The organism is Sorangium sp. So ce321 (assembly GCF_051530195.1).
In the GTDB taxonomy this organism is placed as follows: domain Bacteria; phylum Myxococcota_A; class Polyangia; order Polyangiales; family Polyangiaceae; genus Sorangium.
The window spans coordinates 5,103,257-5,333,942 of record NZ_CP150329.1 but is presented as its reverse complement, the minus strand read 5'-3'; the positions used below and the strand labels follow the sequence as shown (position 1 = coordinate 5,333,942).

The following is a 230,686-nucleotide window of genomic DNA, read 5'->3' as shown; positions in this document are numbered from 1 at the left end:
CGCCGGCCGCCATGGCCCGGATGAGGTCGCGTAGCCTGGCGCGGAAATCGTCGACGCGGATGAACCTCGGAAACTTGTGGCTCGCCAGCATGTTGTAGCCGCGCCTGGACGTCCACCCCGCGGCCTCGAGGGCTTCACCTCGTCGCTCGAGCTCCACGAACAGCTCATCCTGGACCGCCGCGTGCTCCTTCAGCGCGGCGTCGCCGTGCTTCGCCTGCAAATCGCTCTTCGAGAGATACGGGTTCGTCTCACAGTGAAGATAGATCGCGAGCCCGTCGGTCGCCGTGTTCCACTGGAGCTCGAAGTGGACCGACATGCCAGGATTGCCTCCTGATCTGCGCCGCTCCCACGACGGCTTGCTCCACTTGAAGAGCGGGATGTAGCCGCACCCCGGGTTGGCCGTGTGTCCATGGCTGGTGACGAACCCCTCGTCCCGCATCCGGGCCGCGTCGAGCAAGCGGTGGAACACGACGGCCTCGGTGACGAGGCCCGGGCGCCGATGCAGGTAGCGGAGCACCGGGGTCGTCGGCTCGGGCGCAGGCCAGGCGTCGTGCTCTCGTATCCGAGCGGCGAGCTCGCGCAGGAGCAGGCCGACAGTGTCCGGGTGGGTCGAGGCCGCGGCGGCCTCGGCCACCACGGTCCACCGGAGCGGCCTGAACCAGGACGACCTCGGCGGCGTACCGTCGAGCGTCAGGAAGAAGCCTCGCTGGTTCGACTCCGGGGCGTCGACGCCGAGCCGCAGGCACAGCTTCGCCCGCGCCTGCGGCACGGCATACCGCATCGCCTGCCTGTCGCCCTCGCCAGCGTGGATCTTCGCCTCGACGATGACGATCTGACGCGCCTGGCGGGAGAAGAAGACGAGGTCGGGCACGCTCTTCTCGTCCTCGCCGGGGGTCACACCGACGCGCAGGCGGCACATCCAGTCGGCTTCGGCTGCGGCCGTCGCTGGCACCCCGAGGGCAGGCAGCAGCGCGGCTCGGAAGCCCGCGTCGTGCGCGAAGGCGCGCGCGACGAGCGTGGTGTAGCTGTCCTCGCGATGAGAGATGCCGAGGAGATCGAAGGCGTCGAGCGACACGGACGACGCGTGCGGGATCGAGAAGCTGGCCACGAACGCGGCGGGCCGAGCCTTGACCCCCGTGACGGGCTCCGCCGCCGCGAGCGTGACGTCGAGGCCATCGAAGGCGTCGGAGAGAGCATCGCGGAGATCGCTCTTCAACGCATCGGTGATGGTGCCGGGCGGATCGAACAGCAACCGGAGCACCTCGCCGCCTCGCAACGGGAGCTGCCAGACGCCGATCTTCTCGCCGAGACCGAGGTCCTTCACGATCTCGCGGCCCGCGTCGGTGGCGGCAGTGCTCTCCACGGGCCTGTCGACGCGCGACTCGTCGCACCAGCTCACGTCGCTCGCCGCCGGCAACACACGCGCTTGGCTCTCCCTCCATGCGACGAACCGGTCACGCATGCAGTTGCCGCACGGCCGGTAGCCTGCCGCGACGGCGGCCTCCTCGTCCGCGAAGAAGACCCGGTGCTGCGTGTACGCCTCTCCGTGATCGCGAATGGCGGCGAGCGCAGATCCGCAATCGAGGCGGCCGTAGATCTTCGCCCTCGCGTTACCACCCAGCGTGCCGGGCGTCGTGCTCTCACACTTGTGCCCGTCGGGACCGAGGAGCCAGTACGTCTTCTGGGCGCCGTGATCGGCGGTAGGGGCCATGCCCATGACTGTACCGGATGTGCAGGAGCGACGCGACCGAGGCCTGCGGGACGCCTCATCCGACACGTCGCACCGAGCGGGTGTCCGCCTCCGACATCGTGAGAAGGGCCTCCCGAGGGTAAGGTTGGCTACGTAACGCGCTTCACCGTGCGCTCGGACGACATGCACTGAGATGTTCGTCGATGGCCAGGACAAGGGTCGGCCTTGCACACGTCAGGTGGATGAGAGTGGGGCACTACCCTTTGCAGGGCCTGTCGGCCTCTCGCGTCGGGGTTCGGCCCGCGGCGCTCCCGGTCGCCGCGGACTCGGGCCATGATCCGCGGATCGCCGCTGTCGGCGTCCTGGAAGCGGCGGTCGAGGGTCCCTCGAGCGCGGCGAATCGAGGGGGTGCACATGATGGCGTGTCTCCGTCGAGGTGGCCCTGAGCTCCGCCATCTGCCTGGAGATGGAGGCCGACGCCGATCGGGTCGGTCAGCCCCGGCGGCGCGCGGGCGTCACCAGCCGACCACGCGCGTGCTCGCCGCGCGGTAGCGCGAGACGTCGTCCGCGGTCTCGCTGCGCCAGCGCGCGCGGTCGATCGCGAACCGGAGGCGATGCACGCCGGCCTCGAAGGGCGCATGGTCCCCCGACGGCCCCACCGGGATCACGAGAGCGCGCAGCTCGTCGCCGCTGCCGAGGATCACGACCGGGACGTCGGCGTACGGAGGCGGCCCAGGGAGCGGCGCGGGCGCGAGCAGCGGCCTGTCGCGCTCGTCGAAGAGCCCCAGCTCGTCGGGTCCGAGCGCGGCGTAGCTCTCCGGGATCCTGTCGCCCGGGACCAGCGTCGCCACGCGCGGCGCACGGGTCGTCACGGTCGGGTCGACCCGCGGCGGCAGCTCGTACACGTGGAACACCCGCCCGTCGAGCACGCGCTCGTCCCCCGCGCGCTCGGCGCGCACGAGGCGCCGGAGCGCGCGCAGCTCGCTCGGGATCGGCGGGACCAGCAGCGCGTCGTCGGCGAGTTCGATCTGCTCCAGGAAGGTCGCGAACGGCGACGGGCGCGGCCTGCCCCGGATCGGCAGCGGCGGCCAGCGCGGCGGCGTCGGGGTCGGCCCGGGCGCGCTCGCGCGGCGGTGCACCGACAGGGTCACGTCGCGGCTGAACGCGAGCGGCTCGGGGCTCTCGACGAGGAGGAGCTCGGTCGCGCCCCCCGCGACGAGCCGCGTGAGCGCGAGCCGCGACGGCCGCTCGCGGAGCGGCACCGAGAGCGCCGCGATCCAGCGGCGGAACAGGGCGTCGCGCGCCTCGGCGTCCGCGCCCGCCGCCATCGCCGCGGCGATCGCGCGCGCGTCCTCGGCGAGGAGCGCGGCCGCCGTCGTGGTCGGCGCCCCGGCCACGCCCAGCGGGAGCTCCGGCAGCGCCCCGTCCCAGCTCTCGATGTGCGCAGGGAAATCCACGTACCGGCTGGTCCGGAGGTGCGCGCGCCAGACGTCGAGCCCCTGCACCGCGAGCCCGGCGAAGCGCCCGCCGCCGCGCGCGCAGAGGCCGATCCGCCCGCCCCGCGCGGCGCCGCGCTCCTCGTCCGGCTGGACCACCACGTCGCCCACCGCGGCGCGCACGCGATCGTCGTACGACGTCACCTCGAGCACGTAGGGGCGCGGCGCGTCGTCCGCGAGCGGGCGCGCCGCGAGCTCGCGCACCACGCCGCCGCGCCGCTCGACAAGGCGCAGCCGCCGCGCCCCGCCCCGCTCGTCGATGAGCGCGAAGACCGCCTGCGCCACCGGCGCGCCCAGGACCGCGACAGCGATCCCGGCCTCGCCCCCCTCGGGGTCGACGGTCGCGCGCACCTGGACATGCTCCCAGCCCGCCTCGTCGCCGACCAGCGCGAGCTGCGCCGCGTCGCCGGGCGGGAACGCGGCCGGGCGGAGCGCGCCGCCGTCGACCGCCCAGGCAGCGGCGGCGCCGCTCTCCGCCACGAAGGTGCACACGGTCGCGTCCTCGGGCTCGAAGCGGCGGCGCTCGATGAACGGCGCGCCCTCCGCGCGCACGCTGACGCGGTACTCCTCGTCGGGCTCCCAGCGCGCGGGCGCCCCGGCCGGCGCGCCGGGATCGACCGGCTGGTGCACGAGGAGCTGCGAGGTGTGGATCCGCCGCGGCGCGGTGCACGCGCCCGGCCGCGCCATCATGTTCTCCAGGCGGAGCCGGCGCGGGTCGGTCGACGGCGCGCGGCGGATCGGCGCGCTCAGCACCTCGGCATCGAGGATGCGCGGCCAGCGCGGCGGCGTTGTCGGCAACGGCGGCGGCGGCGACGGCGCGCCGCGGTGCGCGACGATCCAGTCCTCGACCGTCTGCGAGATCCGCTCCAGCCCCGCCGCGCCCCCGACCTTGTCCACGACCAGCACCCAGCGGACGAGCTGCTGGCGCTCCTCCGGATCGCCCGGCGCCGGCGCGCGGTCGACGGGGAGGAGCACGTTCAGCCGCTCGTCGAACGCCACCGCGAGCGCCTCGGCGCGGTAGAGGCGATCGGCAGGCGCCGGATAGCGCGACTCGACGTACGGGTCGATCTCCTCGCCGGCGAACGAGCACGCGTTCAGGCCGAGCGGACCGCGCGTCCGGAAGTACGCCTTCTGCTCGACGACCGCGTCCTGGTCGCCCGCCGCGGCGTAGCCGAGCACGACGCGGGTGCGGAGCGTGATCTCGTAGTCGGTGTTGGGGAGCCAGCCCAGCCGCCCGGCGCCATGCACGCGCTCGTCCTGCGCACCGCAGCGGAGCAGGTCGAGGAGGATCTCGTAGGCCTCGCGCAGGGTGCGGTAGCGGAGCGAGATCAGCTCGACGGGCGGCTCCCCGCTCTCGGGCTCGACGTCCCCTTCCTTGCGGAGGAGCAGCGAGGTCATCCCGTCCGGCGCGCTCACCTGGATCGGCGCGGGGGGCGACACGTCGGAGATCGCGAGCTTCAGCGAGGCCACGACCTCGAGGCCGCGGTACGCCTCCACGACCAGCGCCGAGGCGGAGTGGATCGGCTTCCAGGCCGCGTACACCTCGCAGATCGCCGCCGGCTCGTCGAAGCTCACCGCGGCGATCACCCCGGCGGGGCGCGCGCCCACGGCGACGGCGGCGACGTTGGCCCCGCCGGGCGCGACCTGGGGCGGCACCACCACGGGCGGGCGCCCCCCGACCCAGCGGAGCGTGCTCGCGCTCTCGCTGAAGCGCTCGATCGCCGGCGTGCGCGCGCCCGGCGGCGTGTCGTGGAAGTGGACGACGTGCCATCGCACCGGCCGATCGGCGCGCCGGCAGCAGGGCCAGCCGGGCAGCGTCGCCGCGACGATCTCGTCCGCCTCGGGGTTGCGCGCCGCGAAGGTATAGGGCGTGTCCGCGTTGACGAGCAGCCGCCGCGGGTCGACGCGCCCCACCCGGTGCACGTCCGGGTCCCAGTCGAAGGTGACGACGGGGCGGAAGCGCGCCTGGAGCTCCTCGGCCGAGAGGCCTCCCAGCGCGTCGACGCGGGTCGTCAGCGGGTCGAGGAGATCGCGCCAGACGCCGTCGCCGAAGCGGCGGCGGCGGCGCACGCCGATCTCGACGATCTCGTAGCGCGCCTCCAGGTCGTTCGAGCGCTGGGTACCGCCGGCGGTGCTCGTCGTGCTGGGCAGGGCGGTCGCCCACGCGTCGCACGAGGCGCCCAGGTCGAGCGCGATCACGCTGTCCACGGCGACCGGGCGGAGGGCCGCCAGGTCCGCGTCCGAGGGGCTCGCCGGCGCGGCGTCGCGCAGCGCCCGGAGCGCGTACGTGGGCCCGTCGCCCAGGTCCCCGGCCGGGCGGGTGACGCCGAGCGCCACCGCCTCGCGCGGGCCCGCGGGGCGGTGCGCCGACGCGCTCGCGAGCGGCAGCGACACGACCGGCATCGCCTCGGGGACCGGCGTCCCGTCCTGGCTCTCCCAGCGGAAGGTCAGATCGGGCAGGTACCAGGGGGTCTCGATCCGGAAGACCGTGCTCTTGCGGTGGTAGGTCGGGTCGCCGGGGCCGAGCGCCGCGACGTCGACCTTCACGTGCGCGCCGAAGTTGAAGCAGCCGAACACCTTGCAGCGGATCCCGGCCTCGACGACGAACTGGTGCCCCGACGCCACCCCCTCGTTGCGCCACTGCCCCATCACGACCTGCACGGTCAGGTAGACCTGCAGGCTCCCGAGCGGCCCGAGCTTCCCGCTCCCCTGCAGGGAGAGGCTGAGCGCCCAGACGTTGACGCTCTCGACGGTGGGGTCGAGCGCGTCGGCCTCATCCACGCGGTGGTGGCAGAACGCGGCCGAGATCCCGAAGCTGACGCGCCCGCCGAACGCGAAGCGGAACTGCAGCCAGGTCGACGGATCGTTGTACTGCCCGATCGCGAGCGTGTCCGGCTTGTTGCCGTAGAAGAAGGTCCCGGTGAGCGCGGCGAGATCGGCCAGGAAGCCGGGGAGATCGTCGCCGAGGAGGTTCTCCAGCCCGAGCGCGATCCCGAGGAGCAGCCCGAGCTTGTCGCGCTGCATGTCCCACTCGAAGACGCCGAACGCGATCGGCTTCCTGGACTTCGCCAGGTAGAGCTCGACGCCGGCGAGCAGCCCCTTCTCGCCGGCGCCCTCGTGGTAGAAGAGGAAGCCGTCGAGCCCCATCGCCCGCGTCGCGGCGAGGTGGATCGTGAGCCCGATCCCGGCCGCGCCGGCGCCCTCGGCGGGCTGCCACGCGGTCAGCTTGCGCGAGAGCGGCACCGCGATGGCGTCGCCGTTCTGCTTGTACCAGCGGAACAGGCGCATGGACTGGCCGTGGCCGTCGGGAGGCGAGAGGCGCGGCGTCAGGTTGGACGTGAACAGCACGCGCACGTTGGCGAGCTCGGTGGCGCCGAGCGGCAGGCGCCCGAACGAGAGCGCGAGCAGCAGGTAGGTGAACTCGTCGGCGCCGGTCACGCGCCCGTGGAGGAGCTGCCCGCCGAGCTCGAACGTGCGCCCCAGCGCGTCGAAGCGGAACGAGAGCTCGATCCCGATCTCGCGGTGGTGGTTCGCCCCCCGGTCGTACTCGCTGACCATGCCCATGCCGGCCAGCTCGAACTTCCCCTTGCGGGCGAAGAAGCTGATCCCGTCGAGGAGCCACGGCGCCTGGGTGTCGTTGCTCCGCGCGAGCAGCATCCGCAGCCGGTGCAGGCGCAGGCCGAACCCCTTGCGCCGCGCGTCGTCGGTGGACGCTGTCGTGGCGGGCGCCGCCGGCGCGCCGACCTCGGCGGGCTCGGGGGGCGTGGCCTCGCCGAGCGGCGTGCTGAGCCCCGCCGTCACGAGCAGGTAGAGCCCGCCGTTGTTCTCGGTCACCAGGCCGAGCTCCTCGATGCGCAGACGGAGCTTGTCGGCGAACACGAAGTCGAGCCCGTCGGGGTCGTACAGGCTGCCGAGCGACGGCTCGCCGAACGCCCAGCCGACGTCGTGGAGCACCTGGAACCCCGGCTTCCCCGACGCCTCCTGGAGCTCGAAGGTCTTCCCCTCGCGGGCGGTGTCGATCTGGAAGTCGCCGAGCAGCGCCAGGACATCGGTCCAGGCGTCGTCGTCGCCGTCGAACACCTTCTTCAGCGACACCCCGAAGCGGAGCGCGCCGAGGCGCACGTGGGCCCCCAGGACGCGCAGGAACGTGACCGGCGCCGGGTTCAGCGCGCCGACGAGGAGCTCGCCGCCGTCGGTGAGCGTGACCTCGCCCTGCAGCGCGCCGGTCGGGTCGTCGGGCGAGTCGCTCCACTTCACGTCGAACGCGGCGGGCGACTCGCCGCCGCCCGGGGTCTGGAGCATGAGCCGGAACAGCTTCAGGTACGTCCCGCGCACCTCGATCTCGACCGGCGCGTCGCGGAGATCCCACGCCTCGCCCCCCGCGTCGCCCGCGACGAGGCTGCGGCGCAGCTGGAAGCGGCCGTGCGTGGGGATCGGCAGCGGCGGCGCGGTGCGGAACGGCAGCGCGACGTCCTCGAGGGCCAGCTCGACGGGATCCGCCTCGCCGCGGCGCGCGCGGATCCGCTCGACGAGCCCCTTCAGCGGGCCGCGCGTGGCGTCGAGATCGATCGTCCGGATCGTGATCAGCCCGGGAAAGCTCGCGTCGGTGTCGGCGATCGAGAGGTCGTGGCGCGCCCACTCGAGCGCGATCTCGGGCCCCTCGCGCCCGGGCTCGACGTGGCGCGGGCGCGGCGTCGGGATGAGCTGCACGTCGTGGAGGCCGCGGCAGGGGAGCCCGGAGAGCTTGCACGCGCCGATCGAGAGCGGCACGACCGTGTCGAACAGGAAGTCGCCGGTCTCGGTCAGGCGCACGTTCACGCGCACGCTGACCCGCGTCGGGCCCGACTCGCTGGCGACGATCTCCAGGCTGTCCGCGTGATCGGGCTCGAACGCGTCGGTGAGCAGCTTGTCGGGGGGATCGCCGACGACGCCGGCGAGCTCCTCCTCGGTGTAGAGCGGCTGGACGAACCCGGGCGGCAGGTGCATCGCCACCGGGAGCCCCTGGATCGCCACCTCCAGCGCGCCCCCGGGCCCGCGGGTCACGAACAGCGTCGCGGGGAGGTTCGCCGTCGCGCGCAGGTGGAACGCGACCTCCGGGAGCTGCGCCATCACGAGCGGCAGCGCGACGGGGGGCGGGGTCACGTGCACGTCGGCCACGAGCCCCAGCCTGTCGCCGTCGGCGCCGGGGCGGAGCCCGCGCAGCTCCAGCGCGTCCTGGAGGTGGATCATGAGGTCGCGGTAGAGCGCGTCGCGGCCCCCCTCCAGGACGCCGACGAAGGGGCGCACGAGATCGCGCGGCCAGCGCTCGGCGGCCTCGTCCGGGGTGCTCACGCCGAGGAGCGTGTAGAGTCGGATCCGGCTCATGAGGCCGTCACTTCGGCGGAGAGCGCGTCGCGCCCGTCGAGCGAGAGCGCGCGCAGGCGGTAGCGGGAGACGCCCGGCGCGGGGCGGTGCGCGTGCGCCGCGACGTCGCGCGCGATCCGCCCGGAGACGCGCGACCAGGCGTCGCGATCGGCGGGCGCAGCCTCGAGGATGACCGCGGTCGCGTCGGCCGGGGACGGCCAGGTCCAGGTGAAGAGCAGCTCGGGCGGGCTCGACGAGACCGAGAGCGCGGGGGCCGCCAGGGCGGCCCGCGGCATCGCGATCGCCCACGCCTCGGGCGCCGACGCGACCCCGTCCCGCGTGACCGAGACGGCCCAGACCCGCGCGCGCTGGCCGTCGACGAGCGCGAGGTCGAGGACCACGCGCCGCGAGGGCGGCGCCCCGGCCACGTCGGGATCGGAAAGGCTCTTTACCTGCGGGGCGAGGATCTCGCCCCCGAGGCGCAGGCGCACCCCCGCGCCCGGCGGCAGGTGCGCCGCGCCGGGGACGCGCAGGAGCTCGGCCTCGTCGCCGGACGGCGCGCGGCCAAGGTCGACCGGGTCGACCAGGTCGACGCGCTGGAACAGGAGCAGGTGCGTGATCTCGCCGGGCCCCTCGACGCGCAGGCGCAGGCGCGCGCGCGGATCGCCCGGCTGCGCCGCCTCGCGCCGCGGCGGCGGGACGCGGGTCGTCGCCGGCACGCGCACCACCCCGCGGAGCGTGCGCCCGTCGGCGGAGAGGCGGCCGGCCGCGTCGGCGAGCCGGACGCGGTAGATCCAGCGCGCGCCGCGGTTCGGCAGGGTCTCGGCGAAGCGCGGCAGCGCGACCGGCTCCTGCGTGACCGGCGTGAACAGGCGCGCGCGGTACGGGTGCGCGGCGGCCAGGAACACGGCGTGACGGTCGGTCAGCGCGCCGACGTCGTGGCCGTCGAGCGCGGCGAGGATCGCGGCGCGATCCGACGCGTTCGGCACCTCCACCTCCACCTCGGCGTCGCCGGGCGCAGGCGGCTCGAGGACGCGCGCGAGCACGCGGCCGTCGCGCGCGCGGTAGGCGCGGAAGACCTCATCCGCCGAGCAGCGCTCGGGGCGCACGCGCTCGCTCCCCGAGAGCCCGGCGCCGGCGAGGAGCGGGGTCACGTCGAGGTCGATCCGCATCGGCCGATCTCCCGGCTCGGGCGTCACCACCGCCGGCACGTCGGCGAGCGCCGGCGCCTCGACGAGCACCGGGCGCCCCTGCCAGCGCCCCTCCACCTCGACGGCGGCGATCGCGCCCTCGTTGCCGGGGCGCGCGTCGCCGGGCGCGAGCCGGTCCGGGACGTAGGCCTGCGCGTCGGCGGCGCTCACGCCGACGAGCGCGCGGTCGTGCGGGTGATCCGCGCGGAGGTCCAGGAGATCGAAGATCGGCGCGGACTCGTACGCGTTGTCCGGGCCGATCGCCCGCACCTCGACGCGCGCGCCCCACGCAGGCGCCGTCGTGCGGTCGGGCGTCAGGTGGACCGGCAGCACGACCGCGCCCGCGCGCGGCACCGGGAAGGCGCCGCCGGGGAGCGGCACCTGGGCGCGCAGGGTGATGGAGAGCGGCGTCCCCGCCGCGCCGCCGTCATGGGCGAGGATCTCGAACGGGTACCTCGCGTCCAGGCGGAGCCGCCGCGCGGCGTTCGCGAGCACCGGCTCGCCGAGCGTGAGGGTCGCCAGGGTGAGGCCGCCCGAGCCGGACACCGCGGAGAGCACGCCCGGGATCGCGTCCAGGCGCCGCCGGGTCGCGTACACGCGGAACTCGGTCGCGTGGGGGTCCTCGGCGCGCTGCGCGGCGTGCCACCCCCAGCGGAGCAGGACGGCGCTGCCGTGCGCGCCGAGGAGCGCGCGCTCGCCGTCGGTCAGGTCGGGCGCGCCGGCGACGAGGACGCGCGCGTGCACCCCGGTCGGCGCCGGGAGCGCGAGCGCGTCGGCCTTGGCCTCGTCGGGCCCCGCCGGCAGCGGCGGCGGACGCCGCTTCTCCAGGCGGAGCTCGCCGGTCTCACACCACGCCGTCCCCGCGCGCCCGACCGCGTCCACGGCGCGCACGCGGTAGCGGTGGAGCGTCCCCGGCTCCGGGCGCGGGCGCCGCACCGGCGCGCCCCCGTCGGGAAAGTCGAACACGTCGCGCCAGGAGAGCGTGAGCCCGCCGGGCGCCGGCGACAGGACCTCCGGGAAGGACGCCATCAGGTCGCCGCCGACCGTCATCGGCGGCAGCGCGACCTCGTCGCGGTGCCCGGTCACGTGGTTGTCCTCGTCGAGGAGCGGGGCCCAGGACGGCGCTCCGCCGGCGGGCGTGTGCTCGATCTGGAACAGCGCGGCGTCGATCGGCGGGGGCGGCAGCTCCGCGGGCCATGCGTCGATCCCCCCGGTCGGCGCCGGGAGCCAGCGCACCTCGAAGCCGAGCGCGTGGCGCGGCGGCGGCGGCCCGAGCGGCGCGTCGCCGGTCGCGACGCTCTCCGGCTGCTGCAGGTTGGTGATCCACGCGGCGAGCGGCGCGGCCGGGCGCGGCGTGTCGGCGAGGACGAGCGGGGGCAGCACCACCGCGCGCTCGACGATCGCGGTGGAGCTCTTCGCGGGGAAGCGGAGCGCGCAGAGGAACCCCTCGCCCCCCAGGCGGATCTGGTGCACCGGCGTCGCGAAGGAGAGCGCCGGGCGGTCGCCGGCGGGGACGCTCGCCTCGGGCCCCTGCGGCAGCCACGGCGCCCCCGCCGTGAAGGTCAACGAGTGCGCCGCGTGTCCCAGCTCGAGGACGAGCGACGTCACCGCGACGGGCAGATCGATCACCGCGCTCCAGCCGTCGGTCCCGGGCGTCAGCCACCCGGGATCGCGCCCCGGGGAGAGCGCCACGCCGCGGCGCGTGAGCGCGATCGGATCCGACGGGCGCGGATCGGCCAGCTCGACCAGGCGCGGCTGCGAGAAGCGGACGCGCACGTCGCCGAGCGACAGCTCCGCCGGGAGCTGCGTTGTCGCGGGGGCGGTGTGGAACCCGACCACGCGGTCCGTGAGGTCGGCCTCCGGCCAGCCGCCGCTCACGCGGTACTGGTAGACCTGGCCCGGCACGAGCGCGGGGTCCGCGTCGAAGTGCGCGAAGCCGAGCACCCGGCGCCAGCGCGGGTGCGCGATCACGGCGCGGAGCGGATCGAGCGCGACCAGCTCGTCGTGGCGCAGCTCGGGGTCGTCGCGGAGGAGCAGCGTCAGGTCGATCGGGCGCGGCGGCCCGGCGGCGGCGACGACCTTGCGCAGGATCCCGGTCAGGTGCTCGAGCTCCCCGCGCTCCAGGGTCTCGCCGGGGAGGAGCCGGCGCTTCGCCTCCTCGTACTCGTCGTCGGCGCTGGTCAGCTTCGGGTCGAGCTCGCGCAGCGGGAGCTGCAGGCGCGCGATCGTCGCAGCGTCGCGCCAGTCGTCCTTCCCGGCCGGCGCCACGCAGACGCCGAGCGCGGTGAGCCCGCGCGCGTGGACGACGACCGTGTCGATCCCCGCGGCGACGAGCTCGTGGGCCGTGTTGCCGGCGACGGCCCGCCCGCCGGCGACCACCTTGCCGTCGCGCAGGGCGACCGCGAGGCTCGCCGTCGCCTGGACGGGGACGCGCACCCCGTCGCTGGGCGTGTCGAGCTCGACCGTGATCACCTCCCAGGGCGTCGCGGCGGCCCTGGCGGCGACGGCGGCCCTGGCGGCGACGGGCGCGCCGGCGGCGGCGGCCCTGGCGGCCCCGGCGGCCCCGGCGGCGGCGAGCGCGACGGCGGCGACGGGCGCGCCGGCGGCGGCGAGGAGCGGCGCGGGCGCTGCTCCGACGCGATCGGTCAGCACGCCGAGGCGGATCCGCAGCTCGCGGCGCGCGCGCAGCGCGGCGAGCTGGTCGGCGGTCAGCGAGACGCAGTCCCAGCGGGGGCGCGGCGCCGACTGGCGGCGCTGGATCGTCCACCCGGCGGGGGAGTACAGCCAGGCATGGGGGCCGCTCCAGAGCAGGTGCACGCCGACGATCGGCGGCTCGACCTGGGGGATCGCGCGCGCGAAAAGGCTCACGGGACCGGCCCTTCCGTGGGTGCGGGATCGGTCCCCGTCGTCGGGTCGATCACGAGGTTCCAGGCGGTGCGGTGGAAGAAGGAGAGGAACCCCGCCGGCACGCCCTCGAGGAGCAGCGCGAGCGCGCCGATCAGCGTCGTCGGCCATAGCTGCGTGTCGGGGAGCGACAGGAAGGGGCGGATGTCCGTGCTCTCGAGCGGCGCGAAGCGCGACCCGCCGAGGTGCGGGCGGCGGAAGAGCTCGAACCCCGCGATCGCGTCGCCGAGCAGCGCCCCGCCCTGCGCCGGCGCGATCCCCAGGTGCTCGGCCCAGAGCGCGGTGCGGAGCGCGCGCGCCGGGTTGTCGGGCGCGCCGCGCAGCTCCTCGGGGATCGCGAAGACGTTGATCTCGCCGTCGTAGAAGAAGCCGCGGCGGTTCAGGTTGGTCGAGCCGATCGAGACGAAGACGTCGTCGATCATCATGCACTTGGCGTGGACGTAGATCCCGGCGGGCTGCGAGAAGGTGACCGCGGCCCCCGCGCGGTGCGCGCGCGGGTGTGCGCCCCAGCGGCCGCTCGCCGAGATCCCGCCGCGATCCACGACGATGCGCGCCGCCGGCTCGCCCTCGTGGACGACCGGGCGGGTGACGCTGCGCGCGAGCATCAGCTCGCCGTCGACCCAGAGCCACGACGGCGCGCCGATCGCGCGCGCGGGCGGGCCCACGTACAGCTCGGTCGCCCCCGGCGCGAGATCGCCCACCAGCCACGCGCGCCCGCGGCTCGCGAAGCGGTCGGCCCGGCGCAGGCGCGGGCGCCGCTGCGGGTAGCCGACGATCATCCTGTCGCCCCAGACCTCGCGCAGGCGCGCGAAGACGTGCCGCCGGCGCAGGTCGCCGAACGGCTGGTCTCCCTCGCCGGGCACGACGATCAGCAGGCGGCGGCAGCGGTCGGCCCCGCCGGCGGTGCGCAGCGCGTCGACGAAGACATCGTCGGGGGTGAAGTACTGCTCCTCGATGTAGATGTGGTCGCGCGCCTGGCCGATCGCGGCGAGGAGCGTGTCGTAAGTGCCGCGATCGCCGCCGGGCGCGAACTGCAGCGCGGGCGTGCTGCGCGGGTAGGTGCGCCCGATGCGCGCGATGTGGCGCGCGCCTGTGTGCTGGGGCATCGCCGCGGCGACGGGCGCGGGGAGCTGGTCCTCCAGCGCAGCGGGGTCGATCCCCGCGTCGCGCGCCCAGCGCTCGTAGAACGCCCGGAAGGCGTCGGCGACGACGGGCCCGCTGAAGCGGGCGTGGACATCGTGGTACGGCCCGCCGATCTGGTGCCCCGGGGAGTCGAGGCGGTTGCGGTTGACGTCGATCCCGCCCAGGAACCCGACGAACTCGTCGCCGCGCGCGTCGGCGCGCCGCCGGACGAGCTGCATCTTGTTGTGGAACACGCCGAACTGATCCGCGTCATCCTCGAGCCCGAACAGCGGGCTGTCGCCGTACAGCGGCGCGAGCGGGTTGTCGGCGAGCCGCACCGGGTTGCTCGACCAGACCGCGGTGCCTGGCGCGAGCGCGTTCAGATCGTCGACGGTGTCGCGCGCGGTCTCGAGCTTCCCCTTGAGCCAGTCCTCGAGCCACCCCAGCTCGGCGGCGGCGAGCCCGAGCATGCCGGCGACCGCCGGCAGCGCGAACCAGGCGAAGACGACCCAGTCGTCGGTCTCGGCGGTCGGCGCCGAGAAGCGGAACACGCTCGCGGCGAGCTGGATCAGGAGCTCGGTCAGCAGCGTCGCGTCGCCGAGCGCGAGGAGCAGAAGCGCCGCGGCCGCGCGCGAGCCCGAGAGCTCCGGGTCGCGCAGGTTGAGGAACCGGTTCGCGAGCACGAGGACCGCCCCGTCGCGCGCGAGGATGTCCTCCGCGAGCTCGACGACATCGGTCCGTGTGCCGCCGGGGAGGAGCTGGAAGCGGTTGAAGGTCCACCCCGTGAGGTGCGCGCGGAAGCGGGCGCCGGGCGGATCCGCGGGCGTGCGGATGCACGCGCGCAGGTCCTCGACGAGCGCCTGGAACGCGGCCATCCCGTCGACGAGGGGGATCACGAGGCTGTTCGTGTGGTAACGCTCGACCGCGTGCCCGGGCGGGACGGGCGGGTACCAGCGCGCGAGGTCGAGCACCTCCAGGGTCGCGCGCGGCTCGGCGAGCGCGGGCACCCGCAGGAACGCGCCCGGCGGGCTGCTCACGCGCGTGCCGACCAGCGCCTGCACCGGCAGCGACGACCCGGTGGGCGCGTCGCCTGCCCAGCGCACCGCGACGTGGTGCCCGGGCGGCGGCGCGAACAGCGAGCCGACGGGCGAGGCGGCGGCGGCTGGCTCGAGATCGCCGTCGGCGCCTGCGTTGACCGATGCGGTCGCCACGGCGCCGCCGTCCGGGTCGCGGCGCAGCTCCAGGTCGAACCCGGCCGCGGCGCCGAGCGCGCCGCCGTCGTGGCGCACGGCGACGAAGCGCCGCGCCGGGCCGCCGAGCGTCGCGAGCTGCGCGCGCCACGCCGCCGCGGCCGCGCCGTCGCCCGCCGCCTCGAGGGCGCCGGCGATCAGCCCGAAGGCGGTGACCGGCGGCAGCGCGGTCCCGTCCTGGAACAGGACGCCGACGGAGAACACGGCCCCCGGGGTGAGCTCCACGATCGGCGCGCCGCGGAGCAGCAGCGCGTCGTCGAGCGGCTCGGCCGGCGGGAGCGCGGCGGCGACCGCGGCGAACGGCGCGACGTAGAAGGTCGGCACGCCGCGCGTCCCGAGACGGCGCAAGGTCTCCTCGAGCAGCGGCGGCGCGCCCGGGGTGTGATCCAGGAACGGGAGCGGCGACAGCTCGAGCAGCTCGACGCCGCCGCCGGGGAGCGGCGCCGCCGGATCGAGCGCCACGCGCCGCACCGCCGCGCGCACCGGCGAGGTGACCGTGTGCGCAGGCTCTCCTGCGCGCAGGCGCACCTGCAGCAGCGTCACGCGCCGGGCGGCGTGGCGCGCCACGCCCGGGCGGGTGATGACGATGGGCTCCGGCGCCGGCACCGGCTGCGGCGGGTCCGGCAGCGTGATCGTCGCTTCGAGCACACGTTCGAGGCGCACCGGATCGAAGAGCGGATCGAAGCTCGCCATGCACCGCGCCCCCCCTTGGCCGCGCGTCGACCGAAGGCCGCATGGTACGGGCGGCCGCGCCGGGGTGGCAATGACGAAGCGGCCGGGCGAGGCGAGCGACGAGGGGCTGATCAAAGTATCCACGCCGCCCGTTCGTCACGGTGGAGCGCAATCGTGTCAGGGACCGGACTGTTGCATTGCGACGGGAATGATGAACGTCTCGAGTCCCATCGCTCGGTGTCCATCTAAACACTAAATTACAATATCTTAACATCGCATCCCCGAGACGCGATCGTGGGTGAATATGCCTCGCACACCGCTGCGGCACGGGTCTCTCACGCATCGTCAGGGTACGGCCGGGTCCGTTGATTGGTGGGCTAGACAAGACCTCTCCCTCGTGTCATGACCTGCGACCGTGGCTTGAGCGTTCCACGTACCCCACGATCCTCTCGGGCTCGCAGCGGAGCGAGCGCGGAGCCCGGGGGGTCGTCTCGACCGTTTGCGCCCCCCTGAGCCTCCCGCGAAGCCTCCGATTCGCTGCGGGCAGCACGCATCGCTTCGATGGATGAAGCGCCTGTGCACACGCAGGTGATCTTGCGTGCTTGCATCGAAAGGAACTGTTCGTGACAGCTGGTATGACTTTTGCTCGGCATGCGCCCAGTTCCGCACAGGATCACTCGTTTGAATCTCGGAGCGCCATGGAATCGCTGCCCGAGCTGCTCGCTCGCCGCGCGGAGGAGCTCGGCGACGCGCCTGCGTACATTCATCTTCACGAAGGCGAGGAGGAGACGGCGGCGCTCTCGTTCGCCGCGCTCCACGCCCGCGCTCGAACGATCGCCGCCTTCCTCCGGAAACACTATCCTCCGAGGAGCCGCGTCCTCCTCCTGTTCGCCCCCGGGCTCGATTTCATCGAGGCGTTCTTCGGCTGCCTGCTGGCGGACATGGTGGCCGTCCCCACCTCGCTCCCGCGACCGAATCAGGCGGAGTCCCGGTTCGACGCCATCACGGCCGACTGTGCTCCTGCGTGCGCGCTCACCGCGCGACCCACGCCGCGGGAGAGGAGCGCATCGGCCTCGCGCTCCGGGTCGACCATTCACACGCTGACCATTCACACGCTGGAGGAGTGCTGCTCGGGCACCGACGCCGGGCGCGCCGACGGCGCGCCTGGCGCGCCCGATGACGTCGCGTACCTCCAGTATACCTCCGGCTCGACCTCCAGCCCCAAGGGCGTGATGGTCAGCCATCGCAACGTCCTGCAGAACTGCCGCATGCTCGCCGACGGGTTCGGGATCGAGGGCGGCGACACCTTCGTCAGCTGGCTGCCCCACTTCCACGATCTGGGGCTGATCCACGGGATCATGCTGCCGCTCTTCGTGGGCGGCAGGTGCTACAGCATGCCTCCGGCGTCGTTCATCTTCCGACCGATGCGCTGGCTCGAGGCGCTGTCGCGCCACCGCGGCCACCATAGCGCCGCTCCGAACTTCGCCTTCGATCTCTGCGTGACGAGCTCGACCGCCGAGCAGCGCGCCCGGCTCGACCTGTCCACGTGGAAGACGGTGATCAATGGGGCCGAGCCCGTCCGCGCGGGGACCCTCGCGCGCTTCCTCGCGGCCTTCGCGCCGAGCGGATTCCGGCCCGACGCGCTGCGACCCTCCTATGGCCTGGCAGAGGCGACGCTGGGGGTCAGCGTCTCGCCGAGGCGCCCGCCGCGCGTCGTCAAGGTGAGCTCCACGGCGCTGCAAGAGGGGCGGGTGCGCGCCTGCTCCGCCGCGGATACCGACGCACAGGAGCTCGTGAGCTGCGGCCGACCCCTGGCCGACACGCGCGTCACGATCGTCGACCCAGCCAGCGGAGAGCCCGCCCCGGATCTGCAGGTAGGCGAGGTGTGGGTCGAGAGCAGCGCTGTCGTGAGCGGCTACTGGCAGAACCCGGACGCCACCCGCGCCTCGTTCGGCGCGCGGCTGCGCGGGGCTGGCGACCTGCGCTTCCTGCGGACCGGCGATCTCGGGTTCTTGCATGAGGGGGAGCTGTTCATCACGGGACGGCTCAAGGACGTCATCATCGTCCGGGGGCGCAATTACTATCCGCAGGACATCGAGCTCGCGGTGTGCTCCGCCCACGAGGCCCTCGCCCCCGACGGGGGAGCAGCCTTCTCCGTGGGCCTCGAGGACGGGTTGAGCCTCCCTGTCGAGGATCCGGAGGCGATCGTCGTCTGCCAGGAGATCAAGCGCGGGCAGCGCGGGCTCGATCTCGAGGCGCTCGCGCGCGCCGCTCGGGGCGCCGTGGCGCAGCAGTTCGGGCTGCCCGTGCACGCGGTCGTGCTCCTCCCCCCGCGCCGCCTCCCCCGGACCACGAGCGGGAAGGTGCAGCGAAGGGCGTGCAAGGCGGCTTTTTTGCGCGATGAGCTGGAGCCCCTCGGCGTCTTCCACGGCGCGCCGACGCGCGATGGAGCGCCGGGCGCGGCCGCGGCCCAGGACGGGGCCTCCGCGGCGGCCTGCACGCAGCCCGGCGAATCAGGCTGTACCGCGCGCCTCGGGGCGCTCGTGGGAGAGATCCTTCAGATCGACGCCGCGCAGCTGCGCTGGGACGTGCCGCTCGTCGAGGTCGGGCTCGAGTCGGTCAAGGCGATCCAGCTCGCGGAGCGCATCGCCAGGCTCAGCGGCAGGCAGATCTCGCCGGTGAGCTTGATCGAGGGAATGACGTTGACCGAGCTTCTGCGCCTGATCGCCGAGCCGTCGCCGTCGGGCGGCCGCGAGGGCGAGGCCCCCGTCGTCAGCCCAGGCGACGACGACCCGGAGGCGCCCTTTGCCCCGACCGACGTTCAACGGGCGTACCTGGTCGGGCGCGAGAGCGCCTTCGACCTCGGGGGCGTCGGCTGTCACGGCTACCTCGAGCGGGAGTGCGATGGACTGGATCTCGAGCGCTTCGAGCGAGCGTGGAATCGGGTCATCGCACGGCACGGGATGCTCCGGTCCGTGTTCACCGAAGACGGGCTCCAGCGAGCGCAGCGGACGGTGCCCCGCTTCGAGCCGAAGGTCTGGGACCTCCGCGCGATGGCGCCGGCCGACGCCGGCCGGACGCTCGATGACATCCGTCATCGGCTGTCCCACCGCGTCTTCGCGCCCACGGAATGGCCCCTGTTCGACGTCGCCGTGTCGCTCCTTCCGGACGGCCGGTGCCGCGTGCACATCAACCTGGATCTCCTCGCGCTCGACGCCTGGAGCTGCGGGATCGTCTCGCGCGATCTGGAGCGCTTCTACGAGCAGCCCGAGATCGAGCTCCCGCCGCTCGGCGTGACCTTCCGGGACTGCATCGTCGATGCGGAGCGCCACCGACAGACACCGGATCACGAGCGCTCGCTCTCGTACTGGCGCGAACGCGTGGCGAGCCTCCCCCCCGCGCCCGACCTGCCGCTCGCCAGGAAGCCTCGAGACGTCACGCCCCCCCGGTTCGTGCGGCACAAGGGGCGCCTCGACAGGTCCGCGTGGGAAGCGCTGAAGAACCGGGCGAAGTCGAGCCGCCTCACGCCTTCGGCCGTCGTCCTCGCGGCGTTCGCCCAGGTGCTCGGGAAGTGGAGCGCCCGCCCGGAGTTCTCGCTCACGCTGACGTCGTTCGAGCGTCCGCCGCTGCACGAGGACGTCTCGGAGATCGTCGGCGACTTCACCACGGTGGTGCTCCTGGGCTTCGACGTGGGCCGGCACAGGGGGGTCTCCGAGCTGGCCCGCGCCACCCAGGACCAGATCTGGAGGGCGATCGAGCACCGGCGCCCTGGGGCGATCCCGGCGCTCCGCCAGCTGCGCGCGCCGAGCGTCCCCGTGGTGTTCACGAGCCTGCTCGGCCAGGGAGGGGCCGAGCCGCAGTCGCTGTTCTCCTGGCTCGGCGAGGAGGTCTTCATGGTCACCCAGACGCCGCAGGTGTGGCTCGATCATCAGGTGACCGAGGACCAGGGGGACCTCGCGTTCTCCTGGGATGTCGTCGAGGGGCTCTTCCCTGATGGGATGGTCGGAGCGATGCTCGAGTCCTATCTCGATCTGCTCACACGGCTGGCGCGCGGCGACGAGGCGTTCCAGCGGGCGAGGGTCGCGCTCCCGATCGCGCAGCAGGCGGCGCGCGCCGAGGTGAACCGGACGCAGCGGGCCGCGCCGGACGAGCTGCTCCACGCGGCGTTCCTCCGGAGCGCGGCGGCCCGCGGCGAGTCGCCCGCGGTGATCGCGCCCGAGGGGAGCATCACCTACGGGGAGCTCGACCGGCGGAGCAACGCCCTCGGCCGCGCCTTGCGGGCCCGCGGCGCGCGCCCCAACACCCTTGTCGCCATCGCCTGCGAGAAGGGCATGGCGCAGGCGCTCGGGACGCTCGGCACCCTCAAGTCCGGGGCTGCCTACGTGCCCGTGGATCCGACCTGGCCCCGAGCGCGGATCTGGGGAATCCTGGAGCAGAGCGCGGCGCAGATCGTCCTCACCCAGGCGCGGTTCGCGGAGCCGGCCCGGTGGCCCGCGGGGACGATCGTCGTGCCCCTGGACGCACCGGGCGGACTGTCATCAGAGGACGAATCGCCCCTCGAGGCCGTCCAGCGGCCCGACGATCTGGCCTACGTCATCTTCACCTCGGGCTCGACGGGGAGGCCGAAGGGCGTGGCGATCGACCACCTCGGCGCCGTGAACACGCTCGCGGACGTGAACGCGCGCCTCGGCGTGAACGCCTCCGATCGCGTCCTGTCGCTCTCGTCGCTCGCCTTCGATCTGTCGGTCTACGACCTCTTCGGCCTGTGGGCGGCGGGCGGCGCCGTGGTGCTCCCCGAGCCGGCCCGGCTGCGCGATCCCGGCCACTGGGAGGAGCTGATGTCCCGGCACGGCGTGACGTTGTGGAACACCGTCCCGGCGCTCATGCAGATGCTCGTCGAGCACCGGGCGCCCCGCTCGGCCGCCCTCGCGCCCCTGCGCGCCGTGCTCCTCAGCGGGGACTGGATCCCCGTGACCCTGCCCGATCGCATCCGTGAGACGTTCCCTGGCGCGTCGGTGCTGAGCCTCGGCGGGGCGACGGAGGCGTCGATCTGGTCCATCGCCTACCCGATCACCCACGTCGAGCCGAGCTGGAAGAGCATCCCTTACGGCAAGCCGCTCGCGAACCAGCGGTTCTACGTGCTCGACCGGGCGATGGAGCCGTGCCCCGACGGGGTGTCCGGGCGCCTCTACATCGGCGGCATGGGCCTCGCGCGCGGCTACTGGCGTGACGAGGAGAGGACGCGCGAGCGCTTCGTGACGCACCCGGAGACCGGCGAGCGACTGTACTGGACCGGCGACCTGGGACGCTGGCTGCCGGACGGGAACATCGAGTTCCTGGGACGCGAAGACTTCCAGGTGAAGGTTCAAGGGCACAGGATCGAGCTCGAGGAGATCGAGGCCGCGCTGCTCCAGCACCCCGACGTGGCGAGCGCCGCCGTCTCGGTGGGGAGCACGGCGAGCGGTGGAAAGCGGTTGATCGCCCATGTCGTTCCGGCCCCGGACAGGGCGCTCGAGACCGCCGTGCTGCGGGCGTTCATCGCCTCGAAGCTCCCGGACTACATGGTGCCGGGCGCTTTCGTGGAGCTGCCCCGCCTCCCCCTCACCAGCAACGGCAAGGTCGATCGCAGCGCCCTCCGCGATCCGGCGCTCGCGGCCGGCGTGGAAGCGCCGCCCGGCGAGCCTCCGCCGGGCATCGCGGCCGCTCCGGCGCTCGCGCCCGGACTCGAGGAGCTGCTCCGCGAGCACCCGAGCGTCGAGACAGCGAGGGTGGAGCGCGCGGCGGACGAGCGAGCCGGGCTTGTCGCGTACGTGACGGCCCGGGAGGGCGCGGCGGACTCGACCTCAGCCTTGCTGCAGGATCCGATCGCGAGGCTGAAGTTCAAGCTGAGCAAGCCGGCGCAGCGGGCCGATCTCTCCGGGGCTGCCATCCCTCTGATCGCCCGCGCGCGCACGGACGAGGAGCTCTCGGCGCTCGCGCGGCGGCGCAGCTACCGCCAGTTCCAGAGCGAGCCCATCGCCTTCGAACGCCTGGCGCGCTTCCTGCGGCAGCTGTCTCCGGTGAGGCTGCCAGGCTATCCGCTCGGCAAGCAGCTCTATTCCTCGGCGGGCAACCTGTATCCGGTGCATGCGTACCTGTACGTGAAGCCGGATCGGATCGAGCGGGTCCCCGGCGGCACATACTACTTTCACCCCGAGCGTGAGCAGCTGGTCACGATCCAGCTCGGCGCGCACATCGATCGCTCGGTCCACGGGGGCCCCAACGGGCAAGCCTTCGACAGCTCGGCCTTCAGCGTGTATCTCGTGGCGGACCTCGGCGCCATCGAGCCGGTGTACGGCAGCCGGGCGCGGGATCTGTGCCTCATGGAGGCCGGCATCATCGCCCATCTGCTCGAGTCGACGGCGCCGGACCACCAGATCGGTCTCTGTCAGACGGGCGGATTCGACTTCGCGCAGGTCGCCCACCTCTTCCAGGTCGGCCCGCGGTACGAATACCTCCACGGCCTCGTCGGGGGGGCCATCTCGGTCTCGGACACCACCGTCGAGGCGCTGGCCCGCGAGTCGGCGGCGCTGGGGGCCATGGTCGACGCCGCGACCCGCGCCGCGTCGCCGCAGGGCTCCGCCCCGGCGAGGCCGGAGCGGCTGCGCGATCGGCTCGCGCGAGCGCTCTCGTCGTACATCGCGGAGCGCTGGACGGAGCAGCCCGTCAGCGTGGTGGTCGTCGACAGGCTCCCTGGCTCGGCGGAGGGCGCGCGGCGGTCGGTCCTGGAGGACGTGCCGCCGCGCGCGGAGCAGGCCAGGACGGGGCTCGCCGCGGAGCTCCCGGCCAGGGGGGAAGCCGACGAGCATCCTGGCCAGGAGCCGCCGGCGCGGCGCTCGATCCCGGGGCGAACGCCGCGCGCGGCGCTGGATCAGGCGAGGGCCGCCGCCGTCGCGGGAGATGGGCTGGAGAGCGCCATCGCCCGCATCTGGGCCGAGGTGCTGAGACGCCCGCACGTCGGTCACGACGACAACTTCTTCGATCTCGGGGGCGACTCGCTCCTGCTCGTCAGCATGGCGCGGCACATCCGCGAGCGCCTGGGAAAGGATGTGTCGTTGATCAACCTGTTCGAGCACCCGACGGTGTCCCAGCAGGCGGCCTACCTGAGGCCCCTCGGGGTGAACGCGCCCCCCTCGGCGAAAGGCGAGGAGGCCGCGGAGGGCGAGGCAGCGCCGGGCGCGGCGGAGAGCGGTCGGTTCAACGCCATCACCGCGCGCGCCCGGCGGCAGCGCGAGCGAGGTCTGGAGCGGCGCGCGCTCGCGCCGGAGCAGGCCTCGCCCCGGGGCAAGCCGGAGGATTGAACGATGCAGGACCTCGGAGATCTGCGCGACGCCATCGCGATCATCGGGCTGAGCGGGCGATTCCCGCAGGCGAACGATCCGGAGGCGTTCTGGAGGAACCTGCGCGACGGCAGGGAGTCCATCACCCGCTTCACGGAAGAGGAGCTGCTCGCCGCCGGGGTCCCTCCCGCCCGGGTGAGGGATCCGGGCTACGTCAAGGCACGACCTTGCCTCGACAGGCCGGAGTGGTTCGACGCCGACTTCTTCGGATACAGCGAGCGGGAGGCGCAGTGGATCGACCCGCAGCAGCGGCTGTTCCTCGAGTGCGCGTACGAGGCGCTCGAGGACGCAGGCCACGACGCCGAGCGGTACCCTGGCTGGATCGGCGTCTTCGCAGGCGCCATGATGAACTCGTATCTCCATTCGCACCACCGCGCGCTGCTCCAGAAGTTCGAGTCATCCGAGGCGATTCAGCTCCTCATCGCGAGCGACAAGGACTATCTGGCGACGCGCGTCGCGTACAAGCTCAACCTCAAGGGCCCTAGCATCAGCGTCCAGACGGCCTGTTCAACCGGGCTCGCGGCGGTCCATCAGGCCTGCCAGAGCCTGCGCGCCGTCGAGTGCGACATGGCGATCGCGGGCGCGGCATCGGTGATGTTCCCGGAGCGGCGCGGGTACTTCTACGAGAAGGGCGGGCCGTGCTCTCCCGACGGCCACTGCCGTCCCTTCGACGCCGACGCCGCGGGCACGGTGTTCGGCGACGCGGTCGGGGTCGTCGTGCTCAAGCGGCTCGAGGACGCGATCGAGCAGGGCGACTTCATCCACGCGCTAATCCTCGGCTCCGCGACGAACAACGACGGTTCCGCCAAGGTCGGGTACACCGCCCCGAGCGTCGACGGGCAGGCCTCGGTGATCGTGATGGCGCACGAGGTGGCCGGCGTCCGGCCGGACACCATCGACTACGTCGAGGCGCACGGGACCGGCACATCGCTGGGCGACCCCATCGAGGTCCGCGCCCTGGAACAAGCCTTCCGGCGCGCGCCCGGCCCGCTCCGCCGTTGCGCCCTCGGCTCGGTGAAAGGGAACGTGGGCCACTCGAACACGGCGGCCGGCATCGTCGGGCTCATCAAGACGGTGCTGGCGCTCCGGCACGCGCAGATCCCGGCCACGCTCCACTACCAGCGGCCCAACGCGGAGATCGATCTCGACAGCTCCCCTTTCCACGTGAACGCGGAGCTCCGCGCCTGGCCGAGGAACAACGGCCCTCGGCGAGCCGGCGTGAGCTCGTTCGGCATCGGCGGGGCGAACGTGCACGCGGTCCTCCAGGAAGCTCCTGCCTACCAGCCGACCCCCGCGGGAGAGAGCGAGCTCCTGGTGCTGTCGGCCCGGAGCGAGGCGGCCCTGGCGCAGGTGCGATCGCGCCTCGCGGAGCACCTCGAGGGGCGCCCGGAGCTCTCCTTGCGCGACGCGGCGTTCACGCTGCTCGAGGGGAGGCGGAGGTTCTGGCACCGCGATTTCGTCGTCGCTTCCTCGTCACCCGACGCGGTCGCGCGGCTGCGCAAGCCCGGGCCGGGGCGAGGGGCGCAGAGGGGCGCCGCGGGCGTGGTGATGCTGTTCACCGGACAGGGGAGCCAGCACCCCGGAATGGGCCGGTCGCTGTACGAGGAGCACGCCGTCGTCCGGGAGACCGTGGATGCGTGCGCCGAGACGCTCCGGCCGCTCCTCGGCCGCGACCTGCGAGCGCTGCTGTTCGACGGCCCGGCCGACGAGCTCCGGGAGACGGAGGTCGCTCAGCCGGCGTTGTTCGTCGTCGAGTACGCCGCGGCGCGGCTGCTCGAATCGTGGGGAGCGCGCCCCGAGGCGCTCCTCGGGCACAGCGTCGGCGAGCTCGTCGCGGCCTGCGTCGCGGGGGTGCTCTCGCTCGAGGACGGGCTCCGGGCGGTCGCGGTGCGCGCGCGGTTGATGCAGTCGCTGCCGCGCGGGGCGATGATCGCGGTGCCGCTGTCCGAGGGGGCGGTGCTCGAGAGCCTGCCGGCGGAGCTGTCGCTCGCCGCGGTGAACGCGCCCGAGCTGTGCGTCGTCTCCGGCGCCGAGGCGGCCGTCGCGAGGTACGAGGCACAGCTCGGCGCGCGCGGGATCAAGGGACGCCGGCTCCAGACCTCCCACGCCTTCCACTCCGCCGCGACCGAGCCGATCCTGGACGAGTTCCGCAGGGCCATGGCGGGGATCACGCTGCGCGAGCCCCGGATACCCCTCCTCTCCAACGTCACCGGCGGGTGGATGACGGGCGCGATGGCGCGAAGCGCCCAGTACTGGGCTGACCACCTGCGGCGCGCTGTCCGCTTCGGGGACGGCGTCAAAGAGGTGCTCGAGGGCGCGGGACCGCATCTCTTCGTGGAGGTCGGGCCGGGCTCGACGCTGTGCTCGCTCGTGCGCGCGCAGCTCGGGGGGAACGCGGAGAGCGCAGCTATCCCGCTGCTCCCCGGGCCTGGCGACGCCGGGAACGGCCGGCGCGTGCTGCTCGAAGCGGCCGGCGAGCTGTGGGCGCGCGGCGCCGACCTGCGCTGGCAAGCGGTATCCCCGGACGCGCGGGCGCGCCGGGTCCCCTTGCCCACCTACCCCTTCGAGCGGAGGCGCCACGCGGTCGAGGACGGCCCAGCGGAGCCGTCCATGAGCACGGCGCAGACGACGGCTCCCGAGGGCGCGGAGGACGCCGGAGGTGCGCGGCTGTTCCGGCTCCGCTGGTCTCGTCTCCACGAAGCCGCCCCGGTGTCCCGGCCAGCGGACGAGGCGCCGTGGCTGCTCCTCACCGACGCAGGCGAGAGCGCGGGCGCGCTGGAAGCGCACGTCCGCGGCTCGGGCGCTCGCTTGATCACGGCCCGCCCCGGGCCGGCGTTCGCTGCGTCGGGCACCTTCGCGTTCGTCCTGCGCCCTGACAGCGAGGAGGATTTCCGGGCGCTGCTCTCGACCCTCGACGGACAAGGCCTCTTCCCCCGGCGCATCGTCCACCTGTGGAGCGCGCTGGGGGGGCCGGGCAAGAGCGCTGAAGAGCTCCTGCGACGGGGCTTGCTCAGCGTGTGCGCCGTCTCGCGTAGCCTCGGCGCCGCGCCGCCGAGGGCCGAGATCGAGCTCGCGGTCGTGACCCGTGGAGCCCACGCGATCGCCGGCGAGACGACCCCTTCGCCGGACCATGCCGCGCTCATCGGCCTTTGCCGCAGCCTGGGCAACGAGCTCGCCGGCGTCCGCTGTCGCGTCGTCGACGTGATCCTGCCGCGGGACGGGGAGACGGGCGCGCCGTGGGCGCGGTCCCTCTTCCGGGAGCTCGCGGGCGAGCCGGAGCACGACCTCGTGCTCCTGCGCGCACAGCAGCGCTGGGTCCCGGCGTTCCAGGCGATCCCCCCGTCATCGCCAGCCCCGGAGGCGTCGCGCTTGCGGCGAGGGGGCGTCTACCTGATCACGGGCGCCTTCGGTGGGATCGGGCCGCGTCTCGCCGAGCACCTCGCGCGCACCTGGTCGGCGAAGCTCGTGCTGATGGGGAGGACGCCGCTCCCGCCACGATCGGAGTGGTCGAGCTACAGGGAGCGCGACGAGGCGCTGGCCGCGACCGCCGAGATCCTCGAGGCGCTGGAGCGGATGGAGGCGCAGGGGACAGAGCTCGTCGTCGCCACCGGGGACGTGGCCGAGCCGCGGGACGTGGCGCGCGTGTTCGCCGAGGCGAGGGCCCGCTTCGGGCGCATCGACGGGGTCTTCCACGGCGCCGGGGTTCCGGGCGCCGGCCCGCTAGAGGCGCGGACGAACGAGGAGATCTGCCAGGTGCTGTCGCCGAAGACCACCGGGACACGGAACCTCGCCGACCAGCTCGCGCAGGAGCAGGAGCAGCCCTTCCTGGTGCTGTTCTCGTCGACGTTCTCCCATCTCGGGGCGATCGGCCAGGCGGACTACGCCGCCGCGAACGCGTACCTCGACGCCTTCGCCGGGGCGTACCAGAGCACGACAGGCAACCCGAGCTTCGCCATCGCGTGGGACGCCTGGGAGCAGATCGGCATGGCGGCGCGGGCCGGAGTCACCCGGCGGGCGCCGTTGCCGCCCGGGCCGAGGTCGAACCCGCGGGGGCCACACCCGCTGATCGACCGGGTCGAAGGCGGTGCGCTCGGGCCGCGGGCATTCCACAAGCGGCTCAGCCTGGCGCGCGACTGGCCTGTCGTGGAGCACCGGACGCAGCACGCCGGGCTCGTCTCCGGCACGACCCTGCTCGAGATGGCGCGGGCCGCGGCCACGCTCTCGGGGATGGACGCCGTGGAGCTGCATGAGGTCCGCTTCCACGCGCCCTGCCGCGTGGAGGACGGGGCGCCGCAGGACGTCTGTCTCGCGACCGAGCGGAGCGGGACGCGGACCGAATTCTCGATCTTCGCTCCGGGCCCCACCGGGGCCAGGGAGCGGCTCGCCTCAGGCTACTGGACGCCTGCCCTCGGCGAGGCGCGCGGGCGCGCGCCGGTCGAGTCGATCCGGCGGCGCTGCCGCCCGGCAGCCGCCCGGCAGCTCTTCGAGGCCGTCGACGCGAGCCGCTTGCTGCGGTGGGGACCTCGCTGGGACTGCATCGAGTCTCTCCATGTCGGGGAGGACGAGGTCCTCGCCGACATCCGTCTTCGCCCGGAGTTCGCGGCGGACCTGTCCGTGTACGGTCTGCATCCAGCGCTGCTCGACGTGGCCACCTCGCTGACCGCCGTGCTCGATCCTCGAGGGATCTATCTCCCCGCGGGGTATGGCCGCGTGGTTTGCCTGGCGCCCACTCCATCGAGGCTGTTCAGCCATGTTCGTCTGCGCCGGGAGGAGACCGAGCCTGGCCGTGTGCTCTCCGCGGACGTGACCCTGCTCGACGAGCAGGAGCGGGTCATCGCCGACGTGACCCGCTTCGTCCTCCAGCGCGTCCACGGCGGCGCCGGAGCCGCCCTCTCCGCGCCGGCGCAGAGGACGTCGCGCGGCATCGCCCCGGAAGACGGGATGAGGGCCATCGAGCAGATCCTCGCGCTCACCGGGCCCGAGCAGATCGTGGTCTCGCCGCGCGACTTCCCTGCCCTCGCCGAGCAGCAGCGCCGCGCCCGGCTGGAGCCCTCCAGAGGTCCGCGGCGGACCCTCGGCGACGACGAGCGGCCTCGCGACGAGATAGAGCGCGTGCTGTGCTCGCAGTGGGAGGAGCTGCTCGGCCGGCGGCCGATCGGCGTCCACGACGAGTTCTTCAGCCTCGGCGGCCACTCGCTCCTGGCGATCCAGGTCCTCTCGCGGGTCAAGGAGGCGTTCGACGTCGATCTACCGAAACAGGACATGTTCGAGGGGGCGACCGTCGCAGGGCTCGCCGAGAAGATCACGAGCGCTCTCGCCGAGCGCCTCGCGGTGCTCGAGGCGATGACGGACGCCGCCGCGCCCGGCGAGCCGTCCTGAGCCACGAACGCACCGGAACCGGGAGAGGAACGTCAAGTTGAGCGAGCTGCAGCAGCGGATCAAAGGCCTGTCGTCCGAGGAGCTCAAGGCGCTCGTCGCGAAGCTGAAGGGACGAGGTCCGTCCGGCGGCGGAGCGGCGGCGGGGCCGCAGCGGACCGGGACGCGGTCGAGGTTCCCCCTGGCGTTCGCGCAGCAGCGGCTCTGGTTCCTGTACCGGTACGAGCCCGACAGCCCTGCGTACAACCTCCATGGGGCGGCGCGCCTCCGGGGCTCGCTCGACGTGGCGGCGCTCGAGCGGGCGATCTCGCTCCTCGCGGAGCGGCACGAGATCTTGCGGACGCGCTTCGGCGAGGACGCCGAGGACGCCTATCAGGAGGTGCTGCCAGCGTCCGGCGTCGCCGTGGCGGTCACGGACCTCTCCACGATGGCGCCGGCGGCCCGCGAGCGCGAGCTCGTCCTCCGATGCGCGGAGATCGCCCATGCGCCCTTCGCGCTGGAGCGGGGCGACCTCCTCCGGGCAGCCCTCTTTCGCCTGACCGCGCAGGAGCACGTCCTGCTCATGGCGACGCATCATATCGCCAGCGATCACTGGACCTGGGGCGTGCTGCTCCGGGACCTCGCCACGCTCTACAACGAGCTGGTCGCGGGGCGCGCCCCGCGGCTGCCCGAGCTGCCCGTCCGGTATGGCGATCACGCCGTCTGGCAGCGAGGCCAGTGGAGCCAGGAGCGCCTCCAGCGAGAGCTCGCGTTCTGGAAGGAGCGGCTGCGCGGCGCGCCGGCGCTCCTCGAGCTGCCGCTGGACCGGCCGCGCCCGGCCTCGCAGGCGCACCGGGGCGCGAAGGCGTCGCTCACGCTGTCACCCCGGCTCTCCGCGGCGGTGAAGGCGCTATGCCAGCGGGAGGGCGTCACCCTCTTCATGACGCTCCTCGCCGCGTACCAGATCCTCCTCTGTCGCGTCACGCAGAAGCTCGATGTCGTGGTCGGGTCGCCCGTCGCCGGGCGGACGCGGCGAGAGATCGAGCCGCTCGCCGGGATGTTCGTCAACAACCTCGCGCTTCGCGCCGACCTCTCGGACAACCCCGGCTTCGTCGAGCTCCTCCGCCGGACGAAGCGCGACGTGCTCGACGCCTTCGCGCACGACGAGCTGCCGTTCGAGCTGCTCGTCGAGGCGCTGCAACCCGAGAGGAGCACGTCCCACGCGGCGCTGTTCCAGACCCTGTTCATCCTGCAGAACGCGGCGGCCGATCTGCCGGCCTTCACGGGGCTCGCGCTCGAGCCGGTCGAGGTGCCGGTGATGACGTCGAAGTACGACTGGACCGTCGAGGCCTGGGACCGCCCGCAGGGCATCCGGCTCGATCTGGAGTACGACACCGATCTGTTCCGCCGCGAGACGGTGGACCGGATGCTCAGGAGCTACGAGGCGCTCCTGCGCGCGGCGGCCACGCGCCCCGACACGCGCGTGCTCGACCTGCCGGTCGTGCACGAGGACGACGCGCTGCTCCTCGACCAGTGGAACCGGACGGAGCGACCGTTTTCCGAGGATGTCTGCGTGCACGAGCTCTTCAAGCGGCAGGCGCAGCGCCATCCGGAGCGCGTCGCGCTCGCGTTCGGTGACGGAGAGATCACGTACGGAGAGCTCGACCGCGCCTCCGCCCGTCTCGCGCGCCGGCTGCGCGCGATGGGCGTCGGCCCGGACGTCCCGGTGGCGATCTGCATGGAGCGATCGCTCGATCTCGTCATCGGGCTGCTCGCGATCCTGAGATCGGGCGGCGCCTACGTGCCCCTGGATCCCGCGCTGCCGGGCGAGCGCATCGGCTATATCCTGCGCGATCTCGGGGCCGCCGTCCTGCTCACGCAGCGCGCGCTGCGGCTCTCGCTCGCCGGCGAGCCGCAGCGGACGGTGTTCTTCGAGGACCTCACCGCGGAGGCCGCCTTGGCCGAGGCGCCGCTCGTGGCTCCGCCCTGCAGCCGGGATCTCGCCTACATCATCTATACGTCGGGCTCGACCGGACACCCCAAGGGCGTACAGGTCGAGCACCGCAGCGTCGTGAACTTCCTCGAGGCGATGCGGGACAAGCCCGGTCTCGACGCCGGCGACGTGATGCTGTCGGTGACCACGGCGTCGTTCGATATCTTCGTCCTGGAGCTGTTTCTGCCGCTGAGCGTCGGCGGAAGGACGGTCCTCGTGTCCGCCGCCGAGGCGCGGGACGGCGTCGCGCTCCTGCGAGCGCTGGAGAGCTCGGGAGCGACGGTCATGCAGGCGACGCCGAGCACCTGGCGTCTCCTGCTCGCGGCGGGGTGGACCGGCAGCCCGCACCTCCGCGCGCTGTCCGGCGGGGAGGCGCTCCCGCCGGACCTCGCCCGGGAGCTCGGCGCGCGCGCGGGTTGCCTCTGGAACCTGTATGGCCCGACGGAGACGACCGTGTGGTCCGCCGCGGCGCGCGTCGACGATCCGGACAGGATCACCCTGGGATCCCCGATCGCCAACACGCGCATCTACATCCTGGATGAGCGGCGCGAGCCGCTCCCGATCGGCGTGGCCGGGGAGCTGTACATCGGCGGAGCGGGCCTGGCCCGTGGCTATCATGGCCGGCCCGACCTGACCCGGGAACGGTTCGTCGAAGACCCGCTCTCGACGGCGCCGGGCGCGCGGATGTACCGGACCGGCGACCTGGCGCGCATCACGCAGGACGGGCAGATCGAGTTCCTCGGCCGGCTCGATCATCAGGTGAAGATCCGCGGCTTCCGCGTCGAGCTCGGCGAGATCGAGGCGACCGTGGCGCGCCACCCCGGCGTCCGGGAGTGCGTCTGCGCGGCGCACCGGGACCCGGTGGGCGAATCGGTGCTCGTGGCCTATTACGTGCCCGCGGCGGAGCCGGTGAGCCCCGACGCGCTCAGGGCGCACGCGCGCGCTTTCTTGCCCGAAGCCATGCTCCCGGCGCGCTTCGTCGAGCTGCCCCGGCTGCCGCAGACACCGAACGGCAAGATCGACCGCAAGGCGCTCCCGAGCCCGGACGCGCTGGAGCGCGCGCCGGCGCGAGATCGGCAGCTGCCGGCGACCGAAACGGAGCGGCTCGTGGCCGCCGTGTGGGAAGAGCTCCTCGGGCGCGCGCCGGGCAGGACCGACCATTTCTTCGAGCTCGGGGGCCACTCGCTGCTCGCGATGCGCGTCGTCTCCCGCATCCGCGAGCGAGCGGGCGTCGAGGTGCCGCTCCGGTGGCTGTTCGACGCGCCGGCGCTCGCCGACCTGGCTCAGCGGATCGAGCAGATCGCGCGTCCCTCGACGCGTCCGGCGCTGCGCCCCCGCGACCCGGGCGGGGTGATCCCGCTGTCGTACGCGCAGACGCGGCTCTGGTTCCTGGACCGGCTGGCGCCCGGGACAGGGGCCTACAACGTCGGTGGCGCGGCCGAGATCGCGGGGCCTCTGTGCGTGCGCTCCCTCGAGCGCGCGCTTCATGCCGTCATCGAGCGGCACGAGGCCCTCCGCACCGTGTTCCGCGTCGTGGACGGGGCTCCCGTCCAGATCGTTCAGCCGTCAGCGCAGCTCGACTTCGAGGAGATCGATCACCGGCGCCCGGCGCTCGCTCCGGACGCGCGCGAGGCGACGGCGCTCGCGCGGCTCCGGCGGATGGCCGCGCGCCCGTTCGACCTCGCCAGAGGCCCCCTGGTGCGGGCCGAGCTCGCGCAGCTCGACGACGAGCGGTACCTGTTCGCGTTCGCGATGCACCACATCGTGACGGACGGCTGGTCGCACGAGATCTTCGTGCGCGAGCTCGCCGCCGCCTATGAAGCGCTCTCGACGGGCGAGCGCCCGCGCTGGGGAGCGCTCCCGGTCCAGCACGGCGACCATGCGGTCCACGAGCGGCGGCGCTGGGACGAGGCGGCGCGGAGCGAGGAGATCGCGTTCTGGAAGGCCGAGCTCGCGGGCGCCAGTCAAACCCTCGATCTCCCGATGGATCACCCTCGTCCCGTGGAGAAGCGGTATCAGGGGGCGCGGCACCACTTCCGCTTCTCGCGAGCGCTGACGGAGGCCGTCGAGGGCCTCGGCCGCGAGCGCGGCGTGACGCCGTTCATGGTCCTGATGGGCGGGTTCCTCGCGCTGCTCCATCGGCTCAGCGGGCAGGCGGACCTCCTCGTCGGGACGCCGATCGCGGGGCGCGATCACCCCGAGCTCGAGGGCGTCATCGGGTGCTTCGTGAACACCCTCGTGTTCCGCGGCGATCTCGGGGACGATCCGCCCTTCAGCGCGCTCCTCGCGCGGGTGCGCAGCACGGCGGTGCGCGTGTTCGCGCACGCGGACATCCCCTTCGAGCGGCTCGTCAACGCCGTTCGACCGGAGCGAGACCTCGGCCGGACCCCGCTGTTCCAGGTGATGTTCGCCTTCCAGCCCAAGGTGCCCGCGCCGATCGCGCTGGGGCGGGCGCGGGTGACGCCCATCGACCTCGATCCAGGGACGTCGCAGTACGACATCACCCTGTCGATGCAGCACGACGGAGCGACCCTGAGCGGTCATATCGAGTACGACACGGCGCTGTTCTGCGAGGCGACGATCGCGCGCCACGCCGAGCTCCTCCAGCGCCTCCTCGCCGAAGCGGCGCGTGAGCCCGACAGGAGGGTCTCGGCGCTCCTCCCCCGCGACGCGCTCGGACCTGCGACGGCAGCGGCTGCGCGCCGGGCGCTCTCGGCGCCCGCGCTCCCGTTCGTGCGGAGCGCCCCTGCGGGGGAGCCTCCTCGGCTCGTCCGCCGCACCCGGCTCGTCGACGCCGGGCTCATCCGCGGGCTCGAGGCGCGCGCGGCGCTCCTCGGCGTGAGCCCGGGGGCAGCCGTCGTCGCCGCCTTCGCGCAGGCTGTCGCCGCGTGGAGCACGTCGCCGCTGGTCGTCGTGGTCGACGCGTCGGGCGAGCCGCCGAGCGGCGTGCTGTCCGTCTCCCTCGGCACGGGGAGCGGCCGGATCGAGGTGAGCCGCGGTGGCGAGACGCCGCTCGTCGATCTCGCCCGGTCCCTCGACGAGGCCATCGCGCTCGTCGCGCCCGGGACGCGAGCGCCGGACGGAGGCGTGCGTCACCCCGGCGCGACCGCCGTCAGGCTGCACGTCGCCGCGCCCTTCCGGTCCGAGCGAGGTGGACAGGGCACGCCGGCTTCCTGCATCGAGCACGAGATCCGGCAGGACGAGGGGGGCTTCGCGCTGAGCGCCAGCGCCGCCGACGAGCTGTTTCCTGAAGGCCTCGCCGCGGATCTCCTGGAGGCGTACGAGGCGCTCCTGAGCCGCCTCTCCCGGGACGACGCGTCCTGGACCAGGGCGGCGACCATCGAGCTCCCGGAGCGGCAGCGCGCTGTCCGCGCCAGCGTCAACGACACCACGCGTGAGGTCTCGAGCGACCTCCTGCACAGCGGGTTCATGCGGCAAGCGGCGCTGCGGCCCTCCGCGCCGGCGGTCATCAGCCCCGAGAGGACGCTGACCTACGGGGAGCTCGATCGGCAGAGCAGCGCGCTCGCCCGGCGCCTTCGCGCGCTCGGAGCCCGACCGAACGCGCTCGTCGCGGTGGCCGCGGCGAAGGGATGGGCGCAGATCGTTGCGATCCTGGCGGCCCTCAAATCGGGGGCGGCGTACCTGCCCGTCGATCCGGAGTGGCCCATCGAGCGCATCCGCGCGACCCTGGATCAGGGGCAGGTGGAGCTCGTCCTCACGCAGGAGCGCCTGGCCTCCTCGCTGGCCTGGCCCGAGGCCGTGCGCCTGATCGCGGTCGACGACGACAGCGCGCTCGCGTCGGAGGACGACAGCCCTGTCGCGGCGGTCCAGGGGCCGGGCGACCTCGCCTACGTGCTGTTCACGTCGGGCTCGACGGGGAAGCCAAAGGGCGTGGCGCTCGACCACCGCGGCCCGCTGAACACGATCCTCGAGATCAACGAACGCTTCCAGGTCTCCCCGTCGGATCGCGCCCTCGCGCTCTCGGCCGTTCACTTCGATCTCTCCGTGTACGACGTGTTCGGGCTGCTCGGCGCGGGAGGCGCCCTGGTCATCCCCTCACCCGAGGGCGCGCTGGATCCGGCGCACTGGCGGCACCTCGTCGAGACCCACCAGATCACGGTGTGGAACTCGGTGCCCGCGCTGATGCAGATGTTCATCGAGCACCTCGGCGGCGGTCCTCGGGCGTGTCCCTCGCTGCGCTGGGTCATCCTGAGCGGCGACTGGATCCCCGTGTCCCTGCCCGATCAGATCCGCCGCGCTTGCCCGGGGGCGCGGGTCATCGGCGCGGGGGGCCCGACGGAGACCTCGGTCTGGTCGATCTTCTATCCCATCGGAGAGGTGGATCCGACCTGGAAGAGCATCCCTTACGGCAAGCCCCTCCGGAACCAGCGTGTCCACGTGCTCGACGAGCGCATGCAGCCGTGTCCCGACTGGGTCGTCGGCCGCATGTACGTCGGTGGGATCTGCCTCGCCCGCGGCTACTATCGAGATCCTGCGCAGACAGCGGAGCGCTTCCTCGAGCATCCGGAGACGGGCGAGCGGCTCTACTGGACCGGCGATCTCGGGCGATTCCTCCCGGATGGGAACATCGAGCTCATCGGACGGGAGGACTTCCAGGTCAAGCTCCAGGGAAACCGCATCGAGCTCGGGGAGATCGAAGCCGCGCTGGCGCAGCACCCCGAGGTCAGGCAAGCGGTGGTGTGCGTGGAGTCGACCCCGAGCGGGACCAGGCGCCTCGTCGCCTGTTACGTGGCCGAGCGGGGCGCCGCGCTCGAGCCTCGCGTCCTGGAGGAGGTCGTCGCCGCGAGGCTGCCGCGGACCATGGTGCCCGGCGCGTGGGTCGCGCTGGAGCGCATGCCGCTGACGGCCAACGGCAAGGTCGATCGGAGAGCGGTCCTCGATCTTGCTCTCCAGCACCGCCATGGGGCGAGCGCGGCCTACCGGGCGCCTTCGTCGGAGGCAGAGCGCCGGATGGCCGCGCTCTGGTCCGGCGTCCTCAAGCTGGATCGGGTGGGCGTGGACGACAATTTCTTCGCGCTCGGAGGGGATTCGCTCCTTGGCATTGCGCTGGTGGAGCGGGCGCGGGAGGCGGGGCTCGACATCACGCCGAGGCAGCTCTTCCAGCACCAGACGATCGCGCGCCTGGTGACCGCTCGCGCCTCCCTGGACCGCGCGGAGGGGGACGTCGAGCGAGAGATCGGGGAGCAACCGCTCACCGCCCTCCAGCGCTGGTACCTGGAGCAGGCCCGCGAGCGCACCCGCCCGGCGCGCTGGAACGTGAATCTGCTGCTCGAGGCCGTGGCGCCGCTCGATCTCGACAGGCTCGCGCGCGCTTCGCTGCTCCTCGTGAACCGCCATGAGGCGCTCCGCGCGCGCTTCGAGCCCGCTCCGGGCGGCTCTCGCCAGGTGATCGACGAGCCCTGGACCGAGGCGCCGTTCGCCTGCGTGGATCTGTCGAGGGTCCCGGAGGAGCAGCGCGGTGCCGAGCTCGAGCGGCATTGCGATCGCATGCAGGATGAATACGCGCTCGAGCGAGGGCGGCTGTTCCGGATCGTGTTTTTCCGGTGGGACGAGCAGGGGCGAGGCCGGTTATGGCTCAACGCGCACCACCTCGTGGTCGACTGGCTATCGATGATGATCGCCGCGCTCGACCTGCAATCCATCTACGATCAGCTCGCGACGACGGCCGCGCCCCGCCTGCCGCCCAGGGGCGCCTCGCCCGGCCGCTGGACGCGCGCGCTCGAGCGGTGGGTGCACGACGAGATCCTGCCGAACGAGCGCGCCTACTGGCTCTCGCTGCCCTGGGACGAGATCGACCTCCTCCCGGCGGACCACCCGGCGACCCGCCATCTCTATACCGTGGAGTCGGTCCGCGATCACTGGGCGTCGCTCCCCGAGCAGGAGTCCCAGGTCCTCTTGCGGGACCTGCCGGCGCGCTTCGGGGTGAGCACGGAGAACGCGCTCATCGCCGCGGTCCTCCGCGGCGTGACCGCGTGGACGGGCCGCTCCCTTCAGGACATCATGGTCCTGAACTCGGGGCGTGATCTGATGCCCCACCGCGCCGAGCTCGACGCGTCGCGCTCGGTGGGCTGGCTGAGCGCCGAGCGGGTGCTCGTGCTCCGGCGCCCGAGCCAGGAAGAGCCCCTCGCGGCGCTGCTCGACGTGAGCCGGCAGATCGATCGCATCCCGAACGGGGGCCATGGCTACAACCTCATCAAGTACCTCGGCGGCGACGCCCGGCTCAGCGCGGAGCTCGGGCGGCTCCGGAAGCGACCGGGGATCCTGTTCAACTACCAGGGGCGCGTCGAGCCGCCTGCACAGGGATCGATCTTGCGGGTGGCGAATGAGTCCACCGGGTATGACGAGGCGGCGACGAACCTGCGGTTCAACCTGTTCGAGTGCCACGTCCTGGTCCGCGGAGAGGCCCTGACGTTCCGGTGGCGCTACAGCGCAAACGTGCATGCGCCAGCGACCGCGCAGCGGGTCGCCGGCGACGTCATCGACGATCTGCGGGCGATCGCGCGCGCGTGCCGGTGAGCGGAGCCCGCGCCCGCGCGCGCGCGGCGGCGCGAGGGACGGACACAACACCTTGGGATGAGCCAACATGAAGACGTTCGCAATCCAGCTGCCTGACCAGAGGGTCGTTCACGATCGCGTCCCCGACATGGCGAGGACCCTGCATCTCCAGGTGCAGGGCTACTTCAGGCCTCGCGTGCAGAGCCTCCTGGCCGGCGGAGAGGTGACGGTGATCGACGTCGGCGCGAACATCGGCCTCTTCGCGCTCGAGGTGCTGAAGCGCACCGGCGGACGAGCGCGGATCCACTGTTTCGAGCCGATCCCCGAGACCTTCGAGCTCCTCCGGATGAACCTGGGGTCGCCCGGATCGGAGCGCGCGCGCCTGCACCGCGCGGGCCTCGGTCGCGCCGCGGGCACCGCGACCTTCCACTACGCTCCGCGCCAGAGCGCCATCTCGAGCATGTACGACATGATGGCGAGCGACGACAAGCAGGCCACGCTCGCGGCCATCTACGACGAACGGATCCGAGAGAAGCACCACGCGGATCTGCCGGCCTATATGAGGCACCTCCCGCGCGCGGTGAACTCGCTGCTCATCGACTGTCACGCGTGGTGGATGAGGCGTGGCATGAGGCGCGTGCAATGCGAGCTCACGACGCTGTCCGAGCTCATCGAACGGGAGCAGCTCGGGCACATCGACTTGCTCAAGATCGACGCCGAGAAGGCCGAGATCGACGTGCTGGAGGGCATTCGCCCCGGCGACTGGGGCAGGATCCGGGCCGTCGTCCTCGAGCTGCACGACTTCGACGGGAGAGGCGAGCGCGTCCGGCGGATGCTGCGCGATCAAGGGTTCGAGGTGGAGACCGATCAGATCTGCCCCGAGGACGTGATCATCACCATGGCCGGGTACCGGTAGAATGCGGGGGAGCGCCGGCCTCCGGGTGCTCGGCGGCTCCCCCGCTCATCCGCCGTCAATGGCCGGTAGCGGGCAAGAGGCGCACCAGGCGCTGCGACCAGAGCTCGATCAGCTCGGCGATCACCGCCTCCCGGTCCATCACGTCGTCGAGCAGCTCGCGGAGCCGCTTCCGGCCGTCGGCCCGCCACAGGACCTCGAACGTCTCGGCAGAGACAGGGTGCTTCGCGTCGTTGTAGGTCGTGACGATCGCGCGCTCGACCTCGTAGCCGCCCGGCGTGGGGCCTCGCAGCGAGCGCAGCTTCAAGAAGGTCGGAAACGACGGGACGAGCTCCGCGTAGGCCGACGGCGGCGCAGGCTTCTTGTGGACGAGGTGGTCGCCGACGACGAGCTTGTCGAGCCGCGTCGTCAGAAAGCAGGTCACGCAGTCGTCGACCGAGTCGACGATCGGCTCGGCGTTGTTGTTGAAGGAGGTGTTGAGCACCACCGGTACGCCGGTGATGTCGCCGAAGGCCCGGATGAGCTGCCAGAAGCGCGGATTGGTGCGCCTGGAGACCGTCTGGACCCGCGCGGTCCCGTCCACGTGGGTGATGGCGCCGAGCTGCTGTCGCTTGTGCTCGTGGACGGGCACCGTGAAGACCATGAAGGGCATGGTCTCCGCGCCGCCGAGATCGAAGTAGTCGCGCGCGTCCTCCTCGGTCACGGCGGGCGCGAAGGGCCGGAACTCCTCGCGCTTCTTGACCATCGCGTTGATGATGTCCTTGTTCGCCGCCGGCCGGGGATCCGCCACGATGCTGCGGTTGCCGAGCGCGCGGGGACCGAACTCGGACCGGCCCTGAGCCCACCCGATCACGCTCCCCGCCGCGATCAGCTCGGCGGCGGCCTTCGGCGCGTCGGCGAGCTCCTCCACGCTGATGAAATCGCGCCACGCGTCGAGCGCCCTGCGCACCTCGGCCCGCTCGCCGATGTGCCTTCCCCAGTACAGATGGCTCATCGCGGGCGGTCGCCGCGCCGGAGCCTTTCGCATGTGCACGGCCATGGCGGAGCCGAGCGCGCAGCCGGCGTCGTGCGCGGCTGGCTGGACGAACACCCGCTCGAACAGCCCGGAGCGGAGGAGCTTCCCGTTCAATGTGCAGTTGTGCGCGACGCCGCCCGCGAAGCAGAGGCTCACCTGTCGGGTCTCGCGCTGGAAGTGCCGCAGGCAATGGAAGACGATGGTCTCGAGCGCCTCCTGGAGCGAGGCGGCGATGTCCTTGTGGTCCTGCGTGACCGGCTCCCGCGGGGCGCGCGGCCGGATCACGTCGTGGAGATCGACGATCTTGTCGACGTCGATGACCCACGCGCCCTCCGGGAGCAGCGTGTACATCGCCTGGAGCTGCGCCCGGTACCTGCGCGGGTCGCCGTACGGGGCGAGCCCCATGACCTTGTACTCGTCGAACAGCGAGAACCCGAGGAACCGTATCACCTGGACATAGAAATGGCCCAGCGAGTCCCGCTCCGCGATGTCCCTCAACGATCGAAGCTCGCCGCCGGAGCCGACGGAGATGGAGCCCGACTCGCCGTCGCCGCAGCCATCCAGCGTCAAGACGAGGCTGCTCTCGTACCCCGAGCCGATCAGGGCGCTCATCGCGTGGGCCGTGTGGTGCTTCACGAACTGGATGCGCTCGGGCTCCACGTCGGCGCCGAACTCGGCGAGCAGGAGGCGCCTCATGACGTCGTGCGCCGTGCGCAGCTCGGGGTCGGTGGAGAAGAGCCCGCGCTTCACCGCGGCGTTACACCAGTCTTCGCTGATGTAAAAGCAGATGTAGTCCACCTCGTCGACGCGGAGCCCCCGGCTCTCCAGGCAGAAGCGCGCTGCCTGGAAGGGTGCCTTGTTCGAATGCTTGAGGCGGTTCAGCCGCTCTTGCTCGATCGCCACGACGACCTCTCCGTCCTCGAGGAGGACGGCGGCGCCGTCGTGCGACGTCGCCGCATTGAACACTGGTCTCGGATAACCCTGATGGTCCGGCTCGTGGCCGCCGCTTATGCCAAGGATTCGCATGAATGGAGGCTAGCATTCGAATGCGATAAGTAAACCCTGGTCGACGGGCAAATCGACGCGCGAACACGAGGATCAATGCAGGACTCGAGCGGTGGATCGACGCACCGAACGAGGCTGCTTTCATTCGTGTTTCTGCCGGAGCATGGCTCTCCCGCTGTACGCAGACTCCGCACGACGCAGCCGCGAGTCGGCCGTGATTCGGCGCCCTGATGCACGCAGGCATGAGGAAAGCCATCGAGGTGGTCGAGGGTCCTTTGAACGCGCCGCGAATCGAGCGTGGCGCTCATGGCGGCGTGCCTCCTCCGGGGAGCCCGGGGCGTATCCACACCAGATCCAGGACGCGTCATTCGCATGGAATGACGCGGAGATGGAAGGTGGGCCAAGGCGAGCAAGCCAGCCAGGTCGTCGAAGGGGCCGCCTTCACGCCGCAGCCAGCCTGCGGGCAGGCGGCCCTGAGGATCACCGCGCGATACCGCGGAGCTCCAGCTCGCCGCCCGGCGAGCGCGCCGCGAGCACCGTGATCGTCGCCGAGGCCGACGGCCCGAACAGCTCGAGCCCCGAGAGGCCGGGCACCTCGGCCGCGGGCGCCGAGAGATCGGCCGGCCTCCGCCGCAAGGACGCCTCGCCCCCCTCGGGCCGCTCCACCCACTCGACGAGCTCGCCGCGGACCGCGGGGAGCACGTACGGCGCGCCCGCCATCTCGATGCTCGCCGCCACGACATCGCCGCTCCCGGGAGCGGCGATGTCCCCGATCACCAGATCGAAGTGCTCGAGCTTGGGCTCCGGGTGAAGCCACTCCCATTCGAGATAGGCCACCCTCTCTCCGGCGCCGAGCATCGGGAACGCCTGCTTGCCCTCGCGGGAGCGCGGGGAGGCGCGCCCCGTGCGTCGATCATGGACCACGATGTCCGCGAGATCGCGCTCGTCCTGGTCGAAGCGGCCGTCGGGATCCTCGGAGAAATCGGCGAAGGCGACGTGCGTCGCCGAGATGTCCGGAAAACGCTGCTGCCCCGGGCCGGACGCGATGCGGACCGCCTCGGCCTGGCCGGGCTCGTACAGGAAGATGTCCGTGTCGCCCGCCTCGTCCGCGGTCAGCCAGCCCGTCAACACCACCGCGTCTCCCTCCACGCGCGGCTCGCCCGCGTGATCGAACGGGCCGGGGATCGTCCCGGCCTCGCCGCCCCAGCGCGCGCGCACCACGCGTGTGCCATTCTCTGTCGCCTCCCAGGCCACGACGTCGCCGGCGAGCGCAGGCCGGCGGGGCTCCTCCGCGGCGGGCGCGAGGAGGAGCTCTTCGCCCGTGCCGAGATCGCGCAGCTTCAGATCGCCGCTCCGGTCGCCAGCCGCGGGCGCCGCGACGTAGACGAGCCAGCAGCCGTCGATCGCGTAGGCGGGAGCCCCGGGCGCCTGCGGGTCGCCTGCATCGACGTCCGAGTCGAAGACGGCGACGCCGTCGGCCGCGGAGGCGTCGCACGCGGCGGGCGAGGACGGCGCGGTGGAGGCGCCACCGCCGCCGTCCGGCAGGTGCGCCGGCGAGTCGTCGACGACCGCAGGCGAGCAGCCCGCGACGAGCAGCGCGAGAGCGAACCGCCCGCTCCATCCACGGAGAGAGCTCGGTCCTCGATGGCAGGGGCGCGGGAAGATCGGAGAGACCGCTTTTCCCGCCGCGCGGCCTTGCTGGTGCTCCTCCTCGAGCCTCGATGTGTTCAGTACTCCGGAACCGCTGCCCTTCATAAAGAGTCCTCCAATACTGCGTCTGCTCGCCGCTCTGCCGGCAGCGCCTTCACTCCGCTTTCCTCTGCGATCCGGAGGGGGCGCGCATGCCGAGGCGCACCATGCGCTTCTTCAGACCGTGGCGCGTGATGCCGAGGCGCTCGGCCGCGCGGCTGATGTTCCCGCCGGTCTCCGCGAGCGCGCGCCGGATCGGCTCGCGCTCATCGTCCTCGGCCAGCGCATGGCGTGCCTCGCCCGAGTTTCCCCTCCCCGCGGCCGGCGGCGGGACGGGTCCGGCCATCAGCGGTCGGGCCGGCGACGCGGGGCGCTCGGCGGCGGCGGGCGTCCGGCGCGCGCTCGCTCGCGGCGCGCTCGCTCGCGGCGCGCTCGCTCGCACCGCCCGCGGGAGGTGCTCCAGCTCGACGCGGCGCACGCCGAGCGCGGCCAGGCGCTGGACCAGGTGCGCGAGCTCCCGCACGTTGCCGGGCCACGCGTAGGCATCGAGCGCCGCGAGCGCGCACGGCGCGATCTCGATGGGGGCGCCCGTCCGACCCAGATACCCGGCGAGCAGCAGCGGCACGTCGCCCTCCCGGTCGCGGAGCGGCGGCAGGTGGATCTCGATGGCGTTCACCCGGAAGAGCAGGTCCTGCCGGAACGCCCGCTCGGCGACCGCCTGCGCGAGATCCCGGTTCGTGGCCGCGACGATCCGCACGTCGAACGGCCGCTCGTCGTCGCTGCCCACCGGGCGATAGCGCCGCGACTCCAGCGCCCGCAGCAGCACTGCCTGCCGCGCGAGCGGCAGCTCCCCCAGCTCGTCGAGGAAGAGCGTGCCGCCCTCGGCCCGGGCGAGCAGGCCGGGGCGCGCGCGCTCGGCCCCCGTGAACGAGGCCCGCGCGTGGCCGAAGAGCTCCGCCTCGAAGAGCGTGTCGGGCACGGCGCCGCAGTTGATGGCGACGAGCTCGCGCGAACGGCGCGGGCCGAGATCGTGGAGCGCGCGGGCGAAGAGCTCCTTGCCCGTGCCGGTCTCGCCCGCGAGGAGCACGGGCAGATCGTTGTCGATGGCCGCGTCGAGGCGCGCGAGCGCCCGGCCCAGCGCGGCGCTCTGGCCCAGGATGTCGGGGAAGCTCCTCCGCGGCTGGTCCGCGGGCACGACGGTCGTGTCGGCGCGCCGGAGATCGGGCGCGGGCTCTGCGAGCGAGGCGAGGCAGGGAGGCGCCGGGCCTTCGCGGCGGGGCTCTTCCGGCGCGCCGGGGCGGGCGAAGAGCCGCAGGAAGAGCCCGGCGAGCGACGCCCAGCGAGCGGCCTGCACCTCCGTGACGGCGTCGAAGCACGCAGGGCGGAATCGGTGCTCGACCACGATGAGCGCGCGCGGAGGCCCGGGGAGCGCCGGACCTGGGGCGGCCGCGCTCGCCGCCAGGGTGAGCGGGCGCGCGTCGATCGAGGCGTGGCCCGCGCCGCCGCGCAGCACGAGCCGCGAGCCGCGGCCGCCCGGCGTCTCCACGTCGCGCTGGTAGTGGACGGGCGCGGCCTGGCTCAGGGCGAGCTGCGCCAGGTCGGGCGCGATGCGCCGGGCCGCCTCGGCGATCTCCAGCCCGTCGAGATCGGCGCCCCAGGCCGCGACCACCCGCCCCTGCTCGTCGACCACGGCGAGGAGCGCGCGCTCGGCCCCCGACTGCTGCACGAGGGCGCGCGCGAGCGCGACGGCGGCGTCCGCGGCGCCGTCCGCGGTCGCCACCGACGCGAGCCACGCCCAGAGCGCGTCGTCCTCTCCGCTCGCCGCCGCCATGCCTGCGCCAGCATACGCGCCGCCCGCCGCCGCCATGCCTGCGCCAGCAGCATACGCGCCGCCCGCCGCCGCCATGCCTGCGCCAGCAGCATACGCGCCGCCCGCCGCCGCCGGTGCGCCCTGCGCCGCCGCCGGTGCGCCCTGCGCCGCCGCCGGTGCGCCCCGCGCCGCCGCCGGTGCGCCCTGCGCCGCCGCCGGTGCGCCCCGCGCCGCCGCCGGTGCGCCCCGCGCCACGCGCGCGCCGCCCCGCGCCGTCGCCGCGGCCGGCGCCCGCCGTGCGCCCTGCCGCGCCGAGCGCACCACGTCGAGCGCCTGCGCTTCCACCTCCGCGAGCATCGCCGCGCGGGCCCGTCGCGCGGCCCGGATCGCCCCCCGCGCCGCCCGCCGGGGCTCCGCCGGCAGCTTCGTGAGGTACACCTGCGCCTCCGCCACCTGCGCCCGCGCGTCCACCAGCGGGTCGCTCGCCCGCACGCCCTGCGAGAGCCCCGCGAGCGCCGCGAGCGCCCGCGCACCGTCGCCGTCGAGCAACGCCACGTTCGCCCGCGCGATCACCAGATCGGCCTGGATCGCCGCAGGGAGCGACGCCGCGAGCGCCCACGCCTCCTCGATGCAGCGCTCCGCCGCGCGCGCGTCGCCGCGGCGCACCTCGATGTCCGCGCGCGCCGACAGGCACCACCCGCGCCCCGCCACCTGACCCAGCGACCGCGCGAGCTGCGTCGCCTCGTCGAGCGCGCGGAAGGCCTCCTCGTAGCGCGACGCCTTCCCGAGCGCGATCCCCAGGTTCATCAGGCACGACCGCATACCGGCTCGGTCCCCGAGGCTCCGCTTGACCGCGAGCGACGCCTCGAACGTCCGCACGGCGTCCTCCACCTGGCCGCGGTAGAGGGCGACGACACCCGCGTTGTGGTGGAGCCGCGCCACCTCTTCCACATCGTCGGCGCTCTCGCCCGCCGAGGGCAGCTTCGCCTGCGCCTCCGCGAGCCACGCCTCCGCCTCGCCCCAGTCGGCGCGCATCAGCGCCACGAGCCCCAGCGTCGACAGCGCGAACGCCTCGGCCGCCCCGCCGCCGAGCCTCCGCGCCGCCGCGAGCGCCGCGAGCGCCTGCTCCTTCGCCGCCGTCGCGTCCCCGTCGCGCGCGCTCTTCTCCGCGCGCCGCCGCAGCGCGAGCACGAGCACCCGCTCGTCCCGCTGCGCCGCCTCGTCGAGCCACGCCACGACCTGCGGGTGCGCCGCGCCCACGCCCGCGTCGCGCGTCAGCCGCTCGAGCCTGCACAGGAGCCCCGGGGTCCTCCGGTCCGCGTCCTCGCCGAGCGCGAGCAGCGCCTCGATCTCCTCGGACCGCAGCCCGGCCTCGCGCGCTCGCGCCGCGGCCCGCTCGTGGAGCTGCGCGCGGCGGGCGCTCGTGCACGGCGCCGCCGCCGCCGAGAGGAGCGCCGACGCGGGCGCGCCGGGATCCGCGAGCAGCGCCGCGGCGACCTCCTCGGCGACCTCCGGCGTGGCGAGCGCCGCGGCGAGCTCCCTCGCCAGGGCGGGAGCGGACAGCGTGTAGAGCGCGCCGGCCGCCGCGTCCCGCCTCGCGATCAGGGCGCCCGCGAGCAGCTCGCCGAGGGCCCGCTCGCCGGAGGCGCCCGGCTGCCCGCCGCCCCGCGCGTCCGCTCGACCGCCGCGCCCGAACCCGGGACCGCAGAGCGCCTCGGGCAAGGCGCCGCCCGCGATCGCGATCGCCGCGAGCGTCGCGCAGGCGTCGGCCGACAGGCCGCGCACGCGCTCGATCGCCGTGTCCTTCGTGAGCGGCACGCGGCCGAGCGACGCGAAGAGCCACCCCGGGTTCTTCCCGGACGCCGCGGCGGCCTCGCGCACGCTCGCCTCGTCGTCCACGCCGAGCGCGCGGCACAGCGCGCCGAAGCTCGCGTCGCCGAGCGGACCGAGCGCCACGCACGCCGCGCCCTCGGGCGCGCTCCGGACCGTCGCGACCACCTCGATCGCCGCGCCGCCCGGCGCCGCCGGCCGGCACCGGTACGCGTCGAGCGCGGCGCGCAGCTCGGCCGGGGCCTGCTCCAGGTCGTCCAGCAAGAGCAGGAGCGGGGGCCCGTCGCCGGGCGGCGTCACGAACGGCGTCGCCTGCTCGGCGCCCCGGAAGAACGCGATGAGCCGCAGCAGGAGCGGGTCGGCCTCGCGCGGGAACGCCACGTACCGGGCGCTCCGCCCGGCGAGCAGCGCCCGCGTCACGAGCTCGCGGCCGAGGTGGCTCTTGCCGGCGCCGCTCGGGCCGGTGACGTAGCGCACGCGGCCTGACGGTGACGGCGCCTGCTGCAGCGCCTCGAGCTCGCGCTCGCGCCCGATGGGCGCAGGCGGCGTCCCGACGGCGATGCCCGCCTCCGCGGCCGCGACGCCGAGCTGCCGGAGCACCTCGCGGGCCTCGGGGGGGCGGTCTCGCGGGTGCAGCGCGAGCAGCGCCTCGATCACCTCGGCCACGCTCGGCTGGACCCAGGGCGCGGCGTCGCGCAGCGGGCGCCGCGCGCGCCACGGCCCGGGCGGGCGCCCTGCGGCCGAGCACCACGCGAGCGCCCCCAGGCTGTAGAGGTCGGACGCTGGCGAGGGCGCGCCCCCGGCGAGCAGCTCGGGCGCGGCGAAGGCCGAGGTGAACGCGACGGCGCCGCCCGGCGCGCGCGCCCTCGACACCGCCGCCCCGAGGTCGAGGAGCACGGCCTCGGCGCTGCCCCCGCCGAGGGGCCGCATCCGGACGTGCGCCGGCTTGAGATCGCTGTGCACGAACCCCGCGTCGTGCAGGGCGGCGAGCGTCCTCGCGACGCCGCCGAGCACGCGCGCGAGCCGCGCCGGGCGCTCTGCGGCCGGGCCCTCCTGCACCCACGCCGCGGCGTCGTCGCCGGCCACGTACTCCTCGACGAGGAAGGGGGCTCCCGTCCGCTCGTCCCGCCCGAGATCGTGCGCCCGCACCACGCCGGGGACGCGCAGGCGCGCGAGCAGCGCGAACTCGCCGAGCAGGGTGTCCTCGCGGAAGGCGCCCTCCCGGAACACCTTCGCGACGAGCTCGCGTCCCCTCGCCTCGCGGTCGATCACGCGCCCCACGACGCCCTGCGCTCCCTGTCCGAGGATCTCGCCGGGCTCGTACCGAGCATGGGCCACGAAGGGCTCGCGCCGCGGGGCGTGCATGGCGGAGAGGTTACTCGCGCGAGGCGCTCGCCGTCGCTCCGGCGGCGATGCGCGCGAGCAGGGGCTCGCCGTACGCGGGCTCGCCGAGGAGCGCGAGCGCGCGGCGGAGGCGCGGCTCGGCGAAGCGCCCGAGATCGTCGAAGTGGCGCGCGGCGTCCCCGGCGACGGACGGGTCTGCGAGCCGCCGCGCCGCGCCGACGTCGGCCGCCTCGATCTCGGGCGAGAGCACCTCGACGCGGAGCATCATGACGCGCACGACGTCGTCAGGGGTGGGATCGATGGTGAGCGGGATCGAGGCGTCGGTCCACGCCTCCGGAGCGAGGTAGAGCACCCGGACACCGGGCGTCCGGAACCACTGGCGCTTCCAGGTGTTCACCATGGCGACGGCCTCGTCGTGGTACAGGCCGGTCGCGTCGAGGGCGTCGATCACGCTCGCGCCGAGCGCCTCGACGAACTCGTCGAGGGGCGGCGCTCCGTCGAGCGAGGGGGCGCGCTCGACGAGCGTGCCGCCGCTGGCGATGCCCTCGGGGCGCGCGACGAACGCCCCCGCCGAGGCGCCGACGTTGAGGACGAAGACGGTGCCGATCGCCTCGCCGAGGGTATTCTCGGCGGAGATCGCCCCGCCGGTGCCGGCGGTCACGCGGACGGGCAGGTCGAAGTTGCCGAGCCCTCGATAGAACAGGAAGCGCTCGTGCTGGGGCGCCTCCATCGCGCCGGGCACGCCGGCGACGCGGAGCGGGTTGGCGCCGACCTGGCGCGCATGGGCCCACGTGAACCGATCGAGCGGCGCCTCCGGCAGGGGGATGTCGCCGTCGCGCCCGAGGATGTCGATCGTACCCCACTCGAGAAGGCCCCTCGCGATCGTGCCGTACGTCTCCGCGCACGCCTGCGAGCCGAAGGGGAACTCGGGGTCGAGCGCCGGGTCCGCGTACGTCGTCACGCCAGGAACGGTGTTGGGCGCGAAGATGGGCGGGTAAAAGTCGTGGACGGCGGGGTACCACTGCGTGAAGACCCCTTTGGGGAACGCCATCTGGACGTACGCTTTGAGCGGCTCCTCGGCGTAGAAGTAAGTTACCGGCGTCTCCATCTTCACGTTGACGCTCGTCGACGTCGAGCCATCGAGCGAGCCGGCTTCGAGCCGGTCATAGACGAAGGCGGGGAGGTCCTCCTCTTCGTGGTGCAGCCCCGGTTGCAGCGAGCCGTCGGAGCCGACGACCACGGTATCGGTGCCCCATTCGTGGACGATGAAGCCCTTGCCCGGGTACGCGAGATCGGGCGCGGGGGTCACGCCGCGCGCGGGCTGCTGGCCGGGGAGGCCACCGTGAGGCGCCGGACCGAGCGGCTCGCCGTCGTGCGAGCTACCGCTGTCGGGTGTTCCGGAGCACGCGGCGATCAGGGTGGAGAGGAGGAAGAAGGGGAGCGTGAGGCGGCGGGATGTCGATGCGGTTACCATGGGAAAACCTCCTGGCCGTCCCTGAAGCAGCTCTCGGGCCATCGCGCCCGGTCGTTGGATCGAGATGGATTGCGAGCGTCGCGCCGAGGCCGTTACCAGTGGAGGTGGTAACTGGAACGGCGGGGCGACCAGGAGCTGGTAACCGCCTCACCCGATTCGCGCGATCTCCACGCCATCAACGAGCGTCTCACCTACGCCGCGCGCTCCGCCGGCGTCCTCCCCGGCGCGTCGCTCCAGACGGCGCGAAGAGCTCCGCGAGAAAATCAACGAACACCCGAACCTTCGGCAAGAGGTGCCGGTTCTTCGGGTACATCGCGTGAATTGGCCAGCTCATCGTCGGAAATCCCTCCAGCACGGTCACCAGCATCCCCTCGGCCAGGGCGTCCTTCACGAGGAAGTCGTATCGCCACGATCCCGAACGCTTCGGGTATCGACGCATGGACGCTCGCCGAGCGCCCCGAGCCCAGGCCCGGTCCGGGGCAGGTGCTCGTGCGCCTCCGCGCCGCGTCGATCAACTACCGTGACCTCATGATCGCGCGCGGCGTGTACGGCGGCGACCGCAAGGACGACCTCGTCCCCTCGTCGACGCCGCGGGCGAGGTCGTCGCGCTCGGAGCCGGCGTGCGCCACCCCGAGGGTGCCAATCTCCTCGAACTCGCGGATCATCCGATCGAGCCCGCCCTCATCCACTCTGAGGCCGAGGGCCGCCGCCGCGTGGGCGAGGAGCTTCCGCTCCCGCAGCGACGCGACCTTGTCCACGGCCGCCGCGATCTCGAGCGCGCGCAGCATCGGGGCGCGCGCGCCCTCCGGCACGGCGCGGAGGCGCTCGATCCAGGCGATGTCGTCCGCGAGGCGCTCGTTCTGGCCAGCGCGCGCCGAGGCCGGCAGATGCCGCAGCACGGCCGCGAGCAGCGCGGTCTCCTCCGGCCTGAGGCGGCCGTCGGCGGTGAAGATGAACCAGAGCCCTTCGAACAGCCGATCGAGGTGCGGGCGCAGCGCCTCGTCGCAGAGCGCATCGTCGAGCGCGCGCCGGTAACGCAGGTACCGGCGCGCTGTATCCCCGAGGCGCCGGGTCACCACCCAGCTCGTGATCGACGACGAGGCGACCGAGAGCACGGGCACCAGGTTGCGCGCCACGCTCTCGCCGGCGAGCCGCGCCGCGAGCTGCCTGGCCACGTCCGAGCCGCGCTCGCGCGTCGAGCGCACGAGCACACCCGATGGATCATCCGTGTCCTGGGGGTGCTCCAGGACGCCGAACGTGAGGGCGAGCAGCGCCCACACGTCGGCCGGCTCGCCCGGATCGAACCGGATCCCGAAGAGATCCGCGAGCTCGCAGAGCATCTGCACGTGCAGGAGCAGCCGGAGCACCGTCTCGCCGCCGAGCGCGAGCACGGCGGCAGGGATCGCGACGAGCCCGCCGAGCCCGTGCGTCTCGGCCGTGGCCACGGCCGCGCCTGTCGAGAGCGCTCCTGTCGCGCCGCCGGCGAGCGCCGAGCGGATGCAGGCGCGCCGGATGACCGCGCGCGCGTCGGTCGGCTCGGTCACTCCTGTCGACGCCGCGATGGTCGCGGGGCGAGGCCGGCGGTTGTAGCGGCGCACCGCGCGGGACAGGAGCTCCTCGAGCCATGCGTCGACCGGGCGCGGGCGCACGCCCGCTTCGCTCGTCGCCTCGGTCAGCGGGAGCGCCGCGGCCCCCGCTGCGTCACCAGGATGCGCAGCCTCGTCGCTCATGGATCAGGGCCGTTCAAGATGCATTCCGCGCGCGGCCCGCGCCCGGCGCGACGAGGCCGAGCCCGTTCGCAGCCCTGCCGAGATCGGCCATCGCGGGTGGTGTACGCGGACCGCTCCGGGCTCGTCCACGCGCGTCCACCCGGGGCGACGCGCCGCGGTGAGGCCGACGGCAGGCGCCGCGTCGGGACGCTGCGGGCGTCGACCTCCGAACCTCGCACGTGGTCGAAGAGCTCGTCTGCGGGTAGATGGCCGAGGAGCGCTCGCTCGGAGCGGCTCATGCCACGCCAGGGAGCTCCAGCACCCGATTTTGCTCGGTGCCCCTACCGCGGGTTCACGATCGAAATCTGGAACCACTCGCCCACCTTGTTGGGCTGCTGGGATACTCCTCCGACGACACCGGACCGGCACAGGTTTCCTTCGGAGCCGTCCGTATCCCGGGGTCCCATGACGTTCCACACTGAAATGCTGCAGTCGTCTGCGGTTTCGGTCAGATGGAAGTGTGCCAGGCCGCTGCCCGCCCTCCAGTACACGAAGTTATACCGCGGGTAACATGAGGTCCCGAAGCAGTCGACGCAGCCTGCCGGCCACTGCATGATATCCTCCTCCTCGCCGACGACCTCTTCCTTTGCCGTGGAATAAAAGGTTATCTCGCTGATCTGCTCTGGGCTGAAGCCCACGCTCGCGAGGCTCCATCGCAATGTCGCGCAATCTGCACATTCTCTGCATTCCAGCACGATGTCGTCCGCGTCTGTCGCATCCGCGAGCACGGCAGCAGGCCACATATCCGGAATGTCATCGCCGAGCGTGTCAGTGAACTGTGCCGAGATGCTCGACGGCGCGCAGAAGGGCAGCCACTGGCACTCCGGATCGGCGCAGTCCGCGAGTCCGTCACCATCGTCGTCGTAGCCGTTGCTGCAGGCCGCGTCGGTGTCCTCGCCCCACGGTGCGCACCAGGACAGCCACTGGCACCCCGGATCGGCGCAGTCCGCGAGCCCGTCACCGTCGTCATCGTAGCCGTTGCTGCAGGTCGCGTCGGTGTCCTCGCCCCACGGTGCGCACACGGGCATCCACTGGCACTCCGGATCGGCGCAGTCCGCGAGCCCGTCCCCGTCGTCATCGTAGCCGTTGCTGCACGCCGCGTCGTTGTCCTCGCGCCACGGTATGCACCAGGACAGCCACTGGCACTCCGGATCCGCGCAGTCCGCGAGCCCGTCCCCGTCGTCATCGTAGCCGTTGCTGCACGCCGCGTCGGTGTCCTCGCGCCACGGTACGCACCAGGGCAGCCACTGGCACTCCGGATCGGCGCAGTCCGAGAGCCCGTCTCCATCGTCATCGTAGCCGTTGCTGCACGCCGCGTCGGTGTCCTCGCGCCATGGTGCGCACCAGGACAGCCACTGGCACTCCGGATCGGCGCAGTCCGCGAGCCCGTCCCCATCGTCATCGTAGCCGTTGCTGCAGGCCGCGTCGGTGTCCTCGCGCGGCGCCGCCGTGTCGTCGACGCCGATGACGATGTCGAGGCTCCCCTGGCCGACGGAGATGATATCGCCGTCGGCGCGGAACTGGAACACGACCGTCGATGTCGCGCCTTCGTTGATGAAGACCTGCAGCGGGTTCGGCGACGTCAGGACCGCCTGAACGGGCTGGTAACCGACGTCGGTCCACCGCTCGAGGACCCAGTACTGCTCGAGGTATACGTCATAGCCGCCGACCGGGAGCACCTCCGTGATCACCGGCGTCTCGGTCGATCCGTAGACGAGCCGGTTCGTCGGACCGTAGATATCGAACCATGCGTTCGACAGGCGGTACGTCGCGCCCGTGACGCTGGTCCCGACGAGGGCGAGGCTGATGGATCCGACCTCGGACGCCTGCTCGACGCCGTCCGGCGCCTCCGGTCCACAACCCACCTGCATCGCAAGAGCCGCCAGCACGGAACATACGAATATTTGTCGCAAGTGTCTCATGATAAATTGATATCAGAGACGCTCGCGCAGGAGAAGCAAGATCGTCGAACGCGCGATCACGACACGCGCCCACGACGTCGTTGCGACGTCGTGGCGACGTCGTGGCGACGTCGTGGGTCATGGCGGCGAACCGCCGCGTCAGGGGGTGCTCGCCTTCCTCCTGACCTTGCGTTCGGCGATCCGCCATCCGCGCGCGGTGCGCTTCACGATATCCTCGTAGATCACGCTCCCCGAGCTGCCGTTCGCGAGAACGCCGATCCCCTTGGATCGCACCCGGACCACGCCGTCGTCGCCGACCCGCACCATGACGTTCGTCACGTGGTGCCCGACGGGATTACCGTCCCCGTTGTACTGGAAGAGCTCCCGCAGGCGTTCGAGGCCGCGGTGCGATCCAAACCCGAGGGCGCTGACGTCGTAGACGGCGTCCTCCGTGAACAAGCTGTCGAGATCGTCGATGGCGCCGTCGTCCACGAGGTGCCCGTGCAGGGCCATCAGCTCATGAATGGCGAGGCGGTCCTCGACGGCCAGGGTCGTGTCGTGCTCCGTCATGTTGGTCTCTCTCGATGGTGATCCGGATCGGCGTGCCCGGGTACCCTGTTGCGCTCGTGGTGCGTCGTGGCAAGAAAACGTATGTTCACGCCTCCTTTCGTCGTGACCCATCCCCCCGTCGCTCGCGCGATCCTCACGCATCGCCGCGGAAGAGCTCGCGGAAGAAGCGGTCCCTGTGCAGCAGGAAATCGCGCGTGAGCGCGAAGTGGTCCGTCTCTTCATACGCCACGGGCGCGATACCGTCCTCCGAGAGCAGGTAGATCGTCGCCTCTGGATAGGCCAGCACGATGGGCGAGTGCGTGGCGATGATGAACTGCGACCGCCCCTCCTCGATGAGCTCGTGCATCCGCGCGAGCAGCGTGAGCTGCCTGGCCGGCGACAGCGCCGCCTCCGGCTCGTCGAGGATGAAGAGGCTGTCCGCCCTGAACCTGTGCTTCATGAGGGCCAGGAACGACTCGCCGTGCGACTGCTCGTGGAGCGACGTGCCGCCGTAGAACTCGGTCACCGCCAGCTCGTCCACCTGGGTGGCGACGTTGAAGAAGCTCTCGGCGCGGAGGAAGAACCCGTTCTTCTCCCGGCGCGGCCCGCGGACGAGCCGCATGGCGCCGTGCAGCTCCGACTCGGAGCGCCGGGTCGAGAAGTTGAACCCCTTGGAGCCGCCCTCCGCGTTGAAGCCGGCCAGCAGCGCGAGCGCCTCGATGAGGGTCGATTTGCCGGAGCCGTTCTCGCCGACAAAGAAGGTCACCTTCGGGTGCAGCTCGAGCTCGTCGAGGGCGCGCACGGCGGGGATGCTGAACGGGTACCTCGAGAAGTCGGCGACCCGCTCGCGCAGGAGCTGGACGGAGCGGATGAAGCCGGACTGGAGGTGGGCGCGCTTCATGCGGGCGTCGCATCGCCGGCGCTGCGCTCGCTGGCCTCCTCGTCCTCACCCTCTCGCGCCTCGCGGAGCTCGTAGTGCTGCGACCGGGCGTCGAAGCGCGCGAGCACGGCGCGCGCCTTCGCTGGCACGTACGCGGTCTCGTGATCCTCGCCGGCGAACGCCTTCACGGCCTCGAGCGAGTCGAACCACATGATGGTGACGAACTCGACCTCGTCCCCGAGCGGGCGCCGGAGCAGCTCGATGCGGCGGAAGCCCCGCACCCGCTTCGCCAGGATCGCCGGGAAGATCTCCGTCTTCAGCAGCGCCTCGTACGTGTCTGCGTTCTCGGGGCTCGTCCAGCCGTGCCATATCCGTCGGATCATGCGACCTCCTTCGACAGCTCGCTCAGGGTACCGGATCCCCGCTGCGCGCGGCTGCGCGTCGCGCCCTCCTCATGCCGGAAAGAGGTGCTGCGCCATGAAGTCCACGAAGACCCTGAGCTTCGGCGACACGTAGCGGCTCGAGGGCCACAGGATCCGGAACAGGCCCGAGTGATGGGTGTGCCCCTCGAGCACGGCGACGAGCGCGCCGTCGTCGAGCCTCTGGCGGATGGCGAAGTCCGGCAGGCAGGCGATGCCGAGCCCCTGCTCGGCCATGTGGATGAGCGGCTCGATCGTGTTCGCCACCGCCGTCGTCGGCAGCTCCATCTCGACGCGCTTGCGCCCGCGGCGCAGCGGCCATGGCTCGAGCTTGCCGCTCGTCGCGTAGCGGTGGTGCAGGCAGGCGTGGGAGCGGAGGTCGCCCGGCTCCCGCGGGACGCCCCTCCGCTCGAAATAGCCGGGCGCGCCGACGAGCTTGAGCCGGAACGCGCCGAGCGTGCGGGCCATCAGCCGTGAGTCGTCGACCTCGCCCGCGCGCACCACGGCGTCGAAGCCCTCCTCGATCACGTCGACGAGCCGGTCCGTGAAGTCGAGGTCGAGCTCGACCTCGGGGTAGGCTCGCATGAACGCGCAGAGCGCCGGCATCATCAGCATGCCGGCGAGCGGCATGCTGACGCGGAGCTTGCCGCTCGGCGCGCCCTGCGTCCGGGCGAGCTCCAGCTCGGCCGCCTCGACCTCGGCGAAGATGCGCCGGCACCGCTCCAGGAAGAGCGCGCCCTCCGGCGTCAGCGTGATCGTGCGCGTCGAGCGGTGGAAGAGCCGCACGCCCAGCCGCTCCTCCAGCCGCGCGACCGCCTTGCCGATCGCCGAGGACGACACGCCGAGCTGCCGCCCCGCGAGGGTGAAGCTCCGGGCCTGAGCGGCCTGAACGAAGGCGCTGAGCGCGCCGAGGTTGTCCATCTCGACCCCTCTCCATTCCGGACAACCATGTCCGATATGTTCGGAATTATAGCCCGATTGTCCATGGTGTCGAACGCGTTCATCCTGCCCTCCGACGTGGTTGCCGGGGTCGCCTCGCCCACGTCGCGCGGCCGGCTCCGGCGCCGCGCAGGGTCCAGTTCCTGACGAGGGAGACAGGCAATGTCGCGATCTTCAGCAGTCCCGCAGCATCACGATCGGTTTCCGTACTCCGCCATCGTCGACCGCCCCCCGCTGCGCTGGCCAGACGGCGCACGGGTGGCGGTCTGGGTCATTCCCAACATCGAGCACTTCCTGTTCGATCGCCCGTCGAGCTCCATCACCGCGACGACCACGAGCCTCGTGCCCGATGTGCTCAACTATTCCTGGCGCGACTACGGCGTCCGCGTCGGCGTCTGGCGGCTGATGGAGGTGATGGAGAAGCACGGGGTCAAGGGCACCGCGGCGCTCAACTCCGACGTCTGCCTGCACTACCCTCGCATCATCGAGGCCGGCAACGCGCTCGGGTGGGAATGGATGGGCCACGGCACGACCAACTCCACGCTGATCAACGCCCAGCCCGAGGAGGAGGAGCGGCAGCTCGTGAGCTCCGCGCTCGACACCATCGAGCGGAGCACCGGCAAGAGGCCGCGCGGCTGGCTCAGCCCCGGGCTGAGCGAGTCGATCCGCACGCTCGACCTGCTCGCCGAGGCCGGCATCGAGTACGTCGCCAACTGGGTCAACGACGAGCAGCCCTATCCCATGCGGGTGAAGAGCGGCTCCGTGCTGTCGCTCCCGTACTCGCTCGAGCTCAACGACTTCGCGGCTTTCATCGAGCGAGGGCAGACCGGCGAGGCCTTCGCGCAGACGATCTGCGACCAGTTCGACGTCCTCTACGAGGACGGGGCCGGCTCGGGGCGCGTGATGGCGATCTGCCTGCACCCGTTCCTGATCGGGCATCCTCACCGCAGCAAGCACCTCGCCAGAGCGCTCGCCCACATCGCCTCGCGCCGCGAGGTCTGGCTGACGACCGGCGGCGAGCTCGCCGACTGGTACAACAGGAACTATCGGAACCGCTGACCGGCGTCGCCGCGCGGCGGCGTTTACGCCGCTCCCGGCCTCGTACTCGGCACGCGCCACGCCGCTCGACGAGCGGCGCGTGCTCGCCGGCGCTCCCGAACGACGGCGGCAGGCGCGTTATTCCGACCTCGCATCGTCATGCGATGCGTCAGGCACGACCGGTTCCACGGGTCCACATGCCGCGGCCAGATCGCAAGAACAGGATCACGACGGAGATCCCTTGATCCCGTCTCCGCGGGCAGCTTCTCAACATGGCAGGCGGCCACCAGCACATATAAGCTTCTCGAATCGCTCAATACCCGCGCGAGCGGACGGCGAGCTCGTCGAGTCGATCCATCAATCCCCCTCCAGAGGTCAACGCATGGCAATGGAACAGGACGAACAAAAGCTCACCCTCATCGGCCGCGTCGTCGATATCAACAACCTCGCTGCGGGCGAGGTGACGGCCGGCGTGGACAACGCCACGATCGAGGCGTGGGTGAGCACCACGCCGGCTCAGGTCATCGCCGCTGCCACGACCAGCTCGCGCGGCACGTTCACCATCGAGCTCGACGTGGCGGCGCTCCGCCCGCTCCTCGGCGGCCACCCTGTGTCGGGGTTCTTCCGTGTCTACCAGGGCAACCAGCTGCTCGTCGACACGAGGGATTCCTTGCTGTGGCGCGAGCGCTCGACCGACGCGCTGCGCGTCGCCGTCGACCCGGCAAACCCTGTGGGCACAGCGTCGCCGGCGCAATGGACCGTGCGCGGGCGGGTCACCACCCGGAGCGGCGCGCCGCTCTTCAACCCGATGGTCTATGTGTTCGATCGGAACCTCACCGTCTCGGGAGTAACGCTCACGCATCTCGGAGAGGCCGAGCCGGACGCCGCCGGGTTCTACCAGTTCGGCTACACCCGGAGCGAGCTCGGGCGCGCCGGGAAGCAATATGCAGATCTCGAGGTGCATGTCCAGGACAGCGAGACTCCGCTGGCCACCGCCCGCCTCTGCCACGCGCCGGCGACCGCCGTCCTCGACGTCGCGATCGACGACGAGCAGTCCTATGGGGTGCCCGAGCACTCGCGCGTCACGGACGCTGCCTTGCCCGCCCTCGGGGAGCGCTCGCTCGCGGCCCTCGACGAGGACAGCCTCGCCCTGGTGGCCTGCAGCTCCGGCGTGGATCGCGAGAAGCTCGCCAGGGCCGCTGAGGCGTCCAGGATGGCCGTCGGGACCAGCATCGACCCCGAGATCTTCTATGGCCTGCTCCGGTGGGGCCTCCCCGCCACCCGCGCGGAGCTGCTCTCGCGCGGCCTCCCGACGCTGCGCGAAGCCATCGCCTGGGCGTCCAGCGAGCGCGTCATCATGCGGAGGACCGAGGCCGAGATCGACGCGGTGCTGGCCCAGCTCAAGCCCCTCGTCGTGGCGAGCGCGTCCGAGGAGCGGACGGCCGGCGCGGGATCGCTGGACCAGCTGCTCGCGAGCGCCCTGCCTACCCCGAGCGACAGGCAGGTGGTGCTCGATCGTTACGTCGGGCTCCAGGGGAGCATCCCGGGCTTCTGGAACGGGCTCCGCAGCCCGGTGCCGCTCCTGTCGCAGAGCGCTGTCACGAACACCCAGCGAACGTTGCAGCTCGGCGCGGTGACGCGCGACCACCTGCCGCTGGTCAAGAAGCTGAACGAGCAGTTCGCGTCCGGCGCGGTGCAGTCGATGCGCGATCTGGCGCGGCGCGACGTGAGCGACTGGCTCGCCGTGCTCGACCAGACGGTCAACGGCGCGCCCATCGGCGTCCCCGCCAGCGTGCCAGGCGCCACGGCGCAGGAGAAGAAGCAGAACTATGCCTCGGTCCTGACCTGGACGCTCGAGAGGGAGTTCCCCAGCGCCGCCCTCGCCGGTCGCCTCGGCACGGCGGCCCCGGCCCTCGCCGACGCCGTGCGCTTCCTCAATGAGCAGACGAACTTCGAGCTCGGGACGACCCGGCTCCGCGCCTATCTCAGCTACACGCCGAACGCCCTCTCCTTCGCCGCGCAACCTGCCGTGGTGGCCACCCAGCTCGCCGGCATGGAGAGGCTGCACAAGATCACCCCCTCTGCCTCCGAGATCAAGACGCTGATGGGCTACGGGCTCGACTCCGCCCAGAGCATCGTCCGCATGGGGCGCGCCCGCTTCACCCAGCTCGCCGGCCCCGCGCTCGGGCAGGAGCGGGCGAGCGCCGTCTATGCGGGCGCGCGCAAGGTCACGGCGGCCTCCCACGCCCTCGTCGCGCGCAACCACGCCGCGTTCAGCGGGCCGCCGGTCCATGTGATGCTGCAGCATCAGCCGTTCTCACAGGAAGACGTCGAGCTCATCGCGGACTGGCAAACCCTCTTCGGTTCGCTGGATTTCGCCACGTGCGACCACTGCCGCTCGGTCTACAGCCCTGCCGCGTACCTCGTCGATCTCCTGCAGTTCCTCGAGCGCCAGCTCTCCACGGCGGCGTCCACCACGCCGAAGACCAGGTTCAATATCTTCGAGCAGCAGAACACGACGCTCCCGGGCAGCCTCAAGTCGGCCCGTGACGTGCTGCTCGATCGGCGGCCGGACATCGCCCGTCTGGAGCTCTCGTGCGAGAACACGGACACCACCGTCCCGTACGTGGACCTCGTGAACGAGATCCTGGAGTACGCCGTCGGGAACACGGCGCTCTCGCCCGACGTCGCCTTCCCCGATCACATCGCGACCACCGGCTCGGCGTCGGAGCTCGCCGCCCACCCTCAGCCGCTCCCGCCGTCGCAGCAGAGCGTCCACGACAAGGCCTACGAGCTCCTCGCCACGCAGCACTACCCGTGGCGGCTCCCCTTCAACCTGGGGCAGGAGGAGGCGCGCATCTACCTCGACCACCTGGGCGTGCCCCGCGCCCGCCTCATGGAGGCGCTCCGCCGCGGCAGCGGCTTCGAGCCCGCCGACTACGACGTCCAGCTCGCGCTCGAGCAGCTCCGCCTCTCCGGCGAGGATCGGAGGCTCCTCGACGGCAAGCCGCCTCCGGAGACCATCGAGCAGTCCGCCCCGTGGCTGCACTGGGGGCTCTCGCAGAACGGCAACTCGATCCCCGATCCCACCGGCGCGTCGCAGAGCCCGATCACGGGGAGCTGGGAGGCGGTGCTGCGGCACGTCGCGGTGCTGATTCACCGCCTCGCGATCACCTACGAGGAGCTCACGCAGATGCTCCACACGCGCCACGTCAACCCGAGCGGGCTGCTCCAGATCAGCGCGGCGGCGGGCGCCGACCCGCTGACCAGCAGGACATCGGAGCTGCGCATTCCGGCCCTGGAAGCGCAGGCGCTCCACCGGATGAACCGCTTCACCCGGCTGCGCCGCGCGCTCGGCTGGTCCGCGGCCGAGCTGGATCAGGCGCTCTCCGTGCTGGGCGCCGGCACGTCCGACGAGCAGCTGGTCAGGCTCGCGCAGGTCGCCTGGCTGCAGGCCGAGCTGCGCGTGCCCGTCATCGAGGCGCTCGCCTTCTGGGGGCCGCTCCAGACGCACGCCGGGCCCACATCGAAGGATCGCTCGCTGTACGAGCGGCTCTTCCTCAACAAGGCCGTGGTCAACCCGATCGATCCCGCGTTCCAGCTCAACAGCAGCGGCTCGGAGCTCGCGGACACGGGCCAGTCGCTCGCCGCCCACGCGCCCGCCATCCTCGCCGCGCTGCGCTTGAGCGCGGCCGAGCTGGCGCTGCTCACCGACGGCGTCGCGAGCCAGGCGGCGCTCGGCGTGCCGCCGCTCGTGGGCGGCGGCGCGATGAACCTCGCCAACCTGTCGAAGCTCTTCCGGGCCGCCTCGCTCGCCCGCGCGCTCAAGCTGCCCCTGCGTGACCTGCTCGCCCTGCACGCCCTGTCGGGCATCGACGTGTTCAACACGACCAGCCCGGCGGTGACCCGGCGGTTCGTCGAGGTGGCGCTCGCGGTGCGCGCGACGCGCTTCGGCGTGGCCCGGCTCGATCACCTCCTCCGCCACGTGGCGCAGCCCGCGAGCGGCCTCGGCCTCGAGCCGGCCCGCATCGACGCCGCGCTCGCGGATCTCACCGCCGGCCTCGCGCGGATCGCGAGCGGGGCGGAGCCGCCCGAGGGCGCTGGCGAGCCGCTCTCGGCGGAGCTCTTCGTGCGCCAGCGGCTCGGCGAGGAGCTCGACCTGGACGCGCCGACGATCGCGCGGCTCGTCACCGAGACGCTGCGCGCCGAGGTCGATCCGGCCCGCAAGGCGATCGCCGACTTCCTCGGCGGGCTCGGGGGCGGCCCCGTCCCCTCCGACGCGCAGCGGCGCCGCGCCTTCGTGCGCCTCGAGAAGATCGCCGACCTCATCCACCGGCTGAAGCTCACCGCCGACGAGATCCAGTGGGTGCTCGACCCGTCGTGGCTCGACCTGAACGACGTGCCCGTCGAGCCCACCCCGGCGCCGCCAGCCCTGCTGCTGGACGGCTGGTCGCGGCTCGCCGCCCTCCTGCGCGTGCGCGACGCGCTGCCCGCCGGCGCGGCGGCCCTGGCCGAGCTCTTCCGCATGCACGCGACGGGCGTGGACGCCGAGGGGCAGCCGGTCGACCTCCTGGCCGAGATCGCCAAGCGGACGGGCTGGCCGCTGGAGGACCTCTCGTCGCTCGCGGGGACGGGAGGGTGGTTCACGGCCGCCTTCGCGGGGCTCGGCCTCGATCAGCGGCTGGTGCGGCTCGCCGACGCGAGCGCCGTCCTCGCGCGGCTCGGCATGTCCGCCGCGCAGGTGCAGCCCTGGGCCGAGGCCGACGCGGCGCCCGCCGACGCGCGGGCGACGGCGGCCGACATCCGCAATGCGGTCAAGGCGAAGTACAGCGAGGAGGCGTGGTCCGCCGTCGCGCGGCCGCTGCGGGACGTGCTGCGCGAGCGCCAGCGCGGGGCGCTCGTGGAGTTCCTGGTCTGGAAGCAGGGCTACGCGAGCTCGAACGACCTCTTCGCCGCGCTCCTCGTCGACGTCGAGATGAGCCCGTGCCAGCTCACCTCGCGCATCAAGCAGGCGATCGGCTCGGTCCAGCTCTTCATCCAGCGCGCCTTCCTCCGCCTGGAGCCCAGCGTCGTCCTCGACGACGAGGCGGCCCACGAGTGGACGTGGCTCAAGAGCTACCGGGTGTGGGAGGCCAACCGGAAGGTCTTCCTGTATCCAGAGAACTGGATCGAGCCCGAGCTGCGCGACGACAAGACCCCTTTCTTCAAGGCTCTCGAAAACGAGCTCTTGCAGAGCGACCTCGACGAGCGCAGCGCCGAGCGCGCGTTCCGGGGCTACCTGGAGAAGCTCGATCAGGTCGCGCGGCCCGAGGTGATGGCGCTCTTGCCCGAGCAGAAGAAGCGCTACGTCCAGGGAGCCGCCGCCGCCCCCGACGTGCTGCACGTCTTCGCCCGCACCCGCGGCGCGCCGCACGTCCACTTCTATCGACGCCTCATCCGCGGCGCGACATGGACGCCGTGGGAGAAGATCGAGCTCGACATCCAGAGCGAGCACCTGTTCCCGGTCGTCCACGAGGACCGGCTGCTGCTCTTCTGGGCCATGCTCGAGGAGATCCCGAGGGAGGGTCAGGGCTCCAACCAGAAGGGGATTCCGCCCGTCACCGATGTCCAGATCAAGCTCGCGTACAGCGAGTACGAGGACGGGAAGTGGACGGCCCGGCGCGTCGTGGACGCGCCGCCGCTCCGCGTGCCCAACCTGAAGTCGCAGCAGGGCTTCGGCGCGACGCTCTACTTCCGGGCCTACTCGCGAGAGGGCGTGATCCAGCAGTCCAGCGAGATCGTGGTGGAGTGCCTCGATTCGCTGAGCGATTTCGTCGACGCCGAGCCCACCTGGACGCTGAGCTACCGGCGCGGCGAGTTCGTGACCTCCGGCTGCAATGGGACGTGGCGGCTGAACGACTTCACCTCCCAGGACCGCACGTTCCACCGGCGGCGGCCCGGCCAGGCGAGGCAGAACCGCATGGCGCTCGTCGAGTCGCCCTCGGTCTTCAACGACGGCCGGCTGTACGTGCCCGTCGGGATGATCAAATCGACGACGACCAAGGAGCTCACCGCGAACAGCGAGGTGCTCACGGTGCTCCGGAAGACCCCGGGCTCCTTCCGGCTCGTCCTGCCGCACGGAGACGAGGACTTCCTCGCCGACGCCCCGTTCGTCTACGAGGACGGCACCCGCAGCTTCCTCGTCACGCCCGTTCCCACGAGCTCGCCGTCGCTGCGCCTGGCCAACTTCGCCTTCCCCGGCATGCGCGTGATGGCATGGACCGACACCTCGAACATCGTCGCGACCGGGCGCCTCGAGGTGGAGGACTGGGCGAATCGCACCCACGACCGCGTGCGGATCCCCCAGATCTCTCCGCGCCACCAGCTGCGCTTCGAGACGTTCCAGCACCCTTACGTCTGCGAGATGATCAGCGAGCTGCGCCGCCATGGGGTCCTGGACGGGCTGCTCGACTGGTCGCGGAGCTCGCCGCCGCTGCAGCTCAAGAGCCGCGATTACTTCAGCAGCACGTACAGCCAGACGGCGGCGGTCAGCGGCCCGATACCCGTGGACAGGTTCAACTTCGCCTCGAACGACGCTTACGCCGCCTACAACTGGGAGCTCTTCTTCCACGCACCGCTGCTCATCGCTGACCGCCTGAGCGAGAATCAGCGCTTCGAGGAGGCGCAGCGCTGGTTCCACACCATCTTCGACCCGACCACCGGGTCGACGGATCCGGTGCCAGGGCGGTTCTGGAAGCTCCGCCCGTTCTACGAGTCCATGCAACCGATCGCGATCGATACGCTGCTCCTCGAGCTCGAGGCGAACAACCCGCAGGCCGAGGAGCTCGGGCGGCAGATCGACGCGTGGCGGCGCGACCCGTTCAACCCGCACCTGATCGCCCGGATGCGGCTCGCCGCCTACCAGAAGACGGTCGTGATGAAGTACATCGACAACCTGATCCGGTGGGCCGACCAGCTCTTCCGCCGCGACACGATCGAGTCGATCAACGAGGCGACGCAGCTCTACGTGCTCGCCGCCGACATCCTCGGCCCGCGCCCGCGGACCATCCCGCCGCGCGCGACCGCCGCGCCCAAGACCTACCGCGAGCTCGAGCCGCTGCTCGACGCGTTCTCGAACGCGCTCGTCGAGGTCGAGTCGTTCGTCACCTCGATCGTCGGCGCCGGGGGCGACGAGGGCGAGGCGCTGGTCCTGCCGAGCCTGCTCTACTTCTGCGTGCCGCCGAACGAGAAGCTCCTCGGCTTCTGGGACACGGTCGCCGATCGCCTGTTCAAGATCCGCCACTGCATGAACATCGAGGGGGCCGTGCGGCAGCTGCCGCTCTTCGAGCCGCCCATCGATCCGGCGCTGCTCGTGCAGGCGGCGGCGGCGGGGGTGGACATCACGACCGTGATCAACGACGTCAGCGCCCCGGCGCCGCACCACCGGTTCCAGGTGCTGCTCCAGCGGGCGAACGACCTGTGCGGGGAGGTCAGGTCCCTCGGCGCGTCGCTGCTCGCCGCGCGCGAGAAGCGCGACGCGGAGGCGCTCGCCGCGCTGCGCGCCGGGCACGAGGTGCAGCTGCTCGACACCCTGCGGCAGGTGAAGGAGCGCCAGGTGACCGAGGCGCGCGAGTCGCTCGCGTCGCTGCGCGCGGCGCGCGAGGTGGTCAGCCGGCGCCACGCGTTCTACCGCGACGTGGAATACATGAACCTGTGGGAGACCGGTCATCTGACGATGAGCGGCACGGCCGCGATCGCGCAGGCCGTCACCGAGCTGCTGATGGCCGGCGCGGCCGCCGCGCACGTGCTGCCCACGGTGACGGCGGGCGGGGCCGGCATGTCCAGCCCCGTCGCGCTCACCACGACGCTGGACGGCACCAAGCTGGGCGCGTCGGCGGAGGCCGGCGCCAAGGCGGCGTCCGTCGCCATCTCGCTCCTGCGCGAGGCGGCCGCGGTCAGCGCCACGATGGGCGGCTACCAGCGGCGCTGGGACGACTGGAAGCTGCAGGAGGACCTCGCGGCCCGCGAGCTCGCGCAGATCGACCGGCAGATCGCCGCCGCCGAGCTGCGCGTGACGATCACCGAGAAGGAGCTCGCGGCGCACGACCTCCAGACCGAGCAGGCCCGCGAGGCGCAGGCCTACCTGCGCGACAAGTTCACGCGCGACGAGCTCTACGACTGGATGGCCGGGCAGGTCGCCGCGGTGTACAGCCAGGCGTTCCAGCTCGCCTACGACACCGCCAAGCGCGCCGAGAAGGCGTTCCGCTTCGAGCGCGGCGTGAGCTCGTCGTCGTACATCCAGTTCGGCCACTGGGACAACCTGCGTCAGGGCCTGCTGGCCGGCGACCGGCTCAGCCTCGACCTCAAGCGCCTGGAGCTCGCGTATCTGGAGCACGACCGGCGCGAGCTCGAGCTCACGAAGCACGTGTCGCTGCTCCTGCACGATCCGGTCGCGCTGATGACCGTGAAGTCGACCGGCTCGTGCGTCGTCACGCTCCCCGAGGCGCTGTTCGACATGGACTACCCGGGCCACTACATGCGCCGCATCAAGAGCGTCAGCCTGACCTTGCCGTGCGTGACCGGGCCGTACACGGCGGTCAACTGCACGCTGCGGCTCCAGTCGAGCAAGGTGCGCTTCAACCCGGACGCGTCGGGCGACTACGCGGATCAGCCGGAGACCCACGTCGCGCAGGGGTTCACGCCGGTCCAGTCGATCGCGACCAGCCACGCGGACAACGACAGCGGGATGTTCGAGCTCAACTTCCGCGACGAGCGCTACCTGCCCTTCGAGGGCGCCGGCGCCGAGTCCACGTGGCGCCTGGAGCTGCCGCTCGAAGATCAGGCGTTCGACATGGACACCCTCTCCGACGTGGTCATCCACCTGCGCTACACGGCCCGCGACGGGGGCGTCCCGCTGCGCAACGCGGCGCGCGCCGCGCGCGACGGGTGGCTCGAGGGCGCGGAGGGCACGCCGCTCGCGCGGATGTTCAGCCTGCGCCAGGAGTTCTCCGTCGGCTGGCAGGGCTTCCTGGACGAGGCCGGGAATCACACCCTCGAGCTCGCCCTGGGCCCCGAGCGCTTCCCGTTCCAGCTCCGGAACAAGGAGCTCGAGATCGAGCGGGTCGAGGTTTACGTGAAGCTCAAGCCCGGAAAGGCGCTCTCGTTCGATATGCACCTGCAGCCTTCCCCCGGAAATCTCCAGGTGATCGATCTCCAGCTCCCGCCCGGCAGCACGGGTCTGGTCCGCAGCGACAAGCTTTGTCCTGGCGCGAGGACAGGGACCTGGGTGCTGTCGGCGCAGGGCGCCGCTCCGGCGGCGCCGGCCGCGGAGATCGACGATATCGCGCTGATCGTCCACTACACGGCTTCAGGGAGCGTGTGACCATGAGCCCTCGAGATCCCGAGCGAGACCCGCAGGCAAAGCCCGGCGCAGCCGCTGCGCCCAGGAGCTCAGGCGCGCAGGAGGCCGGGGGGCGCGCGCTGAAGCCCGTGGCCCCGCCCTCCCCGTCCCTCCCGAAGGGCGGCGGTGCGATCCGGGACATCGGCGAGAAATTCGCCGTCAGCGCCGCGACGGGCGCCGGCTCGCTCCAGGTGCCGATCGCCACGAGCCCTGGCCGCGCCGGGTTCCATCCGGAGCTGTCGCTCGAGTACGACTCGGGCGCGGGAAACGGCCCCTTCGGCGTCGGGTGGCGGCTTTCCGTGCCGCAGATCACGCGCAAGACCGAGAAAGGGCTGCCGCGCTACGACGATGCGCAGGAGTCGGACGTGTTCGTGCTCTCCGGCGCCGAGGACCTGGTGCCGGCGCGGCACGAGGACGGCACGCTCCAACGCTTTGACGACGGTGACGAGGTCGTGGAGCGCTACCGGCCGCGCGTCGAAGGGGAATTCGCGCGCATCGAGCGCCGCCGGCACCGGACCACAGGCGCGGTGTACTGGAGGGTGACCACCCGCGACAACCTCACGAGCGTCTACGGGCGCTCGGAGGGCGCGCGCATCGCCGACCCGGGGGCGCCGGCGCGCGTCTTCTCGTGGCTCCTGGAGGAGACGCGCGACGACCGGGGCAACGTGATCGCGTACGAGTACAAGGCCGAGGACCTCGCGGGCGTGACGCGCGCCGAGCCGCACGAAGCGCACCGGCACGCGGGGCTGTCCGCGATCGCGAACCGCTACCTCAAGCGGATCCGCTACGGGAACGTGGCCCCGGGGGACGCCTCGTCGATGCTCTTCGAGGTGGTCTTCGATTACGGCGAGCACGACGCGGCGGCGCCGGCTGTCGAGGAGGTGAACGCCTGGCCGTGCCGGCAGGACGCGTTCTCGACCTACCGCGCCGGCTTCGAGGTCCGAACCTACCGGCTGTGCCGGCGCGTGCTGATGTTCCACCGGATGGCCGAGCTCGGGCCCACGCCTTGCCTGGTGAGAGCGACGGACTTCGGGTACGAGCACAGCCCGGTGCTCACGCGCCTCGCGTCGGTGACGCACGCGGGGTACCTCCGCGACGCGGAGACGCTCGCGTACACGAGGTCGTCGTATCCGCCGCTCGAGCTCGGTTACTCGCTCCCTGAGCTCCATACCGAGGTGAAGGAGCTGGACAGGGCCAGCGCGGCGGACATCGCGGGTGCGCTGGAGGGCGCGCACCAGTGGGTCGACCTCGACGGCGAGGCGCTCCCCGGGCTGCTCGTGCGCAGGGACGAGGCGCTGCTTTACAAGCGCAACCTGGGCGGCGGCTCGCTCGGCCCGGCGCTCCCCTTGCCGACCCGTCCGTCGCTGACCCGCGGCGGACTGCAGGTGATGGACCTCGACGGCGACGGCCAGAAGGAGGTGGTCTTCCTCGAGCGGCCGGTGGCGGGCTACTTCGACCGCACCGAGGGCGGCACATGGGCCCAGTTCCGGCCGTTCGCCGCGCAGCCGGTGGTCGACTGGGCAGATCCCGATCTGCAGCTCGTCGACCTGAACGGCGACGGGCACGACGATATCCTCCTCGCGCACGGCGAGGTGCTGGTCTGGTATCCGTCGCTCGCGAAGGGTGGATTCGGCAGCCCCATCACGCTGCAGGCCCCGCGCGACGGCGAGAAGGGCCCGGCGCTGGTCTTCGCGGATCGCACGCAGACGATGTTCCTCGCCGACATGAGCGGCGATGGGCTCACGGACCTGGTCCGCGTCCGCAACGGCAGCGTCTGCTACTGGCCGAACCTCGGGTACGGCCGGTTCGGCGCGAAGGTGGAGATGGCGAGGGCGCCCTGGTTCGACCATCCCGACCAGTTCGACCCGCGCCGGATCCGGCTCGCGGACATCGACGGATCGGGGACGGTCGATGTCCTGTACCTGCACCGCGAGGGGGTGCGCATCTACGGGAACGAGGCGGGCAATGCGCTGGCGGCCCCGGCGCATGTCCCGGCGTTCGTGGAGCCTGACCAGCTCTCCTCGGTCGTCGCGCTCGACCTGCTCGGCACCGGGACGGGGTGCCTCGTGGGGTGGAGCCTCTTGCCAGGCTCCGCGGGGGCGCCGCTGCGGTACGTCGACCTGCTCGGCAGCAGGAAGCCGTATCTCTTGACCTCGGTGAAGAACAACCTCGGGCTCGAGACGCGGCTCACGTACGCGCCGTCGACGAAATTTTACCTGGCCGACAGGGCGGCCGGCCGCCCGTGGGTGACGAGGCTCCCGTTCGTGGTCCACGTCCTCGAGCGCGTCGAGGCCTACGATGCGGTCTCGCGGCGCCGCTTCGTCACCACCTACGCCTACCACCATGGCGACTACGACGGTGCGGAGCGCGAGATGCGCGGCTTCGGGATGGTCGAGCAGCTCGACACCGAGTCGTTCTCGGCCTTCAGCGGCGCGGGCTTCGCGCCGCCCCCGGCCAACGCCGATCCGGAGCTGCACCTGCCGCCCGTGCGCACCCGATCGTGGTTCCACACCGGCGCCTGGGTCGAGCGAGGAGAGCTCTCGTCGCGGTACGAGAGCGAGGTTTACGCCGGCGACGCGGGCGCGGTCCGCCTGGCCGACACCCTGCTTCCCGCGGGCCTCGCCGCCGTCGAGATGCGCGAGGCGTGCCGGGCGCTCAAGGGGCGCCTCCTTCGCCAGGAGGTCTATGCGCTCGACGGCTCGGCGCAGGAGCCCGACCCGTACCTCGTCACCGAGCACGGCTATTCGATCCGGCGCCTCCAGCCCGCCGTGGGCGGCGCGCACGCGGTGTTCTTCACCCATGCGCGCGAGTCGCTGGAGTACCATCACGAGCGCAACGCGAGCGATCCGCGCGTCAGCCACGCGCTCACGCTGGAGGTCGACGAGTACGGCGCCGTCAAGCGGACCGCGCAGATCGGGTATCGGCGCAGGGCCGCGTGGGCGGCGTTCCCCGAGCAGGAGCAGGGCAAGGCGGCGCTGACGGAGCGCGAGGTGGCGAACCTGGTCCCGAGCGAGGGCGGCGCCTACCGGCTCGGAGTCCCCCTGGAGAGCCGTACGTACGAGCTGCACGGCCTGCCGCTCGGCGCGGAGGGCGTGCTCTCCTTCGAGGCGGTGCTCGCCGCGGCCGACGCCGCGACCGAGCTCGCCTACGACGGCACGCCCGGCGGCTCGTTCCAGAAGCGCCTCTTGCAGCAGGTGCGCGCGACGTACTGGCGCGACGACCTCGCGGGGCCGCTGCCGTTCGGTCAGGCCGAGGGCAGAGCGCTCGCCCACGAGAGCTTCGCCAAGGTCCTCACGCCCTCGCTGATCACGTCCGTGTTCGGGGCACGCGTCACGAATGCCATGCTCGCCGAGGGCGGCCATGTCCAGCTCTCAGGCGATCCGGACACCTGGGTCTCCTCGGGGCACGCGGTGCCCTCGGCCGCCCACTTCTACCAGCCGACGGCGTTCGTCGATCCGTTCGGCAACACGTCGCAGGTCGTCTATGACGCGCATGGCTTGCTCGTGACGCAGGTGACGGATCCGCTGAGCAATGTCGTGTTTGCCGTCCCCGACTACCGGGTCCTCGCCCCCACGCGGATCACCGAGTTCAACGGCAATGTCAGCGAGGTGCGCGTCGACGCGATGGGCCGGGTCACCGCGCTCGCGCTGGGGGGCAAGCCGGGCGGCGGCGAGGGTGACACGCTCGACGACCCGACGGCCACGTTCGCGTATGATCTGGAGCGATTCCAGCTCACCGGCAGGCCGAACGTGGTGCACGCCCGCGCGCGGGAGCAGCACGGGGCGGGCAACCCGCGCTGGCTGGACACGTACAGCTACTCGGACGGCTCGGGCAACGAGGTGCTGCGGAAGGTGCGGGCGGAGCCGGGGCTCGCGCCCGAGCGGGACGCGGACGGCGCGCTGGTGCACGATGCGCAGGGCAACCTGGTGCTCGCGCACACGACCTCTCGCTGGGTCGGCACCGGGCGCACGGTGGTCGACAACAAGGGCAATCCGGTCAAGCAGTACGAGCCGTTCTTCAGCGCGACGAAGGAGTACGAGGACGAAGCCGAGCTCGTCGAGTGGGGCGTCACGCCGATCCTGCGGTACGACCCGCTCGGCCGGCTCATCCAGACCGATCTGCCGAACGGCACATTCTCCAGGGTGGTGTTCGACGCCTGGAAGCAGACCTCGCACGACCCGAACGACACCGTGCTCGAGAGCGCGTGGTACGCCGCGCGCCAGGCGCTGCCGGCGGGCGATCCCGAGCGCCGGGCCGCGGACCTGGCGGCTGCGCACGCCGGCACGCCGGCCGTCAGCCACCTGGACGCGCTCGGGCGGGTGTTCCGCGCGGTGGCGGACAACGGCGCCGAGGGCCAGTACGTCACGCAGACCACGCTCGACATCGAGGGCCAGCCGCTCGCGATCACCGATGCTCGCGGCAACCAGGCCATGCTGCATCGCTTCGGGATGGGCGGGCAGCTGCTCTATCAGAAGAGCAACGATGGCGGCGAGCGCTGGATGCTGGCGGGCGCGACTGGGCAGCGGCTCCGCGCCTGGAACGGGCGCGGCTTCGTCTACCGCTCTTCCTACGATGCGTTACGCCGGCCGACCCACGAGCACGTGCAGCCCGCCTCGGGCAGCGAGCGCCTGGCGCGCCGTTATGTTTACGGTGAAGCCCATCCCCAGGCGACGGCGCTGAACCTGCGCGGGCGGCCGTACCAGGTGTATGATGGCGCGGGTGTGGTGACCAGCCTGGCGCACGACTTCAAGGGCAACCTGCTGCAGGCCTCGCGCCGCCTGCGCAGCGACGTGCACGCAGACGCCGACTGGTCGGTGCTCGCGGCGCTCAACGATGTGGCCGCCATCGCCGCGGCCGCCGAGCCGTTGCTCGAGACCGAGAGCTTCGCGACGCAGACCGCGTACGACGCGCTCGACCGACCGACCAGCGTCACCGCGCCGGACACGAGCGAGCTCAGGCCCACCTACAACGAGGCAGGCCTGATCGAGCGCGTCGAGGCGCGCGTCCGCGGCGCGGTGACGTGGACGACGTTCGTCGACGACATCGATTACGACGCCAAGGGGCAGCGCGAGCGGATCGTGTACGCCAATGGCACTTCCACCGCGTACACCTACGATCCGCTCACCTTCCGGCTCTCGCGCCTGAGGACGACGCGCAGCGCAGACAGCGCCGTGCTGCAGAACCTCACCTATGTGTACGACCCGGCGGGAAACATCGTCGAGATCGGCGACAGCGCGCAGCAGACGGTGTTCTTCAACAACGCCGTGGTCTCGCCCAGCGCGCAGTACGTGTATGACGCGATCTATCGGCTGATCGAGGCGACAGGCCGGGAGCACGCCAGCCTCGCCGACGTGCAGCGCGACCAGAACGACATGCCCATCCAGTCGCTGCCGCACGAGAACGACGCCCAGGCGCTCCGGAGCTACACCGAGCAGTACGTCTACGATGCTGTCGGCAACCTGCTGCGGATGGTGCACCAGGCCGGTGCGGGCGCCTGGACCCGGCGGTATGCCTACGAGGCCACGAGCAACCGGCTGACCAGCACCAGCCTGCCGGCGGATCCGGTGAACGGGCCCTACAGCGCGACGTACGCGCACGACGACCACGGCAACATGACGGCCATGCCGCACATCGACGAGCTCACCTGGGACGAGAACGACCAGCTGCGGAGCACCGACCTCGGCGGCGGCGGGGTCGTCCACTACACCTACGACGCGACCGGCCAGCGCGTGCGCAAGGTCTGGGAGCACAGCGGCCTCGTCGAGGAGCGCATCTACCTCGGCAATTACGAGATCTACCGCAGGCGCAACGCGACAGGGCTCGTGCTCGAGCGGCAGACGCTGCACGTGATGGATGGCGCGCGGCGGGTCGCCATGGTCGAGACCAGGACCGTCGACACCTCGGGGCCCTTCACGGTGACGCCGCGCGTGCGCTACCAGCTCGACAACCACCTCGGGTCAGCGGTGCTGGAGGTCGACGCGGCGGGGCTCGTCATCAGTTACGAGGAGTACCACCCCTACGGCACGACGGCGTACTGGTCGGCCAGCAGCGCGGTGGAGGTGAGCCGGAAGCGCTACCGGTACACCGGCAAGGAGAAGGACGAGGAGACGGGGCTATACTACCACGGGGCGAGGTACTACGCGCCGTGGCTGGGGAGGTGGACGGCGGCGGATCCGGCGGGGATGGTCGATGGGCCGAACCTGTACGCGTACGTGAGGGGGAATCCAATCAGATTGAGTGACCCGAGTGGGAAGGAGTCCACGGACCAGCGCATCGCGCAGATGACCGACGTGCAACTGCACCGGCATCTCAAAGCTCTCTCTCCGGAAGCCCGCGCGGAGTTCACCGCATCCGCGGCGGGAAAATTCAAGGAGCGCGTTTCAGCCACGCTGGCCCGAGGAAAACTCGAATCGATCCGCACCGGCGTGACGACGGTTGAGCATGTGCGGCCACAGCCACCGGCGGAACCGACGCATTCCATAGCGCCGGGGCACGGTGATCCACTGCCGGGATCGGCCTACGTGGCTCCCGGGGGAGCCGACAGGAGTCCTGCCGACCGTTTGCCCGATCCAGTAACGAGGGCTGTCTACCGGTACCTGACAGAGGAGAACCCGACCGCCGGGAAGGTCGTGGAAGCATTTCAGATCGCCGGGGCCTTAGTTCATCTTGCATACGACCTCCGTTCGGTCAAATCGGCAATCAGCATCGGGAGTAAGTCAGTACCCATCGCCAGGGCGCCCGGAGATGGTTCCGTGGCACCTCTGCGTCCAGAGTCATCGTTGACACGGGCACAGCTTGAGGTGCATCGTCAACTGCCGACTCCCGGCTCCGTTGCATTATTGCCAAAGCGCAGCGTGTCAATGCCTTTGTTGCGCGAGATCGGTCGGGTGACTGGCGATGAATACTCAGTGTTTACGCTCGGAGGGCGTCGTTTGGTAATACGCGGGTATGGCAACGAGATTCGCGTGCCGGAAGCAATGGCATCCGAACTCAAGGCAGGGGCATACGGTCGTTGGTCTGGCCATACACACCCCCCCGCGTACAGTGTCGAAGCGAGCGTTGCCGATCGACAGTCGCTGCCGTCGGGTCAAACGCGGAGCGCCATCTGGGGAGACAGCCCCGGTCGTCCATCGGTTTTTTATGAAACGCCTTCCCAGGATGCCGTTTTCGAGGTAGAGCAGCGAAGAGAGCTGATGCGGAGATTTTACGAAGGGCGATGACATGACTCAAAGACCACGCATGGACGGCCAGACTGCAATGGCATTTGCAGCCGATGAGTTCGAGAAACGGCACCCCCGCGACACCTGGCCGGAGTGGGTACGGCCGTGTACATCGATCAGCTACAGCCGAGATCAGCGCGGGCATTACGTCGTATCGTTTGCGGTCTCGATGGAAGAGCCCCTTGGCGCCCATGAACACTGGGAGGAGCAAGACGGGGAGAAGTATATCGTGCGCGTAGACCCCAGCACTTCGGAAAGGTTTCGGGTGTTCAGGACGCCCTCTCGAACCGAGGTATATTTCCAGGTCGACGTAGATCCGGATACAGCAGAGGTCGTGGCTCTGCAAGACAGTGATCTCTTGGATATTGATGGTCGTAATTTGATGCGTGCAAAGAGGATCGCAATGAATTGACGCTCGCTGGTTCGTTACGTAGCGATCACGCAACATCCGTCCTTTGTAGATCTGACGTTGGCGGAAGCTCTCCGTGGTCAAGGACGAGGCCCTCTCTCGACCCGCCTTAACCCACTGTAAGTGGCGATGTAGATCCGCGGAAAGTTGGACGCGAACTCGACCACTCGACGAGGCTATGGCAGGTCAGCTGCTGAACGATGGGGGCGCTGCTGGCGAACCGGTGTTCTGCCCGACGCCGCCTGGCATGCAGGGTTGCAGGCCGTGGCTCTGGGGCGGGGAGCTCGCTGCTCGGGCGAGCGATGCGGTGCGTAGATGCCATTCGTGAGCACAATGTCGCCCGTATCGAGCTGATGACGAACAGGGCTGATGGCGTTGCTCCCTCCTGCCTTGACGATGCCTATCGAGCGATCGAGCCCGTGACGGGGCGGTCTGACGTCCGCGGAGGAATCTTCATGGTAAGGTGCGGGACTATGCGGGAGAAGATTGTTGATGTCAGGACGGAGGGCGATGTGGCGACGATCCGGTATCGAGAGGACCCGGAAGTTGACAGAGACATGATGGACGAGGTCAGCGCCTGCGAACCCCATCTTCCAGGCGCAGCTTCGCCGGACGGCGAGGCGCGGCGGCGATACAGGGTCATTAGCCTGGCCGCTGGAGTGAGCTATGAGGCCGCAAGGGAGGGGATCCACGGCCTCTCTATCGAGGCCATCGATGGTAGACCGGAGGACGACCTGACAGCGGGGATGCACTTCGTGCAGGCAAGCGAAGACTGACCTGGGGATTTCGCCCCGGCGATGCTCCACCGCTTCGGGATGGGCAGGCAGCTGCTCTATCAGGAGAGCAACGACGGCGGCGAGCGCTGGATGCTGGCGGGCGCGACTGGGCAGCGGCTCCGTGCCTGGAACGGGCGCGGCTTCGTCTACCGCTCTTCCTACGATGCGTTACGCCGGCCGACCCACGAGCACGTGCAGCCCGCCTCGGGCAGCGAGCGCCTGGCGCGCCGTTATGTTTACGGTGAAGCCCATCCCCAGGCGACGGCGCTGAACCTGCGCGGACGGCCGTACCAGGTGTATGATGGCGCGGGTGTGGTGACGAGCCTGACGCACGACTTCAAGGGCAACCTGCTGCAGGCCTCGCGCCGCCTGCGCAGCGACGTGCACGCAGACCCCGACTGGTCGGTGCTCGCGGCGCTCAACGATGTGGCCGCCATCGCCGCGGCCGCCGAGCCGTTGCTCGAGACCGAGAGCTTCGCGACGCAGACGGCGTACGACGCGCTCAACCGGCCGACCAGCGTCACCGCGCCGGACACCAGCGAGCTCAGGCCCACCTACAACGAGGCAGGCCTGCTCGACCGCGTCGAGGCGCGCGTCCGCGGCGCGGTGACGTGGACGACGTTCGTCGACGACATCGACTACGACGCCAAGGGCCAGCGCGAGCGGATCGAGTACGCCAATGGCACTTCCACCGCGTACACCTACGATCCGCTCACCTTCCGCCTCTCGCGCCTGAGGACGACGCGCAGCGCAGACAGCGCCGTGCTGCAGAACCTCACCTATGTGTACGACCCGGCGGGAAACATCGTCGAGATCGGCGACAGCGCGCAGCAGACGGTGTTCTTCAACAACGCCGTGGTCTCGCCGAGCGCGCAGTACGTGTATGACGCGATCTATCGGCTGATCGAGGCCACAGGCCGGGAGCACGCGGGCGGCCTCGCCGACGTGCAGCGCGACCAGAACGACATTCCCATCCAGTCGCTGCCGCACGCCAACGACGCCCAGGCGCTCCGGAACTACACCGAGCAGTACGTCTACGACGCTGTCGGCAACCTGCTGCGGATGGTGCATCAGGCCGGTACCGGGAGCTGGACCCGGCGGTATGCCTACGAGGCGACCAGCAACCGGCTGACCAGCACCAGCCTGCCGGCGGATCCGGTGAGCGGGCCCTACAGCGCCACGTACGCGCATGACGAGCACGGCAACATGACGGCCGTGCCGCACATCGACGAGCTCACCTGGGACGAGGACGACCAGCTGCGGAGCACCGATCTCGGCGGCGGCGGGGTCGTCCACTACACCTACGACGCGATCGGCCAGCGCGTGCGCAAGGTCTGGGAGCACAGCGGCCTCGTCGAGGAGCGCATCTACCTCGGCGACTACGAGCTCTACCGCAGGCGCAACGCGACTGGGCTCGTGCTCGAGCGGCAAACGCTGCACGTGATGGATGGCGCGCGGCGCGTGGCCATGGTCGAGACCAAGACGGTCGACACTTCGGGGCCGTTCACGGTGACGCCGCGGGTGCGCTACCAGCTCGCCAACCACCTCGAGTCGGCCTCGCTGGAGGTCGACGGGGCAGGCCTCGTGATCGGCTATGAGGAGTACCATCCCTTCGGGACGACGGCGTACTGGTCGGCCAGCAGCGCCGCGGAGGTGAGCCGGAAGCGGTATCGCTACACGGGGAAGGAGCGGGACGAAGAGACGGGGCTCTACTACCACGGGGCGCGGTACTATGCGGCGTGGCTCGGGAGGTGGACGGCGGCGGATCCAATCGGGACGAGAGCCGGCTTGAATTTGTTCGCCTATGTAAAAGGCAACCCTGTCAGGTTCATCGATCCCACTGGGACAGAAGACAGCCCACCGCCTGCTTCAAAGACGCCTGACATAGGCGATCAGATAAGCACGGCCCTCAAGCTGGCATTCGTGCTTGCGACCGATCAAACCCCCGAGCAGTTCGGCCAAGGAATAGTAGACAAAGCGAATCGAGCATTCGTGGAGCCCTTCGCGACGATCTATGCTCCAGGCGGGATGCTCGACAAGGCAGCGCAGAAAGCCGTCGATCTTTTACAAGGGGCGCCAGACAAGGAATACGTCACACCAGAAGAACACAAGAGAATGCTGGGCACCATCGCCGACGTCGGAATATCTTTGTTTCCTGGAGTTGGAGAAATTAGAATCGATATCCCTGGACCGCGCCTGGCGACCGCCAACGCCGGCAGCATGGCCTCGTCAGCAGGGACCATCGTATTTGATTCTTCAATAGTCAAAGCCCCAGCAGCTGCCATGAGCGCTGCGAACAAAGGCGATGGTGGTTCATCGAAGTCACCTCCGAAGCCGGAGTCCCCTGCTAAACCCGGCACCAGGGCGCAGGCTCCGTCGGCGGAACAGCCCAGACCGGCTGCCCCGAAGGTCAAGCCCGCGGCAGCACCGGCGCAAGGAGGCTTTCCTCCGTTGCAGAAACGTGCGGGGATCTTCATGTTCAGCGACGCCAGGAAACGGATTCTGGCGGCGGCGCCCCACGAGCGAATCGCCATGTTCCGGCAATATGCGGCACAAATCATGGCAGATGCGCCCGGAGAGATGATGTTTTTCGAGCGCAAGGTGACGAACGCGGAAGCCATGTTCGTGGGCTCGGCAGACGAAGCGTTGGTGTTCACCAAGGATGGCACGGCGTTTCGGGGAAATCTGAGGACCCCAGACCAATTCACCCTGAACGCGAACGGGTCCTTCACGGCGAACTTCGACAAGCTGACAAAATGGGGAACGAAATGACCAGCCGATCGATACAGGTGCAACCCATCGACGCGGACGCGGCAAGCGCGATCGTAGAATCGATCCACGAGCCAGTGGTTCGAAACCTTGTCAGCGTTGCATTCGGAAAGGCGTGGGGGCGATTCGCGAGGAGCTCTACGCTGGACGGCGAGGAGATTCCGCTCCGCCTGCCCGCGGAGTCGTTCGACATGGCATTCTACATCCGCGTGACGCGGGCGCTCTTTTCTACACCGCAATTTATTCGTAGCATTCTAGAAGGAGAAGCCGTTCCAACGACCCCCATCGTGCGCGCGCCAATGGCGCTGAACGAAGAGGCCGCAGAGCGCGTGCGGCAATCCATATCCGATCCTGTTTGCCGCAACCTGGTCACCGCCGCCCTCAACGAAGCGCGAAGGCAAATCGTCAAGAGCGGGGTCGCCGGCGAGGCCGAAGTTCAGGCGCCGCCGCGCTTGCCGTTCGACATGGAGTTCTTCGCCACTGTCATGGAGGACTACTTCTCGTTGCCATGGTTGATCGAGCGGCTCCTGGACGGGCAGTCACCCGCGCAAGCCTCCGGGTGGGATGATGAGTGACGAGCAGTCGTCGGGCGCCTACCAATCGGACTCGACGTAGAGGGAGAGCCCGTACCGTGCCAATACGCGGGGGTGCGCATGCCAGCGTCGCCGATCACGCCAGCCGGGCGCTCGCCCCCCGCCGTCGACGGCGAGCGAAGAATCTGCACCAGTCGATGTGCCATGTGAAGGCGCCGGCCCGAGCGCCGGCGCCGCCCGGCTCCCGAGACGCGCGCGCCCGTACACGGATCAACGGCGCTTCGAGCCAGAGCCGGACTGCAGACACGCCTCCAGCGTGTCGCAGATCCTCGACAGCTCCTCGCTCGTGTGAGCTGCGAACCCGAAGCGAAACGCGGCGACGGTCCCGGTCGCGGCGTGAGCAGACCCCGGAGTGAGGGCCAGGCCGCGTGCGTGCGCGCGCTGGACGAGCTCTTCCGAGGTCAAGCTGCGCAGGCGCATCCAGAGCGCCAGCCCCCCGCCAGGCGGGTCGCACTCGATCGCGGAGCGCAGGGGCGACCTCGACGCGAGTTGTTGCAGCAGGTGATCACGGCGCTGCCGGTAGAGCTGCCGAGCGCGCCGCGCGTGCCGCTGGACCTCGCCGTCCTCGATGAGCTCGGCCACGGCACGCTCTAGGACGACATCTCCCTGACGATCGAGCAGCTCACGGACCGCTCTCAAGCGCGCGACCACCGACCTGTCCGCGATGATGTATCCAAGCCGTATGGCCGGTGCGATGAGCTTCGACAGCGAAGCGATGTAGATGCAGCGTGACGAGAGGTCCTTGGTCGCGGCGAGGGGCAAGAGCGGCGCGCCCTCGAAGTGGTACTCGTAGTCGTAATCGTCCTCCACGATGTAGAGCCCGAAAGACTCAGCGATTCGTCGCAGGTGCATTCGACGCTCGGCGGACATCGCGACGGTCGTGGGGTACTGGTGGTGAGGCGTCACGTACACGGCCTTCAGTCGACCCTTGAGCCTCCTGGCCTGCGCCTCAAGCTCATCCGTTCGAAGGCCATCGGCATCGACCGGCACATGAACGACGTCGGCCCGAGCGAGCTGGAACGCGCGCCAGGCTGGCGCGTATCCAGGGTGCTCGACGGCGACGGCATCCCCAGGCTCCAGCATCGTGAGCGCGAACAGGCTCAGCGCGCCCTGGCTGCCACGAGTCAGGACGACCTCCTCCGAGGAGCACGAGAGCCCGCGAGCGTGATTGACGAAGCCCGCAAGGACATCCCTGAGCACGGGATCGCCTGCTGCATCTCCGTAGCCGAGGCCCGTCCGAGCCAGCGCTCGGAGGGCGCCGCGCTGGGCACGAGCGAGCTCGTCGACGGGCGCGATCCGGGCGTCCGGGATCCCGTCGTTCATCGCGATCACGGCGGCGCGGCGCTGGGCGAGCACCGTCTCGACCGAGCGGCGGCCCTCCGCGTCAGCAACAGCAAGCGTCGGAAGGTTGAGCGCAACCCGGGTGCCGCGGGCGGGTAGCGCCTCGAGCCACCCCTGGGCCACCAGCTCGTCGACGGCAGCCACGACGACCTTCCGGTTGACCTTGAGCTGGGCTGCGAGCGTCCGGCTGCCCGGAAGCGTCGACCCCGGCAGAAGTCGCCCGCGCTGGATCTCCTGAACCAGCGCCCGGCTCAGCTGGGTCTGCCGCGGCACGGCCCCACCGTCATCGAGCACCAGGTCGAAGCGCCAGGGTCGACCAGCTGGACCCGTCGACATGTTACTTCTGGAGCCTGTCATGGGTCCAGTTTCGCACTATCTCTGTTTCTGAGCAAGGCGCCCTTCGCGCCGACAAGGAGCAGAGATGAGCGACAAATTTCATTCAGCAGACTTCGACAAGACGCCGCCGCGGCCTCGCGTGGTGATGCCAGAGAAGCTCGCGCACCCCGCGGTCGAGTCGGCCGGGCGTCACGGCGACTACTCGAAAGCGAGGAAGCACCCGGTCTTCTTCGTGGACCTCCCGTCGCACGCGATCAGCATGACCATCGGCTGGCTCGATCCGGGGCAATCCTCGAATCGGCATCGGCACACGTACGAGACCATCCTCTACGTCCTGGAAGGAGAGGGCTACTCGTACGTCGGTGGGAAGCGTGTCGACTGGAAGGAGGGGGACGCGGTCTACGTCCCCGTGTGGGCCTGGCACAACCACGTCAATACAGGAAAGGGTCGGGCGCGCTACCTCGCCTGCGAGAACGCGCCGATGCTGCAGAACATGGGAGGGGTCGCGCTGCGCGAAGAGGTGCCCGACCGGGGTGACCAGCTCTTCGACAGCAACCACGAGGCGGAAGGAGGTGTACGATGACATCGACTCTTCGTGGGATCGTCGCCTACCCCATCACGCCGTTCACCGAGGCCGGGCGCGTCGATGAGCAGCTCCTCGGGCGCATCGTCGACGGCATGCTCGCCGCGGGGGTCCACGCGATCGCGCCGCTGGGCAGCACCGGGGTATTGCCGTACCTCTCGGACGAGGAGCGCGAGGCCGTCACCGACGTCGTCGTGAAGCGCGTGGCGGGCCGGGTTCCGACCCTTGTCGGCGTCTCGAGCCTCACCACGGAGCGGACCGTGCGCCACGCGAAGTACGCGGAGAGGGCTGGCGCTACCGCGGTGATGATCCTCCCGATGAGCTACTGGAAGCTCTCGGACAGGGAGATCGTGGCGCACTTCGAGGCCGTCGCGAAGGCCATCTCCATCCCCATCGCCGTGTACAACAACCCGGCGACGGGCGGCCTCGACCTCGGTCCCGACACGATCGCCCGGCTGCTGCGCATCCCGAACGTCACGATGGTGAAGGAGAGCACCGGAGACGTGAACCGGATGCACCGGCTCGTGCAGCTCTGCGGCGACCAGGTCGCCTTCTACAACGGAAGCAATCCGCTCGCGCTCGCGGCCTTCGTGGCCGGGGCTCGCGGCTGGTGCACTGCTGCCCCGCACGTCATCCCTCGCCTCAATGTCGAGCTCTACGAGGCGGTGACTCGTGGCGACCTCGATGCCGCGCGGCGATCCTTCTACCGCCAGCTGCCGTTCCTGCAGTTCATCGTCGCGCACGGCCTGCCGCGGGCCATCTCGGCAGCCCTGGAGCTGATGGGCACACGGGTCGGGCCGCTGCGGGCCCCGCTGCAGCCCCTCGAGAAGGAGCGGGTAGAGGAGCTTCGACGGATCCTGATCGATCTCGCCGTGCTTCCATCCGCCGCATGACGTCTTTTCGCGGGCAGCGCTGCTCGCCGCGGGCGTACTGCTCGCGGTGGGCACGCTCGCCGGCGTGTGGATCTGGTACGGCGACGCGGCGCCGATCGTGGCGCCGTTCGAGGAGGCGCTCTCCTGCGTGCCGAACGATCCGAGCGCTCGAGGAGGTGCACGAGAGCACCTCGGCCACACGTCGATCGCCTCGACGCACCGCTACGCGCACCTGGGTGAGCCGGAGTGCGGCGGTCCCATCCTGTCCCCAGGGGGCCAGCACCGCCTTGCGGAGCATGAGCGCACGGGCGAGCTGGTCATCGAGGCGCTCTCGCCGGAGATCCGGCAGAGTCGTTCAAGGCGCATTGATGGAAAATACCGGGAAGAAGCCGACGTCGCCCTCAGAGAACCGCCGGGCGAGCTCGGGGATCTCGTCGAAGCCGTAGATTCGCTCGTCGACCTCGGGCATCCAGCCCTCGGCCTCGGCGTACGCGACCGCCTCCACGCCCTGGGGGTAGCGCGCGTAGTGCGTGTTGACGTGCTGGTGCCGCCCGATGCACTCCGACGCGCGAAGCATGGAGAGGACCATCCCCTCCTTCCACCCAGCGCTGGTGACCACCCCCTGGCGCCCGAGCGCCTTCAGCGTCGCACGGAAGACCGGCGTGCCGATGTAGTCGACGAAGATCTGCACCTTCATCCCGGCCGTGCGCCGCTCCACCTCCTCCAGGAACCTGCCCTCGGCCTCGAGGTACGATCGGCGGTAGCCCGCGTCGGTCACGAACCGGCGCTCATCGTAGCTGAGCTCCCCAAACTGCCGGCGATCAAGGGCCGTCACGCCCGTCTTGCGGATGAGCTCGAGACGCCTGTCGTTGCCGGAGAGCATCACGGTGTTGCACCCGTGCCGCCGCGCGAGATCCAGCTCCGCGAGCGTCGTGCCCCCGCCCCACCCCCAGACATGCGGCGCCGGGAGCTCCTCGCGCGGGACCTGGAGACGGAACGAGCCATGGGCCTGCACCCAGTTCGACCACGCCGTCACGTAACGCCCCGAGAACGCCGCCCACCGAGGCAACGAATGACGGGTGTCGTCCGGGATGCGCATGAGCTCGTGCGGCCGCAGGATCATCTTCGTCGCGAGGCAGCCCATGGTGCCCGGCGCGTCGTACGCCATCGCCTTCTCGGGGTAGCCCCACGCGTCGACCACCGAGGCGCAGAAAATGAAGCCGATATCACCAGGCTTGAGCCCCTGGACGCCCGAGCCGACCTCGAGCACGCGGACCACGCCGGTGTTTCCGATGATCACCCGGGGCTCGCCGCGCTGCTTGCAGATGTCGACGGGCTTGCGAGAGAGCGCATGGTTCATGTTGCCCTCCCAGCACCCGAACAGCGGCTCTGCCAGGATCTCAGCGCTGGAGATGTCGCGGAGCTCGAAATCCTCCTGGACTAGCTCCGCGAGCTTTCCGATGTCTGTCCCCGTACCCGGATAAAGGAACCAAGCCCTCACGCTGTGCGGCAAAGAAACCTCCGTCGAACTTCCATCGAAAAGAGAGGCCGCGTCCTGACATATGCCGAGACCTCTCCTGTGTAAAGCGCCCCAGCCCGCGACCACTACGGCAGAACGCCGAGCTCACGCTCGAGGTAACTGGCCATCGCAGAGACGGTCGGGTGATCCATCGCCATCGTCACCGGCAGCGTCATGCCGAACGCCTGACTGAGCCCCTGCACCACCTCGATCGCGAGCATCGAGTCCATCCCGAGCTCGTCCAGGCGCTGATCTGGGTTCAGGGACAAGCTTTGATCAAGCCCCATGATGCTCTGCACGACGGCGGTGACCTCGTGAATCAACATGCCCATGCGCTTGTCCGGAGAGCTCCGGAGGATACGCCGCGCGAGATCGTTCTCCCCGTGCGGGCTCTCGGCCTCCGACAGCTCCGCAGGGGCGGCGATGCCGGCGAAGAGGACGGGCAGGGCCGCTCCGGCGGCGCGCTTCGAGAGCCGCACGGGATCCAGGTCCATCGCGATGATGTGGGCGCGATTCCATCGCAGCATGTGCTCGAAGAGGGTGAGAGCCTCGTCGGGCGCAAGGCCCGAGAGACCCCATCGCCTGCCAAGCGCGTCGAGGACGTCGTGCGCCATGCCGGCTCCCGCGAACGGCCCCCAGGCGATGCTGAGCGCCGGGGCGCCCTGCGCGCGAAGATGAGCCGCGAAGGCGTCCTGAAAGGCATTCGCGGCGGCATAGGCGGCCTGCCCGGGGTTGCCGAGCAAGGCCGACACCGACGAGAAAAAGACGAAGAAGTCGAGATCGCGGCCACGCGCCTCCGCCCAGAGGTTCTCGCTGCCACGCACCTTGGGCGCGAGGACGCGGTCGAACGACGCCGCATCGGTGTTGGTCAGGACGGCGTCCTCGGTCACGCCGGCCGCGTGGACAATGCCGGCGAGCGGCGGCATCGCATCGATGCGCCGGAACAGGGCAGCAACGTCGTCCCGCTGCGCGACGTCCGCCTGCACCACGTGGACGCGCGCGCCTTTTGCGCGCAGCCCCGAGAGCGCAGCCTGCGCCTCGAGGCCCGGCGAACGCCGGCCCACGAGGACGACGTGACGGGCGCCGCGGCCCACCATCCACCTCGCCCAGCCGAGCCCGAGAGCGCCCAGGCCGCCGGTGATCAGGTAGGTCGCTCCGGTGCGCAGCGCGGTGGGCTCGCCGGCACCGGCGAGGCCCGGGCAGCGGCCCACGCGCGGCAGGTAACGGGCCCCGCCGCGGAAGGCGATCTCCGGCTCGACGTCTGCCCCGAGCAGGTGCTCGGCAAGCATGGATTCCTCCGCAGGCGGCCTCGCCGGATCGAGGTCGATGAGCCCACCCGAGAGGTCCGGGTGCTCGGCGGCGAGCACACGGCCAAGCCCCCAGAGCGGAGCCCCTGCGAAGCCGCGCGCGTCGTCCACCTGGGTCGGGGATCGGCGTTCGCCGTCCCCTTCCACCTGGGTCGGGGATCGGCGTCCGCCGTCCCCTTCCACGTGGGTCGGGGATCGGCGTCCGCCGTCCCCTTCATGCACCTGCACCGCCTGCGCGCCCCGGGTCGCGAGCCACAGCCGCGGCGGCGCGCCCATCCCGGCGCGGCCCTTTCGGTCTGCGAGAGCGCGCGCGAGCCGCAGCACGCTGTCGCAAAGGCGCAGATCGGCGTGGTCACCGGACGCGCGCTGCACGCCCCGGGGCGCTTCGTCCGCCGCTCGAAGATCGACGATGCCGGCGACCGGCACGCCAGAAGGCCCCCCATCCCCTTCAAGCAGGCGAAGAACCTCGGCGAGAGGCGCGTCGCGATCACCGCCGGCCTCGGCTCGCACGAGGATCGGCGCTCCGCCCTGCTGCTCGAGGCGCGCCGCGAGGCCCTGGCCGAGCTCAGAGCCGCCCGCGAGGAGGATCCAGCGAGCAGGAGCCCGCGCGGAGCGGTCCGGCGCCTGCGGCTTCGGGCGCCACGAAAGCTCGTACAGCAGCTCGGCCTGGCGTGCGGCGAGCTTCCCCAGGAGGTCAGATCGCGAGCGCCAGCCGATCGCGAGCCCCACCGCATCGACGACGGCTCGGCCAGCGCTGTCGCGCAGCGTCCATGCGACGGTGAACGGATCACCCGGGGCGCCCGGGACCGCACGCGCATCGCAGGTCCATGGGCCCTCCCCTCGGCGCGCTCCCGCGTAACGAAGCCGGGAGAGCGAAAGAGGCACGGGCAGCGCGCCCTCGGGGGCCGGATGGGCCAGCGCCGCCGCCAGGACGACCTCCAGGGCGGCGTGCAGGAGAGCGACGGAGAGCGGGACGGCCACGCCCTCCTTGCCGTCCTTGCCGTCAGGGATCGCTATCTCCGCGCTCACGCCGTCAGGTCCCAGGGCGGCGCGCTCCACCCAGCGGGCTGCCCCGAGGGGTCGATGGCCGCTCGCTTCGAGGCGGGCATAGAAGCCGTCTCGGTCCACGACCGCTGTGGCGCCCCCGCCGATCGCCTCGGGCCTCACGGCGGCCGGAGCCGGTCCCGCCTCGACGTCGCGGAGCTTCCCCGTCGCGTGCGTCGTCCAGCGGGCGCGGTCGGGCGGGCTGTCGGCCGGGATGCTGGCGATCGACACGGAAAAGAGCGCCCCTGTCGGCTCCGGTACGAGGGTGAGATGGCTGATGCGCTCATCGTCACGCCGGCGCAGGAGCATCGGCTCGGGGAACGCGAGGTCCTCGAGCAGGGCCTCCTCGCACCCGAGCGCCTGCGTCGACGCAGCCAGGAGCCGCCCGAGGTGGATCGCCACGGGAACGAGCATGGGCTCCTCGGGCAGCGGATGCATCGACGTGGGGCGGGACTCCGTGGGTTCCTTCAACCCGGAGCGCGACTCCATCCTCAGCAAGGGCATCGAGGAAGCGGCCACGCGGGCCTCGAACTGGAGCGCGGACATGGGCGAGGCGACGCGCCCGCCGAGGAGCGGATCCCCCGCTTCTGCGGCCGCTCGCGGCAGGAGCCGCCGCGCATCTCCCCCGGAGGGCCGGCGCACCGGCAGCCACAAGGACTCGCGCTGGAACGGGTACGTCGGCAGGCTGATGCGCCGGCCAGGGCGGCGCTCGTGGAGCTTCGCCCAGTCCACCTGGACGCCCCGTACGCTGAGCGCCGCGAGACCGTGGAGCAGAGGCACCACCTCGTCCCCAGGGGCCGCGATCGAGGGGATCCAGACCGCGGGGGCGGCCGGAGGCAGGCCGCTGGCCGGACCGAGCGCCACGAAGATCCCGCAGCCCTCGGCGTGAAGCGCCTGCACGCCGACCTCGAGCTCCGTGGTGCGAGCCCATGTGGCGCGATCCGGCACTTCGTCGGGCCTCATCAACCGACCGATCGAGCACGACACGATCCCGATGCGCGCCGGTGGGCGCGCGTCGATCGGCGGCTCGCGGCCAGCCGCGAGCGCGGCGGCCTGCTCGAGCGACAGCGCTCCGGCCACATAGGCCGCGGTGACCTCGCCGACGCCGCACCCCATCACGAGGTCCGGCTCGACGCCAAAGGCGCGCCAGAGCGCGCAGAGGGCCACTTCGAGCGCGAACACCGCAGGTCGCTCGTACCTGCCCGCCGGGAACGCCGACGGGGCGCCCGCAGGAGGGAGCAAGGCGCGGAGCACCGAGCCGTCGAGCAACGGCCGGAAGAGCTGGTCGCAGCGGTCGAGCGCCTCGCGGAAGGCCGGCTCCGTCTCGTAGAGGTGCCGACCGAAGCCGGCCCGGTCACCGGCGCGGCCGGAGAGCACGAACGCCACCTTGGGGCGCGCGGTCGCCTCGCCAGAAAGGACGCCCGTCGGCCGATCCCCCCGGGAGAACGCCGCCAGGAGCGGCGCGGCCTCCGCCGTCGAGCCGGCGACGAGCGCGGCGCGGAACGCGTGCCGCGCCCGGCCGAGGTTCGCCGTGAAGGCCACGTCCGGGAGCTCGATCGAGGCGTCGGCCGAGAGCGCCGCCGCGTAGCGGACCGCGAGCTCCCCGAGCGCGGTCTCCGTCTTCGCCGACAGCGTGATGACGTGGTGGCCATGGCGCTGGCCCTCGGGCCTTCGCTCGGGCTCGGGCGCCTCGGCCAGGACGACATGCGCGTTCGTGCCGCTGATGCCGAACGAGCTGACCCCCGCGATGCGCTCCGCGCCGCCGCGCGGCCAGGACCGCGCCTCGACCGGGATGACGAGCGGCGTGCCCTCCAGCGAGATGCGCGGGTTGAGCTGCGTCCAGTGCAGGTGGGCGGGGATGACGCCGTGCCGGAGCGCGAGGACCGCCTTGATGACGCCCGCGACGCCCGCGGCGGCCTCGATGTGGCCAATGTTCGTCTTGACGGAGCCGACCGCGCAGACCGATCCATCCGGGCGCGGGTCTCCGAAGATGTCCTTGAGCACCTCCATCTCGATCGGATCGCCGAGCGGGGTGCCCGTGCCGTGCGCCTCGATGTACCCGACCTCGGAGGGCGAGACGCCGGCGGCCTCGAGCGCCGCACGGATCACGCCGCGCTGGGCGAGGCTGCTCGGCGCGCTCAGACCCGCGCTGCGGCCGTCGTGGTTGACCGCCGAGCCGCGGATGACGGCCCAGATGCGATCTCCCGCGCGCCGCGCGTCGGAGAGGCGCTTGAGGACGAGCACGCCGACCCCCTCGCCGCGCGCGAACCCGCTCGCGCGGACGTCGAACGTCCGGCAGCGGCCGTCGGGCGAGAGCGCCCGCATCTTCGAGAGCTTCACGAAGCCGTCGGGCGCAAGGATGAGGCTCGCGCCGCCCGCGAGCGCGAGGTTGCACCTGTCGCTCCGCAGGCTCTCGCACGCGAGGTGGATCGCGACGAGCGAGGAGGAGCATGCCGTGTCCACCATCATGCTGGGGCCCTCGAGCCCGAGCGTGTACGAGACGCGGCCCGCAAGGACGCTCGCGAGATCGCCCGTCAGCGTGTGGGGGTCGACCTGGGCGAGGCCCCCGCCCCGCGTGTGCAAGAGCTCGTAGTCGCGCCAGCTGCCGCCGACGAAGACGCCCGTCCGGCTCCTGCGCATCCCGTCCGGAGGCTGCCCCGCGTCCTCCAGCGCCTCCCACACGACCTCGAGCAAGAGCCGCTGCTGCGGGTCCATGCGCGCGGCCTCGCGCGGCGTGATCTCGAAGAAGTGGGGGTCGAACCCGTCGACGCGGTCGAGGAACGCGCCGTAGCGCGTGTACATCTTGCCGGGAGCGTCCGGGTCGGGGTCGTAGAAGGCATCGACGTCCCAGCGATCGGCCGGGATCTCGCGGACCGCATCGCCCCGCTCGGCGAGCAGGCGCCAGAAGGACGCCGGGTCGCCCGCGCCCCCGGGGAGGCGGCACCCGATGCCCACGATGGCGATCGGCTCCGGCCGAGGTGCGAGCAGCGACGAGAGCACCGCGCGCTCGTCGGGCGAGAGCTCCGCGACGAGCTCGGAAACCGCCTGCATGGCTTCGGTCAATTCTTCTTTCATGCGGCTACCTACCGGTCCGTTCCGCCCTCTTCCGAAGGGCCTCGGCGGCTCGCCGAGAGCTTCTTGAGCGCGCGCAGCACCTTCGCGATCTTCTGCGCGCCGTCGTCGGTCAACGCGGCCGCCGCCGGGGGCGCCTCGGGGACGGGCGGGAGCGCGGGCTCGGCGGCGGCGCCGAGCGGGATGTCCATCGCGGAGGCGAGGTACTCCGCGAGGTCGGCCACGGTCGGGTGCCGCCAGATCAGCGTGGCGGTCAGCGAGACGCCGAGGCTCGCTTCGAGCCGGTTCCTGAGCTCCATCGCCGTGAGCGAGTCGAGCCCGGCCTGCTGGAGCGGGGTGCCCGCGCCCACGCGTGACGGCTCGCAGCGCAGCACCCGAGCGACCTGATCCCTGAGGTGCGCCTCCAGCGCGGCCCGGCGCTCTCCCGGAGGCGCGGAGGCGATCTGCGATCGGATGGATCCCGCGGCGCCCCGCGGGTCCGCCTGACCGGCCAGGTCGTCCGCGAGCTCCGCGAGGAAGGGCGAGCGCGCCGCGGCGAGGTGGAACTCCTGCCAGCGGCGCGGGTGAAAGCGCATGGCCGCGCGCTGGGTGGCGCCCTGCGAGAGGAGCCGCGCGAAGGTCTCGACGCCCTCGTCGGGCGCGAGCCCCTCGAGGCCGCGTGAGGCGAGCCGCTCGCCCCGGTTCTCCTGGGCCGCGGCGAGGCCGACCTCCCTCCAGGTGCCCCAGTTGATCGCCGCCGCCGGCAGCCCGAGCGCGCGCCGGTGGTGCGCGAGCGCGTCGAGGAACGCGTTGGCCGCGGTGTAGCTCGCCTGCCCCGGCGAGCCGAGCAGCGAGGTGGCCGAAGAGCAGAGCACGAAGAGATCCAGCGGCCGGGCCCGCGTGAGCTCGTGCAGGTTCCACGCGCCGAGGACCTTCGGCGCCATCACGCGCTCCGCGCGCTCGTAGCGGAGCCGAGCGATCGCGCCGTCGTCGAGGAGCCCCGCGGCGTGGATGACGCCCCGGAGCTCTGGCATCGAGCGATCGATGTCGTCGAGCACCGCGTCGAGCTCGGCCCGGACGGCGACGTCGGCGCGGGCGACGCGCACGTCGGCCCCCGCCGCGCGGAGCGGGGCGATCGCCTCCTCGGCCCGCTCCGAGGCGGCGCTCCGGCCGAGGAGGACGAGGTGGCGAGCCCCCCTCGCCACGAGCCACGCCGCGAGGCGCAGGCCGATGCCTCCGAGGCCGCCCGTGATGAGGTACGTGGCGTCCCTCGTGATGCGCGGCTCCTCGCTGCGGGCAGGGGCGATCGGCGCGTCCTCTGCGCCGTCGAGCGAGAGGATGACCTTGCCCATGTGCTCGGCGCGCGCCATGAGCGCGAAGGCCTGGCTCGCGTCCGCGATCGGCAGGACGCGGCGCGGGAGCGGCTTGAGCTCGCCGGCCTCGAAGAGCGCCATGACCTCCTCGAAGAGCGCGCGCATGTCGTCGGGCCGCTCGACGACCATCCCGCGGAGATCGACGAGCGCGAAGGTCAGCTTGCGCAGAAAGGGCCGGAGCCCGATCCGCCGATCGGCCTCGTAGTCGCGCATGCCGATCTCGATGAAGCGCCCGTAGTCCCGGAGGAGCTCGAGGCTCCTCGGGATGAAGTCGCCGGCCAGCGAGTTCAGGACGACGTCCACGCCCTGCCCCCCGGTGCGCTCCTTGATCTCGTCGGCGAAGGCGAGATCGCGGGAGCTCATGACGTGCTGGACACCCATCGCAGCGAGGGCGCTCCGCTTCTCCTCCGAGCCGGCCGTGGCGAAGATCTCCGCCCCGGCGCGCGCCGCGATCTGCACGGCCGCCATCCCCACGCCGCCCGCCGCGGCGTGGATGAGCACGCGCTCGCCCCGCCGCAGCCGCGCGACGTGGTGCAGGGCGTGAAAGGCGGTCAGGAACGCGAGGGGGATGGAGGCGGCGTCCTCGGCGCTCATCGAGGGAGGCCTGGGGAGCACGAGCCGGCGCGGGGCGACGGTGTGCGTGCCGAAGCAGCGGGACGCGAGCGCGATCACCTCGTCCCCCACGCGCAGGTCCTGGACCCCGGCGCCGACCGCGACGACGCGACCGGCGCACTCCCGGCCAAGCGGCGGCCCCGAGGCGTCCGTGCCCGGGTCGGGGAGCGCCCCCAGCGCGAGCAGGACATCGCGGAAGTTGAGGCCTGCCGCCACGACCTCGATCTCGACCTCGTCCGCGCTCGGCGCGCGGCGCGGGCGCGCCCGCAGCACGAGCCCATCGAGCATGCCCGGCCGATCGGTCTCCAGGCGGAACGCACGGTCGCCCGCGCGCGCGCGCGGCGGCGCCTCCGCGCGTCGATCCGCGCGCACGAGCCGAGCGACATGGCGACCTCCGCTGCGGAAGGCTACCTGGTCGTCCGCGCCGTCAGCCCTGAGCTCGCGCGCGAGCGCGTCGAGGTCGCCGCCCTCCGCGAGCGGATCGAGATCGACGAGCGAGCAGCGCAGCTCGGGGTGCTCGTGCATGAGCGTCCGCCCGAAGCCCCAGAGCGGCGCCTGCGCCACCGCGCACGCCGCCCCCTCCCCTTCCACGGGCTGCGCGCCGCGCGTGACCAGCCAGAGGCGGGGGGCGTCGCGGTAGCCGGCCTGCGCGATCGCCTGCGCGAGCCCGAGCGCGCTGCCGCACGTGAGCGCGCAGGCGGCGCTCAGCGCGTCGGCCGTGGCGGCTTCGGCCGGGACCGCGTCGAGCGAGAAGAGGTGGACGATGGCGTCCGGCGCAGGCCGCCCCAGCTCGGCGGCGGCCTCCCGGAGCATCGTCGCGATCCCGTCCGCGTCCTCCAGCCCGACCTCGAGCTCGCGGGCCGCGATCCTGCGGTAGCGCGGCCCCCGCCGGACCAGCACGCAGGCGGCGCCGGCGCCCGTGAGGCGCCCGAGGAGCGCCTCGCCGACGCCCGCCCGGTCCGCGAGGACGAGGACGGCGAAGGGTCGCTCGGCGGGCGCTCGCTCCGCGGCGTCCGCATGCGCGAGCCTCCACGCGACCTCGTAGTACCAGGCGCTCGTGGGCTCGGTTTGCCCGAGCTCCACGCGCTGAAACGACAGGCCGAGCACCTCGGCGACCTCGCGGCCGCCGGCGTCGATCAGCCGAACGTCCGCGATCGCGCGGTCCGCCACGGCGCCGGCGTCACGATCGCGCAGGACGATGTGGCATGCGAGGTCGGTCTCGATCCGCTCGCCCACGCGGAGCCGCTCCACGCCGACGGGCAGCATGCAGGCGGAGCCGCCCAGGCCAGAGGTCGCGACGGAGAGCGCAGCCTGGAAGCATGCGTCGAGGAGGGCCGGATGAACCACGTGTCCGGTCGTCGCGAGCCGGTCGGGCAGGCGCACCCGGGCCAGGCCCTCGCGGAGGCCGCAGCGGACCTCGACGACGCCCTGGAAGCGGGGGCCGTAGCCCAGGCTCATCGCCGCCATGTGGGCGTAGTGCTGCTCCCGCGAGAGGACGCGGGTGCACCGCGCCTCGATCGCGGCCCGGTCGATCGGCGGCCGCTCCCCCGCGCCGGCGGCCGCGCGCACGGCGCCTCGAGCGTGCCGCGTCCAGGGCGACCCGGCGTCGCGCCGATCGGCGCCGGCGGCAGCTCCAGACCTGCTGAAGATCTCGAAGGTCGCCCGGTCGGCGTGATCGACGCGCAGCACCGTCTGCACGACCTGCCCGAGCCGCGCCTCCGTGTCTGGCAGCGCCATCGCGTGCTCCAGGAGCATCGCCTCCACGGCGTGCGGACCGGGGCCGAGGACCGCGCGCGCGGCGGCGAGCGCCATCTCCGCATAGGCGGTGGCCGGCAGCACGATCGTCGCGGCGACGCGGTGATCGGCCAGGTACGGCACGCGCGCGACCGAGAGCTCGACCTCCCAGGTGTGCACCGCCGGATCCGCGGAGAGATCGCGGCGCTCACCGAGCAGCGCGGCGCCGCGGGCGCGCGATCGCGGAGGCCCGCCGGGCGGCGCGTCGAGCCAGAAGCGCTCGCGCTGCCAAGGGTACGAAGGCAGCGCGACCGGCGGGTGATCCCCAGGGTAGAGCTGCTTCCACGCGACCCCCGCGCCGAGCACATAGAGCGCGGCGAGCGAGGCCCGGAGGACGGGCCGCTCGTCCTCGTCGCGCCTCGACGAGGGCAGGCAAGCGCCCCGGCGCGACCACGCCGCCAGCCCGTCCTCGATCGACGGCAGCAGCACGGGGTGCGGGCTCGCCTCGACGAACGCCGCGGGCCCCTCCGCGCTCAGCGCCGCCACGCCCGCGGCGAACCGCACTGGCTCCCGCAGGTTTCGCGCCCAGTAACGCGCGTCGAGCTCTGGCCCCTCGACATACCGCCCCGTCACGGTCGAGAGCATCGGCACGCGCGCTCGCTGCGGCCGGATCCCCGCCAGCTCCCCCACGAGCTCGTCGAGCAACCCCTCCACCTCCGGGCTGTGCGACGCGACGTCGACCTTGATGCGCCGGCAGAAGACCCCGCGCCCCTCGAGCCGCGCGAGCACCTCGTCGAGCGCCTGCGCGTCGCCCGACAGCACCGTCGACCGGGGACCGTTGCTCGCCGCGATCGAGAGCCGCTGCTCGTACCCGACGAGCGAGAGCTCAGCCTCGGCCATCGCGAGCTCGACCAGCGCCATGGCGCCGCGCCCGCTCACACGGCGCATGAGGCGGCTGCGCCGGCAGATGATCCGGGCCGCGTCCTCGAGGCTCAGGATGCCGGCGACGTGCGCCGCGGCCACCTCGCCCATGCTGTGCCCGAGCACCGCGTCGGGCTCGATGCCCCAGGACCGCCACAGCGCCGCGAGGGCCACCTCGATGGCCCAGAGCACAGGCTGCACGACGTCGATCTCGCCGAGCCGCGAAGACACCTCGTCCGCGTCGATCTGAGCCGTCAGCGACCAGTCGACGTGCGGGCGCATCGCTCGATCGCAGGCCTCGATCGCCGCGCGGAACACGGGCTCGGCCTGGAGCAGCGCGCGCCCCATGCCCACCCACTGCGAGCCCTGCCCCGGAAAGACGAGCACGAGCCGGGGCGGCCTCTCCTCGACGACGCCCGACGCTACGCCGGGGCGCTCCGTCAGGAAGGCGTCGAGCTGCTCGACGAGCTCCGCGCGCGTGGCGAAGACCGCCGCGAGCCGGTGCGGCTCGTGGCTGCGGCGGACGCTCGCCGTCCTGCACACGGCAGCCACGGGCGGCGCGTCTCCGGAGGACAGCAGGTCCTTGTAGGCACGGGCGAGCGCCGCGAGCGCGCCGGCGCTGCGGGCCGAGAGGGGGAGCACGAGGGGCCCCGAGGCCGCTGCCTCCGGAGGCGGCTCCGCCTCCTGTGCCTCCGCGAGCACGACGTGCGCGTTGGTGCCGCTGATGCCGAACGAGCTGACCCCGGCGACGCGCCGCCGGGCGCCGCGCCGCCACGGGAGCGGCCGCCGCGGGATCACGAGCGGCGTGCCCTCGAGCGACAACCGCGAGCTCAGCTGCTCGAAGTGAGCCTGCCCGGGCACCGTCTCGTGCCGCATCGAGAGCACGACCTTGATGAGCCCCGCGACGCCCGCGGCCGACTCGAGGTGCCCGATGTTCGCCTTGGCCGAGCCGAGGACGCACCGCGACCCGTCCGGCCGCGGCGCGCCGAAGACCTCCTTGATCGCCTCCACCTCGATGGGGTCGCCGAGCGACGTGCCCGTCCCGTGCGCCTCGATGTAGTCGACTTGCTCCGCCCGGATGCCCGCGCTCGCGAGCGCCTTGCGCAGCATGCCTTGCTGCGCGAGCCCGTTCGGCGCGGTGAGCCCGTTGCTCCGGCCGTCCTGGTTGACCGCCGAGCCCAGGATGAGCGCCCAGATCTCGTCGCCGTCTCGACGGGCATCCGCGAGCCGCTTCAGCACCAGCACGCCGCAGCCCTCGCCGCGGCCGTAGCCGTCCGCGCGCGCGTCGAACGTCTTGCAGCGGCCGTCCGGCGACAGAGCGCGCATCTGCGAGAGCTCGATGTGCCCCTCGGGCGAGAGGATGAGGTTGACCCCGGCCGCCAGCGCCATCTCGCTCTCCCCCGAGCGCAGGCTCTGGCAGGCGAGGTGCACCGCCACGAGCGACGACGAGCAGGCGGTGTCCACCACCATGCTCGGCCCCTGCAGCCCGAGCGCGTACGCGACGCGCCCGGGACCCACGCTCAGCAGATCCCCCGTCCCGCTGTAGGTCGTGATGCCGTCCGTTCCCAGCCGGGCCTCCCTCACCCAGCCGTAGTCGTTGCGGTACACGCCGACGAACACGCCGACCGACCGACCTTGCAGGTGGTCGTGAGGCTGCCCTGCCCGCTCGAGCGCCTCCCAGCACACCTCCAGCAGCACGCGCTGCTGTGGGTCCATCTCCTCGGCCTCGCGCGGCGAGATCCCGAAGAAGCCCGCGTCGAACCGATCGACGTCGCGCAGGAACGCGCCGCTCCGCGTATACATCCTGCCGGGTACGTCCGGGTCCGGGTCGTAGAAGGCCTCGACGTCCCAGCGGCCCGCGGGGATCTCGGTCACCGCGTCCCGCCCCTCGCGGAGGAGCTCCCAGAACGTCCCCGGATCGTCCGCTCCGCCGGGGAACCGGCACGCGAGCCCGACGATGGCGATCGGCTCCTCGGCATGTCCGAGCGGCGCGGCCGCGCTTGAGGGCCGCGGGGGCGGCGCGGGGCTCGAGACCACGCCGTCGTCGCGCCGAGCGAGGTCCTCCTGGAGCGCCGTGTCGAGGTAGCCAGCGAGCGCCTCGATCGACGGATAGCTGAAGAGCAGCGTGTCCGAGCTCGTGAGGCCCGATCGCTGGTCGAGCAGGCCGCGCAGCTCCACCGCGCCGAGCGAGTCGAGCCCGAGATCACGCAGCGGCCGCGCGGGATCCAGCGCGCCCTGCGCCGGGACCAGGCGCGCGACGCACGCGGCGACCTCTTCGAGGAGCGCGCGGCGCCGCTCGATCGCCGCCGTCCCGCGCAGCAGCGCTCGAAGCGCGGGCTCCCGCGTCGCGCCCCCGGTCAGCTCCGGGCCTCGCTCGGCGAGGGCCCCGTCCGTCGCGCCGCGCTGGTTGACGATGACCGGGTACCGCTTCCGCACGAGCGCCTGCGACGCGCCGCTCTCTGCCGGCCCGCCGGGGAGCGGCGCGCCCGCCGTCGAGACCGCCGCGCGCGCCGGGGGAGGCCCCTCCTCGACGACGACGTGCACGTTGGTCCCGCTCATCCCGAAGGCGCTCACGCCCGCGATGCGCCGCTGCCTGCCGCGCGGCCACGGCCGCCGCGCCGTCGGCACGTCGATCCTCCCGCCTTCCAGCGAGAGGCTCGGGTTGAGCTGCCTGAGGTGCAGGTGCGGGGGGATCTCCTCGTGGGCGAGCGAGAGCACGACCTTGATCAGGCCTGCCATCCCGGCCGCGGCCTCGAGGTGCCCGAGGTTGGTCTTCACCGATCCGACCGCGCACCGGACGCCCGGCCCATCGCCCAGCGCGCGCCCGATCGCCCGCGCCTCGGCGCGATCGCCCGCCCTCGTGCCCGTCCCGTGCGCCTCGATGTAGCCGATCTGCTCCGGGGTCACGCCCGCGCGCGCCCACGCCGCCCGCAGCATCGCCTCCTGCGCCTCGGGGCTCGGCGCGAGCAGCCCCTCCGTACGGCCGTCGTGGGTCGAAGCCCCGCCCCGGAGCAGCGCCCAGATGCGGTCCCCGTCGCGCTGCGCGTCCGACAGCCGCTTGAGCACGAGCGCGCCGCCGCCCTCGCCCCGCACGAACCCGTTCGCCTCGACGTCGAACGTGCGGCAGCGCGCGTCGGGCGAGAGCACCCCCATCTTCCAGAGCTTCACGCTCCCGAGCGGGCTCAAGATCCAGTGCGCCCCGCACGCGAGCGCCACGTCGCACTCGCGCCTCCGCAGGCTCTCGCTCGCGAGGTGCACGGCCATGAGCGACGACGAGAACGCCGTGTCCACGACCAGGCTCGGCCCGCGCCACCCGAGCACGTGCGAGACGCGGCCGGCGAGCAGGCTCGCGCTCTCGCCCGTCAGCCGGAAGGCGTCGATCGCCGCGCCGTGCTGCGCCTGCAGCTGCGCGTACTCTCCGCCGCACGCCCCGACGAACACGCCGCCCGCGCGCCCGGCCGGCTCGAGCGGCGCCTGCCCGGCGTGCGCCAGCGCCTCCCAGCAGAGGTCCAGCACCAGCCGCTGCAGCGGGTCCATCTGCTCCGCCTCGGCGTCGGAGATGCCGAACCGCCGCGCGTCGAACTGCTCGATCCCGTCCACGAATCCGCCGCGACGAACCGCCGCTTCCCAGGGCTCTCCGGAGCGGAGGCCCGCAAAGGCCCAGGGCCCCCAGCGCCCCTCCGGCACCTCGCGGATCGCGTCCACCCCGTCCCGCAAGAGCCGCCAGTACGCCTCGGGATCGCCCGCGCCCCCAGGCAACCGGCACGAGAGCCCGACGATCGCGATCGGTTCGTCGGCCGTCACGGCCTGCGGCGCGCTCGGTGGGAGCGCTGCGCTCGGTGCTCCGGACAGCGACCGCGCGACCGCTCGGAGCAGCCGCGTCGCTCCGGTCTGGAAGAAGAGGTGGGGCCCGGGCAGCACCAGGAGCTCGAAGGCGCCGTCGGTGTGGCGCGCCCAGCCGAGGAGATCGTCGCGAGGGATGTCGACGTCCTCGCTCCCGCCGAACACCGAAAGAGGGATCCTCAGCGGCGGCTCCTCCTGGTGCTCGTAGCCAAGGATCACCTCGGCATCGGCGCGCAGCGCCGGCAGCGCGAGCCGGAGCACGTCGGGATCGAGCAGCGCCTCGGGGACGAGCCCGAAGCGGCGCAGCGCGTCGATCGCCGAGGGGTCCTCGGCCCGCAGCGAGGCGACCCTGTCCGCCCTCGCGCGGAGCGGGTTCGGCAGGTGGGGCGCCGGGTATGCCGCGACGAGCAGGTGCTCCGGCGCGGGGGCGCCGCGGCGGCGCAGCTCGCGCGCGAGCTCGAAGGCGACGAGCGCCCCCTTGCTCGCGCCGAAGAGGGCGTAGGGGCCGTCCAGGTACGGCTCGATCGCCGTGGCCACCGCCTCGACGAGCGGCGCGATCTGCGTGATCGGCGGCTCCGCGAGCCGCTCCTGGCGCCCGGGCAGCTGGACGGCGCACACCTCGATGTCCGGCGGAAGGCTCCGCGGCCAGGCGCTGTAGGCCGACGCGCTGCCGCCGCCGTGCGGGAAGCAGAAGAGGCGAAGCCGCGGCTTTCCGGCGGCGCCGGTCGCAAAGCGGCGGATCCAGCGATCGCCGCGATCGGGCGCCGGGGCGCGATGCATGGCGGCGGGAGCGGGCGGAGGCGCTGCCACCGAGCTCCCAGGGGGGGAAGGCACCGCGCCCTCGGGTCCCGCGGACGGCGCCAGCTCGACGGACGGGGGCGGGCGCTCGGCGCCGAGCTCCTTCACGAGCCACGCGGTGAGCTGCGTGAGGGTCGCCCCCTGCGAGAGGTCAGCGAGCGGCAACGCCACCCCGAGATCGGCCCGCACGCCGCTCCGGAGCTCGACGGCCATCAGCGAGTCCAGCCCGAGATCGCGCGGCGAGTCGAGCGAGGAGACGGCGGACACCGGGACGGAGAGGACGTCGGCCACTTGCCCGCGCAGGTAGTCGTCCAGTCGGCGATGCACCTCGCCCGGGCTCTGGGCGCGGAGCTCGTCCAGCGACACCGCGCCTCGCCGAGCGCGGCGGGCGCTGCGCTCGATCGCCTGCTTGAGCTGCGTCCGCCCGATTCGACGGAGGTGCATGCCCTCGACCATGGCCAGGACCTCGCCGCCCTCGTCGAGGAGGTACACGTCCCCGCAGAGATCCTCGCCTTCGGACGGGCGCAGGACGGCGTGGGCATAGACGGCGTGGTGCGAGGCGGAAGCGTAGTCCTGGCAGCGATCCACGCGCTGCCCGATGAACGTCTGCCCGGACTCGCGCACGAGCTCCTCGTAGCCAGGGACCGCAGCCATCAGCACCTGGCCGTAGACTTCGTCCATGCACATGCTCATCACGGCGTCGCGATCGATCACGACGCCGCGCGGGCGCACGACGTCCTCCGAAGGGAGCGCGAGCCGCGCGACGGCCTCGCCGTCCCTGCGCCAGATCCGCTCGATGACCTGGAAGCTCGCGCCGACGTAGTGCTCGTCCCGGCGCCACATGCGCGCGTAATAATCGGCGCCGTCGCGCTCCTCGCTGCAGCGCGCCTTGAGCGCCTCGATCGAGCGAGCCTGCGGGCGGGGCGGAGCTGTGGCCGAGACGCGCACGCGGCCGGTGGTGTGAAGCGTCCAGCGGTCCGCGCCGGAGGCCTCCGGCGCGAGGCTGACGAGCTGGAAGGACGCGACGCCGGGCTCGCCGGGCGTGAGGATCGTCTGGACCGTACGGGCGCCGGACTCGGGCAGGATGAGCGGCTGCGAGAACGAAACATCCTCGTACTCGATGCCGACCGTGGGGCCGAACGCAGCGACGGCAGCAGCAGCGACCAGCGAGAGGTGAACGACGCCCGACACGACCACGCGGCCGTAGATGCGATGATCGCGCAGCACCGGGAGCATCTCGGAGGCGAGCTGCGATTCGAAGATCACGTCCCGGATCGCAGGCGACACGAGGCGCTGCCCGAGCAGCGTCGCAGGCGCCCCCACGAGCGATGGGCCGACCGCGGTCTCCTCTCCCCGTCCCTGCGTCAGCCCGGCCTCTACCCAGTGCCGCTCGCGCTGGAAGGGATAGGTCGGGAGCACGAGCTTTCGGCCCGCTCGGTCGCGGTCGAAGCCCGCGAAGTCCACCTTCGCGCCTCGCACGTACAGCGCCCCCAGGCTCTCCAGCATCTGCGCGCAATCCGAGCGCTTCGGCCGCAGCGACGGCAGCCACACCCCCGCACCCTCCGGCACGCACCGCCGCCCCATCGCCGAGAGCACAGGGCTCGGCCCCACCTCCACGAACGCTTCCGCACCCGCCTCGTGCAGCGCCCGTATCCCCTCCAGGAACCGCACCGGCGCGCGCACATGGCTCGCCCAGTACGACGCCTGCGTCACCTCCTCCCGCGCCGCTCTCCCCGTCACGTTCGCGATGAGCTTCCGCTGCGGCAATCCGAGCTTCACCTTCGACGCCGCACGCTCGAACGCCTCCACCATCGGCGCCATCAGCGGCGAGTGGAACGCGTGCGATACGTTCAGCCACCGGCTCTTGACCCCGCGCGCCCCCAGCGCCTCCACCACCGCAGTCACCGCACCACGCGCACCGGACACCACCGTCTCCGACGGCCCGTTCACCGCCGCGATCGACACCTCCGCCGCGTACGGCTCCACCGCCTCCGCCACCGTCGCCTCGTCCGCGAACAGCGCCGCCATCGCCCCCTGCTTCGGCAGCGCCTGCATCAGCCGCCCTCGCGTCGCGATCAGCCCTAGTCCCTCCGACAGCCCGAACACCCCCGCCACGCACGCCGCCACGTACTCGCCCACGCTGTGCCCCAGCACCGCAAACGGCTCGATACCCCACGCCTTCCACTGCGCGCTCAGCGCATAGCCCACCGCGAACAGCGCTGGCTGCGTGTACTCCGTCTCGTCCAGCGGGCTCGCCTGACCCTCCGCCGCGTACAGCACCTCGAGCAGCGGCCTCTCCAGCTGACCACGCAACAGCGCGTCGCACTCCTCCATCGCACGCCGGAACACTGGCTCGCTCGCGAACAGCTCCCGCCCCATCCCCACGTACTGCGACCCCTGGCCCGTGAACAGGAACGCCACCTGCGGCGCCTCCTTTCGCTCCACGCGGCCGTGCTGCGTCTGCTCCGCCCGCTCGCCCCGCGCGAACGCGCCGAGCCGCGCGGAGAGCTGCTCGCGCGACGACGCGACCACCGAGAGCCGATGCGCGAAGTGCGCTCGCCCCGCGCGCGCCGTGAAGCCCACGTCCGCTAGCCGCTCCTCCGGGTGGGATCCGAGGTGACGCTCGTAACGATCGGCGAGCACGCGCAGCGCCTCTTCGCTCCGCGCCGAGACGCAGAGGATCTCGACGGGTCGCTCGGGCGCCGAGGCGGCAGCCGCCTGCGCCGCGGGCGCACCGCCGAGGACGACGTGGGCGTTCGTGCCGCTCGCCCCGAACGAGCTCACCCCCGCGATGCGACGGCCGTCGACCGACGGCCAGGGGATCCTCGTCGCCGCCACGCGCACCGGCAGCCGGTCCCACTCGATGTACGGGTTCGGCGTCTTGAAATGCAGGTGCGGCGGGATTTCCCCGTGATGAAGCGAGAGGGCCACCTTGATGAGCCCCGCGATCCCCGCGCCTGCCTCGAGGTGGCCGATGTTGGTCTTCACCGAGCCGAGGAGGAGCGGGCGCTCGGGCTCACGCCCGGCCCCGAGGGCAGCCGCGAGCGCGCGCACCTCGATCGGATCGCCGAGGGGCGTCCCCGTGCCGTGCGCCTCGACGTAGTCGACGTGGTGCGGCTCCACGCCGGCGTTCGCGAGCGCTTCGCGCACGAGCATCTGCTGCGCCGACCCGTTCGGGACCGTGAGGCCGCTGCTCGGGCCGTCCTGGTTCACCGCCGAGCCGCGGATGACGGCGAGGATGCGATCACCCGCCGAGACCGCGTCGGACAGGCGGCGGAGCACGACGACGCCGCAGCCCTCGCCCCGCGCGTAGCCGTCTGCCGAGGCATCGAAGGTCTTGCAGCGGCCCTCGGGGGAGAGCACCCGCGTCTTGCACAGCACGATGTGCGCGGCAGGCGTCAGGATGAGGCTCACGCCGGACGCGAGCGCGAGGTCGGTCTCCCGGCTGCGCAGGCTCTGGCAGGCCAGGTGGACAGCGACCAGCGAGGAGGAGCACGCGGTGTCGACGGCGACGCTGGGCCCCTGGAGCCCGAGGAGATAGGAGAGCCTGCCCGGCGCGAAGTTGAGCGCCGTGCCGGGGCCGAAGTAGGCGTCGAGACCGGAGAGCGACGCGCTCGCCCCGACGACATGGGCGTAGTCGCTCGAGGAGATCCCCACGAAGACGCCGGTGCGGCTGTGCGCGAGGCGATCGGGCGCGATGGCGGCGTCCTCGAGCGCCTCCCAGCTCACCTCGAGGAGCAGGCGATGCTGCGGGTCGAGGCTCTGCGCCTCGCGCGGCGACACGCCGAAGAAGCGCGCATCGAAGCCGTCGACCTGATCGAGGAAGCCGCCACGGGCCGTGTACATCTTGCCCGGCGCGTCGGGGTCCGGGTCGTAGAACGCGGCCGCGTCCCATCGGTCCTCGGGCACCTCCCGGGTCGCGTCCACGCCGTCGCGGACGATCTGCCAGAGGGCCTCCTTCGTGTCGGCGCCCCCGGGGAACCGGCAGCCGATGCCGACAATGGCGATCGGCTCGCTGCGGGCCGACTCCGCGGCAGAGAGCCGTGCGCGGAGGTCGCGCAGCTCCAGCAGGGCCCGCTTGAGGACGGGCGAACGATCAGCGTCGGCGCTCACGGTGCGGCGTCCTGCGGCGCGCCGCCGAGCTCCGCGGCCAAGAGCGCCTCCAGCTCGTCCTCGGAGAGCCGATCGAGCGACGCGTCCTCGGCGCGCGCCCGTGCCCCGGGAGGCGACGGAGCGTGCGCGAGCGGCTCGGGCTGCGCAGCGATGGCGAGGACCTCGCGCGCGAGGAAGCCGGTCATGGCGTCCACCGTCGGATGCTCGAACGCGAGCGTGGGCGGCAGCGAGCTGCCGAGACTTACCTCCAGCCGGTTGCGCAATCGAACGCTCATCATCGAATCCATGCCCATCTGAAAGAATCCCTGGTCCATATCGAGCGCGAGCGGGTCTTCCATCCCGAGGATCGACGCCACCGTTTCGCGGACGTGCGCCGTGAGGAGCTTCCGCCGATCGGCTGGCTCGGCCTCGTCGAGGCGCCTGCGAAACGCGCCCTTCGCCTCGCCGCTCCCCGCGCTCGGCTCCGCCGGGATCTCGATCCGATCGAGCAGCGGCCGGCGCCGCCGGGCCTCGAAGATCGCCTTGAAGGTGCGCCAGTCGACCGGCGCGACCGTGCGCTGCGCCGGGCCGCCCTGGATCACCGCGTCGAGCGCCTCGAGCGCGTGCGCCGGCGGCATGACGCCGAAGCCCATCTGCGCCGCGAAGCGCCGCACGTCGGCGGTGAGCATGCCGCCGCCGCCCAGGCCGCCCCAGTTGACGCTCTGCCCCGGTAGGCCGAGCGCGCTGCGGTAGTGCGCGAAGACGTCCATGAAGTGGTTGGCCGCGGCGTACGCGCCGAGCCTCGCCGCGCCCCAGACCGCGGCCGGCGAGGAGAAGCAGACGAAGAAATCGAGCGGCAGATCGCGCGTCAGCTCGTGCAGGATCCACGTGCCAGAGACCTTGGCGTGGAGCACGGACCGGAGGATCTTGACGTCCGTCTCCAGGAGCGACGTGTTCGACGTCACCCCCGCGGCATGGAGGACGCCGCGCAGCGGCAGGCCGGCGGCGCGCACCGAAAGGAGCGCCTCGGCCATGTCGGCAGGATCGCCCACGTCCGCGGACAGGGCGCGCACGGTCGCGCCGCGCGCCTCGAGCGATCGCACGAGCTCCACCTTCTGCCGCGCGTCGCTGCCGGGCGCGAGCGTGTCCCAGAGCTCGCGCGGCGGAAGCCCCCGCCGGCCCAGGACGACGACGTGCCGGGCGCCCCGATCCACGAGCCATCGGGCCACCTGGAGGCCTGCCCCGCCGAGCCCACCGGTGACGAGATAAGCGGCGTCGGCCCGGAGCGCGAGCGGCTGCGCGGGCATCCTGGGCCCGTCGCTCCGGACCAGGCGGGCCACGTAGCGCTCGCCGCCGCGGAGGGCCACGAAGTCCTCGTTGTCGCGGGCGTCGATCGCGCCGAGCAGGCCCCGTGCCTCGTCGCTGCTCGCCCTGGGATCGAGATCGATCGCGCGGCCCCACAGCTCGGGGTGCTCGAGGGCAATCACCTTCCCGAGCCCCCACAGCGGCGCCTGGGCGAGCGCGAGATCCTCGGAGCCGCGCGGCACCGGCTGAGCGTTGCGCGTCACGAGCCACAGGGGCGACGGCTGGTTCGAGCGCGCGAGGGCCTGCACGAGGTGGAGCACCGCCGTGGTGCCCTTCGCCTCGTCCGCCGCGAGGGACGCGATGCTCGCCTGCGCAGGCGAGGTCGCGTCGAGGCTCCACAGGTGCACGATGCCGCGCAGGGGGACTGAGACCCGCGCCTCCGCGAGCAGGCGATCGAACGCCGCCGGCTCCTCGGGCGGGACGGTCCAGGGGCCCTCCGGCGGCGCCGCGAAGCGCGGAGCCGGGCGCACCAGGAGGGCGCCTTCGCCGCGCCGCGCGAGCAGGCGCGCCAGATCCTCGCCGAGCCCGCTCGCGTCCGTGAGGATCAGCCAACGGCCTGCTGGAGCGGGCGCCGGAGCCGCCGTCGCCGCCAGCGGAGCCGCCTCCCATGCGAGCTCATGGAGCCACCGATCGAGGCGCGCCCCGACGATGCGCCGCGCCGCCTGCCGATCGGGGACATCCAGGCGGAGGCCTCGGACCTCGGCCAGGAGCCTGCCCTCGGCGTCGAGCAGGCGGAGATCGCCGGAGAAGCCCGCGTCCGCCGACGGTGGGTGGACCGTAGCGTGGCACCACGAGGCCGCGCCGGATGACGGCCCGGCCGCATGGATGACGAGCCGCTCGAGCCCCGTCGGGAGGAGGGCCTCGCCCTCGATCGGCGGCGTCTCCGGATCGTGCGCGAGGGACGCGAGCAGCTCGAACGCCGCACCCAGCAGCGCTGGATGCAGCCCGTAGGCTCCCGGGTCCGCGGTCGCCGCGTCCGGGAGGCGGAGCCGGCCGAGCGCCTCGCCCTCCCCGCGCCACACGTGCTCGATGGCCCGCATCGCCGGACCGACCTCGAGCCCCCGCCCCTGGATCTGGGCGTAGCACGCCGCGCCGTCGCAGGTCGTCCCGGCGCTCGCCTTCAAGGCCTCGAGCGAAGGCCCCTCGCCCGTGGGGTCCCTGTCGGCCTCCGCGGCCCGAACGCGACCCGACGCCCGGAGGATCCCGCCGCTCGGCTCGCTCCCGGGCCGAGAGGCGCGGCTCCAGATCTCGAACGACGCCGCGCCCGCGGGCCCGGGCGTCAGGATCAGCTGCAACGTCACGTCCGCGTCACCCTCCAGCAGGAGCGCGTCGCGGAGGACGAGATCCTCGAACACCCTCCCGCCGGGAGGCAGGAGCGCCGCCGCGGCGCCGAGCACCATGTCCACGAAGATCGCGGCCGGCACGAGCGCGATCCCCTGAAGGCGGATCGCGCACAGGGACGCGCGCCGCTCCCGATCGAGATCGAGCTCCCAGTACTGCTCGCCGGAGAGGCGGGCCGAAACGACGCGCCGATCGAGCAGCGGATGCGACGCGCCGGACCGCGAGGGCGCCGGGACCCCGGGAGCCTGTGCGGGCGCGGGCGCCGGGGGCGACGCCCAGTACCGCTGCCGTTTCCAGGGGTAGGTGGGCAACGGAACGAACCGACCGCCAGGCGCATCGAGGCGCGACCAGTCCAGCGGAGCGCCCGCGGCGTAGAGCCGGCCCAGCGAAGCCCGCAGGGTCATCCGCTCCGGCTCGTCGGACCTGGTGGACGGTACGAGCGTGCTCTCGCCGCCCTGCGGCCGGAGCACCTGCTCGATCGCGCTGAGCAGCAGCGGGTGCGGGCTGATCTCGATGAAGGCGTCGTATCCATCGATCCCCATCTGCTGGATCGCCTGCGCGAACAGCACCGGCTCCCGGAGGTTCCGCGCCCAGTACTCGGGGCCGAGCGCCGCGGGCTCGTGCGGCGCGGCGGTCACCGTCGAATAGAAGGGCACGGCCGCCGCGCGCGGCGCGAGGCCGGCAAGCGCGCGCACGAGCTCCGGCAGCAGCGGGTCCATCTGCGGGCTGTGGCCGGCCGCGGTCGCGCCCTTGACCTTGCGCGCAAAGATGTTGCGGCGCACGAGCTTCGGAAGGAGCTCCTCCAGCGCCGCCGGATCGCCGGACAGCACGGTGGACGCGCGGCCGTTGCAGACGCCCACGGCGACCCGGTCCTCGAAGCCGGCGAGCGCCGCGCGAGCCTGCTCCGCCGAGAGCGCGACGACCACCATCGCCCCCTTGCCCTGCACCCGCCCGATGATCTCGCCGCGGCGGCAGACCAGGCGCGCAGCGTCGTCGAGGCTCAGCGCGCCCGCGACGTGCGCCGCGGCGATCTCCCCCATGCTGTGGCCGACGACGGCCTGCGGCTCGACGCCCCACGACCGCCACAGCGCAGCGAGCGCCACCTGCACCGCGAACACGACGGGCTGCACGATCTCGAGCCGCTCCCACGCTGCCTCGGCGTCCGCGGAGGCGAGCTGCTCGACGACCGACCCCGCGACATACGGCGCGAGGGCGCGGTCGCACGCGAGCAGCGCCTCCCGGAACACCGGCTCGCGCTCGAGGAGCCCGCGGCCCATGCCGACCCAGTGGCTGCTGTGCCCGGAGAAGACGAACGCGATCCGAGGTGAGCGGCCGAGCTGCACGTTGCCGGTGAAGAAGCGCGGATGGACCTCCTTCTGCAGGAAGGCCGAGAGCGCCTCCGCGAGCTCCTCGCGGGATCCGCCCACCACCGCGAGCCGCCGCTCCAGGTGCGCGCGCCGGAGGGACGCGGAGTGGCAGAGATCCGCGAGCCGCAGGTCGGCCCCGTCCGCGAGGAGCAAGTGGTAGGCCCGCGCCAGGTCGCTCAAGGCGTCCGCGCTCCTCGCCGAGATGGGGAGGAGCCACGCGTCGCCGGGGACGGGCTTCGCAGCGGCAGGCGAACCGGCGATCTCGGGCGTGGCTCCCTGACCGGGAGCGTCCCCGAGGGGTGCGGTGGCCGAGCGGGGCGGCGCCTCGAGGATCACGTGCGCGTTGGTGCCGCTCACGCCGAAGGCGCTGACGCCGGCGATGCGCGCCGCGTCGCCTTCGGGCCACGGGGCCGCGTTCGTCGGAATGACGAGCGGGAAGCGGCCCTCCGCGATCTCGGGGTTCAAGCTCTGGAAGTGGATCTGCGGCGGAACCTCGCCGTGGCGCAGGGCGAGCACGACCTTGATGAGCCCTGCCAGGCCGGCGCACGCCTCCAGGTGCCCGATGTTGGCCTTCGCGGAGCCGAGCATCAGCGGCGCGTCCTCGGCGCGCCCCTCGCCCATCTCCGCGACGAGCGCGTTCACCTCGATGGGATCGCCGAGCGGCGTGCCGGTGCCGTGCGTCTCGATGAAGCGGACCTCGGCCGGAGCGACGCCAGCGCTGGCGAGCGCAGCCCGCAGCACCGCTCGCTGCGCGGCGCCGTTCGGGACCGTCAGCCCGCTCGAGCGACCGTCGTGGTTGACCGCCGAGCCGCGGATCACCGCGAGGATGCGATCGCCGTGCCGCTGCGCGTCGCGGCAGCGCTTGAGCACCACGACCGCGCCGCCCTCGCCGCGCACCATGCCGTCCGCGGACGCATCGAACGGCTTGCACCGCCCGTCGGGCGCGAGCGCGCGCATCCGCGAATAGAGCACGTTCACCGCCGGGGTGAGGATCAGGTTGACCGCGCCGACGAGCGCCATGTCCGACTCGCCCGCGCGCAAGCTCTGACAAGCGAGGTGCGCGGCGACGAGCGATGACGAGCACGCGGTGTCGAGCGCCACGGCCGGTCCGTGCAGCCCGAGGACGAACGACAGCCTCCCCGCCGTCGTGTTGACCGAGTTCCCGGTGCCGATATAGGGGTCCAGCGCGGAGAGCCCGCCCTGTCCGGCGATCTGCGCGTAGTCGGCGGTCGCGACGCCGACGAACACGCCGGTGCGGCTGCCGGCCAGCCGATCGGGGGCCTGCCCCGCGTCCTCGAGAGCCTCCCAGGAGAGCTCGAGCAGCAGGCGCTGCTGAGGATCCATCATGGCGGCTTCCATCGGCGAGATCCCGAAGAACGGGGCGTCGAACCGGTCGACGTCGTGCCCCTTCAGGAACCCTGATCGACGCGTGTACATCTTGCCGGGCGCGTCGGGATCCGGGTCGAAGAGCGCGTCGCCGTCCCAGCGATCGCGCGGAACATCCGAGGTCGCGTCGACGCCATCCTTCAGGATGCGCCAGTACGCCTCGGGGCTGTTGGCCCCGCCGGGGAAGCGGCACGCGAGCCCGACGATGGCGATCGGCTCCTTCTGCGCGTGCAGGACCGCGTCGAGCCGGGCGCGCATCTCCTTGAGGGCGAGGGTCGCCCGCTGCAGGGGGCTCAGCTGGTCGAGGCGGTCGCGAACGTCCTTCATGGTCGGCTCCTCGACGCGGTGTCGTCCTGGGTTCGGCGGATCACTCACCCACTCCTCATGCGGAAAGCAGGCTCGACAGCTCGCGGTCGATGAGCGCCGTCATCTCGTGGTCCGAGAGCTGCTCCACCTCGTCGATCATCTCCGCTCGCACGGGCGCCCCGGCATGCTCCAGCGGGGGCGCGGGGGCGCTGTCGCCGAGCAGCGAGGACGCGAGGTGCTCGGTCAGCGCCTCGATGGTCGGGTGGCTGAACACGACCATCGAGGAAAGCGGGCTCCCCACGCTGCGCTGGAGCCGGTTCTTCAGCTCGACCGCCATGAGCGAGTCCATGCCCATGTCGAAGAAACCCCGCTGCGGGGGCGCCTTCTGCGAAGGATCCATGCCCAGCACGCGATCGACCTCGCCCTGCACGAGCTCCGCGACCATCGCCCGTCGGGCCCCCGGCGCGACCTGCGAGAGGCGCGCGCGCAGATCCGGCCGAGCCTCTGCCTCGGGCGCGCGCACCTCCCGCGAGAGCTCCGCGAACAGGGCAGGCACAGCGCCGTGGTCCGCGGGCTCCGTGCGGCGGGACGCGTCGATCGGCAGCACGGCGGCCTGGACCGCGCCCGAGGCGACGAGCCGCTCGAGCCAGCGCAGCCCTTCGGCGGGCGTGATCACGCCCGCGCCCCGCGCTCCGTGCCAGCGCAGCGCCTGCCTCTCGAGCGCCTCGGCTTGCGCCGTCCCCGCCCACGCGCCCCAGTTGACGCTGAGCGCGGGCAACCCCGCGGCGCGGCGGTGGTGCGCGAGGGCGTCCAGAAAGGCGTTCGCCGCGGCGTAGTTGCCCTGCCCCTCCACGCCCAAGAGGGACGCGCCCGACGAGAACAGGACGAAGAAGTCGATGTCGAGCGAGCGCGTGCAGAGGTGCAGGTTCCACGCCCCCTCCGCCTTGGGCCGCATGACGCGCGCGAAGCGGCCGGCGCTCTGCTGGAGCAGCACCCCATCCTCGAGCGCCTCTGCGGCGTGCACCACGCCGCGCAGCGGGCAGCCGCCGGCCGTGAGCGCGGCGAGCGCCTCCCCGAGCGCCGCGGCGTCGGCGACGTCGGCCCGGATCACCGCGACGCGCGCTCCCTTCCCTTCCAGCGCGCGCAGCGCAGCCTGGGCGCCCTCGTCCGGCTCGTCCGCCCCGAGGATGCAGAGCTGCCGCGCGCCGCGGTCGACCATCCACCGCGCCACGTCGAGCGTCGGCGCGCGGAGCTCGCCCGTGAGGAGGTACGCCGCGCCGGGATCGAGCGCCACCTCGCGCGCACCTTCGCCGAGGGCGCCGCGCGCGAGGCGCGCCGCGTAGCGCTGGACGCCTCGCAAGGCGATCTGATCTTCACCGTCAGACGCGAGCAGGTGGGCCGCCAGCGCGGCCGCTTCGCCGTCCTCGGCCGAAGGTGCCAGATCGACGAGCCCTCCCCATACCTCCGGGTGCTCGAGCGCCAGCACCCGACCGAGGCCCCAGAGCGGCGCCTGCCACGGCGCCGGCACGGCGTCGCCCGGAGCCACCGCGACGGCCCCGCGGCTCACGAGCCAGAGCTTCGGCGGCGGGCTGCTCTCGCTCCTGGCCACCACCTGCACCCAGGCCAGCGCGCGGGTCACGCTCCGCCTGATCGCCGCGGAGAGGCCGTCGCCTCCCTCCGGCACGGCATCGAGGCCAGCGAGGTACACCACCCCGCGGACCGGTCCGCGCGCCGCGAGCAGGTCCGCCCACCACGCGCCGAGCTCCGCCGCGGAGGCCGGATCCAGGGGCGCTCCGTCCTGCCCCTGCAGATCCGACGCGGTCCCCGAGCGAAGCCGCGAGCAGGTCGCCCCCTCGGCTTCGAGCGCGTCGGCCAGCCGGTCTCCTATCGTCCCCTCGTCCGCGACGACGACCCAGTGCGCCGGCGCCGGAGGCCGCGACGGCGAGAGCGGCGCCGAGAGCCATCGGGCCTCGTAGAGCCAGTCCGCGGGCGCGGAGCCGAGCGAGCCCTCCGTCACCTCCGGCCGCGACGTCTCCTGGCCGCGCGGCGTCGCGCCGGGGGTCTCGAGCCAGTACCGCTGTCGCTGCCAGGGGTACGTCGGCAGCGCCACGGTGCGGCCTCCCCGAGAGAAGAGCGCTGGCCACGCGACCGTCTGGCCGTGGGCGTACAGCTCGCCCATCCCGCGCAGCAGGCTCTCCCGCTCGTCTTGACCGCGACGCAGCGTGGTCACGCTCCGGCCGTCGCCGCTCTCCTCGCCAAGGCACTGCCTCAGGTTGACGGCGAGCACCGGGTGCGGGCCGACCTCCACGAAGATCCGATAGCCGTCCGAAGCCGCGGCCTCCACCGCCTGCGCGAACAGCACCGGCGCCCGGATGCCACGAGCAAAGTACCCGGAATCGAGCGACTCGCCCTCGATCTGCGCGCCTGTCACCGTGCTGTACATCGCGATCGCCGCCCGGCGCGGCGCGAGCCGCCCCAGCGCGCGCGCGAGCTCGCCCTCCAGCGGCGCCATCTGCGGGCTGTGGAACGCGTAGCTCACGCGCAGCATCCGGCAGAGCACGCCCTGCCCCCGGAGCCGCTCCAGGAGCTCCTCGAGCGGCGCGGCCTCTCCGGAGAGCACCACCGAGCCGGGATCGTTGATCGCCGCGATCGAGAGCCGGTCCTCGTGGCCCCGGAGGGCGCGCGCCGCGTCCTCGGCGCCGAGCGCGACCGAGGCCATCTTCCCGAGCCCCGTCGCCTTCTGCATCACGCGTCCGCGCAGGCAGACGAGGCGCACCGCCGCCTCGAGGCTCAGCGCTCCGGCCACGTAGGCCGCCGCGGCCTCGCCGACGCTGTGGCCCACCACCGCGTCCGGGGTGACGCCCCACGACCTCAGCAGATCCGACAGCGCGACCTGGATCGCGAACAAGGCCGGCTGCGCGACCTCGGTCTCGTTCAGGCGCGAGCTCGCCTCCGGCGCGGCGAGCGCTTCGAGCAACGAGAAGCCCGCGTGCCGCTGGACGAGCGCGTCGCAGGCCTCGATCGCGGCGCGGAACACGGGCTCCTCGCCGAGGAGCGAGCGCCCCATCCCGACCCACTGGGAGCCCTGCCCCGAGAAGACGAAGGCGACGCGCCCCCGCCCCCCCGGAGGCACCTCGCCGCTGGCCACGCCCGCCGGCGACTCACCCTGCTCGAACGCGGAGAGCGCCGCGGCCACCTCCGCTCGGCCGCGCCCCACCACGGCCAGCCGGTGCTCGTGGTGGCTGCGCCGCGCGCTCGCCGTGTACACGATGTCGTGCAGGCGCGCCCCGCCCTCCCGGGACGCCTCGGCGACCAGAGCGTCGCGGTACAGCCTCGCGAGGGCCGAGAGCGCCTCCGGGCTCCTCGCCGACAGCGGCAGCAGGTAGCTCGACGCCTCTCGCGCGTCCGCCACAGGCTCCAGCCTGGGCGCTTCTTCCACGATGACGTGCGCGTTCGTCCCGCTCAGCCCGAACGAGCTCACGCCCGCGAGCCGCGGCTTCTCTCCGCGCTTCCAGGGGACGGGCGCCGTGGGGATGGTGAAGGGCGTCCCTTCCAGCGTGATCCGGGGGTTCAGCGCCCCGAAGTGCAGGTTCCGCGGGACGATCTCGCGCTCCAGGCAGACCACCGCCTTGATCAACCCTGCCACGCCGGCCGCCGCCTCGAGGTGTCCGATGTTGGTCTTCACCGCGCCGAGGACGCACGCCGAGCCGTCCGCGCGCGGCCCCCCGAGCACGGCCTTGAGCGCCTCGAGCTCGATCGGATCGCCGAGCGACGTCCCCGTCCCGTGCGTCTCGACGTACCCGATCGACGAGGCCGCCGTCCGCGCGTTCTCGAGGGCCTTTTGCAGCAGCGCCTTCTGCGACAGCACGTTGGGCGCTGTCAGCCCGGTGGACCGGCCGTCCTGGTTCACCGCCGATCCGCGGATCAGGGCGAGGATCGGGTCGCCGTCGCGCTGCGCGTCCGACAGGCGCTTCAGCACGATCATCCCGCACCCCTCTCCACGCACGAAGCCGTTCGCCCCGGCGTCGAACACCTTGCAGCGGCCGTCCGGCGAGAGCACCTGGCTCCTCGCCAGGAGCCGCATCGGCGTGGCCGAGAGGATGAGGTTCACGCCGCCGGCCAGGGCCAGCGCGCTGTCGCCGCTCCGCAGGCTCTGGCAGGCGAGGTGAACCGCCACCAGCGAGGACGAGCAGGCCGTGTCGACGATCATGCTCGGGCCCTGGAACCCGAACGCATAGGACAGCCTGCCCGCCGCGAAGCAGTGTCCCGTCCCGGTGACCGTATAGACGTCACCCGACTCGGCAACGCTGGCGCCCATCAGCTCGGCGTAATCGGTCATCGACGTGCCGACGAAGACGCCGACCCGGCCGCCGAACAGCTTCTCCGGGACCTGTCCGGCGCGCTCCAGCGCCTCCCACGCGACCTCGAGCAGGAGGCGCTGCTGCGGGTCCATCGCCCGCGCCTCCCGGGGAGCGATACCGAAGAAGGCCGCATCGAAGAGGCCGACGTCCTCCTTCAAGAACGCGCCCCAGCGCGCCGCCCTCGCCCCGGGGTCGGCGGAATCAGCCGCGGAGGAGCCCAGGCGAAAGCGCTCGCTGGGCACCTCGGCGACCGCGTCCGCGCCTCCCTCCAGCAGCCGGAAGAACGCCTCCGGGCTGGTCGCCCCCCCCGGGAAGCGGCATCCCACGCCGATGATCGCGATCGGCTCGGCCGCCGCTCGCCGCGTCGCCTCGAGCTCGGCCTCGAGCTCCCCGAGCTTGACCATCGCCTTGCGCAGGCGCGCCCGGTACTCCTCCAGCAGGGCCGTGGTCATTCCTTGCGTCCCCTCTCGATCCTGCTCATCGATGCGTCGAAGGCCGCGAGCAGATCGTCGTCCGAAGCGTGCACCTCGAGGGCCACGCCGGCCGGCGGCGAGCCGTCGACGGGCCCGGCCTTCGCGTCCTGGCTCGGTGAATCGACGGGATCGAGCTCGACGGCGAGCTGCTCCGAGAGCGCGGCGACCGTCGGATAGGTCCAGATCAGCGCCGCCGAGAGCGTGAGGCCGAGCCCGGACTCGAGGCCGTTGCGCAGCTCGAGGCCCATGATCGAGTCGAACCCGAGCGTCCTGAAGGGCGCCCGCGCGTCGATCCGGGCGCCGTCGATCCGCAGCACCGCGGCCACCTGCTCGCGCACGAGCTTCTCGACCCTCCGCCGGCGCTCGTCCGGCGCCGCTTCGCGGAGCGCGCGCACGAGGGCGGCGAGCCGCGGCGCGGCGGCGCGGGCTACAGCCGCGGCGGCGCGGGCCTCGTCCACGATCGAGGACAGGCGCTCCGAGGAGGCCACCAGAGGGTGGAGATCGACCCAGTGCCGCGCATCGAAGTGCACGACGCCCATCTGCGCGCGGTCCACGGAGAGCAGGCGGTGGAAGAGCGCCTCGCCCTCTTCGGGCGTGATGCTGCGCCACCCGCGCTGCGTCATGCGCCCCTCGCGCTCGGCCGTGATCCCCATGCCGACGCCGGCGAAGAGCCCCCAGTTGATGCTCAACGCAGGCAGCCCGCGGTGCCGGCGATGGTGGGCCAGCGCGTCCAGAAAGACGTTCGCGGCCACGTAGTTCCCGATGCCAGGCGGGCCGAAGAGCGACGCCGACGACGAGTAGAGGACGAAGAAATCGAGCGGCGCGTCCTGCGTCGCCGCGTGAAGGTTCCACGCGCCGAGCACCTTCGGCGCGAACACCTTGCGGAAGCGCTCCATGTCCTGGTTGATGAGGAGCCCGTCCTCCAGCACGCCGGCGGCGTGGAGCACGCCGCGGAGCTCTGGCATGCGCGCCCTCACGTCGCGCACGAGCGCGGCGAGCTCCGCCGGATCGGCGACGTCGGCCCTCGCCACCGTCACCTCGACGCCGGCCGACTCCAGGGCGGCGATCGCCGCGGCCTGCGCCTCCGTGGTCACCCCCTGCCGCCCCACGAGCACGAGGTGCTTCGCTCCCGCGTCCGCGAGCCACCTCGCGGCGAGCAGGCCGAGGCCGCCCACGCCGCCGGTGATCAGGTACGTGGCGCCTCCGCGAACGGCGGGCCGCGCGCTGTCCCGCTCCGCCCCGCGCACCTCCTCGTCGGACACCCGCGATAGCGCGCCGACGTAGCGGCGCTCGGCCCGCAGCGCGACCTCCTCTTCCCATCGCTCCGAGAGGATCTCTCGAACCAGGGCCTCGGCCTCCCCCGCGGAGCCTGCGGGATCCAGGTCGATGCGCGTGCACCGGAGCTCGGGGTGCTCGAGGGCGACGGTGCGGCCGAGGCCCCAGAGCGGCGCGTGCGCGACGGCGACGTCGCGGGGCTCGCCGTCGATCGCCTGCGTCCCCCGCGCGACGAGGAAGAGGCGCGGCATGTCGCGATAGCCTGCGCGGACGAGCGCCTGCACGATGTGCAGCGCGCAGCCAGCGCCGCGCGTCTGCGCAGCGTCGAGGGAAGCCGCGGTGAGCGACGCCGGCGCGGGCCCGTCGAGGCTCCCCAGATGGATCACGCCGCGGCGGGGAGCGCCGCCCGGGAAGGCGTCGCGCAGCAGGGAATCGAAGCTGGCCGGAGCCGCTGGATCCAGCGTGTAGCCGCTGTCGTCGCCCTGCTCCGGGCCCCTCAGGCCGGCGCGCACCACCGTCTCCCCGCGCGCCTCGAGGAGCGACTGCACCTCGTTCGCCAGCCCCGCTTCGTCCGAGAGGAGCAGCCAGGATCCCTTCGACGCCGGCACCTCCGGCGCGGCCTGCGGCTCCGCGCGCCGCCACATCTGCTGGAGGAACGGCGAGCCTTCCCCGGCGCCCTGCGACCCCGAAGGGCCCCCGGACGAGCGCTCGACGTCGACCCAGTAGCGCTCTCGCAGCCACGGATAGGTCGGCAGCACGACGACGCGGCCCTCGGGATAGAGCTGCTGGAAGGCCACGACGCCCCCGTGGGCGTAGAGCGCGCCGAGCGCCTGGAGCAAGCTCCGCCGCTCCTCGGCGTGCCGCCGCAGCGAGGCGATCACCGCCCCTCTCCGCTTCTTTTCGCGCAGGGCCTCGTCGATGGCCGGCGCGAGGATGGGATGGGGGCTCACCTCGAGGAACACGGCGCTGCCGGCTTCGATCAGAGCGTGCGTCGCGCGCGCGAGCAGCAGGGGGCCGCAGAGGCTCCTCGCCCAGTACTCTGCGCCGAGCTCCTCTCCGTGCGCGATCTCCCCCGTCACCGTCGAGCGCATCGACAGGCTCGCCCTCTTCGGAGCGATCCCGCGCAGCGCGGCGGAGAGCTCCACGCCCAGCGGCCCTCTCGTCTCCATCGGGAGCTCGGGCAGGATCGTGGCGTCCTTCCCGCTCACCTTGCGGAGCAGCCGGCTCCACCGGCAGACGATCCGCGCGGCGTCCTCCAGCGTGAGCGCTCCGGCGACATGCGCTGCGGCCACTTCGCCCACGCCGTGCCCCAGGATCGCCCACGGCTCGACGCCCCACGATCGCCACAGCGCCGCGAGCGCTACCTGGAGGGCGAACAGCGCAGGCTGGCCGACGTCGATCGGATCGAGCCGTGCGCTCCGCGCATCGGCGCAGATCTCGGCCACGACCGAGAAGCCGGCCTCGCGCTGGATCACGGCGTCGCACGCCTCGAGCGCTCTGCGGAAGGCGGGCTCCTCGTCGAGGAGCGCTCGTCCCATCCCCGCCCATTGAGAGCCGTGACCCGAGAAGAGGAACACGACCCGGGCAGGCCCGTCGATCGGCGCCTCGCCCCGCGCCGCGCCGGCCCCGAGCGCCCCCCGGGCGAAGGCATCGAGCGCCTCGCGCATCTCCTGGCGCGTGTCCGCGACGATCGCGAGCCGCTGCGCGAAGTGGGCGCGCCCGACGCCCGCGGTATGGCAGATGTCAGGGAGCCGCTCCGCGGGGTGCTGATCGAGGTGCGCGGCGTAGCGCAAGGCCAGGGCCTCGAGCGCCTCCGGCTGCTTGGCCGACAGGCACAGGAGGTGCGGCGGGCGCTCCGCCGGGGGCGCCTCCTCCGCCGGCGCCGGCGCCTCTTCCAGCACGGCATGAGCGTTGGTCCCGCCGAAGCCGAACGAGCTGACGCCGGCGATGCGCCGCCCGACAGAGACCTCCCAGGCGGTCCGCTGCGTCGGGACAGACGCCGGGATGTCGTCGAGCGTGATGTGAGGGCTGAGCTCCTTGAGGTGCAGGTGGGGCGGGATCTCTCGGTGCTGGAAGGCGAGCGCCACCTTCATCAGGCCGGCGATGCCCGCCGCCGACTCCAGGTGTCCCAGGTTGGTCTTGACCGATCCGAGCCAGAGCGGCTGCTCCGGTGAGCGCCCGTGGCGCAGCGCCGCCCGGAGCGCGCCCACCTCGACCGGATCACCGAGCGAAGTGCCGGTCCCGTGCACCTCGACGTAGCTCACCTCCGCGGGCGAAACGCCGCCGTTGGCGAGCGCGCGGCGGATGACCGCCTCCTGGGCCGGGCCGTTCGGAGCGGTGAGCCCGCCGCTGCGCCCGTCGTGGTTGACCGCCGAGCCCCGAACGACGGCGAGGATGGGGCTCCTGTTGGCAAGCGCGTCGGAGAGGCGCTCGAGCACGAGGATGCCGCACCCCTCGCCGCGCACGTAGCCGTCGGCCGCGGCGTCGAACGTCTTGCAGCGGCCGTCCGGGGCCATCATGCGCAGCTGCGAGACAGCGATGGTGGAGAGCGGCGACGTGATGAGGTTCACCCCCCCGGCGAGGGCCACGCGACACTCACCGCTGCGCAGGCTCTGGCAGGCCAGGTGGATCGCGACGAGCGACGACGAGCAGGCGGTGTCGACCGCGATGCAGGGTCCGTGCAGGCCGAGCACGTAGGACAGACGACCCGCGGCGACGCTGAACATGGTGCCGGTCGGCAGGTACGCGTCGATCCGGGTCGGGTCTCCCCCGCCGATGCAGAGCTGCGCGTAGTCGCTGTTGCTGATCCCGACGAACACGCCGGTCTCGGTGCCGGCGAGCTGGTCCGGCGCGCGGCCGGCGCGCTCCAGCGCCTCCCAGGCGACCTCCAGGAGGAGGCGCTGCTGCGGATCGACGCGCGCGGCCTCGCGCGGCGCGATCTCGAAGAACGCAGCGTCGAAGCGATCGATGCCGTCGAGGAAGCCGCCCTGGCGGGTGTACATCCTCCCCGGGGTCCCGGGGTCGGGGTCGTAGTAGGCGTCGACGTCCCAGCGCTCGGGCGGGACCTCGCGGATCGCGTCCGTGCCGTCGCGGAGCAGCCGCCAGAAAGCCTCGGGATCGTCGGCGCCCGGGAAGCGGCAGGCCATGCCGACGATGGCGATGGGCTCGGTGCGGGCGCGCTGCAGGGCCTCGTAGCGGGCGCGCATCTCCCGGAGCTCGAGGGTCGCCTCCTTGAGGAGCCCGCGGTAATCGATGCGATCGACCGGATTGCTCATGTGCTCAGCCTGAGGGTTCGCATCGCGGCGAGCTCCTGCGCGAGCGCGGCGGCCATTTGCTCTTCCGAAAGATCGTCGAGATCGGCCGCGGCCTCCGGCGGAGGCGGCTCGGCTCCCGGCGGCTTCGCATCGAGCCCGTCCGACCCGACCTCGAGCCCGAGCAGATCCTCCGCGACTCTGCGCGAGAGCGCCTCGAGCGTCGGATAGTCGATGAGGAGCGTCGCGGCGAAGCGACGGCCGGTGGAGCGCTCGACGAGGTTCCGGAGCTCGACCGCCATCAACGAGTCGAGGCCGAGCTCGCGGAGCGGGCGGCGCGGATCGATGGGGTCCGAGGGATCGAGCCGCAGGATCTTCACCACCAGCGAGCGGACGTGCTCGGCCACCATCGCGGAGCGCGCCCGCGGGGGCGCCTCGGAAAGCTGGCGCCGCAGGCCATCGTCTTCGCCGGCCGCGGGCGTCGGCCCGCGGGACGCGCCGTCGAATTCGAAGCGCTCGAACAGCGGCCGCCGCCGCATCGCCTCCTGGAGCGGCTTGAAGACGCGAAGGTCGACCCGGGCCACGACCGCCTGCGCGACGTCGCCTCCGGCGAGGCGCTCCAGCATCGCGAGGCCGTCTCCAGGCGAGAGGGCGGAGATCCCGATCCGCTCGAGCTCCGCCAGGAGCTCGGGCGAGGCCATGCCTCCGCCCGCCCAGGGCCCCCAGTTCACGCTGACGTAGGGCCGGCCCTCGCGCCGGCGCGCGTGCGCGAGGGCGTCCAGGAAGGCGTTGGCCGCGGCGTAGTGCGCCATCCCCGCCGAGCCCCAGACGGACGCGATCGACGAGAACGAGACGAAGAAGTCGAGGGGCGCGCCGCGCGCGAGCCGATCGAGGAGCCACGCGCCCCTCACCTTGGCGCGGAGCACCGCCTCGACGGCGCCCTCGTCGAGCGCCCGGATCGGCCGCGTGTCCGCGAAGCCCGCGGCGTGCACGACGCCGCGCAGCGGGAGCCCCTCTGCGCGCAGCGACGCGAAGAGCTCGGTCATCCGCGCCTCGTCCCCCACGTCGGCAGCGATCACCTGCACGCTCGCCCCCTCCGCCTCGAGGGCGCAGACGGCAGAGATCGCCGGCTGGAGCGGGTGATCCGGCGGCAGATCGGTCCACGTGTCGCGCGGCGGCAGCCCGCGGCGTCCGACCAGCGCGAGGTGCCTCGCGCCGCGCGCGAAGAGCCACCGCGCCACCGCGAGGCCGAGCGCGCCGAGCCCGCCCGTGATCAAGTAGATCGCGTCGGCGCTCACCTCGACCTGCGGCGCCTCCTGGACGGCTTGCCGCGCGAGCCGGGCGACGTGACGCTGGCCGCCCCTGAAGGCGATCTGATCCTCGCCTTCAGGGCGCTCGATCGCGTCGAGCAGCAGCGCCGCGTCGGCGTCGGACGCCTCCGGCGCCAGATCCAGGAGCCCGCCCCACTGCTCGGGGTACTCGAGCGCCGCCACCCGCCCGAGCCCCCATACCGGCGCCGCCGCGATCGCCGGACCTGCGCCGGAGACCGGCTGCGCGCCGCGCGTGACGGCCCAGAGCCGGGCGGAGCGAGCCTCCGGCACGTCCGCGAGCGCCTGGATCGACGCGAGCAGGCTCACGCAGCCCATCGCTTGCGCCGCGTCGAGCGCCTCCGTCGAGGCTGGCTCCACCGTCCCCGCGTCGAGGCTCCCGAGGTGCAAGAGCCCGCGGAGAGGTCGACCGTCCCTGTGCGCCGCGTCCCGGAGGATCTCCGCGAGCCGCTCGCGGCGCGTGGCGTCGCTCGGACGGACGAGATCGCAGCGCTCGCCCTTCGCCTCCAGCAAGCTCGCGAGGCGAGCGCCCACACCCCCGCGATCGGCGACGACAAGCCACGAGCCCGGGCTCTCCGACGCGGGCCGCGACGATGCCGCGCGGCGCTCCAGCGGCGACCACTCGACCGCGTACACCCCGGCGTCGAGCGAGGCTTCGGCCCGCGCGCCGGTGGAGAGCGGATAGGGCGCGCCGTTCTCGAGCGCGGCGGCGGGCATCTCCTCGCCCCAGGCCGCCGCGGCATACGGGAGCGGCGCGCTCATCCGGGCTCGGGCGGCGCGAGAGACGTGCTCTGCGCGCGCGTAGCCGTCCTTGCGCAGGACCAGGAGGACGTAGCTCACGAGCTTCTTCTCGAGCATCCTGCCGAGGTTCGCGTACGACCGGAAGCTCTGGAGGACGAGCGGATCGAGCCCCGGACCGACCTCGGCGAAGTGCTCTTCCAGGCGCTCGTCGTGGAAGAAGTTCCCGACCTCGCGGCTGACGTCCACGCACTCGGCCACGCTGAGCCGGTAGCGCGCGAAGAGGTCGCACCACTCGTCCCGAGTCACGAGGTACGACGACGTCTCCTCGTGCACGATGGAGGACGCGCCATTGGAGACGAAGTCCGCCATCACGACGAAGCCGCCCTGCTGGAGGTGCCGGCTGACGTTCGCGAAGAGCGCGTCTTTGTCCGCGATGTGCGCGGCGACCTCGAACCCGAGGATCACGTCGTACTGCGACGGGAAGTCGTGCCGCGTGCTGTCGCAGTTGAAGATCTTCACGCGATCTTCGAGCCTGTGGGCGCGGAGCTTTCGATGACCGAACCGGGCCTGCTCCGGGGAGATCGTGTAGCCGTGGAGCTCGAGGTGCGGGTACTGCTCCGCGAGCGCGATGAGATCCGCGGCGTGGCCGCACCCGAAGTCGAGCACCTTGGAGCAGGACAGGAAATCGACGTGCCGGAACGCGACTTGCCGCATTTCGCGCTGGGCGGCGCCGACGCGCGCGAAATCCGCCGCGTGCCTTCGCGGGCGAGCCATGGTCCGGAGCCAGGAGAACTCCGGAACAGCTTCTCGGAACGGCGGGAAGGTGAGATAGGCCTGCTCGAGCGAATCCCTCTCGGGCGAGTCGCCCGCGTCCACCGTGGAGAGCGCATCGTAGTAGCGGGCAACCGACGTATCGGCGCTGGCCGGCGCGGCCGCGCCGTTCTTGGTGGCGGAAGGCGGGTCGATCCAGCATCGACGGCGCTGGAAGGGGTAGGTGGGCAGCACGAGCTTGCGCCGGGCCCGGTCGCGGTCGAGCCCCGCGAAGTCCACCTTCGCGCCTCGCACGTACAACGCCCCCAGGCTCTCCAGCATCTGCGCGCAATCCGAGCGCTTCGGCCGCAGCGACGGCAGCCACACCCCCGCCCCCTCCGGCACGCACCGCCGCCCCATCGCCGAAAGCACAGGGCTCGGCCCCACCTCCACGAACGCTTCCACCCCCGCCTCGTGCAGCGCCCGTATCCCCTCCAGGAACCGCACCGGTGCGCGCACATGGCTCGCCCAGTACGACGCCCGCGTCACTTCCTCCCGCGCCGCTCTCCCCGTCACGTTCGCGATGAGCTTCCGCTGCGGCAATCCGAGCTTCACCTTCGACGCCGCACGCTCGAACGCCTCCACCATCGGCGCCATCAGCGGCGAGTGGAACGCGTGCGATACGTTCAGCCACCGGCTCTTGACCCCGCGCGCCCCCAGCGCCTCCACCACCGCAGTCACCGCACCACGCGCACCGGACACCACCGTCTCCGACGGCCCGTTCACCGCCGCGATCGACACCTCCGCCGCGTACGGCTCCACCGCCTCCGCCACCGTCGCCTCGTCCGCGAACAGCGCCGCCATCGCCCCCTGCTTCGGCAGCGCCTGCATCAGCCGCCCTCGCGTCGCGATCAGCCCTAGTCCCTCCGGCAGCCCGAACACCCCCGCCACGCACGCCGCCACGTACTCGCCCACGCTGTGTCCGAGCACCGCAAACGGCTCGATCCCCCACGCCTTCCACTGCGCGCTCAGCGCATAGCCCACCGCGAACAGCGCTGGCTGCGTGTACTCCGTCTCGTCCAGCGGGCTCGACTGCCCCTCCGCCGCGTACAGCACCTCGAGCAGCGGTCTCTCCAGCTGACCACGCAACAGCGCGTCGCACTCCTCCATCGCACGCCGGAACACTGGCTCGGTCGCGAACAGCTCCCGCCCCATCCCCACGTACTGCGACCCCTGGCCCGTGAACAGGAACGCCACCCGCGGGCCGTCAGGACGCTCTACCCGCCCCTGCTCCGTCTGCTCCGCTGGCTCGCCACGCGCATACGCAGAGAGCCGCTCCTGCATCTCTTCGCGCGACGCCCCGACCACCGACAGCCGGTGTGCGAAGTGCGACCTCCCCGTGTGCGCCGTGAAGGCCACGTCCCCGAGCCTCTCCTCCGGGTGCGACCCGAGGTGCTCCGCGTACTTCCCCGCCAGCGCGCGCAACGCCCCCTCCCGCTTCGCCGAGATGCACAACAGCTGCGCCGGACGCTCTGCACCGCCCTCCTTCACTTCCGGACGCTCCGGCGCCTCTTCCAGCACCACGTGCGCGTTGATCCCGCTCATTCCGAACGAGCTCACCCCGGCTACGCGCCGCTCCCCTTCCGCCAAACGCCACCGCGTCCGCTCCATCGGCACACGCACCGGCAGCTCCGCCCACGCCACGTGCGGGCTCGGCTGCCGCACGTGCGGCTGCACCGGCAGCTCTCCGTGCTGCATCGCGAGCGCCACCTTCAGCACCCCAGCCACCCCCGCCGCCGCCTCCAGGTGCCCGATGTTCGCCTTGACCGCTCCCACCCACAGCGGACGCTCCCCAGAGCGCCCTGGCCCGAACACCTCACCCAGCGCGTTCAGCTCGATCGGGTCCCCGAGCGACGTGCCCGTGCCGTGCGCCTCGATGTAGCTCACCTCCGACGCTTCCACCCCCGAGGCCTCCAGCGCTCGCCGGATCAGCGCACGCTGCGCTACCCCGTTCGGCACCGTCAGCCCTCCGCTCGGCCCGTCATGGTTGACCGCAGAGCCTCGGATCAGCGCCACGATCGGGTCGCCGTCCAGCAGCGCCTCCGACAGCCGCTTGAGCACCACCATCCCGCACCCCTCGCCACGGCCGTACCCGTCCGCCGACGCGTCGAACGCCTTGCTCCGCCCGTCCGGCGCCAGCGCCCGGAGCCGCGAGAGCGCGGCCCATGGATCGGGCGACAGCATCAAGCTCGCGCCGCCGGCGAGGGCCACGCGGCACTCGCCGTTTCGCAGGCTCTGGCAGGCCAGATGGATCGCCACGAGCGACGACGAGCACGCGGTGGTCACCACCATCGAAGGGCCCTGCAGGCCGAGCACGTACGAGAGGCGGCCCGCGGCGAAGCTGAGCTCGTTCCCGCTCGCGGCGTACCCGTCGCTCCCGCCGCGCGCCTGCGCCGCGGTGATCAGGTGGGCGTAGTCGTTGCTCATCATCCCGATGAACACGCCGGTCGAGCTCCCGAACAGCGCGTCCGGGGATTGCCCTGCCCGCTCGAGCGCCTCCCAGCTCACCTCGAGCAGCAGGCGCTGCTGGGGATCGAGGCTCTGCGCCTCGCGCGGCGAGATCCCGAAGAAGGATGGATCGAACTGATCGACGGAGCGCAGGAAGCTGCCCCGGCGGACGTAGCTCTTGCCCGGCTGCTGCGGGTCTGGATCGAAGAAAGCTTCAACGTCCCACCGGTCGGAGGGGATGTCGCTCGTGGCGTCCACGCCCTCGCGGAGCAGCTCCCAGAAGGCCTCCGGGCTGTCGGCGCCGAGAGGCATGCGGCAGCTCGTCCCGATCACGGCGACGGGCTCGGTCCGTGCGCGCTCGAAGGACGCGAGCCGCGCCTCCAGCTCCTCGATGGCGACGAGCGCTCGGAGCAGCGCCGTGCTTTGGTCCTGCTTGCTCTGGCTCACTTCAACCTCTTCTTGATCGCATCGAGCTTCTCCAGCAGGAGCTCCGAGAGCTCGCCCTCGGACATCTCCTTCAGCCTCTCGAGCCGCGCTCCCCGCTCGTCGGTCGCGGGGGCAGGCACGACCGCGGAAGGTGCCGGGGCGACCGGGATCGCAAGCACCTCGTCGGCGAGGTAGCCGGTCAGCGCCTCGACCGTCGGGTAGTCGAACAGCAGCGTCGAGGGGAGCGCGCGGCCCACGTGGCGCTGGAGGCGGCCTCGGAGCTCGACGGCCATCAGCGAATCGAGCCCCAGATCGAAGAGCCGCTGCCGGATCTCGAGCGGGTGTGTGGGCCCGAGCCCGAGGATCGCGGCGACCTGCTCCCCCACGAAGGCGTCGATCAACCCGCGGCGCGCGGGCGCCGGAGCCTCCGCGAGCCTTCGGCGGAGATCTTCGCGATCTGCGTCGGCCGCGCCGCCGCGGCGATCCTCGCGAACGAGCTCGGCCAGCACGGGCGGCGCTCCGGCAGGGTATTGCTCGTGGTCCAGCGACCACCTGGTAACGGGCAGCACCGCGGCCTGGGTCGCGCCCTCGGCCAGGAGCCGCTCGAGCCACCGGAGCCCCTCCGCCGGCGGGATCGCTCCCACGCCGCGGGTGACCTGACGCCGCTGCGCGGGCGCCTTCACCCCGCCCGCCATCCCGGCGCCGGCCCAGGCGCCCCAGTTGATGCTGAGCCCCGCAAGCCCGAGGGCCCGCCGGTGGTGCGAAAGAGCGTCGAGGAAGGCGTTCGCCGCCGCGTAGTTGCCTTGCCCGGCCGCCCCCAGCAGCGACGCGCCCGACGAGAAGAGCACGAACAGATCGAGATCGAGCGCCCGCGTGCGGCGGTGCAGGTTCCACGCGCCCGCGATCTTCGGCGCCATCACCCGCGCGAGGCGCTCCGCGCTCTGCTGCTCCAGCACGCCGTCGTCGAGCACGCCGGCGGCGTGCACCACGCCGCGCAGCGGACGACCGCTGGCGGAGATCGTGTCCAGCACCCGGCCGAGCGCCGCATCGTCGGCCACATCGGCCTGCATCGGTACGACCTCTGCTCCCGCCTCTGCGAGCTCGCGCAGCGCGGCCTGCGCCGGCTCCAGAGCGTCGCGCCGCCCGACGAGGTAAAGCCGCCGCGCGCCGCGCTCGACCATCCACCGTGCCACGTGCAGGCCGAGCGCACCGAGGCCGCCGGTGATCAGGTAGGCCGCGCCGCCGTCGAGCGCTGTCCCCGCCACCTCCTCACCGGCCGCGCCGCGCGCGAGGCGCGCCACGAACCGCTCTTCGCCCCGCAGCGCGATCTGATCTTCGCCGTCGGGCTCCTCGATTTCCTCGCAGAGCAGCGCGGCCTCCTGCTCGGGCGCGATCTCCGGCCCCAGGTCGACGAGGCCGCCCCAGCGCTCCGGATGCTCGAGAGCGATGACCCGGCCGAGCCCCCAGAGCGGCGCGACGCCGAGCGACGCCTCGTCCGGCGCGCAGGCTACGGGCTGACAACGCCGGGTCACCACCCACAGGCGTCCCATGTCCCCACGACGGGACAGCGCCTGCGTGAGGTGGAGCAGGCCCGCGGAGGTAGCGCCGGCCGCCTCCGGCGTCGCGCCGTCGAGGCCCGAGAGGTGCACCACGCCGCGCCACGCCCGACCGGGCGAAGATGCCAGATCCCCCAGCCAGGCCTGCGCGCGGGTCGCGTCCGAGAGGGCTCGGCGAGCGTCTGCCGGCGCCACGACCGCATCGTCGCCGCGTTCCATCAAGCGCCGCGCGAGGGCAGCGCCCACGCCCTGGCCGTCGCCGACGATCAGCCAGCGGCCCGGCCCCGAGCCGGTGCGTCCCGGCGCCGGGCGCCCGCGCGCCTTCGGCCGCCACGCGAGGTCGTACCGCCACTCGCGGGCGCGCTCCGATTCTCCTCCGGTGCGGAGCAGCGTGTCGCGCGTCGCCGGCCGGCCGCGGAAGCCGATCATCTCCGCGACGACCCGCCCCGCGTCATCGACGATGCAGAGGTCGCCGCTCACGACCTCGGCCTGGGCGTCGTCGAGGCCGCGCAGCGTGACGTGGCTCCACAGGCGATCGCGGGGCGGGCCATGGAAGATGAAGCGCTCGATCCCGAGGGGGACGCCCACTTTGACGCGGGAGACCGCGGCCATCGCGAGCTGAAAGCAGGCGTCGAGCAGCCCGGGGTGGAAACCATAGGCGTCTACGCCGTCGCCTTCCTCCGGGAGCCGCATCCGGCACAGCGCCTCTCCGTCACGCCGCCAGATCTCCTCGATCCAACGGAAGGAGGGCCCGAACTCGAAGCCGAAGCGCCCGATCAGATCACCGTAAAACGCCTCTCCGGACATCGACTCTCGGCAGCGCCCCCGCACGTCGTCCCGCGACGGGGGCGCGACGGCGGTCGCGTCGGCCGCCGCGCGGAGCTTGCCGGTCACGTGCAGGGTCCACGCCGGCTCGTCCTCGCCCGCATCGTGGCTGAAGATCCGGAAAGCGCGCTCTCCAGATTCGTCCGCGGAGAGGACGACCTGAACGTTGCGCGGGCGCTCCGGGGCCAGGACCATCGGCTGGGCAAAGAAGACGTCCTCCAGCGCGTACGCCCCGGGGCCGAGGCTCCGGATCGCGGCGTCCAGCACCGCCGCGACCTCCGTGGTGCCCGAGACGATCGCCATGCCCTGCACCCAGTGATCGTTCAGCAGCGAATTCGACCGGGGATCGTACCGGGCCTCGAAGACGATCTCCCGCAGCGCCGGCGAATGGAGCCGCCGCCCGAGGAGCGGGTGCCCGCCCCCCGGACCTTCGCTCTGGGCGGGCTGCGACCGCGGCGGCGGCTCGATCCAGCAGCGCTCGCGCTGGAAGGGGTAGGTGGGCAGCACGAGCTTGCGCCGGGCCCGGTCGCGGTCGAAGCCCGCGAAGTCCACCTTCGCGCCTCGCACGTACAGCGCCCCCAGGCTCTCCAGCATCTGCGCGCAATCCGAGCGCTTCGGCCGCAGCGACGGCAGCCACACCCCCGCACCCTCCGGCACGCACCGCCGCCCCATCGCCGAGAGCACAGGGCTCGGCCCCACCTCCACGAACGCTTCCGCCCCCGCCTCGTGCAGCGCCCGTATCCCCTCCAGGAACCGCACCGGCGCGCGCACATGGCTCGCCCAGTACGACGCCCGCGTCACTTCCTCCCGCGCCGCTCTCCCCGTCACGTTCGCGATGAGCTTCCGCTGCGGCAATCCGAGCTTCACCTTCGACGCCGCACGCTCGAACGCCTCCACCATCGGCGCCATCAGCGGCGAGTGGAACGCGTGCGATACGTTCAGCCACCGGCTCTTGACCCCGCGCGCCTCCAGCGCCTCCACCACCGCAGTCACCGCACCACGCGCACCGGACACCACCGTCTCCGACGGCCCGTTCACCGCCGCGATCGACACCTCCGCCGCGTACGGCTCCACCGCCCCCGCCACCGTCGCCTCGTCCGCGAACAGCGCCGCCATCGCCCCCTGCTTCGGCAGCGCCTGCATCAGCCGCCCTCGCGTCGCGATCAGCCCTAGTCCCTCCGGCAGCCCGAACACCCCCGCCACGCACGCCGCCACGTACTCGCCCACGCTGTGTCCGAGCACCGCAAACGGCTCGATCCCCCACGCCTTCCACTGCGCGCTCAGCGCATAGCCCACCGCGAACAGCGCTGGCTGCGTGTACTCCGTCTCGTCCAGCGGGCTCGCCTGACCCTCCGCCGCGTACAGCACCTCGAGCAGCGGTCTCTCCAGCTGACCACGCAACAGCGCGTCGCACTCCTCCATCGCACGCCGGAACACTGGCTCGGTCGCGAACAGCTCCCGCCCCATCCCCACGTACTGCGACCCCTGCCCGGTGAACAGGAACGCCACGCGAGGCCCCTCCGCCCGCTCCACCTGCCCTCGCTCCGTCTGCTCCCCTCCCTCGCCTCGCGCGAACGCAGACAGCCGCTCCTGCATCTGGGCCCGGGACGACGCCACCACCGACAGCCGGTGCGCGAAGTGCGACCTGCCCGTGTGCGCCGTGAAGGCCACGTCCCCGAGCCTCTCCTCCGGGTGCGACCCGAGGTGCGCCGCGTAGCGCCCCGCCAGCTCACGCAACGCACCCTCCCGCTTCGCCGAGATGCACAACAGCTGCGCCGGACGCTCCGCACCGCCCTCCTTCTCCTCCGGCACCTCCGGACGCTCCGGCGCCTCTTCCAGCACCACGTGCGCGTTCGTGCCAACGAAGCCGAACGAGCTCACGCCCGCCACGCGCCGCCCTTCGGCCGGCAGCCAGGGAGCGCCCGTCGCCGGCACCGAGATGCGCGCCTTGCTCCAGTCGATGTGGGGGCTCGGCGCGGTGAAATGCAGGTGCGGCGGGAGCTCCCGGTGCAAGAGCGAGAGCACGACCTTCAGCACGCCCGCCACCCCCGCCGCCGGCTCGAGGTGGCCGATGTTGGTCTTCACCGAGCCGATCAACAGCGGCCGATCCGGAGGCCTGCCTGCGCCCAGCACCGCGCCCAGCGCCTCCACCTCGATGGGATCGCCGAGCGAAGTGCCGGTCCCGTGCGCCTCGACGTAGCTGACCACCGACGGCTCGACGCCGGCGCGCTCGAGGGCCGCCCGGACGACGGCCTCCTGCGCAGGTCCGCTCGGCACCGTCAGCCCGCTGCTCGCGCCGTCCTGGTTCACCGCCGAGCCGCGGATGATCGCGAGGACGTTGTCGCCGTCGCGGCGCGCGTCGGAGAGCCGCTTCAGCACAAGGACCCCGCAGCCCTCGCTGCGCACGTAACCGTCGGCGGAGGCAGCGAAGGTCTTGCACCGTCCGTCGGGCGACAGCATCCGCGCGCGGGAGAAGGCGATGTTGGCGTCCGGCTCGAGGATCAGGTTGACCCCCCCGGCGAGCGCCAGCGTGCAATCGCCTGCACGCAGGCTCTGGCATGCGAGGTGGATCGCCACCAGCGACGACGAGCACGCGGTGTCGATGGACATGCTCGGCCCCTGCAGGCCGAGAACATAGGAGAGGCGCCCCGACGCCGCGCTCAGGGCGTTGCCGGTGCCGAGGTAGGCGTCGATGCTCGCGGGCGTCGGCATGAGCCGCTGCGCTCGGCGCAGGTAGTCGTTGGTGCCGATGCCGATGAACACCCCGGTCCGGCTGCCGAGGAGCCCGTCCGCCGAGATATTGGCCCGCTCGATCGCCTCCCAGGCGACCTCCAGCACGAGGCGCTGCTGCGGGTCCATCCCTGCGGCCTCCCGCGGCGAGATGCCGAAGAAGCTGGGATCGAAGTGATCTACATCGTTCAGGAAGCCTCCCCAGCGGGTAGACATCTTCCCCGGGGCGTCAGGATCCGGGTCGTAGTACGCGTCGATGTCCCAGCGGTCGCGGGGGATCTCGGCGATGGCGTCGACGCCGTCCCGGAGGAGCCTCCAGAGCGCCTCGGGGCTGTCGGCCCCACCGGGCACCCGGCAGCCCATTCCGACGATCGCGATGGGCTCGCGCTCGGCGCGCGCGAGGCGCTCGACGCGCGCGTTGAGCTCGTGGGCGTACAGCACGAGCCGCCGGGGATCGAGGCGGCTGATGCGGTCCAGAAAGCCGCTCACGAAGGCCCTCCGGACGCGATCTGGGCCAGCATCCGCTCGACGTCGTCCTTCGAGAGTCGCTCCACCCTGTCCAGGAGCCCCCCGAGCGCCTCGAGCTCGGTGAGCCCCCCGAGCGCCTCGAGCTCGGTCGCCCGCCCCGCCGGCTCCGGCGCGAGCACCTCGGCTTCGAGATAGCTCGTGAGCGCTTCGATCGAGGGGTGATTCAGCGCCAGGGTCGCCGGCAGCGCGCGCTCCACGCTGCGCTGGAGGCGGTTCTTCAGATCGACGGCCATCAACGAGTCCATCCCCAGGTCTGCAAACCGGCCCCTGGGGTCGAGCGCGCGATCGTCGCCGAAGCCGAGTACGCGAGCGACCTCCTGGCGCACGTGGGCGAGCAGGATCCCCCGCCGATCTGCCGGGTCGGCCTCGGCGATCCGCTGCATCAGGTCGGGCGGCGACTCGGCCGGCGGCCCTTCGTCCGGCCTCTCCACCAGATCGGACAGCAGCCGGGGCGACGCGCCGCCGCGGGCGCTCCGCACGAAGCGCCCCCAGTCGGCGTTCACGGCCACCACGTGCGACCTGTCCTCCGCCAGGAGACGCTCCAGGAGCGCGAGCCCGTCCGCGCCAGGGATCAGGTCGATGCCCCACTCGTGCCAGCGCTCGCGCTCCCGCTTGCCGGTCGTCCCCGCCATCCCGGCGCCCTCCCACGGCCCCCACGCGATGCTCAGCGCCGCGAGCCCCAGGGCACGCCGGTGATGCGCGAGCGCATCCAGAAACGCGTTGGCCGCGGCGTAGCTCCCCTGTCCGAGCGATCCCAGCACCCCGGCGGTCGACGAGAAGAGAACGAAGAAGTCGAGGGCGTGCTCCCGGGTCGCCACGTGGAGGTTCCACGCGCCGGCGACCTTCGGGGCGAGCACGCGGCGGAACCGCTCTCCATCGAGCTGCTGGAGCACCCCGTCGTCGAGGACGCCGGCGGCGTGCACGACGCCCCCGAGGGGCGGCATCCCGGCGGCCATCTCGGAGAGGACCCGCGCCACATCCTCCGGGCGCCCGACATCGGCCTGCGCAACGAGCACCTTCGCACCCTGTGCCTCGAGCTCCTGAAGCGCCCTCTGGGCTCCCTCCGGCGGAGAGCGCCGCCCGACCAGAACGAGGTTCCGCGCGCCGCGCTCGGTCATCCAGCGCGCGACTTGCAGCCCGAGCCCCCCGAGCCCGCCGGTGATCAGGTACGAAGCATCTCGCCGCAGCGCCGCCGGGCCGGGCGGCGTCGCAGGAGCGCGGAGCCGCGAGAGGCGGGCGACGAGCCGCGCGCCTTCGCGCCACGCGATCTGATCTTCCCCGTCGGGTTCGAGGAGCGTCTCGCCCAGCCGCTCGGCCTGCACCTCGGCCGGCGCGGCGTCGAGGTCGATCAGCCCGCCCCACAGCTCGGGGTGCTCGAGGGCGATCACACGACCGAGGCCCCACGAGAGCGCTCCTGGCCCGGCGCGGCCCGCGGCGGGCCGGCCGTCGCGGGTGACCACCCACAACCGACCTCCACCCGTGGAGCCAGCGAGGGCCTGGATCACGCCCAGCACGCTGCCGGCGCCGAGCGAGAGGTCCGCGTCGTCCGAGAGCGAGGCGCCCTCCGCCGCGACCGCGTCGATGCTCCACAGGTGCACGACGCCCTGCCACGCAGAGGTGCTGTCGGGGAGAGCCTCCACGAGCAGACGCTTCAGGTCCTCCGGCCTCGCGGGATCGACGCGAAAGACCCCATGAGCGCCGAGCTCCAGGCGCTCACCGGCAAAGGCAAGCACGCAGCGATGCCCGCGCTCGACGAGCTTCCGGGCCAGCGCCTCGCCCACTCCGCTCCGATCGGCGAGCAGCAGAAAGCTCCCCGCCGGCACCGGCGCTCCGGGCGTGTGGGGTCGAGGCTGCCAGTCGACTTCGTAGCAACCTGCGCCGCCCTGCCGGGAAGCGTCGTTCGCCGGCGCGCGGGCGGTGCGGTGCCTCTCGATGTCGACCCAGTAGCGCTCGCGCTGGAAGGGGTAGGTGGGGAGCACGAGCTTGCGCCGGGCCCGGTCGCGGTCGAGCCCCGCGAAGTCCACCTTCGCGCCTCGCACGTACAGCGCCCCCAGGCTCTCCAGCATCTGCGCGCAATCCGAGCGCTTCGGCCGCAGCGACGGCAGCCACACTCCCGCACCCTCCGGCACGCACCGCCGCCCCATCGCCGAGAGCACAGGGCTCGGCCCCACCTCCACGAACGCTTCCGCACCCGCCTCGTGCAGCGCCCGTATCCCCTCCAGGAACCGCACCGGCGCGCGCACATGGCTCGCCCAGTACGACGCCTGCGTCACTTCCTCCCGCGCCGCTCTCCCCGTCACGTTCGCGATGAGCTTCCGCTGCGGCAATCCGAGCTTCACCTTCGACGCCGCACGCTCGAACGCCTCCACCATCGGCGCCATCAGCGGCGAGTGGAACGCGTGCGATACGTTCAGCCACCGGCTCTTGACCCCGCGCGCCCCCAGCGCCTCCACCACCGCAGTCACCGCACCACGCGCACCGGACACCACCGTCTCCGACGGCCCGTTCACCGCCGCGATCGACACCTCCGCCGCGTACGGCTCCACCGCCCGCGCCACCGTCGCCTCGTCCGCGAACAGCGCCGCCATCGCCCCCTGCTTCGGCAGCGCCTGCATCAGCCGCCCTCGCGTCGCGATCAGCCCTAGTCCCTCCGACAGCCCGAACACCCCCGCCACGCACGCCGCCACGTACTCGCCCACGCTGTGCCCCAGCACCGCAAACGGCTCGATACCCCACGCCTTCCACTGCGCGCTCAGCGCATAGCCCACCGCGAACAGCGCTGGCTGCGTGTACTCCGTCTCGTCCAGCGGGCTCGCCTGACCCTCCGCCGGGTACAGCACCTCGATCAGCGGTCTCTCCAGCTGCCCACGCAACAGCGCGTCGCACTCCTCGATCGCCCGCCGGAACACTGGCTCGGTCGCGAACAGCTCCCGCCCCATCCCCGCGTACTGCGACCCCTGGCCCGTGAACAGGAACGCCACGCGAGGCCCCTCCGCCCGCTCCACCTGCCCTCGCTCCGTCTGCTCCGCTGGCTCGCCACGCGCGAACGCAGACAGCCGCTCCTGCATCTCTTCGCGCGACGCCCCGACCACCGACAGCCGGTGTGCGAAGTGCGACCTCCCCGTGTGCGCCGTGAAGGCCACGTCCCCGAGCCTCTCCTCCGGGTGCGACCCGAGGTGCGCCGCGTACTTCCCCGCCAGCGCGCGCAGCGCCTCTTCCCGCTTCGCCGAGATGCACAACAGCTGCGCCGGACGCTCCGCACCGCCCTCCTTCTCCTCCGGCACCTCCGGACGCTCCGGCGCCTCTTCCAGCACCACGTGCGCGTTGATCCCGCTCATTCCGAACGAGCTCACCCCGGCTACGCGCCGCTCCCCTTCCGCCGAACCCCACCGCGTCCGCTCCATCGGCACACGCACCGGAAGCTCCGCCCACGCCACGTGCGGGCTCGGCTGCCGCAGGTGCGGCTGCACCGGCAGCTCTCCGTGCTGCATCGCGAGCGCCACCTTCAGCACGCCCGCCACCCCCGCCGCCGCCTCCAGGTGCCCGATGTTCGCCTTGACCGCTCCCACCCACAGCGGACGCTCCGACGCGCGGCCCGGACCGAACACCTCACCCAGCGCGTTCAGCTCGATCGGGTCCCCGAGCGACGTGCCCGTCCCGTGCGCCTCGATGTAGCTCACCTGCGACGCTTCCACCCCAGACGCCGCAAGCGCCCGCCGGATCAACGCCCGCTGCGCTACCCCGTTCGGCACCGTCAGACCGCCGCTCGGCCCGTCGTGGTTGACCGCAGAGCCACGGATCACCGCCACGATCGGGTCGCCGTCCGTCAGCGCGTCGGACAGCCGCTTGAGCACCACCATCCCGCAACCCTCGCCGCGGCCGTACCCGTCCGCCGACGCGTCGAACGCCTTGCTCCGCCCGTCCGGCGCCAGCGCCCGCAGGTGGGAGAGCACGATGTTGGGGCGCGGCGACAGGATCAGGTTCACGCCGCCGGCGAGGGCCACGCGGCACTCGCCGTCTCGCAGGCTCTGGCAGGCCAGATGGATCGCGACCAGCGACGACGAGCACGCCGTGTCGAGCGCCATGCAGGGGCCGTGCACCCCGAGCACGTACGAGAGGCGGCCCGCCTGGAAGCTGAAGCCGTTGCCCGTGCCCACGTAGCCATCGAGGCGCTCCTCGCTGACGTGGTCGGCGACGAGCAGCCCGTAGTCCCCGTTCATGATCCCGACGAACACGCCGGTCGCCGTGCCTGCCAGATCGGGAGCGGCGATCGCGGCCCGTTCGAGCGCCTCCCAGCTCACCTCGAGGAGCAGGCGCTGCTGCGGATCGAGGCCTTCGGCCTCGCGCGGCGAGATGCCGAAGAAGCCCGCGTCGAACCGATCCACCTCGTCGAGGAAGGCGCCGCGGCGCGTGTACATCTTCCCCGGCGCGCCAGGCGTCGGATCGTAGTACGCGTCGATGTCCCATCGGTCCTTCGGCACGTCCCGGACCGCATCGCGCCCCTCGCGAAGGACGCTCCAGAAAGACTCCGGATCGGACGCGCCGGGGAATCGGCACGCCGCCCCGACGATGGCGATCGGCTCGCGGCGCGCCCGCTCGATCGCATCGAGGCGAGCGCGCATCTTCTTGAGCGCGAACAGCGCGCTCTGGAGCGGCGATAGCTCGTCGGACCCGACGTCGGAGGTGCTGCTCATCCCAGGACGTTCCCCTATTCGAACGAGGTCAGCTCCGCGAGCTGCGCTTCCAGCTCGGACCGCGAGAGCCCCTTGATTTCGGCCAAGAGCTTCTCGTCCTCCGACACGACGGGCGCGGCGGACGGCGCAGGCTCACCGCGCTCGAGGCAGAGGACGTCATCGCATACGAACCGCGAGAGCGCAGTCACGCTGGGGTAGTCGAGGGTCACCGTCGACGGGAGCGGCCGTCCGAGACCGGCCTGCAGCTGGTTCTTCAGGAGGATCGACGAGAGCGAGTCCATCCCCATCTCGAAGAAGCCCCGGAGCGGATCCACGAGCCCCACGGGGCGAACCCCGAGGACCCGCGCCACCAGGTCGTGGACATGGCGGAACACGAGGTCGCGCCGCTCGCTCGACGGCGCCCGCTCGATCTGCGCTTGCAGCGTGACCGACGCGCCGGCCGATGCCTCCTCCCGGGCCGCGCGCCTCGCGCGGGCGCCCTGCGGAAGCGACGAGAAGATCGGGACAGGGCGCCCCGCCGCGAGGCCATGGATGTAGCTGGCCAGATCGCCCGAGACGACGCTCGTCTGGACGCCGCCCCGCTCGATGAGCTGGTCGAGGATCCTGACGCCGAGATCGGGAGGGATGCGGACGAGGTCCGCGTCGGACACGACATTCGCTCCGCGCGTCGCCAGCATGCCGACCTCGGAGAAGGGGCCCCAGTCGACGCTGAGGGCGGGCAGCCCGAGCGCGCGGCGATGGTGCGCGAGCGCATCCAGGAAGGCATTGGCGGCCGCGTAGCTGCTCTGACTGGGCGCGCCGGCGATCGCTGCCAGGGACGAGAAATAGACGCAGAAGTCCAGTGGCAGGTCGCGCGTCAGGACATGGAGGTTCCACGAGCCCTGCACCTTCGCCGCGAGGACCGCCGCGAACTGCTCCCAGGTGTGCCGGAGGAGCACCGAATCGCCGGGGAGCCCCGCCGCATGGACGACGCCCGCGAGCGGCGGCATCTCGCGCGCGATCGCGTCCAGCACGCGAGCCGCGTCCTCCTCGACGGAGACATCGGCGATGAAGATCGCGATCTCGGCGCCGCTCTCCCGGATCTGGCGCAGCTCTTCCGCCGCCTCGGCCGTGGGCTCGCGCCTCCCCATGAGCGCGAGGTGCCGCGCCCCACGCTCGACCAAGCGGCGCGCCACGCGCCGCCCGAGGCCGCCCATCCCGCCCGTGATGAGGTAGGTGCGATCCGGGCGGAGGAGCGCGACCTGCGCCGAGAGATCCAGCGCGCCGTCGGCCACGACGCGCTGCACGTACCGCTGCCCATCGCGGAGCGCGACGTGATCTTCCCCGTCCGGCCGGTCCATCTCGCCGAGCAGCAGCGCCGCCGCGCGCTCCGCGTCGTGCGCGGGATCGAGATCGATCATCCCACCCCACACCTCGGGATGCTCGAGCGCGATCGAGCGGCCGAGGCCCCAGATCGGCGCGGCGGCGAGGTCGATCTGCGCGCCGGGCTCGACCGGCTGCGTCCCCCGTGTGACGAGCCAGATGCGCGTGGACAGGTTCGCGCGTCCAAGCGTCTGCACCACGCGAAGGACGCTGCCGCAGCACCGCTCCTCGGCGGCGGCGAGCGACGTGGCGGTGAGCTCGCCCGCGGAAGGCGTGTCGAGGCCCCAGAGGTGCACCACGCCGCGGAGCGGACGGTCGGTCGTATCCTGCTCCAGCACGCGGACCACGTCCTCGAGCCGCGTGATCTCACCGGCGTGCGGCGGCTCCGTCGGGCTCGGGACGACCAGGCATCGCTCTCCGCGGCGCCGGAGCGCCTCCGCGAGCGCGGCGCCGACGCCACGTCGATCCGCGAAGATCCACCACCGCCCGCCGGCTGCGGCGTCCGGCGCCCCCTCCGAGAGGGCGCGGCGGCGCGGCTGCCACTCGACTCTGTAGAGCCAGCTCTCGAGCCGCGTCCCCGTCGCGGTCCGCAGCGCCTCCGGCGAGGCCTTGCGCAGGGATATCCCTTCGGCCTCGAGCACGAGCCCCCCCTCCGCGGTGAGCACGCGCATCTCGCCATGGAGCGCCGCGCCGTGCCCCCCGGCGCTCGGCCGCAAGGTCACCTGGCTCCACAGCCGGTCGCCGGGTCGGCCGTGGAGCCGGACGCGGTCGAAGGCGACCGGCAGGTAGGGCGCGCTCGTCCTCATCGACCCATCGGCGCCGAGCAGCGCGCCGCCCACGATGTGCAGGCAGGCGTCGAGGAGCGCCGGGTGGAAGCAGTAGCGGCCCGCGTCCTCGGCGAGCGCGGCCGGAGCGGAGATCTCCGCCACGACGTCTCCGTCCCGCCGCCACAACGTGGAGAGCCCGCGGAAGGCGTCGCCGTAATGGACGCCGACGGCGCTCGCCTGCCGGTAGTAGCTCTCTCCCGACATCTCGCCTGCATGACGCGCGCGAATCGCATCGAGAGACGGCGCCGCGCGGACGTCGCGCGGACCTTCGCTCCGGATCGCGCCCGACGCGTGGAGCCGCCAGTCGACCTCGCCGCCGAACGGCTCGGCGCGCGCGCTGAAGATCTCGAACGACGCCTCGCCGGCGCCGCCGAGCACGAGGACAATCTGCAGGGCCCGCTCCTCGCCGGCTGGGAGCGGCAACGCCTCGTGGATGACGACCTGCTCGAGGACCCGCGCCGTAGGTCCGAGCACGACAGCGCCTGCGGCGAAGGCCAGCTCGAGGTAGCCGGTCGCCGGAAAGATGACGACGTCGAAGACACGATGATCGTTCAGGAACGGCAGCGCTCGGGAGCTCAGCCGGGTCTCGAAGACGACGCCGCGGATCGCCGGAGACCTGAGCCGCTGCCCGAGGAGCGGGTGTCCACCCGCCGGATCTTCGCCCTGCACGGGCCGCGCAGGCTGCGACCGCGGCGGCGGCTCGATCCAGTAGCGCTCACGCTGGAAGGGGTAGGTCGGGAGCACGAGCTTTCGGCCCGCTCGGTCGCGGTCGAAGCCCGCGAAGTCCACCTTCGCGCCTCGCACGTACAGCGCCCCCAGGCTCTCCAGCATCTGCGCGCAATCCGACCGCTTCGGCCGCAACGACGGCAGCCACACCCCCGCCCCCTCCGGCACGCACCGCCGCCCCATCGCCGAGAGCACAGGGCTCGGCCCCACCTCCACGAACGCTTCCGCACCCGCCTCGTGCAGCGCCCGTATCCCCTCCAGGAACCGCACCGGCGCGCGCACATGGCTCGCCCAGTACGACGCCTGCGTCACCTCCTCCCGCGCCGCTCTCCCCGTCACGTTCGCGATGAGCTTCCGCTGCGGCAATCCGAGCTTCACCTTCGACGCCGCACGCTCGAACGCCTCCACCATCGGCGCCATCAGCGGCGAGTGGAACGCGTGCGATACGTTCAGCCACCGGCTCTTGACCCCGCGCGCCTCCAGCGCCTCCACCACCGCAGTCACCGCACCACGCGCACCGGACACCACCGTCTCCGACGGCCCGTTCACCGCCGCGATCGACACCTCCGCCGCGTACGGCTCCACCGCCTCCGCCACCGTCGCCTCGTCCGCGAACAGCGCCGCCATCGCCCCCTGCTTCGGCAGCGCCTGCATCAGCCGCCCTCGCGTCGCGATCAGCCCTAGTCCCTCCGACAGTCCGAACACCCCCGCCACGCACGCCGCCACGTACTCGCCCACGCTGTGCCCCAGCACCGCAAATGGCTCGATCCCCCACGCCTTCCACTGCGCGCTCAGCGCATAGCCCACCGCGAACAGCGCTGGCTGCGTGTACTCCGTCTCGTCCAGCGCGCTCGCCTGACCCTCTGCCGCGTACAGCACCTCGAGCAGCGGTCTCTCCAGCTGACCACGCAACAGCGCGTCGCACTCCTCCATCGCACGCCGGAACACTGGCTCGGTCGCGAACAGCTCCCGCCCCATCCCCGCGTACTGCGCGCCCTGCCCGGTGAACAGGAACGCCACGCGAGGCCCCTCCGCCCGCTCCACCCGCCCCTGCTCCGTCCGCTCCGCCGGCTCGCCACGCGCATACGCAGAGAGCCGCTCCTGCATCTCTTCGCGCGACGCCCCGACCACCGACAGCCGGTGCGCGAAGTGCGCCCTCCCCGTGTGCGCCGTGAAGGCCACGTCCCCGAGCCTCTCCTCCGGGTGCGACCCGAGGTGCGCCGCGTACTTCCCCGCCAGCGCGCGCAACGCCCCCTCCCGCTTCGCCGAGATGCACAACAGCTGCGCCGGCCGCTCCGCCGCAGCCCTCACCTCCGGCCGCGCAGGCGCTTCCTCCAGCACCACGTGCGCGTTCGTGCCCCCCATGCCGAACGAGCTCACGCCTGCGCGGCGCGGCGTCCGCGTCCGCTTCCACGCCGTGAGCTGCGTGTTGACGCTGAACGGCCCCTTCGAGAGCTCGCAGCGCGGGTTCGGCTCGACGAAGTGGAGGCTGGGCGGCAAGGCGCGATGCTCGAGCGCGAGCACGGTCTTGATCAGGCCGGCCACGCCCGCGGCCACCTCGAGGTGGCCGAAATTCCCCTTCACCGAGCCGATCAGGCACCCTCGCTCCGCGCCACGGGCTTCGCCGAACACCTTCGCGAGAGCGGCTATCTCGATGGGATCGCCGAGCGGCGTACCTGTACCGTGGGCCTCGATGTAGTCGATCGTCTCCGGCGCGACGCCGGCGATCGCCTGCGCCTCCGCGATCACCTGCATCTGCCCCTCGACGCTCGGCGCGGTGAACCCGACCTTCACCGAGCCGTCGTTGTTGATTGCCGAGCCCCGGATCACCGCGCGGATGCGATCGCCGTCGGCCAGCGCGTCCGAGAGCCGCTTGAGCGTCACCACGCCCACGCCGCTTCCGAAGACCGTGCCGCGCGCCGACGCGTCGAAGGGCCGGCAGCGACCGTCGCTCGACCCGATCCCGTCCGGCTCGTGGACGTAACCCGCGAGGTGCGGGACGCGGACGGCCACGCCGCCGGCGAGCGCGACGTCGCACTCGCGGTTCAAGAGGCTCTGACAGGCGAGGTGCACGGCGACGAGCGAGGTGGAGCAGGCGGTCTGCACGCCGACGCTCGGGCCCCTCAAGTTCAGCTTGTAAGAGACGTGCGTCGACAGGTAGTCCTTGTCGTTGGCGACGAGCGCCTGCGTCCACTGCAGCAGGCGCATGTAGCTCAGGTCGGGCTGGATGTTCGACACCAGGTAGCTGCTGAAGCTCGAGCCCGCGAACACCCCGATCGACCCCTCGTAGCTATCCGGGACGCAGCACGCGCTCTCCAGCGCTTCCCACGCGCATTCGAGGAACAGGCGGTGCTGGGGATCGGTGAGCTCCGCCTCGCGCCGCGTGAAGCCGAAGAACGACGCGTCGAACTGCTCGATCCGGTCGAGCACGCCCGCGGCCGGCACGTAGCTCGGATCCCGCGCCGCGGCGGGGTGGACGCCCGACGACGTGAGCTCCGCCTCCGAGAAGAACGAGACGGACTCGACTCCATCGCGCAGGTTGCGCCAGTACTCCTCCGGACCCCGCGCCCCCGGGAAGCGGCACCCGAGGCCGATGATCGCGATCTCGCTCCCCTCCGCGGACCCCGGATCACTCATCTCCGCCCCCGCCCCTGCCTCCGCGCCCAGCGCGGGCCGCGCGCCGTGCCGCTGCCCTGTCTCTGCCCCGCTTGAGGGAGGCGCCCTCGTTCCCCTCCCCGGCCAGGCGCGCCGCGAGCGCGCGGACGGTCGGGTACTGGAACAGCTCGATCGTGGAGAGCTCACCGCCCAGCGCCTCTCTCAGCCGGGCGCCGATGCGGACCACGTGAATCGAGTTGGCTCCCAGCTCGAAGAAGCTCTGCTCGACGCTCACGTGTTCGAGCCCGAGGACCTCCCCTATCACCGAGGCGATCGCCCGCTCTGTCTCGTCGCGCGGCGGCACCACAGCGGCGCTCCGCTCCGGCTCATCGGCCTTCAGCTCGGAGAGCGCCTTGCGATCGACCTTGCCGTTCGCCGTGAGCGGCATCGCGTCGAGCACCACGATCGAGGCAGGGACCATGTGCGCCGGGAGCTTGGCCTTGAGGAGCTCGCGCAGCGCGTCCTCCGGCGAGCGCGGAGCGGCATGCGTGTCGTCCGACCAGCCGCTCGCGGAGCTGTCGACCACGCCGCCGCCGAGCAGCGCGTGCGCGTACACGTGGCCCTCGTCGAGCAGGAAGAGGTCCCGGACCGCCGCGAAGTCCAGCTTGCCCACCGGCATCAAGCCGATCCCCAGGCCGGGCGCGGCCGTCATCAGGAGCTGGCCCATGTAGCCTGCCTCGATCTCGCAGAAGTCGTGCGATGCGTCGCCGTACACGGGCAGGATGGCGTTCCTCTGCGCGACGAGGAACAGCGAGAACGCCGCCTCTTCGAACGGCGCCTGGTTGTGCGCGTAGTGAATCCGCCGATCGATGACGGCGCCCTCCGTGAGGCTCACCAGGCCCTGCTCGCGCGGGTGATAGTAGTAGGTCCCCCCGGCCACCCCTTCGATGCGACCCGGCTTCACGTAGACGTAGGTCTGGACGGGGTACAGGCTCCCCGCGGACGGGTAGCGGTACTTGGGATGCCCATCGACGTCGATCTGACGGAGGCAGGAGAGGAGCGCGGAGAACCGGTCCATCGGGATCGGCTCGCGGGAGAACTGGCGGTGGGTCCGGCGCCCCAGGAAGAGCGCCCGCGCCGCCTCGTCCACCGGCGGCACAGGCAGCGCGATCCGGCGCCGCTCCGGGCCGTCCGCGCGCAGGCCGTGCTGCTTGAGCTTGAACTCGAGGCGGGCCAGCGGCTCGTCGATCCCGCCCTCCGGCTTCGCGGGCCCCTCCGCCGGGGCGCCCTCTCCTGCGCCCGGAGGCGCGTCCAGCACCACGTAGGCGACGAGGCGCTTCTTGTTGCGCTCCTCTCCCACGGCCATGGCCACGGCCGAGCGCACCGCCGGGTGCTGCTTCAGGGCCGCCTCGATCTCGCCAAGCTCGATGCGCTGCCCCTGGATCTTCACCTGGAAGTCCGCGCGGCCGAGGATCTCGATGAGGCCGCCGGGGAGGCGTCGCCCCAGATCGCCGCTGCGGTAGAGGCGCTCGCCGGTCTCCGGGTGCAGGACGAAGCTCGCGGCGGTCCGCTCTTCGTCGCGGAAGTAGCCTCGAGCGAGGCCCGCTCCGGCGATGTAGAGGTGTCCCGGCACCCATTCGGGGCACGGCGCGAACGCGTAGTCGAGCACGTAGTACCGGGCGTTCGTCATCGGCCGGCCGTAGGGGATGCTCTTCCACGACGGATCGACCGACGCGATCGGGTAGCAGATGTCCCAGACCGTGGTCTCGGTCGGCCCGCCGGCGCCAAGGATCTGGACGCCCGGCGAAAGCGCCCGCAGGCGGTCCGGCAGCGTGACGGGGATCCAGTCGCCGGACAGGACCACCTGCCGGAGCGCGCCGGGCAGCCTCGCCGCGTCGTGCGGCGTGTGCTCGAGGTGCTCGATCAGCATCTCCAGGAACGCCGGCACCGAGTTCCAGAACGTGATGCGCTCGCTCACCAGGAGCTCGGCCCAGTGCGCCGGATCCCGGAGCTTTGCGGCGTCGGGCAGCACCAGGGTCGCGCCCGCGAGCAGGCCGCCGAACACGTCGTAGACCGAGAGATCGTGGTGCAGCGCGGTCAGACCGATGATGCGATCACCGGGGCCGACCTCGAGGAGCCGATTGACGTCGAGCACGCGGTTCAGCGCGCTCCGGTGCTCGATCATCGCCCCCTTCGGCACGCCCGTGGATCCCGACGTGTAGAGCACGTAGGCGAGGTCCTCCGGGCGGTTGACCGGTGCGAGCGGCGAGGCGTCGAGGTCGGGCGGGAGCTGGTCGACGGCGAGCTTGCGGACGCGCTCGGGCCACTCGAGCGACCCGTCCAGCCACGACTGGGTGAGGACCAGCTCCACCTGGCTGTGCTCCAGGAGGAAGTCACGGCGCTCCCGCGGCAGGCTCGGGTCGACGGGCAGATAGGCCGCTCCTGCCGCGTGGACGCCAAGCACGGCCGCGACCTGCTCCCACCCCTTCTCCATCACCACGGCCACGAGCGCGTCGGGCCGCGCGCCGCGCTCGCGCAGCCAGCGGCCGATCTGGTTGGCCTGCCGCGACAGCTCCGCGTACGTCAGGCTGCGGCGTGACGACACCAGGGCCACGCCCTCCGGCGTCTGCGCGGCCTGGGCCGCGAAGCGCTCCGGCAGGGTGCCCGCGGGGATGGGCGCGTCCGTGGCGTTGAGCTCCGCCCATCGCTCGATCTGCTCCTCCGGCAGCTCGATCAGGCGGCGAGCGTCCTTCTTCCACGTCGCCGGATCGTCGGCGAGCCCCCGGACCAGCCGGCAGAAGGCGTTGAACATGTCGTCCACCATCCCGGGCGGGAACAGCGCGGCGACCGCATCCCAGTGGGCGATGAAGCCGCCGCGCTCCTCCGCGACCTGAAGGTCGAGCCACACCTGCGGGGTCTGAACGCTGCTGAAGACGACCTCACCAAGCTCGTGGAAGAGGGACAGCGAGAGCGGGAAGCCCTCCGACGCGAGGCCGAGGATGCCCGTGAAGATGATCGGCATCATGCCGCCCGAGAGCCGCCGCCGAACCTGGGCCAGCTCGCGCAGGACCTCGATCCCGCTCGACCTGTGCTGGAGATCGTTCCAGAGCTGCTCCTGGACCCGCCTCGCCCGCTCCTCGAACGTGTCCCCGGCGGTGTTGCTCGTGCCGAGCAGCACCAGCGAGGTGAAGTCGCCGAGGAGATCGTTCACCTGCGGGTGCAGCGGCAGGCGGTTGAACATCGTGACGTTGATCGTGAAATCCGGGTGCTTGCTCCACGCGGCGAGGACCGTCGTATAGGCGGTCATCATCACAGCCGACAGCGTGAGCCCGTGCTTCAGCGTCTGCGTCTTCAGCCGCGCCCACGCCTCTGGATCGAGCTTACCGACGCGCCGCGTGAAGCGCGTCTCGGACAGGGCGGCCGGGTTCATCGCGAGCGGGAGCTCCGGCGGCGGAGGCAGCACCGCGACCCGCTCGCGCCAGTACTCCATGGCTTGCCGGTGCTGCGGCGAGCCCTTGAGCTCCATCTCGGCGAGCACGTAGTCGCGGAACGAGAGCTCGAGCGGCGGCAGGAAGGCGCCCGGATCCCGGTACAGCATCGCCCACTCGTGGCCGAGCTTCAGCAGGCTCCCGCCGTCGATGTGGAGCAGATCCAGGCTGATGTGGACGCGGGTGCGATCCCCGTCGAGCAGCGACGCGCGGATCTCGAACGTGGGCCACGCGTCGGCCGGGAGCAGCTGGTGCGCGAGGCGCTCGCGCGTCGCGGCGAGCTCCGCCTCCGCCGCTTCCGGCGAGAGCCCGCGAAGGTCGTGCGCCTCGATCGAATACGCGGGCACGCGCTCCAGGATCTGCTGCCGTCCGTCGGGGAGCACGATGGCCCGGAGCATCTCGTGCCGCTCCACGAGCCGCTGAAAGGCGCGCGAGAGCCGCCCCAGATCCATCCCCGTCGCCTCGATCTCCGAGTAGGCGTGGATCGAGACGTCTCCGAGGTCGAACGCGGCGCTCCGCCCGATCCAGTACGCCTGCTGGATGTCCGTCAGCGGGAAAGGCTCGTAGCGATCCTGCGGGGCTGGCGTGATCCGCGCGACGGGATTGCCGCCCGCGCCGCTCCTCTCGCGGAGGAGCGCGATGAGCTCGGATTTGCGCCGCCCGATGAGCGCTCGCACCTCCGGCGTCACCACGCCCTTCGGCGCCCCGATCGCGAGCTGGTCGCCCTCGACCGACAGCTTGATCCCCTGCTGGGCGAGCGCTCCCAGCAGCTCCGTGACGCCCTCGTTCATATGAGCGTGGTCTCCCACTCCTCCTGGCCTGCATCGGGCGCCGGGACGCGCTGGTGCACGGCGTCGAGGAGCGCGCGTGACTTGATTTGCGAGAGCAGGTCGGCGGCGAGCTGCGACGCGCTCGACCCCATCAGGATCTGCACGATCGACAGCGTCGCGCCGAGATCGGCGCCGACGCGGTTGCGCAGCTGCATCGCCATGAGCGAGTCGATGCCCAGCTCCCTGATCGGCCGATCGGCCGCGATCTCGGCCGCCGAGAGCCGCGTGGTCCGCGCGAGCAGGTCGCGCAGGTAACGCTCCAGCAGCGCGCGCTGCTCGTCGGGAGCCGCGGCGAGCAGCGCGGAGGCGTCGAGCGCCGCCGGCGCGTCGCCCTGCGCCGCGACGGGCTCTCCCGCGGTCGCGTCGTCGATCCAGAAACGCCGCCGCTGCCAGGGGTAGGACGGCAGCGGGACGCTGCGGCCTGTCGGGACGAGCCGGCGGAAGTCCACCGCGTGCCCGCGGACGTGGAGCGCGCCGAGCGACTCCAGCAGGACGTCGAGCTCGCCCGTCTCCCGGCGGAGCGACGGGAGCAGCGCCACGCCGCCAGGGCGGGCGTCGAGCAGGCCGGACTCGATCGCGGGGAGCAGGACCGGGTGGGGGCTCAGCTCCGCGAAGACGTCGAAGCCCTCCGCGAGCAGCCGCTGGATGACCCCGGAGAAGAGCACCGGCGCCCGCAGGTTCCGCGCCCAGTAGGCGGCGTCGAGATCGCTGCCGTCGGTCGGCTGCCCGGTCACGGTCGAGACCATCGGGATCGAGCCGCGCTGGGGCGCGATCCCCGACAGCGCTGCGGCCAGCTCGTCGAGCAGCGGATCCATCTGCGGGCTGTGCGACGCGACGTCGATCTTGACCCGGCGGCAGAAGATCCCGCGGCCCTTGACCTCCTCGAGCACCTCGTTCAGCGCCGCCGGATCGCCCGCGAGGACGGTCCCGCGGGGGCTCATGATGACCGCGACCGACAGCCGGTCGCGATGGCCGGCGATGGCGGCCTCGGCCTCGGCCTCGGATAGCTCCACGAGGGCCATCGCGCCGGTCCCGCTCACGCGCCGGAGCAGGCGGCTGCGCTGGCAGATGATCCGCGCCGCGTCCTCGAGGCGCAGCGCGCCTGCCACGCAGGCGGCCGCGACCTCGCCCATGCTATGCCCCACCACGACGTCGGGCAGGACGCCGTACGAGCGAAAGACCGCCGCCAGCGAGACCTGGATGGCGAACAGGGCCGGCTGGATGAAGTCGATCTCCTCGAAGCGGGCGCGCTCGCCTTCGGCCGTGAGCGACGTGATCAGGGACCACGCGACGTGCTCTCGCATGACGCGCTCGCACCGCTCCATCATCGCGCGAAAGACGCCGTCACGCGCGAGCAGCTCGCGCCCCATCCCGAGCCACTGCGAGCCCTGCCCCGAGAAGAGAAACGCGAGGCGGCGCGACCTCTCCGGCGCCTTTCGGCCGCTCACGAGGCCGGTGTGCGGTTTGTCGTCGAGGTACGCCGAGAGGCCCGCGAGCGCGTCCTCGCGGCTGCGGACGACCAGCGACAGGCGGTGCCTGAGGTGGCTCCGGCGGATCGCGGCCGTGTAGCAGAGGTCCCGCAGCGCGGGGGCGTCGTCGGGGCGGCCAAGCAGGCTCCGCACCGCCTCGGCGCGGGCCCGCAGCGCGTCCGGGCTCGCCGCCGAGAGCGGCAGCAGGAGCGGGCGCCCGTCGTCCACCGGCGCGCGGGCGGCGGCGCCGCGCGGCGCCTCCTCGAGGATCAGGTGGCCGTTGGTGCCGGACCAGCCGAACGCGCTGACCCCGGCGCGGCGCGCGCTCCCGCGGGCGGGCCAGGGAGAAAGCTCGGTCGGGATCGCGAACCGGGTGCCGTCGATCGTGATGTGCGGGTTCAGGGTCTCGAAGTGGAGGTGAGGAGGCACGGCCTCACGCTCGAAGCAGAGCACCGCCTTGATGACGCCGGCCACGCCGGCCGCCGCCTCGGAGTGGCCGATGTTCGTCTTCACCGAGCCGAGCAAGCAGCGATCGGCGCCGGCCCTTCCGTAGACCTCTGCGAGCGCCTCCACCTCGATCGGATCGCCCAGCGTCGTGCCCGTGCCGTGCGCTTCGATGTACGTCACCCCGGACGGGTCGACGCCCGCGTTGCGGAGGGCCTGCCGGAGGACGGCCACCTGCGACACGCCGTTGGGCGCCGTGATGCCGTTGGATTGCCCGTCCTGGTTCAGCGCCGTGCCCCGGATCACCGCCCAGACGCGATCGCCGTCGCGGAGCGCGTCGGAGAGGCGCTTGAGCACGAGGACGCCGCACCCTTCCGCGCGCACGAAGCCGTTCGCGCGGGCGTCGAACGTCCTGCATCTCCCGTCCGGCGAGAGGAACTCGACCTTCGACGCCGCGATGGTGAACTCGGGCGTCAGCATGAGGTTCACCCCGCCGGCGAGCGCGAGATCGCTCTCGCCGACGCGCAGGCTCTGACACGCGAGGTGGATCGCCGTGATCGCCGAAGAGCACCCGGTGTCGAGCGCGACGTTCGGGCCGCGGAGATCGAAGATGTACGACAGGCGCCCGGAGAGGATGCTGTGGGATGTGCCGGTGCCGCTGTAGGCGTCGATCTTGGCCGGATCGGCGAGCTGAAGCCGCGCGTAGTCGTTGCTGTGGCTCTGCACGCCGAGGAACACGCCGGTCGCGCTGCCGGCCAGCCGCTCGATGGTCTGCCCGCCGTCCTCCAGCGCCTCGTAGGCGACCTCGAGCGCGATGCGCTGCTGCGGGTCCATGGCGACGGCCTCGCGCGCCGAGATCCCGAAGAAGTCGGCGTCGAAGTCGCCGATGCCCGAGAGAAAGCCGCCCCAGCGGGTGTTCATCCTCCCCGGCGCGGCGGGGTCGTCATCGTAGAGATCCTGAGCGTTCCAGCGCTCCAGGGGGACCTCGGTGACCGCGTCGACGCCGTCGCGCAGGAGCGCCCAGAAGGACGCCGGATCGACGACCCCTCCGGGGAAGCGGCAGCCCACCCCGATGATGGCGATCGGCGGGCTCGGCGCGGCGGAGGCGCCGTTCGTCGACGCGTGGCGTGCGTGGCCGTTCACCGGCTCCCGCGCCGCGCCGTTCTGCGCGCGGGAGGGGACGTCTCCGTCGACCAGGACGTGGCCGTCGCGCCCCATCGCCTCCCCGTGGGAGCCGGCTGCCGCGTCGGGCTCGAGGGAGACCCCCAGCCGATCCGCGAGGAAACGCGCGACCGCGGAGATCGTCGGGTGGTTCCACACGAACGTCGCCGGCAGCGTCAGCCCGACGCTCGCGCCGAGGCGGTTGCGGAGCTCGACGGCGGTCAGCGAGTCGAGCCCCAGCTTGCGTACCGGGGTGTCCGGATCGATCGGCGACGAAGGCGGGAGGCCCAGGACGGAGGCGAGGTATCGCGAGACGTGGGCCTCGAGCAGGAGGCGGCGCGCTCGCCCCGGCGGCGCGCTCGCGAGCGCCTCGCCGAGCCGGTGCTCGGGCGCGGCGAGCGCCGCGGGCGCGGCCGGCCGAGCCTTGCGCAGGCGCGCGAAGAACGGCGACGCGGCGGCGGACGCCTGGGTCTCGCACCATCGCTCCACGTCGAGCGCGACCACGCCGATCTGGGCGGCGTCCGCCTGCAGCAGGCGCGCCAGCGCGTGGAGCCCGTCGCTGGGCGAGAGGCTCGCGATCCCGCGCGCGGCGAGGAAGGCTGAGCGATCCGCGCGCGTCGCCAGACCCACCTCGGACCACGGCCCCCAGTTGATGCTGAGGCCCGGCAGACCGCGCGCGCGTCGGTGGTGCGCGAGCGCATCGAGAAAGGCGTTCGCTGCCGCGTAGTTCCCCTGGCCGGCGGTGCCGAGCATCGAGGCCACGGACGAGAACAGGACGAAGAAATCGAGCGGCGCCCCGAGCGTCAGGCTGTGCAGGTTGAAGGCGCCGGCGACCTTGGATGACATCACCGCCGCGAGCCGCTCGCGCGTGAGATCCACGAGCGGGGCGTCGTCGACGCTACCCGCGGCGTGCACGACGCCGCGGAGGGGCGGGATACGCAGCGCGACGCGCGCGAGGGCCGTCGCAAGCTCGGTCGCGTTCGCCACGTCGGCCCGAGCGATCTCGACGCGGGCGCCGGCTCGCTCCAGCGCCCCCACGGCCTCCTGCGCCGCAGGCGAGCCGCCGCTCCGACCCACGAGCACGAGGTGCTTCGCCCCGCGCTCGACCATCCACCGCGCGACCTCGAGGCCCAGCGCGCCGAGGCCGCCCGTGATCAGGTACGCGCCGTCCGGGCGCAACCGGATCTCGTCCGCCGCTGTAGCGTCGGCCGACCTGGCGCCAGGATCGGCGAGCGCCGCCACCGGGCGGCGGGCGAGCCGCGCCACGTAGCGCGCATCGCCGCGCAGCGCCCACTGCGGCTCGTCCGTCGCGGAGAGGAGCAGCTCGGCGAGCGACGACGCCTCGTCGGCGCCGCCGCGCGGAGCGAGATCGACGAGGGTCGCGCGGAGCTCCGGGTGCTCCTGGGCGATCACCCGCCCGAGGCCCCACGGCGGCGCCTGGGCCGGTGCCACGGCAAGGACCTCCTCGCCTGCCGCTTGCGCGCCGCGCGTCAAGACCCAGAGGCGCGGCGATCGGCCGGCCGCGGTCAGCGCCTGGACGAGATGCAGCACGCCCGCGCAGCCCAGCGCCTCCGCCCCGGCGATGCTCGCAGCCGAGGTCTCCTCGGGCGCCGCGGCATCGAGGCCGAAGAGGTCCACGATCCCCGCGCACGCCGGCAGATCCGGCCCGAGAGCCTCGGCGACGAGGCGTACGAGGTCCTCGGGGCGCGCTGGATCGACGAGATAGCGGTCCGGAGCCGGGCGCCCGAACGCCGCCCCCGCATCGACGCGCACGCAGCGACTGCCCAGCGCCTCGAGCCGCTCGATGAGCCGATCGCCCAGGCCCCCGCGATCGGCGAGGACGATCCAGCGCTCGCTGGACGCCGGTCGTGACAAGGGCTCGCGGGCGCCGAGGACCGCGCTTCGCTCCCACTGGATCTCGTAGGCCCCGAAGCCCGCGCCCTGCTCCGCCGCCGCCGGCGACACCGGGGCCTCGTGCTGCTCCGCGACGCGCGTGGCCTCCAGCCAGAAACGCTGCCGTTGCCACGGGTAGGAAGGCAGCGGCGCGAGCCTCCCCTCGTGCGGGTAGAGCCCCCGCCAGTGGACAGGGTGCCCCAGCGCATAGAGGGCCCCGAGCGACTCGAGCATCACGGCGCGCTCGCCCCGCTCGCTCCGCAGCGTGGCGAGGAGCGTCCCGCTGCGCCCGGAGCGCTCCAGGCATTCGGCCATCGGCCGTGCGAGCGCAGGGTGCGGACCGATCTCGACGAAGATCTCGTACCCTTGCCGGATCGCCTCGAACACCGCTGCTTCGAACCGGACCGGCTCGCGCATGTTGCGCGCCCAGTAGGCGCCCGTGAGCTCGCTCCCCAGGACCGGCTGCCCCACGGTGGTCGAGAGCATCGGCAGCGCCGCCTTCCGCGGAGCGAGCCGTTCCAGCGCGGCTTCGAGCTCATCGGCGAGCGGCGCCATCTGGCCGCTGTGAGAGGCGAAATCCACGTCGAGCCAGCGGCAGCTCTTGCCCTGCGACTCGAGGCGCTCGATCACCGCCGCGAGGGCGTCCGGCTCGCCCGAGAGCACCGTCGAGGAAGGGCTGTTCATCGCGGCCACCCAGAGCCGCCCGGGGACCTCCGCGACGAGCCCCTCGGCCTCCTCGCGCGACACCGCGGTGACGGCCATCCGCCCCTGTCCGGCGGCCCGGTGCGCGAGCCGCCCGCGGTGGCTCACGATGCGCGCCGCGTCCTCGAGCTCCAGCGCGCCGGCGACATGGGCGGCCGCGATCTCGCCGACGCTGTGGCCGATGACCGCATCGGGCACGACCCCCCACGCGCGCCACTGGGCCGAGAGCGCGACCTGGAGGGCAAAGAACATGGGCTGCGCCACGTCCGACCGCGACAGGCGCGAGCGAGAGGCGTCGACCTGCAGCTCTTCCCGCACCGACCAGCCGAGGTGCGGGCGGAGGGCTGCGTCGCAGCGCTCGATCGCCTCGCGGAACACCGGCTCGCTCGCGAGGAGCTCGCGCCCCATCCCGGCCCACGACACCCCCTGCCCTGCGAACACGAACACGATCTTGCGACGTGACCCCGGAGGGCAGCGTCCGACGGTGAGCCCGGGGCGCACCTCACCCGCGACAAAGGCGTCGAGCTCGTCGACGAGCCCCGAGACGGAGTCGGCGAGCACCGAGAGCCGGTGGTCGTGGTGCCCCCTCCGCGCCGCGGCCGTGTAGCAGAGATCGTGGAGCGCGAGCGGAGGGCGGTCCCGGAGCTGGGACGACACCGCTCGGGCGAGGGCCCGCAGCGCCTCCGGCGTGTGCGCCGAGAGGGGCAGGAGCGACACCTCCGCCCGGGCAACCGCGGCGGGCGCGATGTCCGCGAGCGCGACGGGGCGGGCGTCGGCCGGGAACAGGCGGGACCAGCGGATCGACGACCCGCGCACGTAGATCTCGCCGAGCGCTTCCCGCAGCGTGGCCGCCTCGTCTTCGCCGCGGCGCATGCACGCGAGCACCGCCGCGCGTCGGCCGCCACGCTGCACGGTCTGCTCGATGTTGTGGAGCAGGACCGGGTGCGGCCCGATCTCCAGAAAGGTGTCGTGCCCCTCGCTCACCAACCGCTCGAGCGCCGCCGCGAACCGCACCGGCGCCCGGAGGTTCCGGGCCCAGTACGCCGCCGTGCACTCGGCTCCGTCGAGCGCGGCGGCGGTCACCGTCGACACGATGGGCACCGACGCGCGCCGGGGCCTTAGCTCTCCCAGCGCAGAGAGCAGCTCGGGGACGAGCGGATCCATCGCCGGGCTGTGGGCCGCAAAGTCGACCCTGATCCGGTGGCCCGTGCGACCTTCGCGCTGGAGCGCGGCGAGCGCGTCGACGACCGCGGCCTCCTCGCCCGAGATCACGGTCGAGATCGGGCTGTTGTAGCCGGCGACATGGAGGCGCCCCGGGTGCGCGGCGCAGAGGCGGTCGGCCTCCTCGGCGTGCAGCTCCACGAGGGCCATCGCGCCACGGCCGTTCACTCGCTGCTGGAGCCTGCTCCTGTGGTGGGCGATGCGCAGCGCGTCCTCGAGATCGAGGGCGCCTGCCACGTGCGCCGCGGCGATCTCCCCGCCGCTATGGCCGATCACCGCCGCGGGCTCGACGCCCCATGACCGCCACAGCGCGCCGAGCGCCGCCTGGACGGCGAAGAGAGACAGCTGCTGCACGTTCACCTCGTGCAGCCGCGTGCGTGACGCGTCGGCGAGGAGCTCGTCGAGGAGCGAGAAGCCGGCGAGCGGGCGCAGCGCTCGATCGCAGCGCTCGATCACCGAGCGGAAGACCGGCTCCTGCAGCAGCAGCGTGCGCCCCATGCCCGGCCATTGCGAGCCGCTGCCGGCGAAGACGAACACCACCCGCCCGTGGAGCCCCGCCGCGTCGCCAGCCGAGAGCCCCTTCTGCGGAAGCGCGGCGAGGTAGCCATCGAGCAGCGCCGCCGCCTCGGCGCGCGAGCTGGCCGTGACGGCCATCCGGTGCCGCCCCCGGCTCCGCATCGCCGCGGCCGTCGCGCACAGATCGGAGAGCGCCGGCTCCGGCCCGGGCGCGCCCGCCAGCGCGCGGAGCTCTCGCGCCAGCGCAGCGAGGGCTTCCGGCGCGTCGGCCGCGAGCGGGAGGATCTGCGCCGGGCTCGGGCGAAGCTCCTCGAGCACCACGTGGCAGTTCGTCCCTCCGAAGCCGAAGGAGCTCACGCCCGCGAGCGCGGCCTGGTCCTCATGGGGCCAGTCGAGGAGCCTGGGCGGCACCGCGAGGCGCAGCTCTGCGAAGGGGATATAGGGGTTCGGCTGCTCGAAGTGCAGATTGGGGGGTATTTTCCGGCGCTGGATCGAGAGCACGGTCTTGATCAGCCCTGCGATCCCCGAGGCCGCTTCGAGATGTCCAATATTGGTCTTGACCGAGCCGATGAGCAGCGGTCGACTGTCATCCCGCGCGCGCCCCAGCACGGCGCCGATGGCCTTGGCCTCGATCGGGTCGCCGAGCATCGTACCGGTCCCATGCGCCTCGACGTAGTGCACCCGCTCCGGCGCGACGCCGGCGGCGCGGTAGGCGTCGCGCAGCACCGCCTCTTGCGCCTGCGGGTTCGGCGCGGTGAGGCCGTTCGAAAAGCCGTCGTTGTTCACGGCGCTGCCGCGGATCAGACAACGAATAGGATCCCCGTCCGCGAGGGCGCGGCGGAGCGGCTTCAGAACGACGACCCCGGCTCCCTCCCCCCGGACGTAGCCGTTCGCGCGCGCGTCGAACGCCTTCGAGCGCCCGTCGGGCGCCATGGCGCCAAACTTGGTCATCGCCACGGTGCTCTCGGGATCGATGAGGAGGTTGACGCCGCCCGCGAGCGCCATCGTCGATTCGCCCGCCCGAAGGCTCTGACAAGCGAGGTGGATCGCGACGAGCGACGACGAGCAGGCGGTGTTCACCGCGAGGCTCGGGCCCTGGAGGCCGAGCCAGTAGGAGACCCGTGCGGAGATGATGCTGATATCCTGCCCGGTCGCCGTGTGCTGCGTGATGTGCGAGCCCCTCCCGGCGGCGCACCGGGCGTAATCGCTCCACATCGCACCCATGTAGACGCCGGTCTTGCTGCCGCGGAGCGTCTCCGCGGGCACGCCTGCGTCCGCGAGCGCCTCCCACGCGAGCTCGAGGACGAGGCGCTGCTGCGGATCCATCTGGACGGCTTCGCGCGGCGAGATGCCGAAGAACTGCGCATCGAACCGATCCACTCGATCGAGGAACCCGCCCCATCGGGAGCTCGTGCGCCCGGGCGCCGACGGGTCGGGATCGTAGAAGGCCTCAGTATCCCAACGATCTGGCGGGACCTCGGTGATCGCGTCCACGCCGTCGCGCAGCAGCGCCCAGAAAGCTTCGAGATCGTTCGCGGACGGGAAGCGGCAGGAAAGGCCAATGATGGCGATGAGATCGTCGCCGCCGCCGATGGACGCCGGCGCGTCTATCGGTTGTGACAGAGGCGAAACAGGCGCGACACCCGCAAGAAGCAGAGAGAGCTCGGCAATGGTCGGGCAGTCCCACACGAGCGTCGGCGAGAGCGGACGTCCCAGCGCGGCGCCGAGATCGTTGATGAGGCTCGTCGCGCGACGTGAGTCGAGGCCCAGACGGCTGAATCGCTCCCCGATCGAGATCGCGCTCGGGTCGATCCCGAGGACCGAGGCGAGATGCTCAGTCAACCAGGCCTGGACTGCCTCTGCCGTCCAGGATCCTCCGGTGAAATCCTGGCTCATTGAACGGATCGACCGTCAACGGCGTCTGCACGTTCCATTGAAATCCATGTACCACAATTTATGCCCAAGACAATAGCGCGGCGGATCGAGGCGGATCGAGGCGGATCGAGGCAGCGTCCTCCGGCTCGCTCCTTCATACAGGGGGGCGGTCCGGAGTCTGGATCGAGGCATTGAATTCACATTCGCGCGTCGGAGCAGCAGTGGACGGGCGATCAGGCATTTTGCGGCGCGCCGCACCGCGAATGCACAAGGAATGTGGGTTTCCGCGTCATTATCGCGGCGCGGAGGCACACCCCCCCTTTTTTCCACAAGGCAGCCGCAATGCTGTACCGCTGATCAGTCGACCCAGCGTGCGAGCCACGACAGCTCCGGGACGCAAAGTATGCGTTCACGCCCTTGCAGCTTGCCGCCCCCGGACAATGGCGCTATCGACCGTGCTCCGCCTCCGCGATGGTGCGCTGCGGTGGGCCTCCGGGCTGCGTGCCTGTGAACTGGGCATTGCCATGCGCCATGCCCGCTGCGTCGATCTGCTCGATGACCTGCACGCCGTGCTCGCCCGAGCTATCGGCAACACGTGGCCGAGACGCGCGTTAAGAAGCGCGCTGCCTCCGACCTTGCAAAAAACCGTGTCAGGCCCCGGCCGGGCGGCCCCATCCTCCTGCGATTGGGGTGGCCCATGCCCCTGCAAAGAACGCCGTCAGGTGGTCTCATGAGGCTGCAAACTGGCACCGCTGCATTTGCCAATCGTGATCCTGGAGGCTGCAGGCGACGAATGGATCTACCAGTTTCTTTTTCCGGAGCGCCGTCGCACCCACGTTCGCGTGGAAGTTCAGGAGACGGCAGAAATCATCCAGACGCTCGGTCATAGGTAGGCGGCCGGCACACTCGGTGATCCGAACCGCCCCGCGATCGGCCGATTGATGTACATCGTCAACAAGCACGAGAAGGACAAACCGAGCCACGAGATCGCCGTGGTCGTACAGAAGAATCTGTTCCAACGGAGCAGACGAGCGAGAGGGCGGGAAGGGCGAGGCTCTTCCGTCGCCTTGTGGACGGGCTCTTCCGCCGATCGGGCTACTCCGCGCGGAGCGCCTCGATAGGGTTGATCCGCGCCGCGCGCCACGCGGGGTAGAAGCCGAACACCACGCCGATCGCCACGGACAGGCCGAGCCCGAGGGCAATCGACCAGATCTCCACGTGGAAGGCCCAGCGGCCCACGAGCTGGGTCAGCAGCTTGGCCAGGAGCCAGGCGAGGCCGAGGCCGGCGAGCACGCCGAGCACTCCGCCGAGGAGGGACACGGCGGCGGCCTGGACGAGGAATTGCGCCAGGATCGCGCGGGGGGAGGCGCCGACGGCCCGGCGGATCCCGATCTCCCTGGTGCGCTCGGTCACGGTGACGAGCATGATGTTCATGATGTTGATGCCGCCCACCACGAGCGCGATGAGGCCTGTGCTCAGGACAAGCAGCTTGATCACGCTCATGATGAGCTTCTCCTGGGTGGCCTCGTCACCATCGAGCTCGAAATTCTTGACGCCCAGGTGACGGCGCAGGAGCGTCCGCCCGATCACCGCTCTGAGCGTCTCGATCGGGGTGCGGATGGCGGAGCTCCGCCGGACGTAGAGGCGATCCACCTCGTGCGCGGGCGAGAATATCGCATCATACGTCGTCTCGGGGATGAGCACCTTCCGATTCCAGACATAGGTGCTGTCCGTGGAGAGCAGCACCGGGTGATCCGCGAGCACGCCGATGACCGTCCAGGCATGGCCATCGACGATGACGTGGGGCGCGCCGGCCTCGGCGGAGATCCCCCCGGACGACGGCGCCGCCGGAGCGAGCGTGGCGCGGCCGCCGAAGAGCTCCCTCCAGACGTCGTGGCCGACGACGCACACGCGCCGGCGATCGGACAGGTCGGCCTCGCCGAGAAAGCGGCCCAGCGAGACCTCCAGGCCGTACAGCGACAGCGCCGCCGGGGCGGCGCTGACGAGGCGGATCCGCGTCTTCTTGCCGCTCGCGTGGGCCTCGGTGCGCCGCGCCGACTCGCTGAGGCCGCCGCCGAGCACGCTGGACGCGGCGAGCGCGCGGGCATCGTCGCGAGAGAGCTCTCGCCGCGTACGCTTCCGGTCCTGGACGCCCACCTCGGCGCGCCGGACCTCGATGAGGTCGGCATCGACGGCGGCCTGGCTCGCCCTGACCAGCGCGTCCTCGCCGCCGCGCAGCAGGGAGGCGAGGAGCACGATCGAGCCCGTGCCGATCACGATGCCGAGCAGCGTCAGCAACGCGCGGACGCGGCCTTCCACCACGAATTGCGCGGAGCGGAGGAGATCGCCGAGCCTCATCGGCGCATCGCCGCGACCGGATCGAGCCGGCCAGCGCGCCGCGCCGGCAGCCAGCCGAAGCCCACGCCCACGCCGAGCGACACCGCCATGGCCGCCGCGACGGCTGCGGTCGAGATCGAGCCGACCCAGGCCGGCAAGAACCCCCGGAGCAGCGGGGCAGCGAGCGCCGCGGCCAGCGCGCCGCCCAGCGTGCCAATCAGACCGCCGGAGCCGGCGAGCAGCACCGCCTCGCAGAGGAACTGCGCGCTGATGTCCCCGGGCGCCGCGCCGAGCGCCTTGCGGATGCCGATCTCGCGCACGCGCTCGGAGATGCTGACGAGCATCATGTTCATCACCCCGAAGCCGCCGATCAGGAGCGCGACGCCGGCGATCAGGCCGACGATCGCCTCGGCGATCGCGAACATTTTTTCGAGCTGGCCCATGATGGCGCTGAAGTCGTAGATGGTGAAATCGTCGACGCCGCGGTGGCGCTCCAGGAGCCGTGCGTTGAGGATGCGCTTCACCGGATCATTGGCGCTGACGTCGGCGGTCTTGGCGACGATCGTCGGCTCGACTCGCCCCCTCCCCTCTACGTCCATCACCGTCTCGAGCGGCGCGATGAGCACGTCCACCCAGTCGAAGCCGAAGTCGACGCCGAACCGGTCGTTGTCGGCGAGCACGCCGATCACCCGGCAGCGCAGCGCGCCGATGGTGACGCTCCGGCCCAGCGGGTCGCCCCGCCAGAGCTTCTCGGCGAGCCTGTGGCCGACGACGCAGACCCTGGCGCGGCCCTGATCCTCCTCCTCCGAGAACGCTCGCCCGCGGCCGACGCGCATCCGGAACGCGTCGAAGAAGCCGCTGTCGCCGGCGACCAGATCGGTGCGGGCCTGCTTGCCCTCCTCCGAGAGGATGTCCTGCATGCCGAGCGAGGCGAACATCACGACCTCGGTGACGTGCGGGACGCCCGCGAAGAGCCGGTCCTTGTCCCGCCGCTCGAAGCCGGCCGGGTACATCCCCTGCTTCCCCTCGGCGCGCTCGGGGACCTTGGGGGCCAGCAGAATCAGCCTGGCGCCGCCTGTCTCCTCGATGCCGCGGCTCAGCGTGGTGATACCGCTCTCGGCGAGCGACGACATGAGGACGATCGCGAACGCACCGATGGTGATGCTGAGGACGGTCAGCAGCGACCGGAGCCTGTGCGCCGAGAGCGCCTTCGCGGCGATCACCAGGTAGCCGCCCCACATCACATCCGCGCCTCGTTCGGGGCCGACGACGCGGGGTCGATGAGGACGCGGCTCCCTTCCTCGAGGCCGCTCACCACCTCGACCGCGTGGTCGCTGCGCGCTCCCGTCGCGACCTCGACCTTCTCGGTAGACAGCTTGCCGCCGGGGGGGCCGACGACGCGGGTGACGAACTTCTTCCCGTTCTCCTCGACGATCGCCTCGATCGGGAGCGAGATGACGTCCGGGTTCTCCTCGATGCGAACGCGCACGTCCGCGGTCATCCCGGGCTTGATCAGCCCGTCCACGGAGGCGAGCTCCGCCTCGATCGGGAAGACGTCGACCTCCCTCCCGTGCGCCCGCACCGACGCGGGCGCGATCTTGGTGATCTTCGCCTCGTACGTCCTGCCCGGGAGGGCGTCGAGCGTCAGCGTCGCGGGCAGGCCGAGACGGACCTTGACGACATCGATCTGGTTCAGCTCGATCGTGACGACCAGGGTCGCGAGGTTCGCCACCGTGAGCAGCGCTTTGCCGTCGAAGGTCGACTCCACACCCGGGGTGACGACCTCGCCGGGCTCGATGTTGCGCTGGATCACGGTCCCGTCGATCGGGGAGGCGATCCTCGTGTACGCCAGGCGGTCCCGCGCCCCGACGAGCGCGACCTGGGCCAGCCGCACCGAGATGTCCTTCGCGACGAGCTCGTGCTTGCTCGTGTCGAGCTCGCTCGCGGCGATGACGTTCCTCGCGACCCCCGCGGTCGTCCGATCCAGGACCGTCTTCGCGAAGGCGACGCCCGCCCTGGCCTGGGCGAGCTCCGCCTCCCCGCGGGCGACCTCGCGCTGGTAGTCCGTCGCGTCGAGCACGAGGAGCAGCTGGCCCTTCTTGACCTGGGCCCCCTCGTCGACGAGCACCTGGGCCACCTGGCCGGCGACCTTGGATTTGAGCTCGACCTTCTCTCGGGCCTCGATCTTCCCGGTCTCGAGGATCTCCAGGGTGAGGTCCCCGCGCCGCGCGGTCACCACCAGCGCGGGGTCGATCGGCGCGGGCCCCGCGAAATTCTGGCGCACGAGCACGGCGGAGGTGGCGACCGCCACCGTGAGCCCCAGGAGCCAGCGCCACGCTCGCCTCGGCCGGACGCTCACGCCGCCGCTCCCTGGGCCGGGGCGCCTGCCCCGGTGTCGGAGAGGATCGCGCCGTCCGTGAAGGTGATGACCCGGCCCGCGTACGCCGCGATGGCCGCGTCGTGGGTGACCATGACGAGCGTCATCCCCTCCGCGTGGAGCTCGCAGAAGAGATCCATGATCTGGCGCGTGGTGGCGGAGTCGAGCGCGCCGGTCGGCTCGTCGGCGAGCAGGAGCAACGGGTCGTTCACGATCGCTCGCGCGATGGCGACGCGCTGCTGCTGCCCGCCCGAGAGCTGGTTCGGCAGGTGACCCGCCCGGCCCGCGAGCCCCACGCGCTCGAGCACCCGCGCGGCGCGCGCCCGGCGCTCGGGCGGGCGGACGCCCGCGTAGATCATGGGGACCTCGACGTTCTGCAGGGCGGTGCTGCGCGGCAGGAGGTTGAACGACTGGAAGACGAACCCGATCTTCCGGTTACGGAGCCGCGCAAGCTCGACCTCATCGAGGCTCCCGACCGGCTCTCCGTCGAGGAGGTACCGCCCTCCGCTCGGCCGATCCAGCGTGCCCATGACGTTGAGGGTCGTCGACTTCCCCGAGCCGGAGGCCCCCATGATGGCGACCATCTCGCCTCGCCGGACCTCCAGAGAGACGCCGCGGAGGGCCTGCACCTCGACCTGGCCCATCCAGTGAACCTTGGTGATCGACTCCAGCCGGATCAGGGGGGAGACGTGGTTCATATTACCTGCATCGTGGGCCGGAGAGCGTCCAGCGGCAGCTCCCCGACACGCACTCGCGGCCCTCGGCGCACAGGGCGCCCGATGATTTCTTGTTCTGACACGCGCCGCTGTTCAGCCCCCACCCGCAGTACTTGCCGGCGCCGCAGTGCGCGTCGGTGACGCACAGGCACGTGCCGGTGAGGACGGTGCAGGGCGCCGAGGAGCAATCGCCGCTGATGCACTCGGCGTCGAATCGGCACTCGCCGCCGGTGACCTGGTGGGCCGGCGCATAGGATTCGCCGCACTGCGTCGGGTACGACGCCTCGCGCTGCTCGCGCGGCACGTACGGAGAGACGCCGCTCGTGTCGATGTCATTCGCCGGGTCTGCCATCCCCGAGCGCGGGCCGTTCGCGCGCTCCCACATGCGGAGGAACGTCTCCGCGGAGCTGCGCAGCGCCGCGGTGCTGGCGCCGAGGTGATCCAGATCGGTCAAGAGGTCCGGGAGCAGGCCGATGTGGGCGAGGCCCTTCTCGTCGAAATCGGTCCCCACGCGGCCCGGGCCGCTCACCTGCTGCGCGCGCGCCTGCGCGTCCGCCTCGGCCTCGAAGGTGGCCGAGCACGCCCCGTTCGGCCCGAACCGCGGGCGGGTCTGCTGGATGAAGCCATTGAGGTCCGCGCCGAACGCCATGGGCACCTTCAGCCCCTGGCGGCCGAACTCATAGGCTTGCGCCAGGGATCGGCTGGAGCCGTGGCAGGTGTTCTCGACGCCCGAGCGCGCGTACGCGCGCGTCTCGTCGTGCGCGGTCCGCAGCCCGAACATGCCGCCCGTGCGCCGGATGGCCTGGATCGCCCAGGCCGGCGTCGTCTTCTCGTCGTCCGCGAGATCGGGGTTCATGACCTCCCGGAAGTGCCCGTGAGAGATGTAGAGCGGGTAGTAGGAGCTCGCCTGCGCGAGCGCATAGGCGTCCGCCACGCCGCGCTCGGAGAGGTGGGCAAGGTCGATCAGCATCCCCTTGCTCATCATCGCCTGGAGCAGCGACCGCCCCTCGGCCGTCAAGCCGCGCGTGTTGCGGCAGTTGCTGTCGACGTCGAAGCCGAGCGTGAACTCGTCGGTCGTGATGCCGCAGTCGAAATCGACGTGGCAGTTCTGCGTGAACTGGGCGAACTGGAAGATCGGGTTGTGCGGCGCCGCGCCGCCGAAGCGGTTGTCGAGCTGGTGGACGGGCTGCAGCGACCTCACGCCCATGGCGTGGAAGCGGTCCAGCTCCGCGAGCGCGTCCCGGCTCCCGAAGAGGTTGCTCGTCTCGATGGAGATGACGATCGCCAGCTTGCCCGCGCTGATGATCTGGCGCGCGTGCGACGGTGACAGCGCCACCTCCACCCAGTCCGCCCGCGCGGCGGCGAAGTCGTTGACCATCCGGATCTGGAGCTCCACGTCCGCCATCTCGTCGCAGGGACGATTCCGGTTGCTGTCCGGCAGGAGGCTGCAGAGAAAATCGTTGCTGACGGCCGACACGACCACGAGGTTCAGCCCGCGGTTGTGGGCGTCTCGCATCCAGCCCTCCCACCCCTGCTGATGGGCGATGGTGTCCCAGCGGGGCCATCCGGAGCCGAGCTCGGGCCGGCCGAGGTGAAGCCCGGTGTCCCCGTCTGTACCGTCGGTCTGCCCGATCAGCTCGGAGCCGACCGCGCCTCCCAGCCAGAACAGCTGGTGCAGCACCGGCACGCCGCTCATGTCGAGGCCGCCGGCGCCGGGGCAGACGTCCAGCAGGCTCGAGAGATCCTGCCGCACGCGGGCGTGATCGCTGGGCGGCAGCCCGCCGTCGCAGTCGTCGAGCGGCCCGGCGTGCGAGCCGTGGAGCCAGCCGCCGCTGAAGGCCTCTTCCGCCATCATGTGATGGTGGAGCTCGGCGAAGCCCGTCACGGGCGTCCCCAGCGCCGCAGGCTCCTGCGCGACCGGCTCTCCGAGGCTGGAAGCGTCGGAGGTGGCCTCGGAGGCCGTGTCGGCGCCGCACCCCTGGGACAGGGCAACAAGAAGGAGAGAAAGGTAGGTAATCTTCAAGCGCTTCATCCTGATGGATCCTTGACGCAAAGGGTTACGCTGCGGAGGACTTCCGTCACCGTACGCAGGTAGCGATTGCGGGTGCAGCATACATCATCTGCCAGTTGATGCCACCCAATCCAGGCATCTTTGATTGACCTCCGGTGTCGACGGTGGACACATCGCGGCGGCGCCAGCGGTGCAGATCACGATGGTTCATGGATCAAGGCCACTCTTCGCTCCGCTCCTCTCTTCCCCTCGCGTCGCTTACGCCCTCGCGGCCTCGCCGCGCGTCATCTCCGTCGGAGCCGACGACCGGCTGGCGCGCTGGGTCGGCCTGAAGCCGGCCATCCGCGAGCTTCAGGACGCGGTCGGCCACGTCGAAGTAGCGGTCATCGTGCGAGATGGCGATGACCGTCTTTCCCTTCGCCTTGAGCTCGGGCAGGAGGTGACGGTAAAATACGTGCTTGAACTCCGGATCCTGGTCCGAGGCCCACTCGTCGAAGAGATAGACCGGTCGGTCCTCGAGGTACGCGACCAGCAGCGCCAGGCGCTTGCGCTGGCCGCTCGAGAGGCTGGTGGTGGAGAGGGCGCCATGCACCACCTCCACCTTGTGATCGAGCTCCAGCTTCTCCAGGTAGGAGAGCGCCCGGCTGTCCAGCTCCGCGACGGGCAGCCCGAGGATCTGCTCGAAGACGTGAAAGTCGCTGAAGATCGCCGAGAAATACTGCCGGAAGCGCTCTCGGTCCCTGTCCGTGACGGGCTCGCCGTTGAGCAGGAGATCGCCCCCTGCAGGGACGTAGAGCCCCGCGATCAGCTTGCCCAGCGTGGTCTTGCCGCTGCCGTTGCCTCCCGTGATGAACACGAGCTCCCCGGCGCGGATCGTCAGGTCGATGGGGCCCATGACGAACTGACGCTCTTCCCGCTCGCGGTAATAGACGTGCGTCAGCCCGCGCAGGCGGATCTCGCGCAGCGGCGGCAGGCCTCCGCGGTCCGGCTCCGCGGACCCGGGCTCCAGCAGGCTGACGCCGTGCCTCGTCGCGTCCATCTCGAGCCCGAGCTGACGCACCTTGACGAAGGCGACGTCGGCGGCGCGGAAGCGCGGCAAGGACATCATGAGCTGATCGAGCGGCGCCACGAGGTAGAGCATGACCAGGGCGAAGCCGGTGATCACCTTGGCGTCGAGCGCCTCGTACCTCGGCATGAGGTAGATCAGGATCGCCACGAAAAGGAAGAACAGCATCTGCGACCAGTGGGTCAGCACCGCATAGACGACGCGGTGCCCGTGGGCCGCCGACCGCACGCGCCCCGCGGTCTCGCACAGCACCTCCTCGAAGAAGGCGCGCCGCCGCGCGTGGTGCAGCTTGAGCTCCTTGGCGCCCTGGCTCATGGCGTCGAACTGGCAGATCATCCGGTCGTACTCGTGGCGATACACCTCCATCTTCCTTATCGCCCACCGCTCCGGGACGAGGTAGGAAGCCAGCGAGAGCACGAGGAACCCGAACAGCACCGCGAGCATCACCGGCGAGAGGAAGCCCAGGTACACGAGGCAGCCGACGGTGACGGCCGCGTTCACGAAGAGGGTGGGTATCCGCAGCAGGGCGGTCGTGACCGTCTGGATATCCTGGGTGAAGGTGGCCGTGAGGCGCGACCTGCCGACCTTCTCCACCTCCGCCACCGGCAGCCGCATGATCTGGGCGCACATGTTGATGCGCAGGCGGTAGGTGATCTGCTCCGAGAGGAAGACGAGGATGAGCTCCGACAGGAGCCCGGCCGCGAAGGCCATGGCGGTCACGCCCAGGTAGAACCACGGCGAGCCGACGCCGCCCGCGGCCATCGCGGTCAGATTGCCATTGACCATGGCGACCAGCTTCGCGTTCGCGCCGCCGCCGGCCAGACCGACCAGGGCCGCCAGCGCCACGATCGCTCGATGCTCTCGGAGAAGGAACAGGACGAAGGTCATGGCCGGATCTCACCCCTCGCCCCCCGAGCGCCGCGCCCGCCGCCGGCGCGCTCCGGGGCACACACGCTCCGCGCGGCGCGCGCTGCCCGGCTCAACCCAGAGCCTCGCGGACGCTGGCGGCGATCCCGTCGGCGTACGGCGGATCCATGAGCTGGTGGTGCTTGCCCGGCACGTCGAAGGCCCGGACGTGCCCTCTCGTCGAGCGCTGCCAGCCCTGCGCGATGTCGGGCGGCGCGTCGGCCGCCTTGAACAGGAGGACGTCGCCGTCGTAGAGAGCGCGCGTGTCGGCCGCCGACGAGGCGGGGCGATAGCCGTCGAGCGCCCTGGCGCCGGCCGCGAACACCTCGAAGTAGCGCGCCAGGAGGCGTCGCTCGGCGCTGGCCGGCAGGACGCCGGCGGCCTTGCCCTTCACCACCACGGCGTCCAGCATCCTGTCCAGCGTCCAGTCGGCGCCGCGCGAGAGGCCCAGATCCTCGGGCGAGAGCTCCAGGTTGCCGATGAAGCCGAGCATCACCTGCATGTCGGTCCTGCGCTCGGCCCTCGGGTGGAGCGGCATCGTGGCGTCCACCACGACGAGGGGCGCCACCTCCCTGCCCCGCGCACGCAGCTGCCGCCCCAGCTCGAACGCCACGACGCCGCCCATCGACCACCCGCCGACGTGGACCGGCCCCGCGGGATAGGTCGCTTCCAGCGCATCCGCGTACACGCGCGCCATGGCGTCCACGCTCCGGAGCGGCGCCGTCCCCTCTTCCAGGCCGGGCGCGTGGAAGGCGAAGACCGGCTGATCCGGGCCGAGCGCGCGCGCGAGCCCCGCGTAGCAGAAGGCGGTGCCGCCGATCGGGTGCACCAGGAACAAGGGCGGCTTGCCGGTGCCCGGCTTGATCTCCACGAGCGGAGAGCGGCCCGCGACGCCGTCGCCGCCGGCCCCTCCGCGGAGCAGCAGCCCCGCCAGCTCCTCGACCGTGGGGTGGCGAAAGACCGCGGTGAGCGGCAGCTCCTGCCCGGACACGGCGTTGAGCCGGCCGATCAGCGCGACGGCCATCAGCGAGTGGCCGCCCAGCTCGAAGAAGCTGTCCTTGACCCCGAGCGATGGGACATGCAGCAGCTCGGCCATGACCCGCCAGACCTGCCACTCCAGAGGGGTGCGCGGGTGGACGAAGCGGCGGCCGGAGCCCTCCGCCGGCGCCGGGAGCGCCTTGCGGTCGACCTTGCGGCTCGAGCTCAGCGGCAGCGCCTCGAGCGCCGTGAAGGAGCTCGGCACCATGTACTCGGGGAGCTGGGCGCGCAGGGACTCCCGCAGCGCCGCCCCCGCCGGCGCGGCCTGCGGATCCGCGGGCACCACGTAGGCGGCCAGCCGCTCCTGCCGCACCACGACGACGGCCTCCCGGATGCCCTCGTGCGCGCGCAGGGCCGCCTCGATCTCACCGAGCTCGATGCGGAGCCCCCGGAGCTTGACCTGCGTGTCGATGCGCCCGAGGAACTCGATCGTCCCGTCGGGACGATACCGGGCTCGATCGCCGGTGCGGTAGAGCCGCGCCCCGGGCCGTCCGGAGAAGGGATCGGGCAGGAAGCGCTCCGCGGTCAGGGCAGGCCGCTCGAGGTAGCCGCGCGCGAGCTGCACGCCGCCGATGTAGAGCTCGCCGGGCACGCCCACCGGCGCTGGCCGCAGCCTCGCGTCGAGGATGTGGAGCGTCGTGTTGGCGATGGGACCGCCGAGGAAGACGGCCCCGGTCGAGCCGGCGCAGTCGGCCCCGACGCGCAGGCAGGAGACCCACACGGTGGCCTCGGTGGGGCCGTAAAGGTTCGAGACGGAAGCGCTGCGCTCGCGCAGGGCAGCGGCGAGATCGGCGGGCAGGGCCTCGCCGCCGCAGAGGATGCGCAGCCCCTCCCTGCCCTTCCAGCCGGCGTCTACCAGCATGCGGAAGGTCGCCGGCGTGGCCTGCAGGACCGTCACGCCGTGCTTCTCCACGAGGCGCGCCAGCGCGCCCGGATCGGAGGCGTCCTGGGTCCGGGCCAGCACGACGCGCGCCCCGCTGATCAAGGGCAAGTAGATCTCCAGGGCGGAGATGTCGAAGGTCATGGCCGTCACGGCGAGGAGGCTGTCCCGCTCGGTCAGCCTGCATTCGCGCGACATGCTCCAGAGGAAGTTCGTCAGGGCCTCATGCGGGATCATGACGCCCTTGGGCTCGCCCGTGGAGCCCGAGGTGTAGAGGACGTACGCCAGGTGAGCGGGCGTCGCGAGGGGCGCCGGGGCTTCCGCCGGCTCGCGCGCGATCGCGGGCCACTCGGAGTCCAGGCAGACGACGCGCGCCTCCGGGGCTGCCTGCCGCGCCACCGCGGCCCACCGGGACGTCGTGAGCAGGACGGGCGAGCGCGCGTCGCGCAGGGCGAAGGCGAGGCGCTTCGGGGGGTGCGCGGGGTCGAGCGGCAGGTAAGCCCCGCCCGCCTTGAGGATGCCGAGGAGCGCCACGATGAGGTCCACCGAGCGGTCCTCGAGGACGGCCACCGTGTCCGCTCGGACGCCGAGGCGGCGCAGGTGGTGGGCCAGCTGGCTCGCGCGTGCGTCGAGCTCGGCGTACGTCACGCGCTCGTCCCCGAAGACGAGCGCGACGCGCTCCGGGGTGCGCGCGGCCTGCGCCGCCACGAGCTCGTGCACGCAGGGCATGGGCCGCGGGCCGGCCCCGGGGAGGGCCTCGGCCAGGAGGTCGGCCTCCGTGCTGTTCCAGGCGCGCATCTGCGCGCGCTCGGCCTCGTCGCGCAGGTCCAGATCGTGGACGGGCGCGTCGGGCGCGGCGACGAGGGCGGCGAGGAGGTTCTGGAAATGCATCGCCAGCCGCGCGATGGTCGCCTCGTCGAAGAGCGCGGTCCTGTACTCGAACGAGAGGGCGAGCGGCGCGCCCGGCCGGTGCGCGACGGCGAGGGTCAGGTCGAACTTGGCGACGTTCACGTCGAAGTCGAGGTCGCCGCCGCCGCCGTCCGCGCCAGCCACCGAGGGCAGGTCGAGGTAGGTGAGGCAGACCTGGAAGAGCGGCGAGCGGCTCGTGTCGCGCTCGGGCGAGAGCTCCTCGACCAGCTTCTCGAACGGGATGTCCTGGTGCGTGTAGGCGCCGAGGGCGACCTCCCTCACGCGCGCGAGCAGCCCGGCGAAGGAGGGAGCGCCGGACAGGTCGCAGCGCATGACGAGCGTGTTGATGAAGAAGCCGATCATGCGCTCGGTGTGGCGCTGGCTGCGGCCGGAGACGGGCGTGCCGACGGCGATGTCCTCCTGGGCGGATATGCGCGAGAGGAAGGCCGAATAGGCGGCGAGCACGGCCATGAAGACCGTGGCGTCATGCTCGCGGGCCAGCCGGCGCAACGCGTCGCTCACGCCGTGATCGAGGCGGAAACGGTACCTCCCGCCCGCGAAGGTCTCCACCGGCGGGCGCGGGCGGTCGAGCGGGAGATCGATGGGGCCGAGGTCGCGCAGGCGCTCCTTCCAGTACGCGAGCTGGCGCGCGATGGCGTCGCCCGCGAGCGACCTTCGCTGCCACACCGCATAATCGGCGTACTGGAGGCCGAGCTCCGGCAGCGGCGACGGCTGTCCGGCGCTGAAGGCCTCGTGGAGGCCGAGGACCTCGCCCCACAGGATGTCGAGCGAAGGAGCGTCGGTGATGATGTGGTGCATGTTGAAGAGCAGCACATGATCCCGCGCGGAGAGGCGGAGCAGCCGGAAGCGGACGAGCGGGCCAGCGGCCAGATCGAACCCGAGGGACGCCTCCCGCTCGGCCCTGCGGCGCGCCTCGGCCTCGGCCTCCGCGGGGCCGAGGTGAGACAGGTCCTCGACCGGCAGCTCGAAAGGAACGAACGGCTCGATGACCTGGACGGGGCGAGCGTCGGTCTCGGGGAAGCGGGTGCGCAGGGGCTCGTGGCGGCGCACGAGCTCGTTGAGGGCGCGCGCGAGGGCCGCCACGTGGAGCTCGTCGGCGATGCGCACCGCGTGCGGCGTGTTGTAGGCGGCCGACCCCGGGTTCATGCGGTCGAGGAGCCAGAGCCGACCCTGAGCGAAGGAGAGCGGGAGCTCCTGGTCGCGCGGGGCGGGCTCGATGGGCGGCAGATCGTCGAGCCCGCCCTCGCGCAGGCGCTCTGCGGCGGCCCGCGCGAGGCGGCGCGGCGTGGTGTGGTCGAAGATCGTGCGCAGCTCCAGGCCGGCGCCGAGGGCGCTCGAGAGGCGTGACATGAGCTGGATGGCCGCGAGCGAGTGGCCGCCGAGCTCCGCGAAGAAGTCCTGGTCGAGGCCGACGTGGCTCGCGCCGAGCAGGTCGGCCATCACGGAGACCACGATGCCCTCGACGGGGCTGAGCCCCGCCTCGCGGCGCGCGTCGACCGCGCCCTGCGCCTCGGCGCGCAGCGCGGCGAGATCCACCTTCTTGTTGATGGTGAGCGGGATCTCGGCGATGAGCCGGACGACCGAGGGCACCATGTACTCCGGCAGGCGGGCAGCGAGGAAGTCGCGCAGCGCGCGGGCGGAGACGGCATCGCCGGCGTGCGGCACGACCCAGGCGACGAGCCGCTCGGCGGCCTGCCCGCGCCCAGGCTGGGCCGCCACGACGCACTGCCGCACGCCGGGGTGCCCGGCCAGCACCGCCTCGATCTCGCCGAGCTCGATCCGGTGGCCGCGGATCTTGATCTGGAAGTCGGCGCGCCCGAGGAAGGCGATGTCGCCGCGGGCAGTGGCGCGCGCCAGATCCCCTGTGCGGTACATGCGCGCGCCCGGGAGCTCGGCGAAGGGGTCCGGCAGGAAGCGCTCGGCGGTCAGCGCGGGGCGGCCGAGGTAGCCGCGCGAGACGCCGGCCCCGCCGATGAAGATCTCCCCGACGATGCCGGGCGGCACGGGCCGCAGCGCCTCGTCGAGCAGGTAGACGCGCACGTTGAGGAGCGATCGGCCGATGACGGGGAGCGCGTCGCCGTCACGCAGGCTGTGGGCGGTGGCGTTGACGGTGCACTCCGTGGGGCCGTACAGGTTATGAAAGCGGGTGTCCCGCGACGACAGCAGGGCTTGCCAGAGCGAGGGCGAGATGGCCTCGCCCCCGAGGAGCACGTGGCGCGGGGCGCGCTCGGGCCTCTCGAGGAGGCCTGCGTCGAGCAGGAGGTGCAAGAGCGAGGGGGTCGCGTCCAGCACGTCGATGCCGTGCTCGGCCACCCACCGCACGAAGCGCGCGGCGTCGCGCCGCACGTCCTCGGGCACGGGGTAGAGGCAGTTGCCGTCGAGCAGCGTGAGGAGCTGCTTGACGGAGGAGTCGAAGACCACCGGCGCGTTGACGCTCACGCGCAAGGGCGCGCCGCCCATCCTGTCGTAGAGGGCCGCGCGGAGGGCGGCGCGCAGGTTCACCGCGTTGCGGTGCGTGACCATGACCCCCTTCGGTCGCCCCGTGGAGCCGGACGTGTAGAGCACGTACGCGAGGTGGTCCGGGCCGGCGACCGGCTCGGGGGGTGAAGCGGGAGCGCCGAGGTGAAACGGGGCCTCGCCGTCGAGCAGCAGCACGTCGGGGCCGGAGGCGGGCAAGCGCGGGGCGGTGGCGCCCTGGGCCAGCACGACCGGCGGGGACGCATCCTCCAGCAGCATGGCGATGCGCTTCTCGGGGTAGCCGGGGTCGAGCGGCAGGTAGGCGCCGCCAGCCTTGAGGATGCCCAGGATGCCGGCGATCAGCGCGCACGAGCGCTCGACGCAGAGGCCCACGGGTCGATCGGCGCGCACGCCCCGCGCGCGCAGCGCGTGGGCGATGCGGTTGGAGAGGACATCGAGCTCCGCGAAGGTGAGCGTGGCGCCGCCGGCCGAGACCGCGGGCGCCTCGGGCGTGCGCTCGACCTGGGCGCGGAAGAGGGAGGGCAGCGTGGCGCCCGGGTCGACCGGCGCTGCCTCGCCGAGCGACGCTCGCGCGACCCGCTGCGCCTCCGCGTCCTCGAGGAGCGGGATGGAGCAGAGCGGCCGCTCCGGGTCCGCCGCCAGGGCGGAGAGGAGGCGCTCGAAGTGAGCGGCCATGCGCTCGATGGTCTCTTCGCAGAAGAGGTCGGCGTCATAGCGGAACGTCCCGGCCACGGCCGCGCCGGCGTTGTGGATGGTGAGGCTCAGCTCGAAGCGCGCCGTCTCTTGCTCCTCCCCGTCGTGGAAGCCATCGATCGTCACGTCCTTGAGCGCGAGATCGCCGGCGACCAGGTGCGCCCCCACGAGGAGCGAGTCCTCGATATGGAAGTTGGTCTGGAAGAGCGGCGAGTGGCTCATGTCGCGCGTCAGCTCGAGCTTCTCGACGAGCTTCTCGAAGGGCAGGTCCTGGTGCGCGTAGGCCTGCAACAAGGTCTCTCGGGTGCGCGCGACCAGGTCGCTGAAGGAGGGAGCGCCGGAGAGGTCGAACCGGATGGCCAGGACGTTGATGAAGAAGCCGATGAGGCCCTCGGTCTCGCGGTGGCTCCGGCCGGCGATGGGGATGCCGACGCAGAAATCGTCCTGCCGGGCGTAGCGGTGGAGCAGCGCGGCGAACGCGGCGAAGAAGAGCATGAAGGGGGTGATGTTGCGGCGCTCGCCCATGGCGCGCAGGGCGGCGGACAGCTCCGGCGAGAGGTGGAACCGGAGGACCTTGCCGTGGTACGAGCGGCGGGTGGTGCGCGGCGCGTCGAGCGGCAGGTTCAGGACGGGCGGGACGCCCCGCAGCGCCTCGGTCCAGTAGGCGAGCTGGCGAGCCAGCTCGCTGCCCTCGCCCCCGAGCCACTCTCGCTGCCAGGCGGCGAAATCGGCGTACTGCACGGGCAGCGGGGGCAAGCAGGGCGCCCTGCCCTCGACGAGGGCGTCATAGACGGCGTTCACCTCGCGCGCCAGGATGCGCAGCGACCATTCGTCGTTGACGATGTGATGCGTGGTGAAGAGCACCACGTGATCCTCGGGCCCGAAGCGCAGCGCCTTGGCGCGGAAGAGCGGCCCGGAGGCGAGATCGAACGGGGCGCTCGCGTCCTCCCGGCGCAGCGCGTGGGCCCGCACGAGGCGCTCGTCTTCGGGCAGGGAGGAGAGATCCACGATCTCGAGGTAGCTCGCGGCGGGAGGATCGATGATCTGATAGGCGGCGTCCGGCGCGGCGCCGCCGAGCGCCTCGAGATCGTGCGCGCCCAGCTGGCCGGCGGCGACGAAGCGGGTGCGCAGCCCCTCGTGCCGCGCCACGATCGCGGCGAGGGTGCGGTCGAAGACGTCGAGATCGAACGGACCGCTGGCGCGGAACGCGAGCGGGTTATTGTACATGGTCGCGTCGGGCTCGAGCTGGTGAATGAACCAGAGCCGCTGCTGGCCGAAGGACAGAGGCATCGGCCGGCCGCGCGGGAGGACGACGATCGGCGGGGCCTGCGGCGCGGGGGCGGTCCCGGCGCGCGCCTCGATCTCCCTGGCGAGCATCTCGACCGTGGGCGCCTCGAAGAGCAGGCGCAGGGGGAGATCGACGTCGAAGGCCTTGCGCACGCGCGACATGAGCTGGGTGGCGAGGAGCGAGTGGCCGCCCAGGCGGAAGAAGTTGTCGTCGACGCCGATGTGAGGGGCGCCGAGCACCTCGATCCACAGATCGAGGAGCGCCGCTTCATGGCGCGTGCGCGGCGGCTTGCGATCCCGGGTCCCCAGATCGGGCGCGGGCAGGGCGCGCCGATCCACCTTGCCGTGGCGGTTGAGCGGCAGGGCGTCCAGGAAGACGACGGCGGAGGGGATCATGTACTCGGGCAGGTAGGCCTCGAGGTGCTGGCGGATCTCGGCGTCGGACAGCTCGGCGCCGCGGGCGCTCTCCACAGGCACGATCGCGGCGAGCCCCGCGTTGCGCTCGCGCAGGCCAAGGCGGCTCGCGTAGACGTTGTAGCGGTCCGTGCCGGCGAGCAGCTCGTCCTGCTCGGCGGCCACCTCCAGGCCGTGGCGCTCCAGGAGGGCCGATATCTCGCGGACGCGGTCCTTGCTCTCCTCCCCCGCCGCCTGGTGGACCTCCATCACGACCTGGTCGATCTTCTGCCAGTCTTCCTCGCTGAGCCCGCGGAGGACGTCGAGCTCCGCGCGCTGGACATCGACCTTGAGGACGTCGATGTGCTGTATGCCCTCCTCGCGGATGACGTCCGTGAGCCGGCGCAGGCGGCAGGTGTGGCTCTCGGCCTCGAAGCGGAAGCGCAGGAGATCGTCCGCCTCGCGCAGGAGCTCGCGCGCCCCCTCCGAGCCCGCGTCGGCCTCCTTCTCCAGATAGCGCTTCACCACCTCCACCTCGTCGCTCGGCCGCGCGTACTCGCTGACGCCCGACATCATGGAGTAGCGCGGGTAGTACGAGAACGTGACGCTGGTCTCCTCGCGGCTGAGCCCGATGGGGAAGAGCTTCACGTTCGCGCCGTGAGGACGCATGTTGAGCGAGAGGGACTCGAAGATGGGAGGCAGCGGCTCGAAGGCGTAGATGCGCGGGCTCCGGCAGTGCTGCAGCGCGTAGAGCGAGTACATGCCGATGTTGGCCCCCACGTCGAGGACGACGGCGTTGTCTGGGAAGCGAATACCGTAGAAAGAGTAGGTCTTCTTGTTGAAGATCTCGTCGTACAGGTAGTCGGTCTCGTTCCGGTTTTGATGAAACACGGCGAGCCCGTTGGGCAGCCGGTGCCGCTCCTTCCCCTGGGCCTCGGCCGGCTCGGCGAGCGCGGGTCCCTGCCTCTCGGGGACGACGTAGGCCACGAGCTGCTGATCGCCGGGGCGGTCCTCGCGCAGGAGCACCACGCTCTCCCTGACGCCGGGATGGCTGGAGAGCGCGGCATCGATCTCGCCGAGCTCGATGCGCAGGCCGCGCAGCTTCACCTGGAAGTCGGCGCGCCCCAGGAACTCGATGGAACCTCCGGGGAGGAAGCGCGCCAGATCGCCGGTGCGATAGAGGCGGGCGCCCGGACGGCCGCTGTAGGGATCGGAAACGAAGCTCCTGGCCGTCTTTCCGGGGTCGCGGAAATAGCAGGTGGCGACGCCCGCGCCCCCGACGAGGAGCTCGCCGGTGAAGCCGGGCGGCACCGGGTTGCCGTGCCGGTCGTGGAGGACCACCCAGGCGTTCGGGATGGGCCGGCCGATGACGGGCAGAGACCGGCCCGGCGCGCCCTCCGCCTGCTCGACGACGGGCGTCCAGGTGGCGTTGACGGTGCACTCGGTGGGCCCGTACAGGTTGAAGAACCCGCGGCCGGTCTCCCGGCTCAGATCGATGAGCTTCTGCCACAGCCGGGCGTCGATGGCCTCGCCGCCGAGCAGGACGCGCTCGAGCCCCTCGGGCAGCCCGGCCTCCATCAGGATCTTGATCTGCGACGGCGTGCAGTCGAGCACCTGGCAGCGGTGCGACTCGAGGTAGGCCCGGAGCCGCTCGCCGTCGGCGCGCACCTCCTCGGGGATGCCGATCAAGGTGTCGCCGAAGAGCAGGCGAGTCCATTGCTTGACCGAGGAGTCGAAGGTGAGGTTCGCGTTGAGGCTGCACCGGCGGGCGACGGCGGGGCTACCGTGGATGTCGGCCTGGAGGGCGCGCGCCAGGTTGAGCACGGCGTCGTGGCGGACGACCACGCCTTTCGGCGTCCCCGTGGAGCCCGAGGTGAAGAGCACGTAGGCGGGCGACGCAGGCTCCACCGCGACGCCAGGATCGCTGTCGTCCAGCGCGTCGAGACCGACGCCGTCGAGCAGCACGGCGTCGCGGTACGCCTCGGGCAGGGCGTGGTGGAGGCTCTCGCGGGTGACGATCACGACGGGGCTCACCTCGTCGAGGATGGCGGCCATGCGGCGCGGAGGCTGGGCGGGATCGAGCGGAAGGAAGGCGGCGCCGGCCTTGAGGATCCCGAGGAGCCCGGCGAGCACGTCGGGCCCGCGCGAGAGGAACAGCGGCACCGGCGCGCCGGGGGTGACGCCGCGGAGGAGCAAGGCCCTGGCCACGCGGTTGGCGTGGCGCTCGAGCGCGCCATACGTCACCGCGTGCTGCTCGTAGACATAGGCCGCGCGATCGGGCCAGCGCGCGGCAGACGCGACGAACGCGGCGGCGATGCTGGGAAAAGGCAGGCTGGAGGCGTCCAGCGCGCGGCCGCGGCCGAGCTCGCGGAAGAGCCGCTGCCCCTCGTCGTCGTCCACGAGGCGGAGCTCGCGCAGGGGTCGCCCGGAGCGGGCGGCGAGATCAAGGCAGAGCGTCTCGATGGCGCGGGCGAAGACGACCGCCATGCCGTCGTCGACCCGACCGGCATCGTAGAAGACGCGACACGCGTACGCCGCGGTGCCGCCGCCAGGGTCGGCCTGGCGCTCCACGACGAGCTTGAGCCTGAAGCGAGAGGTCAAGCAGACGCGCGTGAGCGGGGAGACGCGGAGACCGCCGCTCGAGCGGGCAACGAGGGCCTCGCCGTACTCGTAGGCCAGCGCCATCTGATCGGCCGAGGCCGGAGAGCTCTCTCGCGGATAGAACAGCTGATACGCCTCCACGTCCTTCAGGTGGAACGCCACCTTCTCGAGCAGGCGCGCGGCGCTCTCGCCGTCGTCCAGCTCGATCCGGAACGGCGCGCCGGTCGTGAACAGGCCCACGGCGTCGTCGAGCTCCGCGAACCGGCGCCCGTCGAAGCAGACGCGGGTCAGCACGTCGGGGCGGTCGCTGGCGCGGGAGAGGAAGAGCAGCCAGGCGGCCAGGAAGTACGTATCGGCGTCGAGGCCCCGGTCCGCGAGGAGCGCGTCGATGCGCGCGGCAGCTCCCCTGTCCAGGGCGAAGCCCGTGCTGCGCGGCGTGAAGGCGCCGCTCGTGCCGTCGCCCGGCTCCCGCTCGAGCGGCAAGCGCAGCGTGGGGAGCTCCCCGTCGATGTACTTCTGCCAGAAGGCCTTGGCCCTGTCGGCGTCCTCCTCCTCGTCCAGCTCGTTCTGCCACTCGGAGAACTGGACGTACTGGATCGGGCCCTCTTCCTCCGCTCCGTCTGCCTCCTCTGCCTCGTCTGCTTCTTCCCGCGCCTCGCGGCCGCGCGCGCTCTCGACGCAGTCGTCCGGCTCGGCCGCGGGCTCCTGGGGGGCGCCGCTCGCGTAGAGGTCGCAGATCGCCCGCGCCAGGTTGTTCAGCGAGCGGGCGTCCATGCACAGCGACGGGGCCGTGAGCACGAGGAGGTGCCGCGCGCCGGGCAGCGCCTTGAGCGACGCACGCAGGGGAGCGCCGCCCGCGAGATCGAAGGGACGCTGGCGCGCCTCGTCCAGCGCGGCGGCGACGTCCGGCGCCTCGCAGCCCGCGGCGTCGCTGGACGAGAGATCGAAGAGCGCGTCCTCGGCGATGACCTGGAGCGGGACACCCATGCTCGTCAGGCGCTGGAACCGGGTGCGCAGGATCTCGTGGCGCGCGACCACGGCCTCGAGCGCGCGGGCCAGCCGCTCGACGTCCAGCGGGCCTTCCAGCAGGAGGGCGCCTTGCGCCACGAGGCTTTGCTCCACCCCGGAGTCAAAGATCTCTCGTTGCTGGGGTGACAGTCGGAACCCTTCAATGACCCGCTCTTCCATTGCTGCTCCTTCGACAAGGCTGCGCCTGGGACCTTCCGTCGCCGCCAGGCGTTCGGCTGCTAGCTCGACACGCGTGTCGCTCGGCTCCCGGCGCCGCTTTTACGGCCAGCCGGCGCCGGGCGCTCAGCGGAAATCCGGGTTCGTGTAGAGCTCGGCCATGGCCACGTAGATCTTGCGATGTCCCTTGAACGGCGATCGGCCGTGAGAGGTGAGGAAGTTGTCGAGGAGCAGCACGTCACCCTTCTGCCACGAAAAGTAGATGGCCGACTCGCGGTAGAGTTCCCGGATCGCCTGCGCCACCTCGTCCTCGATGGGCGACCCGTCGCCGTAGAAGGCGTTGCGGGGCAGCTCATCCTCCTTGAACTCCCGTCGAAGCGCGGCGCGCACGGGGGCGGGCATGTTGGAGCTGTGGAACATGTGGGCGTGGTTGAACCACACGGTGTCGCCGGTCTTCGGGTGGGTGGCGGTCACCTGCCGGCGCATGCGCGTGCGGAGCTGATCCTGACCACGCCACTCGTACTCGGTCCTCGTGCTCGCGAGGTAGGCTTCGACGTCCTGCTTGCTCCGGGTCTGGAAGACCTCCCACCACGGCATGTCGGCGCCCTGCCCGTAATTGCGCACGTACATGACGCCCTTCTCCAGGAACTTCTCCTTGATGGCCTGGGGGAGCTTGGCGAAGATCTCCAGATCGTCGGCCACGGGCGTATAGCCCTCTTCCTCGGCGGGGACGTCGCAGTAGAAGTAGAGCTTGGTCGGCCAGTTGTGCGAGTAGGACATCTCGTGGTGCAGCGGGATCCACTGATCGGCCGGGTACTCCGTGGAGGTGAACACCTTGCCGGCGACCTGGCTGCGCGGCGCGGCCCGCTCCACGTAGTCGAGCAGGTCGGGCGATATAGCGGCGGCGACCTCCTGAAAGGCGGCCGCGTCGGGCAGCGCGAAGCCGCGGAAGAGGAGGCCGCCGTGCCGGAGCAGGTGCTCCTCTACCCAGGAGCGGTTGTCCCTGGCCCAGGCGGCGAGGTCGATCGTGTCCGCGCTGGGCTCCACGAGCAGGAGGCGCCTCCCCTCCTGCAAGGGGCGCGACTTCACCAGGGAAGCCTGGCTGAGGCGAATGCTCTGGCGCTTGACGTCGTTCAAGCTCTTCAATCTGGGCGATCCGGCTTTCATGGCGTTTCCTTCGTGACGTGGGGCATCGGCGGTGCAAGAGGGCTGTGCGGTCTGCGTGGCGCAGAGCGGGTTCATGGCTTCGTCGTGCGGATGGCCTTCGGCTTGGTCTGCTTCATGCGCCGCACGCTGGACTCTCTCCGCTTGTGGTCCTCCTCGTCGCGGGCGGCCTTGTCGTCGGCGGCCTGGACCTCGAGCCGGGAGATCGGCGTATCCGGCTGTTCCGCGGCCGAGGCCAGCAAGGTCAGGTACTGCCGGCAGAGGCGGCTCATCGTGGCCTGCTCGTAGAGCTGCGTGCGGAACTGCAGCGAGCCGGAGAGCCCCTGGGGAGACTCCATGATCCAGAGGACCAGGTCGTACTTGGTCGCCTCCGCGGCCTCGCCGAACGGCTCGATGAGCAGCCCCTCGGGCGAGTCGCCCCCGTCCGGCAGGTTCTCGAGGGCGAAGACCACCTGGAAGTAGGGCTGCGCCCCGGAGCTCCGGGGCGGGCTCAGGGTCTCGACCAGGCGATCGAACGGCAGATCCTGGTTGGAGAATGCCTGCAGCACGGTCTCGCGCACGCGCCCCATGAGCTCGCGGAAGGAGGGATCTCCGCGCAGCGAGCTGCGGAGCGCCAGCGAGTTCACGAAGTTGCCTACGACGTCCTCGGTGTCCACGTGGGTGCGGCCGGTGACGACGGTGCCGAGGCACAGATCCTCCTGGCCGGTGTGGCGGACCATGAGCGCCTTGAAGCCGGCCAGCGCGGTCATGAACACCGTGCATCGCTCGGCCTGGGCGAGGGCGAGGATTCCACGCCTCACCGGTTCGGGGAACCGGAAGTTGACCCGGGCCCCTTCGTTGGAGACGCGCTCGGGATAGGGCCTGTCCGTGGGAAAGACGAAGTTCTGGCTGTGGCCGGCAAGGGACCTGCGCCACACGTCGAGCTGGGCGTCCATGTACCGTCCGTCGAGCTGCCTCTGCCAGGTAGCGAAGTCGGCGTACTGGATGGAAGGCTCCGGCATGGCGGGCTTGTCGCCCGCGAGCTCCGCCTGGTAGGAGGCCACGAGGTCGCGCAGCACGAGCCCGCTGGACCAGCCGTCCCAGACGAGGTGGTGGGAGACGATCTGCAGGATGTGCTCCTCGGCCGCGAGGCGGATCACGAGGAGGCGGAAGAGGTGCTCGCGCGCCAGATCGAAGACGACCTCGGCCTCCGCGTCGATCAAGGTGCCGGCCTCGCGCAGGCGGACCTCCTCGGGCATGCCGGAGAGATCGTGGAACGACAGCGGCCTTTCGGTGGCAGGATCGATGACCTGGAAAGGCCTCCCGTCCTCCTCGACGAAGCGGGTGCGCAGCGACTCGTGGCGCCGGATCAGGTCGCTCGCGGCGCGCTCCAGGGCGGGCAGGAGCAAGGGACCGCGCAGGCGGAACGCGAAGGCCACGTTGTAGGCGCGCTGGTGCGACTCCCCCATCTGCGCGGCGATCCAGATGCCCTGCTGGTTGTACGAGAGAGGGATGTTCCCGGCGCGCGGCGCGCGGCGGATCGGCGGCAGGGCAGCGGGCCCGGTCTGGGCGCGGCTCAGCCGCTCGGCGAGCGCCGAGAGGGTGGCCGCCTCGAAGACGCTCCGCAGGGGCACCTCCACGCCGAGCTGATCGCGGATGCGGGAGACGACCCGGGTGGCCAGCAGCGAATGGCCGCCCAGCGCGAAGAAGTCGTCCTGGATGCCGAGCGTGGCGACGTCCACGCCCAGGACTTCCCCCCAGATGCGCGCGAGCGCTCTCTCCATCGGGGTGCGCGGCGGCTCGTGGGCGGCCGCAGGCAGGTCCGCCTCGGGGTCGGGGAGCGCCTTGCGATCGATCTTGCCGCTCGAGGTCAGGGGCAGCGCGGTCAGCGCGACGTAGAAGCCCGGGACCATGTGCTCGGGCAGCCGGCTGCGCAGGAGCTCCTGCAAGGCAGCCCGTGATGGCGCGTCTCCGGCGCTCGCGGGCACCACGTACGCGACGAGGCGCTCCTGCCGCATCACCACGACAGCGTCGCTGAGGCCCTCGTGGGCCCGGAGCGCGGCCTCGATCTCGCCGAGCTCGATCCGGAAGCCGCGCAGCTTGACCTGGAAGTCGATGCGCCCGAGGTACTCGATCGCCCCGTCGGGGCGATACCGGGCCAGATCTCCGGTGCGGTACATCCGCGCTCCGCGCTCGCCCGAGAAGGGATCGGGCAAGAAGCGCTCCGCCGTCAGGCCGGGCCGCCGGAGGTAGCCCCACGCCACCTGCACTCCACCGATGTACAGCTCCCCGGGCACTCCCACGGGCACGGGCTGCAATCTCTGGTCGAGGATGTGGAGGGTGGTATTGGCGATGGCGCGGCCGATGGAGATGGTCCCGGAGCCCTGCGCGTCGTGCGCCTCGACGCGCAGGCAAGAGGACCACACCGTGGTCTCCGTGGGCCCGTAGAGATTCCAGACGGCGGCGGCGCGCTCGCGCAGCGCGGCGGCGAGATCGGAGGGCATCGCCTCGCCGCCGCACAGGATGCGCAGCCCCTGCCCGCCGCGCCAGCCGGCGTCCACCAGCATGCGGAAGGTCGCGGGCGTGGCCTGCATGACGGTGACGCGGTGCGCGTCCAAGAGGCGCTGGAGGGCGTCCGGGTCGGCGGCCTGCCGGGTGCCGGCCAGCACGATGCGCGCTCCGCACAGGAGGGGCAGGAAGAGCTCCAGCGCCGCGATATCGAAGGTGATGTTCGTGACGGCGAGGAGGACATCTCGCGCGGCGAGCCCGGGCTCGCGCGCCATGCTCTGGAGGAAGTTCGTCAGGGCCTTGTGGTGGATCAAGACCCCCTTGGGCTTGCCGGTGGAGCCCGAGGTGTAGATGACATACGCCAGGTGCTCGGCCGTGCTCAGGGGCGCGGGGTCCTCGGTCGACTCATGGGCGATGTCGGGCCAGTCCGAGTCCAGGTGCACGACGCGGGCCGCGTGCGCCGCCGGCGCGCTCGTCGCGCTCCACTTCGCGCGTGTCAGCAGCACCGGCGCGCGGGCGTCGTCGATGCTGAAAGCCAGCCGCTGCGCCGGGTGCGCCGGGTCGAGCGGGAGATAGGCGCCGCCGGCCTTCAGGATGCCCAGCAGCGCCACCACCATCTCCAACGACCGCTCGTCCAGCACCGCAACCACCGTGTCCGGACCCACACCGTGCCGCCTCAGGTAGTGCGCAAGCTGGTTGGCACGCGCGTTGAGCTCCCCGTACGTCAGCCGCTCGCCCTCGAACACCAGCGCCACCTGCTCCGGCGTGCGCGCCGCCTGCGCCGCCACGAGCTCGTGCACGCAAGACATTGAATCTCGCCCGGCACCGAGGTCGGTCTCCGTGCTGTTCCACGCGACCATCTGCTCGCGCTCCGCCTCGTCCCGCAGCTCCACTTCCCCGATCCGCACGCCAGGCTCCGCCACAACAGCCCCGAGCAGCGTCTCGAAGTGCCGCGCCATCCGCGCCACGCTCTCCGCCTCGAACAGGTCCGTGCTGTACTCCCAGCCCGCCAGCAGCCCCTCGTCGCTCTCCACGATGGTCAGCGTCAGGTCGAACTTCGCTGTCCCCGTCTCGAACTCCACGCCCTCAAGCGTCAGCCCTCGGAGCGACAGCTCCCCCTCCGGCGCGTTCTGCAGGATGAACATCACCTGGAACAGCGGATGCCGGCCCAGGTCACGCTCCACGTTCACCGCTTCCACCACCTGCTCGAACGGGATGTCCTGGTGCGCATACGCCGCCAGCGCTCGCTCCCGCACTCGCCCCACGAGCTCACGGAAGCTCGGGTTGCCCGACAGGTCCGCCCGCATCACCAGCGTGTTCACGAAGAACCCGATCAGACCCTCGAGCCCCGCATGGCCACGGTTAGCTATCGGCGTCCCCACGCACACGTCCTCCTGCCGCGCATACCGCGACAGCAGCACGTCGAACGCCGCAAGCAGCGTCATGAACACCGTCGCATTGCACTCCCGACCCAGCGCCGCTATCTGCCTCGACAGCGACACCGGCAGCCTTTGACGGTGCACCGCGCCTCGGTAGCTCGGCTGCGCAGGCCGCGGGCGGCTCGTCGGCAGCTCCAGCGCCGACACCCCGCTCAGCTGCTCCTTCCAGAACGACACCTGCCGCGACAGCACCTCGCCTTGCAGCCACCGCCGCTGCCACACCGCGAAGTCACCGTACTGGATCTCAAGCTCCGGCAACGGCGACCGCTCCCCCGCGAGGAACGCCTCGTACAGCGCGCCCACCTCCCGCACCAGGACGCCCATGCTCCAGCCGTCCGTCACGATGTGATGCATCCCCACGAAGATCACGTGCTCATCGGACGACAGCCGCAGCACCGACGCCCTCACAAGCGGGCCTGCCGACAGCGAGAACCGCTCCGACGCCTGCCGCTCCACCCACGCCCTCAGCGCCGCCTCCCGCTCCTCCGCGACGAGGCCCCTCGCCTCTTCAACGGCAATGGCAATTGCTCCGGGCTCCTGCACCACCTGCACCGGCACGCCGTCGCGCTCATGGAACACCGTGCGCAGCACCTCGTGCCGCCTCACGATCTCCGTCAGCACCCGGCTCAGAACCTCGATCGACAGCTCGCCACGCGCGCGCACCGCAGCCGGCGTGTTGTAATGCACTCCGTCCGGCGTCAGCGCCTGCAAGAACCACAGCCGCTCCTGCGTGAACGACAGCGGCAGTGCGCCGCCGCGTGCGACGCGCGCCAGCGGCGGCGCCTGCACACCCTGCACCTGGCGCTGCACCTGCTCCACCGCCTTCGACAGCGCCGACACCGTCGTGTTCTCGAACATCGCGCGCAGCGCCAGCGGGACACCGAGCGCATCGCGGATCCGGGACACCACCCGCGTCGCCAGCAGCGAGTGACCGCCCAGCTCGAAGAAGTCGGCCCTCACGCTCACGCGCTCTGCCTCGAGCCCCAGCACCTCCGCCCAGATCCCCACCAGCGCTTCTTCCACCGGCGTCCGCGCCGGCTCGTAGCCGCTCTCCAGCGCCTCCAGCTCCGGCGCAGGCAGCGCCTTGCGGTCCAGCTTGCCGCTCGTCGTCAGGGGCAGCGACTCCAGCGCCATGAACACGTCAGGCACCATGTGCTCGGGCAGCGTACTCCGCAGCAGGTCTTGCAGCGCCGCGCGCGCGGGCATCGCGCCCGACTTCGCCGGCACCACGTACGCGACCAGCCGCTCCTGCCACACCACCACCACTGCGTCCTTGACGCCCTGGTGCGCGCGCAGCGCGGCCTCGACCTCCCCGAGCTCGATCCGGAACCCGCGCAGCTTCACCTGGAAGTCGATGCGACCGAGGTACTCGATCGCACCGTCGCCGCGATACCGGGCCAGATCCCCCGTGCGGTACAGCCGCGCGCCCGGCGTGCGGCTGAACGGATCAGGGATGAACCGCTCGGCCGTCAGCGCGGGCCGCCTGAGGTAGCCGCGCGCCACCTGCACTCCGCCGATGTACAGCTCCCCGGGCACCCCCACCGGCACCGGACGCATCGATTCATCCAGCAGGTGAATCTGCGTGTTCGCAAGCGGCTTGCCGATCGGCACGCCAGCATCGCTGTCGCCCTCGCCGCATCGCCACCACGTCACCTCCACCGCCGCCTCGGTCGGACCGTAGAGGTTGTACACCTCCAGCCCGCTCCCCAGCTTCTCGAACAGACCCCTCGGCAGGTCTCCAGAGAGCGCCTCTCCGCTGCACACCACGCACTGCAATCCTCCGCAGCGCGACGGGTCCGCCTCGTCCAGGAACGCCCGCAGCATCGACGGCACGAAGTGGATGTGCGTTATCCCCTCGGCCGCGATCAGCTCCGCCAGGTAGCTCGGATCCCGGTGCCCACCCGGGCGCGCCAGCACAAGGCACGCGCCGTCGATCAACGGCCAGAAGATCTCCGCCACCGACACATCGAACGTGTACTGCGTCTTCTGCAGGACCTTGTGACCGCTCGAGAGGCCGAAGCGCTCCCGCGACCAGAGCAGGCGGTTGACGATCCCACGGTGGCTGTTCTCCACTCCCTTGGGCTTGCCGGTGGAGCCCGAGGTGTAGATGACATACGCCAGGTGCTCGGCCGTGCTCAGGGGCGCGGGGTCCTCGGTCGACTCACGCGCGATCTCGGGCCAGTCCGAGTCCAGGTGCACGACGCGGGCCGCGTGCGCCGACGGCGCGCTCGTCGCGCTCCACTTCGCGCGTGTCAGCAGCACCGGCGCGCGGGCGTCGTCGATGCTGAAGGACAGCCGCTGCGCCGGGTGCGCCGGGTCGAGCGGGAGATAGGCGCCGCCGGCCTTCAGGATGCCCAGCAGCGCCACCACCATCTCCAACGACCGCTCGTCCAGCACCGCAACCACCGTGTCCGGACCCACCCCGTGCCGCCTCAGGTAGTGCGCAAGCTGGTTGGCACGCGCGTTGAGCTCCGCATACGTCAGCCGCTCGGACTCGAACACCAGCGCCACCTGCTCCGGCGTGCGCGCCGCCTGCGCCGCGACGAGCTCGTGCACGCAAGACATTGAATCTCGCCCGCCACCGAGGTCGGTCTCGGTGCTGTTCCACGCGACCATCTGCTCGCGCTCCGCCTCGTCCCGCAGCTCCACTTCCCCGACCCGCACGCCAGGCTCCGCCACCACAGCCGACAGCAGCGTCTCGAAGTGCCGCGCCATCCGCGCCACGCTCTCCGCGTCGAACAGGTCCGTGCTGTACTCCCAGCCCGCCAGCAGCCCCTCGTCGCTCTCCACCATCGACAGCGTCAGGTCGAACTTCGCTGTCCCCGTCTCGAACTCCACGCCCTCCAGCCTCAGCCCTCGGAGCGACAGCTCCCCCTCCGGCGCGTTCTGCAGGATGAACATCACCTGGAACAGCGGATGCCGGCCCAGGTCACGCTCCACGTTCACCGCTTCCACCACCTGCTCGAACGGAATGTCCTGGTGCGCATACGCCGCCAGCGCTCGCTCCCGCACCCGCCCCACGAGCTCCCGGAAGCTCGGGTTGCCCGACAGGTCCGCCCGCATCACCAGCGTGTTCACGAAGAACCCGATCAGACCCTCGAGCCCCGCGTGGCCACGGTTCGCTATCGGCGTCCCCACGCACACGTCCTCCTGCCGCGCATACCGCGACAGCAGCACGTCGAACGCCGCAAGCAGCGTCATGAACACCGTCGCATTGCACTCCCGACCCAGCGCCGCTATCTGCCTCGACAGCGACACCGGCAGCCTTTGACGGTGCACCGCGCCTCGGTAGCTCGGCTGCGCAGGCCGCGGGCGGCTCGTCGGCAGCTCCAGCGCCGACACCCCGCTCAGCTGCTCTTTCCAGAACGACACCTGCCGCGACAGCACCTCGCCCTGCAGCCACCGCCGCTGCCACACCGCGAAGTCACCATACTGGATCTCAAGCTCCGGCAGCGGCGACAGCTCCCCCGCAAGGAACGCCTCGTACAGCGCGCCCACCTCCCGCACCAGGACGCCCATGCTCCAGCCGTCCGTCACGATGTGATGCATCCCCACGAAGATCACATGCTCATCCGACGACAGCCGCAGCACCGACGCCCTCACCAGCGGGCCCGCCGACAGTGAGAACCGCTCTGACGCGTGCCGCTCCACCCACGCCCGCAGCGCCGCCTCCCGCTCCTCCGCGACGAGGCCCCTCGCCTCTTCAACGGCAATGGCAATTGCTCCGGGCTCCTGCACCACCTGCACCGGGATCCCGCCCCGCTCATGGAACACCGTGCGCAGCACCTCGTGCCGCCTCACGATCTCCGTCAGCACCCGGCTCAGCACCTCGATCGACAGCTCGCCACGCGCGCGCACCGCCGAAGGCGTGTTGTAATGCACCCCGTCCGGCGTCAGCGCCTGCAAGAACCACAACCGCTCCTGCGTGAACGACAGCGGCAGTGCGCCGCCGCGTGCGACGCGCGCCAGCGGCGGCGCCTGCACACCCTGCACCTGGCGCTGCGCCTGCTCCACCGCCTTCGACAGCGCCGACACCGTCGTGTTCTCGAACATCGCGCGCAGCGGCAGCGGAGCCCCGAGCGCATCCCGGATCCGGGACACCACCCGCGTCGCCAGCAGCGAGTGACCGCCCAGCTCGAAAAAGTCGGCCCTCACGCTCACGCGCTCTGCCTCGAGCCCCAGCACCTCCGCCCAGATCCCCACCAGCGCTTCTTCCACCGGCGTCCGCGCTGGCTCGTAGCCGCTCTCCAGCCCCTCCAGCTCCGGCGCAGGCAGCGCCTTGCGGTCCAGCTTGCCGCTCGTCGTCAGGGGCAGCGACTCCAGCGCGACGAACACGTCAGGCACCATGTGCTCGGGCAGCGTGCTGCGCAGCAGCTCTTGCAGCGCCGCGCGCGCGGGCATCGCGCCCGACTCCGCCGGAACCACGTACGCGACCAGCCGCTCCTGCCACACCACCACCACCGCGTCCTTGACGCCCTGGTGCGCGCGCAGCGCGGCCTCGACCTCCCCGAGCTCGATCCGGAACCCGCGCAGCTTCACCTGGAAGTCGATGCGACCGAGGTACTCGATCGCACCGTCGCCGCGATACCGGGCCAGATCCCCGGTGCGGTACAGCCGCGCTCCGCGCTCGCTCGAGAACGGGTCAGGCACGAACCGCTCGGCCGTCAGCGCGGGCCGCCTGAGGTAGCCGCGCGCCACCTGCACTCCGCCGATGTACAGCTCCCCGGGCACCCCCACCGGCACCGGACGCATCGATTCATCCAGCAGGTGAATCTGCGTGTTCGCAAGCGGCTTGCCGATCGGCACGCCAGCATCGCTGTCGCCCTCGCCGCATCGCCACCACGTCACCTCCACCGCCGCCTCGGTCGGACCGTAGAGGTTGTACACCTCCAGCCCGCTCACCAGCTTCTCGAACAGACCCCTCGGCAGGTCTCCAGTGAGCGCCTCTCCGCTGCACACCACGCACTGCAGCCCTCCGCAGCGCGACGGGTCCGCCTCGTCCAGGAACGCCCGCAGCATCGACGGCACGAAGTGGATGTGCGTTATCCCCTCGGCCGCGATCAGCTCCGCCAGGTAGCTCGGATCCCGGTGCCCACCCGGGCGCGCCAGCACAAGGCACGCGCCGTCGATCAACGGCCAGAAGATCTCCGCCACCGACACATCGAACGTGTACTGCGTCTTCTGCAGGACCTTGTGACCGCTCGAGAGGCCGAAGCGCTCCCGCGACCAGAGCAGGCGGTTGACGATCCCACGGTGGCTGTTCTCGACCCCCTTGGGCTTGCCGGTGGAGCCCGAGGTGTAGATGACATACGCCAGGTGCTCGGCCGTGCTCAGGGGCGCGGGGTCCTCGGTCGACTCACGCGCGATCTCGGGCCAGTCCGAGTCCAGGTGCACGACGCGCGCCGTGTGCGCCGTGTGCGCCGTGTGCGCCGCGTGCTCCGCGTGCGCCGCGTGCTCCGCGTGCGCCGCCGACGCGCTCGTCGCGCTCCACTTCGCGCGTGTCAGCAGCACCGGCGCGCGGGCGTCGTCGATGCTGAAGGACAGCCGCTGCGCCGGGTGCGCCGGATCCAGCGGGAGATAGGCGCCGCCGGCCTTCAGGATGCCCAGCAGCGCCACCACCATCTCCAACGACCGCTCGTCCAGCACCGCAACCACCGTGTCCGGCCCCACCCCGTGCCGCCTCAGGTAGTGCGCAAGCTGGTTGGCACGCGCGTTGAGCTCCGCATACGTCAGCCGCTCGGACTCGAACACCAGCGCCACCTGCTCCGGCGTGCGCGCCGCCTGCGCCGCCACGAGCTCGTGCACGCAAGACATTGAATCTCGCCCGCCACCGAGGTCGGTCTCGGTGCTGTTCCACGCGACCATCTGCTCGCGCTCCGCCTCGTCCCGCAGCTCCACTTCCCCGACCCGCACGCCAGGCTCCGCCACCACAGCCGACAGCAGCGTCTCGAAGTGCCGCGCCATCCGCGCCACGCTCTCCGCGTCGAACAGGTCCGTGCTGTACTCCCAGCCTGCCTCCAGACCCTCGTCGCTCTCCACCATCGACAACGTCAGGTCGAACTTCGCTGTCCCCGTCTCGAACTCCACGCCCTCAAGCGTCAGCCCTCGGAGCGACAGCTCCCCCTCCGGCGCGTTCTGCAGGATGAACATCACCTGGAACAGCGGATGCCGGCCCAGGTCACGCTCCACGTTCACCGCCTCCACCACCTGCTCGAACGGGATGTCCTGGTGCGCGTACGCCCCCAGCGCTCGCTCCCGCACTCGCCCCACGAGCTCCCGGAAGCTCGGGTTGCCCGACAGGTCCGCCCGCATCACCAGCGTGTTCACGAAGAACCCGATCAGACCCTCGAGCCCCGCGTGGCCACGGTTTGCTATCGGCGTCCCCACGCACACGTCCTCCTGCCGCGCATACCGCGACAGCAGCACGTCGAACGCCGCAAGCAGCGTCATGAACACCGTCGCATTGCACTCCCGACCCAGCGCCGCTATCTGCCTCGACAGCGACACCGGCAGCCTTTGACGGTGCACCGCGCCTCGGTAGCTCGGCTGCGCAGGCCGCGGGCGGCTCGTCGGCAGCTCCAGCGCCGACACCCCGCTCAGCTGCTCTTTCCAGAACGACACCTGCCGCGAAAGCACCTCGCCCTGCAACCACCGCCTCTGCCACACCGCGAAGTCACCGTACTGGATCTCAAGCTCCGGCAACGGCGACCGCTCCCCCGCGAGGAACGCCTCGTACAGCGCGCCCACCTCCCGCACCAGGACGCCCATGCTCCAGCCGTCCGTCACGATGTGATGCATCCCCACGAAGATCACATGCTCATCGGACGACAGCCGCAGCACCGACGCCCTCACCAGTGGGCCTGCCGACAGCGAGAACCGCTCTGACGCGTGCCGCTCCACCCACGCCCTCAGCGCCGCCTCCCGCTCCTCCGCGACGAGGCCCGTCGCCTCTTCGACGGCAACCGCCACCACACCGGGCTCCTGCACCACCTGCACCGGCACGCCGTCGCGCTCACGGAACACCGTACGCAGCACCTCGTGCCGCCTCACGATCTCCGTCAGCACCCGACCCAACACCTCGATCGACAACTCGCCACGGGCGCGCACCGCAGCAGGCGTGTTGTAATGCACTCCGTCCGGTGTCAGCGCCTGCAGGAACCACAGCCGCTCCTGCGTGAACGACAGCGGCAACTCCCCGCCGCGTGCGACGCGCGCCAGCGGCGGCGCCTGCACACCCTGCGCCTGGCGCTGCGCCTGCTCCACCGCCTTCGACAGTGACGACACCGTGCTGTTCTCGAACATCGCGCGCAGCGGCAGCGGGACACCGAGCGCATCGCGGACCCGAGACACCACCCGCGTCGCCAGCAGCGAGTGACCGCCCAGCTCGAAGAAGTCGGCCCTCATGCTCACGCGCTCTGCCTCGAGCCCCAGCACCTCCGCCCAGATCCCCACCAGCGTCTCTTCCACCGGCGTCCGCGCCGGCTCGTAGCCGCTCTCCAGCGCCTCAAGCTCCGGCGCAGGCAGCGCCTTGCGGTCGAGCTTGCCGCTCGTCGTCAGGGGCAGCGACTCCAGCGCCACGAAGGCGCTCGGCACCATGTACGACGGCAGCGCGAGCTCCAGGGCCCGCCGCAGCGCCTCGACATCGACGTCCGGCTCGGAGCGCGGCACGACGTACGCCACGAGGCGCGGATCGCCCGCGCGGTCCTCGCGCAGCAGCACCGCCGCCTCGCGGACCTGCGCGCTCGCCAGCAGCGCGGCCTCGATCTCCCCGAGCTCGATCCGGAACCCGCGCAGCTTCACCTGGAAGTCGATGCGACCGAGGTACTCGATCGCCCCGTCGCCGCGATACCGGGCCAGATCCCCGGTGCGGTACAGCCGCGCGCCCGGCGTGCGGCTGAACGGATCAGGGATGAACCGCTCGGCCGTCAGCGCGGGCCGCTTGAGGTAGCCGCGCGCCACCTGCACTCCGCCGATGTACAGCTCACCCGCTACCCCCACCGGCATAGGCCGCAGCTGGCGGTCGAGGAGGTAGATGCGCGTGTTGGCCACCGGCTTCCCGATGGGAACGCTCCCCTGCGAATCGCCCCGCCGGCAGCGCCACGAGGTCACGTCCACCGCCGCCTCGGTCGGCCCGTAGAGGTTCTGAAGCTCGGGCGCACCCTCGCCCTCCCCCAGCTTGCCGAAGAACCGCTCCTGCAGCTCCCGCGACAGCGCCTCTCCGCTGCAGATCACCCGCCTCAGCGACCCGCACTGGCGCGCATCCACCGACTCGAGGAACGCCTGCAGCATCGACGGCACGAAGTGCACCGTGCTGATCGCCTCCGCCTCGATCACGTCCGCGAGGTACCCAGGGTCGCGGTGACCCTCGGGCGCCGCCACCACCAGCCGCCCGCCGCACAGCAGCGGCGCGAACAGCTCCCACACCGACACGTCGAACGTGTACGGCGTCTTCTGCAACACAGCGTCCTGCTCGCCGAGGCCGCTGTCCTCCAGCATCCACAGCAGCCGGTTCACGATCCCACGATGGCTGTTCTCCACCCCCTTCGGCCGACCCGTCGAGCCCGAGGTGTAGATCACGTACGCCAGGTGCTCGGGGCCCACGACTCGCCGCGGATCGTCGCCACGCTCGCGCTCGATCGCCGCCCAGTCGGCGTCCAGGCGCACCACCCGCGCCGACGTCTCGGGCAGCCCGCTGCTCCACTTCTCCTGCGTCAGCACCACGGGCGACGCCGCGTCCTCGAGCACCACCCGGATGCGCTCGGACGGATACGTCGGATCGATCGGAAGGTACGCGCCGCCGGCCTTGAGCACCCCGTACAGCGCCACCACAAGCTCCAACGACCGCTCCGCCACCACCGCCACCACCGTCTCCGGCCCCACTCCGTGCCGCCTCAGGTGATGCGCAAGCTGGTTCGCCCTCGTGTTCAGCTCGCCATACGTCAGCCGCTCGCCCTCGAACACCAGCGCCGTCCTGCCCGGCGTGCGCGCAGCCTGCGCCTCGAACAGCTCGTGCACGCAAGACATCGAATCTCGCCCGGCACCGAGGTCGGTCTCCGTGCTATTCCACGCGACCATCTGCTCGCGCTCCGCCTCGTCCCGCAGCTCCACCTCCCCGATCCGCACGCCAGGCTCCGCCACCACCGCCCCGAGCAGCGTCTCGAAGTGCCGCGCCATCCGCGCCACGCTCTCCGCGTCGAACAGGTCCGTGCTGTACTCCCAGCCTGCCTCCAGACCCTCGTCGCTCTCCACCATCGACAGCGTCAGGTCGAACTTCGCTGTCCCCGTCTCGAACTCCACGCCCTCCAGCCTCAGCCCTCGGAGCGACAGCTCCCCCTCCGGCGCGTTCTGCAGGATGAACATCACCTGGAACAGCGGATGCCGGCCCAGGTCACGCTCCACGTTCACCGCTTCCACCACCTGCTCGAACGGGATGTCCTGGTGCGCATACGCCGCCAGCGCTCGCTCCCTCACCCGCCCCACGAGCTCCCGGAAGCTCGGGTTGCCCGACAGGTCCGCCCGCATCACCAGCGTGTTCACGAAGAACCCGATCAGACCCTCGAGCCCCGCGTGGCCACGGTTCGCTATCGGCGTCCCCACGCACACGTCCTCCTGCCGCGCATACCGCGACAGCAGCACGTCGAACGCCGCAAGCAGCGTCATGAACACCGTCGCATTGCACTCCCGACCCAGCGCCGCTATCTGCCTCGACAGCGACACCGGCAGCCTTTGACGGTGCACCGCGCCTCGGTAGCTCGGCTGCGCAGGCCGCGGGCGGCTCGTCGGCAGCTCCAGCGCCGACACCCCGCTCAGCTGCTCTTTCCAGAACGACACCTGCCGCGACAGCACCTCGCCCTGCAACCACCGCCTCTGCCACACCGCGAAGTCACCGTACTGGATCTCAAGCTCCGGCAGCGGTGACCGCTCCCCTGCGAGGAACGCCTCGTACAGCGCGCCCACTTCCCGCACCAGGACGCCCATGCTCCAGCCGTCCGTCACGATGTGATGCATCCCCACGAAGATCACGTGCTCATCCGACGACAGCCGCAGCACCGACGCCCTCACCAGCGGGCCCGCCGACAGTGAGAACCGCTCCGACGCGTGCCGCTCCACCCACGCCAGCAGCGCCGCCTCCCGCTCCTCCGCGACGAGGCCCGTCGCCTCTTCGACGGCAACCGCCACCACACCGGGCTCCTGCACCACCTGCACCGGGATCCCGCCCCGCTCATGGAACACCGTGCGCAGCACCTCGTGCCGCCTCACGATCTCCGTCAGCACCCGGCTCAGCACCTCGATCGACAGCTCGCCACGCGCGCGCACCGCAGCCGGCGTGTTGTAATGCACCCCGTCCGGCATCAGCGCCTGCAAGAACCACAACCGCTCCTGAGAGAACGTGAGCGGCAGCTCCCCGCCGCGGGGTCGCGGCCCGATGGGCGGGGCCACGCCGACCCCGCCCTGCTCCTTCAGCAGGCGCTCCACCTCGGGGGACATCCGGGCAATCGTGGGAGCATCGAAGAGCACTCGCAGGGGGACATCCAGGTGGAGCGCCTGCCGGATCCTCGCCGTGAGCTGCGTCGCCAGCAGCGAGTGCCCACCCAGCTGGAAGAAGTCATCGTGGATGCCCAGGTGCGGAGCCCCCAGCAGATCACACCAGATCCCGTGCAGGATCTCCTCGATGGGCGTCCGCGGCGGCTCGTGGCGCGCGCGGACCCCGCCGGCCACCGCGTCGGGCGCGGGGAGCAGCCGATAATCCACCTTCCCGTTCCGCGTGAGCGGGATCCCGTCCATCAGCACCACGGCGCTCGGCACCATGTGCTCGGGCAGGTGCTCGCGCGCGTGGTCGCGCAGCGCGCCCGGCGAGACCGGCCGCGCCTCGTCGATGTAGCCCTGGATGGGACGCAGGCGCATGAGGCCCTCTTCCCTTCCCCTCAGGCCTCTCCTGGAGGCATAGACATTGTAGCGATCTGTGCCCGACAGGAGCTCGTCCTGCTCGATGATCACCTGGAAACCGTGCTGCTGGAGCAAGGCCTCGAGCTCCTCCAGCCGGCCCTCGCTCTCCTGGCCCTCGGCCGCATGCACCTCCATGACCACCTGCTCGATGATCTTCCAGTCGTCGGCGGTGAGGCCGCGCAGCACGTGCATCTCGGCGCGCTGCACGTCGATCTTCAGGAGATCGATGCGGTCCACGCCCTCCTCGCGGATGACGTCCGACAGCCGCCGCAGGAGGCAGTTGTGCACCTCGCCCTGGAAGCGTCCGGCGAGGAGCTCGTCGGCGTGGGACAGGAGCTCCGCCGCCTCGCTGGAGCCGGCCTCCGTCTCCTTCGCCAGGAAGCGCTTGACGACCTCCACCTCCTCTTCAGGCCTGGCGTAGGCCTGAGCGCCGGACATCATCGAGTAGCGCGGGTAATACGTGAAGGCGACGGTCTCCTCCCGATCGGAGAGCCCGTGATGAAAGAGCTTGATGCTGCGGCCGTACAGGCCCGCGTTCGCCGCCAGGGTCTCGTAGATCGGGGCGAGCGGCTCGAACGCGAACACGCGCGCGTCCTCGGCGTGGAGCGTGACGTACAGGCTGTACATGCCAATGTTCGCGCCGACGTCGAACACCACGGCACCCCTCGGGATCTCGACGCCGTAGAGGCTGTAGGTCTTCTTCCGGAAGATCTCCTCGTACAGGTAATCGGTCTCGTTCTTGTTCTGCTGGACCACGGCCATGTCGTTGGGCAACACGTGCCGCGCGCGGCCGAGGGCCGCCGGGGAGCCCTTGGGGCTCGGGACCACGTAGGCCGCGAGGCGCGGGTCCCCGGGCTGGTCCTCGCGCAGCACCACCACGGCCTCGCGCACGCCGGGATGCCTGCGCAGCGCCGCCTCGATCTCCCCGAGCTCGACGCGGAACCCGCGGATCTTCACCTGCCGGTCGACGCGGCCCAGGAACTCGAGCAGCCCGTCTTCGCGATGACGTACGAGATCGCCCGTCCTGTACAGGCGGGCGCCGGGCTCGGGCCCGAACGGGCTCGGCAGGAAGCGCTCGGCCGTGAGCCCGGACCGCCCGAAGTAGCCCCGGGAGAGGCCCTTCCCGGACAGATAAAGCTCCCCGGGGACGCCGATGGGCACGGGCGAGAGATGGTGATCGAGCACATGCACGCTCACGTTGGCGATGGGCGCGCCGATCGTGGGAAGCTCGCTCGCAGCCAGCGGGATCATCGTGCTGATGTCCGTGTTCTCCGTCGGCCCGTAGACGTTGTGGAAGCGGTCGCCGAGGGCGCGCAGCCGCTTCCAGGTGCCTTCGTCGAGGGCCTCGCCGCCGAGCAGCACGCGCGCAGGGAGGCACTCGATGTCCCGCTCGATCTCGGCGAAGAGCAGGAGCTTCATCTGAGAGGGGGTGAGATCGAGCACGTCGAGGCGGGCGGCCCGTAGAAACTCGATGAGGGCGCGTCCGTCGGGGCGGACCTCCTCGGGCACCACGTGCAGGCTGTGGCCGAAGAGCATCAGCAAGAGCTGCTTGATGGATGCGTCGAAGATGAGGGGCGCGTTGAGCCCCACCCGGAGCGGCCGCCCGGCGTCCGCGCAGAGCATCTCGCGCTCGGCGTGGGCCAGGTTGACCGCCGAGGCGTGGCTCACCAGCGTGCCTTTGGGCGTGCCGGTGGAGCCTGAAGTGTAGATGACGTAAGCCAGGTTCTCCGGCAGAACACCGGAGCTCGGGTTGTGCTCCGGCCCCTCCGTCACGCCTGTCGAGACGAGCTGGAGCTCTGGATCGCCGTTCTCGCCGGTCCCGAGCGCGCCGCGCACGGCGTCCTCCAGGCCAGGCTGCACCACGGCGTGGCGGGCGCGGGCGTCGCCGAGGATCAGCGCGAGCCGCGCCCTGGGCTGATGCGGATCTACGGGGAGATACGCGGCGCCCGCCTTGAGGATGCCCAGGAGGCCGACCATCATCTCCACGGATCGCTCGTAGACGAGCGGGACGATCGTCTCGGGGCCGACCCCGCGGGCGCGGAGGGCGTGGGCTACCCTGTTCGCGCGGCGATTCAGCGCATCGAACGAGAGCACGTCGCCCGCATAAGCGACGGCCGGCGCGTCCGGCGTGGCGAGCGCCTGCCGCTCGAACAGGCCGTGAACGGTGTCTCCACCGGGGAAACGAGCGGGATTGCAGCCGAAGGAGGCCAGCTGCTCCGCCTCGGCCGGGCCGATCAGGCCGAGCGCGAAGAGGGGTGTCTCAGGGGCGCGCGCAGCCTGCCGCGCCACGGCGACGAACGAGTCCAGGAGGAAGCGCAGGCGCTCGCGGGAGACGACGCCCGGCGCGGCGGTGAGGTGCGCTTCCACCTCGCCCGCCCCCGCGCGCACCGTGAGCGACAGCTTGCTGCGCTCGCCCTCCCATCCCTTGCGGCGCACCTCGAAGCGGAGGCCGGACCCGTGGCGCGGCTCGAGCGCCCGCTCGAAGGCGAACGCAATGCCGTCGCGGCCCTTGTGCCCGGGCAACAGCTCGGCGTCGAAGTGCTCCTGGCCTGCTCCCGTCTCCTCGAGGGCGGCGGCCAGGCGGCGCACCTCCTCGCCGATACAGGCCTCGGCGCCGAGGGAGCAACGCACGGGGATGAGCTTGGCGAACGCGCCGATCGCCCCCGCGAGCGCATCGAGGTGGCGCAGGTCGAAGCGCGCGGCCACGACGAGGCGGTCGCGATCCTCCTCCGGCGCGAGGCGGAAGAGCAGCGCAGCCCAGCACGCGTAGAAGAACGCATCGAGGGGTGCCTCGTCCGCGAGCCCGGCGAGCTCGCCCCGCGGGATGCGCGCGCTGACGGTGAGCGGCGCGGCGGCGACAGGCCCCGTCGAGGACTCCACGTGCAGCACGACCGGCTCGCCCGAGAGCTCCTCGCGCTCCCGCCATCGCGCGGCGTCAGGCTCCTCCAGCAGCTCGTGCTGCCACTCCGAGAAGTCGGCGTACTGGAGGGGTCCCCCCTCGCCCTCCGCGCCCTCTCCCCCGCGGGCCGCGGCCGGCGCTCCGCCGGCGTAGGCCGCGGCGAGCTCCTCGACCAGCGCGTCCAGCGAGGCGGCATCGCAGCACATCGAAGGGAGCTCGAGCAGCAGGAAGTGCCTCGCTTCCTCGACGCGCGTGAGGCGCGCCGAGAGCAGCGGCCCCTCGGAGAAATCAAAGGCGGCTCGCCGCGCGAAGAGCGCGTCGAGATCGAGCGCCCCGGGCTCCTCGGCGGACGAGCACGAGAAGGCGAGGCCGGCGTCCTCGCCCCGGATCACCTGGAGCGGGGTCTCCATCCCCGGCAGCGAGGGGAAGACCGTGCGCAGGATCTCGTGGCGGGCCACGATCCGGCGCAGGGCGCGCTCCAGGCGATCTCCCTCGAGCGGGCCGCAGAGCTCCAGGAGGCAGGCCGCCCGCCCCTCACCCCGGGCCGAGAGCCACAGGCGCCGCTGCTGCGGTGAGATGCGAAAGCCCTCGAGATTCTGCATGTTCATCCAACGCTCCTCATGCTCCGCCGCCGCTGCGCGCGCAGGTCATCCAGGGATCCCGCGCCGACATCGTCATCCTCGTCCGCGTCTCGCCCCTCAGGCCCCTTTGCCCGGGTCCTCGAGGCGATTGTCCGTGAGCTCGGTCATGGCCGTCAGCACGCTGCGCTCCCCCTGGAACGGCTCGCGGCCATGCGAGCAGAGCATGTTGTCGAGCACCAGCACGTCGCCCTTCTTCCAGTCGAACAGGACCTTCTCCTCGAGATAAGCCTGCTGCAGGTGAGCCATGACCTCGGGCTCGATGGGCGCGCCGTCGCCATAGAACGTCTGGTTCGGCAGGTCGTGCTCCGCGAACCCGGCGGTGAGGCTGTCGCGGATCGGCGCCGTCAGGGTGGAGACGTGGAAGAACGTGCAGTGATTGAACCAGACCAGCTCACCGGTGACCGGGTGACGGTGCACCGCGGGGCGCACCTGGCGGGTGCGCAGGCGATTGCCGTCCTTCCACTCGATCTCGATCGCGTTGCGCCGACAGTAGGCCTCGACCTCGCCCCTGTCCTCGGTCTGGAAGGCCTCCCGCCAGGAGAGGCCGAATCCCTCGCCGAAGTTGCGCATGTACATGTAGCGACGCTCGCGGAAGCGCGCCACGATCTCGGGGTTCAGCCGGGCGAGGATGCGGCGCGTGTCGGCGATCGGGGTCTGGCCGCCCTGCGCGGCGGGCTGCCGGCAATAGAAGCTGATATTGCGGCACCAGTTGAGGTTGTAAGACTGCTCGTTGTGCAGGAAGATGGGATACTGCGGCGGGTAGTCGGTGGACGTGTACACGTTGCCCTTCACCGCGTGGCGCGGCGAGGAGCGCTCGGTGTAGTGCAAGAGCTGCCCCGAGATGGCCTCGATCGCTCTCTGGAAGGTGTCCGGGTCCTGGACGCCGAAGTCGCGGAAGAGCAGCGCGCCGTGCTCGTGCAGCCTGGCCCGCAGCGGCTCGCGGTTGTCGGCGATCCAGGCCGGCAGGCTCAGCTCGCCGGCGCTCGGCTTGATCACGAGGGGCAGGGCCCGGTCGCCGAGGGCGTCGTAGGAGACCAGGTTGTCCTGCGAGAGGACCACGGTCTTTCGCTTGATGGACTTGAGCTTGCTCAGCCCTGTGGGTTTGCTGGAGTCTGTCATGGTCACGTGCTCGAGGTGGGGTGGAGTTCCGTGCGGCGAGGGCCCATGCGCGGGTGAGCGACGGGCGCCCTAGGGGGTGCCGGCCTTGCGGGAGGACGCGGCGAGCCGGCTGCTCAGCGACGCCTGCTTGCGAACCTGCTCTTCCCGGCGGCCCTGCTTGTCCTCCGCGGAGAGCAGCTCGTAGGTGTGGATGCGGGCCTCGGGATCGCGGGCGACGGCGCGGAGCAGGGCCTCGTAGCGCCGGGCCATGTCGGCGATCGTCTGCTCGTGGAAGAGCTCGTCGCTGTAGGTCCAGTCGATCAAGAGGCCGCCGGCCTCCTCGCTCACCCAGATGGTGAGGTCGTATCGGATCTTCTCCTGCTCCTGGGGGATGGGGGTGAACTCCAGGCCAGGCAAGTTGAGGTCGCCGGCGGGGGCGTTCTGCAGGCCGAAGGCGACCTGAAAGAACGGCGTGACCCCCTTGCCGCGCGGCGGGTTGAGCTCCTTGACCAGGTGATCGAACGGCATGGCCTGGTGCTCGTACGCGTCGAGGGTGACCTGGCGAGCCTGGCGCAGGAGATCGGCGAACCTGGGCGCGCCGGAGAGATCGAACCGCAGCACCAGCATGTTGATGAAGCAGCCGATCACGTTCTCTGTCTCGACGCGATCACGGCCGGCGATCGCCAGGCCGAGCAGCAGGTCCTTCTGGTCCTTGATGCGGCCGAGCAGCACGAGGAACGCGGACAAGAGCGTCATGTAGAGTGTGGTGCCGTAACGAGCGCACAGGGCCTTCAGCGAGGCGGTGAGCTCGGGATCGACGTGAAACGAGGCGCGGCGGCCGGTGTCGTGCCGGCGGCGCTCGCGAGGCGCGTCGAGCGGGAGCTGCAGGACGGGCAGGTCGCCGGAGAGGCGGCGCTTCCAGTGCTCCAGGTGCTCGCGGTAGACCGCGCCGCTCAGCCACGCTTGCTGCCATACGGCGTAGTCGGCGTACTGGATGGAGAGCTGCGGCAGATCGGGCGCGCGGTTCGCGAGGAGCGCGCGGTAGACCTCCATGAGCTCGCGCACGAAGATGGCCATGCTCCACGCGTCGCTGATGATGTGGTGCATGTCGAAGATCGCGACGTGCTGCCGCGGGGCGAGGCGCAGGAGCTCGACGCGGAAGAGCGGCCCCTCTCCCAGCGAGAACGGCCTCCGGGCCTCGGCCTGGATGCGGCGGACGACCTCCGCCTCGCGCTCCGCGTCATCCATGGCCGTCAGGTCGGCGACGGGCAGGTTGAACGGCCGCGGCTCGTGGATCACCTGAGCGGGCCTGTCGGCGCGCATCACGAAGGTGGTGCGCAAGATCTCGTGGCGGCGCACCAGGTGATCGAGCGCCCTTTGCAGGGTGTCCGTCGACAGCCGGCCGTTCACGCGGAACGCCACGGGCGCGTTGTAGGAGGTGTCCTCGGGGTTCATCTGCTGGAGGAACCAGAGGCGCTGCTGAGCGAACGAGAGAGGCAGCTCGACGGCGCGGGGCGCGGGCAGCATGCGCGGCGCCTCCAGGCGGGCCGCGCCGTCGTGCGCCTTCCTGCGCTCCTGCTCCAGCACGCGCGCGAGCGCCCGGAGGGTGGGCGCCTCGAAGACGGCGCGCAGCGGCAGGTCCACCTGCAACGCCTCGCGGATGCGCGAGACGAGCTGGGTGACGAGGAGGGAGTGGCCGCCGAGGGCGAAGAAGCTCTTGTCCAACCCGAGGTGCACGGTGCCGAGCACCTCGGCCCATAACCCCCAGAGGATCTCCTCCATGGGGGAGAGCGGGGGCCTCTGCGCGGGCCCGCTCGCGGTCGAGAGCTCGGGAGGAGGAGGCAAGGCAGCGCGGTCCACCTTGCCGTTGCGGGTCAGGGGGAACCGCTCCAGGAGGACGAAAGCCGCAGGCACCATGTGCTCGGGCAGACGGTCGCGGGTGTGGTCGCGCAGCAGCTCGGGCGAGACAGGCCGGGCGCGCTCGATGAGCTCGCGGCGCGGCGTCATGGCGGAGAGCCCGTGCTCGCGGGCCTTGAGCCCTCTCCTGGAAGCATAGACGTTGTAGCGGTCGGTGCCCTGGAGGAGCTCGTCCTGCTCCACGACCACCTCGAACCCGTGGCCGCCGAGGCACGCGCGCAGCTCGTCGAGGCGCGTCTCGCTCTCCTCCCCCGCCGCGGCGTGCACCTCCATGACGATCTGGTCGATGATCCGGAAGTCGCGGTCGTCGAGCCCGCGCAGCACGTCCATCTCGGCGCGCTGCACGTCGATCTTCAGGAGGTCGATGCGCGTCACGCCGCGCTCGCGGATGACGTCGCCGAGGCGCCGCAGGCGGCAGGCGTGCAGCTCGGCCTCGAACCGGCCGGCGAGCAGCTCGTCGGCGTGGGCCAGGAGCTCGGCCGCCTGCGCGGAGCCCGATCCCACCTCCCGCTCCAGATATCGCCGGATGACCTGCACCTCGTCCTCGGGCCTGGCGTAGGCGTGCGCGCCCGACATCATCGAGTACCGGGGGTAGTAGGCGAAGGTCCGGCTCTCCTCGCGATCGGACAGGCCGAGCTGGAACGTCTCGATACCGCCGCCGTAGAGCTCCGCGTTCAGCGCGAGGCACTCGTAGATGGGCCCGAGCGGCTCGAAGGCGAAGACGCGAGCCCCCTCGCAGTGGCTCGCGACATACAGGCTGAACATCCCGATGTTGGCGCCCACGTCGAAGACGACAGCGCCCTTCGGCAGCTCGATGCCGTGGAGGCTGTAGCTCTTCTTGACGAAGATCTCCTCGTAGAGATAGTCGGTCTCGTTCTTGTTCTGCTGGACGACGGCCATGTCGTTGGGGAGCCGATGGCGCTCGCGGCCGTCCACCTCGGACAAGCCCTTGCGGCCGGCGACGACGTAGGCCACGAGCCGCGGATCGCCGGAGCGGCCTTCGCAGACGGTCACCGCGGCCTGCGCGACCCCAGGGTGGGCGGCGATCGCGCTCTCGATCTCGCCGAGCTCGACGCGGAAGCCGCGGATCTTGACCTGGTGGTCGGCGCGTCCGAGGAACTCGATGTCTCCGCCGTCGTCGAAGCGCACGAGATCGCCGCTGCGGTAGAGGCGCGCGCCGGGCTCCCCGGAGAACGGGTCGGGCACGAACTTCGCGCCGGTGAGCGCGGGCTCCCCGAGATAGCCGCGCGCCACGCCGGCCCCGCCCAGGTAGAGCTCGCCGGTCGCGCCGACGGGCACGGGGGTCATCGCGCCGTCGAGCACGTAGGCGCGCACGTTGGCGATGGGCCGGCCGATGACAGGCCGCCTCCCGCCGCCGCTCACCACCGGCGCGGTGGTGCTGACATCCGTGTTCTCGGTGGGCCCGTAGACGTTGCGGAACGCGGTGGCGCTGAGGGCCCCGAGCCGCTCCCAGTCGCCGGGGTCCAGCGCCTCGCCGCCGATCAGGACGCGCGCCGGGAGGGCCTCCGGGTGGCGCTCCAGGCCAGCGTAGAGCAGGAGCTTGAGCTGCGATGGGGTGACGTCGAGCACGTCGAGGCGGTGCTGCTGCAAGAAGGCCAGGAGGGCCTCGCCGTCGGGGCGAATCTCCTCGGGTACAAGGTGAAGGGTGTCGCCGAACCCGAGCTGCGTTATCTGCTTGATGGAGGCGTCGAAGATGAGCGGGGCGTTGAGGCTGACGCGCAGCGGACCTCGCAGATCGGAATAGACGCTCTCGCGCATCGCGAACGCGAGGTTGACCAGCGAGGCGTTGGTCACCACCACGCCCTTCGGGTTCCCGGTCGAGCCGGAGGTGTAGATCATGTAGGCGGCGTGATCCGGCCCGGCCGGCGCCTCGGGGGCCGCGGCCGGCTCGTCGAGGGCCCGGTCGAGGAAGACCGCCCGCTCCGCGGTGTCCACGCCGAGGCGCACGAGGAGGTCGTGCCAGCGGGAGACGGACAGCGCGGGGCGATTCCCCAGGCCGGCGAGCATGAGCTTGCTTCGCGCCTCGGGCTGGCGCGGATCGATGGGCACGTAGGCTGCCCCGGCGGCGAACACGGCGAGGAGGCCGACGATCGCCTCGATCGAGCGCTCGATCACGAGCGGCACGAGGACCTCGGGGCCGGCGCCCCTCTGCCGCAGGGCCGCGGCCGCGCGGCGCGCGGCGCCGTCGAGCTCGCGGTAGGTGAGCGTGCGGTCGCCGAAGACCAGCGCGGGCCGGTCGGGAGAGCGGCTCGCCTGCCGGGAAAAGAGCTCGTAGAACGAGGACGCCGCCGGAACGTCGCGCGCCGTGCGGTTCCACGCGTCGAGGACGAGGCGCTGCTCCTCGCCGCCGAGCGTCCCGAGGAGCCGGAGCGGCCGACCAGGGTGGGCGATCAGCTCATCCACCATGGCCAGGAAGCCCTGCAAGAGGCGCCTCGCCCGCGCGGCGTCAAAGCGGTCGTCGCGGTGGCGAAGGGAGAGCCGCTCGACGCGCGGCGCATGGCCGTCGCGCGCCCGCGCCTCGACGCAGAGCTCGACGTCGAAGGGCTCGGCGAGGACCACCTTGCGTCGCCAGGAGAGCCGCAAGCCGCGCGCCTCGGCGTCCGTCGCGGCGCAGAAGGAGAAGCCGAGAGAGCGCGCCGCGCCGGCGCTGGAGACGAGAGACCAGGAGAAGTAGATCTGGTGTTCGGCGAAGTCCGCGAGCAAAAGCCGCAGATCGCCGATGTTTTGCAGAAACCCCGCGCCCGGATCCGGACGGTAGAACACGGGCACGTACCTGGCTATCGGCCCCAGCGCTGCGTCGAGCGGCTCCACCGTGCGGCAGGAGAAGAGCTTCGAGACCGTGACCACGTCGTCATCGACGTTGCGGCGAGCGAAGAGCAGCCAGGCGGCGAACCAGAACGACTCCGCGTCGAGCCCGTGCTCCCTCAGGAACGAGCCCAGAGCTCCGGCCGTGGCGTCAGGCAGAGCCTCCGAGACCGTCAGGACCTCGCCGGCCCGCTCGCGCAGGTCGCGCGCGCTGCGCAGGCGGTTCTCGACGCTGGGGACCTCGAGGCGCTGCCAGAAGCCTGCCTCTTCCTCCTTGCACATGCCGGCTTGCCACTCGGCGAGATCCGCGTACTGCAGATCGCCCTCCCCCTCCTCCCCCGGATCGGCGCCGCGCGCACCGGGGGCATAGGCGCCGGTGCCGGCGTAGGCGTGGCCGAGCTCGGCGAGGAAGAGATCGAGCGTGGCATCGTCGGCGCACAGCGAAGGCAGGGTGATGACCAGCCCGGCGCGATCGCCCGCGAGGCGCGCCAGGCGGCAGCGGAGCAGCGGGCCGCGCGGGAGGTCGAAGGGCTCGACCTCGGAGAGCCCGCGCTCGAGCTCGGCGAGCGCCTCGGCGGCGTCTCGCCCGCGGAGGTCCTCGCATTCCCATTGAAACCGCGGCTCGTCGAGGATGCGCTGGAGCGGCGCGCTCATGCCGGGCAGCGAGGGGAAGACCGTGCGCAGGATCTCGTGACGGGCGACGACGGAGGCCACCGCCGCACGCAGCCGGTCGGCGTCACACGGCCCGGAGAGGACGGCCAGCCCCGCCGCGTGGAGGCGGTCACCGCCGAGCGCCCACGCCCGCTCTTGCTGGGGAGAGAGACGAAAACCTTCGAGTTCCTGCTGGGTCATGGAGCGTGCCCTGGTTAGAGAATTGGAGGATGTGCCTCTCCGGGGAGCGGCTCACTCGGAGAGATCGATCCTCTTTGCCTGTCGCCTAGCGCCGAGCAGCTTCTCCTTGAGAGCTGCGTGCTTCGAGGCGCCCTGTCCGCGCGTGGCCTCGCTGTCCCTGGACGAGGAGAGGGCCAGGAGGCCGATCTCGGGATCACGCACGACCTGCCGGAGCACCTCCTCGTAACCTCTGGCCATCTCGTGGATCGTGGCGGCCTCGAAGAGGTCGGTGCTGTAGGTCCACTCCACGCTGAGCGCCCCCGCGGTCTCGTGGACCCAGACGGTGAGATCGTAACGCGCTGTCTCCCGCGCCGAGGGGAGCTCCTCGATCGCGAGGCCGGGTATCGAGAGCTCGTCGGACGGCGTGTTCTGAACGCCGAAGACCACCTGGAAGAAGGGGGTGACGCCCGGCTCGCGCGGCGGGCTCAGCGCCTCGATGAGCTTCTCGAACGGCAGCGCCTGGTGATCGTAGGCCTCCAGGGTCTCGCGCCGGACCTGCGCGAGCAGGTCGCGGTAGCTCGGCCTGGCCGAGAGGTCGAAGCGCAGGACGACGTTGTTGATGAAGCAGCCGATGAGCGGCTCGGCCTCCACCTGGCTCCGGCCGGCGACTGTCACGCCGAGGAGCAGGTCGTCCTGCCGGCTGAAGCGATAGAGCAGCGCCAGGAACCCGGCCATGAGGGTCATGTTGAGCGTGGCGCCGGCGCGGCGGCCGAGCTCCGCGAGCGCGCGGGCGAGCTCGCCGTCGAGCGGCTGGACGAAGCGCGCGCCCGCGTCGCTCCGCCGCCGGGAGCGCGGCCGATCGAGCGGCAACGCGAGCGTCGGCAGCTCGCCGCCGAGCTTCCTGGCGAAGTGCTCGATGTGCTCCTCGAGGACCTCGCCGCTCATCCACTTGCGCTGCCAGGCGGCCAGGTCGGCGTACTGGAAGGGCAGCTCGGGCAGGTGATGGGGCCTGCCCGCGGCGAGCGACTCGTAGCAGGCGACGAGCTCACGGACGAGCACGCTGAGCGACCAGCCGTCGCAGAGGAGGTGGTGCAGCGTGAAGGCGAGCACCGCCTCCTCGGGCGCGAGCTGGAAGATCCTGAGGCGGACGAGCGGCGCGCGCGAGAGATCGAAGGGCGCCGAGACCTCTGCCTCGAAGCGTCGACCGAGCTCGGCCTCTCGGGCCTCGCGGCCATGGATCCCCCGGAGGTCCTCGATGACCGCCGCGAGAGGGAACTCGTCCGCCACGACCATGGCCGGGCGGCCGTCGACGGTCTCCACCCGCATGCGCAAGATCTCGTGGCGCCGCGCGATCTCGGCCAGCGCCCCGCGGACGACGTCCACGTCCAGCGCCCCGCGGACGCGGAGCCCGGCGGACATGTTGTACGCCCCGCTGTCGGGCGCGAACTGCGCAGCAGTCCAGAGCTGCTCCTGGGAGAACGAGAGAGGTAAAGGGCGATCGCGCGACACCCGCTGGAGCGGCGGAGCCTGCCGGCGGCGCTCGGCCCGCTGCATGTAGTCGGCGAGCGAGGCGAGCACCGGCTCCTCGAAGATCACGCGCAAGGGCAGCTCTCGGCCGAACACCTTGCCCGCGCGCGAGGCGAGCTGGGTGGCGAGGAGCGAGTGTCCGCCGAGATCGAAGAAGCTGTCCGAGCGCCGCACGGTGTCCACGCCGAGCACGTCGCGAAAGACGCCGGCGAGCAGCTCCTCGGCGGGCGTGCGCGGCGCGTCGGCGCTGCTCGGGCCGACGCCTTCGGGGCGCCTGCGCACGAGGGCCGCGCGATCGATCTTGCGGTTGGGCGTGAGGGGCATGGCGTCCAGCACCTCGATCGCGGAAGGCACCATGTAGTGAGGCAGCTTGTCCCTGAGGAAGCGCTTCACGTCCTCGACCCGCAGCGGAGGCGCGCCGTCGCCGCCGTCATCGAGCGTCAGGCACGCGACCAGCCGCTTCTCTCCGGGGCGATCCTCGCGGACCACCACCACGGCCTCCCTGACGCCGGGGTACGCAGCGACGACGGCCGCGATCTCGTCCGGCTCGACGCGGAACCCGCGGATCTTCACCTGGTGATCGGCGCGCCCCAGGAGCGCGAGGTTGCCGTCCGGCAGGAGGCGCGCCAGATCGCCGGTGCGGTAGAGCCGCTCGCCGGGCGTGCGCGCGAACGGGTCGGGGATGAACCGCTCGGCGGTATGGCCCGGCCGGTTCAGGTAACCGCGCGCCACGCCGGGGCCGCCGAGGAAGAGCTCCCCCGGAACGCCCGCGGGTACGGGCATGAGATGGGCGTCCAGCACGAGCGCCCTCACCCCCGGCATGGGCCGGCCGATCGGCACGGAGCGCTCCCCGTCGCGCTCGAGGCGCTGCGACTCGAACCAGGTGCTGTCGATCGTGGCCTCGCTGACGCCATAGGCGTTGATCAGGCGGGTGCTCGGCCCGCAGAGGGCCCTGAAGCGGGCGTGGTCCTCGGCGGTCCACACGTCCGAGCCGACGACGAGGAGCCTCATGAAGCCGAGATCCTGCCCGGTCTCCTCCAGGTGATCCGAGAGCGCGCGGAGCACGGCGGGGATGAAGTCGGCGCAGTCCACGCGCTGGCGGCGCATCAACGCATGGAGCTTGTCGGGCTCGACCAGGAGGCCGCGCGGGCAGAACACCAGCCTGCCGCCGCTGCAAAGGGCGCGGAGCACCTCGCCGGAGAAGACGTCGAAGGCGCTGCTGGCCATCTGCAGGTGGCAGCTGGGACCGCCGGCCAGGTGAAACTCGTGCTCCCAGGCGAGATAGACGTTGACCAGCGCGCGGTGGGTGACGGTGACGCCCTTGGGCTTGCCGGTCGTGCCCGAGGTGTACACGACGTACGCTGCGTTGTCGGACGAGCACGGCCAGAGCTCGGCCGCAGCCTCGCCCGCGGGGGCGGAGCCCTCCAGGAAGGGATCGAGCGTCACCACCGCGGCGCCGTGCGCGCCGTGCGCGCCGTACGCCGACAGCGCGGCGGCGTCGCGCTCGCTGCAGAGGAGGACGGACGGGCGGGCGTCCGAGAGGAGCTCGGCCAGGCGGTCTCTCGGGTGGCCGGGCTCGAGGCAGAGGTAGGCGCCCCCGGCCATGAGGACAGCCAGAACGCCGGTGACGAGCGCGATGCCGTCCTCGGCGCAGAGGCCAACGAGCACCTCGGGGCCGACGCCGAGCGCGCGCAGGCGGCGCGCGAGCGCGCCGGCGCGCGCGCTCATCTCTCCATAGGAAACGTGACGATCGCCCGAGGAGAGCGCCGTCGCGCCCGGGTCGTCGGCAGCGCGCCGCGCGATGAGCCGGTGAACGCACGCGTCGCGCCGCGGATCGCCGGCCAGCGCCGGCGGCGGCGCGAGCTCCCAGCTCGCCTCCAGGGCGGCGAGCTCGCCGCCGCCGAGCATCTCCAGCTCGCCGATGCGCCGGTGCGGGGCGGCCGCGAGCAGCCGCAGCAGGGCCGTGAAATGGTCGATCATGCGGCGGATGGTCGAGTCCGCGAAGAGGTCGGTGTTGTACTCGATGGTCCCGCGCAGCCCGCCGCCGAGCTCCTCCAGGGTCACGGACACGTCGAACATCGAGGTCACGCGCTCCGGCTCCAGGGGCTCGACCGCGAGGTCCCCGAGCGTCATCACCTCGTCGTCGGCGTCCTGCACGTCGAACATCACCTGGAACAGCGGGTGATGGCTGAGGCTGCGCTCCGGCCGCACGGCCTCCACGACCTGCTCGAACGGCAGATCCTGGTGAGCGTACGCGTCGAGGGTGGTCTGCCGGACGCGGCGCAGCAGGGTATCGAACGTCGGATTCCCGGACAGATCGCTGCGCAGCACCAGCGTGTTGACGAAGAAGCCGATGAGCCCTTCGATCTCCTTGCGCGTGCGGTTCGCCACCGGCACGCCCACCAGGAGATCGGTCTGCCCGGAGTAGCGGCTCAGCAGCACGTTGAAGCCGGCGAAGAGCGTCATGAAGAACGTGACGTCGAAGCGCCGGCCGAGGGCCCTGAGATCGGCCGTCAGGGCGCTGTCGAGGGTGAAGCGGGCGACGGCTCCCTTCATGGTCTGGAGCGCGGGGCGCGGCCGGTCGGTCGGGAGCGAGAGGAGCAGCGGTGCGCCGGCGAGCTGCGCCTTCCAGAAGGCGAGCTGGCGCGCGAGGCGCTCGCCCTGCAGATAGGCGCGCTGCCAGCAGGCGAAATCGACGTACTGGACAGGCAGCCTGGGCAGGGGATAGGCCCCCTCGGCGCCGAGGCGGTAGTGGTCGTAGAGCGCGATGAGCTCGTCCAGGAAGACGCGCACGGACCAGCCGTCGGAGATGATGTGGTGCAGGGTCACCTGCAGCACGTGATCGGCCGGACCGAGGCGGAGCAGCCTGCACCGCACGAGCGGGCCCCTGGCCAGATCGAACCGCGAGGCCCCCTCCTCGTCCACGAGGCGCCGCAGCGCGGCCTCGCGCTCCGCCTCGTCACGGTCGCTCAGATCGATCGTCGCGACGCGCCCGGCGGCGGGCGGCTCGATGACCTGGCGCGGCGCCCCGCCCTCGGCGGGGAAGCGGGTGCGCAGCGTCTCGTGGCGGGCGAGGATGTCGGAATAGGCTCGCTCCAGGGCCTCGACGTGCAGCGCGCCGCGCAGGCGGTAGGCCCCGGCCATGTTGTAAGCGTCGCTGGGCTCCTCGAGCTGGTGGAGGAACCAGAGCCGCTGCTGGGCGAAGGAGAGCGGCAGCGGATGGGTCCCGTCACGCGGCGCGGGCTCGATCGGCGTCGTCGCGTCCCCGCGGTCGAGATCGCGGGCCTGCTCGATGGCGACGGCGAGCTCGGCCAAGGTCTGGTGCTCGAAGACCGCGCGTAGCGCGAGCTCGACGCCGAAGGCTTCACGCACGCGCGAGACGAGCCGGGTGGCCAGCAGGGAATGCCCGCCCAGGGTGAAGAAGTTCGCGAAGCGACCGACGGGATCCACACGGAGCAGATCGCGCCAGATGTCCGCGAGGACCGCCTCGGTCGGCGTGCACGCCGGCACGTGCTCGGCGGTGTCGAGCGCGCCTCCTGCGGGCGCCGGCAGCGCGCGCCGGTCGATCTTGCCGTTCGACAGCAAGGGAAACGCGTCGAGCAGGACGAAGGCCGAGGGCACCATGTAAGCGGGCAGCCGCTCTTGCAGGTGGCGCGCGAGCGCGCCGCTCTCGGCGTGTGCGGCGGGGACGACGTAGGCCACGAGGCGCCTGTCGTCCTCGCCGTCTTCCCGCATCACCACCACGCACTCGCGCACGCCCGGGTGCAGCGACAGCGCGGCCTCGATCTCGCCTATCTCGATGCGGAAGCCGCGGATCTTCACCTGATGATCGATGCGGCCCAGGAACTCGATGCTGCCGTCGGGGAGGAAACGCACGAGATCGCCGGTGCGGTACATCCTCGCTCCCGGCGTCCCCGCGAAGGGGTCGGGGACGAACGCCTGGGCAGTTCGCCCCGGGTCGGCGATGTAGCCGCGCCCGACGCCGACGCCGCCGATGCACAGCTCGCCGGCCACCCCGTCGGGCACGGGCTCGAGGCGCTCGTCGAGCACGTAGTTGCTGAGGTTCGCCACGCAGCCGTGGATCGGCACGTACTTCCACGCGCGGGATGGGGCCCGGTAGAGCTTGTGGAGCGAGGTGTCGTCCGAGCACTCGGTCGGCCCATAGGCGTTGACCATCGGGACGCGCGGGAACGCCCGGAACCAGCGCTCGCATAGCTCCGGCAGGAGGGCCTCCCCGGTCGGCATCAGCCACCGCAGCGCCGACAGATCGTAGGCTTCCGGCCGCGCCTCCAGCTCATCGAGGAGGAGCCGGAGGTGCGAGGGCACGGTCTCGAAGATCGTCGCCCGCTGGGCGGAGAGGGCGGTCAGGAGCGGCCCCGGCGCCCACGCCTGCTCGTCTTTCAGGATGAGGACTCGGCCGCCCACGAGGAGCAGGTTGAGCAGCTGCCACACCGAGATATCGAACGTCTGGCGGGCGATCTGGGCCATCGTGTCGCCGGCGCCGAGGCCGAGCTCCACCACCTTGGCGAACTGCTGATTGAGCATGCCCGCGTGGGTGACCATGACGCCCTTGGGCGTGCCCGTGGACCCGGAGGTGAAGAGCACGTAGGCGAGATCGTCGGCCGATCCCTCTGCCGGAGAGGAGCCGCGAGGCGCCGGCGAGGAGGCCAGGAGCTCGGCGATGCAGAGCGCCGGCGCCGCGTTCAGCGCGCCCGCCCTGCCCTGCGACGAGGCCGCGCAGACGAGCGCCCTGGCCCTGCTCCGCGCGAGCGCCGTCGCGAGCCGCTGATCCGGCCAGTCCGCGTCGAGCGGCATGTAGGCGCCTCCGGCCTTGAAGACGCCCAGGATGGCGGCGACGAGCTCGACGCCGCGGTCGAGGAGCAGGCCCACGACGTCGTCGCGGCCCACGCCGCGCTCGCGCAGCGCGCGCGCGATGCGGCGGGCGCGCTCGTCGAGCTCCGCGTACGTCCAGCGCTCCCCGTCGCACTCGACGGCCACGGCGCCCGGCGTGCGCTCGACCTGCGCCTCGAAGAGCTCGGTGAAGCGCGCCTCCGGGCGCCACTCGGGGCGCACCGCCGTGAAGTCGCGCGCCGTCCGGTTGCGCTCAACCACGATCTGCCGGCGCTCGGCCGCGGTGAGCAGCGGCAGCCCGGAGAGCCGCGTCCCGGGCGCGGCGACGACGCCCTCGAGGAGCGCGCGCAGGTGCCCGGCCATGCGCTCGACGGTCGCGGCGTCGAAGAGATCGGCGCTGTACTCCAGCGTCCCGACCAGCGCCCCGTCGACCTCCCGGAGCGTCAGATCCAGGTCGAACTTGGCCGTCCGGGTGGAGATCTCCTCCTCGCGCAGGGACAGGCCCGCGAGCCGCATCTCGTGCACGGGCGCGTTCTGCAGCGTGAACATGACCTGGAACACCGGCGTGCGGCTGAGATCGCGCGGCACGCCCAGCGCGTCGACGATCCGCTCGAACGGCAGGGCCTGATGGGCGTAGGCGTCGAGCGCTGTGTCGCGCACCTGCCGCAGGAGCTCGACGAAGGGCGGATCCGCGCTCAGATCGGCCCGCAGCGCCAGCGTGTTGACGAAGAAGCCGATGAGCCCCTCGACCTCGGCGCGCGTGCGGTTGGCCACGGGCGAGCCGACCACCACGTCGGATTGCCGGCTGTAGCGCCCCAGGAGGGCCTGGAAGGCGGCCAGCAACGTCATGAAGAGCGTCGCGTTCTCGCGCAGGCTCAGCGCGCGGAGCGCCTGCGCGAGCTCGGCCGGCAGGACGACGGCCACCTCGCCGCCCCGGAAGCTCTGCGCCGCGGGCCGCGGGCGGTCGGCGGGCAGCTCCATGGCGCTCGGGATCCCGGCGAGCTGCCGGGTCCAGTACGCGAGCTCGCGCTCGAGGGCCTCGCCCGCCAGGCCCTGCCGTTGCCAGCGCGCATAGTCGGCGTACTGGATCGGGAGCGGCGGCAGCGGCGACGGCTGCCCGGCGACGTACGCCGCGTACAGGGCCGAGACCTCGCGCACGAACACGCCGATCGACCAGTCGTCGGAGACGATGTGGTGCATGCCGAGGAGCCACACGTGCTCGGTCGCGCCGAGGCGCACGAGCGCGCTGCGCACGAGCGGGCCCTCGGCGAGGTCGAAGGGCCGCTCGGCCTCCTCTCGGGCGACGCGCGCGAGCGCTCCTTCCCGCTCGGCCTCGGGCATCGCCGAGAGATCGAAGAGCGGCAGAGAGAGCGCGACAGCGGGCGCGATCCGCTGCACGCCGCCGCCCTCCGCGTCGGTCGCGAAGGTGGCGCGCAGCGCATCGTGACGGCGCACCACCTCGCGGAGGCAGCCGTGCAGCGCCCCCTGATCGAGGGCGCCGGACAGGCGCACGGCCGCCGCCATGTTGTAGGCGGTGCTGCCAGGATCGAGCTGCTGCAAGAACCACAGCCGCTCCTGCGCAAACGACATGGGCGGCGGTGCGTCGCCGCGGGGCACCAGCGGTATCGTCGGCGCCCCGTCCAGCCCGTCTCGCCCGGCGCGGGCGCGCTCGATGCGCGCGGCGAGCTGCGCCAGCACGGGCGCCTCGAAGACGGCGCGCAGCGGCAGATCGACCCCGAAGACGCTGCGCACGCGCGAGACGAGCTGGGTCGCCAGCAGCGAGTGCCCCCCGCTCGCGAAGAACTCGTCGGCGGAGCCGGCGCGGGACAGGCCAAGCACCTCCTGCCAGATCTCGGCGAGCTTGATCTCGGTCTCGCCGCTGGGGGCCACGTGCTCGCCTCGCGCGGCCGGCTCCAGCTCCGGCGCAGGCAGCGCCTTGCGGTCGAGCTTGCCGCTCGTGGTCAGGGGCAGCGACTCCAGCGCCACGAAGGCGCTCGGCACCATGTACGACGGCAACGCGAGCTCCAGGGCCCGGCGCAGCGCCTCGACATCGACGTCCGGCTCGGAGCGCGGCACGACGTAGGCCACGAGGCGCGGATCGCCCGCGCGATCCTCGCGCAGGAGCACCGCGGCCTCGCGGACCTGCGCGCTCGCCAGCAGCGCAGCCTCGATCTCCCCGAGCTCGATCCGGAAGCCGCGCAGCTTCACCTGGTGATCGATGCGACCGAGGAAGAGGATGGTGCCGTCGGGCAGGAAGCGGGCCAGATCCCCGGTGCGGTACAGCCGCGCGCCCGGCGTGCGGCTGAACGGATCGGGGATGAACCGCTCGGCCGTCAACGCGGGCCGCTTGAGGTAGCCGCGCGCCACCTGCACACCCCCGATAAAGAGCTCGCCCGGCACCCCGACGGGGACAGGCTGCAGCTGGCCGTCGAGGAGGTAGATTCGCGTGTTGGCCACCGGCTTCCCGATGGGAACGCTCCCGTGCGAATCCCCCCGCCGGCAGCGCCACGACGTGACGTCCACCGCCGCCTCCGTCGGCCCGTAGAGGTTCTGAAGCTCGGGCGCCCCCTCGCCCTCGCCCAGCTTGCCGAAGAACCGCTCCTGCAGCTCCCGCGACAGCGCCTCTCCGCTGCAGATCACCCGCCGCAGCGAACGGCACTGGCGGCCATCCACCGACTCGAGGAACGCCTGCAGCATCGACGGCACGAAGTGCACCGTGCTGATCGCCTCCGCCTCGATCACGTCCGCCAGGTACGCCGGGTCGCGGTGACCCTCGGGCGCCGCCACCACCAGCCGCGCGCCGCACAGCAGCGGCGCGAACAGCTCCCACACCGACACGTCGAACGTGTACGGCGTCTTCTGCAACACAGCGTCCTGCTCGCCGAGGCCGCTGTCCTCCAGCATCCACAGCAGCCGGTTCACGATCCCACGATGGCTGTTCTCCACCCCCTTCGGCCGACCCGTCGAGCCCGAGGTGTAGATCACGTACGCCAGGTGCTCGGGCCCGCCGACTGGCCGCGGATCATCGCCACGCTCGCGCTCGATCGCCGCCCAGTCGGCGTCCAGGCGCACCACCCGCGCCGGCGTCTCGGGCAGCCCGCTGCTCCACTTCTCCTGCGTCAGCACCACGGGCGACGCCGCGTCCTCGAGCACCACCCGGATGCGCTCGGACGGATACGTCGGATCGATCGGAAGGTACGCTCCACCGGCCTTGAGCACCCCGTACAGCGCCACCACAAGCTCCAACGACCGCTCCGCCACCACCGCCACCACCGTGTCCGGCCCCACCCCGTGCCGCCTCAGGTGATGCGCAAGCTGGTTCGCCCTCGTGTTCAGCTCGCCATACGTCAGCCGCTCGCCCTCGAACACCAGCGCCGTCCTGCCCGGCGTGCGCGCCACCTGCGCCTCGAACAGCTCGTGCAGGCATCTGTCCTGGGGATAGGGCCGCTCGCTCTGGTTGAAGCCCTCCACGAGGCCCCGCAGCTCGTCCTCCGATAGCAGGGGAAGCTCGCGCAGCCGCCGCGCCGGTCGCTCCGCACCCGCGGTCAGCAGGCGCACGTAGGCGCGCGCGAACCGGGCGATCGTCTCCTCGTCGAAGAGCGAGGTGGCATAATCGAACTGCAGCCGCGCCGTGTCTCCTGTCTCGAGGACATCGAGGAGCAGATCGAACTTGGCGTGGTGAATGGGCGTGGAGACCGCTGCCGTCCGCATGCGCCAGAAGGGCACGGCGGTGTCGACGCGGTTCAGGTTGAACGCCAGCGACACCGCCGCCCCGCGGTCCAGCGCGACCCGATGGTCCAGCTTGCGGATCAGGTGAGCGAAGGGGAACTCCTGGTGCTCGTACACATCGAGCATGTCGCGCTGGACGGCGGCGAGGAGCTCCTCGAAGCGCGCGTCGCCGAGCACCCGGGCGCGGAAGGGCGCGAGGTGGGTGCAGTACCCCACGAAGCGCTCGCCGCCCTCGAACGACCGGCCGGCAACGGGGAACCCCACCACGATGTCCTCGCGGCCGGCGAGCCGGGCGATCAGGAGGAGATAGCCCGCGAGCAGCAGCATGAACGGCGTGCAGCCTTGCTGCCGGCCCGCCTCCTTGAGCCGCCGCCAGGTCTCGGGATCCAGCGCGATCTCGTGGCGCGCCCCGTCGAAGGTGAACACGCCGGGCCGCGGCCGGCTCGTCGGCAGCTCCGTGGGCTCGATTCCGCCCTGAAAGCGGGTCCGCCAGAAGGACTCGTCAATGCCAGCGCGCGCGGAGGCCAGGTACGCTTGCTCGTGCGACGCGAACGCGCCGTAGGGAGGCGCCGGCGCGAGCGCGGGCGCGCGGCCCTCGCAGAGCGCGTTGTAGAGCTCGGCCAGGTCCTCGAGCATCACGGCAAGCGACAGGCCGTCCGTCACGATGTGGTGACCGTCGATGACCAGCTCGTGCCGGTGGTCGCTCAGCGAGAGCAGCGTGAACCGGACCAGCGGGCCGCGATGGAGCTCGAGGTGCACCCGGCTCGCGTCGGCCAGCCAGCGGGCCGCCTTCGCCTCCGCCTCGGCCTCGCTCGCCGCGGCGCAGCTCACCACGTCGAGCGCCACCTCCGCGCGCGGCGACACCACCTGATGACTCCCGTCCTCGGCGATGTGGATCCGCAGGGCGTCGTGGCGCTCCGCCAGGAGGGCGACGGCGCGACGGAGCCCGCCCATGTCGATCGGGCCGTGCATCTCCAGGGCCGTGGTCTCGACGTAGGCCGCGAGCGCGCCCGGGTTCAGCTTCGCCAGGAACCAGAGCTGCTTCTGGGCCTCGGAGAGGGGCAGCGTCTCCCGGGCGGCCTGAGCGCGCGAGGGATCGAGCGCCGGCGCCCCGGCCGCGACGCCCTGCTCGCGGGGCGCGGACGCCCCGTTGCTGCCCGATACAGTCCTCGATCCGGGGCCGCCCGGCCGCGGCGGCGGCGGCAGGAAGCCGTCCTTCTGGAGCGCGCGGACGGTCTCCTCGACCGCGCTCACGATGTGATCGATGTCCTCATCGGCGTGGGCCGTGGAGAGGAAGCAAGTGCGCCCCTCCCAGACGAACACCCCCTTGTCGATGAGGTGGTAGAAGAACAGGTCGAGGTTGCCCTCGAACTGAAAGCGGAAGTAGGAGCTGAAGCTCGAGAGGCCGATGGGCGCGCCGGTCTCGCGGAACACCTCGCGCACCCGTTCGGCGAACGCCGCGGTCCTCGCGCCGAGGCGCTCCTGCAGCGCGGGGCCCTGCTCCTTGAGGTGCGTCAGCACGGCGCGCGCGGACACCATCGAGAGCGAGTGCATCTGGTAGGTGCCGGCCAGGAAGGTGGTCTCGGCGCCCGGGTACGATCCGTCGCCGTAGCTCCAGTAGCCGCCGTCGATCGCATCCATGAACTCGGCCTTGCCGGCGACGCAGCCGATGGGCAGCCCGCCGCCGAGCACCTTGCCGTAGGTCACGAGATCGGCGCGGACATCGAAGTAGGCCTGAGCGCCGCCCGGGTGCACCCGGAAGCCGGTGACCATCTCGTCGAAGATGAGGACGATGCCGAGCTCCCGGGTGACGGCGCGCAGCTCTCTCAGGAAGCGGCCGGGCTGCAGCCCGGGCCGGCGGCTCTGCACGGGCTCCACGAGCACCGCCGCGATCTCGCCCCCGATCGATCGGAGCCTCTCGAGCTCGCTGAAATCACCGTACTCCAGGACGATCGTGTCCTTCACCAGCTCGTCCGGCACGCCGGGCGCCATGGGGAGGCTGGGCTCGCCGGGCCGGCCTGAGGGCCGGGCCAGCACCGTGTCGAAGTGGCCATGGTACGAGACGCCGAACATGGCGATCTTCGTGCGCCCGGTGGCCGTGCGCGCGAGGCGCAGCGCGGTCATCACCGCCTCGGTGCCCGAGGTGCAGAAGGCGGCGCGATCGACGCCGGTGAGCTCACAGACCAGGGCGGCGACCTCACCGGCGTACCGCGAGCGGGGGCCGAGCTCGATGCCCCCCGACTGGAGCTGACGCGTGATGGCCTGGCTCACGAGGGGCGGGTTGTGACCGAGCAAGCTCACGCCGAAGCCCATGGCCATGTCGACGTAGCGATTGCCGTCGAGGTCCCAGACATAGGGGCCCTCGAGGCGCTCGGCGGCGATGGGATACACCATCTCCTTGGTGCTGAAGCGGAACCCCGCCGACGCGCGGTTGTCCGCGAGGACAGCGCGGTATTGCTGGGTCAGCGCCTTGGATTTGCTCGTCTTTTCGGTGTAGCGCGCGGCGAGCGCCCGCAGGTGGCGCTCCTGCTTGTCGCCTTCGCCGAGCCTGGTGTGGGCGGTGGCGCTGGCGGGGTTGTAGGGGCCGAACGCGGTGTAGCTACGCTTCTGGTCTTTCTCGGGGCGCGCCTCGGCGTTGGGGGCTCCGGCCGCGGGCGGCGCGAGGGACGGCGCTGGTGACCGGGAGACGGCAGGGCTTGCGGCGGCCCGGGCTCCGGGCGGGGCGGGCGCCTGCGGAGCGGCCGTCTGGACGGGGGCCGCCGATCGTGGAGCGCCCAGCAGCTGCAAGGCCATGGTGATGACCTGCGTGTGCTGGTCCATCATGCGCGACACCGCCGCGGCGGTGCCCTCGCCTGGCGGCTGGACCAGCGCGCTCGGCGCCGTGAGCGCGCCCGCTCCGTTCGACGGAGGGGGGGCGGCAGGGGCCGCCGGCGCTGGCGGCGGCATGCGCGCGTCGACGTAGCTCGCGATCGCCGCCAGCGTGGGCAGCTCCCTGAACACCTGCCGGACGGTGATCTCGACGCTGAAGTGGTCGCGGATGGCGCGGATCGCGTCCATCAGCATCAGCGAATCGGCGCCGATCTCCAGGAGCGGCCGATCGGGGTCCAGCCGGTCGGGAGATGTCTTGAGGAGCCTGGCCACCACGGTCCTGAGCTGCTCCAGGATCTCGGAAGCGCGGTCGACGGGCGCCGCGGGCGTGGCAGCGGGAGGGGCGCTCTCATGCGGCGCCGTGCGCGCGGCCGGCGCCGGCGGGAGGAGCGCGACGCTGCTCGCGACGCTGGCGCCGGGAGACATCGTGTTTGCGCGCGCCGCGAGGACGTCGCCGGCCGCCCGCGGCGCCGCCTCGTCGAACCAGCAGCGCCTGCGCTCCAGCCCGGGCGACGGCAGCCCGGGGATGCGGCGGAGTCCCTCGCTGCGACCGACGCGCTCGAGGTCCACCTGGACGCCGGAGATGTGGAGCCCGGCCAGCATCTCCGTCAGCGTCTCCCACTCGGGGACGTCGGCCTTCAGCGTGGGAAAACACGAGACGCCGCTGCCCAGCACCTCGTCTGCGAGGCCCGTCAGGACCTGGCGCGGGCCGATCTCCACGAACACCTCGCAGCCGGCGGCGCGCAGGCTGGTGAGCCCCTCGAGGAAGCGCACCTTCTGGCGCAGCTGAGCGCGCCAGTACCGGGCGCTGGGCGCCTCGTCCAGCATCCGGCCGGTCACGGTCGAGCCGAACAGGAGGCGCGGCGCCCGGTGGTGAGCCGCGGCGGCGATCTTCTCGAAGTCGTCGAGGATCGGCTCGACCATGGCCGAATGACCGGCCAGGGTCACATTGGCGCGGCGGTTGCGGATGCCGTCCGCGTCGAGACGCGCCATGAGGCGCTCCAGCGCCTCCACCGGCCCGGATACCAGCGTGTTCTGGGGCGAGTTGACGGCCGCCACGACCACGGCAGGCGTCGACTTCAGATACTGCTCCACCTCGGCCTCGGAGGCGTACACCGTGACCATGCCGCCGCCCGTGGAGACCGATTGCAGGAGCCGCCCGCGCTCGAAGACCAGGCGCAGGCCGTCTTCCAGGTCGAAGACCCCGGCTGCGCACGCGGCCGCGAACTCGCCCAGGCTGTGACCCATGACGGCATCCGGCACGATCCCCCAGGACATCAGGAGCTCGGCGAGCGCGACCTGGAGCGAGAAGAGCGTCACCTGCGCGAACTGGGCCTGGTGAATCCGCCCGTCGGGCTCGCCATCCGGATAGAGGATGGAGAGCAGCGAGCAGCCGAGATGTTCGCGGACGAGCGCGTCGCAGCGGTCGATGGTGTCGCGGACCGAGGGCTGCGTCTCGTAGAGCGCGCGGGCCATGCCGGAGTACTGGGCGCCCTGGCCCGAGAAGAGGAAAGCGACGCGAGGCCGCCGCCTCGCGCGACCCACCGTGACCGCCGGTGTCACGGCGCCGCCGAGGTACCCCTCCAGGTGACGGCAGAGCTCCCCTGCGTCCCTGGCGCTCACGGCGAGCCGGAGCTCATGGGCGTCCCGGCCCACCGCGAGGGTGTGGCAGAAATCGGCCACGTCGACCTCCGGGTGGCTCGCGAGGTGGTCCTTGCAGCGCTCGGCCAGCTCGCGCAGGGCCGCGTCGCTCCTGGCCGAGAGCCGCAGGAGGTGAACGGGTCGCCGCGGGACGCGGCGCGCGTCCGGGAGATCCGCCTCGCGGGGCACGGCCTCGGCCGGGGCCTGCTCCAGGACCACATGGGCGATGGTGCCGCCGAACCCGAAGGAGCTGACGCCGGCGAGGCGGGGCTCGCCGCCGGTCTCCCAGGGCACGGAGCGGCTGGGGATGTAGAAGCCGCCATCGAGCGAGATGTGCGGGTTGAGCTGGCGCAAAAAGAGGTTGCCAGGGAGCTCACGGTGCCTGAGCGCGTGAACCACCTTGAGGAGCCCGCCGATGCCGGCCGCAGCCTCCATGTGGCCCAGGTTGGTCTTCACGGAGCCCACGCCGCAGCGGGCCTCTGGGCCGCGATCCCTGCTCAGCACGTTCCTGATCGCGCCGAACTCGATCGGATCGCCGAGGGCCGTGCCGGTGCCGTGGGCCTCCACGTACTGGATCTGGGCCGGCGCGACGCCGGCGCGATCGAGGGCGGCGCGGAGGACGGCTTCCTGGGCGGGGCCGTTCGGGGCGTGGAGCCCGTTGCTGCGGCCGTCCTGGTGCAGCGCGGAGCCGCGGATCACCGCCAGCACGGGATCGCCGTCGCGCAGGGCGTCGCGCAGGCGCTTGAGCACGACGACGCCGCAGCCCTCGCTCCGCACGTAGCCGTCCGCGCTCGCGTCGAACGTCTTGCAGCGCCCGTCGGGCGCCATGAAGTGTCCGTCGGTCATGGCCCGGGTGACGCCCGGGTCGAGGAGCACGTTGACGCCCCCGGCGATGGCGACGTCGCACTCGCCGGACTCCAGGCTGCGGCAGGCGTAGTGCACCGCGACGAGCGAGGAGGAGCAGGCCGTGTCCACGACGACGCTGGGGCCGCGCAGATCGAGCGTGTAGGACAGGCGGTTGGCGACGACGCTGGAGGCGCTGCCGGCCGCGGAGAAGGCGTTGGCCGAGGAGCCCGCCGCGAGCCGCTCGTAATCGTGGGTGCTCACCCCCATGAACACGCCGGTCAGGCTGCCGGCCAGCCGCGAGGGGGCGACGCCGGCGAAGTGCAGCGCTTCATGCGCCACCTCCAGCACCAGCCGCTGCTGCGGATCGATGACGTCGGCCTCGCGCGGCGAGATGCCGAAATGCTCCGGATCGAAGCGCTCGATGCCGTCGAGGTACCCTCCCCAGAGCGGCTCGCCGTCATCGCGCAGGCCGAGCAGCGCCCGTCGCTCTGGCGGCAGCTCGCGGATGGCGTCGCCGCCCTGCTGGAGCAGCTCCCAGAAGGCCTCCGGTCCGCTCGCGCCCGGGAAGCGGCAGCCGATCCCGATGATGGCCACGGCCTCCTGGCGGCCTTCCAGGCGCACAGGCGCGCCCTCTGTCGTGCGCGCGGGCGCGGGCGCGCCCCGGCTGGCCAGGGCGAGGGCGAGCTGGGCGATCGTGGGGTGGTCGTAAACGAGCGTGGGCGAGACGGGGATCTTCAGCTCGCCTTCCAGGTCGCCTGTCAGCGCGATGGCCGCCTTCGAGCTGAGGCCATACTGGGCGAGGGGGCGGCTCACGTCGAGGTCGCCTGGGCTCACCTTGAGCGCCGCCGCGACGAGCCGCAGCACGACCTCCTGGAGATGGTCGACGTCGTGCCTGGCCGGCCCGACCTCGGGCGGCGGTCCAGCGCTCTCCTCCCGGCGCTCCGCGCCGAGGGCGCCGGAGCGCGCCACCACGTCCAGGCTTCCTTCCAGGAAACGTGCGCGGGCCGCGTGACGCTGGACCTTGCCGCTGCTCGTCAGGGGCAAGGAGCCCGTGGGGATGAGCACCACGGCGTGCAGGCTGAGATCGTGCGACTCGGCCACGGCCTGATGGATGACGGGGAAGACCTCGCTCCACGCCGTGCTCTTCGACCCGCGCGCCACCTCCTGCACCACCACGACGCGCTCCTCGCCGTCCACCTCGACGCCGAACGCTGCGGCGCAATAAGGCTTCAGCGCCGGATGGCTGGTGGAGACGACCGCCTCGATGTCCTGGGGGTAGAGGTTGCGGCCGCGGAGGATGATCGTGTCCTTCATGCGACCGGCCACGTAGAGCTCGCCGCCGCGGAAGAAGCCGAGATCGCCGGTGCGCAGGAAGGGCCCCTCGCCGCTCTCGGTCGTGGCCTCGAACGTCTCCCGGCTGAGGTCGGGGCGGTCCCAGTAGCCCCCGGCCACGCTCGGGCCGGCGATCCAGATCTCGCCCACCTCGCCGTCGGGCAGGGCGCGCCGCTCTCCTGGGTCCACGATGCACACGCGGTGGTCTTCGGGGACCTTGCCGCAGCCCACCAGCACGGCCGCGCTGGCGCCCCGCTCGGTCGGCGTCGCGCTGCGCGCGGCGAGGGCTGCCTTGTCGAAGGCGCTGACGACGGGCAGGGCGGATGGATCGCCGCCGGTGACCATGAGAGTGGCCTCGGCCATGCCGAAGCAGCAATGGAACGCCTGATGTCTGAAACCGACGGAGGCGAACTTCCTGGTGAAGCGCTCCAGCGTCTCCGCGCGGATGGGCTCGGCGCCGTTGTACGCGAGCCGCCAGCTCCTCAGGTCGAGCGTCGCGACCTTCTCGGGTGAGATCTTCTCGACGCACAGGTCGAAGGCGAAGTTGGGTCCGCCGCCGACGGTGCCCCCGTACTTCGCCATGGCCTCCAGCCAGCGCATCGGGTTCTGCACGAAGTCGAGGGGCGACATCAGCACGGAGAGGCATCCCACGTAGAGGGGCTGCAGGACGTTGAGGATGAGGCCCATGTCGTGGAACAAGGGCACCCAGCTGACGAACACGTCCTCCTCGGAGTTGCGGAAGCAATCGCGGATGGCACGTCCATTGGCCATCAGGTTGCCGTGCCCGACCATCACGCCTTTGGGGGCGCCGGTGGAGCCCGAGGTGTACTGGAGGAAGGCGAGGTCATGGGCCCTCATCGCGGGCAGGTCGGCCTCTCTCTGCCCGGGCAGCCCGGTCGTCGAGTAGACGCTCACCGCCTCGTATCCGGGCTCGGACCGCATGAACCCGGAGACGGTCTCGTACAGGCTAGCGCAGGTGACGGCGGCGACGGGGCGCGCGTTCTTGAAGATCTCCTCGACCCGGAAGATCTTCTGATTGCGCCGGGGCGGATAGAGCGGGACCGCGATCATGCCCGCATAGAGGCAGCCCATGAACGAGACGATGTACTCCAGCCCCGGAGGATAGAGCAGGACGACGCGATCGCCTGGCGCGCCCAGCCCGAGCAGGAACGCGGCCGTCTTGCGCGCCTCGCGATCCAGCTCGGCGTAGGTGAGGCGCTCCTCACGGCGCCCCTTGTCGGAAAGAAAGATGTAGGCCGTCCTGTCGGGCTGCCGAGCGGCGCGCTGCTTCAGCACGTCCACCAGGGTGCCGGCGTCCTCGGGGCGGAAGGTGACGTTGCTGCGGCTCATTCTGGGGCTCTCTCTCATCGGGTACGCTGCACTGACCTACTGCCGGGTGACGTCGAGACCGGGAGGAGGGCGCGGGGGCGCGCTCGACCGCGCGGCTCCTGCCTGGGGAAAGCCCCTCCCTTGCGAGGCGCTCCAGCCCAGACGACCGACCTGCACGTGGTGCCTGTCACCGCGTCGACTGCCGTCGCGGACACGCGTGCAGGGTGGCCGCTGCGCGCGGGGGCTCAGCCCGCGCGCAGCGCTTCATGGAGGATGGCGCACCCCTCTTCGAGCTGCGCTGCCCCGGTGGTCAGCGGAGGCAGGACCTTCAGCACGGCGTCGGCGCGTCCGCACAGCTCGATGATCAGGCCCTGATCGAAGCACCGCGCCTGTACCTGCCGGGCCCGCTCGAAGCCCCCCTCCTGGGCGAGGTCGATGCCGTAGACCATGCCGATGCCGCGCACGGCGCCGCCGGGGGCCAGCCGCTCGCGGATGGTCCGGGACAGGAGCTGACCGTTCTGCTGGATGCTGGACTCGAACGCCGCGCTCTTCCAGAAATCGAGCGCCGCCGTGGCCCCGACGAACGAGATCTGGTTGCCCCGAAAGGTGCCGGTGTGCTCACCGGGTCGCCATTGATCGAGCTCGGGCCTCATCAGGAGCAGCGCCATGGGAAACCCGTAGCCGCTGATCGATTTCGAGAGCGTCACCAGATCCGGCGTGATGCCGGCGCGCTCGAAGGAGAAGAAGCTGCCGGCGCGCCCGCAGCCGACCTGGATGTCGTCGCACACGAGCAGGATGCCGTGCTTCTGCGTGAGCTGGCGCAGCGCCTTCAGCCACTCGGGCGAGGCGACGTACACCCCGCCGTCCATCTGGATGGTCTCCACGAACACCGCGGCCGGAAGGTCGACGCCGGAGCATGGGTCCTCGAGGAGGCGCTCCATGTAGGCGAGCGAGTCGAACGGCCCCCCGGGTCCGTCCTGGTACGGGATGAACGTCGTGTTGGCCAGGGGGACTCCCGCGCTGGCGCGGACCTGGCGGCCGGAGCTGATGGAGGTGCTGCCGAGCGTCATGCCGTGGAACGCGCCCGCGAAGGCGAACACACCCGTGCGCCCGGTCACCTTGCGCACGAGCTTGAGCGCCGCTTCCACGCTGTTGGTGCCGGTGGGGCCGCAGAACTGAACCTTGTAGTCGAGCTGTCGCGGATGAAGGATGGTCTGCTGAAACTGCTCGAGGAACTCCCGCTTCGCGACCGTGTGGGTGTCCAGCGCGTGGACGATGCCGTCCGAGCTCAGGTAATCGACCAGCCGACGCTTGAGATGCTCGTTGTTGTGCCCGTAGTTCAGTGCACCAGCGCCGGAGAGGAAGTCGATGTAGCGCTTGCCCGAGGTGTCGAACACCTCCGAGCCCCGGGCGCGGCTGAACACGACCGGAAACTTGCGGCAATATAGCCGGACGTTCGACTCGCGCGCTTCAAAGATAGTCATAAGGTTGCTCTCTTTCGCAAGGAAATCGAAGGACCCGGGTGCTGACCGGTGCCAGCGCGTCATCACGCCGCGGGCAGGGCACGGGGCCGCCGCGGCGCGGCGTCCTGGAAGGCCACTTCCAGCGACGCGTCTTCCAGCGGCGCGTCACCGCTCGCCTGCTCCCGACAGCTGTCCTTATCACCAGGCCGATGATGGCGAGACGTCGATGACCGATGTCGGTCGTTCACACCACCCGTCGTCCTCCGATCCTGGCGTACGCTGACGAGAGTTGTTCAGCTGAACCTCTAGCATAATGTTCAGGCAATCGTGTGACATTTCACCAACATGATTGTTACCGGCCGCCATCATTGGCTGGAACCAGGGACAGGTTGCTCCTTTGATGAGGCATTCTTGCCTCACTTTGATGAGGCATTCTTGCCTCACAGCAAAATCTCAGCGTGAGCCGTGCTGCTCCCCTCGGGCCGGCGCGCATGCCATGGGCGCTCTCTGCGCCCGTGACGAGCGCCTCGCCGCCGGGGAGGAGACCGATGGATCTACCATCGGCGTTCAGAAGGCTCGTACGATCCAGGCTCAGGAAGCCAGCGCCGCTGCGCGGCAAGGTCGGGCGACCGTCTCAGGCTCGGCGGTCCGAGATCCTGCTCGCGGCAAGCAATCAGGCCAAGGTGACGTCATCGCCGGCATGTGTAGCGCATCACCCGAAGGGGGTCGATTGACAAAATGCGACACCGATTGACCGATCGCGCCACGCTCGTGTCTTTCGTGTAGCTCGTGCAGATGGACGACGAGGACGACGAGGACGACGAGAACGACGGGGGTAACAAGGACGACAAGGCCAAACGCCCACGTCGGCCCGTCCGAGCCAGTCGTCCGCGGCCCCCGGACCTGCTGGCGTTCCCGAATCCTATCGGCTACTTGGAGGCTGTTCGTGGACCAACGGTCTGCGCCGCGCCGCGCTGCAAGACGAGCGTGAGCGGGTCGGGTCAGGTTCGCGCGTGTGCCCTGAGCGGGAAATGAGCGGCGAACGCGAGGTGGATGTGACGTCGGGGGACGCCCCGTTCAGGTTCATCAGCTGTTTGCCGCCGCAGCTGCCTCCATCTGCCTGCGCAGGCTGAGGGGACGCATATCCGTCCAGATCTGCTCGATATGGGCGAGGCAATCGGCCTTGGTGCCCTTCGTACCCTCATCTCGCCAGCCGGGAGGAAGGTCCCTCGAAGCGGGCCAGATCGAGTACTGCTCCTCGTGATTCACAACGACGATGTAATTATCTTCTTCCTGGTGCATGGTGGCTCCAGCGGTTCGGGGTTGTACGGGGGCAGCTGCAGACAGGTATGATGCGAGGCCGCCAGCGCCGCATTGTGCCTCCTACTATGTTCCGTCTGGTACGTCAAGCAGGTCCATCGGCGCTCCCAGTCGTGACCTTCCCGCCGTCAAGCACTCGCCGGTTCGTCAGCGTTCCCGTGTCGTGGATGCCAGACAAGCGCTCCGCCAAGCGCCTAGGGCGTCGGGTCATGCCGGCCGCCCTCGCGCGAGCAACGGGGCGACTGCCTTCACCCCTCGCCCTCGCGGCCGTGCCAGCAGGAAACCTCAAGCCTGTCCCCCAGCGGGATCTCCACCGACCCGTAGCCGCTACCCGCGCCGCGCACGTACTCGACGTAGGGCCGCAGGTCATCGGGCGCGATGTCGAGATCGTCGGCGACCACGAGCGCGCCCCTCCGCAATCGGGGCTCGAGTATCCGGAGCACCGCAATCAAAGATTCTTCCAGCCGTCCAGCAGAACGAGATCAATCGACCCTTCCACGTCCCGGAGCGGTACCAGCGCGCCTCCCTCGCGGATCTCGACGAGATCGCCGAGCCCGCTCTCATCGAGGTTCTGCCGCGCCCGCCGCACCTTCTCCGGGTGCAGCTCGCTGCCAATCACCCGCCCGCCACCGCCATCGCGGACGGCCGCGGCCAAGAACACCGTCGAAATCCCGAACCACGTGCCGAACTCCACCACCGTGCGCGCCCTTGCCGCGAAGGCGAGCAGATGGATCAGCCCCCGACCTCGCGGGAAACCGGCAGATAGGCTGGTGCTCATGATGACGTGTCTCCTCCAGGCAGGCTGACGGCGACGACGCTGCTGGCCTCGCTGCTGCCCTGTTCGACTCGAAACGTGCGCCCGAGCAGACATGACTTCCAGTGCATGCGGCGTCGGCGATCGGCCGGCCGGCGTCGAGGGCGTCCTCGACGACGCGCGGCATCTCGATGCGCGGTCGGCGGAGCCCTCGCCGCCCTCGGACCCTTCCTCTTCGTCCTGCGCGGCGAGCGCGCGCCGCGCCTCCTCGAAGCGGAGGATCGTCCGCACGGAGCTCGTGACAAGCAGGCAGCGGACCCGCACGGCCAGCGCCACCACGACATGGCCTCCGGTCGCTACATCGCTGAGAAGGCTCGCCGCGCAGGCCGCCGTCGCTTCCACGTCGGCGATGAACCCGGACGATCCATCCGGGCGCCTCCTCCACACGTCGAGCCACGTACTCGCGCTTGAGTACCTCGTCGTCGGCGCGTCGGCGGAGACGTCGACCAGACGGCCGAGATCCCTCAGGGGGACAGGATGAGCACCTTGACCTGACTCGGCACGATCCGCATTCCGGGGCAGTTCGTGGAGTTCTGCAGGCTCATGCTGGTCAGCCGGGTGGCCGGCATGCCGCCGACGAGGCAGGTGAACGCGGCGGTGATGTGGCGGGAAGGCCCCATGACCGAGCCGGACGCGACCCCCAGGGCGATGCCGGGCTGATCGCCGACGGAGATGAGCTGCGTCGTCAGCAGGTTATGCGCGGGCGCGCACATGAACAGCACGTTGTACGCGGCTGGCGCGCTCACCGGGCCAAAGGATATGTTCGGATAAGGGATCGGGGCAGGCACCGGCGGGGTGAGGCACACGTCCGGAAACCCCAGGTTCATCCCGCCCATCTGCGTGTTCGCGAACATGATGCCTCCTCAACCCAGGTGGATCTGCTCGCCGTCGATCTTGACGAGCTCCTGCGCCGTCACCAGCGTGTTCTCGCCGCGCAGGCTCATCGTCTTCCTCGCGACGTAATCGAGCCGCTCGGCCCGGAGGTGCTCGCTCTCCTCGATGGTGCGGTAGGAGCGCTTCACCCGCTGCGAGAGCCGCTCCAGCACGGAGTCGAGGCTCCCGGCAAGGACCTTGACCTTGCTGATCTCCGCGCGAAGGAGCGTCCCGACGAACGAGAGGCGTTGCAGCGCGACGTTCCCGTCGACGGCGTTCACCGAGAGGCCCGCCGAGACCACCGCCACCTCCTTGGCCGAGACCAGGCCGATGCCGTCCTGCGCGGCGACGCTGAGGCGACCGGCAGGCAGCTTGATGTTCAGGTCGCCGTCCGCGACGATGCTCCCGGGCGCGCCGTCCTCCCGCTCCAGCACGGAGAGCACGTAGCAACGCCCGTCGGACGCCACGGCAACGAGCACGAGGTCGCCCGCCTCGGGCTCGAGGAGGCACCCCTTGGCGCGCTTCGCCCGGACTTCGCCCGCGTCGGTCTCGACGACGAGCGCCGCGCCGTCGGCGCGCACCACGGTGCCGAACTCCTGAGTGACCAGAGCCCTCGGCTCCTGCTTTCTCGCCAGACTGCGCATAATTCCCTCGTCAACGCGTAGACGTCTCAACACCCACGGCCGGAGGCTCCGAGCTCCCCCGGCTGCTGCTCAAAACCCGTGATTGCCACTGCTCCGCCTCGGCGAGATCCGCGTCGTCGCCGAGGGCGGCCGCCCGGTTGGACCACACGGCCCCTTCGTCCTTGATCCGATGGAGGCGCGCTCGAAACAGGGTCGCCCTCGAGAAATCGCCGGCAGAGACGTCGGCGTGTGAGAGGTCGGCGTACGTCAGGTTGGCGCCGTTCCAGCGCGCGCCCGCGCACGCGGCCCGGGTCAGGATGCACATCTCCAGGTTGGCGCCGGCGAGGTTGGCCTCGATGAGGCGAGCGCCCACGAAGACCGACTCCTTGAGCACGGCCCCGGCGAGGCTCGCGCCGGTGAGGTTGGCATTCACGAAGAGCGCCCGGCCCGCGAGCGCGCCGTCGAGCTTGGCGCCGGAGAGGTCCGCGTCCTTGAAACCGCACTGCGTCAGCGTCGCGCCGGAGAAGTCGCAGCCGCTGAGATCGGCGCCCGTGAACTGCGTCATCGTGAACGACATCCCGCGCAGGTCCTGGCCGGCGAGCTTCCCCTCCACGAGCACGACGAGCTCCAGGACGGCGCCGCCGAGGGTCGCGGTCGAGAGATCGGCGCGCACGAGCGCCGTCTGCTTCAGCACGGCGCCCGAGAGGTCGATCCGCTCGGTCCGCGCGTCCAGGATGACGGCGCGATCCAGGTTGGCGCGCGCGAGCCGGGCACCCGAGAGGCTCGTGTTGATCACGCTCGCGAGGGTCAGGTCTGCGCCGCTCAGGTCGATCCAGGAGAGATCGCCGCCGGTGAGCTGCGCTGCGATCAGGGAGGCGCCGTCCAGCTTCGCCCTCGTGAGATCACAGTCCACCATCGCCGCGAGGCGCAGGTTGGCGCCGGACAGGCGCGCGCCGCTGAAGCTGCAGCCGGTGACGGTCGACTCCTTCAGCCGAGCGCCCGAGAGGTCCGCGCCGGCGAAGCTCACCTTGTCGAATATCGCGCCGGAGAGGTCGGCGCCCGAGAGGTCGACGCCCGAGAGGTCGACGTCGGAGATGATCTCGCCGCCCTGGACCAGCTCGACCAGATCATTTCTGTCCATGGTTCTCCGGCGGCGCGACGAAGCGCACGTACTTTACATTGGCCCCCTTCAGGCTCGTCGCGGCGTTTCCGCGCATTTTCGCGGCGTCGACGCGGAACAGGTTGGCCCTCTCGAAGTTCGCGTCATCGACCTTCGCCTTCTGCAGCACGGCCTCCATCAGATCGATGCCGGACAGCGAGGCGCCCGAGAGATCTACCCGCGTGAGCATGGCGCCCACCGCGACGGCGCGATCCAGGCGAGCGCCCGTGAGGTCGCACTCGCTGAGATCGGAGCTCCGCAGGTTGGCCTCGGTGAAGTCGCTCCCTCTGAAGCAGGTGCCCCGAAGGTTGGCCTGCTCGAGCGAAGCGCCGCGGAAGTCGGCGCCGGCGAACGACGAGCCTGCGATGAGGCGGATGTTGTCGAGCTTGGCGCCGCGGAAGTCGGCGCCGTCGCCCTTGCCGGTGATGAACACCGACGCGCGGAGGTTCGCGCCGCGAAAGTCGACGCCCTCCACGTTGGCCTCGATGAAGGTGCACTGCTCGAGGTCTGCGCCGGCGAGCTGGGCGCCGGAGAGGTCGGCGTTGATAAGGACGAGGTTGCGCGCGGTCACGCGGCTGAAGTCGGCCCCGTCGAAGGTCGCCTCGGACAGGTCGGCGTCCGACAGGCGCGCGCCGGTCAGGTCGGCGCCCGAAAGGTTGGCCTTGGCCAGCACGGCGCCAGTGAGGTCGAGCCCGCCGCCCATCTTCACGTCGGAGAGGTTCGCTCCGCCGAAGTTCACGCCGGCAAGGTTCGCCCCGGTGAGATCCGCGCCGAGGAGATTGGCCCTTGCCAGGACCGCGCCGGCGATGTTCGCGCCGCACAGCCGGGTGCCCGTGAGGACCGCGGCCTCGAGCAGCGCGCCCTCGAGATCGATGCCCGACAGGTCGAGGTGCGAGAGATCGGTGCCCGTGAGATCGCGCCCCGCGAAGCTCTCCCCGGCCCGGTGCCCGGCGATCACCTCCTCCCGCCCGCGAGCGGCCTCCTCGCCGCCCAGCCGGGAGGCCGCCGGGTAGTGGTGTGCGAACTTCCGGTAGGCAGAGCGCATCTGCTCCTCGACCTCGAAGAGGCGCGCCGCGAGCTCCGGATCACCGAGCTGCGCCTCGATCTCGGGCCACTCGACCCCGCCGTTCCGCGCCATCTGAGCCACGTCCTCGAGCCGCTCGATCTCCTTCTTGGCCGAGAACCGGGGCGGGCCGCCGGCTTCCTTCTGCCGCTCGCCCATGATCGCGTCATAATCAACTCCGTGCTTCGCGCACTCGGCGCGCGCCCTCTGCTCCTCGGCCGCGCGGCGCGCCTCCACGTCCGCCTTGACCTTCTCGGCCTCGGTCATCGCCCGCTCGACGTACGCCGGCAGCTCGTCCAGGCTGGGCTCGATCACGTCCTCGTCCGGCGGCAACGGGGCGACGAGCGGCTCCGGATCGAGCCCCTGCGCGCGGATCTTCGCCTTGAGCTCCTCGATGTCCCGCTCCATCTTGGCGCGGGCGCGCTTCTGCCAGAGCCGCTCCGACTGGAGCAGCCTGGTCATCTCCGCCTGAGGGTCGTCCGGCAGCGGCCCCGCGTCCGGCTGCGGAGGCGGCATCAGATCCGCGTCACGCAGGAGGAACAGGTGCCCTTTCTCCTTGTCGAGCCGCTGGGCCATGACGGTTCGGTAATGGTCGCCCGGCTTGGGCTCGCCCATCGCCTCGCAGCCCGCGACGATGTGGAGCACGTCGGCCGCGTCGTCTTCGCGGATCTTGAGCACCCCGCGATAGACGAGGATCCCGCGCTCGTGGTGGGGGAAGAGCCGGACCGTGTCGAGGCGGGTCGCGATCTCCCGGAAGGACTCCCCCTCGCCGGTCTTCTGGTTGATGAAGCACCGCGTCGCCACCCCCGGCAGCGCCCCTTCGATCCGGGGCTTCCCGGGGTGCATGTTCTCGATGACGAACGCCTCGTCGCCCCGGAAATACCCCTCGATCTGCTGATCCGGCGGCGCGGTGTTGAAGAAGCTCCAGTCGAGGTCCTTGGCGAGCTCGGGGAAGCGCTCCTTGAGCCACGCTTCATCATACGTTCCGACCTTGGAGAAGCGCTGTGGCCAGGTCGGGTCGTAACCTCCGAACCCGGCGGGCGGGGGCCGGTCGCCGGGCGACCGGACGAGGCGGCGCGGATCCTCGATGTTGGGCAACGGATGGACCGAGCCGTTCTCGCCGCGCACCGGCGCGACGCCTTTGCCGAGCGGGTTCGGCGCGTAGCCCTCGCCGCCGAAGGCGTTCTGCCAGGTGATCGGCATCTCGGCGAACGGCTCTGGCTCGGTCATCCCCAGGAGCCCGAAGCGACGATTTCCGACGACATAGAGCGTCTTGTCGATGGCCCCGATCTGAAGCCGCACCGAGCATGCAGGGCGCGGCACGGCGCCCGCGGTGAAGCAGCGGCCGTTCACGAGCAGCTCTCCCCGGAGCTTCGGCATGCACTCATCGAGGATGGCGTCGCTCCCCAGCTCCGTGCCGGCGAACCTCCAGAGGCTCTGCTCGTAGAGCAGGCGCCTCGGCGCCTCGAACGGGAAGAAGACGAGGAGCGTCACGACGAGGTACGGCTCGCCGTCGTTCTCGAACACCTTGGTGAGCAGCCCCAGCCGGTTCGGCTTGATGGTCTTCATGAGGTTCGCAGCAGGCTTCCGCGGTCTTCTGCTGGGCGCCGCGCTAGTGGAACATGTGGATGAAGGATTGCCAGATCTGAGCCCCCGTCGAGGTCACCCTCGCCGCAGCATGCCTGGTGACCGTCACCGCTGAGCTACCCACCTCGACGCCCTTCTGCCAGACCTCGAGGAAGTTGCGGTTTACCACCAAATTTGCGTTCTTGACGTTGACGCCGAGGATCGCCTCCGCCTTCATCCCGACGATGACATCCAGCTTCAATCCCGCGACCAGCTCTGTCCTTTGCGGGGCGACGACGTTCAGGGTGCCGAAGCCGTAGGTGAGGTTGATCAGGCCACCGAAGGTGTTTTGAATTCTGACGCCCTGGATCTCGCGGTAGTCGGATTTGGCCTTCGCTCTGAAGTGCTGTGCCTCGATATTATAGTCACCCGTCGCGATGTGCTCGACGTTGCCGCCCGGGATCTCGACCTTCCAGCCATCGTTGAACTTCTGGTGCTGAAGGCCGGTGGTCTCCTCGTACCGGCCGCCCGTCGTCACCGTCGTCTTGTGATGGCCCTCGTACGTCTCGGTGACCGTCCCGTGGACGATCGTCTCCTCGGTACCGTGATCGGATTTGCGCAGGTTGGCGACCGTGGTGGTCTGGGTGTCCAGATATGTTTCCGTGACGGGCTTGGTGACCGTCTCGCTCTTCGTGCCCTTGTAAATCTCCGTGACGGCGTTCGTGACGGTCTCGGTCTTCGTGTCCTTGTACTCGAGGGTGACGGCGCCGGTGACGGTCTCTTTCAGGTAACCGCCGACCTCGGTCTCCATTTGATCGGTGACGTTATCTTTCCTCCAGCTGCCCGCCTTGATCTCGAGCGACCTGCCCGTCTGGATCAGGGCGGTACCGTCCGTCCTGGAGATGAAGTTGTGGTGATCGTTGGGCGCGCCCATGCGCAGTATCGTGTTCTCGGTCGGTGTGCTGACCGTGATGCGCTGCGCGCCCGCCTGATCCTCGAGCTCGATGCGGTTCCTGCCCCCGGTCTGGATGACGTTCCTCGTCCTGTTGGCCGAGGTGACGGGGCTCGGCGTGAGCGCGTTGGGGGCGACGCCGGCGATGACGGGGCGGTCCGGATCCCCGCCGAGGAAGGTGCACATCACCTCGGTGCCCTTGCGGAGGGGGAAATGGAACCCCTCGGTGCCGCCGCCGTGCGGCTGGAGCATGCGCACCCAGGTCGAGGCCTTGCCGCCCCGGAGGTTGCTCTCATCGAAGCTCAGCTTGACCGCGTAGCGACCGTACTGGTCGATCTGGGCGTACTCGCTGTCCGCCGCGCCGTCGACGACGGCGTGCTCGGTCCCGTAGATACGAGGCCACGGCGTCCGCTGCGGCGCCCGGTACTGGACGGTCGAGGAGACGGCCGTGACCTCCATCCGATACACATCGTCCCAGGTGAGCCCGATGAGCTGCATCAGCTCGGGCGCCCAGCCCGTCTGGTTGCCCCAGTGCTCGACCTCGGTGGCCAGATAAGCCGAATTGAACGCCGGCCTCGGATGCTCTTCGAGCTCGAACGTGTACCCGGGGCGCATGGTGAACGCCGCCCCGGTGCCGTGGTAGACGACCTGGCCCGCGAGCAGCTCCTGGGCCTTCACGGCCGCGAGGCGGCTGCCCTCGGCCGGCGTGAAGAAACGCGCGCCGTGGACGCTGATCTCGCCGAGCCCGTTCGCCGCGACGGGCGCCCTGCCGGAGATCTCGATCGCGGGATTGTTGTAATCATAGTCGCTCATGCGGACCCTGGACGGCATCGACGTGTGCCGGCACGTGAAGGTCCAGAGCACCTCTCCCTTGGCCCTGTCCTCGCCGAACTGCGGGACATACCGGACCGCCTTCTGGCCGAGCGGGGCGTGGACGCCCTTGTCGTCGGTGATGATGAGCGTCTCCCCGCCCTCCCCTTGCTCGAAGTAATAATAGAGCCCCTCGCGCTCCATCCACCGCGAGATGAAGTCGAAGTCGCTCTCGCGGTACTGGCACACGTGTTCCTGCGGCTTGTAGCTGCCGATCAGCCTGAGCTCGTAATCCGAGACCCCAGCGCCCGAAAGCACCGTCTTGATGATGTCGGGCACCGTCTGGTCGGTGAAGACCCGGCTATGCAGGGAGACGGTGAGCTTCCAGAGCTGCGGCACGAGCACAGCGCGGAAGACGGAGCGCTCGCCAAACGCGTGGACGAGCTCCACCGTCGCGAGGATACCGTTCACGAGGAAGGGAGCCTCGCCGTCCGACGGGGAGAGGCGGAGTGTCGCCTTCGTGCCCACAGCGTCGGCGAGGTCGAGATCCTGGCCCACGTAGTTCGTCGTCACGAGATAAATCTCGAAGACGTACGGTTTCGACAGCCCCTCTGTCCCTCGAAAGCCAACGACCCGCGTGGCGGCAGGGAGCGCCCTGCCGCTGACGGTGAACGCATCTTGCATGATTGTAATTCCCCGTTGTCGGTGCGCGTTAGCTCCTGGCGCCGGAAGATCGTCGACTATAGAGGCGATTTCTGGAAAGCAAAGCAATGATTGTATGTCACGACGGCGCGTCGCCGTCGTGCGAACCGCACGCCCGACATCGCATCGCGCGGCTCAGCCGGCCTGCGCCGCCGGGGCGTCGCCGTCCGCGGGCTGCCGCGGCGCTCCGCGCAACGTCGCGATCTCGGCCTCGACGCGCGCTCTCAGGCGCGGATCGCCGGCGAGCCGCCTGGCCCAGAGCCGCTTCATTTGCGTCCACACTGTGCGTCGAATGGCGAGCGGATCGAGCGCCGCGGCGGCACCGTAGCGCTCGGTCGCGACGACCAGTCGCGCATAATCGGTCGGATGCAAAACGCCGCGGATGGCCTCCCAGGCGGCGAGATAGGCTGCATCGAACCGATCGCGGAGCGGTCGCTCGCGGCGTCGGGCCTCCTCCGCCATCGCCTCTTGCCATCGCGTATCGGCCTGCTCCCAGCGCTCATCGGAGAGGCCGTGCGCGCGGAGCACGTCGGCCCGGGGGACCGGCCGCTCCGCGAGCTCCGCCGCGACGATCGCGCACCGCTCGATGCTGACCTCGTCGCCCTCGCCGAGCGGCGGGAGCGGCCCCGGGACCTCGTCGCCCTCGCGTCGGAGCTCGTGAAAAAAGCGAGACGCGGCCGGCTGCTCGGACGCTTCCGAGACGAGCCCCGGGACCCCGGTGGCGTCGAGGGGAGCCTCGAAGCACGCCGGCGCCGCCGCCGTCAGCGCGGAGGTCGCGGGTCCCACGGACGCGGAAGGCGCCCGCGCGGCGCGCTCGCCGGACCAGGGCGCGCCAGGGATCGATCCGCACCGCCGCGAGGGCGTCCTCGTCGGCGACGGGGAAGATCCGGCGCCACACGACCGTGCAGCGCTGCTCGACGCCGTCGATGCGAAGCGTGTCGGCGTTGAGCTCGAGCAGCTCGCCGTCTGCCGCAGCGGAGTCGGCGAGCCCCCGGATCCGCGCCACCCCGCGCGCGCCGGGCAAGCGCATCTGAAGCCGTGGAGCCGCCGGATTCAGGTGCTCGAGCACGATCCACTCATCGCCTTGCAGGAATGCGATCCGCTGGTCCGCGGGCGCCGCCTGGAAGTACGACCAGTCGAAGCCCGCGGGGATGTCGGCGTCCGGCCCCTCGAGCGCCTTGCGAGGCGTGCTGCCGAGCAGCCGACGGCGCACCGGCGAGGCGCGCGCGAGCGGCGCGAAGCCAGCGGGGCGTGCGGGATCCTGGAGGTCGAGGATATTGGCCGGGCCGTCCATCGGCTCCCTATCGAACGGATTCTCCCATCCGTCCGCACCGCAAACCGCCCTCTCGTACACGAGGGGTATCTGCCGGAAAGGGCCCTTGTCGCGGACGAGGAGGCGCTTGTCGAGCACCCAGCCGCCCGCGCTGTAGACCGCGAGCCGCACCGGCAAGGACTGGACCTCGGTGCCGCGCGGAGCGTGCGCGTCGCCGGTGAAGACCACATCGGCGCGACCGAGGTAGGGCGCGAGGTCCCCGCTCCAGCGGACGCTCCGCGCCGGGTTTTTGCCATGGTGGACCTCGGCGCGGAGGATCTCCTGCGGATCGGTCCGCCACATCACCGCGTCGGTCGCGAAGGCGAAGCTCGCCTTGGCGATGACGGTGATGTAGTGCCGGCCCTGCGTGCGCCAGGCGATCGCGGTGGCCGCGGCGCCTTTCAGCGGCGTCACGGCGCCGCGCGGGAGCGCGCTCATGATCGTGCTCTCCGACAACCGCTCCCGGCCATGGCTCGCCTCGGCACCATGAATCGCCTCACATGTTGAGTACCCCCTCTTGTGTGAAGAGCGCGTGGCAGTCTCGCGATCTATGTGTGACCGAAGCGCCGGCGCACGGCGCATCTCGTCGCCGGCGGGTCGAGCAGCAGCGTCCCCGCACGCCTGCGCTCGGGCGTTCAAGCGTCACGCGGGCCGGACCGCTCGCCCGTGAGCTCCACCTCGAGCCCGCCTTGCTCGGACGGCCGCGACGTGAGGCGGAAGCCGTGGAGCTTCGAGGACTCCCCATTCGCCAGCATGGCACTCGTCATGATCACGCCGGGCGACGTCGACGCGTGGATATGCGCTCTCCAGACGGAGCTGACCGCGCTCCGGCAGCGGACAGCTGTAGAGCATGCGCTCGCCCACATCGCAGCGCGAAAAGGGCACAGCGCGCGCTCCATCGGCGCCAGGAGAAGCTTGTTCGACCTCCGGCGCGGAGCAGCGATCCAGAACCTCGAGGCCGCCCAGCGGCAGATGCAGGCGGCAGCGCCGCCTATTGGATTCAGACGATTTTCAATCTATTCGGCGCTCTGGCGAACGCGAGTCCCGCGCGGACGCTCCCGCTCGATGGTGACCGCGCTCTTGTCGTCGGGCGGCCCAGGCGTCCCCGCCCGCTCGGGAGCGACCTCGCGCGTCGCGGTCTCGCGCTTCTTGGTCCGCGGGTTCACGTACCAAAATACGGCGATGGTGGATTGGGAGGTAGGGGCATGAGCTGGAGGCATTGGCCGCGCTGCTCTGACCGGGGCGCCCAGCGGCTATCGAGCCGACCTTCCATCCGGCGCCAACAGGGCTCTACGAGCAGAAAAACGCCGCAAAGGGACGAAAAAAAATGACTTGACGGCCGTGACCCCCCTGACCTAAGCTGTGGACCAGCGATTTTGTGCATAGACAGGGGCGCTCGAACGGTTCGCGGCCCTGACAGAAACTCTCATCCTGGAGGGGTGACGAAATGGCGACACTGCAGATCAAGGTGACGGGGTCACTCGGCGACGACATCATCGAGTTCGCAGCCAGTCAGTATGGGCACGCGCATGCCGTCAATGAAGCCATTGCCTACCTGACAAGACTGCAGATGAAGGCCATCGCCAGCGACCACGCATCCCGTGACAAGGGTGAAGAAGCACCGAAGATGGGATGGGAAAAGAAGGACTTCATGCTGAAGGCGAAGTGACGCCAGCTGTTCAGCTGGGCACTCCGCGAGCTCGATCGTCCACCGGCAGCGGGCCTGCAGAGCAGGCCCACGAGCCACCATCCCACCGTTGCTCACAATGGATGAACCGCTGATCGAAGCCGTCAAGCACGGTGACGCGGCTGCCGTTCAGGCGTTGATCGACTCTGGGGTCAACGTCAATATCCACGGCAACGAACAGAAGTGGACTCCTCTGAGCTACGCCGCCGGTAGCGGCAATTTGGCCATAGTCAAGCTCCTGGTCGAAGCCGGTGGTGCAGACGTGACCTTGACCGGCTGCGACAACCGGACACCCTACGACATCGCCGTGGCCGCCGGTCGCAGGGCCGTGGCGCGCTACCTGGCCGATGCCGAAGCGCTCGCCAGCGGCAGGCCCAGGGCCCCCAAGCCCTATTGCAGGGCCTATCACCTTCGTGCCCTGCGCGAGTTCCCGGGCTGGACCGAGAACGGACCCCCTGGTGAGGACGACACCGTGGTCTTCGTCCACCAGGACCTCACGGTCACGCGCTCGATGTTCCACGGTGAAGATGTCGTCATGAGTGACGTGTCACCACAATGGCAGGCATTCTGCCGTGACATCTTGAGCTTCGAGGTGCCGGACGACTTCGATTTGATGCCCATCGAGCATTGAAACCGACGGAAGCGGCTGATCCGAATGAACCCTGAACAAGAGGACGACAAGACGATCTACGACG

At 71.7% G+C, this 230,686-nt stretch carries 67 protein-coding genes and 1 pseudogene (2 of these 68 cut by a window edge); 16 read left to right on the top strand and 52 right to left on the bottom strand.

The window, feature by feature from the left end; all coding sequences use genetic code 11:
* From WME89_RS19610 to WME89_RS19595, 4 genes are all read right to left on the bottom strand, one after another.
* Positions 1 to 1,711, bottom strand: the 5' portion of a protein-coding gene (locus WME89_RS19610) for an Ada metal-binding domain-containing protein (RefSeq protein WP_438010642.1). The gene continues 35 nt to the left of window position 1, outside the view; the window shows 1,711 of its 1,746 coding nt (coding positions 1-1,711); the start codon lies at positions 1,709 to 1,711; its stop codon lies off the left edge, out of view.
* A 494-nt stretch (positions 1,712 to 2,205) separates the two neighbouring features.
* The gene (locus WME89_RS19605; RefSeq protein ID WP_438010641.1) at positions 2,206 to 8,550 is read right to left on the bottom strand and encodes a hypothetical protein; all 6,345 of its coding nucleotides are present in this window, start codon (positions 8,548 to 8,550) and stop codon (positions 2,206 to 2,208) included.
* Positions 8,547 to 12,587: a hypothetical protein gene (locus WME89_RS19600; protein WP_438010640.1), complete on the bottom strand. Its 4,041-nt coding sequence runs from the start codon at positions 12,585 to 12,587 to the stop codon at positions 8,547 to 8,549. The genes WME89_RS19605 and WME89_RS19600 overlap by 4 nt, the downstream gene beginning before the upstream one ends.
* Positions 12,584 to 15,688 (bottom strand): phospholipase D-like domain-containing protein, encoded by a 3,105-nt coding sequence (locus WME89_RS19595; RefSeq protein WP_438010639.1) that lies wholly within the window; start codon positions 15,686 to 15,688, stop codon positions 12,584 to 12,586. The genes WME89_RS19600 and WME89_RS19595 overlap by 4 nt, the downstream gene beginning before the upstream one ends.
* 677 nt (positions 15,689 to 16,365) lie before the next feature.
* On the opposite strand from WME89_RS19595, the gene WME89_RS19590 reads away from it, so the two are divergent.
* The 4 genes from WME89_RS19590 (at position 16,366) to WME89_RS19575 (ending at position 37,826) form a co-directional block, all read left to right on the top strand.
* The gene (locus WME89_RS19590) at positions 16,366 to 23,007 is read left to right on the top strand and encodes an amino acid adenylation domain-containing protein (RefSeq protein ID WP_438010638.1); all 6,642 of its coding nucleotides are present in this window, start codon (positions 16,366 to 16,368) and stop codon (positions 23,005 to 23,007) included.
* Positions 23,008 to 23,010: 3 nt separating this feature from the next.
* Positions 23,011 to 28,425, top strand: a complete 5,415-nt coding sequence (locus WME89_RS19585; protein ID WP_438010637.1) for an SDR family NAD(P)-dependent oxidoreductase — start codon at positions 23,011 to 23,013, stop codon at positions 28,423 to 28,425.
* 37 nt (positions 28,426 to 28,462) lie between these two features.
* A complete protein-coding gene (locus WME89_RS19580) occupies positions 28,463 to 36,931 on the top strand; it encodes an amino acid adenylation domain-containing protein (protein WP_438010636.1) in 8,469 nt (2,822 codons plus the stop codon).
* 67 nt (positions 36,932 to 36,998) lie between these two features.
* Positions 36,999 to 37,826: an FkbM family methyltransferase gene (locus tag WME89_RS19575; protein ID WP_438010635.1), complete on the top strand. Its 828-nt coding sequence runs from the start codon at positions 36,999 to 37,001 to the stop codon at positions 37,824 to 37,826.
* Between the two features lie 55 nt (positions 37,827 to 37,881).
* Here WME89_RS19575 and WME89_RS19570 read toward each other — a convergent pair whose 3' ends face one another.
* The 11 genes from WME89_RS19570 to WME89_RS19520 all read right to left on the bottom strand — a co-directional run bounded on the left by WME89_RS19570 (position 37,882) and on the right by WME89_RS19520 (position 54,429).
* Positions 37,882 to 39,864, bottom strand: coding sequence for a carbamoyltransferase family protein (locus WME89_RS19570; RefSeq protein WP_438010634.1), 1,983 nt, complete (start codon positions 39,862 to 39,864; stop codon positions 37,882 to 37,884).
* Between the two features lie 459 nt (positions 39,865 to 40,323).
* Entirely contained in the window at positions 40,324 to 41,598 is a 1,275-nt protein-coding gene (locus tag WME89_RS19565) for a hypothetical protein (RefSeq protein WP_438010633.1), read from the bottom strand.
* Between the two features lie 49 nt (positions 41,599 to 41,647).
* Positions 41,648 to 46,537 (bottom strand): sigma 54-interacting transcriptional regulator, encoded by a 4,890-nt coding sequence (locus WME89_RS19560; protein ID WP_438010632.1) that lies wholly within the window; start codon positions 46,535 to 46,537, stop codon positions 41,648 to 41,650.
* A 10-nt stretch (positions 46,538 to 46,547) separates the two neighbouring features.
* Positions 46,548 to 47,990 (bottom strand): hypothetical protein, encoded by a 1,443-nt coding sequence (locus tag WME89_RS19555; RefSeq protein ID WP_438010631.1) that lies wholly within the window; start codon positions 47,988 to 47,990, stop codon positions 46,548 to 46,550.
* Positions 47,991 to 48,177: 187 nt separating this feature from the next.
* Positions 48,178 to 48,429 carry a LysR substrate-binding domain-containing protein gene (locus WME89_RS19550; protein ID WP_438010630.1) on the bottom strand — a complete coding sequence of 84 codons (252 nt, stop codon included), beginning with the start codon at positions 48,427 to 48,429 and terminating at the stop codon, positions 48,178 to 48,180.
* 76 nt (positions 48,430 to 48,505) lie between these two features.
* A complete protein-coding gene (locus WME89_RS19545; RefSeq protein ID WP_438010629.1) occupies positions 48,506 to 49,720 on the bottom strand; it encodes a hypothetical protein in 1,215 nt (404 codons plus the stop codon).
* A 320-nt stretch (positions 49,721 to 50,040) separates the two neighbouring features.
* Positions 50,041 to 51,648 carry a hypothetical protein gene (locus WME89_RS19540; protein ID WP_438010628.1) on the bottom strand — a complete coding sequence of 536 codons (1,608 nt, stop codon included), beginning with the start codon at positions 51,646 to 51,648 and terminating at the stop codon, positions 50,041 to 50,043.
* 171 nt (positions 51,649 to 51,819) lie between these two features.
* Positions 51,820 to 52,230 (bottom strand): nuclear transport factor 2 family protein, encoded by a 411-nt coding sequence (locus WME89_RS19535; RefSeq protein ID WP_438010627.1) that lies wholly within the window; start codon positions 52,228 to 52,230, stop codon positions 51,820 to 51,822.
* A 133-nt stretch (positions 52,231 to 52,363) separates the two neighbouring features.
* Positions 52,364 to 53,110, bottom strand: a complete 747-nt coding sequence (locus WME89_RS19530) for an AAA family ATPase (protein WP_438010626.1) — start codon at positions 53,108 to 53,110, stop codon at positions 52,364 to 52,366.
* The gene (locus WME89_RS19525) at positions 53,107 to 53,472 is read right to left on the bottom strand and encodes an antibiotic biosynthesis monooxygenase family protein (RefSeq protein ID WP_438010625.1); all 366 of its coding nucleotides are present in this window, start codon (positions 53,470 to 53,472) and stop codon (positions 53,107 to 53,109) included. The genes WME89_RS19530 and WME89_RS19525 overlap by 4 nt, the downstream gene beginning before the upstream one ends.
* 69 nt (positions 53,473 to 53,541) lie before the next feature.
* Positions 53,542 to 54,429, bottom strand: a complete 888-nt coding sequence (locus WME89_RS19520; protein ID WP_438010624.1) for a LysR family transcriptional regulator — start codon at positions 54,427 to 54,429, stop codon at positions 53,542 to 53,544.
* Between the two features lie 180 nt (positions 54,430 to 54,609).
* Here WME89_RS19520 and WME89_RS19515 point away from each other — a divergent pair, with 180 nt between their 5' ends.
* From WME89_RS19515 to WME89_RS19485, 7 genes are all read left to right on the top strand, one after another.
* Complete coding sequence (locus WME89_RS19515) at positions 54,610 to 55,506, top strand: polysaccharide deacetylase family protein (RefSeq protein WP_438010623.1); 897 nt, start codon at positions 54,610 to 54,612, stop codon at positions 55,504 to 55,506.
* A 361-nt stretch (positions 55,507 to 55,867) separates the two neighbouring features.
* Entirely contained in the window at positions 55,868 to 64,846 is an 8,979-nt protein-coding gene (locus tag WME89_RS19510) for a neuraminidase-like domain-containing protein (RefSeq protein ID WP_438010622.1), read from the top strand.
* A gap of 2 nt (positions 64,847 to 64,848) precedes the next feature.
* A complete protein-coding gene (locus tag WME89_RS19505) occupies positions 64,849 to 72,084 on the top strand; it encodes a SpvB/TcaC N-terminal domain-containing protein (RefSeq protein WP_438010621.1) in 7,236 nt (2,411 codons plus the stop codon).
* A 19-nt stretch (positions 72,085 to 72,103) separates the two neighbouring features.
* Entirely contained in the window at positions 72,104 to 72,496 is a 393-nt protein-coding gene (locus tag WME89_RS19500; RefSeq protein WP_438010620.1) for a hypothetical protein, read from the top strand.
* Positions 72,497 to 72,966: 470 nt separating this feature from the next.
* Entirely contained in the window at positions 72,967 to 73,269 is a 303-nt protein-coding gene (locus WME89_RS19495; protein ID WP_438010619.1) for a hypothetical protein, read from the top strand.
* A 21-nt stretch (positions 73,270 to 73,290) separates the two neighbouring features.
* Complete coding sequence (locus tag WME89_RS19490; protein ID WP_438010618.1) at positions 73,291 to 76,041, top strand: RHS repeat domain-containing protein; 2,751 nt, start codon at positions 73,291 to 73,293, stop codon at positions 76,039 to 76,041.
* A gap of 17 nt (positions 76,042 to 76,058) precedes the next feature.
* Entirely contained in the window at positions 76,059 to 76,613 is a 555-nt protein-coding gene (locus tag WME89_RS19485) for a hypothetical protein (RefSeq protein WP_438010617.1), read from the top strand.
* A gap of 228 nt (positions 76,614 to 76,841) precedes the next feature.
* On the opposite strand, the gene WME89_RS19480 is transcribed toward WME89_RS19485, so the two are convergent.
* Positions 76,842 to 78,308 (bottom strand): PLP-dependent aminotransferase family protein, encoded by a 1,467-nt coding sequence (locus WME89_RS19480; protein WP_438010616.1) that lies wholly within the window; start codon positions 78,306 to 78,308, stop codon positions 76,842 to 76,844.
* Positions 78,309 to 78,393: 85 nt separating this feature from the next.
* Here WME89_RS19480 and WME89_RS19475 point away from each other — a divergent pair, with 85 nt between their 5' ends.
* Both WME89_RS19475 and WME89_RS19470 read left to right on the top strand, forming a co-directional pair.
* A complete protein-coding gene (locus WME89_RS19475) occupies positions 78,394 to 78,891 on the top strand; it encodes a cupin domain-containing protein (protein WP_438010615.1) in 498 nt (165 codons plus the stop codon).
* Positions 78,888 to 79,784 carry a dihydrodipicolinate synthase family protein gene (locus tag WME89_RS19470; protein ID WP_438010614.1) on the top strand — a complete coding sequence of 299 codons (897 nt, stop codon included), beginning with the start codon at positions 78,888 to 78,890 and terminating at the stop codon, positions 79,782 to 79,784. Before WME89_RS19475 ends, WME89_RS19470 begins: the two co-directional genes overlap by 4 nt.
* Positions 79,785 to 80,118: 334 nt before the next feature.
* Here WME89_RS19470 and WME89_RS19465 read toward each other — a convergent pair whose 3' ends face one another.
* The 36 genes and pseudogenes from WME89_RS19465 to WME89_RS19290 form a co-directional block, all read right to left on the bottom strand.
* Positions 80,119 to 81,264 (bottom strand): hypothetical protein, encoded by a 1,146-nt coding sequence (locus tag WME89_RS19465; protein ID WP_438010613.1) that lies wholly within the window; start codon positions 81,262 to 81,264, stop codon positions 80,119 to 80,121.
* Positions 81,265 to 81,368: 104 nt separating this feature from the next.
* Positions 81,369 to 86,684, bottom strand: coding sequence for a type I polyketide synthase (locus tag WME89_RS19460; RefSeq protein WP_438010612.1), 5,316 nt, complete (start codon positions 86,682 to 86,684; stop codon positions 81,369 to 81,371).
* A 32-nt stretch (positions 86,685 to 86,716) separates the two neighbouring features.
* Positions 86,717 to 100,078, bottom strand: coding sequence for an SDR family NAD(P)-dependent oxidoreductase (locus WME89_RS19455; RefSeq protein WP_438010611.1), 13,362 nt, complete (start codon positions 100,076 to 100,078; stop codon positions 86,717 to 86,719).
* The gene (locus WME89_RS19450) at positions 100,075 to 105,843 is read right to left on the bottom strand and encodes a type I polyketide synthase (protein ID WP_438010610.1); all 5,769 of its coding nucleotides are present in this window, start codon (positions 105,841 to 105,843) and stop codon (positions 100,075 to 100,077) included. The genes WME89_RS19455 and WME89_RS19450 overlap by 4 nt, the downstream gene beginning before the upstream one ends.
* Positions 105,844 to 105,898: 55 nt before the next feature.
* Positions 105,899 to 110,635 carry a type I polyketide synthase gene (locus WME89_RS19445; protein ID WP_438010609.1) on the bottom strand — a complete coding sequence of 1,579 codons (4,737 nt, stop codon included), beginning with the start codon at positions 110,633 to 110,635 and terminating at the stop codon, positions 105,899 to 105,901.
* Entirely contained in the window at positions 110,632 to 115,206 is a 4,575-nt protein-coding gene (locus WME89_RS19440; RefSeq protein ID WP_438010608.1) for a type I polyketide synthase, read from the bottom strand. The genes WME89_RS19445 and WME89_RS19440 overlap by 4 nt, the downstream gene beginning before the upstream one ends.
* The gene (locus WME89_RS19435; protein WP_438010607.1) at positions 115,203 to 120,956 is read right to left on the bottom strand and encodes a type I polyketide synthase; all 5,754 of its coding nucleotides are present in this window, start codon (positions 120,954 to 120,956) and stop codon (positions 115,203 to 115,205) included. Before WME89_RS19435 ends, WME89_RS19440 begins: the two co-directional genes overlap by 4 nt.
* Positions 120,953 to 126,535 (bottom strand): type I polyketide synthase, encoded by a 5,583-nt coding sequence (locus WME89_RS19430; RefSeq protein WP_438010606.1) that lies wholly within the window; start codon positions 126,533 to 126,535, stop codon positions 120,953 to 120,955. Before WME89_RS19430 ends, WME89_RS19435 begins: the two co-directional genes overlap by 4 nt.
* Positions 126,532 to 131,268 (bottom strand): type I polyketide synthase, encoded by a 4,737-nt coding sequence (locus tag WME89_RS19425; RefSeq protein WP_438010605.1) that lies wholly within the window; start codon positions 131,266 to 131,268, stop codon positions 126,532 to 126,534. Before WME89_RS19425 ends, WME89_RS19430 begins: the two co-directional genes overlap by 4 nt.
* 14 nt (positions 131,269 to 131,282) lie before the next feature.
* Entirely contained in the window at positions 131,283 to 136,820 is a 5,538-nt protein-coding gene (locus WME89_RS19420; RefSeq protein WP_438010604.1) for a type I polyketide synthase, read from the bottom strand.
* Positions 136,813 to 141,057 carry an amino acid adenylation domain-containing protein gene (locus WME89_RS19415; protein ID WP_438010603.1) on the bottom strand — a complete coding sequence of 1,415 codons (4,245 nt, stop codon included), beginning with the start codon at positions 141,055 to 141,057 and terminating at the stop codon, positions 136,813 to 136,815. The genes WME89_RS19420 and WME89_RS19415 overlap by 8 nt, the downstream gene beginning before the upstream one ends.
* Positions 141,054 to 150,344: an SDR family NAD(P)-dependent oxidoreductase gene (locus WME89_RS19410; RefSeq protein WP_438010602.1), complete on the bottom strand. Its 9,291-nt coding sequence runs from the start codon at positions 150,342 to 150,344 to the stop codon at positions 141,054 to 141,056. The genes WME89_RS19415 and WME89_RS19410 overlap by 4 nt, the downstream gene beginning before the upstream one ends.
* A 1,128-nt stretch (positions 150,345 to 151,472) precedes the next feature.
* A complete protein-coding gene (locus WME89_RS19405; protein ID WP_438010601.1) occupies positions 151,473 to 152,735 on the bottom strand; it encodes an ABC transporter permease in 1,263 nt (420 codons plus the stop codon).
* On the bottom strand, positions 152,732 to 153,955 hold the full coding sequence (locus WME89_RS19400; protein ID WP_438010600.1) for an ABC transporter permease: 1,224 nt from the start codon (positions 153,953 to 153,955) through the stop codon (positions 152,732 to 152,734). The genes WME89_RS19405 and WME89_RS19400 overlap by 4 nt, the downstream gene beginning before the upstream one ends.
* Positions 153,955 to 155,073 (bottom strand): efflux RND transporter periplasmic adaptor subunit, encoded by a 1,119-nt coding sequence (locus WME89_RS19395; RefSeq protein ID WP_438010599.1) that lies wholly within the window; start codon positions 155,071 to 155,073, stop codon positions 153,955 to 153,957. The genes WME89_RS19400 and WME89_RS19395 overlap by 1 nt, the downstream gene beginning before the upstream one ends.
* Positions 155,070 to 155,789, bottom strand: a complete 720-nt coding sequence (locus tag WME89_RS19390; RefSeq protein WP_438010598.1) for an ABC transporter ATP-binding protein — start codon at positions 155,787 to 155,789, stop codon at positions 155,070 to 155,072. The genes WME89_RS19395 and WME89_RS19390 overlap by 4 nt, the downstream gene beginning before the upstream one ends.
* A gap of 1 nt (position 155,790) precedes the next feature.
* Positions 155,791 to 157,839, bottom strand: a complete 2,049-nt coding sequence (locus WME89_RS19385; RefSeq protein ID WP_438010597.1) for a membrane dipeptidase — start codon at positions 157,837 to 157,839, stop codon at positions 155,791 to 155,793.
* A 193-nt stretch (positions 157,840 to 158,032) separates the two neighbouring features.
* On the bottom strand, positions 158,033 to 159,772 hold the full coding sequence (locus tag WME89_RS19380) for a cyclic peptide export ABC transporter (RefSeq protein WP_438010596.1): 1,740 nt from the start codon (positions 159,770 to 159,772) through the stop codon (positions 158,033 to 158,035).
* A gap of 91 nt (positions 159,773 to 159,863) precedes the next feature.
* Positions 159,864 to 171,197, bottom strand: a complete 11,334-nt coding sequence (locus tag WME89_RS19375) for an amino acid adenylation domain-containing protein (protein WP_438010595.1) — start codon at positions 171,195 to 171,197, stop codon at positions 159,864 to 159,866.
* Positions 171,198 to 171,401: 204 nt separating this feature from the next.
* Positions 171,402 to 172,442, bottom strand: a complete 1,041-nt coding sequence (locus WME89_RS19370) for a TauD/TfdA family dioxygenase (protein ID WP_438010594.1) — start codon at positions 172,440 to 172,442, stop codon at positions 171,402 to 171,404.
* Between the two features lie 71 nt (positions 172,443 to 172,513).
* Positions 172,514 to 187,270 carry a non-ribosomal peptide synthase/polyketide synthase gene (locus tag WME89_RS19365; protein WP_438011948.1) on the bottom strand — a complete coding sequence of 4,919 codons (14,757 nt, stop codon included), beginning with the start codon at positions 187,268 to 187,270 and terminating at the stop codon, positions 172,514 to 172,516.
* 105 nt (positions 187,271 to 187,375) lie between these two features.
* A pseudogene (locus WME89_RS19360) lies at positions 187,376 to 190,822 on the bottom strand (amino acid adenylation domain-containing protein); the annotation flags it as partial.
* An 87-nt stretch (positions 190,823 to 190,909) separates the two neighbouring features.
* Complete coding sequence (locus WME89_RS19355; RefSeq protein ID WP_438010593.1) at positions 190,910 to 191,971, bottom strand: TauD/TfdA family dioxygenase; 1,062 nt, start codon at positions 191,969 to 191,971, stop codon at positions 190,910 to 190,912.
* A 69-nt stretch (positions 191,972 to 192,040) separates the two neighbouring features.
* Complete coding sequence (locus tag WME89_RS19350; protein ID WP_438010592.1) at positions 192,041 to 197,545, bottom strand: amino acid adenylation domain-containing protein; 5,505 nt, start codon at positions 197,543 to 197,545, stop codon at positions 192,041 to 192,043.
* Positions 197,546 to 197,596: 51 nt separating this feature from the next.
* A complete protein-coding gene (locus WME89_RS19345; RefSeq protein ID WP_438010591.1) occupies positions 197,597 to 215,668 on the bottom strand; it encodes an amino acid adenylation domain-containing protein in 18,072 nt (6,023 codons plus the stop codon).
* A 224-nt stretch (positions 215,669 to 215,892) separates the two neighbouring features.
* Entirely contained in the window at positions 215,893 to 217,131 is a 1,239-nt protein-coding gene (ectB, locus tag WME89_RS19340; protein ID WP_438010590.1) for a diaminobutyrate--2-oxoglutarate transaminase, read from the bottom strand.
* A gap of 1,065 nt (positions 217,132 to 218,196) precedes the next feature.
* Positions 218,197 to 218,412, bottom strand: a complete 216-nt coding sequence (locus WME89_RS19335) for an MbtH family protein (RefSeq protein WP_438010589.1) — start codon at positions 218,410 to 218,412, stop codon at positions 218,197 to 218,199.
* Between the two features lie 266 nt (positions 218,413 to 218,678).
* Positions 218,679 to 218,873 (bottom strand): methyltransferase, encoded by a 195-nt coding sequence (locus WME89_RS19330; protein WP_438010588.1) that lies wholly within the window; start codon positions 218,871 to 218,873, stop codon positions 218,679 to 218,681.
* A 5-nt stretch (positions 218,874 to 218,878) separates the two neighbouring features.
* A complete protein-coding gene (locus WME89_RS19325) occupies positions 218,879 to 219,586 on the bottom strand; it encodes an O-methyltransferase (RefSeq protein WP_438010587.1) in 708 nt (235 codons plus the stop codon).
* Between the two features lie 122 nt (positions 219,587 to 219,708).
* Positions 219,709 to 220,098, bottom strand: coding sequence for a DUF4150 domain-containing protein (locus WME89_RS19320; protein WP_104977955.1), 390 nt, complete (start codon positions 220,096 to 220,098; stop codon positions 219,709 to 219,711).
* A gap of 9 nt (positions 220,099 to 220,107) precedes the next feature.
* Positions 220,108 to 220,761: a DUF3540 domain-containing protein gene (locus WME89_RS19315; protein ID WP_438010586.1), complete on the bottom strand. Its 654-nt coding sequence runs from the start codon at positions 220,759 to 220,761 to the stop codon at positions 220,108 to 220,110.
* A 10-nt stretch (positions 220,762 to 220,771) separates the two neighbouring features.
* Positions 220,772 to 221,881: a pentapeptide repeat-containing protein gene (locus tag WME89_RS19310; protein ID WP_438010585.1), complete on the bottom strand. Its 1,110-nt coding sequence runs from the start codon at positions 221,879 to 221,881 to the stop codon at positions 220,772 to 220,774.
* Positions 221,868 to 224,531 carry a DUF2169 domain-containing protein gene (locus WME89_RS19305; protein WP_438010584.1) on the bottom strand — a complete coding sequence of 888 codons (2,664 nt, stop codon included), beginning with the start codon at positions 224,529 to 224,531 and terminating at the stop codon, positions 221,868 to 221,870. Before WME89_RS19305 ends, WME89_RS19310 begins: the two co-directional genes overlap by 14 nt.
* A gap of 43 nt (positions 224,532 to 224,574) precedes the next feature.
* Entirely contained in the window at positions 224,575 to 226,974 is a 2,400-nt protein-coding gene (locus WME89_RS19300) for a type VI secretion system Vgr family protein (RefSeq protein WP_438010583.1), read from the bottom strand.
* A gap of 153 nt (positions 226,975 to 227,127) precedes the next feature.
* A complete protein-coding gene (locus WME89_RS19295) occupies positions 227,128 to 227,454 on the bottom strand; it encodes a hypothetical protein (protein ID WP_438010582.1) in 327 nt (108 codons plus the stop codon).
* 37 nt (positions 227,455 to 227,491) lie between these two features.
* A complete protein-coding gene (locus WME89_RS19290; protein WP_438010581.1) occupies positions 227,492 to 228,742 on the bottom strand; it encodes a DUF2169 family type VI secretion system accessory protein in 1,251 nt (416 codons plus the stop codon).
* A gap of 1,009 nt (positions 228,743 to 229,751) precedes the next feature.
* Here WME89_RS19290 and WME89_RS19285 point away from each other — a divergent pair.
* From WME89_RS19285 to WME89_RS19275, 3 genes are all read left to right on the top strand, one after another.
* Positions 229,752 to 229,973 (top strand): hypothetical protein, encoded by a 222-nt coding sequence (locus WME89_RS19285; protein ID WP_438010580.1) that lies wholly within the window; start codon positions 229,752 to 229,754, stop codon positions 229,971 to 229,973.
* Between the two features lie 97 nt (positions 229,974 to 230,070).
* Positions 230,071 to 230,622: an ankyrin repeat domain-containing protein gene (locus WME89_RS19280; protein WP_438010579.1), complete on the top strand. Its 552-nt coding sequence runs from the start codon at positions 230,071 to 230,073 to the stop codon at positions 230,620 to 230,622.
* A 24-nt stretch (positions 230,623 to 230,646) separates the two neighbouring features.
* Positions 230,647 to 230,686: the 5' end (the start) of an MbtH family NRPS accessory protein gene (locus tag WME89_RS19275; RefSeq protein WP_438010578.1), read on the top strand. The gene runs 569 nt beyond the window's last position; 40 of the gene's 609 nt are visible here — the first part of the coding sequence; its start codon is at positions 230,647 to 230,649; the stop codon falls past the right edge of the window.

Excerpts from the sequence above, each read along its gene's own strand:
- WME89_RS19605 (WP_438010641.1), bottom strand. The coding sequence starts at position 8,550 with ATGAGCCGGATCCGACTCTACACGCTCCTCGGCGTGAGCACCCCGGAC.
- WME89_RS19595 (WP_438010639.1), bottom strand. The coding sequence starts at position 15,688 with ATGGCGAGCTTCGATCCGCTCTTCGATCCGGTGCGCCTCGAACGTGTG.
- WME89_RS19590 (WP_438010638.1), top strand. The coding sequence starts at position 16,366 with ATGGAATCGCTGCCCGAGCTGCTCGCTCGCCGCGCGGAGGAGCTCGGC.
- WME89_RS19585 (WP_438010637.1), top strand. The coding sequence starts at position 23,011 with ATGCAGGACCTCGGAGATCTGCGCGACGCCATCGCGATCATCGGGCTG.
- WME89_RS19575 (WP_438010635.1), top strand. The coding sequence starts at position 36,999 with ATGAAGACGTTCGCAATCCAGCTGCCTGACCAGAGGGTCGTTCACGAT.
- WME89_RS19570 (WP_438010634.1), bottom strand. The coding sequence starts at position 39,864 with ATGCGAATCCTTGGCATAAGCGGCGGCCACGAGCCGGACCATCAGGGT.
- WME89_RS19565 (WP_438010633.1), bottom strand. The coding sequence starts at position 41,598 with ATGAAGGGCAGCGGTTCCGGAGTACTGAACACATCGAGGCTCGAGGAG.
- WME89_RS19560 (WP_438010632.1), bottom strand. The coding sequence starts at position 46,537 with ATGCACGCCCCGCGGCGCGAGCCCTTCGTGGCCCATGCTCGGTACGAG.
- WME89_RS19555 (WP_438010631.1), bottom strand. The coding sequence starts at position 47,990 with ATGGTAACCGCATCGACATCCCGCCGCCTCACGCTCCCCTTCTTCCTC.
- WME89_RS19550 (WP_438010630.1), bottom strand. The coding sequence starts at position 48,429 with ATGCGTCGATACCCGAAGCGTTCGGGATCGTGGCGATACGACTTCCTC.
- WME89_RS19545 (WP_438010629.1), bottom strand. The coding sequence starts at position 49,720 with ATGAGCGACGAGGCTGCGCATCCTGGTGACGCAGCGGGGGCCGCGGCG.
- WME89_RS19535 (WP_438010627.1), bottom strand. The coding sequence starts at position 52,230 with ATGACGGAGCACGACACGACCCTGGCCGTCGAGGACCGCCTCGCCATT.
- WME89_RS19530 (WP_438010626.1), bottom strand. The coding sequence starts at position 53,110 with ATGAAGCGCGCCCACCTCCAGTCCGGCTTCATCCGCTCCGTCCAGCTC.
- WME89_RS19525 (WP_438010625.1), bottom strand. The coding sequence starts at position 53,472 with ATGATCCGACGGATATGGCACGGCTGGACGAGCCCCGAGAACGCAGAC.
- WME89_RS19520 (WP_438010624.1), bottom strand. The coding sequence starts at position 54,429 with ATGGACAACCTCGGCGCGCTCAGCGCCTTCGTTCAGGCCGCTCAGGCC.
- WME89_RS19515 (WP_438010623.1), top strand. The coding sequence starts at position 54,610 with ATGTCGCGATCTTCAGCAGTCCCGCAGCATCACGATCGGTTTCCGTAC.
- WME89_RS19510 (WP_438010622.1), top strand. The coding sequence starts at position 55,868 with ATGGCAATGGAACAGGACGAACAAAAGCTCACCCTCATCGGCCGCGTC.
- WME89_RS19505 (WP_438010621.1), top strand. The coding sequence starts at position 64,849 with ATGAGCCCTCGAGATCCCGAGCGAGACCCGCAGGCAAAGCCCGGCGCA.
- WME89_RS19500 (WP_438010620.1), top strand. The coding sequence starts at position 72,104 with ATGGACGGCCAGACTGCAATGGCATTTGCAGCCGATGAGTTCGAGAAA.
- WME89_RS19495 (WP_438010619.1), top strand. The coding sequence starts at position 72,967 with ATGCGGGAGAAGATTGTTGATGTCAGGACGGAGGGCGATGTGGCGACG.
- WME89_RS19490 (WP_438010618.1), top strand. The coding sequence starts at position 73,291 with ATGCTCCACCGCTTCGGGATGGGCAGGCAGCTGCTCTATCAGGAGAGC.
- WME89_RS19480 (WP_438010616.1), bottom strand. The coding sequence starts at position 78,308 with ATGTCGACGGGTCCAGCTGGTCGACCCTGGCGCTTCGACCTGGTGCTC.
- WME89_RS19475 (WP_438010615.1), top strand. The coding sequence starts at position 78,394 with ATGAGCGACAAATTTCATTCAGCAGACTTCGACAAGACGCCGCCGCGG.
- WME89_RS19470 (WP_438010614.1), top strand. The coding sequence starts at position 78,888 with ATGACATCGACTCTTCGTGGGATCGTCGCCTACCCCATCACGCCGTTC.
- WME89_RS19460 (WP_438010612.1), bottom strand. The coding sequence starts at position 86,684 with ATGCAGGCGGTTTCCGAGCTCGTCGCGGAGCTCTCGCCCGACGAGCGC.
- WME89_RS19450 (WP_438010610.1), bottom strand. The coding sequence starts at position 105,843 with ATGAAGGACGTTCGCGACCGCCTCGACCAGCTGAGCCCCCTGCAGCGG.
- WME89_RS19445 (WP_438010609.1), bottom strand. The coding sequence starts at position 110,635 with ATGACCACGGCCCTGCTGGAGGAGTACCGGGCGCGCCTGCGCAAGGCG.
- WME89_RS19440 (WP_438010608.1), bottom strand. The coding sequence starts at position 115,206 with ATGAGCAATCCGGTCGATCGCATCGATTACCGCGGGCTCCTCAAGGAG.
- WME89_RS19425 (WP_438010605.1), bottom strand. The coding sequence starts at position 131,268 with ATGAGCAGCACCTCCGACGTCGGGTCCGACGAGCTATCGCCGCTCCAG.
- WME89_RS19420 (WP_438010604.1), bottom strand. The coding sequence starts at position 136,820 with ATGAGTGATCCGGGGTCCGCGGAGGGGAGCGAGATCGCGATCATCGGC.
- WME89_RS19415 (WP_438010603.1), bottom strand. The coding sequence starts at position 141,057 with ATGAACGAGGGCGTCACGGAGCTGCTGGGAGCGCTCGCCCAGCAGGGG.
- WME89_RS19405 (WP_438010601.1), bottom strand. The coding sequence starts at position 152,735 with ATGAGGCTCGGCGATCTCCTCCGCTCCGCGCAATTCGTGGTGGAAGGC.
- WME89_RS19400 (WP_438010600.1), bottom strand. The coding sequence starts at position 153,955 with ATGTGGGGCGGCTACCTGGTGATCGCCGCGAAGGCGCTCTCGGCGCAC.
- WME89_RS19390 (WP_438010598.1), bottom strand. The coding sequence starts at position 155,789 with ATGAACCACGTCTCCCCCCTGATCCGGCTGGAGTCGATCACCAAGGTT.
- WME89_RS19385 (WP_438010597.1), bottom strand. The coding sequence starts at position 157,839 with ATGAAGCGCTTGAAGATTACCTACCTTTCTCTCCTTCTTGTTGCCCTG.
- WME89_RS19380 (WP_438010596.1), bottom strand. The coding sequence starts at position 159,772 with ATGACCTTCGTCCTGTTCCTTCTCCGAGAGCATCGAGCGATCGTGGCG.
- WME89_RS19370 (WP_438010594.1), bottom strand. The coding sequence starts at position 172,442 with ATGAAAGCCGGATCGCCCAGATTGAAGAGCTTGAACGACGTCAAGCGC.
- WME89_RS19365 (WP_438011948.1), bottom strand. The coding sequence starts at position 187,270 with ATGCGCCTGCGTCCCATCCAGGGCTACATCGACGAGGCGCGGCCGGTC.
- WME89_RS19355 (WP_438010593.1), bottom strand. The coding sequence starts at position 191,971 with ATGACAGACTCCAGCAAACCCACAGGGCTGAGCAAGCTCAAGTCCATC.
- WME89_RS19350 (WP_438010592.1), bottom strand. The coding sequence starts at position 197,545 with ATGACCCAGCAGGAACTCGAAGGTTTTCGTCTCTCTCCCCAGCAAGAG.
- WME89_RS19345 (WP_438010591.1), bottom strand. The coding sequence starts at position 215,668 with ATGAGCCGCAGCAACGTCACCTTCCGCCCCGAGGACGCCGGCACCCTG.
- ectB (WP_438010590.1), bottom strand. The coding sequence starts at position 217,131 with ATGACTATCTTTGAAGCGCGCGAGTCGAACGTCCGGCTATATTGCCGC.
- WME89_RS19335 (WP_438010589.1), bottom strand. The coding sequence starts at position 218,412 with ATGCACCAGGAAGAAGATAATTACATCGTCGTTGTGAATCACGAGGAG.
- WME89_RS19320 (WP_104977955.1), bottom strand. The coding sequence starts at position 220,098 with ATGTTCGCGAACACGCAGATGGGCGGGATGAACCTGGGGTTTCCGGAC.
- WME89_RS19315 (WP_438010586.1), bottom strand. The coding sequence starts at position 220,761 with ATGCGCAGTCTGGCGAGAAAGCAGGAGCCGAGGGCTCTGGTCACTCAG.
- WME89_RS19310 (WP_438010585.1), bottom strand. The coding sequence starts at position 221,881 with ATGGACAGAAATGATCTGGTCGAGCTGGTCCAGGGCGGCGAGATCATC.
- WME89_RS19305 (WP_438010584.1), bottom strand. The coding sequence starts at position 224,531 with ATGAAGACCATCAAGCCGAACCGGCTGGGGCTGCTCACCAAGGTGTTC.
- WME89_RS19300 (WP_438010583.1), bottom strand. The coding sequence starts at position 226,974 with ATGCAAGATGCGTTCACCGTCAGCGGCAGGGCGCTCCCTGCCGCCACG.
- WME89_RS19295 (WP_438010582.1), bottom strand. The coding sequence starts at position 227,454 with ATGGCGGAGGAGGCCCGACGCCGCGAGCGACCGCTCCGCGATCGGTTC.
- WME89_RS19290 (WP_438010581.1), bottom strand. The coding sequence starts at position 228,742 with ATGAGCGCGCTCCCGCGCGGCGCCGTGACGCCGCTGAAAGGCGCCGCG.
- WME89_RS19285 (WP_438010580.1), top strand. The coding sequence starts at position 229,752 with ATGGCGACACTGCAGATCAAGGTGACGGGGTCACTCGGCGACGACATC.
- WME89_RS19280 (WP_438010579.1), top strand. The coding sequence starts at position 230,071 with ATGGATGAACCGCTGATCGAAGCCGTCAAGCACGGTGACGCGGCTGCC.